The sequence below is a fragment of the Mesorhizobium sp. NZP2298 genome, assembly GCF_013170825.1.
Classification (GTDB): domain Bacteria; phylum Pseudomonadota; class Alphaproteobacteria; order Rhizobiales; family Rhizobiaceae; genus Mesorhizobium.
In genome coordinates this window covers 4,469,851-4,695,781 of record NZ_CP033365.1, presented here as the reverse complement: position 1 = coordinate 4,695,781, position 225,931 = coordinate 4,469,851, and the positions used below count along the sequence as shown (strand labels likewise).

The 225,931-nt window shown below is 61.4% G+C and carries 220 protein-coding genes, 5 tRNA genes and 1 pseudogene (2 of these 226 running past the window's edge); 118 read left to right on the top strand and 108 right to left on the bottom strand.

What is annotated here, in order from left to right; genetic code table 11:
* A protein-coding gene (locus EB231_RS22820) for an SDR family oxidoreductase (protein ID WP_172350810.1) crosses the window boundary here: on the top strand, positions 1 to 670 show its 3' portion. Its footprint begins 626 nt before the window's first position; the window shows 670 of its 1,296 coding nt (coding positions 627–1,296); its start codon lies off the left edge, out of view; the stop codon is at positions 668 to 670.
* Positions 667 to 1,146, top strand: coding sequence for a DUF2269 family protein (locus EB231_RS22815; protein WP_172350809.1), 480 nt, complete (start codon positions 667 to 669; stop codon positions 1,144 to 1,146). The genes EB231_RS22820 and EB231_RS22815 overlap by 4 nt, the downstream gene beginning before the upstream one ends.
* Positions 1,147 to 1,176: 30 nt before the next feature.
* Here the strand turns inward: EB231_RS22815 and EB231_RS22810 are convergent, their stop codons facing one another.
* Both EB231_RS22810 and EB231_RS22805 read right to left on the bottom strand, forming a co-directional pair.
* Complete coding sequence (locus EB231_RS22810; protein ID WP_172350808.1) at positions 1,177 to 1,803, bottom strand: glutathione S-transferase family protein; 627 nt, start codon at positions 1,801 to 1,803, stop codon at positions 1,177 to 1,179.
* An 81-nt stretch (positions 1,804 to 1,884) separates the two neighbouring features.
* The gene (locus tag EB231_RS22805; RefSeq protein ID WP_172350807.1) at positions 1,885 to 3,096 is read right to left on the bottom strand and encodes an NADP-dependent isocitrate dehydrogenase; all 1,212 of its coding nucleotides are present in this window, start codon (positions 3,094 to 3,096) and stop codon (positions 1,885 to 1,887) included.
* A 216-nt stretch (positions 3,097 to 3,312) separates the two neighbouring features.
* On the opposite strand from EB231_RS22805, the gene EB231_RS22800 reads away from it, so the two are divergent.
* A complete protein-coding gene (locus tag EB231_RS22800) occupies positions 3,313 to 4,230 on the top strand; it encodes an RNA methyltransferase (protein ID WP_172350806.1) in 918 nt (305 codons plus the stop codon).
* A complete protein-coding gene (gene murI / locus EB231_RS22795) occupies positions 4,223 to 5,023 on the top strand; it encodes a glutamate racemase (protein ID WP_172350805.1) in 801 nt (266 codons plus the stop codon). Before EB231_RS22800 ends, murI begins: the two co-directional genes overlap by 8 nt.
* Here murI and EB231_RS22790 read toward each other — a convergent pair.
* Positions 5,020 to 6,402 carry an RNB domain-containing ribonuclease gene (locus EB231_RS22790; RefSeq protein WP_172350804.1) on the bottom strand — a complete coding sequence of 461 codons (1,383 nt, stop codon included), beginning with the start codon at positions 6,400 to 6,402 and terminating at the stop codon, positions 5,020 to 5,022. The genes murI and EB231_RS22790 overlap by 4 nt on opposite strands.
* 151 nt (positions 6,403 to 6,553) lie before the next feature.
* Here EB231_RS22790 and EB231_RS22785 point away from each other — a divergent pair, with 151 nt between their 5' ends.
* Positions 6,554 to 6,742, top strand: coding sequence for a DUF3008 family protein (locus EB231_RS22785; protein WP_172350803.1), 189 nt, complete (start codon positions 6,554 to 6,556; stop codon positions 6,740 to 6,742).
* Positions 6,743 to 6,844: 102 nt separating this feature from the next.
* On the opposite strand, the gene EB231_RS22780 is transcribed toward EB231_RS22785, so the two are convergent.
* Positions 6,845 to 7,042 (bottom strand): hypothetical protein, encoded by a 198-nt coding sequence (locus EB231_RS22780; RefSeq protein ID WP_140767832.1) that lies wholly within the window; start codon positions 7,040 to 7,042, stop codon positions 6,845 to 6,847.
* Positions 7,043 to 7,418: 376 nt separating this feature from the next.
* Here EB231_RS22780 and rpsD point away from each other — a divergent pair, with 376 nt between their 5' ends.
* The 3 genes from rpsD (at position 7,419) to EB231_RS22765 (ending at position 9,876) form a co-directional block, all read left to right on the top strand.
* On the top strand, positions 7,419 to 8,036 hold the full coding sequence (gene rpsD / locus EB231_RS22775) for a 30S ribosomal protein S4 (protein WP_010909086.1): 618 nt from the start codon (positions 7,419 to 7,421) through the stop codon (positions 8,034 to 8,036).
* Positions 8,037 to 8,171: 135 nt separating this feature from the next.
* Positions 8,172 to 9,059, top strand: a complete 888-nt coding sequence (gene ttcA, locus EB231_RS22770) for a tRNA 2-thiocytidine(32) synthetase TtcA (RefSeq protein ID WP_172350802.1) — start codon at positions 8,172 to 8,174, stop codon at positions 9,057 to 9,059.
* Positions 9,049 to 9,876: an inositol monophosphatase family protein gene (locus tag EB231_RS22765; RefSeq protein WP_172350801.1), complete on the top strand. Its 828-nt coding sequence runs from the start codon at positions 9,049 to 9,051 to the stop codon at positions 9,874 to 9,876. The genes ttcA and EB231_RS22765 overlap by 11 nt, the downstream gene beginning before the upstream one ends.
* 28 nt (positions 9,877 to 9,904) lie before the next feature.
* Here EB231_RS22765 and EB231_RS22760 read toward each other — a convergent pair whose 3' ends face one another.
* The 5 genes from EB231_RS22760 to purL all read right to left on the bottom strand — a co-directional run bounded on the left by EB231_RS22760 (position 9,905) and on the right by purL (position 15,009).
* Complete coding sequence (locus tag EB231_RS22760; protein WP_281411401.1) at positions 9,905 to 11,173, bottom strand: multidrug effflux MFS transporter; 1,269 nt, start codon at positions 11,171 to 11,173, stop codon at positions 9,905 to 9,907.
* Positions 11,174 to 11,416: 243 nt separating this feature from the next.
* Positions 11,417 to 11,752: a Grx4 family monothiol glutaredoxin gene (gene grxD / locus EB231_RS22755; RefSeq protein ID WP_013895877.1), complete on the bottom strand. Its 336-nt coding sequence runs from the start codon at positions 11,750 to 11,752 to the stop codon at positions 11,417 to 11,419.
* A 153-nt stretch (positions 11,753 to 11,905) separates the two neighbouring features.
* Positions 11,906 to 12,139: a BolA/IbaG family iron-sulfur metabolism protein gene (locus tag EB231_RS22750; RefSeq protein ID WP_056562227.1), complete on the bottom strand. Its 234-nt coding sequence runs from the start codon at positions 12,137 to 12,139 to the stop codon at positions 11,906 to 11,908.
* A gap of 117 nt (positions 12,140 to 12,256) precedes the next feature.
* A complete protein-coding gene (locus tag EB231_RS22745) occupies positions 12,257 to 12,781 on the bottom strand; it encodes a hypothetical protein (RefSeq protein ID WP_172350800.1) in 525 nt (174 codons plus the stop codon).
* Positions 12,778 to 15,009: a phosphoribosylformylglycinamidine synthase subunit PurL gene (gene purL / locus EB231_RS22740; RefSeq protein ID WP_172350799.1), complete on the bottom strand. Its 2,232-nt coding sequence runs from the start codon at positions 15,007 to 15,009 to the stop codon at positions 12,778 to 12,780. Before purL ends, EB231_RS22745 begins: the two co-directional genes overlap by 4 nt.
* Positions 15,010 to 15,265: 256 nt before the next feature.
* Here purL and EB231_RS22735 point away from each other — a divergent pair, with 256 nt between their 5' ends.
* Positions 15,266 to 15,430 (top strand): hypothetical protein, encoded by a 165-nt coding sequence (locus tag EB231_RS22735; RefSeq protein WP_172350798.1) that lies wholly within the window; start codon positions 15,266 to 15,268, stop codon positions 15,428 to 15,430.
* A gap of 15 nt (positions 15,431 to 15,445) precedes the next feature.
* Here EB231_RS22735 and EB231_RS22730 read toward each other — a convergent pair whose 3' ends face one another.
* The gene (locus EB231_RS22730; protein ID WP_172350797.1) at positions 15,446 to 16,858 is read right to left on the bottom strand and encodes an aminotransferase-like domain-containing protein; all 1,413 of its coding nucleotides are present in this window, start codon (positions 16,856 to 16,858) and stop codon (positions 15,446 to 15,448) included.
* 93 nt (positions 16,859 to 16,951) lie between these two features.
* Here EB231_RS22730 and EB231_RS22725 point away from each other — a divergent pair, with 93 nt between their 5' ends.
* Positions 16,952 to 17,203, top strand: a complete 252-nt coding sequence (locus tag EB231_RS22725) for a DUF1127 domain-containing protein (protein ID WP_172350796.1) — start codon at positions 16,952 to 16,954, stop codon at positions 17,201 to 17,203.
* A gap of 8 nt (positions 17,204 to 17,211) precedes the next feature.
* On the opposite strand, the gene EB231_RS22720 is transcribed toward EB231_RS22725, so the two are convergent.
* The 6 genes from EB231_RS22720 to purC all read right to left on the bottom strand — a co-directional run bounded on the left by EB231_RS22720 (position 17,212) and on the right by purC (position 20,745).
* Positions 17,212 to 17,853, bottom strand: a complete 642-nt coding sequence (locus EB231_RS22720; protein WP_172350795.1) for a Pr6Pr family membrane protein — start codon at positions 17,851 to 17,853, stop codon at positions 17,212 to 17,214.
* Between the two features lie 2 nt (positions 17,854 to 17,855).
* Positions 17,856 to 18,263: a hypothetical protein gene (locus tag EB231_RS22715; RefSeq protein WP_172350794.1), complete on the bottom strand. Its 408-nt coding sequence runs from the start codon at positions 18,261 to 18,263 to the stop codon at positions 17,856 to 17,858.
* Entirely contained in the window at positions 18,260 to 18,925 is a 666-nt protein-coding gene (locus EB231_RS22710) for a glutathione S-transferase family protein (protein WP_140767821.1), read from the bottom strand. The genes EB231_RS22715 and EB231_RS22710 overlap by 4 nt, the downstream gene beginning before the upstream one ends.
* A 69-nt stretch (positions 18,926 to 18,994) precedes the next feature.
* A complete protein-coding gene (gene purQ / locus EB231_RS22705; protein ID WP_172350793.1) occupies positions 18,995 to 19,663 on the bottom strand; it encodes a phosphoribosylformylglycinamidine synthase subunit PurQ in 669 nt (222 codons plus the stop codon).
* 1 nt (position 19,664) lies between these two features.
* The gene (gene purS / locus EB231_RS22700) at positions 19,665 to 19,907 is read right to left on the bottom strand and encodes a phosphoribosylformylglycinamidine synthase subunit PurS (protein WP_027051636.1); all 243 of its coding nucleotides are present in this window, start codon (positions 19,905 to 19,907) and stop codon (positions 19,665 to 19,667) included.
* A 43-nt stretch (positions 19,908 to 19,950) separates the two neighbouring features.
* A complete protein-coding gene (gene purC / locus EB231_RS22695) occupies positions 19,951 to 20,745 on the bottom strand; it encodes a phosphoribosylaminoimidazolesuccinocarboxamide synthase (RefSeq protein ID WP_172350792.1) in 795 nt (264 codons plus the stop codon).
* A gap of 275 nt (positions 20,746 to 21,020) precedes the next feature.
* Here purC and EB231_RS22690 point away from each other — a divergent pair, with 275 nt between their 5' ends.
* Positions 21,021 to 21,341 carry a DUF1476 domain-containing protein gene (locus tag EB231_RS22690; protein ID WP_172350791.1) on the top strand — a complete coding sequence of 107 codons (321 nt, stop codon included), beginning with the start codon at positions 21,021 to 21,023 and terminating at the stop codon, positions 21,339 to 21,341.
* Between the two features lie 270 nt (positions 21,342 to 21,611).
* Complete coding sequence (locus EB231_RS22685; RefSeq protein ID WP_172350790.1) at positions 21,612 to 22,385, top strand: HpcH/HpaI aldolase family protein; 774 nt, start codon at positions 21,612 to 21,614, stop codon at positions 22,383 to 22,385.
* Positions 22,386 to 22,404: 19 nt separating this feature from the next.
* Here EB231_RS22685 and EB231_RS22680 read toward each other — a convergent pair whose 3' ends face one another.
* Positions 22,405 to 22,959 carry an RBBP9/YdeN family alpha/beta hydrolase gene (locus EB231_RS22680; protein ID WP_172350789.1) on the bottom strand — a complete coding sequence of 185 codons (555 nt, stop codon included), beginning with the start codon at positions 22,957 to 22,959 and terminating at the stop codon, positions 22,405 to 22,407.
* A gap of 245 nt (positions 22,960 to 23,204) precedes the next feature.
* Between EB231_RS22680 and EB231_RS22675 the strand changes: the two genes are divergently transcribed.
* Positions 23,205 to 24,017: a VOC family protein gene (locus EB231_RS22675; RefSeq protein WP_172350788.1), complete on the top strand. Its 813-nt coding sequence runs from the start codon at positions 23,205 to 23,207 to the stop codon at positions 24,015 to 24,017.
* Between the two features lie 50 nt (positions 24,018 to 24,067).
* Here EB231_RS22675 and purB read toward each other — a convergent pair whose 3' ends face one another.
* From purB to EB231_RS22660, 3 genes are all read right to left on the bottom strand, one after another.
* On the bottom strand, positions 24,068 to 25,375 hold the full coding sequence (gene purB / locus EB231_RS22670) for an adenylosuccinate lyase (RefSeq protein WP_172350787.1): 1,308 nt from the start codon (positions 25,373 to 25,375) through the stop codon (positions 24,068 to 24,070).
* Positions 25,376 to 25,530: 155 nt separating this feature from the next.
* Positions 25,531 to 25,947, bottom strand: coding sequence for a hypothetical protein (locus EB231_RS22665; protein WP_172352988.1), 417 nt, complete (start codon positions 25,945 to 25,947; stop codon positions 25,531 to 25,533).
* 107 nt (positions 25,948 to 26,054) lie between these two features.
* Positions 26,055 to 26,780, bottom strand: coding sequence for a DUF2259 domain-containing protein (locus EB231_RS22660; protein ID WP_172350786.1), 726 nt, complete (start codon positions 26,778 to 26,780; stop codon positions 26,055 to 26,057).
* A 134-nt stretch (positions 26,781 to 26,914) separates the two neighbouring features.
* Here EB231_RS22660 and EB231_RS22655 point away from each other — a divergent pair, with 134 nt between their 5' ends.
* Positions 26,915 to 27,169, top strand: a complete 255-nt coding sequence (locus EB231_RS22655) for a DUF2171 domain-containing protein (RefSeq protein WP_027051645.1) — start codon at positions 26,915 to 26,917, stop codon at positions 27,167 to 27,169.
* 9 nt (positions 27,170 to 27,178) lie between these two features.
* Here the strand turns inward: EB231_RS22655 and EB231_RS22650 are convergent, their stop codons facing one another.
* The gene (locus EB231_RS22650; protein WP_172350785.1) at positions 27,179 to 28,201 is read right to left on the bottom strand and encodes a P1 family peptidase; all 1,023 of its coding nucleotides are present in this window, start codon (positions 28,199 to 28,201) and stop codon (positions 27,179 to 27,181) included.
* Positions 28,201 to 29,274 carry a branched-chain amino acid ABC transporter substrate-binding protein gene (locus EB231_RS22645; protein WP_172352987.1) on the bottom strand — a complete coding sequence of 358 codons (1,074 nt, stop codon included), beginning with the start codon at positions 29,272 to 29,274 and terminating at the stop codon, positions 28,201 to 28,203. Before EB231_RS22645 ends, EB231_RS22650 begins: the two co-directional genes overlap by 1 nt.
* A gap of 181 nt (positions 29,275 to 29,455) precedes the next feature.
* Between EB231_RS22645 and EB231_RS22640 the strand changes: the two genes are divergently transcribed.
* From EB231_RS22640 to EB231_RS22610, 7 genes are all read left to right on the top strand, one after another.
* Positions 29,456 to 29,983 carry a flavin reductase gene (locus tag EB231_RS22640; protein ID WP_172350784.1) on the top strand — a complete coding sequence of 176 codons (528 nt, stop codon included), beginning with the start codon at positions 29,456 to 29,458 and terminating at the stop codon, positions 29,981 to 29,983.
* Positions 29,980 to 30,909: an AAA family ATPase gene (locus EB231_RS22635; protein WP_172350783.1), complete on the top strand. Its 930-nt coding sequence runs from the start codon at positions 29,980 to 29,982 to the stop codon at positions 30,907 to 30,909. Before EB231_RS22640 ends, EB231_RS22635 begins: the two co-directional genes overlap by 4 nt.
* 4 nt (positions 30,910 to 30,913) lie before the next feature.
* Complete coding sequence (locus EB231_RS22630) at positions 30,914 to 32,179, top strand: vWA domain-containing protein (protein ID WP_172350782.1); 1,266 nt, start codon at positions 30,914 to 30,916, stop codon at positions 32,177 to 32,179.
* 50 nt (positions 32,180 to 32,229) lie between these two features.
* Positions 32,230 to 32,568, top strand: coding sequence for an XdhC family protein (locus tag EB231_RS22625; RefSeq protein ID WP_172350781.1), 339 nt, complete (start codon positions 32,230 to 32,232; stop codon positions 32,566 to 32,568).
* A 4-nt stretch (positions 32,569 to 32,572) separates the two neighbouring features.
* Entirely contained in the window at positions 32,573 to 33,310 is a 738-nt protein-coding gene (locus EB231_RS22620) for an XdhC family protein (protein ID WP_172352986.1), read from the top strand.
* Between the two features lie 66 nt (positions 33,311 to 33,376).
* Positions 33,377 to 34,987, top strand: a complete 1,611-nt coding sequence (locus EB231_RS22615) for an NTP transferase domain-containing protein (RefSeq protein WP_172350780.1) — start codon at positions 33,377 to 33,379, stop codon at positions 34,985 to 34,987.
* A 32-nt stretch (positions 34,988 to 35,019) separates the two neighbouring features.
* Complete coding sequence (locus tag EB231_RS22610) at positions 35,020 to 35,913, top strand: alpha/beta hydrolase family protein (protein WP_172350779.1); 894 nt, start codon at positions 35,020 to 35,022, stop codon at positions 35,911 to 35,913.
* Between the two features lie 30 nt (positions 35,914 to 35,943).
* Here the strand turns inward: EB231_RS22610 and EB231_RS22605 are convergent, their stop codons facing one another.
* Positions 35,944 to 36,999, bottom strand: coding sequence for a DUF1176 domain-containing protein (locus EB231_RS22605; RefSeq protein ID WP_172350778.1), 1,056 nt, complete (start codon positions 36,997 to 36,999; stop codon positions 35,944 to 35,946).
* A gap of 140 nt (positions 37,000 to 37,139) precedes the next feature.
* Between EB231_RS22605 and EB231_RS22600 the strand changes: the two genes are divergently transcribed.
* From EB231_RS22600 to EB231_RS22585, 4 genes are all read left to right on the top strand, one after another.
* Positions 37,140 to 37,646, top strand: a complete 507-nt coding sequence (locus EB231_RS22600; RefSeq protein ID WP_140767805.1) for a DUF1993 domain-containing protein — start codon at positions 37,140 to 37,142, stop codon at positions 37,644 to 37,646.
* Positions 37,647 to 38,251: 605 nt separating this feature from the next.
* Complete coding sequence (locus EB231_RS22595; RefSeq protein WP_172352985.1) at positions 38,252 to 38,713, top strand: hypothetical protein; 462 nt, start codon at positions 38,252 to 38,254, stop codon at positions 38,711 to 38,713.
* A 111-nt stretch (positions 38,714 to 38,824) separates the two neighbouring features.
* On the top strand, positions 38,825 to 39,892 hold the full coding sequence (locus EB231_RS22590; RefSeq protein ID WP_172350777.1) for an aldo/keto reductase: 1,068 nt from the start codon (positions 38,825 to 38,827) through the stop codon (positions 39,890 to 39,892).
* A 44-nt stretch (positions 39,893 to 39,936) separates the two neighbouring features.
* Positions 39,937 to 41,205, top strand: a complete 1,269-nt coding sequence (locus tag EB231_RS22585; RefSeq protein WP_172350776.1) for a cysteine desulfurase-like protein — start codon at positions 39,937 to 39,939, stop codon at positions 41,203 to 41,205.
* A gap of 15 nt (positions 41,206 to 41,220) precedes the next feature.
* Here EB231_RS22585 and EB231_RS22580 read toward each other — a convergent pair whose 3' ends face one another.
* The 9 genes from EB231_RS22580 to EB231_RS22540 all read right to left on the bottom strand — a co-directional run bounded on the left by EB231_RS22580 (position 41,221) and on the right by EB231_RS22540 (position 49,671).
* Positions 41,221 to 42,249: a histone deacetylase family protein gene (locus EB231_RS22580; protein WP_172350775.1), complete on the bottom strand. Its 1,029-nt coding sequence runs from the start codon at positions 42,247 to 42,249 to the stop codon at positions 41,221 to 41,223.
* On the bottom strand, positions 42,246 to 42,764 hold the full coding sequence (locus EB231_RS22575) for a GNAT family N-acetyltransferase (protein WP_172350774.1): 519 nt from the start codon (positions 42,762 to 42,764) through the stop codon (positions 42,246 to 42,248). Before EB231_RS22575 ends, EB231_RS22580 begins: the two co-directional genes overlap by 4 nt.
* A 9-nt stretch (positions 42,765 to 42,773) precedes the next feature.
* Complete coding sequence (locus EB231_RS22570; RefSeq protein WP_172350773.1) at positions 42,774 to 43,703, bottom strand: BKACE family enzyme; 930 nt, start codon at positions 43,701 to 43,703, stop codon at positions 42,774 to 42,776.
* A 4-nt stretch (positions 43,704 to 43,707) separates the two neighbouring features.
* On the bottom strand, positions 43,708 to 45,093 hold the full coding sequence (locus EB231_RS22565; protein ID WP_172350772.1) for an aminotransferase family protein: 1,386 nt from the start codon (positions 45,091 to 45,093) through the stop codon (positions 43,708 to 43,710).
* 1 nt (position 45,094) lies between these two features.
* Positions 45,095 to 46,735: a N,N-dimethylformamidase beta subunit family domain-containing protein gene (locus EB231_RS22560; RefSeq protein ID WP_172350771.1), complete on the bottom strand. Its 1,641-nt coding sequence runs from the start codon at positions 46,733 to 46,735 to the stop codon at positions 45,095 to 45,097.
* Positions 46,736 to 46,743: 8 nt separating this feature from the next.
* Positions 46,744 to 47,508, bottom strand: a complete 765-nt coding sequence (locus tag EB231_RS22555) for an amino acid ABC transporter ATP-binding protein (RefSeq protein ID WP_281411400.1) — start codon at positions 47,506 to 47,508, stop codon at positions 46,744 to 46,746.
* Positions 47,505 to 48,164 (bottom strand): amino acid ABC transporter permease, encoded by a 660-nt coding sequence (locus EB231_RS22550; protein ID WP_172350770.1) that lies wholly within the window; start codon positions 48,162 to 48,164, stop codon positions 47,505 to 47,507. Before EB231_RS22550 ends, EB231_RS22555 begins: the two co-directional genes overlap by 4 nt.
* A gap of 12 nt (positions 48,165 to 48,176) precedes the next feature.
* Entirely contained in the window at positions 48,177 to 48,824 is a 648-nt protein-coding gene (locus EB231_RS22545; RefSeq protein ID WP_172350769.1) for an amino acid ABC transporter permease, read from the bottom strand.
* A 64-nt stretch (positions 48,825 to 48,888) separates the two neighbouring features.
* Entirely contained in the window at positions 48,889 to 49,671 is a 783-nt protein-coding gene (locus EB231_RS22540; protein WP_140767794.1) for an ABC transporter substrate-binding protein, read from the bottom strand.
* Positions 49,672 to 49,807: 136 nt separating this feature from the next.
* Here EB231_RS22540 and EB231_RS22535 point away from each other — a divergent pair, with 136 nt between their 5' ends.
* On the top strand, positions 49,808 to 50,767 hold the full coding sequence (locus EB231_RS22535) for a LysR family transcriptional regulator (protein WP_172350768.1): 960 nt from the start codon (positions 49,808 to 49,810) through the stop codon (positions 50,765 to 50,767).
* A gap of 15 nt (positions 50,768 to 50,782) precedes the next feature.
* Here EB231_RS22535 and EB231_RS22530 read toward each other — a convergent pair whose 3' ends face one another.
* Complete coding sequence (locus EB231_RS22530) at positions 50,783 to 51,199, bottom strand: acyl-CoA thioesterase (protein ID WP_172350767.1); 417 nt, start codon at positions 51,197 to 51,199, stop codon at positions 50,783 to 50,785.
* Positions 51,200 to 51,390: 191 nt separating this feature from the next.
* On the opposite strand from EB231_RS22530, the gene EB231_RS22525 reads away from it, so the two are divergent.
* Positions 51,391 to 51,639, top strand: a complete 249-nt coding sequence (locus EB231_RS22525; RefSeq protein ID WP_008875526.1) for a ParB N-terminal domain-containing protein — start codon at positions 51,391 to 51,393, stop codon at positions 51,637 to 51,639.
* A 45-nt stretch (positions 51,640 to 51,684) separates the two neighbouring features.
* Here EB231_RS22525 and EB231_RS22520 read toward each other — a convergent pair whose 3' ends face one another.
* Positions 51,685 to 52,713 carry an isopenicillin N synthase family dioxygenase gene (locus EB231_RS22520; protein ID WP_172350766.1) on the bottom strand — a complete coding sequence of 343 codons (1,029 nt, stop codon included), beginning with the start codon at positions 52,711 to 52,713 and terminating at the stop codon, positions 51,685 to 51,687.
* Positions 52,714 to 52,824: 111 nt separating this feature from the next.
* Between EB231_RS22520 and EB231_RS22515 the strand changes: the two genes are divergently transcribed.
* The 5 genes from EB231_RS22515 to EB231_RS22495 all read left to right on the top strand — a co-directional run bounded on the left by EB231_RS22515 (position 52,825) and on the right by EB231_RS22495 (position 56,302).
* The gene (locus EB231_RS22515) at positions 52,825 to 53,220 is read left to right on the top strand and encodes a GFA family protein (RefSeq protein WP_172350765.1); all 396 of its coding nucleotides are present in this window, start codon (positions 52,825 to 52,827) and stop codon (positions 53,218 to 53,220) included.
* Between the two features lie 152 nt (positions 53,221 to 53,372).
* Positions 53,373 to 53,570: a hypothetical protein gene (locus EB231_RS22510; RefSeq protein WP_172350764.1), complete on the top strand. Its 198-nt coding sequence runs from the start codon at positions 53,373 to 53,375 to the stop codon at positions 53,568 to 53,570.
* A 190-nt stretch (positions 53,571 to 53,760) separates the two neighbouring features.
* The gene (locus EB231_RS22505; protein ID WP_172350763.1) at positions 53,761 to 54,633 is read left to right on the top strand and encodes an undecaprenyl-diphosphate phosphatase; all 873 of its coding nucleotides are present in this window, start codon (positions 53,761 to 53,763) and stop codon (positions 54,631 to 54,633) included.
* A gap of 135 nt (positions 54,634 to 54,768) precedes the next feature.
* Positions 54,769 to 55,395: a transglutaminase-like cysteine peptidase gene (locus EB231_RS22500; protein ID WP_172350762.1), complete on the top strand. Its 627-nt coding sequence runs from the start codon at positions 54,769 to 54,771 to the stop codon at positions 55,393 to 55,395.
* Positions 55,396 to 55,510: 115 nt separating this feature from the next.
* On the top strand, positions 55,511 to 56,302 hold the full coding sequence (locus tag EB231_RS22495; RefSeq protein WP_172350761.1) for a phosphodiester glycosidase family protein: 792 nt from the start codon (positions 55,511 to 55,513) through the stop codon (positions 56,300 to 56,302).
* Here EB231_RS22495 and EB231_RS22490 read toward each other — a convergent pair.
* Both EB231_RS22490 and EB231_RS22485 read right to left on the bottom strand, forming a co-directional pair.
* On the bottom strand, positions 56,299 to 56,928 hold the full coding sequence (locus tag EB231_RS22490; RefSeq protein WP_172350760.1) for a DedA family protein: 630 nt from the start codon (positions 56,926 to 56,928) through the stop codon (positions 56,299 to 56,301). The genes EB231_RS22495 and EB231_RS22490 overlap by 4 nt on opposite strands.
* 22 nt (positions 56,929 to 56,950) lie before the next feature.
* On the bottom strand, positions 56,951 to 57,931 hold the full coding sequence (locus EB231_RS22485; protein ID WP_172350759.1) for a DUF1402 family protein: 981 nt from the start codon (positions 57,929 to 57,931) through the stop codon (positions 56,951 to 56,953).
* A gap of 236 nt (positions 57,932 to 58,167) precedes the next feature.
* Here EB231_RS22485 and EB231_RS22480 point away from each other — a divergent pair, with 236 nt between their 5' ends.
* Entirely contained in the window at positions 58,168 to 59,244 is a 1,077-nt protein-coding gene (locus EB231_RS22480; RefSeq protein ID WP_172350758.1) for a glycoside hydrolase family 25 protein, read from the top strand.
* 135 nt (positions 59,245 to 59,379) lie between these two features.
* Here the strand turns inward: EB231_RS22480 and EB231_RS22475 are convergent, their stop codons facing one another.
* Positions 59,380 to 59,568, bottom strand: coding sequence for a hypothetical protein (locus tag EB231_RS22475; RefSeq protein ID WP_056562090.1), 189 nt, complete (start codon positions 59,566 to 59,568; stop codon positions 59,380 to 59,382).
* Between the two features lie 407 nt (positions 59,569 to 59,975).
* On the opposite strand from EB231_RS22475, the gene EB231_RS22470 reads away from it, so the two are divergent.
* Together EB231_RS22470 and EB231_RS22465 are read left to right on the top strand one after the other, a co-directional pair.
* Positions 59,976 to 60,947 carry a DUF3592 domain-containing protein gene (locus tag EB231_RS22470; RefSeq protein WP_172350757.1) on the top strand — a complete coding sequence of 324 codons (972 nt, stop codon included), beginning with the start codon at positions 59,976 to 59,978 and terminating at the stop codon, positions 60,945 to 60,947.
* Between the two features lie 22 nt (positions 60,948 to 60,969).
* The gene (locus EB231_RS22465; RefSeq protein ID WP_246740698.1) at positions 60,970 to 61,584 is read left to right on the top strand and encodes a hypothetical protein; all 615 of its coding nucleotides are present in this window, start codon (positions 60,970 to 60,972) and stop codon (positions 61,582 to 61,584) included.
* A gap of 72 nt (positions 61,585 to 61,656) precedes the next feature.
* Here EB231_RS22465 and EB231_RS22460 read toward each other — a convergent pair whose 3' ends face one another.
* The 12 genes from EB231_RS22460 to EB231_RS22405 form a co-directional block, all read right to left on the bottom strand.
* On the bottom strand, positions 61,657 to 62,109 hold the full coding sequence (locus tag EB231_RS22460; RefSeq protein WP_172350755.1) for a pyridoxamine 5'-phosphate oxidase family protein: 453 nt from the start codon (positions 62,107 to 62,109) through the stop codon (positions 61,657 to 61,659).
* 387 nt (positions 62,110 to 62,496) lie between these two features.
* Complete coding sequence (locus EB231_RS22455) at positions 62,497 to 64,350, bottom strand: TniQ family protein (protein ID WP_172350754.1); 1,854 nt, start codon at positions 64,348 to 64,350, stop codon at positions 62,497 to 62,499.
* Positions 64,347 to 65,435, bottom strand: coding sequence for a TniB family NTP-binding protein (locus tag EB231_RS22450; RefSeq protein ID WP_172350753.1), 1,089 nt, complete (start codon positions 65,433 to 65,435; stop codon positions 64,347 to 64,349). The genes EB231_RS22455 and EB231_RS22450 overlap by 4 nt, the downstream gene beginning before the upstream one ends.
* Positions 65,436 to 65,446: 11 nt before the next feature.
* The gene (locus tag EB231_RS22445) at positions 65,447 to 67,642 is read right to left on the bottom strand and encodes a Mu transposase C-terminal domain-containing protein (protein ID WP_172350752.1); all 2,196 of its coding nucleotides are present in this window, start codon (positions 67,640 to 67,642) and stop codon (positions 65,447 to 65,449) included.
* Positions 67,639 to 67,941 (bottom strand): hypothetical protein, encoded by a 303-nt coding sequence (locus EB231_RS22440; protein WP_172350751.1) that lies wholly within the window; start codon positions 67,939 to 67,941, stop codon positions 67,639 to 67,641. Before EB231_RS22440 ends, EB231_RS22445 begins: the two co-directional genes overlap by 4 nt.
* A gap of 696 nt (positions 67,942 to 68,637) precedes the next feature.
* Positions 68,638 to 69,327 (bottom strand): hypothetical protein, encoded by a 690-nt coding sequence (locus EB231_RS22435; protein ID WP_172350750.1) that lies wholly within the window; start codon positions 69,325 to 69,327, stop codon positions 68,638 to 68,640.
* Between the two features lie 737 nt (positions 69,328 to 70,064).
* Positions 70,065 to 70,823, bottom strand: a complete 759-nt coding sequence (locus tag EB231_RS22430; protein WP_172350749.1) for an AlbA family DNA-binding domain-containing protein — start codon at positions 70,821 to 70,823, stop codon at positions 70,065 to 70,067.
* Between the two features lie 3 nt (positions 70,824 to 70,826).
* Positions 70,827 to 72,734: a DUF262 domain-containing protein gene (locus tag EB231_RS22425; protein ID WP_172350748.1), complete on the bottom strand. Its 1,908-nt coding sequence runs from the start codon at positions 72,732 to 72,734 to the stop codon at positions 70,827 to 70,829.
* A gap of 351 nt (positions 72,735 to 73,085) precedes the next feature.
* Positions 73,086 to 74,003, bottom strand: coding sequence for a Kiwa anti-phage protein KwaB-like domain-containing protein (locus tag EB231_RS22420; RefSeq protein WP_172350747.1), 918 nt, complete (start codon positions 74,001 to 74,003; stop codon positions 73,086 to 73,088).
* A gap of 945 nt (positions 74,004 to 74,948) precedes the next feature.
* Positions 74,949 to 75,929 (bottom strand): PD-(D/E)XK motif protein, encoded by a 981-nt coding sequence (locus tag EB231_RS22415; protein WP_172350746.1) that lies wholly within the window; start codon positions 75,927 to 75,929, stop codon positions 74,949 to 74,951.
* The gene (locus tag EB231_RS22410; RefSeq protein WP_172350745.1) at positions 75,926 to 78,277 is read right to left on the bottom strand and encodes a Z1 domain-containing protein; all 2,352 of its coding nucleotides are present in this window, start codon (positions 78,275 to 78,277) and stop codon (positions 75,926 to 75,928) included. The genes EB231_RS22415 and EB231_RS22410 overlap by 4 nt, the downstream gene beginning before the upstream one ends.
* On the bottom strand, positions 78,274 to 80,280 hold the full coding sequence (locus tag EB231_RS22405) for an ATP-binding protein (protein ID WP_172350744.1): 2,007 nt from the start codon (positions 80,278 to 80,280) through the stop codon (positions 78,274 to 78,276). Before EB231_RS22405 ends, EB231_RS22410 begins: the two co-directional genes overlap by 4 nt.
* 216 nt (positions 80,281 to 80,496) lie before the next feature.
* Here EB231_RS22405 and EB231_RS22400 point away from each other — a divergent pair, with 216 nt between their 5' ends.
* From EB231_RS22400 to EB231_RS22375, 6 genes are all read left to right on the top strand, one after another.
* Positions 80,497 to 80,775: a hypothetical protein gene (locus tag EB231_RS22400; protein WP_172350743.1), complete on the top strand. Its 279-nt coding sequence runs from the start codon at positions 80,497 to 80,499 to the stop codon at positions 80,773 to 80,775.
* An 88-nt stretch (positions 80,776 to 80,863) separates the two neighbouring features.
* Positions 80,864 to 82,354, top strand: a complete 1,491-nt coding sequence (locus EB231_RS22395; RefSeq protein WP_172350742.1) for a DNA cytosine methyltransferase — start codon at positions 80,864 to 80,866, stop codon at positions 82,352 to 82,354.
* 64 nt (positions 82,355 to 82,418) lie between these two features.
* Positions 82,419 to 82,883 carry a very short patch repair endonuclease gene (locus EB231_RS22390; RefSeq protein ID WP_206681852.1) on the top strand — a complete coding sequence of 155 codons (465 nt, stop codon included), beginning with the start codon at positions 82,419 to 82,421 and terminating at the stop codon, positions 82,881 to 82,883.
* A 426-nt stretch (positions 82,884 to 83,309) separates the two neighbouring features.
* A complete protein-coding gene (locus EB231_RS22385; RefSeq protein WP_172350741.1) occupies positions 83,310 to 83,867 on the top strand; it encodes a T4SS efffector SepA family protein in 558 nt (185 codons plus the stop codon).
* A 93-nt stretch (positions 83,868 to 83,960) separates the two neighbouring features.
* Entirely contained in the window at positions 83,961 to 84,533 is a 573-nt protein-coding gene (locus EB231_RS22380) for a hypothetical protein (protein ID WP_172350740.1), read from the top strand.
* A 470-nt stretch (positions 84,534 to 85,003) separates the two neighbouring features.
* Complete coding sequence (locus EB231_RS22375; protein ID WP_172350739.1) at positions 85,004 to 86,965, top strand: AAA family ATPase; 1,962 nt, start codon at positions 85,004 to 85,006, stop codon at positions 86,963 to 86,965.
* A gap of 326 nt (positions 86,966 to 87,291) precedes the next feature.
* Here EB231_RS22375 and EB231_RS22370 read toward each other — a convergent pair whose 3' ends face one another.
* The 3 genes from EB231_RS22370 to EB231_RS22360 form a co-directional block, all read right to left on the bottom strand.
* Positions 87,292 to 89,355: a hypothetical protein gene (locus EB231_RS22370; protein WP_172350738.1), complete on the bottom strand. Its 2,064-nt coding sequence runs from the start codon at positions 89,353 to 89,355 to the stop codon at positions 87,292 to 87,294.
* 515 nt (positions 89,356 to 89,870) lie between these two features.
* Complete coding sequence (locus tag EB231_RS22365) at positions 89,871 to 92,186, bottom strand: ATP-binding protein (RefSeq protein ID WP_172350737.1); 2,316 nt, start codon at positions 92,184 to 92,186, stop codon at positions 89,871 to 89,873.
* Entirely contained in the window at positions 92,183 to 93,628 is a 1,446-nt protein-coding gene (locus EB231_RS22360) for a metallophosphoesterase family protein (RefSeq protein ID WP_172350736.1), read from the bottom strand. The genes EB231_RS22365 and EB231_RS22360 overlap by 4 nt, the downstream gene beginning before the upstream one ends.
* A 546-nt stretch (positions 93,629 to 94,174) precedes the next feature.
* Between EB231_RS22360 and EB231_RS22355 the strand changes: the two genes are divergently transcribed.
* Positions 94,175 to 96,886: an ATP-binding protein gene (locus EB231_RS22355; RefSeq protein WP_172350735.1), complete on the top strand. Its 2,712-nt coding sequence runs from the start codon at positions 94,175 to 94,177 to the stop codon at positions 96,884 to 96,886.
* A 479-nt stretch (positions 96,887 to 97,365) separates the two neighbouring features.
* Here EB231_RS22355 and EB231_RS22350 read toward each other — a convergent pair whose 3' ends face one another.
* On the bottom strand, positions 97,366 to 98,640 hold the full coding sequence (locus EB231_RS22350; protein ID WP_172350734.1) for a hypothetical protein: 1,275 nt from the start codon (positions 98,638 to 98,640) through the stop codon (positions 97,366 to 97,368).
* A 548-nt stretch (positions 98,641 to 99,188) separates the two neighbouring features.
* On the opposite strand from EB231_RS22350, the gene EB231_RS22345 reads away from it, so the two are divergent.
* A complete protein-coding gene (locus EB231_RS22345; protein ID WP_172350733.1) occupies positions 99,189 to 100,466 on the top strand; it encodes a hypothetical protein in 1,278 nt (425 codons plus the stop codon).
* 477 nt (positions 100,467 to 100,943) lie between these two features.
* Here EB231_RS22345 and EB231_RS22340 read toward each other — a convergent pair whose 3' ends face one another.
* The 6 genes from EB231_RS22340 to EB231_RS22315 all read right to left on the bottom strand — a co-directional run bounded on the left by EB231_RS22340 (position 100,944) and on the right by EB231_RS22315 (position 108,791).
* Positions 100,944 to 104,732, bottom strand: a complete 3,789-nt coding sequence (locus EB231_RS22340; RefSeq protein WP_172350732.1) for a vitamin B12-dependent ribonucleotide reductase — start codon at positions 104,730 to 104,732, stop codon at positions 100,944 to 100,946.
* Positions 104,733 to 105,392: 660 nt separating this feature from the next.
* Positions 105,393 to 105,704: a PilZ domain-containing protein gene (locus tag EB231_RS22335; protein ID WP_172350731.1), complete on the bottom strand. Its 312-nt coding sequence runs from the start codon at positions 105,702 to 105,704 to the stop codon at positions 105,393 to 105,395.
* Positions 105,705 to 105,823: 119 nt separating this feature from the next.
* A complete protein-coding gene (locus EB231_RS22330; protein ID WP_172350730.1) occupies positions 105,824 to 106,312 on the bottom strand; it encodes an NUDIX hydrolase in 489 nt (162 codons plus the stop codon).
* Between the two features lie 210 nt (positions 106,313 to 106,522).
* Positions 106,523 to 107,023: a xanthine phosphoribosyltransferase gene (gene gpt, locus EB231_RS22325; RefSeq protein WP_056566656.1), complete on the bottom strand. Its 501-nt coding sequence runs from the start codon at positions 107,021 to 107,023 to the stop codon at positions 106,523 to 106,525.
* Positions 107,024 to 107,139: 116 nt separating this feature from the next.
* Positions 107,140 to 107,973 carry a universal stress protein gene (locus tag EB231_RS22320; RefSeq protein WP_172350729.1) on the bottom strand — a complete coding sequence of 278 codons (834 nt, stop codon included), beginning with the start codon at positions 107,971 to 107,973 and terminating at the stop codon, positions 107,140 to 107,142.
* Between the two features lie 74 nt (positions 107,974 to 108,047).
* Positions 108,048 to 108,791, bottom strand: a complete 744-nt coding sequence (locus tag EB231_RS22315; RefSeq protein WP_056566650.1) for a competence/damage-inducible protein A — start codon at positions 108,789 to 108,791, stop codon at positions 108,048 to 108,050.
* Positions 108,792 to 108,953: 162 nt separating this feature from the next.
* Between EB231_RS22315 and EB231_RS22310 the strand changes: the two genes are divergently transcribed.
* Together EB231_RS22310 and EB231_RS22305 are read left to right on the top strand one after the other, a co-directional pair.
* Positions 108,954 to 109,958: an alpha/beta fold hydrolase gene (locus EB231_RS22310; protein WP_172350728.1), complete on the top strand. Its 1,005-nt coding sequence runs from the start codon at positions 108,954 to 108,956 to the stop codon at positions 109,956 to 109,958.
* A gap of 54 nt (positions 109,959 to 110,012) precedes the next feature.
* Complete coding sequence (locus EB231_RS22305; RefSeq protein WP_172350727.1) at positions 110,013 to 110,297, top strand: hypothetical protein; 285 nt, start codon at positions 110,013 to 110,015, stop codon at positions 110,295 to 110,297.
* Positions 110,298 to 110,395: 98 nt separating this feature from the next.
* Here EB231_RS22305 and EB231_RS22300 read toward each other — a convergent pair whose 3' ends face one another.
* From EB231_RS22300 to EB231_RS22285, 4 genes are all read right to left on the bottom strand, one after another.
* Positions 110,396 to 110,635, bottom strand: coding sequence for a DUF2188 domain-containing protein (locus EB231_RS22300; RefSeq protein WP_019857848.1), 240 nt, complete (start codon positions 110,633 to 110,635; stop codon positions 110,396 to 110,398).
* Between the two features lie 29 nt (positions 110,636 to 110,664).
* A complete protein-coding gene (locus tag EB231_RS22295) occupies positions 110,665 to 110,943 on the bottom strand; it encodes a DUF982 domain-containing protein (protein WP_172350726.1) in 279 nt (92 codons plus the stop codon).
* A 62-nt stretch (positions 110,944 to 111,005) separates the two neighbouring features.
* On the bottom strand, positions 111,006 to 111,323 hold the full coding sequence (locus EB231_RS22290) for an SH3 domain-containing protein (protein ID WP_172350725.1): 318 nt from the start codon (positions 111,321 to 111,323) through the stop codon (positions 111,006 to 111,008).
* A gap of 219 nt (positions 111,324 to 111,542) precedes the next feature.
* Positions 111,543 to 112,208: a helix-turn-helix transcriptional regulator gene (locus EB231_RS22285; protein WP_172350724.1), complete on the bottom strand. Its 666-nt coding sequence runs from the start codon at positions 112,206 to 112,208 to the stop codon at positions 111,543 to 111,545.
* Between the two features lie 263 nt (positions 112,209 to 112,471).
* Between EB231_RS22285 and EB231_RS22280 the strand changes: the two genes are divergently transcribed.
* From EB231_RS22280 to EB231_RS22255, 6 genes are all read left to right on the top strand, one after another.
* Positions 112,472 to 113,815 (top strand): glutamine synthetase family protein, encoded by a 1,344-nt coding sequence (locus EB231_RS22280; RefSeq protein WP_172350723.1) that lies wholly within the window; start codon positions 112,472 to 112,474, stop codon positions 113,813 to 113,815.
* A 42-nt stretch (positions 113,816 to 113,857) separates the two neighbouring features.
* Positions 113,858 to 114,997, top strand: coding sequence for an ABC transporter substrate-binding protein (locus EB231_RS22275; protein WP_172350722.1), 1,140 nt, complete (start codon positions 113,858 to 113,860; stop codon positions 114,995 to 114,997).
* Between the two features lie 83 nt (positions 114,998 to 115,080).
* Entirely contained in the window at positions 115,081 to 116,190 is a 1,110-nt protein-coding gene (locus EB231_RS22270) for an ABC transporter ATP-binding protein (RefSeq protein ID WP_172350721.1), read from the top strand.
* Positions 116,191 to 116,193: 3 nt separating this feature from the next.
* Positions 116,194 to 117,072: an ABC transporter permease gene (locus tag EB231_RS22265; protein WP_172350720.1), complete on the top strand. Its 879-nt coding sequence runs from the start codon at positions 116,194 to 116,196 to the stop codon at positions 117,070 to 117,072.
* On the top strand, positions 117,069 to 117,899 hold the full coding sequence (locus EB231_RS22260) for an ABC transporter permease (protein ID WP_172350719.1): 831 nt from the start codon (positions 117,069 to 117,071) through the stop codon (positions 117,897 to 117,899). Before EB231_RS22265 ends, EB231_RS22260 begins: the two co-directional genes overlap by 4 nt.
* 40 nt (positions 117,900 to 117,939) lie before the next feature.
* Positions 117,940 to 119,109: an iron-containing alcohol dehydrogenase gene (locus EB231_RS22255; protein WP_172350718.1), complete on the top strand. Its 1,170-nt coding sequence runs from the start codon at positions 117,940 to 117,942 to the stop codon at positions 119,107 to 119,109.
* Positions 119,110 to 119,138: 29 nt separating this feature from the next.
* On the opposite strand, the gene EB231_RS22250 is transcribed toward EB231_RS22255, so the two are convergent.
* A complete protein-coding gene (locus tag EB231_RS22250) occupies positions 119,139 to 120,242 on the bottom strand; it encodes an NADH:flavin oxidoreductase/NADH oxidase (RefSeq protein ID WP_172350717.1) in 1,104 nt (367 codons plus the stop codon).
* Positions 120,243 to 120,396: 154 nt separating this feature from the next.
* Here EB231_RS22250 and EB231_RS22245 point away from each other — a divergent pair, with 154 nt between their 5' ends.
* Complete coding sequence (locus EB231_RS22245; protein WP_172350716.1) at positions 120,397 to 120,975, top strand: NUDIX domain-containing protein; 579 nt, start codon at positions 120,397 to 120,399, stop codon at positions 120,973 to 120,975.
* A 186-nt stretch (positions 120,976 to 121,161) separates the two neighbouring features.
* A complete protein-coding gene (locus EB231_RS22240) occupies positions 121,162 to 121,473 on the top strand; it encodes a hypothetical protein (protein WP_172350715.1) in 312 nt (103 codons plus the stop codon).
* 164 nt (positions 121,474 to 121,637) lie between these two features.
* On the opposite strand, the gene EB231_RS22235 is transcribed toward EB231_RS22240, so the two are convergent.
* Positions 121,638 to 121,723 (bottom strand) — tRNA-Leu (locus tag EB231_RS22235).
* A gap of 282 nt (positions 121,724 to 122,005) precedes the next feature.
* Positions 122,006 to 122,671, bottom strand: coding sequence for an outer membrane protein (locus EB231_RS22230; RefSeq protein ID WP_172350714.1), 666 nt, complete (start codon positions 122,669 to 122,671; stop codon positions 122,006 to 122,008).
* Positions 122,672 to 122,842: 171 nt separating this feature from the next.
* On the opposite strand from EB231_RS22230, the gene ade reads away from it, so the two are divergent.
* Entirely contained in the window at positions 122,843 to 124,660 is a 1,818-nt protein-coding gene (gene ade, locus EB231_RS22225) for an adenine deaminase (RefSeq protein ID WP_172350713.1), read from the top strand.
* A gap of 114 nt (positions 124,661 to 124,774) precedes the next feature.
* Here ade and EB231_RS22220 read toward each other — a convergent pair whose 3' ends face one another.
* From EB231_RS22220 to EB231_RS22210, 3 genes are all read right to left on the bottom strand, one after another.
* Entirely contained in the window at positions 124,775 to 125,935 is a 1,161-nt protein-coding gene (locus EB231_RS22220; protein WP_172350712.1) for an alpha/beta hydrolase, read from the bottom strand.
* Positions 125,936 to 126,076: 141 nt separating this feature from the next.
* Entirely contained in the window at positions 126,077 to 127,150 is a 1,074-nt protein-coding gene (locus EB231_RS22215; RefSeq protein WP_172350711.1) for an alpha/beta hydrolase, read from the bottom strand.
* Positions 127,151 to 127,267: 117 nt separating this feature from the next.
* Entirely contained in the window at positions 127,268 to 127,855 is a 588-nt protein-coding gene (locus tag EB231_RS22210) for a hypothetical protein (protein ID WP_246740696.1), read from the bottom strand.
* Positions 127,856 to 128,055: 200 nt separating this feature from the next.
* On the opposite strand from EB231_RS22210, the gene ilvA reads away from it, so the two are divergent.
* The 3 genes and pseudogenes from ilvA to EB231_RS35735 all read left to right on the top strand — a co-directional run.
* On the top strand, positions 128,056 to 129,312 hold the full coding sequence (ilvA, locus tag EB231_RS22205) for a threonine ammonia-lyase IlvA (protein ID WP_172350710.1): 1,257 nt from the start codon (positions 128,056 to 128,058) through the stop codon (positions 129,310 to 129,312).
* The gene (locus EB231_RS22200) at positions 129,309 to 129,863 is read left to right on the top strand and encodes a DUF1697 domain-containing protein (protein WP_172350709.1); all 555 of its coding nucleotides are present in this window, start codon (positions 129,309 to 129,311) and stop codon (positions 129,861 to 129,863) included. The genes ilvA and EB231_RS22200 overlap by 4 nt, the downstream gene beginning before the upstream one ends.
* 72 nt (positions 129,864 to 129,935) lie before the next feature.
* Positions 129,936 to 130,068: pseudogene (locus tag EB231_RS35735) on the top strand (transposase); the annotation flags it as partial.
* 42 nt (positions 130,069 to 130,110) lie between these two features.
* Here EB231_RS35735 and EB231_RS22195 read toward each other — a convergent pair.
* Positions 130,111 to 132,831 carry an adenylate/guanylate cyclase domain-containing protein gene (locus EB231_RS22195; protein WP_172350708.1) on the bottom strand — a complete coding sequence of 907 codons (2,721 nt, stop codon included), beginning with the start codon at positions 132,829 to 132,831 and terminating at the stop codon, positions 130,111 to 130,113.
* Positions 132,832 to 132,869: 38 nt separating this feature from the next.
* Entirely contained in the window at positions 132,870 to 133,076 is a 207-nt protein-coding gene (locus tag EB231_RS22190; RefSeq protein WP_172350707.1) for a hypothetical protein, read from the bottom strand.
* Between the two features lie 593 nt (positions 133,077 to 133,669).
* On the opposite strand from EB231_RS22190, the gene EB231_RS35730 reads away from it, so the two are divergent.
* Complete coding sequence (locus tag EB231_RS35730) at positions 133,670 to 134,341, top strand: iron-containing redox enzyme family protein (RefSeq protein WP_445299285.1); 672 nt, start codon at positions 133,670 to 133,672, stop codon at positions 134,339 to 134,341.
* A gap of 419 nt (positions 134,342 to 134,760) precedes the next feature.
* Here the strand turns inward: EB231_RS35730 and EB231_RS22180 are convergent, their stop codons facing one another.
* Both EB231_RS22180 and gloA read right to left on the bottom strand, forming a co-directional pair.
* Complete coding sequence (locus tag EB231_RS22180) at positions 134,761 to 135,051, bottom strand: DUF2218 domain-containing protein (RefSeq protein WP_172350705.1); 291 nt, start codon at positions 135,049 to 135,051, stop codon at positions 134,761 to 134,763.
* Positions 135,052 to 135,191: 140 nt separating this feature from the next.
* Positions 135,192 to 135,632, bottom strand: a complete 441-nt coding sequence (gene gloA, locus EB231_RS22175) for a lactoylglutathione lyase (RefSeq protein WP_172350704.1) — start codon at positions 135,630 to 135,632, stop codon at positions 135,192 to 135,194.
* 218 nt (positions 135,633 to 135,850) lie between these two features.
* Between gloA and EB231_RS22170 the strand changes: the two genes are divergently transcribed.
* The 3 genes from EB231_RS22170 to EB231_RS22160 are packed head-to-tail and all read left to right on the top strand — an operon-like array spanning position 135,851 to position 137,822.
* Positions 135,851 to 136,447 (top strand): cold-shock protein, encoded by a 597-nt coding sequence (locus tag EB231_RS22170; protein ID WP_056566589.1) that lies wholly within the window; start codon positions 135,851 to 135,853, stop codon positions 136,445 to 136,447.
* A 24-nt stretch (positions 136,448 to 136,471) separates the two neighbouring features.
* Positions 136,472 to 137,035, top strand: coding sequence for a DUF192 domain-containing protein (locus EB231_RS22165; protein ID WP_172350703.1), 564 nt, complete (start codon positions 136,472 to 136,474; stop codon positions 137,033 to 137,035).
* A 19-nt stretch (positions 137,036 to 137,054) separates the two neighbouring features.
* Positions 137,055 to 137,822 (top strand): alpha/beta fold hydrolase, encoded by a 768-nt coding sequence (locus tag EB231_RS22160; RefSeq protein WP_172350702.1) that lies wholly within the window; start codon positions 137,055 to 137,057, stop codon positions 137,820 to 137,822.
* Positions 137,823 to 137,844: 22 nt separating this feature from the next.
* On the opposite strand, the gene speB is transcribed toward EB231_RS22160, so the two are convergent.
* A complete protein-coding gene (gene speB, locus EB231_RS22155) occupies positions 137,845 to 138,810 on the bottom strand; it encodes an agmatinase (RefSeq protein WP_172350701.1) in 966 nt (321 codons plus the stop codon).
* A gap of 101 nt (positions 138,811 to 138,911) precedes the next feature.
* Positions 138,912 to 139,517, bottom strand: a complete 606-nt coding sequence (locus tag EB231_RS22150; protein ID WP_172350700.1) for an HD domain-containing protein — start codon at positions 139,515 to 139,517, stop codon at positions 138,912 to 138,914.
* Positions 139,518 to 139,662: 145 nt separating this feature from the next.
* Between EB231_RS22150 and cysE the strand changes: the two genes are divergently transcribed.
* Positions 139,663 to 140,511, top strand: coding sequence for a serine O-acetyltransferase (gene cysE, locus EB231_RS22145; RefSeq protein WP_172229279.1), 849 nt, complete (start codon positions 139,663 to 139,665; stop codon positions 140,509 to 140,511).
* A gap of 154 nt (positions 140,512 to 140,665) precedes the next feature.
* Positions 140,666 to 140,869, top strand: coding sequence for a DUF3126 family protein (locus EB231_RS22140; RefSeq protein ID WP_019857879.1), 204 nt, complete (start codon positions 140,666 to 140,668; stop codon positions 140,867 to 140,869).
* A 48-nt stretch (positions 140,870 to 140,917) separates the two neighbouring features.
* Here the strand turns inward: EB231_RS22140 and EB231_RS22135 are convergent, their stop codons facing one another.
* Positions 140,918 to 141,649 carry a hypothetical protein gene (locus EB231_RS22135; RefSeq protein WP_172350699.1) on the bottom strand — a complete coding sequence of 244 codons (732 nt, stop codon included), beginning with the start codon at positions 141,647 to 141,649 and terminating at the stop codon, positions 140,918 to 140,920.
* Positions 141,650 to 141,783: 134 nt separating this feature from the next.
* On the opposite strand from EB231_RS22135, the gene EB231_RS22130 reads away from it, so the two are divergent.
* The gene (locus tag EB231_RS22130) at positions 141,784 to 142,110 is read left to right on the top strand and encodes a DUF6949 family protein (protein ID WP_445299284.1); all 327 of its coding nucleotides are present in this window, start codon (positions 141,784 to 141,786) and stop codon (positions 142,108 to 142,110) included.
* Positions 142,111 to 142,129: 19 nt separating this feature from the next.
* Positions 142,130 to 142,657 (top strand): gamma carbonic anhydrase family protein, encoded by a 528-nt coding sequence (locus tag EB231_RS22125; RefSeq protein ID WP_172350697.1) that lies wholly within the window; start codon positions 142,130 to 142,132, stop codon positions 142,655 to 142,657.
* A gap of 46 nt (positions 142,658 to 142,703) precedes the next feature.
* Here EB231_RS22125 and EB231_RS22120 read toward each other — a convergent pair whose 3' ends face one another.
* From EB231_RS22120 to EB231_RS22105, 4 genes are all read right to left on the bottom strand, one after another.
* Positions 142,704 to 143,456, bottom strand: coding sequence for an NYN domain-containing protein (locus tag EB231_RS22120; protein WP_172350696.1), 753 nt, complete (start codon positions 143,454 to 143,456; stop codon positions 142,704 to 142,706).
* Between the two features lie 259 nt (positions 143,457 to 143,715).
* Positions 143,716 to 144,324, bottom strand: a complete 609-nt coding sequence (locus EB231_RS22115) for a transglutaminase-like cysteine peptidase (RefSeq protein ID WP_172350695.1) — start codon at positions 144,322 to 144,324, stop codon at positions 143,716 to 143,718.
* A 293-nt stretch (positions 144,325 to 144,617) separates the two neighbouring features.
* Positions 144,618 to 145,235, bottom strand: coding sequence for a PilZ domain-containing protein (locus EB231_RS22110; RefSeq protein ID WP_091578409.1), 618 nt, complete (start codon positions 145,233 to 145,235; stop codon positions 144,618 to 144,620).
* 120 nt (positions 145,236 to 145,355) lie between these two features.
* Complete coding sequence (locus EB231_RS22105; RefSeq protein WP_056566561.1) at positions 145,356 to 145,988, bottom strand: PAS domain-containing protein; 633 nt, start codon at positions 145,986 to 145,988, stop codon at positions 145,356 to 145,358.
* Between the two features lie 420 nt (positions 145,989 to 146,408).
* Here EB231_RS22105 and EB231_RS22100 point away from each other — a divergent pair, with 420 nt between their 5' ends.
* Together EB231_RS22100 and EB231_RS22095 are read left to right on the top strand one after the other, a co-directional pair.
* Positions 146,409 to 147,167 carry a rhomboid family intramembrane serine protease gene (locus EB231_RS22100; protein ID WP_172350694.1) on the top strand — a complete coding sequence of 253 codons (759 nt, stop codon included), beginning with the start codon at positions 146,409 to 146,411 and terminating at the stop codon, positions 147,165 to 147,167.
* Between the two features lie 88 nt (positions 147,168 to 147,255).
* Positions 147,256 to 147,687 (top strand): CBS domain-containing protein, encoded by a 432-nt coding sequence (locus EB231_RS22095; RefSeq protein ID WP_027051720.1) that lies wholly within the window; start codon positions 147,256 to 147,258, stop codon positions 147,685 to 147,687.
* 48 nt (positions 147,688 to 147,735) lie between these two features.
* Here EB231_RS22095 and EB231_RS22090 read toward each other — a convergent pair whose 3' ends face one another.
* Positions 147,736 to 147,993, bottom strand: coding sequence for a YjhX family toxin (locus tag EB231_RS22090; RefSeq protein WP_013895772.1), 258 nt, complete (start codon positions 147,991 to 147,993; stop codon positions 147,736 to 147,738).
* Between the two features lie 282 nt (positions 147,994 to 148,275).
* Between EB231_RS22090 and gatB the strand changes: the two genes are divergently transcribed.
* The 3 genes from gatB (at position 148,276) to EB231_RS22075 (ending at position 151,012) form a co-directional block, all read left to right on the top strand.
* Positions 148,276 to 149,775, top strand: coding sequence for an Asp-tRNA(Asn)/Glu-tRNA(Gln) amidotransferase subunit GatB (gatB, locus tag EB231_RS22085; protein WP_172350693.1), 1,500 nt, complete (start codon positions 148,276 to 148,278; stop codon positions 149,773 to 149,775).
* A gap of 4 nt (positions 149,776 to 149,779) precedes the next feature.
* A complete protein-coding gene (locus tag EB231_RS22080) occupies positions 149,780 to 150,271 on the top strand; it encodes a GNAT family N-acetyltransferase (protein ID WP_172350692.1) in 492 nt (163 codons plus the stop codon).
* Between the two features lie 396 nt (positions 150,272 to 150,667).
* On the top strand, positions 150,668 to 151,012 hold the full coding sequence (locus EB231_RS22075; RefSeq protein WP_172350691.1) for a VanZ family protein: 345 nt from the start codon (positions 150,668 to 150,670) through the stop codon (positions 151,010 to 151,012).
* Positions 151,013 to 151,052: 40 nt separating this feature from the next.
* On the opposite strand, the gene panC is transcribed toward EB231_RS22075, so the two are convergent.
* A complete protein-coding gene (gene panC / locus EB231_RS22070) occupies positions 151,053 to 151,904 on the bottom strand; it encodes a pantoate--beta-alanine ligase (protein WP_172350690.1) in 852 nt (283 codons plus the stop codon).
* Positions 151,901 to 152,749: a 3-methyl-2-oxobutanoate hydroxymethyltransferase gene (panB, locus tag EB231_RS22065; RefSeq protein WP_172350689.1), complete on the bottom strand. Its 849-nt coding sequence runs from the start codon at positions 152,747 to 152,749 to the stop codon at positions 151,901 to 151,903. The genes panC and panB overlap by 4 nt, the downstream gene beginning before the upstream one ends.
* A 227-nt stretch (positions 152,750 to 152,976) precedes the next feature.
* Here panB and EB231_RS22060 point away from each other — a divergent pair, with 227 nt between their 5' ends.
* The 3 genes from EB231_RS22060 to EB231_RS22050 all read left to right on the top strand — a co-directional run bounded on the left by EB231_RS22060 (position 152,977) and on the right by EB231_RS22050 (position 154,554).
* Complete coding sequence (locus EB231_RS22060; RefSeq protein ID WP_172350688.1) at positions 152,977 to 153,375, top strand: NADH:ubiquinone oxidoreductase subunit NDUFA12; 399 nt, start codon at positions 152,977 to 152,979, stop codon at positions 153,373 to 153,375.
* 141 nt (positions 153,376 to 153,516) lie between these two features.
* Positions 153,517 to 154,095, top strand: coding sequence for a DUF2155 domain-containing protein (locus tag EB231_RS22055; RefSeq protein WP_172350687.1), 579 nt, complete (start codon positions 153,517 to 153,519; stop codon positions 154,093 to 154,095).
* Positions 154,096 to 154,170: 75 nt separating this feature from the next.
* Positions 154,171 to 154,554, top strand: coding sequence for a hypothetical protein (locus EB231_RS22050; RefSeq protein ID WP_172350686.1), 384 nt, complete (start codon positions 154,171 to 154,173; stop codon positions 154,552 to 154,554).
* Between the two features lie 11 nt (positions 154,555 to 154,565).
* On the opposite strand, the gene aat is transcribed toward EB231_RS22050, so the two are convergent.
* From aat to EB231_RS22020, 6 genes are all read right to left on the bottom strand, one after another.
* Positions 154,566 to 155,183: a leucyl/phenylalanyl-tRNA--protein transferase gene (gene aat / locus EB231_RS22045; RefSeq protein ID WP_172350685.1), complete on the bottom strand. Its 618-nt coding sequence runs from the start codon at positions 155,181 to 155,183 to the stop codon at positions 154,566 to 154,568.
* Between the two features lie 12 nt (positions 155,184 to 155,195).
* Positions 155,196 to 156,539, bottom strand: coding sequence for an acetyl-CoA carboxylase biotin carboxylase subunit (gene accC, locus EB231_RS22040; protein WP_172350684.1), 1,344 nt, complete (start codon positions 156,537 to 156,539; stop codon positions 155,196 to 155,198).
* Positions 156,540 to 156,549: 10 nt separating this feature from the next.
* A complete protein-coding gene (gene accB / locus EB231_RS22035) occupies positions 156,550 to 157,011 on the bottom strand; it encodes an acetyl-CoA carboxylase biotin carboxyl carrier protein (RefSeq protein WP_172350683.1) in 462 nt (153 codons plus the stop codon).
* Positions 157,012 to 157,037: 26 nt separating this feature from the next.
* Positions 157,038 to 157,472 carry a type II 3-dehydroquinate dehydratase gene (aroQ, locus tag EB231_RS22030; protein ID WP_056566522.1) on the bottom strand — a complete coding sequence of 145 codons (435 nt, stop codon included), beginning with the start codon at positions 157,470 to 157,472 and terminating at the stop codon, positions 157,038 to 157,040.
* A gap of 145 nt (positions 157,473 to 157,617) precedes the next feature.
* Positions 157,618 to 158,439 carry a DsbA family protein gene (locus EB231_RS22025; protein WP_172350682.1) on the bottom strand — a complete coding sequence of 274 codons (822 nt, stop codon included), beginning with the start codon at positions 158,437 to 158,439 and terminating at the stop codon, positions 157,618 to 157,620.
* 64 nt (positions 158,440 to 158,503) lie between these two features.
* Positions 158,504 to 159,895 (bottom strand): tetratricopeptide repeat protein, encoded by a 1,392-nt coding sequence (locus tag EB231_RS22020; RefSeq protein ID WP_172350681.1) that lies wholly within the window; start codon positions 159,893 to 159,895, stop codon positions 158,504 to 158,506.
* A 147-nt stretch (positions 159,896 to 160,042) separates the two neighbouring features.
* On the opposite strand from EB231_RS22020, the gene EB231_RS22015 reads away from it, so the two are divergent.
* Together EB231_RS22015 and EB231_RS22010 are read left to right on the top strand one after the other, a co-directional pair.
* Positions 160,043 to 161,191 (top strand): pyridoxal phosphate-dependent aminotransferase, encoded by a 1,149-nt coding sequence (locus tag EB231_RS22015; protein WP_172350680.1) that lies wholly within the window; start codon positions 160,043 to 160,045, stop codon positions 161,189 to 161,191.
* A 4-nt stretch (positions 161,192 to 161,195) separates the two neighbouring features.
* The gene (locus tag EB231_RS22010) at positions 161,196 to 162,143 is read left to right on the top strand and encodes a glutaminase (RefSeq protein ID WP_172350679.1); all 948 of its coding nucleotides are present in this window, start codon (positions 161,196 to 161,198) and stop codon (positions 162,141 to 162,143) included.
* Between the two features lie 135 nt (positions 162,144 to 162,278).
* Here EB231_RS22010 and EB231_RS22005 read toward each other — a convergent pair whose 3' ends face one another.
* Positions 162,279 to 165,221, bottom strand: a complete 2,943-nt coding sequence (locus EB231_RS22005; protein WP_172350678.1) for an Rne/Rng family ribonuclease — start codon at positions 165,219 to 165,221, stop codon at positions 162,279 to 162,281.
* A 650-nt stretch (positions 165,222 to 165,871) separates the two neighbouring features.
* Here EB231_RS22005 and EB231_RS22000 point away from each other — a divergent pair.
* The 7 genes from EB231_RS22000 to EB231_RS21970 all read left to right on the top strand — a co-directional run bounded on the left by EB231_RS22000 (position 165,872) and on the right by EB231_RS21970 (position 173,867).
* Positions 165,872 to 167,134 (top strand): N-acetylmuramoyl-L-alanine amidase, encoded by a 1,263-nt coding sequence (locus tag EB231_RS22000; protein WP_172350677.1) that lies wholly within the window; start codon positions 165,872 to 165,874, stop codon positions 167,132 to 167,134.
* Positions 167,135 to 167,347: 213 nt separating this feature from the next.
* Positions 167,348 to 169,804 (top strand): penicillin-binding protein 1A, encoded by a 2,457-nt coding sequence (locus EB231_RS21995; RefSeq protein WP_172350676.1) that lies wholly within the window; start codon positions 167,348 to 167,350, stop codon positions 169,802 to 169,804.
* Positions 169,805 to 169,930: 126 nt separating this feature from the next.
* A protein-coding gene (prfB, locus tag EB231_RS21990) for a peptide chain release factor 2 (protein WP_172350675.1) occupies positions 169,931 to 171,062 on the top strand; the annotation gives its coding sequence in 2 pieces (ribosomal slippage) (positions 169,931 to 169,996 and positions 169,998 to 171,062; 1,131 coding nt in all).
* Between the two features lie 296 nt (positions 171,063 to 171,358).
* Entirely contained in the window at positions 171,359 to 171,736 is a 378-nt protein-coding gene (locus EB231_RS21985; RefSeq protein WP_172350674.1) for a hypothetical protein, read from the top strand.
* Between the two features lie 109 nt (positions 171,737 to 171,845).
* The gene (locus EB231_RS21980; RefSeq protein WP_172350673.1) at positions 171,846 to 172,214 is read left to right on the top strand and encodes a GFA family protein; all 369 of its coding nucleotides are present in this window, start codon (positions 171,846 to 171,848) and stop codon (positions 172,212 to 172,214) included.
* Between the two features lie 150 nt (positions 172,215 to 172,364).
* Positions 172,365 to 173,015 carry an OmpA family protein gene (locus EB231_RS21975; RefSeq protein ID WP_172350672.1) on the top strand — a complete coding sequence of 217 codons (651 nt, stop codon included), beginning with the start codon at positions 172,365 to 172,367 and terminating at the stop codon, positions 173,013 to 173,015.
* 243 nt (positions 173,016 to 173,258) lie between these two features.
* Positions 173,259 to 173,867: a hypothetical protein gene (locus EB231_RS21970; protein ID WP_172350671.1), complete on the top strand. Its 609-nt coding sequence runs from the start codon at positions 173,259 to 173,261 to the stop codon at positions 173,865 to 173,867.
* Positions 173,868 to 173,940: 73 nt separating this feature from the next.
* Here EB231_RS21970 and EB231_RS21965 read toward each other — a convergent pair whose 3' ends face one another.
* Both EB231_RS21965 and EB231_RS21960 read right to left on the bottom strand, forming a co-directional pair.
* Positions 173,941 to 175,533, bottom strand: a complete 1,593-nt coding sequence (locus EB231_RS21965) for a DEAD/DEAH box helicase (protein WP_172350670.1) — start codon at positions 175,531 to 175,533, stop codon at positions 173,941 to 173,943.
* Positions 175,534 to 175,725: 192 nt separating this feature from the next.
* On the bottom strand, positions 175,726 to 176,499 hold the full coding sequence (locus tag EB231_RS21960) for an NAD kinase (protein ID WP_172350669.1): 774 nt from the start codon (positions 176,497 to 176,499) through the stop codon (positions 175,726 to 175,728).
* 310 nt (positions 176,500 to 176,809) lie between these two features.
* Between EB231_RS21960 and EB231_RS21955 the strand changes: the two genes are divergently transcribed.
* Together EB231_RS21955 and EB231_RS21950 are read left to right on the top strand one after the other, a co-directional pair.
* The gene (locus EB231_RS21955; protein ID WP_172350668.1) at positions 176,810 to 177,022 is read left to right on the top strand and encodes a hypothetical protein; all 213 of its coding nucleotides are present in this window, start codon (positions 176,810 to 176,812) and stop codon (positions 177,020 to 177,022) included.
* Positions 177,023 to 177,244: 222 nt separating this feature from the next.
* The gene (locus tag EB231_RS21950) at positions 177,245 to 178,216 is read left to right on the top strand and encodes an NAD-dependent epimerase/dehydratase family protein (RefSeq protein ID WP_172350667.1); all 972 of its coding nucleotides are present in this window, start codon (positions 177,245 to 177,247) and stop codon (positions 178,214 to 178,216) included.
* Between the two features lie 34 nt (positions 178,217 to 178,250).
* Here EB231_RS21950 and glf read toward each other — a convergent pair whose 3' ends face one another.
* A complete protein-coding gene (gene glf / locus EB231_RS21945; RefSeq protein ID WP_172350666.1) occupies positions 178,251 to 179,435 on the bottom strand; it encodes a UDP-galactopyranose mutase in 1,185 nt (394 codons plus the stop codon).
* Between the two features lie 22 nt (positions 179,436 to 179,457).
* Positions 179,458 to 180,378 (bottom strand): hypothetical protein, encoded by a 921-nt coding sequence (locus EB231_RS21940; RefSeq protein ID WP_172350665.1) that lies wholly within the window; start codon positions 180,376 to 180,378, stop codon positions 179,458 to 179,460.
* Between the two features lie 233 nt (positions 180,379 to 180,611).
* On the opposite strand from EB231_RS21940, the gene EB231_RS21935 reads away from it, so the two are divergent.
* The 4 genes from EB231_RS21935 (at position 180,612) to EB231_RS21920 (ending at position 185,173) form a co-directional block, all read left to right on the top strand.
* Complete coding sequence (locus EB231_RS21935) at positions 180,612 to 181,538, top strand: hypothetical protein (RefSeq protein ID WP_172350664.1); 927 nt, start codon at positions 180,612 to 180,614, stop codon at positions 181,536 to 181,538.
* Between the two features lie 286 nt (positions 181,539 to 181,824).
* Complete coding sequence (locus tag EB231_RS21930) at positions 181,825 to 182,859, top strand: extracellular solute-binding protein (protein WP_172350663.1); 1,035 nt, start codon at positions 181,825 to 181,827, stop codon at positions 182,857 to 182,859.
* A 95-nt stretch (positions 182,860 to 182,954) separates the two neighbouring features.
* Positions 182,955 to 184,382, top strand: a complete 1,428-nt coding sequence (locus tag EB231_RS21925; protein WP_172350662.1) for an amidase — start codon at positions 182,955 to 182,957, stop codon at positions 184,380 to 184,382.
* Positions 184,383 to 184,471: 89 nt separating this feature from the next.
* Complete coding sequence (locus EB231_RS21920; RefSeq protein ID WP_246740695.1) at positions 184,472 to 185,173, top strand: TetR/AcrR family transcriptional regulator; 702 nt, start codon at positions 184,472 to 184,474, stop codon at positions 185,171 to 185,173.
* A gap of 6 nt (positions 185,174 to 185,179) precedes the next feature.
* On the opposite strand, the gene EB231_RS21915 is transcribed toward EB231_RS21920, so the two are convergent.
* Genes EB231_RS21915 through EB231_RS21895 form a run of 5 tightly spaced genes read right to left on the bottom strand, consistent with a single transcriptional unit; the run spans position 185,180 to position 189,745 of the window.
* Positions 185,180 to 185,926: an MBL fold metallo-hydrolase gene (locus EB231_RS21915; RefSeq protein WP_172350660.1), complete on the bottom strand. Its 747-nt coding sequence runs from the start codon at positions 185,924 to 185,926 to the stop codon at positions 185,180 to 185,182.
* 1 nt (position 185,927) lies between these two features.
* Positions 185,928 to 186,992 carry an ABC transporter ATP-binding protein gene (locus EB231_RS21910; RefSeq protein WP_172350659.1) on the bottom strand — a complete coding sequence of 355 codons (1,065 nt, stop codon included), beginning with the start codon at positions 186,990 to 186,992 and terminating at the stop codon, positions 185,928 to 185,930.
* Positions 186,989 to 187,771, bottom strand: coding sequence for an ABC transporter permease (locus EB231_RS21905; protein WP_172350658.1), 783 nt, complete (start codon positions 187,769 to 187,771; stop codon positions 186,989 to 186,991). Before EB231_RS21905 ends, EB231_RS21910 begins: the two co-directional genes overlap by 4 nt.
* A gap of 2 nt (positions 187,772 to 187,773) precedes the next feature.
* Entirely contained in the window at positions 187,774 to 188,640 is an 867-nt protein-coding gene (locus EB231_RS21900; RefSeq protein WP_172350657.1) for an ABC transporter permease, read from the bottom strand.
* A gap of 13 nt (positions 188,641 to 188,653) precedes the next feature.
* A complete protein-coding gene (locus tag EB231_RS21895) occupies positions 188,654 to 189,745 on the bottom strand; it encodes a polyamine ABC transporter substrate-binding protein (protein ID WP_172350656.1) in 1,092 nt (363 codons plus the stop codon).
* Positions 189,746 to 189,836: 91 nt separating this feature from the next.
* On the opposite strand from EB231_RS21895, the gene EB231_RS21890 reads away from it, so the two are divergent.
* Together EB231_RS21890 and EB231_RS21885 are read left to right on the top strand one after the other, a co-directional pair.
* Positions 189,837 to 190,451 carry a TetR/AcrR family transcriptional regulator gene (locus EB231_RS21890; RefSeq protein WP_172350655.1) on the top strand — a complete coding sequence of 205 codons (615 nt, stop codon included), beginning with the start codon at positions 189,837 to 189,839 and terminating at the stop codon, positions 190,449 to 190,451.
* 125 nt (positions 190,452 to 190,576) lie between these two features.
* A complete protein-coding gene (locus tag EB231_RS21885; protein ID WP_172350654.1) occupies positions 190,577 to 191,146 on the top strand; it encodes a DUF2569 family protein in 570 nt (189 codons plus the stop codon).
* Positions 191,147 to 191,195: 49 nt separating this feature from the next.
* Here EB231_RS21885 and EB231_RS21880 read toward each other — a convergent pair.
* A tRNA-Thr gene (locus EB231_RS21880) sits at positions 191,196 to 191,271 on the bottom strand.
* A gap of 133 nt (positions 191,272 to 191,404) precedes the next feature.
* On the opposite strand from EB231_RS21880, the gene EB231_RS21875 reads away from it, so the two are divergent.
* The 3 genes from EB231_RS21875 (at position 191,405) to EB231_RS21865 (ending at position 192,444) form a co-directional block, all read left to right on the top strand.
* The gene (locus EB231_RS21875) at positions 191,405 to 191,572 is read left to right on the top strand and encodes a hypothetical protein (protein WP_081850636.1); all 168 of its coding nucleotides are present in this window, start codon (positions 191,405 to 191,407) and stop codon (positions 191,570 to 191,572) included.
* A 134-nt stretch (positions 191,573 to 191,706) separates the two neighbouring features.
* Positions 191,707 to 191,922: a hypothetical protein gene (locus EB231_RS21870; protein WP_172350653.1), complete on the top strand. Its 216-nt coding sequence runs from the start codon at positions 191,707 to 191,709 to the stop codon at positions 191,920 to 191,922.
* 216 nt (positions 191,923 to 192,138) lie between these two features.
* Positions 192,139 to 192,444 carry a BA14K family protein gene (locus EB231_RS21865; RefSeq protein WP_172350652.1) on the top strand — a complete coding sequence of 102 codons (306 nt, stop codon included), beginning with the start codon at positions 192,139 to 192,141 and terminating at the stop codon, positions 192,442 to 192,444.
* Between the two features lie 68 nt (positions 192,445 to 192,512).
* On the opposite strand, the gene EB231_RS21860 is transcribed toward EB231_RS21865, so the two are convergent.
* Both EB231_RS21860 and bhcR read right to left on the bottom strand, forming a co-directional pair.
* Entirely contained in the window at positions 192,513 to 192,950 is a 438-nt protein-coding gene (locus EB231_RS21860) for a hypothetical protein (RefSeq protein ID WP_172350651.1), read from the bottom strand.
* A 186-nt stretch (positions 192,951 to 193,136) separates the two neighbouring features.
* Complete coding sequence (gene bhcR, locus EB231_RS21855) at positions 193,137 to 193,958, bottom strand: HTH-type transcriptional regulator BhcR (protein WP_172350650.1); 822 nt, start codon at positions 193,956 to 193,958, stop codon at positions 193,137 to 193,139.
* A 212-nt stretch (positions 193,959 to 194,170) separates the two neighbouring features.
* On the opposite strand from bhcR, the gene gcl reads away from it, so the two are divergent.
* The 3 genes from gcl (at position 194,171) to EB231_RS21840 (ending at position 197,788) form a co-directional block, all read left to right on the top strand.
* Entirely contained in the window at positions 194,171 to 195,952 is a 1,782-nt protein-coding gene (gcl, locus tag EB231_RS21850) for a glyoxylate carboligase (RefSeq protein ID WP_172350649.1), read from the top strand.
* A gap of 17 nt (positions 195,953 to 195,969) precedes the next feature.
* The gene (gene otnI / locus EB231_RS21845; protein WP_172350648.1) at positions 195,970 to 196,767 is read left to right on the top strand and encodes a 2-oxo-tetronate isomerase; all 798 of its coding nucleotides are present in this window, start codon (positions 195,970 to 195,972) and stop codon (positions 196,765 to 196,767) included.
* Positions 196,768 to 196,870: 103 nt separating this feature from the next.
* Positions 196,871 to 197,788, top strand: a complete 918-nt coding sequence (locus EB231_RS21840) for a 2-hydroxy-3-oxopropionate reductase (protein WP_172350647.1) — start codon at positions 196,871 to 196,873, stop codon at positions 197,786 to 197,788.
* A gap of 129 nt (positions 197,789 to 197,917) precedes the next feature.
* Here the strand turns inward: EB231_RS21840 and EB231_RS21835 are convergent, their stop codons facing one another.
* Entirely contained in the window at positions 197,918 to 198,766 is an 849-nt protein-coding gene (locus EB231_RS21835; RefSeq protein WP_172350646.1) for a TrmH family RNA methyltransferase, read from the bottom strand.
* A 202-nt stretch (positions 198,767 to 198,968) separates the two neighbouring features.
* Between EB231_RS21835 and EB231_RS21830 the strand changes: the two genes are divergently transcribed.
* Both EB231_RS21830 and EB231_RS21825 read left to right on the top strand, forming a co-directional pair.
* Positions 198,969 to 199,053: transfer RNA gene (locus EB231_RS21830), tRNA-Tyr, on the top strand.
* Positions 199,054 to 199,142: 89 nt separating this feature from the next.
* Positions 199,143 to 199,216 (top strand) — tRNA-Gly (locus EB231_RS21825).
* 68 nt (positions 199,217 to 199,284) lie between these two features.
* Here EB231_RS21825 and EB231_RS21820 read toward each other — a convergent pair.
* Positions 199,285 to 199,749: a YidB family protein gene (locus EB231_RS21820; RefSeq protein WP_172350645.1), complete on the bottom strand. Its 465-nt coding sequence runs from the start codon at positions 199,747 to 199,749 to the stop codon at positions 199,285 to 199,287.
* 130 nt (positions 199,750 to 199,879) lie between these two features.
* Here EB231_RS21820 and EB231_RS21815 point away from each other — a divergent pair, with 130 nt between their 5' ends.
* Positions 199,880 to 200,137, top strand: coding sequence for a GlsB/YeaQ/YmgE family stress response membrane protein (locus EB231_RS21815; protein ID WP_172350644.1), 258 nt, complete (start codon positions 199,880 to 199,882; stop codon positions 200,135 to 200,137).
* A gap of 62 nt (positions 200,138 to 200,199) precedes the next feature.
* On the opposite strand, the gene EB231_RS21810 is transcribed toward EB231_RS21815, so the two are convergent.
* Entirely contained in the window at positions 200,200 to 200,337 is a 138-nt protein-coding gene (locus EB231_RS21810; protein WP_164548697.1) for a hypothetical protein, read from the bottom strand.
* Between the two features lie 94 nt (positions 200,338 to 200,431).
* Positions 200,432 to 201,319 (bottom strand): DMT family transporter, encoded by an 888-nt coding sequence (locus EB231_RS21805; protein ID WP_172350643.1) that lies wholly within the window; start codon positions 201,317 to 201,319, stop codon positions 200,432 to 200,434.
* Positions 201,320 to 201,612: 293 nt separating this feature from the next.
* Here EB231_RS21805 and tuf (EB231_RS21800) point away from each other — a divergent pair, with 293 nt between their 5' ends.
* From tuf (EB231_RS21800) to EB231_RS21740, 13 genes are all read left to right on the top strand, one after another.
* Positions 201,613 to 202,788, top strand: a complete 1,176-nt coding sequence (gene tuf, locus EB231_RS21800; RefSeq protein ID WP_010909256.1) for an elongation factor Tu — start codon at positions 201,613 to 201,615, stop codon at positions 202,786 to 202,788.
* 164 nt (positions 202,789 to 202,952) lie between these two features.
* Positions 202,953 to 204,608 carry a COG3904 family protein gene (locus EB231_RS21795; RefSeq protein WP_172350642.1) on the top strand — a complete coding sequence of 552 codons (1,656 nt, stop codon included), beginning with the start codon at positions 202,953 to 202,955 and terminating at the stop codon, positions 204,606 to 204,608.
* A 90-nt stretch (positions 204,609 to 204,698) separates the two neighbouring features.
* Positions 204,699 to 205,184, top strand: coding sequence for a group II truncated hemoglobin (locus tag EB231_RS21790; protein WP_172352982.1), 486 nt, complete (start codon positions 204,699 to 204,701; stop codon positions 205,182 to 205,184).
* 151 nt (positions 205,185 to 205,335) lie between these two features.
* Positions 205,336 to 205,411, top strand: a tRNA-Trp gene (locus EB231_RS21785).
* Between the two features lie 361 nt (positions 205,412 to 205,772).
* Positions 205,773 to 205,976, top strand: coding sequence for a preprotein translocase subunit SecE (gene secE, locus EB231_RS21780; protein WP_010909260.1), 204 nt, complete (start codon positions 205,773 to 205,775; stop codon positions 205,974 to 205,976).
* Positions 205,977 to 206,005: 29 nt separating this feature from the next.
* Entirely contained in the window at positions 206,006 to 206,533 is a 528-nt protein-coding gene (gene nusG, locus EB231_RS21775) for a transcription termination/antitermination protein NusG (RefSeq protein WP_010909261.1), read from the top strand.
* A 193-nt stretch (positions 206,534 to 206,726) separates the two neighbouring features.
* A complete protein-coding gene (rplK, locus tag EB231_RS21770; protein ID WP_010909262.1) occupies positions 206,727 to 207,155 on the top strand; it encodes a 50S ribosomal protein L11 in 429 nt (142 codons plus the stop codon).
* Positions 207,156 to 207,159: 4 nt separating this feature from the next.
* Positions 207,160 to 207,858 carry a 50S ribosomal protein L1 gene (gene rplA / locus EB231_RS21765; protein ID WP_172350641.1) on the top strand — a complete coding sequence of 233 codons (699 nt, stop codon included), beginning with the start codon at positions 207,160 to 207,162 and terminating at the stop codon, positions 207,856 to 207,858.
* A 374-nt stretch (positions 207,859 to 208,232) separates the two neighbouring features.
* Positions 208,233 to 208,751: a 50S ribosomal protein L10 gene (gene rplJ, locus EB231_RS21760; RefSeq protein ID WP_019857958.1), complete on the top strand. Its 519-nt coding sequence runs from the start codon at positions 208,233 to 208,235 to the stop codon at positions 208,749 to 208,751.
* Positions 208,752 to 208,805: 54 nt separating this feature from the next.
* Positions 208,806 to 209,183 carry a 50S ribosomal protein L7/L12 gene (rplL, locus tag EB231_RS21755; RefSeq protein WP_010909265.1) on the top strand — a complete coding sequence of 126 codons (378 nt, stop codon included), beginning with the start codon at positions 208,806 to 208,808 and terminating at the stop codon, positions 209,181 to 209,183.
* Between the two features lie 262 nt (positions 209,184 to 209,445).
* Positions 209,446 to 213,582 carry a DNA-directed RNA polymerase subunit beta gene (gene rpoB, locus EB231_RS21750; protein WP_172350640.1) on the top strand — a complete coding sequence of 1,379 codons (4,137 nt, stop codon included), beginning with the start codon at positions 209,446 to 209,448 and terminating at the stop codon, positions 213,580 to 213,582.
* A 129-nt stretch (positions 213,583 to 213,711) separates the two neighbouring features.
* Positions 213,712 to 217,908, top strand: coding sequence for a DNA-directed RNA polymerase subunit beta' (gene rpoC, locus EB231_RS21745; RefSeq protein ID WP_056568394.1), 4,197 nt, complete (start codon positions 213,712 to 213,714; stop codon positions 217,906 to 217,908).
* A gap of 211 nt (positions 217,909 to 218,119) precedes the next feature.
* Positions 218,120 to 218,785: an O-methyltransferase gene (locus EB231_RS21740; RefSeq protein ID WP_172350639.1), complete on the top strand. Its 666-nt coding sequence runs from the start codon at positions 218,120 to 218,122 to the stop codon at positions 218,783 to 218,785.
* A gap of 390 nt (positions 218,786 to 219,175) precedes the next feature.
* On the opposite strand, the gene EB231_RS21735 is transcribed toward EB231_RS21740, so the two are convergent.
* The gene (locus tag EB231_RS21735) at positions 219,176 to 220,111 is read right to left on the bottom strand and encodes a Gfo/Idh/MocA family protein (protein WP_172350638.1); all 936 of its coding nucleotides are present in this window, start codon (positions 220,109 to 220,111) and stop codon (positions 219,176 to 219,178) included.
* Positions 220,112 to 220,224: 113 nt separating this feature from the next.
* Positions 220,225 to 220,506: a transcriptional regulator gene (locus tag EB231_RS21730; protein ID WP_172350637.1), complete on the bottom strand. Its 282-nt coding sequence runs from the start codon at positions 220,504 to 220,506 to the stop codon at positions 220,225 to 220,227.
* Between the two features lie 473 nt (positions 220,507 to 220,979).
* Here EB231_RS21730 and rpsL point away from each other — a divergent pair, with 473 nt between their 5' ends.
* The 6 genes from rpsL to rplC form a co-directional block, all read left to right on the top strand.
* On the top strand, positions 220,980 to 221,351 hold the full coding sequence (rpsL, locus tag EB231_RS21725) for a 30S ribosomal protein S12 (protein WP_006333356.1): 372 nt from the start codon (positions 220,980 to 220,982) through the stop codon (positions 221,349 to 221,351).
* A 63-nt stretch (positions 221,352 to 221,414) separates the two neighbouring features.
* Positions 221,415 to 221,885, top strand: a complete 471-nt coding sequence (gene rpsG, locus EB231_RS21720; RefSeq protein WP_008875664.1) for a 30S ribosomal protein S7 — start codon at positions 221,415 to 221,417, stop codon at positions 221,883 to 221,885.
* 29 nt (positions 221,886 to 221,914) lie between these two features.
* Positions 221,915 to 224,005, top strand: coding sequence for an elongation factor G (fusA, locus tag EB231_RS21715; protein WP_172350636.1), 2,091 nt, complete (start codon positions 221,915 to 221,917; stop codon positions 224,003 to 224,005).
* Positions 224,006 to 224,072: 67 nt separating this feature from the next.
* Complete coding sequence (gene tuf / locus EB231_RS21710; protein ID WP_010909256.1) at positions 224,073 to 225,248, top strand: elongation factor Tu; 1,176 nt, start codon at positions 224,073 to 224,075, stop codon at positions 225,246 to 225,248.
* Between the two features lie 69 nt (positions 225,249 to 225,317).
* The gene (gene rpsJ, locus EB231_RS21705; RefSeq protein WP_010909272.1) at positions 225,318 to 225,626 is read left to right on the top strand and encodes a 30S ribosomal protein S10; all 309 of its coding nucleotides are present in this window, start codon (positions 225,318 to 225,320) and stop codon (positions 225,624 to 225,626) included.
* 61 nt (positions 225,627 to 225,687) lie between these two features.
* Positions 225,688 to 225,931, top strand: partial view of a 50S ribosomal protein L3 gene (gene rplC / locus EB231_RS21700; RefSeq protein WP_095775810.1) — the start only. 485 nt of this gene lie beyond the right edge of the window; the window shows 244 of its 729 coding nt (coding positions 1–244); the start codon lies at positions 225,688 to 225,690; its stop codon lies beyond the right edge, outside the window.

The following is a 225,931-nucleotide window of genomic DNA, read 5'->3' as shown; positions in this document are numbered from 1 at the left end:
CGTTGAAACCGAGGCCCGATCGCTCACTGATGTTCTCTCAACCTTTCGGGCATGGCTTGGCCTGCCGCCGGCCCGCGTCGTGCGGATGCCGGCTATTGTCGGCCGGCTTGCCGCCGTCATTGCGGACGGCCTTGGCCTGCTTGGTTGGCGATCGCCTTTGCGCAGCGCAGCCCTTGTCGCGCTGGCGCGTGGCGTGACCGGCAATGCCGGACCCTGGAACGATGTAAGCGGCCATCCGCTTCAGCCTCTGGAAGCGACGCTGGCCGCCATGCCTGCCCACGTCCAGGAGCGATGGTTCGCCCGCCTCTGGCTGCTGAAACCAGTCGTGTTCGGCGTGCTCTCGCTGTTCTGGCTGGTTTCCGGCATCGTCGGCCTGGCTCGACAGGATGCGGCGGCCGACATTCTGGTCTCTCATGGCCTGTCGCCCGCCTTCGCGCTCGGACTGGTTCTTGCTGGAAGCATTGCGGACATCGTTGTCGGAGCCGCTGTCCTGATGCGGCCCTCGGCGCGCCTCGCGCTGATGGGGATGCTTGCCATCACCTTGGCCTATGTTGGCGCGGCAACCGCGCTTGCGCCCGATCTGTGGCTCGATCCGCTAGGTGCAATGGTCAAGGCGGTACCCGCGCTTTGCCTTGTCCTGGTGGCGCTGGCAATTTTGGACGAGCGATGAGCCTCTGGGCCGACACTTTGCGCTGGGCGCATATCATCGGCGCCACGGTTCTCTTCGGCACCGGCGCCGGCATCGCCTTCTTCATGCTCATGGCGCAACGCACCGGCCGCGCCGACCTCGTCGCCCATGTCGCGGGCACGGTCGTCATCGCCGATGCCATTTTTACGGCAACCGCCGTCATTGTGCAGCCGATCACCGGCGTGCTGCTGGCGCGGGCCATAGGCTGGCCGCTGTCCGAAGGCTGGATTGTGCTGTCCCTGCTGCTGTATGTCGTGACCGGCCTGTTCTGGCTGCCGGTGGTCTGGATTCAGATTCGCATCCGCAACCTGGCGCGGCAGGCGGCCATCGAAAACGTGCCGCTGCCGCCTGAGGAAAGGCGTCTGTTCCGCATCTGGTTTGTGTGCGGCTTCCCGGCTTTTGCCACCGTGCTTGCCATCCTGTGGCTGATGGTCACCAAGCCCGAGATAGGGTTTTAGTCCTTCGCCTTAGCTCGTCTGGCGGGCCGCTCAAACTGCCTTTTCGGTCCTGGCGAAGCTCGCTCGGGCGGCGATGCGCGCATACCAGTCCTCGATGTCCGCGAACCGTGCCAGCAAATCTTGCCCTTCGGCAACCTTGACGAAATAGGCAATGACCGGTGCGGCATGCAGGTCTGCCAGCGTCAACTGGTCGCCGAGCAGCCAAGGTCCGTTCGCCTTGAGCGAGGTCAGCACTTTCAGCACCGTCTGTGCCTGACTCAGGCCGCCAGCGATCAGCCTCTCATCCGGTTCTGCCTTTTCCAGCCGCTCGACGGCGACGTCCCAAACCATGGCGCGGTAGCCATAGGCGTCGAGCATGCCTGTCATCTGGCCCATCCTGGCGCGGCCGCGCGCGTCGGCGGATTGCAGCGCCGGGCCGTCGAAGGCCTCGTCGACATAGCGCGCGATCGCATTCGTCTCGAAGAGCCGAAACCCGTCATGCTCGAAGGCCGGGATGCGGCCGAACGGGTGATGCTCCAGATACCAGGCCGGGATGCCGTCGGCGGCGAAGACATCGAGCGGCACGAGTTCGTAGTCGACGCCTTTCTCCTCCAGCGTCATTCGCGCGATGCGCACATAGACACTGTAGTCCGCGCCGTAGAGGATTGGCTTGGGCATGCTGCCGGCCCTTCGTCGCTTTCATCGGCCCAAAAAACGAAGGCTCCTTTCGGAGCCTTCGGCGTGTGGAGCTGCGAGTACTTACGCCATCGCCTTCTGCAAATTCTCGTCGATCTTGTCGAGGAAGCCAGTGGTCGAGAGCCAGGGCTGGTCCGGGCCGATCAAGAGCGACAGGTCCTTGGTCATGAAGCCGCTCTCGACCGTCTGGATGCAAACCTTTTCCAGTGTCTCGGCAAAGCGCTTCAACTCGGCATTGTCGTCGAGCTTGGCGCGGTGCGCGAGGCCGCGCGTCCAGGCGAAGATCGAGGCGATCGAATTGGTCGAGGTTTCCTCGCCCTTCTGGTGCTGGCGATAGTGGCGGGTGACGGTGCCGTGCGCGGCTTCCGCTTCCACCGTCTTGCCGTCCGGCGTCATCAGCACCGAGGTCATCAGGCCGAGCGAGCCGAAGCCTTGCGCCACCGTGTCGGATTGCACGTCGCCGTCATAGTTCTTGCAGGCCCAGACATAGCCGCCCGACCATTTCAGGCTGGAGGCCACCATGTCGTCGATCAGCCGGTGCTCATACCACAGCTTCTTCGACTTGAACTCTGCCTCGAATTCAGCCTCGTAGACCTCCTGGAAGATGTCCTTGAAGCGGCCGTCATAGGCCTTGAGGATGGTGTTCTTGGTCGAGAGATAGACCGGATAGTTACGCAGCAGGCCGTAATTCAGCGAGGCGCGGGCGAACTCGCGGATCGACTCGTCGAGATTGTACATGGCCATGGCGACACCGGCACCGGGCGCATCGAACACGTCGTGCTCGATCACCTGGCCGTCCTCGCCGACGAACTTGATCGTCAGCTTGCCCTTGCCGGGGAAGCGGAAATCGGTGGCGCGGTATTGGTCGCCGAAGGCGTGACGGCCGACGATGATCGGCTTGGTCCAGCCGGGCACCAGGCGCGGCACGTTCTTCATGATGATCGGCTCGCGGAAGATGGTGCCGCCAAGGATATTGCGGATGGTGCCGTTCGGCGACTTCCACATCTTCTTCAGCTTGAATTCCTCGACGCGCTGTTCGTCGGGGGTGATCGTCGCGCATTTCACGCCGACGCCGTACTTCTTGATGGCGTTGGCCGAATCGATCGTTACCTGGTCGTTGGTGGCGTCGCGGTGCTCGATGCCGAGGTCGTAATATTCGAGCTTCAGGTCGAGATAAGGGTGGATCAGCTTGTCCTTGATGAACTGCCAGATGATGCGGGTCATCTCGTCGCCGTCGAGTTCGACGACCGGGTTCGCCACCTTGATCTTCGCCATGGAAAGAATGCCTCGTTGCTGGGATATGGGACGGCCTTGCCCGCGTGGCGTTCGGCCGGGAGATGCCGCCCGTATATCAAAGGGTTTTTGGCCGCGCAAACGGCGATCGGTCACGAATGCGAGGCAATGGCCGTCGTCATTTGCGAATGCTTCATTTTCGCGGCCGAATATGGCAGGGGACGCTGAAATGCCGCAAACAGCAGTTCTTTGACAATCATGCCCGTCACCAAAGATCCCGATAATAACCCATCCGCCGGCCCGGCGATCATCCTGGTCGAGCCGCAGCTTGGCGAGAACATTGGCATGGTTGCACGAGCCATGGCCAATTTCAGCCTGATCGAACTGCGCCTGGTCAATCCGCGCGACGGCTGGCCGAGCGAGAAGGCGCGTGCCGCCGCCAGCCGCGCCGACCATGTCATAGACGCCGTGAAAGTGTTCGACGATCTGGCCTCGGCGCTTGCCGATTTGAATTTCGTTTTCGCCACCACCGCCAGGCAGCGCGACGGCTTCAAGGCCGTGCGCGGGCCAGTCGAGGCGGGCAGGGTGCTGAGGACCCGTCACAGCATGGGGCAGCGCACTGGCATCCTGTTCGGCCGCGAGCGCTTCGGCCTCTATAATGACGAAGTCGGGCTTGCCGACGAGATCGTCACCTTTCCCGTCGATCCCGATTTCTCCTCGCTCAACATCGCCCAGGCGGCCTTGCTGATGTCCTATGAGTGGATGAAGTCGGGTCTGGAGGACGAGACCAAGACCAATTTCACCGGGCCGGAGATGAAGCCGGCCAGCAAGGAAGAATTGCACGGTCTGTTCGCCTATCTCGAAGGCGCATTGGAAGCGCGCGGCTATTTCCGGCCAGCGCCGAAGAGACCGAAAATGGTCGACAATCTGCGTGCCGTGCTGACGCGTGCCGGCTTTGCCGAGCCGGAACTCAAGGTGCTGCGCGGCATCATCTCGTCCCTCGACAGGTTCTCGCCGGCGATGCCGCGCGGCGATGGTTCGCCGGGCGATGATCCAAGGCGGCTTCCGGCTGCCGCGCGCGCCGGAAAGGCAGAGGCCGAACGCCTGGCCCGCCGGCCTGCCGGCGACGATGAGGACGCGCCGCCGCTGGGCGGCAAGGGAACCGACAATGACTGACCAGCCGATCCTGATGTTCGATTCCGGCGTCGGCGGGTTGACCGTTCTGCGCGAGGCGCGCGTGCTGATGCCGGACCGGCGCTTCATCTATGTCGCGGACGATGCGGCGTTTCCTTTCGGCGCCTGGGAAGAACCGGCTCTGAGGACCCATATACTGGAGCTGTTCGCCAAGCTGCTCGATCGGTTTGAGCCAGTCATTTCCGTCATCGCCTGCAACACCGCCTCGACGTTGGTGATCGATGCGTTGCGCGACAGATTTCCCGGCCATCCCTTCGTCGGTACCGTGCCGGCGGTCAAGCCGGCGGCGGAGCGCACGCGCTCGGGCCTGGTCTCGGTGCTGGCGACGCCGGGCACGGTGAAGCGGCAATACACACGCGACCTGATCAGCAAGTGGGCGCAGAAATGCCATGTCCGCCTGGTCGGCAGCGACAGGCTGGCGGGGCTTGCCGAAGTCTATATGCGCGAGGGCTTTGTCGACGAGGAGGCCGTGCGGGCCGAGATCGCGCCCTGCTTCATCGAGCGTGACGGCATGCGGACCGACATCGTCGTGCTCGCCTGCACGCATTATCCGTTCCTGGTCAATCGCATGCGCAAGACCGCGCCCTGGCCGGTCGACTGGATAGATCCGGCCGAAGCGATCGCCCGGCGAGCGCTTTCACTGCTGCCGCTCGTCGATGGGGCGCTGCCGCAAGGCGAACCCGATATCGCGGTCTTCACCTCAGGCAAGGCGGATTTCGCCGTCAGCCGGCTGATGCAGGGCTTTGGACTGGTGGTGGAAACGTCCGCCGCTTAAACAGGTTCGAAGACGATGCTGCGTTGATCCGGATCGGCCGAGGCCAACCTTAGCGTCAGACTGTCGCCCTGTCTGAACCCGGTGGCCTTCACCGTGGCAACGACTGGTATGTCGGCAAGCTGAACGCGTACGCCATGGTCGACGAAGTCGGTGACTGCGGCTTTGAACGTTTCCCCCTCGCGTCCCCTGAGCATGACCGCCTCGGCAAGGTCGATGACCGCGTGGTTGATCTGCGAAGCGCGGCTATCCGCACGTCCCATCACCTTCGGCAATTTGGTGAACGCATCGGTGACGACCTGCGGCACGGGCTGGCCGTTGGCGATTGCCAGTGCGCAGCGCACGACATAGCGGTCGGCCAGCCGCCTGAGCGGCGCGGTGGCGTGGGCATAGGTCGCGGCCATCGCCTCATGCCAGGGAACGACACCTTCCTGGTAGGGCTGGTAGGACGCGCCGTTGCCTGCGCGGCGGATTTCCAGCATCAACACCGCCTGTTTCGGGTCAGCCGGATCGAGCGTGCGCTGGTAGTCGCGCAGGCTGGTTGAGGCCGGCCAGGACAGACCGAGCGCCTGTGCCGCGTTGCGAAGTCTCTGCACCTTGGACGCGTCCGGCCCGGACATCACGCGGAACAGCCCGGTCTTGTGCGCAAGCATGGCGTCGGCGATCGCCATGTTGGCAGCCAGCGAAAGCGCGGCATTGTCCTGTTCGGATTGCAGGAGCGGTCTGAAGGACAGCCGGAATGTGCCATCGGCGAGCCTTTCAACCTCCTGCTCGGGTGGGTCGACGCGTGACGCGCCACGACGTTGTTCGTTCATCGCCATGCGCCGCGCCATTTCAGCGAAGCCGGCCGGAACGTCGGAAGCCTTCACGCTGTCATAGGCGAGCTTCGCGCGGCTTCGAATGATTGCCCGTTCCGCGCCGTCCAATTTCACCGCACCGTCCTCAGCCACCCGAACGGTGAAGACAACAGCTGGACGCGGTCCATTCGGCAACAGACTCGCCGCACCCTCGGCAAGTACCGGCGGGTAGAGTCCGGCCTTGCCGTCCGGCAAATAAAACGTCTCGCCCCGCGTCCAGGCCTCGAGATCGATCGCGTCGCGGTCTTCGACGAACCAGGCCACGTCGGCAATGGCATAATGCAGCAGAAGATCGCCGCCGCTCGCCTCGATCGAGAACGCCTGGTCAAGATCGGTGGAGGCTGCTGGATCGAGCGTGACGAAGGGCATGTCAGTTCGATCTGCATGCTGGTTCGGCACACGTCTGGCCGCCGCGTCCGCCGCGGCCATTACGTCAACCGGAAATCCAGCCGGCACGTGGAATTCGGTGCGGATTTTCGTCAGGCCAGAGGAGAGAGCTTGTGAGGGGTCAGTCAGAGACTTCATTCAGCCGTCCTACACTGGAGTTCCGGACACGGGAAGGCTGCGAACGAAATCGCCAAAGCCGGTCGCCTGATCCGGACGAGGAACTGGGCCATCGGCGCTGGAACTGCCGCCGAAGCACGGCGTTTGTCCTGACAGAAAAGGAGAAACCGTCATGCCTGCCACCTCGAAAGCCCAGCAGAAAGCCGCCGGCGCCGCGCTCTCCGCCAAGCGCGGCGAGACCAGTAAGAGCGAACTCAAAGGCGCCTCACGCGAAATGTACGAATCGATGAGCGAACAACAGCTTGAGGAATTCGCCGAGACGAAGCGCAAAGGGCTGCCGGAGAAAAAATCCAAGGATTGAAAAATCCAAGGATTGAGGGTTTGAAGCCACGCTCCGGCACTCATTGAATGAAAAGGGCCAGCGACAGTTCGCTGGCCCTCTCGGATTACTGCTTTGTCCGCCTTACCAGCGGTGGCAACGCCGCACCTTCTGCACGATCACCTTGCGATGGCCGTGCCGCCACACCACCCTCTTCTTGACGATGACCCGGCAGACCTGTTTGTGGCCGTGCCAATGACGGGCCATCGCCGGCTCCGGCGCAACCGCCATCGATCCGGCCAGTACCGCGGCACCGGCCAGGGTAAGGAAGAACTTCTTCATGCTAACTGAACTCCTCTAGCTCCAGTCCCTTCCTGGTGCCGTTGGCGTAAAAACCTCCCGCCACATCCGGCATTGCTCAACGTCGTCAACCTTATATGGTTGCGCCAATGACAAGCTAGACGGAAGCTTGACACCGGTTAAATCTCGGTTTAACCAGCCGCCAACGCCGGGCAGCGATGTCCGGTGTTTGTTTTATATGCGCAAGACCGGTTGCCTTGGTTGTTTCTGGTTTTGTTTGAACTGACGTGTCCCGTGGGTTTTCCGCCGCGTTGCGTGGGAAAACCCTGTCAGGTCTCGAAAACGGAGGCCAGAGGAGGGCGCGTTTCCTTCACCCGGACCATGAGGTGCCGGGTGTGTTGTTTTGAAAGGGAATGCGATGAGCAAGCGCGAATCCGCGAAATACAAGATCGACCGCCGTCTCGGCGAAAACATCTGGGGCCGCCCGAAGTCCCCGGTCAACAAGCGTGAATACGGTCCCGGCCAGCATGGCCAGCGCCGCAAGGGCAAGCTTTCCGATTTCGGCCTGCAGCTGCGCGCCAAGCAGAAGCTGAAGGGTCACTATGGCGACGTTTCGGAAAAGCAGTTCCGCAAGGTCTACGAAGAGGCGGACCGCCGCAAGGGCGACACCTCGGAGAACCTGATCGGCCTGCTCGAATCGCGTCTCGACGCGGTCGTCTACCGCGCCAAGTTCGTGCCGACCATTTTCGCGGCCCGTCAGTTCGTCAACCACGGCCACGTCAACGTCAACGGCAAGCGCGTCAACATCGGCTCGTACCGCTGCAAGCCGGGCGACGTCATCGAAGTGCGCGAAAAGTCGAAGCAGCTGGTCATCGTCCTGGAATCGGTCGGCCTCGCCGAGCGCGACGTGCCGGATTACATCGAAGCCGATCATAACAAGATGGTCGCGACCTTCTCGCGCATTCCCGGCCTGGCGGACGTTCCGTTCGCCGTCCAGATGGAGCCGAACCTGGTCGTCGAATTCTATTCGCGTTAAGCGAACGCTTTCTGCGATATCTGAAAGGCCGCCCTCGAGGCGGCCTTTTTGTTTCTGGCATCCCGCTTTGCCGTTTCGATTTTCCGGCCGATGCGCTAATCCGGGCGGACGTCACATCTCCGGGGCCGCTGCGCCATGAATATGCTGCCAGACATCGAGACGCTTGAACCGGTCGCCGAAGGCGGCTCGCATCCGCTGTTCGCCGATGTGCCATCCTCGGTCGAATTCAGCAAATTGCGCAAGCGGCTGCTGCGGCTGACCCGCCAGGCGATCGAGGATTTTTCGATGGTGGAGCCGGGCCAGCGCTGGCTGGTCGCGCTGTCGGGCGGCAAGGATTCCTACGGCCTGCTCGCCATCTTGCTCGATCTCAAATGGCGCGGGCTGCTGCCGGTCGAGTTGCTGGCCTGCAATCTCGACCAGGGCCAGCCGAATTTTCCCAAGCACATCCTGCCAGACTACCTCAACGCCAATGGCATTGCGCACCGCATCGAGTACCAGGACACCTATTCCGTCGTCACCGACAAGCTGCCGCAGGGCAGCACCTATTGCTCGCTCTGCTCGCGGCTGCGGCGCGGCCATCTCTACCGCATCGCGCGGGAGGAGGGCTGTTCGGCGCTGGTGCTCGGCCATCATCGCGAGGATATTCTCGAGACCTTCTTCATGAACCTGTTCCATGGCGGCCGCCTCGCCGCCATGCCGCCAAAGCTGCTCAATGACGAAGGCGACGTCATGGTGCTGCGGCCACTGAGCTACAGCGCCGAGATCGATCTCGAAAAATTCGCCGCGGCGATGCGGTTCCCGATCATCCCTTGCGACCTGTGCGGCAGCCAGGAAGGCCTCCAGCGCAACGCCATGAAGGCGATGCTGGAAGACATCGAAAAGCGCATGCCCGGCCGCAAGGACACGATGATCCGCGCGCTGTCCAACGCCAGGCCGTCACATCTGCTCGACAGGAAACTTTTCGACTTCGCCGCGCTGAACCAGACCCTCATCACAGGACAAGACGCTTCAGATGACATTTGACGACAACGCGATCGACTGGCTGGCCAGCCTGCTGGCCGAGGTGGCCGACACCGAAATCATGCCCCACTTTCGCCGGCTGGGCGATGGCGACATCAGACAGAAGACCTCCGCCGCCGATCTGGTGACGGAAGCGGACGTCAACGCCGAGCGGTTGATCACCGCCAGGCTGCGCCAGCGTTATCCCGGAGCCATGGTTGTCGGCGAGGAAGCCTGTTCCGACGACCCGGCGCTGCTCGACGGTTTGGGGGATGCCAATCTGGCTTTCGTCATAGATCCGGTCGACGGCACCTTCAATTTCGCCTCCGGTGTGCCGCTGTTTGGTGTCATGCTTGCCGTCGTGGTCAAGGGGGAAACGGTCGCCGGTATCATCCACGATCCGGTCGGCAAGGATTGGCTGATCGGCGCCAAGGGCGCCGGCAGCCATATCCGCCATGCCCATGGTACCCTGGAGCGGGTGCGGGTTGCCGCAAGTGTGCCGATCTCCGAGATGACCGGCGCGGTCTCATGGCAATACATGGCCGAGCCGGACCGCACGCGACTGGCCTGCAACCAGACCAAGACGCTGTCGCAGTTCAACTACCGCTGCGCCGCCCACGAATACCGCTTGCTGGCCAGCGGCCATGGCCATTTCGTCGTCTACAACAAGCTGATGCCCTGGGATCATCTCGCCGGTGCGCTGATCCATGCCGAAGCCGGCGGCCATGCCGCGCGCTTCGACGGCAGTCCTTACCTGCCGTCGCATGTCGGCGGCGGCCTGCTGGTCGCTCCCGACAAGGAGAGCTGGCGGGAACTGCGCCGCGAACTGTGGGCCGAGTAGGATTAATTCCTGCGGCAGACGGCAGGATCTAGTGCAGGTCGGTGATGTGGCCTGAAACGGGTGGGTTGTGCGGCTGGAACATCTTGCCGCGCTCGGCGATCAGGATCATTAGCAGCGCCGCGACCGAGACGCTGCAGAAGCCGGCGGCAAGCGGCGTCACCGTGCCGTTGAACGCCTGGCCGATCAGCGTGCCGAGAATGCCGCCGAGAAACGTCTGCATGAAACCCAGGATGGATGACGCCGTGCCGGCCAGTTGGCCGAGCGGCTCCATGGCCAATGCGTTGAAATTGGCGCCAAGCGCGCCGAAGGGAAGCATGGCGCTGGCAAAGAAGGTGATGAACAGCCAGAGCGGCATCTTGATTTCCAGCGAAACGATCAGCCAGGCCAGGCTGATGACCAGAAACAAAAGCAGGGCGCCCTGCGACAGCCGGCGCATGCCGATACGGCCGACAAGGCGTGAGTTCAGAAAATTGGAGAAGGCGAGCACGCCCGCGACACCGGCGAAGATGACCGGGAACATCTCGCCGACATGGAAGATGTCGACATAGATCTGCTGCGCCGAGGCGATGAAGCCGAACATGGCGGCGAAGACGAAGGTGCTGGCAAAGGCATAGCAGAGCGCGATGCGATTGGTGAGCACGATGCGGAATCCACCGACGACGGAGGAGACCGTCAGGGACCGGCGATATTCGGGGCGCAGCGTTTCAGGCAGACGCAGCAGCGACCACGCCGACACGATCAGCGCGCCGACGGCCATGGTGACGAAGATGTAGTGCCAGGTCGCGAACAGCATGATGAACTGGCCGATGCCGGGCGCGATGACCGGTATCGCCATGAACACCATGAAGATCAGGGACATGACTTCGGCCATGCGCCGGCCGTCGAATGTATCGCGCACGATCGAGACCGCGATGACGCGGGTGGCGGCCGCGCCAATGCCTTGCACGGCACGACATATCAGCAGGGTTTCAAAGCTCGGCGCGATGGCTGCCGCCGCAGCCGCCGCCACATAGATGATCAGGCCCGCGACAAGCGGCGAGCGGCGGCCGAAACGATCCGATATCGGTCCGAAGAACAGTTGGCCGCCACCAAAACCCAGAATGTAGGCGGTGACCACATATTGCCGGTGATTTTCATTCTCGACGCCGAGCGAGGCGCCGATCTGCTGCAGCGCCGGCAGCATGATGTCGATGGCCAGAGAATTCAGCGCCATCAGCGCTGCGCACAGCGCAATGAACTCCCAGCGCGGAATAGGCAGTTTGCTTGCCGATTGCGGCGCTGATGATTGCTGATCCACGGCAAGTCCGATCTTCTAGAGCAATTCCAGGAAAAGTGTGGGCGGTTTTCCGTCCGGAATTGCGTCAAAACAAAGAGTTGGAGCGGTTCGCCGTTTCCATGAAACGGTGAAACGCTCCAAAGCAAAAATGCGCCGGCGGGCCGGCGCATTGGCTCGTTGGTCCCGATATCGTGACATAAAAATTGCCGAGGTGGGGCTACCCGATACTCAGCGCGGTCGCTACGACGGACCTGGAAACCGAAATCAGGCGGCGCCTTTGACGCTCACGCCCTTCTCGACCAGGAAGGTCTGCAACTCGCCGGCCTGGAACATCTCGCGGATAATGTCGCAGCCGCCGACGAATTCGCCCTTGACGTAGAGCTGAGGGATCGTCGGCCAGTTGGAGTAGTCCTTGATGCCCTGGCGCAGTTCAGCCGAGTCCAGGACATTCACGCCTTTGTAGTCGGCGCCGATATAGTCGAGGATCTGGACAACCTGGCCGGAAAAACCGCATTGCGGAAAACCGGGCGTGCCCTTCATGAAAAGGACGACGTCGTTGCCCTTCACTTCATTGTCGATGTAGTCGTTGATACCGCTCATGGAACATCCTTTCACGCCTGTGGGAGTCAGGCTCGAAGCATGTCTTTCAGATAAACCCATAGGTTGCCCGAAACAAGACATTAGCCGCGCCATGGCCGAAATGGCGCAAAGGATGGGCCGTATTGGGCCAAGCGGGTATTGGCTGGAACTGCCTCAGTCGGGGACGCTGGTCTGCAGGGCAAGGGCGTGCAGCACGCCGCCCATATTGCCCTTCAGCGCGTCATAGACCATCTGGTGCTGCTGGACGCGGCTTTTTCCCCGAAAGCTCTCGGCGACGACTTCGGCCGCGTAATGGTCGCCATCGCCGGCGAGGTCGCGGATCGTTACGCGGGCATCAGGTATGCCGTCCTTGATCAGTTTTTCGATGTCGCGGGCGTCCATTGCCATTGCAGAATTCCTGTTTCGGGCGGGCGGCCACGCGCCCGTGCGATGAGAGTCGGGGTAAACCTAAAGCCTTTCCGGCCGGGATTGAAGCCGTTCCGTCGGCACTGGCGCGATTGTCGCCTAGGCCGCATTTTCGTCCGGACGGTTCGCGTCGGCCGCAGGGTCGTCTTCGCGCATCGAGAAGGCGCGGCCGAGGCTGAAGACCAGCACGTAGAGGGGGAGGTTGACCGCCAGATTGGCGATCGGCAGATAGGCGGTCATTTGCCAGGCGGGCGAAAAGAACGGTTGGCCGTAACCATTGCAGACCAGCGAAGAGCCATATTCCCACAGGGCTCCCATGACGGCCGCGACGGCGAAAAGCTTGATGCAGGTGACGATGTGCCTCGTCCGGGCTGGATCCGGCAAAAGCCGGCTCCAGAGCACCAGGCAGGCGATCGGAACGGCATAAAGGAGGGTCTGCAGGGCCAGCATCGGAAACGTGCCATTGGCAGCGTCAAGGAATTCGGCGCGCGTTTCCAGCCTGGGGCAAACTTCGCTCGATGTCGTCGACAGCAGGAAGAAGACGAACGGCCCGAGAAACCAGAAGAAGAACAGCGACGGCCAGAAGACGACTGCGAGCAGCGCCCGGCCAGCCAGTGTGCTCAACTGGCTTGGTCCATGAAGCGCGGGAACCAGCCTTCGTGGGCGGCGGTCAGGTCGCTGACAGGGATTGCCCTGGCGTCGCCAAGCTTCAGCGCATCGCCACCGGTCGAGCCGATCCACGGCGCGAAGATGCCGAGTTCGCCCTGCTGCTTGCGGATGGCGTCCCATTCCTCGCCATGCGGGTCGATCGACAGCGTCAGGAGATAGCGGCCCTGGTCCTCGCCGAACCAGACCGGGATCGGATCCGTCCCGACAAGGCCGGGAACGGTCGCGCCGATGCCAGACGCCATCGCCATTTCGGCTAGCGCCACGGCGATGCCGCCATCGGAAACGTCATGTGCCGCCGTGACGATGCCGGACGCGATCAACGAGCGAACATGGTCGCCGACACGCTTCTCATGAGCGAGGTCGACCGGCGGCGGCGGACCGTCCGTGCGGCCATGGATGTCCCTGAAATAGACAGACTGGCCAAGATGCGTTCCCCAGGCGGCGGGGGCGCCGACCAGCAGGATCATTTGGTCTTGCGCGGCAAAGCCGATCCGCACCATCTTCGACCAGTCTGGTATCAGGCCGACGCCGCCAATGGTCGGTGTCGGCAGGATGCCCTGGCCGTTGGTCTCGTTGTAGAGCGAGACATTGCCGGACACGATCGGAAAGCCGAGCGCGCGGCAGGCATCGCCGATGCCCTTCACCGCGCCGACCAGCTGGCCCATGATCTCGGGCCGTTCCGGGTTGCCGAAATTGAGGTTGTCGGTGGCGGCCAGCGGTAAGGCCCCGGTGGCGGTCAGGTTTCGCCAGCATTCGGCCACCGCCTGCTTGCCGCCCTCATAGGGATCGGCCTCGCAATAGCGCGGCGTCACGTCGGACGAAAAGGCGAGCGCCTTGGTCGCATGGCCTTCCACTCGCACCACGCCGGCATCGCCGCCGGGAAGCTGCAGCGAATTGCCCTGGATCAGCGTGTCGTACTGCTCCCACACCCAGCGGCGCGACGACAGATCCGGTCCGCCGAGCAGTTTCAGCAGCGCGTCCGCGATATCGGCCTGCGGAACGTCATTGGCGGCAAGCGGCGCCGGCTTCTTCGGCTCGATCCATGGCCGGTCATATTCCGGCGCCTTGTCGCCGAGATCCTTGATCGGCAGGTCGGCGACCTGGTCGCCTTGATGCAGAACGCGGAAGCGCAGATCGTTGGTGGTCTTGCCGACGATGGCGAAGTCGAGACCCCATTTGTGGAAGATCGCCTCGGCTTCCTTTTCCTTCTCGGGGCGCAGCACCATCAGCATGCGCTCCTGGCTTTCGGACAGCATCATCTCATAGGCGCTCATGCGTTCTTCGCGCACCGGCACCTTGTCGAGGTCGAGCTCGATGCCGAGGTCGCCCTTGGCGCCCATCTCGACCGCCGAGCAGGTGAGGCCGGCAGCGCCCATGTCCTGGATGGCGATGACGGCGCCCGAGGCCATCAGTTCGAGGCAGGCCTCCAGCAGGCATTTTTCGGTGAAGGGATCGCCGACCTGCACGGTCGGGCGCTTCTCGTCGATCTTGTCGTCGAATTCGGCTGACGCCATGGTGGCGCCGCCGACGCCGTCGCGGCCGGTCTTGGCGCCGAGATAGACGACCGGCAGGCCGACGCCCTTGGCTTCCGAAAGGAAGATGGCGTTGGTCTTGGCGAGACCGGCGGCAAAGGCGTTGACCAGGATGTTGCCGTTGTAGCGGGCGTCGAAATTGACCTCGCCGCCGACCGTCGGCACGCCGAAGGAATTGCCGTAGCCGCCGACGCCCGAAACCACACCGGCGACGAGATGCCTGGTCTTGGGATGGTCCGGCGCACCGAAGCGCAGCGCGTTCATCGCCGCGATCGGCCGTGCACCCATGGTGAAGACGTCGCGCAAAATGCCGCCGACGCCGGTCGCCGCGCCCTGGTAGGGCTCGATGAAAGAGGGGTGGTTGTGGCTTTCCATCTTGAAGACGACGCAGTCGCCGTCGCCAATGTCGACCACGCCGGCATTCTCGCCCGGGCCCTGGATGACCTGTGGCCCGGTGGTGGGCAGCGTGCGCAGCCACTTCTTGGAGGATTTGTAGGAACAGTGCTCGTTCCACATCGCCGAAAAGATACCGAGCTCGGTGAAGCTCGGCTCGCGTCCGACGAGGTCGAGGATGCGCTGATACTCATCGGGCTTCAGCCCGTGCGCTGCAATGAGCTCTGGGGTGATCGGCACGGAATTGGAAATGGTCATGGGCGGCGATTTATGTCCATGGAGCGGGGATTTTGAGTCCCCTCATATCGCAAGCTTTGCGGCCGATACACCCGTTGAGCGAGGAAAAAGACAGAAAGCAACAAGGTGATGACCGGGTAAGCCGCATCAGGGTCCGTGCAGGCGCCCTCCGTGCCAGTGGTCACCGGCGAGATCGCCATGAGGAATGCAAAGCCAAATGGGGAACGCTATGGCGCCCCGGCCGTTGGGTCTGCGACCATTACAGGAGATCCGGACCATGGCTACCAAGCAAGGCAAGAAAGACAATCGCCTCTCGGACAAGGAGGCGATGCATATTGCCGAGACCACGGACGTTTCGCCAGGGCAGGCCAAGGAATTGGCTGAAAAGCACGGGAAGGACAAGGCCAGGAAGGAAGCAGCCAACTTCAAGGCCGAAGGCTGATCGAGCCCGCCTCTCTCAGGAGAAGCTGTCGTAGCCGGCGCGGCCCTCATCGAGGAGGCGCCGCAGAACCGCTACGCCATCGGCGACATCGCCGCGCTGTCTCGGCTGCGAAACGCCGAAGCGGACGCCGTGAAAGACCTGTTCGGAGCGGCCGGCCTTGAATTCGTCCTCGTCGTCGATCAGCACGCCGTGCTCGAGGCAGGCATTCTTGAAGGTGCCGGAAAGCCATGGATCGGGCAAAGTCAGCCAGACAAAGGGCACCTTGTCGTGTGACTTGAACGCGAAGCCGGCCAGCGTCTCGCGCACGATCGCGATGCGGGCGCCGATTTCGGCGATGCTGCGCTTGCGGATTTCGCTGGCCTGGCCTGAGAGCACCAGACGGGCATTCACCTCCGCCAGCAGGAACGGCATGCCGCCGGTCATCATCTTGTGGGCGACACGGATACGATGGCGATAGGCGGGGGGGCAGGAGAGCCAGCCGCCGCGCACCCCGGCCGCCACCGATTTCGACAGGCCGCTGGCGACGATGGTGCGTTCGGGCGCGAATTCGGCAAGCAGCGGTGTCGGGTCGTCGGTGAGGTTGCCGTAGAGGTCGTCTTCGATCAGGACGACATTGTATTCGCGCGCTATCCCCGCAATTGCCTCGCGGCGCGCCGCCGACAGCGTCACCAGCGTCGGGTTCTTGGCAGTCGGCATCAGGAAGATCATCCTGGGATGTTTTTGCGCGCAGACGCGCTCGAAATCCTCGGGATCAAGACCTTCGTCATCCGATGCCACCAGCGCGGTGCGCCGGCCGATCAACCCGGCACTGCGGGAAATCTGCGAATAGGTGAGGTGTTCGAAGGCGACGTAGTCGCCGGGCGTGGTGAGTGCGGCGATCGCCGCCATCACCGCGGCATGGGTGCCGAGCGTCGGAACGATGCTGTCGACGGCTGGGCGGAAGGAGTTTCGCAACAGCCAGCGGGCGCCGGCTTCGTACCAGCGGGTTGGAAAATCGCGCGTATAGCTTGAAATCTCGTGAGGATGATCTTGCGCGGTGCGCGACAGCACATCGGCAACAATGGTGCCCTGGCCGACATCGGGTGCCGCCGTGCTGTCGAAACGCAGCTTGTCCTGTGGCGCATCGACGGTGCGGGTGCCTTCCACGCTGACGTCGGGCGCATCCGGCTTCACGCCGTCGGCGTGCTGGCCAAGCACATAGGTTCCACGGCCCACTTCGCCGCTCACCAGCCCGCGCTCGCGCAGCAATTGGTAGGCCCTGCCGACCGTGCCGACGGTGGCGCCGATGTCGTAGGCGAGGTCGCGCTGTGGCGGCAGTTTTGTTCCGGCACCGATCACGCCCTGGTCGATGCCCGCTTCGATGGAGTCCGCAAGGCGTTGATAGAGCGGCCCGGTGCTGGCGCTAAGATCTGGAAGCCAATTTGTCATGGTGACAATTTTCTATATTGCACCGAAATGTGAGTCAATACATATCAATCGTGCGCCAGAAGGGGTGCAATTGATGATTTTGGCAGAAAGAAAATGGATACAATCGCGACAATCCGTCATTCAAGAGCCGCATTTCCAGGCCAGGCGCTCCGCCCGTCGGGTCGTCGCGGCTTTGTCAGCCGCCTGGTGCGGGTCGTCGGCTCGTTGGCGAGATGGATAGACCATTTGCTGGAACGCCGGCGCAGCCGGCTGGCATTGCTGGAAATGACCGACGATCAGCTCAAGGATATCGGCATCTCGCGCTGCGACGCCCACCGTGAAGGTATCAGGCGTTTCTGGGAATAGCTCCGGTCCTACCGTATGCTGTTGGTCCTGAGACGCGCGACGCCATGATCGGCCAGAACGGCAACGACGCATATCACCAGAAACAGCGCGGTGATGGCCAGCGCTGCGATGGCGACACTGGTTGCGCCGTTCTTGGCAACGTCGAGGAAGGGGTAGGGCACCTCGCCGGCGAACGGCGCCCTCGCCAGCGCATAGGCCAGGTAGGCGATGGGATAGAGCACCCACCAGGAAATGTCGCTCCATCTCGTTCTGCCGTCGGCGCCTGATGTAAGCCACCACAGCACGAACACAACCGGCGTCACGTAATGCAGCAGCACGTCGCAGAGCAGGAACAGGCCTTGCGGCTGCCACAGACGCGCCAGAACGGTGGCATAGACGATGAAGACCATGGCGATCGACACGGCGACTCCCGCGCGCATCCGGGGCCCGGCGAAGGCGGGCAGCCACGCGTAGCCGCTGGATGACAGCAGCGAGATATAGACCAGCACGGCGCCAATATTGGTCAGGATGGTGAAGAAACTGAAATAGAACACGATCGAGCCGAGCAGGCTGCGGCCTGCCTCTATCGACGCTGGAATGGTGATGCAGAATTGCAGGACAAGGCCGGCCAGACCAACGGCCAGACCCGCTACCTGCAGGAAGCGGCCCATCGTCAGGCAGTCGCGGCGCAGGCCGGGTTACCGGCTTGCCAGCGCGCAATATCCGAACCAATGCGCGCGCCGAGCGGGTCGTTCATCAACGGTCCGAACACGTCGACGTGGCTCGAATTGCCTTGCGCCTGCACGACCAGCAATGGCTTTCCGCCATAGTGCTTGGCCGGCACCAAAAGGAAACGCGGCGTGCCGCTGAAGGAATTCAGCTCGTTGGCCATCTGATATTGCTTGAAGGCCGGGTCCTTGCTGGCGATCCAGCATTTGTGGGCGGCGATTGCGACCTGTTCCATGGCCAACAGCGACGCACTCTTGCCCGAGGGCACAGGCGTGCTTTTTGGGGTCGATTGGCACGATGCCAGGGCAAGGCCTGCGGCGGCGACGAGAACGATCGTCTTGCTCTTGATCAAGCGGCACCCATCTCGAGTTCGGACAGAAAGATTTTCAGGCCGTCGGTCATCTCCCCCCATACGCGAGACAAGGCCGGGTGTTGCGAGGCGATCTGCTCATACGCATCGAATTTGGGATAGGCGTCGAGCAGGTCGTGACGGCCCGTCATGGCGCGGAAATTGTTGAAGATGAATCGGGTCGGCGTCAGCCAGGCATCGGCGAAGCTGATGTCGTTGCCGAGTGCGAAGGGGCCTTGCGCCATGCGCGCCTCGATCGCCGCCAACCCGTGGTGCAGGCGTGCGAATTGGGCATCGATCTCGGCATTGTTGCGCTTCGGCACGGAATGCAGCTCGAAAAGCTTCATTGTGGGCGTCAGCACGTCGAGATCGGTGATGCGGGCGAACATGCGCACCAGCGCTCGGTCCTTGGAATCGGGCGGCAGCAGCGCCGGTTCCGGAAACCGTTCCTCGAGATATTCGGCGATGACCACCGATTCGACGATGGTTTCGCCCGAGCCGGTGATCAGCACCGGAATCCGGTTCATCGGCGAGATGGCGCGAAACTCTTCAGGGATCGGAAAGCCCGGCGGCGGCGCGATGATCTTGAGCGGTACGTCCTTGATATAGGCCAACGCGCGCACGATCGACGAGTAGGGCGACAACGGCCGCGAATAGAGTTTCATGACCGTTTCTCTCCCCAGAGCAATGGACCGATGTCCTTGTAATTCTTACCGCATTCGCGGCTGAACTCGTCAAGCGGCGATACCGAGCGCACCTTCGAAGAGTGCACGGCCGTCGCTGCCACCATGGGCGGCTTCGATCAGGTTTTCGGGATGTGGCATCAGGCCGAGCACATTGCCTTGCTCGTTGATGATGCCGGCAATGTCGTTGATCGAACCGTTGGGATTGGTGCCTTCCGCATAGCGGAACACCACCTGGCCTTCGCCTTCGACGCGGGCGAGCGTCTCGGTGTCGGCAAAATAATTGCCGTCATGGTGCGCCACCGGCGAGCGGATGATCTGGCCGGGCTGATAGCGGCGGGTGAACATGGTGTTGGCGTTGGTGATCTGCAGTTTTACCTGCCGGCAAACGAATTTCAGCGAACTGTTGCGCATCAAGGCGCCAGGCAGCAGGCCGGCCTCGACCAGGATCTGAAAACCGTTGCAGACGCCGATGACCATCACGCCCTTGGCCGCCTTTTCAGCGACAGCCCGCATGACCGGCATGCGCGCGGCGATGGCGCCACAGCGCAGATAGTCGCCGAAGGAAAAGCCGCCGGGAATGGCGATCAGGTCGACATCGGGGATTTCAGTGTCAGTCTGCCAGGCGGTGGCTGGCGCCTTGCCGGAAATCTTGGTCAGCGCCGCGATCATGTCGCGGTCGCGATTGAGGCCAGGCAGAAGTACGACGGCTGATTTCACGTTAGGCGATCTCCACCGCGTAATTCTCAATCACCGTGTTCGCCAGCAGCTTGTCGCACATGGCCTTGAGATCGGCCTCGGCCTTGGCCTTGTCGCTTTCCGCCAGTTCGACGTCGAACACCTTGCCCTGCCGCACCGCGCCGACGCCATCAAAGCCGAGCCCCGACAGCGCGTGTTCGATCGCCTTGCCTTGCGGGTCGAGAACGCCGTTCTTGAGAGTGACAGTAATGCGGGCTTTGATCACGCTGGACATGCTCCTGTTCGAGTATTGGGTCGCAAAGCCGCTCTTAGTGCGGCTTGCCTTTGAAGCCATCGGTCGAGGTGACAAGCACCGGACCGGTCGGGCGGGGTGGCTCGTTCTCGTTCATGATGCCGAGGCGGCGGGCGACTTCCTGGTAGGCCTCTACCAGGCCGCCCATGTCGCGGCGGAAACGATCCTTGTCGAGCTTGTCCTGCGTCGCCACGTCCCACAGGCGGCACGAATCCGGCGAGATCTCGTCGGCGACGACGATGCGCATCATGTCGCCTTCGAACAGGCGGCCGCACTCGATCTTGAAGTCGACGAGCTGGATGCCGACGCCCATGAACAGGCCTGACAGGAAATCGTTGACGCGGATGGCAAGCGCCATGACGTCGTCGATCTCCTGCGGGCTCGCCCATCCGAACGCGGTGATGTGCTCTTCCGACACCATCGGATCGTCAAGCGCATCGGCCTTGTAATAGAATTCGATGATCGAGCGCGGCAGAACGGTGCCTTCCTCGATGCCGAGGCGCTTGGACAGCGAGCCGGCGGCGACGTTGCGCACCACCACTTCGAGCGGGATGATCTCGACTTCCTTGATCAACTGCTCACGCATGTTGAGCCGGCGGATGAAGTGGGTCGGGATGCCCATGCGGTTCAAGTGGTTGAAGATGTACTCGGAAATGCGGTTGTTGAGCACACCCTTGCCGTCGATGACCTCGTGCTTCTTCTTGTTGAACGCGGTTGCGTCGTCCTTGAAGAACTGGATCAGCGTGCCGGGTTCCGGTCCCTCATAGAGGATCTTGGCCTTGCCTTCATAAATGCGGCGGCGATTTTTCATCTGAATTTTTCTCTGGATTTGCGGGCAGGCGGCAAGCGACCAGTTCCTGTCCGTCTGCCTATATTAGTGTGGCGACGGTTGGGTTCAATGCCGGGTCTATCCCAATCACATCGTTTGCTCAATCGGCAAATCCTTTCAACCAACCGCTTTCCGGACTGAAATGCCGCAGCGCAGCATGTGATGAAGCATATTGACCGGCTCGCGACCTTTTGGTTTGTGCTTTGGCAACACACATATTACCCGCCAACGAATCGGATTTAACCCGGAGGGACGCCATGAGCAGCATGAAAGACCGCGAAGAGGGCTTCGAACGCAAATTTGCATTCGACGAGGAGCTTCGATTCAAGGCCTCGGCGCGCCGTAACAAGGCGCTCGGCCTGTGGGCCGCCGAAAAGCTCGGAAAGTCGGGTGCCGACGCCGACGCCTACGCCAGGGAAGTGGTTGTTTCCGATATCGAGGAAGCCGGTGACCACGACGTGTTCCGCAAGATCCGCAAGGATTTCGATGCTGCCGGCGTCGATCAGTCGGACCATCAGATCCGCCGCACCATGGACGAACTGATGGCGCAGGCAATCGAGCAGATCAAAAACACCTGATCGGGCCGAAGCAGGTTCCGCAAGAGTGTCCCACGGTTTTGCGGCCGAACCTGCGACAAACAAGAATGACTGGACCAATCGACCGCCCGGCCAAACCGGGCGGTTTTTCTTTGCCTTTGCCGTGGTTTCCGGCTGAAACTGCACTAAAGCGACGTGCGTCTTATTGGACGCACAAGGTTCGCTCTAACGCTGATAGCGTTTTCGCATCGTGCTTTCCGGAAATCGAACCGATTCTCGGGCCGATGCGACGTCAACGAGGAAAGAGATTAGATGTCCCTGAAGTCCCGCCTTGCCGCCGATGAAACGCTGATCACCGCCTGGTCGGGTGTGCCTGATGCCCTGACCGTCGAGATCCTCGCCAAACAGGGCTTCGACGCCGTCACGCTCGACATGCAGCATGGCGGCCATCATGAAGACAGCGTGCTGCGCGGTCTGGCGCCGGTGCTCGCCACCGGCAAGCCGGGGCTGGTGCGTATTCCCGTCGGCCGTTTCGACATGGCCAGCCGGGCGCTCGATTTCGGCGCCGAGGCGGTCATCGCTCCGATGGTGAATTCGGTGGCCGACGCAAGGTTGTTCGCCGCGGCAATGAAGTATCCCCCGCTCGGCGAGCGCTCATGGGGTCCGACCTATGCCTTTCCACGCCATGGCAAGGGCGATTATGCCGAATGGCTGCGCGACACCAACCAGCGCACGATGGCGTTTGCGATGGTCGAGACGCGCGCCGCGCTTGACGCGCTCGACGGCATTCTCGACACGCCCGGCATTGACGGCATTTTCCTCGGACCATCGGATTTCTCGATCGCCTGGACCAACGGCGCCACGGTCAATTCCACGTTGGAGAACATGATGGAGACGGTGGCGTCGGTTGCCGAGCGCACCCGCAAGGCCGGAAAACATGCCGCCATCTATGTCGTCGAACCGGCAATTGCCGGCCGTGTCGTGGCGATGGGCTATCGTCTGCTCGCCACGGGGTCCGAGCATGCGCTGATCTCGCTGGGCGCCAGGACCTTGCTGAAAGACATCAAGGAGTCGATCGACGCCTGACGAGGCACGACCTGAGACACTAAGCCTTCAGGTCGGTCAGGAACTTGGCGAAGGTCATGGATCCCTCAGGCCACGGCCCAAAGCCTGAATCCGCATTGAGATGGCCTGTCTCGCCGGCATCGATGAACAGCGAACCCCAGGCGCCGGCAATGTCCTCTGCGACATCGAAGGCGCAGAACGGATCGTTGCGGCTGGCAATCAGGATCGAAGGAAAAGGCAGCGGCTCGCGTGGATAGGGGCCGAAGGTCATCAGGTGCTTCGGCTTGATCCTGGGGTTGGCGACATCGGGCGGCGCCACGAAGAAGGCCCCGGCGACCGGCTTGACGAATTGCGGTATGGCCTGCACGGCCGCAGCCACTCCCAGCGAATGCCCGACGATGACGACCGGCCTCTCGGCCTCGTTTACCGCCTTGGCCACACTTGCGGTCCAGTCGTCGCGCACCGGCTTCGACCACTCCGCCTGCTCGACGCGGCGCGCCGTCGACAGTTTCGACTGCCAGCGGGTCTGCCAATGCTCGGGTCCGGAATTGGTGTAGCCCGGAACGATCAGGATATCTGCGTCTTTGACTTTCATGGCGCTGAGATAGCGAGCGCGATTGTCTCATGCAACCGTTGACGGGCAAGCTCTTGAGTTGAAATAGTGAACACCATGTTCGCTTTTCGCTGTCTTGTGTGAACGATCGCGATCGACGATCTGTCATCAGAGAAAAACAGCCGTGGAGGACCGGGATTTTGGCACTGACACGACGTACAATGATCGGCGGCGCCGGGTTCCTGGCTTTGGGAGCTTCATCAAGCGTTGCCGCAACGGAGACAATGATGAGTGAACTGCCATTTGCCGCCACCACGCCGGTGAGCGTTGCCCGCGTCGGGCTGAAGGCGCGTGATGCCGAAAGCCTCGCTGCCTATTACCGCCGGGTCGTCGGCCTGCAGGAATTGAGCCGTGCCGATGGCGCGATCACGCTCGGCGCCGCCAACCGACCATTGCTGGTGCTCGAGCCGGACGCTTCCGCCAAGCCGGACGATCCGCGCAGCGCCGGCCTGTTCCATACGGCTTTCCTGCTGCCGAGCCGTGCCGATCTCGGCCGCTGGATCAACCATGCCATATCAGACAAGATCGCCATCGAGGGCGCTTCCGACCATCTGGTCAGCGAGGCACTGTACCTGACCGACCCCGAAGGCAACGGCATCGAGATCTATGCCGACCGTCGTCCACAGGACTGGAAATGGAATGGTGACAAGGTCGCCATGGCGACGGAGCGGTTGAACGTTCCTGCGGTTGTTGGCGAAGTGCCGGCCGGCGACGCGGGCTGGCAAGGTGCGCCGGAAAACAGCATTGTCGGTCATGTCCACCTGCGCGTCGGCAGGCCGGAAGAGGCCGAGGCCTGGTGGAACCAGGAGTTCGGCTTCGACACGGTGGCCAAATATGGCGGCCAGGCGGTGTTCCTGTCGTCAGGCCATTACCACCACCACATCGGCGCCAATGCCTGGCAAAGCGCCGGCGCCGGCCGCCGCGACCCGGCCCGCTCAGGCCTTGCCTGGGTCGAGATGCGTTCGGACAATGTCACCGGCGAAACGACCCGCGAGGATCCCTGGGGCACGGTGATCAGGACTGTGCCTGGAAAGGCTTGATTTGACTTCGGTACAGCGTCTTTCTCCCCGTAAACGGGGAGAAAGAAAGCTCAAGCTTCCCCGAACACCCGCCTGAAGATCGTGTCGACATGCTTGGTGTGGTAGCCAAGGTCGAATTTCTCGCGGATTTCCGCCTCGGGGAGCGCGGCGGTCACTTCCTTGTCGCCCAAAAGTTCCTCAAGAAAATCAGCGCCTTGTTCCCACACCTTCATGGCGTTGCGCTGCACCAGCCGGTAGGAGTCCTCGCGCGAAAGGCCGGCCTGCGTCAGCGCCAGCATCACGCGCTGCGAATGTACCAGGCCGCGGAACTTGTTCATGTTCTTCAGCATGTTCTCGGGATAGACGACCAGCTTTTCGACGACGCCGGTCAGGCGTGACAGCGCGAAATCCAGCGTCACCGTGGCGTCCGGCCCGATCATGCGCTCGACAGAGGAGTGCGAGATGTCGCGCTCGTGCCAGAGCGCCACATCCTCCATCGCCGGCAGCGCCATGGAGCGCACCATGCGGGCAAGGCCGGTAAGGTTTTCCGTCAGCACCGGATTGCGCTTGTGCGGCATTGCCGACGAGCCTTTCTGGCCCGGCGAAAAATACTCTTCCGCTTCCAGCACCTCGGTGCGCTGCAGATGCCGGATCTCGGTCGCCAGCCGCTCCATCGACGAGGCGATGACGCCGAGCGTGGCAAAGAACATGGCATGGCGGTCGCGCGGGATCACTTGCGTCGACACCGGTTCCGGCTTCAGCCCGAGCTTCGCCGCAACATGCTCCTCGACATAGGGTTCGATGTTGGCGAAGGTACCGACAGCCCCGGAAATGGCGCAGGTGGCGATATCTTCTCGCGCATGCACCAGCCGCTCGCGGCAGCGCGAGAATTCGGCATAGGCCTGCGCCAGCTTGATGCCGAAGGTTGTCGGCTCGGCATGGATGCCGTGGCTGCGGCCGATGGTGACGGTGTCCTTGTGCTCGAAGGCGCGACGCTTGAGAGCCGCAAGCAGGCCGTCAATGTCGGCGAGCAGGATGTCGCTGGCGCGGGTAAGCTGGACGGCAAAGCAGGTGTCCAGGACATCCGAAGACGTCATGCCCTGGTGGATGAAACGCGCATCCGGGCCAACGAATTCGGCGAGATGGGTCAGGAAGGCGATCACGTCATGCTTGGTGACGCGCTCGATCTCGTCGATCTTCTCGACGTCGAATTTCGCCGCATTGCCCTTTTCCCAGATGGTTTTTGCCGCTTCCTTCGGGATGACGCCGAGTTCGGCCAGCGCATCGCAGGCATGAGCCTCGATTTCGAACCAGATGCGAAACCGGGTTTCGGGCGACCAGATGGTGACCATTTCCGGCCGGGAGTAGCGAGGGATCATCGGTCAGTCCTGATGTATCTAGAGCAATCCAGGAAAAGTGCGCAGCGGTTTCCGTCCGGAATTGCGAAAAAGAAGGAGTTAGAGCGGGTCGGCGGTTCTACCAACGCTGAACCGCTCCGGGTTAGTCCGCGTCCTAACAGAGGCGGACGAAATGCTCAACGCCGCTGCCGTGCAAACCAGAGGCTGGCGGCAAACAAGGCGATGAACCCAAGTGGAAAATAGAGCCGGATGCCCAGCACAACGAACTGGTAGAGCGCCACCGCCGTCGTGAAGGCGAACTGAAACCCCCAGGTGAGAGTGAAGACGGGCGCATGCCATTCGGCATAGTATGACCGGTACTGCAAGGCATAGAGCCCGGCGGTCAGCCCGATCGTCACGGCGGCAAGGCACACCATTGCTGCCGCGAAGGCAACCTCCCAGCCCCTTCCGAGCGAGACCAGCCGTGCCGCGAACAGGCCAACCGGAAAGGCCAGGGCGCCGCCGCCAGCGAACAGCAGCGACACTGTGCGGATTTTATCCGGCGTCACCCAACTATCCAGCAACAACAGATTGACGAGCGCGCTCGCGCCCATCGTGGCAGCCCACAGGAGGGCACCGAGAAGGGCCGTGCCCAGCGTTGGTGTCGCGTGGCGAAAGCGGGCGAGGGCACGATTGGACGTGGCGAATTGAGCAAGCGGTCTCACAGGCGACCGGTCACCGCGATCCAACGATAGTCCGGCCCTTCGAAGCCATATTGGCGCACCGCTATCAGCACCGCATAGGCGCTGAGGCTGTCCATCGAGAATGTCTGCACCGCGCCGATGCGGTAGCCGTTCGGACAACCCCGACTCTTGGGGATCGATTTGTCTTCATGGAGCAATTTGGTGGTACCGCCGTCCTGCGCTTCGATGCGCAGCAGCCGGAAGCCATTGACCTCGCCCAGGCTCTGGCAGCCTTCTGTATTGTTCATGCCGATTTCGTCCAGCCGGAACTCGAGCGGCTGGTCGACGGGAGAGAAGATCGGTCGCGGATTGACCACCATGCGGTGCGGATCGGCCGAAAGCTCGGTCACCGGGTTGAAGCCGGCGGTGATGCCGCGATTGGCACTCAACTCGGTCTGGCTGACAATGGCCTCGCCCTTTTGCCGGACCTGGAGGCGGGCGCTGTCGAGCGTGGCATTCTCGTCGTCAAGCCGGACCCTGATTGGCGTGCCCTTGAGAAAGCTGTCATCGCTCGTGTCGATGTAATAGCGGTTGGCATAGGGAAAGCCCGACCCGTCCTGGACGCCATATTCCTCGAAGGCGAATACGCCACCGTCCTTGGTGAAGCCAAGGATTTCGAACTCGGCGACATCGCCGGCCTGGGCGACGATCGACGCCGCAAACTGTGCGGCCAGGGAAACGGCAAACAACAAAAGTACTCGCATCGGTTCTTCCTCCGGCAGGCCGCGATCGTTTCAACCCCTAGCACGGCCGAATCAAAACGTCGTGCGGGTCAAAAGCCGATGCATCCAATCGGCCCGTTATTTGTTATTGTCGGCAATCCCAATGGAGAACCACCATGACCGACACCAGCAAGATTCGTGAGCATATGGAAGTCGTCGGCGCCGATGGCGTGCATGTCGGCACCGTCGACAAGGTTGACGGCCAGCGTATCAAACTGACCAAGGCCGACAGCGGCGAGGGTGCTCACAAGGGCCACCATCACTACATTCCCCTGGCCCTGGTTGCCGAGGTCGACGGCAAGAAGGTCTGGCTGTCGGCGAATTCCGATGTCGCGGTGACGTTTGAGGAAGAAAAGTCCGATCCGACCTGATGGACGCCTTCAGCTTCGGCGCGACCAGACCGGGAACAGATCGTTGACGGCTGGAGTCGCGGCAAACACGCCGCGGCTGATGGCGCGTGCCATGGTGGCGCCGGCCGCGGCGTAGAGGTCGATTGCCGCATCGGCTTCGAGCCGGATGCCGCTCGTTCCGGTTGCCAATGCAAACACGAGATCGCCATCGGCCGGCGTATGTGTCGGCCAGATGGCGCGCACGAAGCCGTCATGCGCCGACATCGCCAGGCGCTTCGCCGCGGCCTTGGTGAGAACCGCATCCGTCGCGATGACGGCGATGGTGGTATTGCCGCCGGTTTCCATCTGCATGCCTGCCTGCTTGTCGCGGTATTTCAGCAAAATCCGCTTCGCATCGTCGGGCATCGGCGACGGATAACCAAGGCCGCCGAATTCGTCGCCGATTTCGAAGGGTGCCGCCCAGAAATGGCGGGTGCGGCCGACGGTCACTGATCCCGTCGGATTGACGGCGGCCAGCGCCCCGATGGTGACGCCGCTATCCAGCAGCGTCGAAGCCGAACCCAGGCCGCCCTTCAGCCCCGCGGTCAGCGCACCGGTGCCGGCGCCGGTCGTGCCGAGCTGGAAATCGGCGGCGGCTGATTGCGCTGCCTCATAGCCAAGGTCGCGGTAAGGGGGGTAGCGGCCCCAGTCCTTGTCGCCGCCATTGCGCAGGTCGAACAGGATCGCCGCCGGCACGATCGGCACGCGAAAGCCGCCGACCTCGAAGCCGATGCCGCGCTCGCGCAGCGCCGCCTGCACGCCGGACGCCCCATCAAGGCCGAAAGCCGAACCTCCCGACAGCATCACGGCATGGACAGCTTCGACCGAATTGTGCGGTTCGAGCAGGTCCGTCTCGCGCGTGCCCGGCGCGCCGCCCAGGATCTGGACACCGGCCACCGCCGGTTCGTCGCAAAGCACCGTCGTAACGCCGGACTTCAAACTGGCGTCGGAAGCGTTGCCGACGCGCAGGCCGGCAACGTCGGTGATAAGATTGCGCGGGCCGGTGCGGAACATCAGTTGCCTTCCAGGGGCACGAAACGCGTGCCGTCGAAGCGGAAGACGTGGTAAAGGCTCTGGCTGAGGTCGCCCTTGGCGTCGAAGCGGACTGGCCCGATCGCCGTGGTGAAATCACGACCGGTCAGTGCGTCGGCGAGGGGTCTGCCCGAGCTCCCGGACAAGACCGATGCCGCCTTGGCGATCTCGACCGCCGCATAGGCCGGCAGCGTGTAGCCGTCCGGCACGATCTTCTGCGCGGAGAAGCTTTCCAGCGCTTTTGCGTCGGCGACATCGGCCCATTCGGGCGGCGCGATCATCAGTGTGCCCGTCGCATAAGGCACGTCGCCGGGCGGCGTGCGCAGATTTTCGCCGCCGGCAAAGACGATGCCGGCCTGGAGCTGTGCCGCATCGCGGCCCATAATGGCAATGTCGTCGCCGTCACCGCCGGCAAAGACATGTGTGGCGCCGGCTTTCTTCAGCCGCCCGACCAAGCCGATCTGATTGTCGAGCTGCGGCCGGAACGTGTCGACGAACACCGGCTTCAGCGCCGCTTGCTCCGCAGCCGCGCGAAATGTTTCCGCCATCTCGCGCCCATAGATGGTGCCGTCGTCGATGATGGCGAACAGCTCGTTCTGCCACAGGCGGGTGAGGATGGAGGCGACGGCGTTGCGCTCATCGTCGCCGCGCGGCCCCAGGCGATAGACCGGCCAGCCGGTCTTGGCGCGGCGATCGGTCAGGCTCTCGGTTCGCACGCCGACGGTGATGACCGGGATGTTGGCGTCCTTGAGGATCGGCATTGCCGCCTCGATGGATTCGGTACAAAGGAATCCGACCACGACACTGACCTTGGCTGCCGCAAAAACCCTGGCCGCGGCTGCACCGCCATCGGCGGTGCAGCCATCGTCCTCGGTCGTGAGTTCGACGCCATTTGCCTGCGCCGCCAGCCCGGCGCCGGCCTGGATCTGTTTGCCGAGGATGGCCGATGGGCCCGACAAGGGAGCGGCGACGCCGATCGACAGCGTCTGTGCGCCGGCGGTGCCGGCCAGGAACAGCCAGGCCAGTGCGGCCGATATCGTTGCCCCGGGTCGCATCTTGCCGAAGAGTTCCTCCAGACCCGCGATGACAGCGCGGGCGCCAATTACCGCCAAGACCTAAAGGCTGCCCGGCCTTGGTGCAACACGCGAATTCAGGGATATGGGCCAAGCACTTCGCTTGTGGCCTGTCATGTCTGGCCATATATAGCGGTAGGGGTTCTGGCTGTGGAAAGTTCTTGTGCTGAAGAAGAATGACATTGGACCGCAGGCCTATCGCGACGCGATGAGCCATTTTGCCGGTCACGTCCATGTGGTCACGACGGACGGCCCTGCCGGCAAGCGCGGCACCACGGTGATCGCCGCCTGTTCCGTGTCGGACACCCCTCCGACCATTCTGGTCTGCCTCAACCGTGAAAATGCTAAGAATGAGCTGTTCGTGAAAAACGGCAAGTTTGCCTTGAACACGCTGGCTTCGCACCAGGAGCCGCTGGCGATTGGTTTTTCCGGCATTACCGGCCTGCCGGTCGAGGAGCGTTTCGCGCTCGGCGAATGGGATGTAATTTCCACCGGCGCGCCGACGCTTAAGGGCGCGCTTGCGGTCTTCGACTGCGAATTGATCGACACCAAGGATCTGGCCACCCATCGTGTGCTTTTTGGCAAGGTGACAGGCCTGCGCATGGGCGATAATTTGCGGCCGCTGATCTACCACGCCCGCGGCTATCACGTCCTGGACAGCGGAGCGGCGGCGTTCACGGAGAAAGAATGACCGAGCTGAAACCGCGTCCCGTGCCGCGGACGATCGACGAGACGCTCGATCTCCTGACCGGCGCGGACTATGTGGCGGACCGGTCGCTGGCGACCGTGCTGTTCCTGTCGTTGCGCATGAACCGGCCCTTGTTCCTCGAGGGCGAGGCCGGCGTCGGCAAGACCGAAATCGCCAAGGTGCTGGCGCAGGCGCTTGGCCGCCGGCTGATCCGGCTGCAATGCTATGAAGGGCTCGATGTCTCCTCCGCCGTCTACGAGTGGAACTACGCCGCGCAGATGATCGAGATCCGCATGGAGGAGGCGGCCGGCAAGGTCGACCGCTCCGCCATGGAGCGCAACGTATTCTCCGAAAAATACCTGATCCGCCGCCCGGTGCTCGATGCGCTGACCGGCAAGGCAGGTGCCGCGCCTGTCTTTCTGATCGACGAGCTCGACCGCACGGATGAAGCCTTCGAGGCCTTCCTGCTCGAAATCCTCTCCGACTACCAGGTGACGGTGCCCGAACTCGGCACCATCAAGGCGGAAGAACCGCCGATCGTCATCATCACCACCAACCGCACCCGCGAGATCCACGACGCTTTGAAGCGGCGCTGCCTCTATCACTGGGTCGATTATCCCAATGCCGAGCGCGAACTGGAGATCGTGCGCCGCAAAGTGCCGCGAGCTAACCAGCGGCTTTCGGCGGAGGTGGTTTCCTTCATCCAGAAGCTGCGCCAGATCGAGCTGTTCAAGGTGCCGGGCGTCGCGGAAACCATAGACTGGGCCGGTGCGCTGACCGAACTCGACAAGGTGGCGCTCGATCCGGAGACCGTATCCGACACGATCGGCGTGCTGTTGAAATACCAGGACGACATTGCCCGCATCGGTTCGGGCGAGGGCCGGCGCATCCTCGACCAGGTCAAGGCCGAGCTCGCGGCGGCGGAGTAGCGCGATGAAGGCGCCGGGTGTTTACTCCAAAGAGGCCGACCCCACGGAGGCGACGGCGGATGGGCGCATCGCCGACAACATCGTCTATTTCGCCCGCACCTTGCGCAAGGCCGGCATGAGGGTCGGGCCGGCTTCGGTCAAGGATGCCATCGAGGCGGTGCTGGCCGCCGGCATAGGCTCGCGCGACGATTTCTATTGGACCCTGCATGCCGTGCTGGTGTCCAGGCATGAGGATCACTCAACCTTCGACGAGGCCTTCCGGCTGTTCTGGAAATCGCGCGAACTGATCGAGAAATTGCTGGCGATGTTTTCCCCTGTGGCGCCTGACGTCAGGGAGAAGCAGAAGCCGCGCGCCGCCGAAAACCGTGTCAGTCAGGCGATGTTCGAAGGCCACCACAAGAACCAGCCACCGCAGGAAGTCCCTGAGATCGAGGTCGATGCCCGCTTTACCTTTTCCGGCAGCGAGGTGCTGCGGGGCAAGGATTTCGCCCAGATGAACGCAGCCGAGATGGCTGATGCCAGGAAGGCGATCGCCGAGCTCCGGCTGCCCGTCGACATGGTACGGACAAGGCGCTTCAAGGCCGACGCGCATGGCCGCCGCATCGATCCGCGCGCCATGATGCGCTCAGCTGCGCGCACCGGCGGCGAATTGATCCTGCCGAAATTCCGTTCGACACGCGAAGTTTATCCGCCGCTCGTGGTACTGGCCGACATTTCCGGCTCAATGAGCCAGTACACGCGCATCTTCCTGCATTTCCTGCATGCGCTGACGGAAAAACGCCGGCGCGTGCATACCTTCGTCTTCGGCACGCGACTGACGAACCTGACCCGGCAGATGCGCCATCGCGATCCCGATGCCGCCCTTGCAGACTGTTCGATGGTGGTCAAGGACTGGTCTGGCGGCACACGCATCGGTGGCACGCTGGCCGAGTTCAACCTGATATGGTCGCGGCGCGTGCTGGGGCAGGGCGCGGTGGTGCTTCTGATAACCGACGGGCTGGAGCGTGACGATGTCGCCGGTCTCTCGGAGGAGATGGAGCGGCTGCACAAATCCTGCCGGCGGCTGATCTGGCTGAACCCGTTGCTGCGCTTTGATGGTTTCCAGGCGCGCGCCCGCGGCGTCAGGGCGATGCTGCCGCATGTCGACGAATTCCGCTCGGTGCACAATCTCGATGCGCTCGCCGACCTCTGCGCGTCACTCGACAAGAAGTCGGCACAATCCGTCGATCCGCGTCGATGGATTGACGCTGGCGCGAGGCACGCCGCATAGCCATATGTTTTCTCGGCCCCTTGGAAAAACAGACCCTGAGAGAAGCAACGATGAGTGACAGTCTTTATCTCGATGAGGTCCGCGATCCGCTGATCATCGCGGAAGGTTGGATGAACGACGGCAAGGATGTCGCTATCGCGACGGTGGTCGAGACCTGGGGTTCGGCACCACGCCCGGTCGGCAGCCACCTTGTCATCGATGCTGACGGCAATTTCCACGGTTCTGTCTCCGGCGGCTGCGTCGAGGGCGCCGTGGTGACCGAAGCGATCGACGTCATCGGCTCCGGCAAGGCCAGGATGCTGGAGTTTGGCGTTGCCGATGAGACCGCCTGGCAGGTCGGCCTGTCCTGCGGTGGCCGTATCAAGGTTTATGTGGAAAGGCTTGGCTGATCCAATGGATCCCTATGCGCTGAAAACGCTCAACGCGGAGCGCCGCGCCCGCCGCGCGGCGATCCTCGTCACCGATCTCGGCGATGGCCGCGACCGCATCGTGCGTGAGGGCGACCAGGTCGCGGGCGATCTTGGGGCCGCGATCGCCAAGGCATTTCGATCGGGCAATTCCGGCTCCGTCGAGGCGGAAGGACGGACCTTCTTTCTCAATGCGCATCTGCCCCAACCACGCCTCGTGGTGATCGGTGCCGTCCATATCAGCCAGGCGCTGGCGCCGATGGCCAGGATCGCCGGCTATCCCCTGGAGATCATCGATCCGCGCACGGCCTTCGCCACATCGGACCGCTTTCCCGACATCGCCTTGCATGCAGAGTGGCCGGAGGATGTGCTGAAGCGCCAGCCCCTCGACAGTTACACGGCGCTTGCCGCCGTTACCCATGACCCGAAGATCGACGATTTCGCGCTGAAAGCGGCGCTTGACGCCAACTGTTTTTATGTCGGCGCGCTCGGCAGCCGCAAGACGCATGCAAAGCGCGTCGAACGCTTGCTGGCGCTGGGCGCGAGTGCCGACCAGATCGCCCGCATCCATGCGCCGATCGGGCTCGACATCGGTGCCGCCAGCCCCGCCGAGATCGCCGTTGCGGTTCTCGCGCAGACCATCTACGCCTTCCGCTCGCGCGGCCTCGATGCCTCAGCATCGGCCCAAAGATCGGAATCGATTTTGGAGAAGCACGATGCGTAGATTCAAAGCGGCGGAGCGTCTTTTGCGCGTCCAAGTGGACGCGCGGCGCTCTGCGGGCGCGGTGGCGTGAAATTCGGCCCGGTTGCCATTGAAGAGGCCGAAGGCGCGGTACTGGCACACGCCACCGCCGCCGGCGAAAGACGCTTTCGCAAGGCGCACCGGCTGAGCGCCGAAGACGTCTCCGTACTCAAGCGGGCTGGCGTCTCGCAGGTCGTCGCGGCCGTGCTGGCCTCAGACGATCTCGGCGAGGACGCGGCGGCACAAAGAATTGCCGAGAGTATGATTTTCAGCGGCATCGAGGCCAAGCCGGCCGCCACCGGCCGCGTCAATCTCCATGCCAGGGCATCAGGCGTCTTCACGGTCGATGCCGCGATGATCGACGCCATCAACGCCGTCGATCCAGCCATCACCATTGCCACGCTGGCGCGGCATGCGCCGGTCGAAAAGGGTCAGATGGTCGCAACGGTGAAGATCATCCCGTTCGCAGTCAACTCTGCGCTGGTCGATGCGGTCGCGAAAATCTGCGCCGGCGGCGTCATCTTTGCCGTCAACGCCTATAAACCGGTGCGCGTCGGTATCGTCCAGACGGTTCTACCGGGAATCAAGCCCAGCGTGCTCGACAAGACGCTGCGTGTCACCGAAGCAAGGCTGGCGCGTTCGGGCGGCAGGCTGACGGCGGAACGCCGCACGCCGCATGAGATCGCGCCCGTGGCGGAGGCTGCGACCTCGCTGGCGCGCGAGAATGACATGGTGGTGATCTTCGGCGCTTCGGCGATGAGCGACTTCGCCGATGTCGTTCCGGCTGCGATCGAGATGGCGGGCGGAACTGTCATCCGCGCGGGCATGCCGGTCGATCCCGGCAATCTGCTGGTGCTCGGTACGCTCGGCGGCAAGCGCGTTATCGGCGCGCCCGGCTGCGCCCGCAGCCCCAAGGAGAACGGCTTCGACTGGGTGCTTGACCGGTTGATCGCCGGCCTTGACGTCACCGCGAAGGACATCGCCGGTATGGGAGTCGGCGGGTTGCTCATGGAAATCCCGACACGGCCGCAGCCGCGCGAGCCGTTGCCGGCCAAAAGCCGGCTCAAGGTCGCCACCGTGCTTCTGGCAGCCGGCCGGTCGAGCCGCATGGGCGGACCGAACAAGCTCATGGCGTTGTTCGACGGCAAGCCGCTGGTGCGCCGCACCGCCGAGCGCGCGGTCGCCTCGAAGGCGTCGGGCACGATCGTCGTCACCGGTCATCAGCGCGAGCGGGTGCGCGCAGCTTTGCTAGGCCTCGACGTCACCTTCGCAGACAATCCGGATTTCGCCGATGGCCTGTCCACGTCGCTGAAGGCAGGTATTGCCTATCTGCCGGAGGACACCGCCGGCGTGATGATTGTTCTGGGAGACATGCCTGGCGTTGTGTCAGACGATCTCGACCGGCTGATCGATGCCTTCCGCAAGGCTGGAGGCAATTCCGTGGTCCGCGCCTCGCATCAGGGCAAACGCGGCAACCCCGTGCTTTTGCCGCGCTCGCTGTTCCCGGCCATCGCTCATCTCGAAGGCGACACCGGCGCTCGCCATCTGGTCGAGGCCGAAGGGCTCGATGTCATCGATGTCGAGATCGGCGAGGGCGCGTCCGTCGATGTCGACACCCGCGAAGCGCTCGAAGGCGCCGGCGGCGTGCTGCAGGATTGACAAACCCGGGCCGAATTACGCAAGCCTGCGGTATGGCTTTTCGTTTTCTTTCTCCTCTCCACAGCGTTCTGATCGCAACATTTGTTCTTGGCGTTCCCGCCCAAGCCGATGCGCTCGAACTGAAACCCTTCAAGGACGATCTCTTCGCCTATCCGGCCACGCTCTCGTCCGACACCAACGGCGCCTATACGGTCATCGACTATCGCGAGATGCGCGACATCAACCAGCGTGACGAGGTGCCGGAAAAGCGCGTCCACCCGCAATACACTGACGCCAGCGTACGCAAGGTGCAGCAGGATCTGCTGCTGAAGACCGATGCCGGCGATGTCAGGCATGTTGCCGTCGGCAAGACGCAAGGCGCTGGGATCATCGTGCTCTACCTGCACGGGCAGGGTGGCAGCCGCAAACAGGGCGTCGACGACTTCACCTTCGGCGGCAATTTCAACCGCATCAAGAACCTGATGGCCGGCAATGGCGGTCTTTATCTCTCACCGGATTTTCCCGATTTCGGCGACAAGGGTGCCGCCCAAGTCGCGGCTCTGATCGATCACTACGCCGAACAGTCGCCTGGCGCGAAGATCTTCGTCGCCTGCGGCTCGATGGGTGGTGCGCTGTGCTGGAAGCTTGCCGGACGCAAGGACACGGGCGGCCGCATAAATGGCTTGCTGCTGCTCGGGTCGCTGTGGGACGAGAGCTTTTTCGCCAGCCCCGCCTTCAAGCGCCGCGTGCCTGTCTTCTTCGGTCAAGGCAGCCATGACGTGGTCTTCCCCGTGGCGAACCAGGAAGCGTTCTTCCGCTCCATCCTGGCCAAATCGAAGACCTACCCGACCCGCTTCGTCCGTTTCGAGACAGGCACCCACGGCACGCCAATCCGCATGGCCGACTGGCGCGGAACGCTCAATTGGATGCTGTCGAAGGCGCCTTGATCGACTGGCTGGCCTGAAGCCGTCCGGTGCTCAAGGCGCGGTGTTGTAGTCGACAACCGTCTGCGGGTTTTCCTCGCCATCATAGGACGCGTCGACATCATACTGGACCAGCGAGAAGTCGCCATTGCGGAACAGATAAGTGCCCGATGAAGAGGCATCTCCGACGCCGCGCCATTTGTCGAACGTCGTGATCGTGTGGGCATCCTTGTCATAGTTGGAATTGGTCGCCCAGCCTGTCGTCCGGAAGCCGACAATGTGCATGGATTCGACTTTGCCTTCGCTGTCATTGTTCACGTAGCGAATGTCCATCTCGGGCTCGGTGAACTGCAACTGCCGCACCCCTGACACATCGTCGCTCATGTAGTAGACGGAGTTTTCATTGTAGGCCGCGGCCGAGCAGGAGAAATGGAAGAGGCGTGTTTCCTTGTCGGGATCGGCGGGCTGCGCATCCTTGTCCTTGTATTTGATCGAAAAGGTCTCCGGCTCATTGGCCAGAAGCTCCTTGTCGCACTGGTCGCCATAGGTCGCCAGGAATGCCTTCTTGGCCTGCTCCAGCGTCGTATCCTTCTTGGGCGGCGGCGGGCCGTCGCCGCAGCTCGGCGGCACAGCTTCCTCGAAATTGGCGGTCGAAGGTTTCAATGCGCCTTTTTCGATGTGGATCGGATCAAAGGGCGGCGCCGCTTGGATCTGGGCATTCACCTGGCGCAGCGTGTAGCAGCCGGCAAAGACCTTCTCGCTGCCGCTCTTGTCCGTGGCACGAATGGCGACAGGGACGTTATAGAAGATGCTGCCTGCGGCACCTTCGTCCGAAATGGCACCGGTCGCGACTTCCACCCTGTTGGTGCCGTCATAGCCTTTGACGAAGCTGTCGAAATCCTTAGCTGGCTTCGTGTCGCCGTAGTAACCCCAGGCGCGGGCGAATTCATGCCGGTTGATGGCGCTGTAGAGGGAGCGGATCACCGCCTCGGCGCTCGAGCGGTCGTCGACATAGGGCGCTTCGGGCGCGGTGTCATCGACGGCCAGCGCCGCTTGGCCAGACATGGCAAGGGAGAGAAGGGAAGTCGCTGCGAGAAGGACGCGTCTCATCGGGAATCTCCGCTCGATAACGCAGATTCTACCACGGCGATTGCGGCGGCGTGGTGACGCGGAGCCCACGGCGCTTGAAGAATCGTGCGGGGAGGCGCTACGTCGCTCCGCCGGCGTTCCGACCGGACAGGAGATCTGACGTGACGATATCGATGTATGAGGCATCCGTGCCCGTGTTTTCAGCCCGGCTGAAAGCACTTTCCAGTGTGCTGGCGGCTGCCGAACAAAACGCGCTTGACCGCAAGATCGACCCGCAGGTGTTTTTGACGGCACGGCTTGCGCCCGACATGTTCGCCTTGACCCGGCAAGTGCAGATCGCAACCGACCACGCCAAGGGCGCGCCGTCGCGGCTCGCCGGCCGCGAGGTGCCGAAATACGAGGACAACGAGGCAAGCTTTGCCGATCTCGAAGCGCGGATAGCCAAGACGCTCGCGCTTCTGGCAACGTTCTCGGCCGCCGATATCGACGGTTCCGACGACAAGGTGATCGAGTTGAAGCTTGGCGGACGCGAAACGACGTTGGGCGGCATGCAGTATCTGCTGCATGTGGCCATGCCCAACTTCTACTTCCACCTCACCACCGCTTACGACATCCTTCGCCACAATGGCGTGCCGCTGGGCAAGGCGACATTCCTGGGATCGCGTTGAGCGGCTGAAGTTTCAAGGTGTCCCGGATCGATCCGGAACATCTCGCAGGCTGCTTAGCGAATGGACATTTCGCGGGCGATGCGCGGAAAATCGGCGGGCTTGATGCCGATGTCGGCGCGGTCGGCATTGCTCATCGCGTGAAGCAGCGCGAGCGCCGCGCGGTATCTCAGATGTTCCTGTGGACGCGGCCGGGCGAACATTTCCGTGAAGAAACCCATGATCCAGGCTCCTGATTGGTCCTCCACGGCTGACAATATAGGTGAATCGTGACAATTGTGCAGTGCAGCATTTTGCATGCCTGCTATGCCCGGATGATTTTCGTAAAACTTTTTTGCGGCCCAGTGAAACTTCCGGGCCGCACGAACCGTAGGCTTCGACGCTGGCACATGGCCAGTTTTTCCTCGCCACTCCTGGCGAATTTCCGGACTGCATGAAAGTGCAGTCCGGCTTTTTGTTTGAGCGCCTGCGCGATCCTTCGAATGGCTAAATTCATTAAGATCGGTGGTATGTATTTTTAACGAGCCCGTTCTATGTTCCTGGAAACCTGACAGTCGGGCAAGGGGGAGGCTGACATCGCTACCAGCGCCAAGCGCGATTTTGCTTCGCTGCTCGACGACCTCTTCGTTGCCTCCGACAAGGGCGACGGCATCGAGGGCGACGAGGCCGGTGCGCGTCCTTCCATTCCATTCGACTATCTCTCGGTTGCCGATGAACTCCATTCCGGCCGCATAAAAGTATCCGCCGCCGAATATCGCGAGGCCGGCGCTGATCTGGCGAGCGAATTCGCCGCCTTGCTCGACCACGCCAAACTGGCCCTTGCTGGCGAGGAACCCAAGCCTGAGGAAAAACTGCCGCCGATCGATCCTGAATCGATCGCGGCCGAACTGGGGCTGGACAAGCCCAAGGGCGTTGCCGATTTCGGCCGCATGCGCCGCAGCTTTGCTTTCAGCAACCATCCCGATCGTGTCGCCCCGCATCTGCGCCAGCGCGCCATGATCCGCATGCAGGTAGCCAACATGCTGATCGACGAGGCCAAGCGCCGCGCCGTGGCCGGCGCTCGCCGCTAGTTAACCAGCGCTGGTTCACGCAAAAGTCGGCCTGGCGAGGCTTGGAGAGCGCCGTGGCTTTCCCTATAGATGCAGCCTCCCGCGCACGCTTTCCCTCCGGAGCAGAATTTCATGCACAAACGCCGTCTCGGTCGGACCGATCTTCTTGTTACCCAGATCTGCCTTGGTTCGATGACCTGGGGCCAGCAGAACACCGAAGCCGAGGGCCACGCCCAGATGGATTTGGCTTTTTCGCGCGGCGTCAATTTCATCGATACCGCCGAGCTCTATCCGATCCCGCCCAAGGCGGAGACGCAAGGGCGGACGGAAAAGATCATCGGCAGCTGGATGAAGGCCAAGGGCAACCGCGACAAGGTGATCCTGGCCTCCAAGGTCGTTGGCCGCACAGCCAATAACTGGTTTCGCGGTGACAGGCCGTCGCAACTGGTGCGCGCTGATATTCTTGACGCCATCGACAAGTCGCTGGCCAAGCTCGGCACCGACTATCTCGATCTCTACCAGATCCACTGGCCGGAACGGGACATCCCCTGGGGCGCCAACCCGACGCGTGTCGGGGCGGTGGCGCGGCGCGCCGATGCCGACGGCGCACCAGCCAACGAAACGCCGATCGCCGAGACGCTTGGCGTCTTCGATGAATTGGTGAAGGCAGGAAAGATCCGCCATTTCGGCCTGTCGAACGAAAGTTCCTGGGGCGTCATGCGTTACCTCTCGGAGGCCGACAAGGGGATCGGCCCGCGCGTGGACTCGATCCAGAACGCCTACAATCTCGTCAACCGCACCTTCGAGGTGAACCTCGCCGAGGTCTGCGGGCGTGAGGACATCTCATTGCTTGCCTATTCGCCGCTGGCGCAAGGCTATCTGACCGGCAAATACGACCATGGCGCTCGACCGCAGGGCTCACGCTCGCAGCTGTTCAATCGCGGCCAGCGCTACGAGACGCCGAATGCCGCCGCGGTGCTGCTAGAATACAATGAACTGGCGCGCTCCTTTGGCCTGGAGCCGGCCCTGTTCGCCAACGCCTATGTCTCGAGCCGACCCTTCGTCACGTCGAATATCATTGGCGCGACAACCATTTCGCAACTCGAAATGGCATTGTCTTCGGTGGATGTTGTCTGGACCGAAGAGATGCAGAAGGCGGTGGATGCGGTTCATCAGCGGGTCGGCAATCCCTGTCCCTGATCGGAAGGGGTGGATTATCGAGGAATAACAAAGGGGTGGAGATGATGGTGGACTTTCCGATAGAGGCCGTGCGTGGAAAATTCCCCGCTCTTTCCCTGAGCGACAAGGGCCGCCGCCGCATCTATCTCGACAACCCGGCCGGCACGCAGGTACCCCAGGCCGTCGCCGATGCGGTGTCGCGCTGCCTGCTCACGACCAACGCCAATCTCGGCGGCTATTTCGAAACGACGGTCGCCGCACAAGCCGTGGTTGACGAGGCACATCAGGCGATGGCCGATTTCCTTGGTGCCACGAGCCCCGAGGAAATCATTATCGGCGCCAATATGACGACGCTGACCTATCATATGTCGCGCACGCTTGGCCGCTCGCTGAAGCCCGGCGACGAGATCATCCTCACCCGCATGGATCACGAGGGCAATGTCTCGCCCTGGCTGCAACTGGCCGAGGACCTTGGCCTCGTCGTGCGCTGGCTGCCATTCGATGAAGAGAGCTGGCAGGTCGAAGAGGCGACGCTGGCCGGTCTGCTCTCCGACAAGACACGGCTGGTCGCATTGAACTATGCCAGCAACCTGACCGGCTCGATCAACCGGGTCAGGTCGCTGACTGCCATCGCAAAACAAGCCGGCGCCCTGGTCTATGTCGACGCCGTGCAGTTCGCGCCGCATGGCCTGATCGACGTGCAGGACCTTGGCTGCGATTTTTTGATCTGCTCGGCCTACAAATTCTTCGGACCGCATATGGGCATATTGTGGGGCCGGCGTGACGTCATCGAAGGCTTGAAACCCTATAAATGCCGCTGCTCCTCCAATGGCCTGCCGGAGCGGTTCGAGCTTGGCACGCCGCAGATCGAGCTGATGGCCGGCCTCACGGCGGCGGTCGATCATTTTGCCGGGCTGGGCGCGGCGGTGGGCGAGAGTGGTTCGCGCAGGCAAAAGATCGCCAAGGCGTTCGAAGTGTCCATCGCCTATGAAAACCCGCTGGCGCAAAGGCTGATCGATGGCCTGTCCGGCATTTCGGGCCTGACAATCCATGGCATCACCGATCCGAAGCGGCTCGGCGATCGTGTGCCGACGGTCTCGTTCACCGTCGACGGCATCGTGCCGGAGACGATCGTGCGGCAGATGAATGCCGAGAACATCTTCCTGTGGTCAGGCCACAACTACGCCTGGGAGATCGTCCACCAGCTCGGCATTCCAGCCGAACAGGGCGTCGTGCGCATCGGTATCGCCCACTACAATACGGCGGCCGAGATCGACGAGACGCTGGAGAGCGTGCATCGGGTCATCGCCATGCTCAGGCAGCAGCGTTCCTGACGCTAGCTTGAACAGTCACCGCGCCTTGCCGCCCAAACCGGTGAGGAAGGCGGTGAGATTGTCGCCAAGCGCGTCGCAGAGATAGCCGCCTTCCTGGACGATGACCGTCGGCAGGCCAAGCTTTGCGATCGCTTCGCCAATGCGTGAGAAGCCGGGCGTCGTCACCGAAAGCCCGCCGAACGGGTCGCCCTCGAAGGCGTCGAGGCCGAGCGCCACGACAAGCGCATCCGGTGAAAAGGCGCGGATACGCTGGAAGGCCACCGCCAGCGCTTCCAGAAACGCCGCGTCGGCGGATTTGCGCGGCAGCGGCAGGTTGAAATTGTAGCCGAGGCCCGCGCCTTCGCCGCGCTCGTCGGCGTGGCCCCAGAAGAACGGATAGAAGCGCACCGGATCGGCATGCAGCGAGACTGTGAGCACATCGGACCGCGCATAGAAGATGCCTTGCGTGCCGTTGCCGTGGTGCAGGTCGACATCGAGGATTGCCACGCGAGCTGCCTGCTTGCGCAGCGCTTGCGCCGCGACCGCCGAATTGTTGATGAAGCAGAAGCCCCCGGCGACATCGGCAAAGGCATGATGGCCGGGCGGGCGGCACAGCGCATAGGCCGCCGGCGCGCCGGCAATTACCGTTTCAGCGGCTTCGACCGCGCTCCAGGCGCTCCACAATGCGCTTTGCCAGGTCTCGCCCGAGATCGGGCAGGCTGTGTCGGCCATATGGTAGCCGGCCTGGCCAACCGCCGAGGCTGGATAGGAGCCGTTACGTGCGATCGGGTGGATGTTGGGAATCACTTCGGCGGACGCGCCGTCGATACGTTGCCAGCGCTCGAAAATATGTTCGAGGAAGTCGAGATATTCGGGCGTATGCACGGCGGCAATCGGATCGAGCCCGTGATTGCGCGGTCGCTCGATCGTGCAGCCGGCAGATTTTGCGCCGGCTAGCAATCTCGCGACGCGCTCGGGCTTTTCCGGGTTTGGCTGCGGCGCGCCGCTGGAAAGAAAGGCCTTAGGGTCGTGCCGCTTCTGCTCCTCGGCATAAAAAGCTTTCATTCCTGCCCCCCATCTTCCGGCGCGTCGGCGAAGGCAAAGAAGGCTTCGCCGACGATCTTCTGCGTCTGTTCGTAGTTCGACCAGGCGATGCCAAGCTTCTCGTAGAAGGCCTTGGCACTTTCGTTGTCGGTGTCGACCGACAGCCTGAGATAGACGCCGCCTTCTTTCCGGCAGTCCGCGGCGACGCGGCGCAGCAGCCGTTCGCCGATCTTGCGGCCGCGAAAGCGGTCCTCGACATAGAGGTCCTGCACATAGACGCCGGGCCGCCCCATCCAGGTCGAAAAGATCGGGAAATGCAGGCAGAGGCCGGCGAACTCGCCGTCGACTTCAGCCATCAGGGTGGAGAAGGCGGGCTTTTCGCCAAAGCCATAGCGTCGGAGATCATCTGATGTGGACGTGATCTCCTGATGCGCGCCAATATGGGTGCCGAGTTTGAGAAGCGCGGTGTGGATGGTTTCGGCGTCATCGATCCGACCGGGACGGATCAGGACGTCACTGAGGGTTGGATTGGTCACGGTCTTGCCTCAAAACGCTACCCGGTCGCCGCCCTTCAGCGCCAGCATGTCGCGCGCCTCGGCTGGCGTGGCAACCTCCAGCGACAGCCCGTCGAGAATGCCACGGATACGGCGCACCTGGTCGGCATTGGATTTCGCCAATTGGCGGCCATCATAGAGACTGTCTTCCAGCCCGACACGGACATTGCCGCCCATTGCCGCGGCGATCGAGATCAGCGGCATCTGGTTGCGACCTGCGGCCAGCACGGAGAACTGGTAGCTGTCGCCGAACAGTTTGTCGGCGATCCGCTTCATATGGATGAGATTGTCCGGGTCGGCACCGATGCCGCCCAAGATGCCCAGCACGAACTGGATGAACAGCGGCCCCGACACCAGGCCCCGATCACGGAAATGCGCCAGCGAATAGAGATGGCCGACATCGTAGCACTCGAATTCGAAGCGCGTGCCGCAGCCCTTGCCCAGCCTCTCAAGCACGCCCTCCATGTCGGCGAATGTGTTCTTGAAGATGGTGCCGCGGGTGGCTTCGAGCAGCTTTGGCTCCCACTCGTGCTGCCACTCCCTTGGCTTGTCGAGCATCGGGAACAGCGCGAAATTCATTGAGCCCATGTTGAGCGAGCACATTTCGGGCTCGGCTCGGAGCGGGGCCTCCAGCCGCTGGTCGAGTGTCATCAACGAGGAGCCGCCCGTGGTGATGTTGATCACAGCGTCGGTTGCCTGCTTGATGCGTGGCAGGAACTGCATGAACACGTCCGGATCGGCCGTCGGCCGTCCGTCTTTGGGGTCGCGGGCATGCAGATGCAGGATCGAGGCGCCGGCTTCCGCTGCCGCGATCGCGTCGGCCGCGATCTGGTCCGGCGTCAGTGGCAGATAGGGCGACATCGACGGCGTGTGCACCGAGCCGGTGACGGCGCAGGTGATGATGACTTTTCGCGGCGCCATTTCCTTACCCCCGGCCTTCGACCGGCAGGTCGAGCTCGGAAGCCAGGACTTCCAGCGAATCGCCAATGATTGAGACGATCTCGCCGACCTGTTCGCTGGTGACGATCATTGGCGGCGCGACCATGAAATTGTCGCCGTCGACGCCGCCCTTGACCTTGCGGCCATAGATGATCAGGCCGCGCTCGTAGGCGAGGTCGAGCAGACGCTGCGTGGCTTTCTTTGTTTGGTCGATCGGCCGCAATGTCTCCGGATCGGCAACCATCTCGGCTCCGGTCAGCAGGCCCTTGCCGCGCACGTCGGCAATGAACGGAAAGCGCTTCGCCAGCCCCTTCAGCCCGTCCATCAGCACATCGCCCATGGCAGCGGCATTGGCGATCAAGTCGAGGCGGTCCATTTCGCCCAGCACCGCAAGACCGGCGGCGCAGGCCAACGGATTGCCTGCATAGGTGTGGCCGTGCTGGAACCCGCCCGAAGCAAGCAGCGGCTGCACCAGCCGCATCGGAGCCGCCAGCGCGCCGAGCGGCGCATAGCCGGAGCCCAGCCCTTTCGACAGCGCGACGATGTCGGGTCTGCAGTTCCAATGGTCGCCGCCCAGGAATTTGCCGGTGCGGCCGGCGCCGCTCATCACTTCGTCATGGATGAGCAGGATGCCGTAGCGGTCGCAGATCTCGCGGATGCGTGCGTAATAGCTGTCTGGCGCCACAAGAGCGGCGGTGGCAGCACCGCCGATCGGCTCCATGATGAAGGCGACGACACTCTCCGGGCCTTCTGCGAGGATCTTGTCCTCCAGCATGTCGGCGTAGCGGACGCCGCGTTGCTCCATCGAAAGATTGTCGCGGTCGCGCCAGGCTGTTGGCGCGGGCACGGTCGGCATCACCCGCATCATCGGCTCAAAGGTTTCGGCCAGCGCATCGTCGCCGGTGACCGAAAGCGAACCCAGCGTGCCGCCATGATAGGAGGGAAAACGCGTGATCACCTTCCAGCGGCTGGCCTGGCCCGTCGCGACCGCCCATTGCCTCGCCAGCTTGATGCAGGATTCCGTCGCTTCCGAGCCGCCCGAGACGAAAAAGATGCGGTCCATGCCTTCCGGCAGTTTGCCCGCGAGCTCGCGCGCCAGTTCCTCCGCCGGCTCGTTTTCGAAGTGCAGGCGATAGGCGAAGGTGGCGCGGTCCATCTGCCGCTTCATGGCATCCAGAACGTTGCGGTTGGAATGGCCGATATTGGCGACCATCGGCCCGCTCGATCCGTCGATGAAACGGCGGCCGTCCTGCGTCCACATATAGATGCCTTCGGCGCGATCGATCAACGGCCGGCGCAGGCTGGACAGGTAGAACAGATGCGATTCTCGGCGCGCCTCGGTTGCTTGGGCGGCGGTCTGGGTCTTCGACATGTCAGGACTTTCCAAGGTAGCGATCAAGGACATTCTGGGTGACGCGTTCGACCATCGGGTCTTGTCTTAGCAGGCCGGCTACCCATTCGCAGCTTCCGGCGTGGAACACCTCGCCCTTGCCGCGCGGGAAATTGACGATCATGCCGTTGCCGCGTTTGACTTTTTCGAGATTGGCGTCGCTCGCCTCACCGAACAAAGTCTCAGCGGTGAAGCGGCCATCCTCGTCGGTGAGGAACTGGTCCTCGATCGGAATGTCGGCGCTTTCCTCGACCTGGGATGCCATGCCGACAGCGAGAACCTGCAGGCCGCCTGGCGCGCCGCTCGTTGCGGTGGGGTAGGGCAGGCCGCCGCGGATCTCGAAATCGAGCCCATCGACCTCGTAGCCATAGACATGGCTGTCGGCGCCTAACAGGTCGCCATAATAGATGCCGGTGCCGGTAAAGGCCCAGTGTTCCGGCCGGTAGACCGGAAAGCCACGCACGCCACGCGGTGCGCAGCCGCCCCAGCCGGCATAGACGCCGCGCGTCGCATTGAGCCCGAAGGTCACTGAACCCGGCCGGCCGATTTCCGGCGCTTCCCAGGAATTGGTGGCGCGGGTCACGTCGCCGCCGCGATAGGCCGGGTCTTCGGCGCGGGCGCGGTATTTGTAGCAGACCTGCCGGCGGCCTTCGTCCTCCAGCCTCGTCTGCCACATGAAATTACCGGCAAAGCGCGCCGCATGGCCGCCGCGTTCGACGTAGCTGTCGACCGCATCGCGCATTTCCCAGGTCCAGTACTCGTCATGGCCAACGAAGACGGCGCAGTCATACCCATCGAGAATATCAGGCGAGAAATGCAGATCGTGCTGGCTGGCGAGGTCAACCTCATAGCCGGCCTGTTCGGCGAAGCGGAAGAAGTGGCTGTCGTAGCTCGCCCAGCCGGACGAGGCGTATTTCTTCGAATGGCCGGTGGCGAGCGCCCATTCCATATGCGGATAGCGCGGCACCGTCTTCGGCGGCACGGCGACCTCCAGCGGCACGCGCGGCGCATCCTTCGGCAGCACGACGAAGCCACGGCACCAGGGCCGCTGCGTCGACACGATGGGAGAATACTGGTCGCGATCCGGCCCGGTGATGCCCTGATAGTGGTTGGAGCCGCCCCAGGTGTTGTAGGCGAGCCAGGTGCCCGTCGCCGCCACTTGCAGCACACGGCCGGGCTTCTTGCCGGCCTGGGGAGAGACAATGAAGAGATGGTGGCTGTGGATCGGCTTGCCGTCTCGGCCCTCGGCACTCAGCGTTATCCGATAGGCGCCGGACGGCCAGTCGCCGCCGACACGAAATTCGAAGGATGCTTCCCAGCCACAGCCCTCCGCCGAGCATTGGTCCGGACTGTCCTGCCAGCGCGCCGCGATTCCCGACTTGTCGAACACCTTTGTCTCGGTGCCGCCGTCGCGGACGATGGTCATGCCGAAGGAGGGAGCCGTGGAACTGACATGCAGCGTTACCGTTTCGCCGGCACGATAGGAGAAGCGGTCGCTGTAGCACCAGATTTCGCCACGCTCGCCATCCATGCCCGGCCACTCGTAATAGTGGCCGCGAACCGCGTGGCGGCGCTGCTCCGGCGTCAGTCCAAAATCGGGAAATTCCGTGGGCAAACTGGTCATCGTCGTACTCAGGCGGAAAGATATTTCTTGAGGAAGGTGCGGGTGCGCTCCTTCTGGGGCGTGCGGAAAATCTCGCCCGGCGGGCCTTCCTCGACCACCACGCCGCCGTCCATGAACAGCACCCTGTCGGCCACCTCGCCGGCAAAGCGCATCTCGTGCGTTACGATGAGCATGGTCATGTGTTCGGCGGCAAGCTGTTTCATCACTGCGTTGACCTCGTCGACCAATTCCGGGTCGAGGGCCGAGGTTGCCTCGTCGAACAGCATCACCTTGGGCTGCATGGCCAGCGCACGCGCAATCGCCACGCGCTGCTTCTGGCCGCCCGAAAGCCTGGAGGGATAGGCGTCGGTCTTGTCGGCCAGCCCGACCTTGGACAGGAGGCCATGCGCCAAGGCCCGGGCTTCATCTTTTGTCATGCCCTTCAGGATCACCGGTCCCATGGTGATGTTCTCGATCACGGTCAGGTGCGGGAACAGGTTGAAGTGCTGGAACACCATGCCCATGTGCTGGCGCACCTTGTTGATGTGCCGCTCGAAGGCCTGGCCGTGCAGTCTCTGGTTGACCTGCACGCCGTCCAACCATACCTCGCCGCCGTTCAAGGTCTCAAGATGGTTGATGGAGCGCAGCAGCGTGCTCTTGCCGGAACCGCTCGGTCCGATAATCGCGACGATCTGCCCCCGATCCACTGACAGGTCGATGCCTTTGAGGACCTCGACCGCGCCGAACGATTTGCGCGCGCCGTGGACCTCGACCATTGGCCGCCGCGTGCTCATCGGGAAACCTCCACATGTCTTTCAAACCGATGCAAGGCCGCCTCGAGCACCAGGTTCAAGATGTAATAGAGCGCGGCGGCCGTGATGTAGAACTCGAACGGGCGGAAAGTTTCGCTGATCGCCAGTTGTGCTGAATGGACAAGCTCGGCGATGCCGATGACCGAGACGATGGAGGATTCTTTCAACAGTGCGATCAAATTGCTTCCGATCGGCGGTGCCGTGTTGCGGATGGCCTGCGGTATCACGACGTAGCGCAGCGCCTGCCACTTGCCGAAGCCGATGCTGCGCGCGCCTTCCGTCTGACCGGGATCGACCGCCACGATGCCGGCACGGATGACATCGGCATTGTAGACGGCGAAATGCAGGCCAAGCCCGGCTATTCCGGCGGCCAGCGCGGGGATGTCGATGCCGACCTGCACAAGGCCGAAATAGATCAGGAAAAGCTGCAGCAGCAGTGGCGTGCCCATGAACAGCCACATGAAGGCGCGAACGGGGTAGGCGAGGATCGCTGGCGCATAGAGCACGATGACGGCAAACAGGATGCCGAAGACGAAACTGAGCGCTCCGGCCGAGACCGTAAGCAGCGCCGTCCACCAGGCGCCCGTCAGCAAGAGGTCCCAGTAGGGGGCGACGACGGTGAAATCCAAACCTTGCATCGTGCTCCCCTCTCAGACGATGGCGAAGCGCTTGTCGAGCATGTCGACGATGCGGGCGACGGCGTAGACCATGACCATGTAGAGCAGGGCCGCGACGCCGAAGATCTCGAACGGCTTGTATGTCGAGCCGATGAAGCGCTGGGCGGTATAGGTCAGTTCCACGACCGAGATGGTGGAGACCAGTGCCGAACCCTTCAACAGCGCGACCGTGTTGACGCCGAGCGGGCGGATCATCAGCCGGGCGGCCTGCGGCAGCACGACCTTGCGCAAGGTCTGGAAGCGGCTGAAGCCGATCGTGCGGGCAGCTTCCGTCTGACCGCGGTCGACCGCTGTTAACGCGCCACGGATCGATTCCGCCATATAGGCGCCGATGTTGAGGCCAAGCCCGACGACCCCGGCCGTGAACGGATCCAGATTGATGCCGATCTGCGGACCGCCGAAATAGAGCACGAAGAGCTGTATCAGGCAGGGCGTGCCGCGAAACAGGCTGACATAGGCCGTACCGATGGCGCGCGGGATCGCCGACCTCGACATCCTGGCGGCCGCGGCCAGTGCTGCCGCGGCCAGCCCGAGAACCAGGGCCAGCGCTGTCAGTTCCAGCGTCACCAGTGCGGCTTCCACGAAGAACGGGAAGACACGGCTCATCAAGGCGAAATCCATGGAATGACCCGGCTGGAGTGGCGATCGGTTCCAGGTGGTTTTCACCGCCTGGAGCCGGCAAGGATCAGCGGATGTCGCTGCCGACCCACTGCTTGGAGATCTTCTCGTAGGTGCCGTCGGCCAACATCCCGTCCAGCGCCTTCTGCATGGCGGCCTTGAGTTCCGGATTGTCCTTGCGGATGGCGATGCCGATGGCGACGCTGCCGCCCTCGATGTTGGGCGTGTCGAGCTTGCGGACCTTTTCGCCGGTTTCCTTGACGGCCACCATGACCGGAATGTTGTCGACGACGATGGCGTCGACGCGGCCGGCCTTCAGTTCGAGCAGCAGTTCCGGCAGGCCCTTATAGGTGCGGATATCCCAGCCGCCCTGTTCGCGCGCCCATTTTTCATGCGTTTCGCCGAGCGTTACGCCAAGGGTCTTGCCCTTGAGGTCGTCGAGGCTCTGCACCTTGGAATCCTGACTCACGAAAACCGCGCGGCCGGCATGGTAGTAGGGGCCGACGAAATCGACGACTTTCTCTCGCTCGGGCGTGATCGTCATCGAGCCGACGACAGTGTCGTATTTGTTGGCGAGCAGGCCGGCGATAATGCCGTCCCAGGCCGTGGTGATGATGGTGCCCTTGACGCCGATGCGTTCAGCGATGGCCTTGCCGATATCGGCGTCGAAGCCGACGACTTCGTTCTGGTCGTTGACGAAGTTGAAGGGCGGATACTGGCCGCTCATGGAAATCTTCAATTCGCCCGCCGCCTTGATCTTCTCGAGGTCGTCGGCCCTTGCCGAAACGGTGGTGAAGGCCGATGCAAGCAGCAGCGCGGCAACTGCAATGCCGGAAAATACCCTGTTCATCTGAATTCCTGTCCTCTGGATGGAGCGCGAAGGCTTTTTCTTGGGAGGCGTTGGGGCGCTCTCCTGGCGTCAATGATTGCCTTTGCATCAGCATTGCGCAAATAGATAATGGGAATAGGGAGCATAGATATCAGGAATGGCCTTGCCTCGCCCCGAACGTCTGGTCTGGGATCTCGACTGGAACCTTCTGCGTACGTTCGTTGTCATTGCGGAAGTCAAGAGCATCACCCGCGCCGCCGAGCGCCTCAACCTCAAGCAACCCAGTGTCAGCAACGCCTTGCGGCGGCTGGAGGATCGGGTTGGGAGGCGGCTGGTCGACCGCGACGCAACGCGCTTCGAACTCACGGAGGTCGGGCTGCTGATCTATGAGCAGAGCGTCGAGGTGTTCGGCTCGATATCGCAGCTGCCGCTCTTGATGCGGGGCATCAGCGACGATGTCACCGGCCACGTGATGATCGCCACGGCCAGTCATGTCGTCTCGCCGCTGTTCGATCGTGCGCTGGCGGAATTTCACCGCAACTATCCGCGCGCCAGCATCACCATCTCGGTCGCTGCAAGCACGGAAGTGGCCAAGCAGGTGCGGGAGCGGCGCGCCTCCTTCGGCATCTGCCTTGTCAGCCAGCGCGACCCGGCGTTGGACTACGCGATGGTCTATCGCGAGTTTTTCGGCTTCTTCTGCGGGCCGCAGCACAGGCTTTACGGAAAGGCCGGGCTGAAGCTTGCCGATCTGCGCGGCGAGCCCTCTGTATCCTTCCAGACCGACCACATTTCGGACGCGCTGCGGCCGGTCGCCCTGTTGCGCAGCGAAGCCCGGCTGAACGCAGATGTCGTCGGTGTCTCCTCGAGCCTGGAGGAAGTCAGGCGCATGATCGTCGCCGGGCTCGGTATCGGTCCGCTGCCGCTACACGTGGCGCGACGCGACGTGGCCGACGGCACGTTGTGGCGGCTGCCGCCCTACGACGCGCCGCCGGCGATCGACATCTTCCTGCTCACCAATCCCGACAAGGTGATGAATCGTGCCGAGAAGGCGCTGCTGTCGGGGTTACAGGCTCTGATCGCCGGGACGCCGTTGGACGAGCGCATCTACAATGGCTGATCGGTCGACCCGGGCCTATTCGACGAGGAGGGTCGCCGCGCGGCCGCGCATAGGTTCGTCCAGCGCCACCGAGGCACGCGCGGCAAGGTCGAAGTGTACGCTGGTGGTCCGACTCGATGCATGGACGATGCCGTCGAGCGATCCCGACATGACCTGTTCGAAGGTGACGGAGGTCCGGCCGATCTTCACCACATGCGAGCGAATGGTGAGAAGCGAGCCGGCTTTTGTCTCATGCCGGTAGTCGATTTCGGTGCGCACATCGGCCCATCCCGTTGCCGAGGCCTGGCTGCTATCCTTACCGGCGATGTGGCCAAGAAGCTGGAAGCTGGCATCGTCGAACATCGCCGCGTAGTGGCGCACATTCATGTGTCCCATCACGTCGCACATCCAGGGATGAGCAACACCGACAAAGGTGACGAGGGATTTGCTCATGGGATTGCTCCGTGGCCTTCGTTGAGGATCACGAGACGCCATATCGAAACGCGCGGCGACAGGCAAACCGGCGGACCTGGTCGATGGCCTTCGGGCCGGGAGTGGGCCGACATTCGTTAGCCGTGCCCTTGGCCCTCCGAACCAAACCGACTATCTCAGGGGACGGCGGCGTTTCCGCCACGGGGACAGGCATGCTCAGAGTGCAAAAGGTCAAGGTCGACGACATCTACGTGCCCACCGCGCGCAAGAAGACACTACACCCCGAGACTGTCCGCCATCTCGCCGAGGACATATTGGAGAACGGCATGAAGACGCCGATCCAGGTCCGCCACGACGGCAAGCGCCATATCCTGGTTGAAGGCCTGCACCGGCTGGAAGCGGCCAAGTGGCTCGGCGAGACCGAGATCGATGCCTATCTCGTCCAGGCAAAGCGTCACTGACGCATCCTTGCTTTGACGACAGGCCTCGCGGCAATCGCGTTCCGGCTACAATGCCTTGGCGCGGCGCGGCTGCCTGAGATTCTTGATGCCGCTCATCTCGACGAAATTCGTCGCCGACTCCCAGAGATAGTCGCCATAAAGAAATGGCTCGAAAGGTTCGGCGCCGCTTAGTGGCAAGGGCGCGATCTCCGCGTCGACGCGCGGTTCATAGAAAAACGGGATCGAAAACCGAGTTGTCTTCGGCGCGATCACCCGATGCCGCGTCGCCCGCACGCGACCGCCGGTCCAGCGTTCCAGCAACTGGCCGAAATTGACCGCCAGCGTGCCATTGGCCGGCGGCACGTCGATCCATTCGCCGGCGCGGTTTTTTGCCTGCAAGCCTTCGACGCCATCCTGCGCCAGCAAGGTGACGAAACCGGAATCGGCATGTTCGCGGCCGATGATGGTGCGGATCTCTCCCTTGTGAACCACCGAGAACTCCGGGCCGCTGGTGTCGATGCCGGCGGTGGCGTCCCGCAAGGGATAACGGATCAGGCGAAGCGTCGAGATGCCGTTCTCGAAATACGGATCGAAGATCGTTTCCGGCAGGCCAAGCCCGCGCGCTATCGACCGCATCAGCGCGTTGCCGACCCTCTCCACCGCACGATAGTAATCCGCCGCGGCCGTGCGCCAGCCGGGCAAGGTGCCTTCGGCCGGCAAGGGTGTCAGCTCGCACAGCGGATCGTCGGCGGCCGGGACGCGCGCCGCATCGGCAATATCCGGTCCCAAGTCGATGCCTTCCTTGTAGGATACGGCTGCCGGCTGGAGTGGGAACCAGCCGCGATAAAAGTTCTTCCTGGTGCTGTCGAAATTCCAGCGCAGCAATTTCTGCTTCTCGGTGTCGGGAAGGGCGAAGATGCGCAGCAATCGCGCTCTTCTGTCCGGTGTCAGCCAGGCGTCGCCGGGAAAATTCCGGACCGCCATGAAGCCTATTCCCGAGGCCGCGGCCATGATGTGGCCGTCGGCGCGGTCACGGGCGGGCGAGGGTGGCCCGAACAGATCCGCAATGCCGATGGTTTCGATGTCCTGGGTCATGATGAGCCTCGCATCACGGTTATCGATGGCATCGTATCAAAGCATTTCAATTGACCCTATCGGCCGCGCGACTAACCTTGACGCCTATTCTCTCCATTTTGGATCGAGGCCATGGCAAGGTATGAAGGCGGATGCCTGTGCGGAGCGGTGCGTTACAGCACCGATGCGGCTCCCATCAACGAGCGCATCTGCCATTGCCGGCTTTGCCAGAAGGCGATCGGCGCCGCCTTCAACGCGCGCGTGCTGTTTCGCATCGATGATGTGACGATCGAGGGGTCACTGGCAACAGTCAACACCTCGCCCGATCTCAAGCGCGGTTTTTGCTCGGGCTGCGGCACGACGATGTTTTCGCGGCGCGACTCTGCCGGCATCATCGGCGTCACCACGGGTTCGCTCGACGACCCTTCGCTGTTCCGGCCGCAGATGCATATTTTCACCGCCTCGAAACAGCCTTGGGTGGTGCTCGACGACGGCCTGCCGCAACATGAAGGCGCTCCGCCGGCCTAGTTCTTGCGTTCCGCCTTCAAGAGTGGAAGCGAACGCGAACCATGACCAAAAATTAATCCAAATCGACACGCGATAGCCGGCAAAGCGTCATTGGCGAGCCATCTTTGTCGTCCTATCTACGCTGCGCGGGCCGGCATTCGAGGAGACGACGGATGAACGACAGCATCAGCACCCTGGACGAGCTTTTGAGCGATCCGATGGTCCTGCTTGTCATGGAGCGCGACCGCGTGCGCCCGGAACAGGTGCGCATGCTGCTCGAACGGGTTCGCCGACCTTCGGCCGAGGAGCCTGTTGTTCCGCCTGCGCATGTGATCGCCAGGACCTGCCAGAAACTCTGGCTGTGCCCGTAACCGCCTTGCGGTTTTCCCCCATGAGAACTTAGGCCGGCCCGTTGGGCCGGCCGTGAGCTGTAGGCATTCGGCGCGACCGAACCAGATTACAAATCCGTAAATTGATTATCCGTTCGATGACGGTATGGCTTGCCCCGGACCGATCGGTCCCTTCAGCGCAAGTTCGATCTCTGACCCCACGGAACCAGACATGGCTGACATCTGCACTCAAGGCGTAGACACCGGCTTTGTTGGCCTGGGATATGCCAAGGTCGCCTTTCTCGGCCTGGTGCAGGGCATCACCGAATTGCTGCCGATCTCCTCGACCGCCCATATGCGCATCGTGCCGGCGGTGCTCGGCTGGCAAGATCCAGGTTCCGCCTTTTCCGCCGCCATGCAGCTTGCCGCTCTTGCCGCCGTGATCAGTTATTTCTGGGGCGATGTCAGGGACCTCCTGTTCGGTTCGCTCGACGCACTCACGCGGCGCGATTTCGCCGACCGGAATTTCAGGCTGGCTTCCTGGATCGTGCTGGCGACGGTCCCGATCATTATCGCGGGCGTCGCGCTGTCGGGTATTCTCAACGCCTGCAATTCTCCGCTGCGCAGCCTGAGCGTGATCGGCTGGTCCTGCATCGCAATGGCGATCCTTTTGGCGCTTGCCGAGATTTTCGCCCGCCACAAGCGCACCATCGGCGAAGCGTCGCTCACCGATGCGCTGCTTGTCGGCGTCGCCCAGATCGGCGCGCTGATCCCTGGCGTCTCGCGCTCGGGCTCGACCTTGACCGCGGCGCTCGGGCTCGGCTTCAAGCGGGCCGAGGCGGCGCGTTTTTCGTTCCTGCTCGGCCTGCCGGCGATCGCGCTGGCCGGCCTCAAGGAGTTGTGGGAACTGCACAAGGTTCACCTCGATGCCCATGGCTGGTCGGTTCTTGCGACCGGACTGGTCGTCGCCTCGATTTCCGCCTTCTTCGCCATATGGGGCCTGATGCGCGTGCTGGAGCGCTTCTCCGCCTGGCCCTTCGTCATCTATCGCGGCCTGCTCGGCGTCGTCCTGCTGCTGGGCGTGGCGATGGGATGGCTGGCTTAGCCAGGCCCGGTGTTGCGCGCGGGCAACCACTCGGATGCATGCATCGATCCGCAAAGATGTGATCGGCCGGGTTCATTGACTTCGGAATATAACAGCCCTTAACGTTCTGTTAACAAAACAGATGGGTGGGGCCGCATGGCATCCTCGATGGGTTGGCGCCGCAAGGCGAAGGGGCTGGGGCTGGCGTTTGCCCTGACCGTTTTCTGTGCGGCGACGGGTTCGGCCCATGCCGCGCCTGCTTCCATGGTTGTCGGCGGATCGACTTCGCAGCCGATCGGCCACTATGATTTTTGCAAGATCCATGTCGCCGAATGCTCGATCCGCTCGCCCGACAGCGTGCCGGAACATATGACCAGCAAGCTGCTGCACGATATCTCCGCCGTCAATTTCTCCGTCAACACGCGCGTCAAGCCGATGAGCGACATGGACAATTACGGCAAGGACGAGTGGTGGGCCTATCCGGACAACGGCTTCGGCGACTGCGAAGACTACGCGCTGGAAAAGCGGCGCGAGCTCAACGGCATGGGCATTGCCATAGCCAATCTTTTGATGACGGTGGTTCGCAAGCCGGATGGCGAAGGCCACGCCGTGCTGACGGTGCGCACCGACAAGGGCGACGTCATTCTCGACAATCTGACCGACAAGGTCCGCCTCTGGAATCAGACGAGCTATCGCTACCTGAAGCGGCAGGCTAGCGACAACACAGGACACTGGGTCTCCATTCTTGGTGGCGACGAACAGCTGGTCAGCGCCGTCAAATAATCCCGTCGATCCCAGCCGCGGCTTCCGATCCGCGCCCGTTGCAAGCCGATCTTCATAATGCCGGCCAACGATGCTATCCACGGCGGCTCGTTGGAGCTGGCAATTCGGTGGGCGCATGGATTTTCCGACGCTTTTCAACTCGGCGCCTCTGCTGGTGGCCCTGATCAAGGCCGCGCTGCCGCAGGCCGTTGCCACGACGGTGGCGTTCGGCCAGTGGTTCGCGTCGGTGCCGCCGTGCCGTGATTTCGCCTTCGAGGCGACCAGCTATCTGGTCTGCGAGGTCGACCCGAAACTCTATTCGATCGAGCTGTTCTGGAAGGATCCGGCTGGCAAGCCTTTCCAATCGCTGCACAATCTCGACAACGCCCAGCGCGCGGCCGGCCGCACCATGCTGTTTGCCATCAATGCCGGCATGTATCACCCCGATCTCAGGCCGGTTGGCCTCTATGTCGAGCGAGGCCAGGAAATGGCCGGTGTGAAGACAGGATCGGGAAGCGGCAATTTTTCGCTGCAGCCGAATGGCATTTTCTACATCAGCGGCGGCAAGGCCGCGGTCCGGGCGACCTGGGACTTCGTCAGGAAGCGGCCATCCACCGACTATGCGACGCAATCGGGACCGATGCTGGTGATCGACGGCCAATTGCATCCGAAATTCCAGTCCGATGGCACTTCGCGCAAGACCCGCGACGGTGTCGGGGTGCGCAAGGACGGTGTCGCGGTCTTTGCCATTTCGAACGGCACGGTGAATTTCCATGCATTCGCCCGGCTGTTTCGCGATGCGCTCGGCTGCGACAATGCGCTGTTTCTCGACGGCACGATTTCGAGCCTGTTCGCGCCTGCCATCGGACGCAACGACGACTACTGGAATCTGGGGCCGATTATCGGTGTGTTCAGGAAGCGTGGCTAGGCTCGGGCGGTTCGCCTGCTTCGGAGCTTGAGGGCAATCACCGCCATGATGATCAAGACAACCACGCCGATCGCCGCCAACCCGAACAGGCTGGTCGCATCGAGCTCGGGGATGCTGCCGGCGCCCTTGGCCACCAGCCATCCAGGCGACAGCACGACCGGAGCCCAGATGATCGCCGACAGGATATTGGCGATCTGGAAGCGGCGCCGGTGCATGCCCATCATGCCCGCGACCAGCGGCACCGTTGCGCGGACCGGGCCGAAGAAGCGGCCGATGAAAACCGCCGCAAAACCATAACGATGGAAGAACAGCCGCGCTCTGGCGACCTCGCGGCGGTAGCGGTTGAGCGGCCATTTATGGACGACGCCGCGTCCCAGCCATCTGCCGAGGAAATAGGAAATGGTGTCGCCGAGCGCCGCCCCGATCATCGCCGCCAGGAGAACGGGCAAAGGCTGGACGATACCGGCCCCGACCAGGCCGCCGACGATGATGAGCACCGTGGTGCCGGGCAACAGGATGCCGACCAGCACGAGCGACTCGCCAAAAGCCAGCAGCCCGACCACGAGACCGGCCCACGCCTGATGGCTCTCGATGAAATAAACGCTCTGGTCGATGAACGACTGCACGCAAGCTCCTGTTGAAATTGTTTCAGCTGCCGCTGTCGAGCAGGCTCCTGAGTTCGTCGAGCTTGTCGTTGACGAGCCAGCCGTAATAATTTTCGACCGGCAGCTTGCGGCCCTTGCCGCTGGTGAGCGCCGCGCGCAGATCCGCCGCCCGCTGCCGGGGCTGGCCGACATTGTAGAGCGTGGCCGTGATTCCTGGATTGCCTGATATGTCGAAGCCCTGTTCCTTGTAGGCGTCGATGGCGTCGCGCACGATCGCGGCGATGTAGACGATGCTGCGGTCGGGATCCATGACATCGCGATAGATGGCCTGCGGATGATCCGGTGTGAGCTTGTCGTAGCCGCTGACCTTGTTGACCAGGTCGGTGACCTCCAGCGCGGTCAGCGGGCTGATCTGGCCAAGGCCGAATGTCTGGCCGGCGAAGAAGGGCTGGAAGAACGCCTGCTGGAAGGTCATCGCGTCATAGGTGACGCCGTCGACCGTCTTGCCGCGGAAATGGTCGACCCAGACCCTGTCGCGGCAGCTCCAAAGGGCGGCACTGTCCCGGGCCCCGGCGCAGGCCGCGAACTCCGGCCGCTGGACAAAGCTCTGCACCGGCACGCCCTTGTAGCGGAAGGAGAAATCGAGACCGGAATAGGACAGCGCTTTCACATAGTAGGTCTGGACCGAGCCGACGGCGGTCACATTGTAGGTGTGTTCGCCGACCAGCGCGCCGACGATATGGATGGGGTCGATATCGTAAGCCGCGGCCGCCTGCTTGATATGCGCCACCAGTTTCCTCTCGCGCTTCAGCAGCGCGACGATCTTTTCGTATTTTTCCGCATAGGTGGTCTTGAAGGCGCGGGTTCGCGTCGCTGATGCATCCGGGATCGGCGGTTGCGTCTCGGAGCGATTGCCGGCGGGGACGACGACCAACCCGCCGGCATGCGCCGTCCCGGCCAAGGGCGCGCCGCAGGAAAGGGCGGCGAGCAGGAGGATCGGGAGAAGCCGCGGCAACGCAATCATCGGGCGCCTTTTTCAAAATCGCGGGACATACCGGCGCGAGACGCCGCCGCCCGTCTCAACAGCCACATCATGGCGCTGTCAAGGCTTGGCGGGCCATCGCTGGCGAATGTCTGAAACGGGTCACAGTCATGGTAAAAACTTGATTCAAACTTTATTGGTAATTTCTCGTTCATAACTAGCGCTGGTTGTCCGTGGGCCGTCGCCTTCGGTCTGTTGTGTTTTGAGTACAGGTCCAGATGCGGTTACCAGGCGTCATCAGTTTCGTGATCGCATCGCTGTGCCTTGCCGGCTGTTCGTCGACATCGGGCATGGACGCGCTCGACATGCAGAAGCCGTCGAATGAAACCACCAGTTCGGTGGTGCGGCCAAGCGCACCTATCGCATCCGTTCCCGCAACCAAGGCTGGCAAAGCGCGCAGGCTGGCCGAGGCGGCGCCAGCGGACGACACTGGTGGTCGGCCCTTCGGCCTGGCGGAAGAAGAGACGGTGGCGTTTCCGGCGCCCGAATTGCCGGACAATGTCGATCCGCCCATCGAGCCCGCGGCTCTGGTCTCGCCGCCAAGGCTCTTGTCGCGGGCTGCACCGCCGATGCTTGCCGGGCCGGTCACGCGCTACGGTTTTCGCGATGCCAAGCCGATCAATTTCGGCCGCTCCTCGCCGCGCCACCTTGCCGTGCACGGTGTCGACGTCTCGCGCTGGCAAGGCGACGTCAACTGGGGCAAGCTGCGCGCCCAGGGCGCCAACTTCGCTTACATCAAGGCGACCGATGGCGGCGACCACCTCGATCCGATGTTCATGAAGAACTGGCGCAATGCCGATGCCGCCGGGCTGAAGCGCGGCGCCTATCATTTCTTCTACTGGTGCCGGACCGCCGGCGAACAGGCCGACTGGTTCATCCGCAACGTGCCGAAGGTGGATGGCGCCTTGCCGCCGGTGATCGATGTCGAATGGAACGGCGATTCCAGCTGCAAGCGGCGCCCGTCACGCGAAAAGGTGCTGGAGAAGATGCAGGTGTTCATGGACAAGCTGGAGCGCCACTATGGCCAGCGTCCGATCATCTACACCGCGCCGGATTTCTATCGCGACAACCTGCAGGGCGCTTTTCTCGACTACCCGTTCTGGCTGCGCGCGGTGGCACGGCATCCGTCAAAGGTCTATCCCGGCCGCAAATGGCTGTTCTGGCAGTATTCCGGCTCCGGCCTGTCGCATGGCGTGACCGGCCGCATCGACCTCAACGTCTTCCATGGCGACGAACGGCAATGGCGCGCCTGGGCCGGCGGCGGCGGCCGTCAGATGATGGCAGACGCGGACTAATGCATGTCGCCCAAAAGTGAACTCGGTTTTGGGAGAACGACATGCATAAGACAAAAGGCCTAAAGCGCGTCGCATGAATCCGTTTCGTGCGACGCGCTTTAGGGTTCGCGTCGCCCTTCGCTCTGGTCTTGCCGCCTATTGGAGCTGGTTGCTCCCGGCATTCTTGTCCTCGCTCAGCCGCAGCTTTCTCCTCAACGCCATGATCTCGGCAATCGCGGCATCGATCATGGTGAGAAGTGTAAGCGTATCGTGCTGGGTTGGATCGGCTCTGACGTAGGCGAGTTGGTTGACGATGTCGGTGTCGTCCTCGGGGTCGTCGCTCATGGCCACTTTCCGGTTGCTATCTTCCAGACGTTCTCATTCGATCCGATCCGCCGTCAAATTGCACCTTTATCACGTCGTCGTGTGGATGGCCGCGCGACGCCCATCCACCCGGTCCGATCGCCTAACCCTATCTTGCGTGACGGCGACGCGATTCGTCGAAAGTAGCAAAGGCCAGGACCCCGGAAAATGACGCGAAGCTGAGCAGGACTGCGGTGACAACCATGAGGTCGTAGGTCGACATGTTCGTTCTCCTTGGGATGATATCCGAAGAGACAGCACAGGCGATGCATCCGCGTTGACCTGGATCAAACTTGCAGGGGGGCCGTGCGCGGCGCCTTTGCGAATAAACGAGACATTGCAGCCGCCGTGCTGTCTAGTGCCGGTTCCTGCAATCCGGGGGGATCAGGGTGGAGCTCGAACTCAAATTTCTGCTGATCGGATTTGCTTGCGTGGTCGCGGGCAGTCTGTCGTTCATCACCTTCGTGAAATGGCGAGAGGTGCAAGCCCTCGGCCGCTGGATGCCGACGCCGGGAAAGATCATCTCGTCGCGCGTCGAGGCGCGTGAGGTCAGAAGCTCGGGCGTCGGCTCGGACAGCAGCGATACGACCGAGATGCGCAATTTTCCGGCGATCACCTTCGAATACAAGGTGGGCGGCAAGAAATTTCAAAGCTCGCGCTACAGCGTGAAGGAAAATCTGGGGAATTTCGAAGTCGCCGAGACCCTGGCGCAGTTTCCCCGCGGCGCGGAGGTTACGGTCTTCTACAATCCGGCCGATCCGAGCAAAGCCGTGATCGAGCGCACCATGCCGGACGGTGCCTTCAAGTTCATGGTCCAGCTCTCGGCCGGGTTGGTGATCGGCACGGCGGTGCTGGTGTTTTCCGTCGGCGGCGTGCTGGAGGCGATCCGGCCGCATCTGCCCAAGCCGCAGAACCTGGGCGCCGCGGCACTCCTGCTGTTCATGGGGCTGTTCGCCCTGCGCATGGGTTTCGCCCAGAAATCGCTGGCCGAGCAGGCGGCAAAATGGCCGGTGGCCGCCGGCCGCATCGATTCCTCAGGTCTGCAGGCGCTGCGAAACCATAGCAACTACGGACGCTGGCGCACCGTCTTCAAATCCCGCATCGTCTACAGCTATGGCGTCGCCGGCCAGAGCTACACCTCCGACCGCGTGACGTTCGGCGCCACAGTGACGGCTTCGCTGCCCGGCCTCGTCAGCGGTCAGGCACGAAGCTATGCCGAGGGCAGCAAGGTCGACGTGCACCATGACCCCTCCAACCCCGCCTCGGCGGTGCTCGAATGCCGGGTGCGCGGACTCTGGCTGCTGTGGCTCTGTTCGGCGGGCTTTCTCGGCGGCGCGGCCTGGCTGGTCGGACTGGTGTGAGAGGATAGCGATGAACAGCACCATGAGATCGATTGTTTGGATCGGCACCCTGTTTACAGCCGTGACGCTATCCACCGTGGTACGTGCGGACGAGCTGGCGCCGTCGCGCCCGCCGATCGACAAATGCGTCTGGGAAAAACTCGCCGACAAGACGATCGGCCTTGCCGCCTGGGTGCAGCGTTGCGATTTCGGCTTCCGTCAGATCCATTTCGAATTCGCCGGCAACGCGCTCGCCATCAAATACAGCGATGGCGGCGCGCCTGCCCCGCTTGTCGAAGTGTTCGACGTCAAATCAGGCGAAACCGCCGAGGCTGCGTTGCTGCGCCTGTTCCGGGAGAAGACCAACAAGGCCGTCAGTGCCCGCTGCGTGCTGGCGCCTTACACGGAAGGCACAGTGCCCGCCGGCGTCAAGCGCTACACGTTCAGCCCCGACGCCGCCTACGCGAAAGAACTGAAAGCACTTGCCAACCCCGACGAGGTTCCAGAGCCGCCCTGCGGCGACTGGGGCGAAATGCCCGACGGCATCCAGTATTTCGAAGTGCCGGCGGGTGAGGGGCGGAAGGTGCTGTTTGTACGGGTGGGGCAGGACGAGCCGCTGTTTGACGAGCGGACGCTGCGGGTGTTGTCGCCGAATTGAATGACCTTTCCAGCCAAAGGAGAGGTTGCGAAAACGCCGTCATCATAACCGACCTTGATCGAGAGCAGGCGCTCAAAAGGTCACGAGATCCGTGTGGCCGAAACCTTTCGAGTAGTCGAGCACGGAGATGACTGAAGGCACCACACGGAAGATGCGCACCTGCTCCGGCGTCGGCATCGCGAATGGCATCGAGGCTTGTGGCGGATATTTCATCGGCATCATCCTCAGAACCTTCTCGGCCTCGGCCTTGTCTGTGACCGGCTGTGCCCGTGCCGCCATGGAAAGGCCAGTGATCTCCACTACCTGAGGCGCGTCGTGATCGATGGTCAGCGACAGGCGATCGTCCCGCGCCAGATTCTCCGCCTTCTGGCTGTCGAGCCCGCAAAGAAAATAGAGGGAAAGGCCGTCATTGACGTAACCCACGGTCGTCGCCTGAGGCCAGCCATCCGCCCTCAGTGTTGCGACCGTCATGATGCGGTGCTGATCAAGGAGCGTTTGAATCTTGTCTCTGATCTCTGCGTCCATCGCTCGTCTCCAAGGTCATTCCTGATGGTGAAGATAGTGAGGCGTGGATCGCCTGGCCTTGACGCACATCAAACGTATGGAGGAAAGACGCCGCACTGCTTGGCGGACTGAGCCTCGGCTAGCGCCAACTGACCCCAAAAACATAATCGGCCCGATCTTTCAATCGGGCCGATTATGTCGCGTTTTTGGATGCGCCCTGAATCTTTGTCCCTGAACGACTCTAAGCCATTGGAATCGCTGAGGCTGATCTCGGTTTTGTCCTTCAAAAGGAGCTGAATGTCCTTCAACGCGAGTCCTTGATCAGCGTCCGCCAAGGCAGCAAAAAGCCCCGCTTGTGGCGGGGCTCGGAAGCGGCGTACTGGTCTCGTTTCAGCTCGGTACTTGTCCCTATCTGACCGTTCGCCCCCGAAGGGAAGGCGGCCCTGCCGACGCGAGCTGCGATGTCTCATAAAACGTCGCGGTGCCTGGCCCCAGATGGAACGCGGGACGGATACCTGCCGCCAGCAATTGTCCTTTCAGCGCAGCGATCTGCATGTTGCTCGCGGCTGCGAGTCTGTGGAGAGAGACGTACCGCTCCAAGAACTCTTCGATATCGAGAGGCATCACCACGCGTTGCGTGCAGCGTTTGATCGGATTTACAGCATCCGTCGATGGAAGCCATCCACCGTCCACCAGGCGGCGAACTGTGTTTGTGGTGGTCTTCAGTCTCTGCTCGACCGCCCTTAGGCTGTGGCCGCCATGGTTCTTCAGAACCGTCTTCTTGCGCACTTCGGTTGGGCAAACCAACAGGGCGAGGAAACCGACCCGGCTGACGTCAAGCTCCAGGCGGTCTAGCTTGCGCCCAAGAATGAGACGGATGACCTCTATGAATCTGCAGCCCGCCAGCGACGTAGCACGCTGCACCGAGACGAGGTCTGTTTCCCCACCGTTTCTTTCGATTGCTTTAGCCGCAAGGCACTTCAGAAACTCGTCGAGCTGCCTTTCCGAATATTGGATATGCATGCCGCCGCCTTTCCGGACTGTCAAAGGCGCAACCAAACCCTCGTTCATGAGCTGCCGGAACCCCTCCGCGCTGACTTGCAGCCGTCGGCGCGCCTCCGGTGCGAAAACCCTGTCTGAGACCTGGGTGAGGAACCCAGCCGCCGCCGACGTCTCAAATGCAATCCGTCCATTGGAACGGCCCGCGAGGTCTCCGATGATGCCTTGGACTTCCAGCTGTTTCCGCAGGCGCTTAGGATGAACGCGGTACTCTCGCGAGGCCGAGTGCACCGAATGCCAGCGTCGATGTTCCACAGGACCGAGGAAAACGTCGCCAGGACCAATCGGGAATGAGTCGATGGCATGATCCTTTATGACCTTGCGCACTGGATCAAAATCAGGGTTACTCATCGTCCCTTGGAGCCACCTGTAAAGAGGGCCGTAGAGTCTCGCGCCGCCTATTACATGCGTTGCCTCCCAGAACGCGGTGTCGAGCTTTTCTAGGAACAATCGAATCGCGTCCACGCCGCCGGCGGCGATTCTATAGCCCCGTTCTCGCGCTTCACGGAGCGCAGCCCCCTCGAAATTCCTCGCAGAGGCTTTCACGCCGTTCAGCTCGATGAAGCCGATCACCTCGCAAAGGCGCAATGCAACATGGAACTGCAACGACCCCAGGAAGCTGGGGTCGGAGTGGCAGACAAGCCGTTGATGCATCCAGGCGTCGGCGGACGACCTCGCTACGGGCCGGGCTTCCGCAGCGAACCGATCGACTTCGCCTCGGTGCTGTCTGACGTAGGCCGCGAAATCATCATCCAGATATTTGTCGACCGGGCCACGCGATTGGACAAGGCTCGTCGTGTGGATCACGCAGGTGCCTACAGCTTCAATCATCCAGGAGGCCCTCAGGAATGGCCTTGCGTAACGAGGACCTGCGCGGTTCGAAAGGTCATCCTGGATGCACAGAGGGCAATACCGAAAGCCTTTAAGTGAGCATTGCCGCCGCAGCTTTTCGCCGCCGACGAACGTCCATCCGTCCTTGCGTACGATCCAACTCGTTTCGAGTTGTGTAGGATCGACGTCGCCGAGCCGGGCCAGCCGCTTAATCTGCCTGAGCTCGCCGCGCCCCATCCCCTTGCGATCGACGGCCACGTGCCGGCAGAAATCGCGCATGGTAGGGACGCCGTTGGCCGCCGCCAAGCTAGACGCGAAGCTAATCGGTGTCTGGCCGATGCCGAGCGGCACGGTGATGGGGAGGGGTCTCATTTCACGCCTCCCGAGATGCCGACCTTCCTGTCCCACTCTCTCTTCTTTAGCATCCTGGCTAGCGCGTTTGACGGGACAATGATGTCCCATTGCTTCACCTTGAATACGTTCTGCGCCGGAACGCATCCGGTGAAGGCTGAATAGACCTCAGCGAAGCTGTTCAGGGACACGACCTCGGGAACGGGCTCACCGTCCTTGTCTGTCGCATGCATCATGACATGTTCGACGGCCGCGCGGACCACCTGGATGATGGTCCCAAAAGCACCGTTCGTGGCGTGGATGAGGCGGAAGACAAATTCTTCGTCGCTGGCGTTCTTGGACAGCCGCATCCCGGCATGCTTCTCCACGATCCGTTGCACGACCGCGCTAACAGTTTCCGCGGCTGCCTTCGTCTGGGGCGCAAACTCCATCACCATGCTGCGGTTCTTCAGCTGGTCATCATGATCGAGGAAATCGATGACGCTTGGCACGCCCGACAGGATGATGTGAAGGGGCCAGTCTCGAATCTGGAGGAGGCTCTTCACCGTGTCGGCGAGATGCTGGAGCTTCGTCGGGTTGTTGCCTTTCACGGCGTGCTGCATCTCGTCAATATGGAGGAACAGGACGCTGCTCCCCTGCAGCCGCTGCTTGAACAGGTCCCAGGCCTCGTTCTCCTGGAGCCTGCCGAAGATGGGATATCCGGTCGCCTCGATTCCCACCTTGGCGAGGAGCTTCAGGGTCAGCGGGCTGGGCGCGTCGAACGACAGCATCGGCCTGATGGTCTGGCCCGAGCCGTCATCGTAGGGTCGGAACTCGATCCGGTTGGCGATCAGGTGGCGGATCGCGGTCGACTTGCCCGAGCCGGACTCGCCGATGACGAATAGGGCACGCCGCTTCCCCGGCTCTCCGTGAGCCGCCCCGGCTGCGTTGCCAACGAGCAGATCGACAAGCTCGTTTAGCTTGTCGTCTCGCTTCGTGCCGATGTACAGGGAGTTGATGAAAGCGATGCGGTCGGCACGCTCCCGCGCCTGACCTGACATCGAGGTCCGAAGCCTCGACAGAGCATTGTCAAGGCGTTGCTGGTTGTCGTCGTCGTCGTTGAACATGGTCGTATCTCCTACTCGTCGTTGAACTTCAGGTCGTCCACGCCGCCGAGCTGGTTGGGCGTGCTTTCGTCGAGGAAATTCTGGTCGTCTCGGTGATTGTCGTGCGGGTCAGCGCCTTCCTCCTGGTCGGCCCCGAAGGTTTCCGGGAAGGCATCGATCCCTGCATGCAACGGATCATGGGGCCGCTCGAGCGGGACCAGATCGGCCTTGGCGGCCTTCTTGTCCTCGACAACCGTGATGCCGCGGAAATGCTCGCGTTCGATTCCCCTGATGCGCTGCTCTGTCAGAACACTGGAGCCAAGCTCCGCCCTGGCGGCAGCGGCATCGCCCGAGGCGCGGAGGCCGTTGATCGCCTGGTAGACCGACGACAGGTTCCTCTCGGCGTTGTCGGCATGGATGCGTCGCAGCTCCTTAACCGCGCCCACCCATTCCCAGACGCTCAGGTCATCCGGCAGGTCGAAGCTGCTGTTGACGGTCATCCAGCCATCGCCGTTCCACACGGAAATCCGCTTCAGACCGAACCGGTCGAAACGGACGCGGACGACCGTCTGCCCCGCCTTCACCCGAAGGTCCTGGAGAGGGCGGGAGTTGTAATGGATACCCAGGATGCAGATGCCCTTGTCGCCGATCTTGCGGCTGCAGTTGATGCCGAAGACATGGCGCTGGATGTCGCGCGACGGAGGCGGGATGACACCGAACTTGCGGCTGAGGCGTAGCCAAGCGTTGTGTGGGGTCTCGCCCGCGAGGCCAGCATGCGGCTGGTTGTTGTAGACGTGCTGGACCCCGACAGCGAAGGTATGGTTCAGTTCGTCGACGCAGACGCTTGCGTTCTCCTCCGGATCGTAGTCGCCCTTCTCGATGTAGTCGGAGAAGGTGCGTCCCTCGAACCAGTGCAGGAATTGGACGGTGAGGCTCTTGAACAGCGACTCAATGTAGGGCCTGAGCTTCGCCACGCCTGCGGGCGGCAGAGAATGGGCGATGCCGAGTTCCGCCAGCATGCAGCGGAACTCGAAGGAGATGAACGCAGACCCGCCGTCCGTGACCACGTGCTCGGGCGTGCCGTGCCCGATCCATGCCGTTGTGCCTAGGAGGAAATTCAACCGTGACTTGTCGAGAACCGCCATCTCGAGGGTGGCTGCCGCGGAGGCTGCATTCGGCGCCGTTGCGAAGAACTTGATCGCGAGCATGTACCGCGTCGCGCAGTCGATAGCGACCGTAGCCCAGAGGCGAGAGCGGTGGACGGCCTTGCGCTCGATCTTGGACATCCGCTCCCAGACCTTCAGATGGACGAGCAGCGTCATGAGGTCCACTCGCCATTCGTCCATCTCGACCCGCTCGAGCGGGCGTTCGACATCGAGTCCCTGATAGGTGATGCGGAACTTCTCGCGCGCGGCGGCCTCGCCCTCGCGGCGGGCGGTCACGAAGAACGGGTCGAGGCCATGGACGAGCTTCTCGAACTGCTTCCGGGATGGTGCCGTGAGCAGCGGCAAGCCTTGTTCCTGACGTTCAAGATTGCGCTTATCGACCGCCGCTTTCAGTTCCCGCAGCAGGACTGACATCTTCGGCTTTCTTCGGTCGGCGAATTGCCCGGCGAACTCCATCCAGACCTGGAGGTCACAGGGGCGCACCGACGAGGCGCGCGAGCGAGGGCCGCGACAGCGGTTTGCGAGCGCGATCGGCCGGTAGCCGGACTCGACATAGGTCTTGAGGATGCGTCGGAAGTGCCTTGGACACGGCATGTCGAAATCGATGCGCTTCGTGCCGCACCGCTTCTTCTTGCCCTCCTTAAGACGCGCCTCGATCTGAGGCAGCACGCGCTCGAGCGACACCTGAGACAGGGAAATCGTCCTGTCCTTCTCCCGCATGCGGATGAACTGGTTGCAGATGTCCGCGTGAAGCATCGCCTGCCTGGCCTTGTCCTCGGCGAGGTCGCGGATGCCCATGGAGTCGTAGAAATTGCGGAGGGGTGCCTTACCCTCAGCATAGAAGTCGCTCTCGACCGTGGCGGTGCCGTCGTCCAGCAGTTCCTTGAACCGAGCGTGAGTGAAGCCCTCGGTGCGCTCGCGGTCCTGCTTTGGGGCGAAGACATGTCCGACGTCGTCGGTGCTGACCCAGACGTATTCGGCACCCCCGATCAACACTCGGTCTAGGATGCTGATGAAGTAGACTGCGCCTTCGGGCACGATGATCCTGTTTTGTGAATTCATGTCAATTCTCCTTCTCGGCTGCTGGCGCGATTCACGCGCAGGATGGTGGCGTCGATGATCCGTTCCCGGGAATTCACCGGGACCAGTATTTGTTCGCCAATCAGGCACCAGAGTGCGGTCCGGCGGCGTGCCGGGTCGTCGGCGTGCCTGACGAGGTCACGGAAGCGGACGGTGCCATGGATTCCAGAGATGTCGGCGAGAGCTGCGCGACGTTCGAGTTCGTTGCGTAGTTTCCTTGCCCTCAGAATGTTCTGGGCATTCCGAGCGTCGTCCTCGGTGACGTCGTCTTCGGTGATCAAGGCGATGCCGTCGGCGAACGGGGCGAGAACCCCCTGTCGGAGGATGGCTCGAAGTACTTCGAGCAGGCCGCGGCTCAGAACTTTGTCCGATGGCTTGACCGCGACGGCCTTGCGACTCCCGGTGGATAGCTCAACGTGGAAGTCGAAGGTGTGGCTGGCTTGAGTGCCGTCGGGCTTGGCGAACCAAATTTTCGGCCACTGTTCCCGTACCCCGATTACCCTGTGGTTGGCCTCAAGCCAGCAGGCGACGTTGGCCTCGAGATGGCTCTCCGTGACGATCTCGCGGTTATTGTGATCATGACTTCCGCGGAACGACCCCTTGCCGTTTCGCTTGTGGCGACGTGTGCCATTTGACGGCGCCGGAGGAATCCAGATCGTCGACTCGCCCGCTTCCGCGAGGAGTGTTAAACGGTCGCTATGTGGCAGCCCCCGTCAGAGCTCTCGACGAGCCGACCAGAGAACGGGCGCTTAAGATGATGAAATGTTGTGGCTGAGGGGATTGAGTAGTCCTGTTGCCTGCCAAGCCGGCGGTCGTTGACGAAGTCGATGATGAGTCTTTCTTTGCGCATGATGTGGTTTTCCTTGTGCGATGGGGCTTGGACAGACGAGCGTGTGGCCGACGCCGCCGATATGTTTCGCGGTGATGATTGTGCCGTCCACAGGTCGCTCGCTGACCAAACGTGAAAGCTGCCATCGTTAGTGCATTGTGGGTTGCAGGTAGTCCGATGGAGCCTTTGGCTTTGGCCGCCTCTCGATACGATTGACCGGTGTCTGATTCCCTGGGGTGATACATCCCGGCACTGGGAATCCCGCGTCTTTAATGCGTAGGTAACCCCGTGTTTTTAGACTGACGATCCTCATGCCGAAAGCGATGGAAGTCGCGGCAACGAAGATCTCGTGGGGGATTTTTTTGCGCGTGGCCTGCGGCGATGTCTGCCACATATCGTTGAGCTGTTTTGTACGCTCCATCTTATCCACGATCTCCATGATCCCAGTTTCACGAAGGGGGAGAACGAAGGTTAGGCCCCAGGCCTCCGGAAGCGTATCCCTCCAGAACGTCAGCTCTTCTGCATGGCCGGGTTCTCGATCTCGCTCGAGGTCGATACCTTGCTGGATCACTTCCATTACGACGGCCGGCACATGAAGGCTCCCAATCGGAGCTGCTGCAAGCCATGCACAGGTCGCCGCATGGGCCTTATGCGGCCAGGTCTTGCTAACTATGGTCGCGTCGACGATGTAGCCAGGTCGTCCTGCGGGGGGGATTGTGAAGATTGCCCGGGCGCTGGGGTAGTTCCTTTGCGTTCTGGGTCTGGTCGCTTCAATGATCTGGCCATGGAGTGCAAGCGACGGGCCTGCGATGGCGGCCGGGGGACTGAGGTTTTTCATCTAGGTTCTCCTTGCGTCTGACGGCGGAACAGATGGGCGCGCTTTCGCCGCCGACCAGGGGCGGATAATCACAGTTTTGTATCAGAAAATTACGATAACCAACTGGAATGGTTGACGTTTATCGCAGAACCACGCGGTTGACGTTTGGACTAGGTCTTGGGCTGCGAATCCTTGAACGTGCCGTGGAATCCTTGAACGTGCCGCGCGGGAATCCTGGTAACCAGGATTAGGTCCTTTGACCTTCTCCGGTCAGCGCACTGAGCGCGTCTGTCTAAGGGGCGGAGCCGTCACGGCGGAGTTTGTTGCCGGCTCTGATCACGAAATCGGTGCGCTGCGTCTGACGTTTTTTTTCGAGGCGTCGCAAGCTGGTGTGGCGGATAAGGCAAATCATCGCAGATTCAGCCGCGTCTTGGATCTCTAGCCGCAGACCGAAAAGAATGTTCGGAAGGGTTCGAGCTTCCTCGAAGGCAACGGGACTGGTCATAGCTCGACCTTTCAGGGCGCAGTTGGCGGTCACTTGTTGCCAATGCTGTCCAAGTGCCTTCGATCGGGATCCGAGCCAGATCTCAAGTCACAGAGCTCGCGCATGGTTAATTGGGACAGTTTCAGAATGCCAGGATGACCGGCCTCGACAGGGTCCAGCTATCATGGCTTGAAAACGGGCAAGGGGCGTCCGCGCTGTTGCGCCGTCAGCCAGAGAGCAACAGCCGCATGCACGCTGGCCCATTAGGGGTGCCTCAGAACTGTCGCTTTATTGAGTAGAGTTTTTCGAGTTCCTGGAATTCGATCGGGATTGAGCGGGTACCGGAGCGGACAAACAGTTCGGCGCCACCGCCGGCCTTCTTCAGGAAGGTAAGGTTCGCGCGGTCCGCAACCTGAATACGGACGAATGTCTTCCCCCCAGTCTCCAGCGGCACCACCCGAACATAATTGGCCACGGCCTTGCCATCATAGAAACGGGATTCGAGCTGTCCCCTCAGGTATTGATCCCAACCGTCGAAATCCCCCCGGTTGGGGTTTGCGAGAACGAAATCCTCGACCAAGCCACAGACACTGGTGTCATCCTCGATGCCCACGAATAATGTCCCTCCGCCAGTATTGCAAAAGGCAGCGATCGATTTCATCATCGTTCGAGTGACGGCCTCAAGCTTGTAGGCTTCGAGGGGCTCGCCGGGTTCGGTCCGGTACCTCCGTACATCGAGCAGCATGGAAGACTTAAACTCGATGTCCGAGCGTTCGCCGCCCGCAATTACCTTCAGTACTGATTCAACCGACTCCACGGATACCACCGAGAGTACCCGGATATCCTCGAGATTGCCGACGCCGATCTGCGGCTCACAGGCGATTGCGAAGGCGCCAAGGTCGACTTGAAGCTTTGTTAGGCTCACAAGCAGTCCCGTGCCGGTGTCTAGTCCATACTCTTCCAATAGCGCGAGGAGCGTGGTCTCGGTTGGAGCGATGAGAGCTCGTGCCGCGATCGGGCAAAGAAGGGGCATGGTTCAGGCCGTGGTGCGGCTATAGATATCCTCGGCCATTGCGCCCGCTCGCTTTTTCCAAAATTCGGCGACGCCGTCCTCACCGAGCAGGAGGAGATCATAGGCATCACGGTTGATGTAATAGCGCGTCCAAAGATTAGGATGACTGTCGAAGTCGGCTTTTCCGTGCAGGAAGGTTGCGGGAGATTGCTTGCGCCACTCATTATTCGTCTGGCGATGCATCGGCATTAGGTTGGCCGCGGAATTGACCCAGTCGCGACCGGCCCTTTCGCGATCGAGCACATCCTTGGCAACGCCGCCAGCATTGTTCTTGCACCAATCCTTCGGATATATGTGATGCAGGTCCATCATACCGCCCTCAAGCGCGATACTTAATTCAGCCGAGATCACATCACGGTCAGCCCGAGCATGTAGAAGCAATAACGCCGCGCGTCTCAAGGCTCCCTTTTCGCCGCCATCTGAGACCACTTCGAAGATATCAATCGGACCGGGGCGAGTGCCGACATTGAAGTCTAGCCACTCGTTCGCCTGCTTGCGCCAATCCATTTCATCTACGCCGAGTTGCTTCTTGCTGAGGAACGCTTTCATCTCACGCAAGTCGGTACCGATTTGCGTCAGGAACCCCTGATCGTAACGTGAATGAAACACGTTGCGCCAAAAGAACGCTCCATACAGTCGGTCGAGGTCGGCAACCGTCCAATGTGTCGCAGCGCCGCCCTCGAACTCGAGGTGCCAGCGTAGGGCGACGTAGATAGCAGCACTCGCTGGGTAGGGACATTGGGCCATGGTGAAGCGCCCTCCGGCAACCGTATTCTGAAAACCTCCGATAAAGGACGCGAACGTCAAATTGTTCTCGATGACCTTGCGCCAGAATGCGCTGGGGATAGCCAAGAGGTCGCTCGACTTTACACTGGTGATCCGCGTGTCCTTGGCGCCGCCGATACGCTTGGGTTCAGGCTTCGCGTCGAGCGCCACATGGATGGCGGCGACGAATTGGGCAATCAACTCTGGGCGGCCAGTCGAGGACGACCAACCGACCGCTCCGTCGAGTTCACCCATGGCGTCGATTTCGTCGCGGAGCAGCAAAGCGCCACCAGCGTCCCCAACCGTGTCATTGAAAAGGCCGCTATGAATTAGATCTATCGTCGACACCTTAGTGCCAGTCGTGTTCAGTGTATCGAAGATCTCGCAGATCTGCGCAAGGTCGTAGGTCGGTGGCACGATGTAGACTGCCATCTTGGTGTTGAAGATGCCAGAGAATGCCTTGCTGAGCGCTGCATTCCGGCGCTTCAACTCCTCTTCTTGGGGTAGTACGCCGCCGGGATAGTACTCTGCCTTGTTGATGTCCTGGAGGTAAACCATCCATTGACCCATCATGGCGTTGGGGTCGTCAGTCCCAAGGGGAAAGTACCCGTTCCCAATCGCTCCAGCGTGAGTGTGCAGGTTGCGTTTTACCATCTCTTTCTGGGGCACGAATTTCACGCGTTCGCTATCTTCCGTCGCAGTGACATCAAGGAAATAGCCGCCGGCATGACGATAAATCGCAGACGATGCCCGCAACCCCCCAAAGGTTAAGGCCAGAGCGGTCGAACGTTGTCGACCATCAAGGATCGCATAATATCTTCCTGGCACCGGGCAATCGTCCGCGTAGGTCTTCTGTCCGGTCGCGTTCTCCTTCGGATCCCAATCCGCAATCGAGATTGGCTCTAGGGGAAGAGGTGCGTCGGCACTTTGCTCCCACAGTGTGACCATGCCAACCGGGCGTGCGTCTATTACCGAATTGGCCAGGGCGATCACCTGCGCGTTGTTCCAAACGAACTCACGCTGAAATTGCGGGATGAGCCATTCCTTTGTCCTCAGTTTTTTTAGGACTCCCGGAATGTTGATATCCATGACCTGAAGTTGCGACACGCGATCCCCCACCTTTCATTGCCTATCCGATGATAGGCATCAGAAATACTTAAGCTCCAGTCAACCTGCGCTTGCGACTTAGACTGTCGTAAGAAATTGCGGTTTTGAAGAAACATCCCGGCCTGCTTGCACTCCATAATGCTTCACAATTGTCCAGAGAATTGTTGGCTTCTGTGCTTCAGGCGGGTTGAAAGTGCCTTCCTCGGGCGCGTCATAAGCAAGTGTCGCAAGCCAACTCACCATCACCCCCCCATGTAAATGTGCTGCGCAAGAGGGCACAACATGTTGTGACCACCGGCATTCTGGCCAATTGAGTCCGGACCACTGGTATCGGTCAGGGCTGGCGCACTGTCAGGGGATCGCCGTTGCGTTTTGCACGTCGTAGTAGGACTCGGAGAAGACCGACAACAGTCGATGATCCAAAAAGGCGCGAATTATGTCCGGACATTGCGCCTCGGTCGCGATGAGACGGCCGTTGCCATCGAAGGTGAGGTTCAGTCCGGCTTGTGCATGGTTCTGGCGTAGTCGCTGCATGAACTGCTGGCTCAAGTAGTATCCCTTTTGCCGGATGGCGCAGGCGCGCCGCAGATGGAGCTTATTGCTTCCGACAAACGCCACAAGTGGCTCCAGGTCGACGAAGAGGCCGGCGAACGCCGCTTCGGCCTGAAGGTCCGCGAACTCGCTGGCGTGTGCCTGTTTGTAGTTAAGAATGGACTCGAAATCTGACTTATCGAGGATGACAATGTCCATCCCGACAATGAAAAAATCGACGCCACGTGACAGCGAAAATGTAGGGTCGGTCTCCAGCCCCAGTTGATCACCAGTAAAATAGACGGTTAGTAGGTTATGGGTTTGCCGTGATTTCCAGGACGAATTGGTCTTCGTAACCGCGTGCAGTACCTGATTTTGATGGATCAACTTGATAACATAGAAATCCGTGTTTTGCATATGGCCCACGCTTTGGGCCCGCTTCTGCGGGAGCTCGGCAGCCGCGGCGTCCACAATCAATCCCGCATGGGTTTCATCCGTGCCAATCGTGAGCGCTTGGCCGTCCTCGATCGTCGCGAGCAACCCATATGGCTCGGCTTCCTGGATTTCAGCACGGGCCTGATTAATCGACTCCCTTAACGCCCCCCTCAGAGCATCGTCTGTCGGCACCCAGCGCCCCGTGAAAACTGGGGCGTCGGAAAGACCTGACTTACGAAACAGCCAGACGGATACGGCAGCGTCGGCAATATTAAAGTTTGCCAGAGCCTGAGGAATGGGCATCGTCAGTTGTCTCCGGGCGCGTTTGGCGGTTTTATGACTAGCAGTTCTTGCACCGACAGCTGGGTGTGGCTTTCGCCAGGGGCGATGATGCCGTGAACCAAGGCATGCCCGCTGCGCTCAGTTGCGTCGCCGCCAAAGCTGTAGGTGATGTCGTAATAGCGCCAGCCGAAGGCGATCAGGACAGGATTAAGAAGTATTTGGCCGGACCGGTGAGTGATCTAGAACATCCATGCGAGGAAGATTAGGAAGCCGATGAATTTGCCCGTGTCCTGATAGTCGATGCTCATAAAAGACACAACGTAGGGCAAGGAGTAGTTCATCAGATCGGCCGGCACGTGCGAGGCTGAGCGAACGGTGATCGGGGTGTACGGCCTCAAGGCTGCGAGAAGCACGAGCGTTAGGACGAAACAAACTAGACAAAGAAGGAAGATGCCAGTTGCGAACCATGGGTTCTTGAAAGGGATTGTGCAGGTCGGCTTCCAAAATGCCCAGCAAATGGGATTCCCAATAGAACTATAATCATAGTTCTGTGCGAGCAGAATCAGACTCAGCGGCAGATATGAGCCGATGAAGATGAGGAATGATATCCAAGCGCGGAACCGCATCAAAAATCCAATAAGCTAAAGTATTGGAACCTCTCTACGCTTAGCAGCCAGGGGGAAATACGGCAATGCATGTAATCATGTTGTTCCGATGAAAAGTGTCATCGATGATCGAACGGGTTCGATACAACGCCCGAGAGCGGCCTTCGCCGCCACCCAAAGCCGTATTTTGGAGCCAGTCGACACGTCAGTTCACAAGAGCGCCCGGGTCAGTCCACTGTTCGGGCCAATTGGAACCTTCAGCGCATGCAGTGATGACTGACTTCATCGCATTCAGTCTAGGCGGCGCTCAACCGTGGCCCGCCTTCGGCGGCCGGACCTCTCAGGATCGCCGTGTCAAACATCAGGCCGCCATGGCTTCAGCAATGTCGTCTCGCACCGCCTCCGCATCCAGATAAGGCAGGTTCGCCAAGCTGATCGTATAGCGAATCGACAGGACGCCGTTTGGAAGGGCGAAGTCGATCGGAAGTTGCGGAAACTCCTCGTCCACTTCGAAAATGTGCGCGTCCCTGAGATGGAAGCGGACCAAGTCCGGAGAGCGGCGCATTTCATCGGACCAGTCGAAGCCATCGAGTTTCGTGAGAAAGCTGTCGACCGCCGCTGGATCCTGTCGGATCGCCGCCATCACTCCATCGATTAAAGTGGCAACGGACTGGGTGCCCATCGCCGACTCCTCAAGCTGGATCGAGGCTAACAGCAGGCGACGATCGTCAGGCGCTTTTAGTTGGTCCACCCGGGAAATCTCGTGCTCATGTCGACTCTTGGTCGTCGCTTTGACCTCCATGTGCAGGCGCGGGCTCACGAAATCATGGCGCTCCCGGTCCGGTCCGCTCCACAGATGAATGGCTTCCGATCCCAGGGCGGGCAGCCAGAGCGTCTGCATCACCAAGAGCTCGCCCACGAGGCCGATCTGGACCGGGCGAGACATGGGCTGGCGCAGTGGCCGCCATGCGGACTGCCAAGCGCGCACGATGGCGATGGCCGCCGACCAGGGCTCACGTCCGTGGACGATGATGGCCTCCACCAGCTCCCCACATAGCGCCGCGAACATCTTCTCGTGGGCAGCGGGGGAGCAGAGGTCGAGGCAGACGCCGACGTCGAGGAGACCTTCTCTGAGGCGAAGGCCATTGTAGTCGGGCGGCAGGGGCCTCGTCGCCAGCCCTGACGTCGGAGCCAGTAGGTGAAGATCGCCCGAGGCATCCATGGCCAAGCGGAGCGGCGTCTCGACGTCATTGTAGACGATGGCGATGGACTGGATCTGGTCCTCGCCCGCGGGCCGAGAGGCCCTGAGGCTTCGCCAAATATCAATGAACGTCGCCGTCATGTGCCAACGCCTCGATTGACGACGGCGTTAGAGCGGCCGTCCGAGGTGTAGGGAAGGGTGAGCGCAACCGCGATCACGGCGTCCACACTGGTGACGTCGAGGGACACAGGATCCAGGGGATAGACCAATAGCAGGCCCTGGGTAGACGGCCTTGCCGACCGCATGGCCTCGGCGTCATAGTTGCCGGTGGCCCGGCGGTAGGCATCCGGGCCGCCTGGTAGATCCGCGCCCTCGTGGCGAGGATCGATTAGGATTCCGATGCCTTCGCTGCTCGAGCGCCGGCGGGTCACCAGCCGGGTCTCAACGCCGCCGACGATGACCGCGGCGCCCCCCTTGGCGCTAGCCAAGAGCACCGACCAGTCGACCAGTTCGCCCTGGACCACCCGCTGCATGATCCAGTCAGCGATTTCGTCACCGCGCATTGCGAGCGTATCCGGATGCGATTGGTAGGCGCGCAAGAAGTCGCAGACGATCTCCGGAGGCAGGTCGCGGAACAGCTGGCCGCCTGTCATTTCGTGGGCCGGACCGCACAGAGCGATTAGCCGATCCGCCAAGATTCGATTGGCCTGTAGCCGCGCGTGGTCGTGCAGCGGCAAGATTACCGTCTGCGGATGTTCGCCGGACCAAGATTGACGCAGTGTGTCTGCCATGCCCGACTTGTTGCGCGCGGTGAGCAGCAGCGCGCTGTGGGCGCGCAGGCGAATAGCCATCTCGGACGGCCGACGCCCGGCCCGATATAGGGCTTGAAGGCTGTCCCGCAAGGACTCCTCCACTAGCGCTAGCTCAGTGAACCATTGGGCGATCCCGTCCGTCGTCCAGATCCGGATAAGGTCCTCATATCCAGAGCGGAAGCCATACCAGCGCGCCATTTGCAGCAAGGTGTCGGCCATGGAAGCCGTTCGTAGGAAGTAGGAGATCGTCAGACCTTCCAGTGTCAGGCCGCGAGACAAGCGGTTGCCGCCGACCGCGACAATATTCCGACCGGGCCTTTCGGCGTATTCGAGGTTCTCGCCCGTGACGCTGTTCAGCTCGACGACATCCAACTGTTCAAGCACCGCGATCGCTGCCTTCGCCGTCACTAAAGGATCGGTTGGTAGCTCGACGCCTCTGAAGTGACGCTCGAGCACCTCCACGAACAGGTCTGCCAGGTCATGACCTTGGCGCCGCGCTTCCAGCCAGTAGCTCCGCTGATACTCAATCGCCACTCGAATGCGCGCTTGATCTTCGACCCGCACGCTGACGTGTACGAGCATGGTGTGGGGTTTGCCCTGAAAGCCCGACCGGCCTTTGCGGATGGCCCCAGCGAGACAAAAGGCTATCAGAGCCTCGGCCAGGGAATCGGGCAGCAGCTGGTTCTGCGGACCAACGATCATGGGCGCAGACGTTCGCCGCGTCATCGCTTGGCGAAGTTCGCCCACGTCCTCGTCTCGGACCTTTCGAAACACATCGCGCCCCTGGGCGGAGACGCCAAACAGCTCCTCTGTTCCGATGTAGCCCTCGGGCCGGGGCAACTGGAGAGCGAAGTCACGAGGGAAGAGGTCCTCGCCAACCTCCCGGTCGACCGCATCGGGGTCGATGAAAATGTTTGCGAACGGTGTTGCGGTGTAGGCCACATAAGCCGCCTGCGAAGCGCGCCCAAGGATCGAGCGGATTAGCGCATTGGTTGCCGTCGGACCCGGCCCGTTAGCGGAGGAGGCGGCGTCTGAATCCAGAGACGGGTCGGGCGCGCGGTTGCCGCGCGTGTTAATCGAGGCCTGATCGGCCTCATCGTCTATCACCAGGATCGGCAGACGGTCGAGCCTGCCGCCCGCCGCCGCAAGCCATGCGTCCATCCGGCGGAGTACGGAGACGTTCTTCTTAGCCACAATGAGGAAGGCTCCGGCCCGATCAAGGACTTCCACGCCCGGATCCTTGAAATCCTGGGTCTCTTCCGTAAGTACGGTCCAGGCAGGGCCACCCGGATTGCCGCTCCCGACGAGCTCGTTCTCAAGCCGAACCTGTGTCTGGCTGCGTAGTGCGTCGTGGATGCCCGACAGCACGATGACCATCCGATAGCCGGCGTCGACGGCACGCGCCGCAACGGCCGTGTAGTTGGCGGTCTTGCCGCTCTGGACATAGCCAACCACAAGCCCACGTCCCTGGAAGGATGCCTCCTGTCGCGGATCCGGCAGGTGTCTCAAGACTCGCGCGGACTCCGACGCTAGGCTCGCCACCTGCGGTGGCCTCCAGCGCTCCCCGTCTAAGAGTCGGCGTTCCAGCCGCGCCCAGCTCCCTTCCTCAGCCTCGGGAAGGTTGTCCGTCCAGCTGGCGCGCGCCGGGCGCAGTTCCTGGGCGCGCGGCGAGTTCATGCTTCAGTCGCGTCGTCGATCAACGCCTGCTGCACGTCTAGGCGGTCAAGGTCGTCCAGGAACGCCGCCAGGGCCTCCGCACCCACATCGCTGGATCCGAGCACGCCGGCCAATTCGACGAGGGCCGGGCTGACGTCACCGATCTGGAGACTGCGGTCGCCCTTTAGATCCGTCGTAATCTTCCAAGCGAACTTGCCGGTCGTCACCTTGCGCACCGTGATGGAGGGCGCGGGCGGCTGGGACGGTGGCGTCGGGGCGCCTGGGGTCACCGGCTCGCCTAGGCCGCTAGGCGCTCCAGGACCGGACGTCGCCTCGCCAAGGAGCGGCGAAGTGCGCGGGGGCGGCGACGTCGGCCGGGGCTTGCGGTACTTGGCTTGGCTGGCCTTGCGTACCGTATCCGCCAAAGGCTTGATCCGGCTCTGGAGATAACCCGGCAGGCGCACCGTCTGTTTGGAGATGTTGATCTGAAAGGCTTCGTCCAGGGCCGGGTCGAAATCGACAAGGACCCGTGCGAGCTTAGTCTTCTCATCGTTAGTAGCCCACAGGTCATGCCACCCACCCCAGCGGATCAACCGGTCGTTGCGGTATAGAAACAGTCCCTGAGTGTCGTTGCGCCTGCCCCAATAGCCGATGCGGTCGGCGGCTGCCTGCCAGCCGTCGCCATGGTGCTTGCGGAGTTCGTCCTCCGCCGGCAGCACGATCGGCTGAACCTTCACCTCCGCCGTGCCGCCTTCATGTTCGACCTTTAGCGTCTTGAGGTCATGGCGCTCGCTGAGCGGATGACTGGCCGGCCCGTTGCTTTCGACGGGGATGTCATTGATCCAGATCTTGAGCGGCGCCCGGCCCTTGGCCTCGCCATCCAGGAAGCGGTGAAAGACCAAGCCCAGATGCCGGTTGAGCTCTTGGATCTCGGCGACATGGGGCGGCACCCCCTTGATCGACGGCGCCATCGTCGGAGCCTTCATGTTCTTCCAGAGTACCACCGTTCCGTGTTCCCCTGGATCCGCAGCCTCGGTTTCCCAGTCCTCCAGCGGTTCCTCGTCGACTTGCCAGTCGGCCATATTGTCCTGATCCCAGCCGAGGTGATGGACGTCCCCACCCTTCTGGCGCGTCACCACCTTGAAGTCGCGCGCCTGGGACCAGGAGGCGCCCTTGAGGCCAAATCCGTATTTGCCGAGACTTCGGCCGTCATAGTCGGCCTCGCCGCCGACCCGAATCGCCTCCTCCAACTGCTCTGGCGACATGCCTCGGCCATTGTCGCGGATGGCCATCCAGCGGCCGTTGCCGCTATTGGGCGGATCGAATGTGATTTGAATTTCGGTCGCATCGGCCGAGATGGCGTTGTCAATAATGTCGGCAACGGCGCTGACCAAGTTGTGGCCAGAGGCGCTGAGCATAGTCGGCAACCGTTTCGAGCCCGGCGGCAGGCGACGCCCCGAGGGCTTGTCGATGGTTTCAGTCGGGGAAGTGGTGTCGGTCATGTCGAGGTCCTGCGGACTTGAGGCGCTGAACAAGTCAGGCCGGGCCTGAGTCAAAAGCTTATAGATGCGGGGCGCCTCGTCCAGCTCGAGCCCGACCATGCCGGCGCGCGCCAAGCCGGAGGTGGCGCCATCGGCAAGGATGGCCAAAGCCGTAGGATCGTCCTTCGGGAAGACCATCCAGGCTCCCGAAGCTGGCTGGATGCCGGCGTCGACCTGCATGGCAAATAGGCAATCCAGCTGGACAAAGTCATAGAGTTGGTCATCGGGGCAGTTGCCCTCAAGCCGCCAGTTCTTACCTTGTCGTTTCAGGAAATGGTCCCGGGTGCGCGGGCCGTTATCGGTGTCGTATCGCAGGCTAAGGGCGATGCGGTCGGTGTCTGCCGCGACCGGGAAGACTCGATCGATAACCTCGCCGTCGAAGTTGATGGCGCGCTGCCGCGATCCCTCCCGACCGCTGCGGCGATAGGCATGGAACATGCCCAACTCACTGTGCTGCAGCTGCCTCAAAATCAAGAACTTCATAGGCCCCTCTTGGTGCCTTATCCCAGCTTTGTTTCGGCTGGACCATAGGCAAAATTGGCAGGAAGTCACAATCCTTGGCGGGCCAGGGCTTCTTGTCCCTCAGAATTGAACGACGATCCGAACTTCACGTTTGGCAATCCGAGCACGGTTTTGCACAGCCGACCCTCGCGCGGGACACAGGAAGTGTTGTAACAGCAGTGAGGTAGGCGAGACCAGATGACCGAAACGATCAATCTCCAGACATCGGATGATGAGGAACTGTTCCGCCTGCGCGCTCGTCTTTATGGGGAGATGAAGCAGCGTAAGCTGCCGATGACTGTTGGCGGATACGCAGAACAGCTGGTCATCCACTACTTCAACTCAACGCGCGGCTTGCCCAAGCTCCAAGAAGCTCGCCGGCGCATCAGAGAAGACCCTGTCTTGCGCTCAGCTATATTTGCCCTCGAAATGATGGTTGGACCCGTTGGCAGCGGGGTTTTGAAACACGTCTGTTGACCTTGAAGCCGTCATCTCCCAACTCTCAGGAACGAGATCGAATCGATGAACCAGACCAAACAGATGGAAAACCCAGCTGAAGGGGCCGATGCCCAGTACTGATCCATCCATTCTGGCCCGGTTAGAGCGGCTCCGCCAAGGCGGTCGTCCCCGCGTTCTCGATCTTTTCTCCGGGTGCGGCGGGCTATCGCTCGGCTTTCACGCCTGCGGCTTCGAGATCGCCGCTGCCGTCGAGCTTGATAGAGACGCCGCGGCTTCCCATTGCGCCAATTTTCATCCCGATCATCCGCGTCATGGACGTCCTCGCGACATCATGAATCTTACTCCCCAGGCGCTAGCAACCGAACTAGGCCTAGGTCCAATTAATGAAGCAGTCGATGTGCTGGTTGGTGGCCCACCTTGCCAAGCTTTCGCACGCGTCGGGCGGTCCAAGCTTCGCGAAGTGGCCGAACATCCCGAAGCGTTCCGGCTAGACCCCCGCGCCCGGCTTTATTTGGAATACCTTCGCTACGTCCAGGCCTTCCGTCCGCTGGTGCTAATGATGGAGAACGTGCCGGATGTATTGAACCATGGTGGCCAGAACGTCGCCGAGGAAACGCGCGAGTTCCTTGAGGAGATCGGCTACGATGTCAAATACACCCTTCTGAACGCTGCATTCTACGGCGTGCCTCAAATGCGCGAGCGAATGGTACTTATTGCCGTCCGGCGCGAACTGAATGCAAAGATCAGTTTCCCCGAACCGACCCACCACATTGAGCTCCCGCCGGGATACGCGGGCAGTCGCCAAGTCGCGCTTAAGTTGCTCAGGGGCGCGCCTATCGATGGGGCGCTGGGCTATGTGCCGGCCAAGCCACCTCACAGGGAACTGACTCCGGCCGTGACAGCGGCCCAGGCGCTCAGCGACCTGCCACTGATCACCGGTCACCTGCGCGGCGAGATCGGACGAAGCGTACGCCGGTTCGACCGTCTGGAGCCTTATCCCGGGAAGCCGCATACCGGCTACGCCAAGCTTATGCGGACGTGGCCGGGCTTCGAAAACGACGAGGGCATCTGCGACCACGTCATCCGCTACCTGCCGCGCGATTGGAAGTTGTTCGGCCGACTCAACCCTGGTGATCAGTATCCTGAGGCCCACGCGGCAGCTGTGCGGATGTTCGACGAAGCCTTGGTGCAGGAAAGGGCCCGCACCGGCGCGGCGCCGAAGACCGGCAGCAAAGCATGGCACGAACTGCGGGCCTCAATAGTACCGCCTTATGACACGGGTAAGTTTCCCAACAAATGGCGCAAAATGGAGCCGGATCTACCAGCCCGGACCCTTATGGCCCATCTTGGCAAGGATAGTTACAGCCATATTCACTATGACAGCGCCCAGTCGCGCACGATCTCCGTGCGCGAGGCCGCGCGCTTGCAGTCCTTCCCAGACGGGTTCATATTTCGCGGTGCTATGAACGCCGCCTTCCGCCAGATCGGTAACGCCGTGCCGCCGCTGCTGTCGCGGGCATTAGCCGAAGAGATAGGCAAGATATTCGCCAGCGCACTCCGGCGTGATCGGCCAAGCCCCAACCGCCGTGCGGCCTGAGCTATTGGCCCGGCGTCAAGCAACCCGCGACGATCCACTTACGGCGGATCAGCGACGGCTAAACATGTCGAGGATACAAGGGCGTGACACTGAACCCGAGATGATCATTCGACGCGGTCTTTATGCACGCGGCTTACGGTACAGACTCCATGACCGAAGCCTGTCCGGCACGCCCGATCTAGTCTTTCCGTCTGCTCGGACTGTAGTCTTCGTCCACGGCTGCTTCTGGCATGGACATGATTGCGCCCTTGGAGTTCAACCCCGATCCAACGCCGCATTTTGGCAAGCTAAAATTGCTCGCAATCAGCAGCGTGATGGACAGGCGATAGATGCTCTCATCTCTTCCGGTTGGCGTGTGGCTACCGTTTGGGAATGTGCTCTCCGAGGTCGCGGTCGACTGCCTCCTGATTCTGTTCTGGAGGCGTTGATACATTTCATAAGGCCAGAGCGTCACCTGCAATCTGTTGAGATCACCAACAACGTCGAGTTATGGGGGCTAAATCGGCCCCCGCACGATGACGGCCTATAGGGTAGTAACTAGCAAAGCGCCAATGGTGCTATGGCGATCTCGGGACTGTGCTAGCTGTCCCACTGCGTTTAATTCTCTGTTTGTTCTATGAAAACCTTTCCGGACGCTATTGCACCCGGAAGATCCTTGCTGGGTGATTAGTGCCCAAAATGGGAAAGTTGTGGATCGCTCTGCAAGAGGCTCCTCGGTCGAGGACACCTGCTTGCTCGGCTGGAAGGCGAGCAAGACCCTATCTTCTCGCAGGTTCTGTTCGCCTCCCCAGCTTTGATCGAATCGATCGCGGATCATCCCGCCTACATGTACCGATTGTGACGGCATGCGGTTACCTTGTATCGCCGAGAGATCCTGCCCATCCTGGACGCGCGCCTCGACCGTGTCTTGGCTCGCCTTACATATCTTATGTACTGCACATAGGAGAAGCCCGTCATGGCACCCTCGGTTGAGCTATCACCGGAGACCTTCAAGCGTCTTCAAGCCCATGCAACCCCTTTGGTCGACACGGTCGAGACAGTCATTGGAAGGATGATCGACGCGTTCGAGGCTACTGCACTGTTGCCCGCCGAAGTCAGCAAGGGTCAAAGCGTTCGTTCGTTCAATCCGAACACTCCACCTGACCTGACTCACACCAACATTCTCGGCGTCACTTTCAATGGTTGCAAGCTAGGCCGTGGAAAGGATAACTGGAACGGGGTAGTGGATGCAGCCGTTCGAGCAGCTGCTGCAACGGCGAGGTCTCACGACGAACTCCGTCGGTTGATTGTAGTGAACTACGTCGAGGGAACCAAGCAGGACGAGGGTTATCGTCCGCTCGCTGACGCAGGTATTTCTGTCCAGGCACAGGATGCGAACGGCGCTTGGCGGGCGGCCTGCCATATTGCGCGACAGCTTGGTTGTGACCTGTCGATTAAGTTTGCCTGGCGGGAGAAAGAGGGAGCGGCGTACCCGGGCATCGCCGGCCAGATGATTGTGGACGCAAATAAGTGACTCTGGAAGGCCCGAGCAACCTAATGATTTTTGGGTCAGGGCGACGAAGCTTGATGACGTTCTCGATGCGGCGATGTGAGGATAACAAAAACAATGAGCGATGAGCGAGTCCTGCCCGACCAGATCGTAACGTATTTGGAGAACTTCAAGCTAACGCCGAAGCAGCGGCAGGCGGAGATCGATGCGTATTGGAAGGTGCAGGCGATGATCGACTCGACGTCTGATACGTTTGTCCGGCGCGTGCACGCGCAAACGCTGGATTTTGTGATCCACGACGGCAACATGAAGCTGACCTATTGCCTCGGGCAGGTCTTCCCGTCAGCCATCGCGGATCAGAAGGCGGCGCGGAAGAAGCTTAGGCCCTTCGCCCTCTTCGTGGCGATTGAACGTATCCTGGCCGGGGCCACGCACACGAGCAACTTCGGCGACTCACACCGCTGGCCGCTGCATACGAGCGGACACTACTCGCTGTCCAGGAAGCTACCCAGAAATGGATCGCTGGCGGAGCTCGCTCTGCCAGCTGACTTATCCGGCGCGTACTATCAGTTTGGCGTCCACACCTTCCGGGTGGGCCTTGTTGTGGAAGAAATCATGCGGATGATCGAGAAACGCTACGGCATCGACTTTGCGATGCTGGAGAAACAGAGAAAGACCTCGACAAAGTGAGACTGCGGAGTCGTTAGAGTTCTCGCTGGTGGCCGAAGGCGACAGGCCGCTACCTCGATTGCTCGACTGTCAGGGAATGGCGCTTTTCGCTGGTTCCTGTCAACGAGTTGTACGGCGGGGGAGCACCGTTAACCGAAATTCAAGCTGAAACGATACCCAGTTGGCCGGCCCGTTGACGCCTTGCTAGTTGTTCACTATGTGTTCCGATCATGATCACGCACCCGCACCTCGACCACATACGCTGAGCGCTCCCGCCGCCACCATCCCGGCGGCCGAGAACGCAAAGCGCATGACCGAGGACTGCACCGTGAGCTACACCTCCAGGAAGCCCGAACTGACGACGAGAAATAGCTCCTGCGCACTCATATGCGCGGCCGTTGGCGCCTGATCGCGCCCCTCTGTCCGTCCTTTCCGATTTTCATGGCCCTGCCGGAACCCTCGGCGACGGCCTCGTTCGACGAGGTGTCGAAATGATCCGCTACGAGACTGTTGAGAAGCCCACCGGAAGCAACCAAACCGCATTCCGACGAAAGCTCTTCCGTTCCCTCCCGCGTTTCCTCGCTTACTGCGCGATCATTCGCTCGTGCCGTCCCCATTGGCAGTTCCAGGATTTCAAACCCATCGTCCTCGGGCTCGTGTTACCCGACGGAGCGGATGTCGTCCTCTACGAAGAAGCGGTGCGCTACGCGGCGCACGGCCCGGCCATCGTGACGCATGGCGGTCTGGACAATACGGAAGTCCTGTTGCGGACCTTCGAAAGGAAGCGATCGACGGATGACCCCGACCTCTGCAATGCGCTGGCAAGGAAGTCGCGCGTGATCCTTATGGTGGACAACGCAGCCGCAGTTCCAGAGACGTTCGGTCTCGCGGCCGACGCGGTGATCGAAGTCGGTCCCGTGCTGCCGCGCCACATCATCGCTGGGGCAAGGCTTTGCCTCGGCTTGTCGGTCACGCCTGAACAGGCCGATTTCATCGCGACGGTGCCCGTGCCGATCATCGGCTCCGCCCTCCGCAAAGGAAGACCCGTGGCGAAAGCCGTCGAGATGATGAAGCGGTCAGTCGCGCCGAAGCCGAAGCAGGTTTCCGGGCCGACATTGGATGACCTCCACGGCCTCGGCGAGGCGGGAGAGTGGGGACGCGAACTGGCGACTGACCTGGCCGACTGGGGGGCTGGCAAGATCGGCTGGCAAGACGTTGATCGGGGCATCTTGCTCAGCGGGCCGCCCGGCACGGGCAAGACAACGTTTGCAGGCGCGCTGGCGCGGACCTGCGACGTCCACCTCGTCCTCGGTTCGCTCGGTCGCTGGCAAGCCAAGGGGCATCTCGGGGACCTGTTGAAGGCCATGCGAGCAGCTTTCGACGAGGCGAGGAAGAACGCGCCGTCGATCATTTTCATCGATGAAATCGACGCCGTGGGCGATCGCGAGAAATTCAGCGACCACAACGCCCAGTACTGCACGGAGGTGGTGGCCGCGCTGCTCGAATGCATTGATGGAGCTGACGGCCGTGAGGGTGTGATCGTGGTCGGTGCTTGTAACCATCCTCACAGGCTCGACGCGGCGCTTATCCGCGCCGGGCGGCTCGACAGGCATGTCCATATCCCGTTGCCGGATCAGCAGGGTCGTGAAGGCATCCTTCGCTGGCACCTGCAGGGCCTGCTTGGCGAGACCGACCTGTCCGGCATTGCCGCGGCGACCGCAGGCTGGAATGGCGCCTCGCTCGAGCAGCTGGTGCGGCAGGGCAGGCGCGTCGCGCGGCGGCAGCGACGGGATTTGACGCTCGGCGACCTATCCGCCGGGCTGCCTGTTTCGGTCGCCATCCCCGAGGAGGTTCGCCGAAGAGCGGCGTTCCACGAGGCCGGACATGCCGTCGTCGCTCTTGTCCTCAACGCAGGGGAGATCGTGTCGGTTTCCGTCGCCAGCACCATTGCGCCGAACGTGTCCGAACTCCAAGACGGCGGCGGGGTGTTCTTCAAGGGACATCCCGTGCGGGAACGCACGCGGACGCAGCTGCTCGACGACATCGCCGTCAGGCTGGGCGGTCTCGTGGCTGAGGAAGTCATGCTGGGAGACCGCTCGGCGGGCGGGGGCGGTGCGCCAGGGTCCGATCTCCACAGCGCGACGCTGTCGGCGCTCACGTTCGAGGCCTCCTACGGCCTCGGCGAGGGTTTCGCCTATCTCGCTTCCGAGGACGAAGACGAACTGTTCAGCGCCCTGCGGCTCGACCGTTACCTGCACGCCCGCGTCGACAAGGTGCTGGCCGATCAGTTCGCCCGGGCGACGAAGATCGTCAAGGGGCATCGGCAGGAGGTCGAGCGGATCGCGGAGGCCGTTCTCATCAAGGGAACGCTGTCGGCGGAGGAGGTCGGGGGTCTCGTCGAACAACAGCCCCGGCTCAAGCTGATCGACGAGCCAGGGAGGAAGGCGCGATAGAACATGACTGACCTCCAACCCGTATCGGGTACGCTGTTGGTCAGCAATGCGCCGCATATCGGTCATTCCGTCAGACTGGACCGCCTGCCAAAGGCGGACATACTGGTGCCTACGCTGAGGTCTCGGTTGCGCCAAGAACAGACTTCCAAGGCCGCCGGTGTGTCGCCCGTCCGGGTGCCAGTCGAACGGTCCGCGATGCCCCCGGGCATCCGCTAGTTAGCGTGGGATTGCAACAAGACTTGAGACACTTTTGGCCGAGTTGAGGTGGGGCACAGCGGGCCCGCCCTTCGTGATGTCTCGCCGTACTCCCACCGACGACTGTTGATTCAGGGGGTGGGCAGGTCGCCTCCTATGCTTTCGATAGACCTTAAAAGGACACCTGACGCGAGCATACCGGTACCGGGGTCGAGCAAGGCGTCGACAACCGCAAAATGGCCATGATCCTCGACCCAACGCATGAAATCATCGAAATCGGCGTCGGTGAGGACGCTAACGAGTTCGTAGTCCGTCACCTCGAAGCCGGCTTCCCTCCAGTTGTTGAGATGGTCTTTTAGGGCCAGAGGGTCCGTCAGAAGTATCACGGCGCCGCCCAGCGCGACAGGATCGCCTGACGACGAATATCTTAGTGAAAGGACCGGCGCATACCACTGCCCCGGCCGGCTGTACGGGGCAACCAAACGCTGCTCGAATTGGCGAACCTGTGCCGACGCTACCTCGCGGCGCTTCTCCCTGGCGCCGAATTGCTCGATCAGTATGGATCGCGGACCAAAGCCTTTCGACTGGTCGGTGTAGCAGAAAGGGTCGCCTGCATCGCTCTTCTCCTTGAACATGATGTTAAGCCTTGCAACGAACTCTTCGGCCTCCCTTTTGGAGAAGCGATGCAAGGTGTTCCGCTGGGTCACGATCTCCGACCCGCCATCCTTCAGAAGAACCTCGACGAGGAATTGGCCGGCAGGGCCGCGGGCAATGCGGCCGCCCCATCCCATGTGCGCGACAGGCCCCGCTCGCAACAGGTTTAGGTTGTCGAACGCCCGCTGCCCGCCATTCACGGCGCGGAACCAGGCGTTGGCATCGAAATTGACGAGTTCTGGGTGCTCTTCGCTGAAAGGCGACTTAGCTCCGCCGATGACACGGTCCACGGGCTTCAAGCACGCGCTATGGACCAATCCGACGACAGGGTTGAGGAAGTGGCCGATTTCCACGAAGGCTGCCAGAGGTTCTGCGACGGTCTGGCCGCAGTGCAGGCAGAGAAGCGGGTGCTCATTCTGTTTAATCGCGTTGCGCAGCCTTTCGCGTTGAGCGATCGCGCAAGGCTCGGCGTCCGGATCGGTGTCGGAGTTGAGTCGCATCATGACGATCGGCTGATCGCCGACCAGTTCCAAGTGCTCGTTTATTAGCCGAGCGATGCCTTGCTCCGTGGCTGCCCGGAGCAAGACTTCGAATTGCAGACCGTTTGGCAGCGTGAACGGAGTGGTGTCAAAATCGAGCCGTTCATCGCAGTTACCGTCGAAGCGGAAGAATTCCATGATGATGTTGCGTCCAACTGGACCAAGCGCTTCATCTATCGTCCTGAGCAGCACCACTTCTCTGCCGCTCGCGGCCTCCATCTCGCCGAGCTCAATCTTGAGAATGTCGTCGGCCGCGGCCTGTGAAAGCTCCGCGACGGGCACCTGAAATCGTTCGAACGTCTTCGAAATTTCCTCGATTGTAATGGTTCGGCGCTGCTTCGCGTACGTTACGCAGTCCGCTACAGCCTTGCCCCAGACTCCGGAGGGAGCGGCGTAGCCCTTGGCTTGCAGGACGAGGATAATAGCCTGCTCGAGTGTATCTTTGGCTTCGACGTCGAGCACCACCACGCCACTCTTTCGAATGATGCGGTCGACCGCAGCTGGGTCGTCCTCGCGGTCGGCGGCATTTCGCAGTTCGGTCAGCGCAATGCGAAGATCCGCTATGATATCTGTCAGGACTTTCGGTTGGTCTCTGAAGAAATCTCCTGCTTGCGAGCTTCGAAAACCCTCTAGCGCGGCACGCAGGTCGAACGTGACCTTCTTCGAGGCTCGACTGCTGGTGACGAGCAGGAAGCGCTCGTTGTTGTCGCCCGCAGCGTCTTGCTGCTCGAACTGCTGGAACACGGACCTCAACTCGCCGGTGGCGAGCGAGAAGTCGACGGTAGCCTTAGCTTGAATGTAGCTGCGAGAACCGTTGCGAAAGAGCAGGTTGAGGTCGTCAATACTCGTCCGAGTCTCGAAGCCGACTTGTGCTATGGAACTGGCCGCCCCGAATTCTGTCTCGATCTCACAGATCGACGAAAGTATCGAGTAGGCCGCAACACGGGCCTGGAAACCCGCCCCTGAAGATACCGAAGCTCCAGCGCCTCCTTGCCCAACCATAGAAACCACCGAATCTCACTGAAGCGATTGTAGTCCGCGAAGCTCACCTCTTTAGGCGTTCGGAAGGCGCGTTACCAGAATCCGCAGCCAAAAGTGCTACCGTGTCACAAATGGTCGGCGCCGACCTAGATGTTACATAGGGAGATGCTGGCCGAGTTACGTCAGTCAGGGGTATACCCCGAGGTGACCGCTTTGCGCCGCATGTCGGCCATAGAGGCAAAATTTTGTCTTCGCCCAGAAGCAGACATCGCGGATGACCATGCTGCAGATCTCAGTCGCACAGGAGCTGACGTCAAGCTTGACCGGGTCGAACGTCCCCTTTGCCGGCTTGGGGGAATTGTTATGGTGGCCCCTTCGTTCGCGGCTTGTAATTGGCGAATACCTCAGATTGCCACGGGCGGCGGTGGTTGCCCTTCCCACTTGGACAGGTCTTCGTTTCTATGCAAGCCCAGGACGGCGGCTCGTTTTGCCTTCGCCGCAATCCCCTGCGTTTCTATCGTCTCCTTCGCTTGGCGCTACGGCACGGTATCGAACCGCACGAAAAACTCCTTTGGGTGGTCGATGATCTGGAACGCCTTCTCCAGCTCCTTCGGCACAGGAACGTAGATGCGGTCGGCAGTGACAATCGTTGTCGTGCGGAACATCGATCCGCCCGTTTCGTGCGCGCCGAGCGGCTCTCTTAATTCAATGTCGTAGTAAAGGCTCAGATCGCCTGTCGCGTCGGTGAAGATGTAAACCACACGGTGTGACCCCCAGATAACTTTCGTGGTGTGCGGATAATGGAGAAACTCACCTTCTCGCTTGTTTAAGCGATCCGACAACCCAAGAAACATCTGGAAATTATTCAACTTCGGATGAGGGTCCGAGACGGTCAGAACCTTCATGTCGCTCTTCACTTCCTCCCTTATTATGGGAGGCGCGGCTTCAAATTCATTGGTCGCGGGCGGAGCTGCTACCGCTTCGGACTCTATGATGCCCGGAAACTCCTGCTCGACGGTCCCCACTTGGTCGCGGCGAACTTCCTGACGCTGGATGGGGGCTCTGCCACCGCCACCGATCGCGCGCACCACCTCCGAAAATTCCACCTTGCCGGCGAGGTAGTCCGCCAAGAGCGACTCCGCTTCCCCGTAATCCGAGTAATCGACGCGGAAGAGCTCCTTGTTCTGCTGTATCCGCCGGAAGAGCGCGTCTCGACCAAGCTTGGTCGACGACGGAACGTGGTCCCTGATCTGCGGATAGAGCTGCTCGCGAACAAAGTCCTGCACGAACGGATCGAAGGCTTCACGCGCCGAATGGTAGAATTCGAGGACGACTTTCACGGCGGGCATGTCGCGGGCAATAGCCACACGCAGCGTATCTCCCTTTACGTCTACCTGGAAGGCGACGCCGTGGCTGATCGTGGCAAACTCGACTTCCACGTCTGGCATCAGGTACTGGTCGAGGAGCACCGCCCGAACGCGAATAAGGAAGACGGTTTCATCGAAGCCCAGCTTGCTCGCTGGTATCCTATCGACAATCGGCTTGTCCGGGACTTCCTGGACTTTGGCAATCTCATTCAAGTAACGCAGCTGCAGTTTGCGGCGCGGGTTCGTCTGGCTGACGTGAAAGAGGTTGGCCTGCTCGCTCGCAAACCTCTTCAAGATCGTGGGGTCACGCTGGCTGTAGAAGAACTTCGATTTGCCCGGCTCATAAGCGGCTACCTGGCTGAGTTTCACGTCCGGTTTTTCCGGAAGAACGGTGATCCTGACGTTGCCGGCAAGCGCGATGCTGCCTTGGCCGAGAATGTACTGCTGAAACTGCTGGTTCTGGTCGGCGTGGTCTGTCGCCGCCAAATCCGCCGATACCGCGGACTCGATGAGATTCAGCATGTTGGTGACGTGCTGGATGCTTTCCCGGCTTAGCGCCTCGCGCCCCGCTGTGGGATGCAGGATGTCAAGATTTACGAAGCCGCCAAAGCCGTACTGGCCTGAGACCGGTATTGGCGCGAGGCCAAACAGGTTTCTGAATCCGATTGTCTGACCGCCCTGCTGGACTAGATAGAGCGCACCCCTCAGCGGGTTTCCGCTCAGGGTCAGATTTGTCAGCCGCACGCGAACGCGAGACTGAGCGTTGACGGCGGTCTGCAGCGTTCCGCCATAATTACCGCCTGACACACTGCGCGTCTTGATGACCTCGAAAGCCGTGTCGCCTCCGCCAAGAGCTTCATCGAAGGTTTCCTGGCTCATCATCGTCTCGTTGACGAACACTGGTACCGGTAGGAAGCGCACGTATTGGCGGAGGTAATCGCAGGTCGATTTCTCATCGATGGCAAACGATGGATCAAGTTCGGCTGTGACTGTCGTGCCAGGGCTGCGTCTGTCCGCTACGCGGTCGAAGGTGATGCACTCCTGCGCGATCTTTAGGTCCTCCCGCCGCGCGCCGCTGACGAGCGTTTCCGTTGCATCGATGTGGCGCGTTTCGACACGCAGCGACGTACACACACCGAAGTTGGCCAGTGCTCCGATGCCAAACGTTCCGATGACACCGGATTTCTGAGCCAATTCGGAACGCTTGCCGCTCGATCCGGCTTTCCAGAAGTTCTGACGCAGGACTTCTTCTGTCATGCCGATGCCGTCATCCTCGACCTTCAGCACGCCGCCCCCGACAGTAATCTGAATGCGGCGCTCCTCGACTTTCAGGTTCTGCGCCGTGCAGCGCATGAGGATGGCGTCGTAGGCGTTTTGTACATTCTCCCGAAGGATCGCCTTCGGAGAGTCGTAAATTTCAGCCGACAGAATCTGGAGGATGCGACTGGTCTCAACATCGAACATAATGCGTCCGGTTGCGGTCATGACAGCCTCCGGGTGTATTTGTTGCGAACCTCGACAAGGGCGGGATCAACAGAATCGATAATGAGAGGTAGGGCCAGGACTTCCGCCAACTTGGCCTTCTCTTTCTCGGCCCACAGCGCGTCCATCAACGTCATCGCCTCGATCTCGCTTGTCGGCGGATCGAAGTAACGGATGACCGACGCCATATCGTCCATGTACCCAAGGCATTCGAGAAGCAGCCTGCGCGCCAGCGGCTCACGGGTGAGATGGGGCACAAGAAGCGCCGCTGCCTCGTCGAACCTTTTTTCGTCAAACAGCTTCTGCGCCTCGATCAAGACGACGGTGCTGGACTCGTGCCGGCTCGGAGGTGCAGGTGGCGGCTCAAACGTGAACTCGCGAAACGTCGAAGCCGTCGCCGGAAGCGGTCGCGGCCCCCAAATCGGCAGCTGCAAGTTGTCATTCTGCATCTCTCTCAAATGCAGCCGGCCTCGCCGGTTCTCCACATCGATCTCTACGACATTGTATGCGCGGCGAAACCCGAACGCTGCACCGCCGCAGAGCGTCCCGGCACTTATCACGGTGATGCGCCGATCAGGACCATGACGAAAACGCGTGTCCAGGAATTCCGGCTTGTGCTGATGGCCGTGAAAACCAAGACTGATTTCACGATCGATGAGATTCTGGACGATATCAGCGTCCATGTAGTCCGACATGGACGGCGAGCCTTCGGTGTTGTGGTGCCATGTCGCAACGCGCAACCGTCCGTCAAACGACCTGTCTCTAAGATGCTGGCCGGCGCTGCCTATACAATCAGGATGTATCGCTCCCTGACGGTTCAGAAGATCGTTGTTGTGGCAGCTGGAAAAGGCGACCACCGTCATTCCGAATGACGGATAGTCGAAGAAATCGATCTGCTTCGACGAATCCGTCGGATAGGTTCGCTTACCCTGATAGAAGTCATTGTAAAACTGAGCGAACGCCTCGAACCGCCGCTCGTACATCGCCGGATCGGAGACTTCGTGAAGCTCAAGATCGGGCCATGACCAGCGCATGCGCGTATCGGGCACAAATAACTGCCCGACTATCTCTCGCTTCCGGTCCGCAGCGATCGGCACCGCCGTGAGGCTGCGCCGAAAGTGATAGTCGCTGACATCGTGATTGCCCGGTATCACGATGACCCGTTCCCTGTCCCCAGCAACAAAGCTCTTCGCCAGCCGGTCGAGAAAATCCCGGGCCTCGTCGTATTGGCGCTCCAGCTTACCCTCCGGATCATCTACGTCGTGACGGACGCCTTGAACAACGTCGCCACTGACGAGAATAAGGTCGGGCGCTCTGATGGGCGTTGCCTCTGAGCCTACGTAGCGCTTCTTGTCGTTCTCAAGAGAATCGAGCAGGGCGTCGTTTCGGATGGGAGATTCCGGGTCGCGGTGCAGATCGGAGATGTGGAGGATGCTGACTGTCACGAACGATGCCCTACTCCGCTTCGTCGGGAAGGTCGCCGCAAGGCATCCGGACCCGGGTCCTTGTAGTCGGATAAGCCATACTGACAACTTGAACAAGTCGTCAGTGGAACGTCTGCTTCGCCCGAATGTCTTCCCAAAGCAGTCTGACGGCTTCCGGCCCCATTTCAGTCGTCCCGATCACAGGCAGGGGCGTGAAATCTCATTCCAAGGGACCAAGCAGTGGGATGCGATTAAGCCACTTCTTGCAAAAGGACCGCCCACGTTAGCCCGCTCCGACCTGTTCGAGCGCATAATTCGTAAAACGGTTAAGTCCGATGCACCGACCGTTTAGCTAACGAGCGTTCATCCTCGGGACTTCTTTGGCGCGCTCTTCCAATCACCTTCGTAATTGAAGTCAACGGCGACGCAGAGCGACATCCTCCTTTTCGCGGCTTGGACGGAAAGGGCTTTCCTACCATCACGACCGCGGCGATCTTGCAGCATGTCGATATTCTGCAGATATTGATGTCCAGGGGATGATTTTCTGGATTTTATTTGGGGGCATACATGAATCCGAAGCGGCGCACTGCTCTGATTGGGCGTCTGGCAAATGGTATTGGCTATATCGCCACCGACTTCGAAAAATTTGGTGGCCAGTTCATTCAAGCAATTTTGGATCTGCCTCTGGATCATCGGGGGATAAACCTTCTCGGTTACCCGGTTGCTGGTGTTGTGGATACGACCAGTGGCGACGGCAAGATCGTCGTCGAGTATTCCGATCAGAAGAAATATTTCAGTGGAGACATGGGCAAGGCGCGTGACGACCTTGCTCACGCGTTGGCGGGAGCGCCCACAGCGGAACAGGTCTTCCTTTTGTCTGGGCAGATGAGCCGGCCACAGATCGCGCAGGAATTTGAGCGCGAGGTTCTCGCCATGCCAGAGATGCGAGGTAGAACGCTTCACCTGTGGGGTGCTGTGGAGATCGCGACCCAACTGGTCGATCACCTAATTATCAGCGATGCGGTTGTTCGAAAACTTGCCCCCTATCTGCCAGATCTGGAGCGCATTCGAGAGGAGGAGGCAGCAAGTAGGATTGTGCCCGAACCAGTAGAGGGCTGGCTACAGAGAACTGACATCGATGAGGAGATCGTTGCACGATTAAATAAGAGTCCAGTCCTTGCGATCAGCGGCGTTGGGGGACTAGGAAAAACGGCAACAGCACAGGCCTTCGCTCATCTTCATCAGGCTGAGTATCACCTTCGGATCTGGCTGGATGGCGAAGAGGTACGCCGCGTGCAGGATCTGCAAGCGCTCCCACTCCTTCGTGCCGGTGAAAGCCGGAACATCGTCGGTCTGATGCAGACGCTGCCATGCCTGCTCGTTATCGATGATGCGTCGGATGATTTGGACATAGCTTCACTAAAAAAAATCTGCGGAGATGGCTCTCACATTCTTCTAACCCAACGGTCGACGGCGGCCCACTCGTACAGCCTACCAATGCTGGATCGTCCGCAGTCTCAAGCTCTATTAGGACAGGCCGGCTCCCCATGCCCTGAGGAGGTGTTCGAAACAATCTGGGCAACTGTCAAAGGGCATCCGCTCAGCCTTTCGCTAATCCTCGCCGCCGTCAATCAGGGGGCGACCTGGGATGACATCCTAGATGACTGCCAGGCCATTGGCGAAATGGAGACCGGCGGTCGTCGCCTTACCGATATTTTACTGGAGCGTCTGCGGGCTTCGCTTTCTCGCGAGCTGTCAGTTTTTGCGTGGTCGGGTTTGCCAGTTTGCGATGAGGATTTCTTAAGTTTTGCCATCAAACCACTCGGCATTCGCAAGCTGAAAACTAATAGCCTGACCGCTCCAGATCGGAATAGAGCCATCAGATTGCATGACGTTGTAGATGCTGCCCTCGACGAGAGCTGGTGCACGCCAGAGCGGAGTGCTGAACTCGATCGTCTCTTGGACACCTATCTCGTTGAAGCGTCACGTGGAGAAGGCCTTGATCTGTGGCGCAATGCTCGCATTTTGTTGCCGAAACTCGAAGCCATGGTGGCAAAAGGCGACACCCCGCCCAGCTTCCTTTTTGCCCTGTTGACCACCTGGGACGCCTTGGAGACTAAGCCAGAGCTTGTCGGCAATCCATTGGATGCCGTCAAACGGATGACCGGGCGGAAGCCTGAACCACTTGAAGTCAACATGGTGATCGAATCCATTGAGCAGCTCTTTCTGTTCGACAAGGAACAACAAGATCCAGCTGCCCAGGACCGGCTGCGGGAACGTCTTGTCGCGTTCGATGAAATGCTAGGCTTACCGGAGCTCACGCCAAGAGAAACCGCAGAACTTCTGCACCACAAAGGCAAGGCACTAAAACGCATAGGTGATCTGCCAGCTGCGGCCGAGCTTTTTGAAGAGGTGCTAAAAGGCCCGTTGCCGCTGCATGAGGCGAGGCTTCAGCTCGTAGACCTGTACAAGGGACACTCTGAAAAAGAGGCGAGAGCGACCCAGCTAGTGGACGAAATGCTTGGGCCGAGCGCCGACTCCAAAGGTTTGACCTATTCGGTTCTGCTCGGCGTGATCGAGCGTCTTCCATCAGGGTCCGGCCAGTGGCGCTCAGGCCTCATCGATCGCCACGCTGCCGCGATCGAACGCACCATTATCTCTGCGGCCAACGCCGGAGCGCAGCACGCATTCGACGCGTTCGCTGCTCTGGGTCGGTACATCTCAGTCGAGCGGCCGGATATGTTTCGAGCAATTTTCAAGGGCTTGCCGGAGGTCGAGCTCGAAAGATTACAAACCGACCGAGAGCGAGCCGCGCGGGCGGAGATCTATTGTGAAGCGGCTCGGCTTTCACCGGAAATGGCCGGTGAACTTCGGGAAAAGGCACGTTGCCACTATCTGGCGATCGTTAAGCCGATGTCGTTTCACCATCAGCGGCATGCAGAGCTCCTAATCGACATGGGTCGGCCGGAAACGGCAGAAGGCATTCTTAGGAAACTTACTTCTCTGGACACCGAATGGCTGGAGCGTCTGATGGCCCGATCACGACTTGCCCAAGGCGATGCCGGGGAGGCCAAAGAATGGATCGAAAAAGCTCTTATTAAACTTAAGGCGGAGCGCTTTCGCAGCGAGTTTCTTGAGTTGCGGTTTGATATCCGTCAGGCTCTCAACGAGGAAGGAGCAGTTGACGATCTCGAAGCTGCATTGGCGGCGAGTCAGAAGGAGAACGAGCGCTCGCGGTTGGAACAAAAGCTTAACGGTGTGCGCTCCGGCAGCCAATGATTAGGCGCAAGAAATTTCGTTGGATGAGCATGCCAGGACTGCTTACGCTTTAGTTCGGAATGCTCGTGCGCGATTGAGCTGTAATAGCTGATGCGAAAATGCTTAGTAGAGGGCATCACAGATGTACACAAATTGCCGACGCTAAAACTTTCTAGGCCCCGGGCTGGAAGAGCTCTGCTGGCGGTTCTATATGGCGGCAACTCAGCTCATTGCACCTGAAAGCGGACAGTCCGCTAACGGCGCCGTTGCTGCGTCGAATATTCCGAACCCGCCAAGGGCGCGCTACGATTGCTTATGTAAGCCTATACACCTTTGACTGCGGCACGACCTGAGCGGTGAGTTCGGATAAATGCCGCCGGCGCACAAGATAAAATCGTTTTGACCACCTATGCCATGCAGCGGGCGCAATGCTGATTTCGCCGGTGCTCTTCATCCTTTGTTCTCTGGTGCGCGCCCACAATGCCTGCAACCCAAACTGTCTAGATGAACTTTGAACGGTGCCTCTCCTCCGGGGCTACCCAGCTTTCTATGAAATCCAGCGGATCTATGCTTTCCATCATTGCCCTCGCGAGCGTCAGACGTTCCTCCAGCCGTTGCCGACGCTCTTCGTTTGCGCTCTTCAACCGCTCTTCCGCATCGGCGAAAAAGCGCTCTACCGTCATCGCTCTCCCCCACCTCTCGATAATTTCCGCAAGTTGCTGACGGCTATCAGCAAGAGCTTGCGCTGTCTTGCGGGCATCCTCCTGTCGTTCGTAGCGCGCCCACCATTCCTCTCGCTCCTTTTTCCTTTTCGCCTCGGCCACATCCTCGGCGTCCATAAGGCGTTGCACATTGTCCCTAGCCGCTTTTGAGGTCTCGACGATTTTTGGGATCAGCGTGCCAAGCGCCTCCTGCTCGGTCTCCTGCCAACTGACGGACCAGTCGACGCCCTTTTTTGGGGAATAAGCAATCACCCGAAAACGTCCGCAGGGCATATCCTGCTCTGTTGTCCAGGAGTGCGTGAGTTGCCAAGGCTTGGCTGACCGTATGAGTCTGCTGTCCTCACGATGATAATCACCGTTGAGGTATCGCATCGTCACTCTTTCCGTCATCTCGGTGAGAGCGAGCCCTATTGGCACCGTGTCAACGTAGAAGACGGTCGGCCGGTCGGGCGCCCAGATGCTTCCGGAGTGGTAGCGTCCGTATTTGCGATCCTTTCGCTCCACTTCCTGTTCCTTGACGTGGATGCGATGAAGATCATCGGCGGCCTGAGCGATGTGAACCCGGTATCCTTGTTTGTGCAGCGCGAGGTAGAGGTCATTGGCGATCGAGAGTGCGCGAAGCAGCGCGGTTTCCGATGAAATCAAGTCCGGCAGAATCCTCTTATAGGGCCTGAGGAATTCGCCCTCTTTCACGTCCCGTGTTTTCCGCAAATGCTCTTCGACACCAAACAACAGCGGATGATGTACCGGACGATCAGGTCTCGCTAGGCGCTTGGTCTTACGTGCCGCAATTTCTTCCGGCGTTCTCTTCTGCCGTGGCTTCGGGATCGACGCGGTGATCTCGATGGTTTCATTCGATGCCTCCGGTAGTGATGGCAGCTCTGCCGCAAGCCCAAGGGATCTGCGGGTCCAGTAGCCGGATCCGGGATAGGGGATCTGATACCGTTTGCAGATGGAGGCGAGCGCTGTGCCGGATATTCCGAGCTCCGGGGCGACTTTACTGAGCGGCCTGTCGCAGACCCGTTTATAAAGCTCAAGGCGCGTCAATTGCATAGCGAAAGGGTCTCAATTCAATCGCGACCGATATCGCATTGCCGGGATACGGCAGCAATATGTCTCGCCGGGTGCGCCCGATTTGTTAGCGGTTTGGATAATTTTACGCTGCGGCGCCGGCCATCCCATTGAGGGGCGCCAGCTCAATGTTCCCTCTCTGTGCTTCAAAGTCGCGCAAAGACTGCCGTGAGGAGATGCCCCATCGACAACGGCAACTTGGCAACCCTTCGGAGTCCGCTTATTGAACATCTATATACAATAGCTGCCTGTCTGCTTTTGGGCACCCAAGCTGCCGAGCAGCAACGCGCCGCATGTCGGTCGTCAGAGCTACGTTGGCCGACCGCCAAAAGCGGACATTGCCTGTGACATGTCCGAATGCTGGCCATTACGTCGCGTATGGGGCCGAACATAGGCCTGAGTCGGCGACCGTTGAAGGCGCGCCTAGGCTACAGTCGGATAGGATGACATTACATGGCGAAAATTTGGAGCATCATTGCTGTCTTTTCCTCACGCGACGCCGGGGCTTATAGAAAAGCGGGAAACTACTCGTGACGGATAAGCCAAAACCGCCCGGCGATTTCACCCTTCAACAGTTCGAAGCGCTGAAGCCTCTTGCAAAGCTGATTGGATTCTTCAATCCGGATATGCGGAAGCAATTCCAGGACCTTGACGCACAGGTTGAGAGCGTAAAGGTGATGCTTGCCAACAGGGATCGGTTCGCCGAAATTTACAGCCCTCTTGGTTGGGTGAACTACGATCGGATGTCCGTCGATGCGGTGGCCAAAGCGCTTGCAGCGGAAGTTGATGAGGGCGAGGCTATTCTCACCGCTTACCACCTTGATCCGGACAATCTTCGCTTCCTCGGATACCGCTTTCACACGTCTCACTATGCAAGTTGGGGCGAACTCTATGAGCGCGCGGTCGAACGGACCGCTGTGGAGGATTACCTGTCCGCTATTCCGTTGATCCTCATTGTTATCGACGGCATCTGCACGACGATGACCGCCAAGCACCCATTCTCCGGTGGAGCTGACGCGCCGGTCTTCGACTCGCAAACGTCTGGCCCAGGCGGGCTGTCAGAAGGCTTGGCCCTTTTCGGCTCGACGCGCCGAAAGTTGGATAGCAGCTCAATCACACTGCCTTTCCGCCACGGAATTGTTCACGGCCTCAATCCCAATTTTGGCCATTCACTCGTCGCTGCAAAAGCGTTCAACCTACTGCAAGCGATGGTCGACTACTTCGATCGGAGACGGGACGAAGCTCAGCGTCTCGCCAAGGCCGCCGAAGAGCAAAGGCCGGTCGATTGGAAGGAGCTTGGTCACAGCCTCCTAAAGAATGCTGACACCAAGAAGCGACTCGATGCGTGGGAAGCACGGCCCACAATAGCTAATACGATTATCACCTCATCGATGTCAGCTGGCACCCTGGAAGAGGGCTCACCTGAGAAGGCAGCGGTAGTTTATATAGAATGCCTCGTTAAACGGAACTTCGGGGCGCTGGCACAGTCGACCATCGACTATCCCAAGCGGACTATCGGTTATCGAGCAGGGCGGCTGCGGGATGAACTGAAGGATATAATCATAGTCGATTGGGAGCTGACTGGAGTTGAAGACACAGCCCCAGCCATGACCAATGTCATGGTCAACATGTCGGGAACATTGTTGGGAGAGAACTGGAATGGCTCACAACGCATGCGGCTGATGTATGCCAACGGCGATAACAATGCCTTGATCCGCAGTGAAGAAGGAGGTGATTGGATCGTCATGCCAGACTTTCTCACCAATCTATGGGCCACGGCCGCAAAAGCGCGCCGTAGCCAAGGCTAAGAACAGCCTCCCTGATCGCCGCTATAGGGCGCAGAATCATATCCAGCCATTTGCCGGGGGAGATTCGCACCGCAAGGGTGTGGCTTTAACGTATTGAGCAAGTCTGTTTTCGCGGACTCACTCTCCAGAAGCTGATGGTCCGCAATCGGCCCCAATCCGGTCATTCCCTAGCGCGGGCTGAGATGACCACTCCTGGCGCTTAGCGGACCTTTGAGCCGAGATCATCCCGCGTCGTTCGAGAGGTTCGTATCCTCGCATTGGCACAAATAGTCGAAGGCCCGGACGCTAAAGCGTCCGGGCCTTCTTTTTCCTAGGGTGAGTCAATTTCGAGTGTCGGGCGAGCCATCTATCTTGACGTTGAGCAAGATGCGGTGGCGCGTCAGGTCAGGAGGGACTCACCTAGCAGGGCGAAATTTGCGTTTAACACGCTCAGGGACAAAGTTTCGGGGCCGATCTAGTTTTAGCGTTTCAGATTTCTCAGCTGCACCCGCTCGTTGCGCCGCAAGTATCGCACTTCTCACAGGTCCCGTTCCGCACCATCGTAAAATTCTGGCACTCGGAGCAGGAATTGCCGGTGTAGCCTTGCAGCAGTGACCTGGCGCGGCGGTCGGCGGCGAGTTTCTTGGCTTCGGCGGCCTCGTTGGCCGCGGCGTCGGTGAACAGCACCGCCGTGGCATCCGAAGTCTCGGAAGCAGCGCCCGCCGCTTCCTCGAAGGCGATGTCCTCCGCCAGTTCCTTGGCCCGATCCTCATAGTCGCGCTTGTAGGCGACCGCCTCGTCGCTGGCTGGCTTCAACGCCAGCACGTTGGAGCCGGAGAAGGCGGTCGGCGCCGAGCGGGCAGGGGTTCCGGTCGAGCCGCCGGCAAAGCCCTTCGGCTCGCTGCCGATTGCCCTCGACACCAGCTTCACCGGCGAACCACGGGTCAGGCCCTTGGAGACGGCGTCGGTCTTGCCTTCGCTGATGCCCCGGCCGAGCGCGGTGTTGGAGAAGTCCGACTGGTCGACATGGGCAAGGTCGTTGCGGCCGAGATAGGAGATGGCCAGTTCGCGGAACACGTAGTCGAGGATCGACGTCGCGCTCTTGATGGCATCGTTGCCGATGACCATGCCAGCCGGCTCGAACTTGGTGAAGGTGAAGGCGTGCACATATTCGTCGAGCGGCACGCCGTATTGCAGGCCGAGCGAAATCGCGATGGCGAAGTTGTTGAGAAGGCCACGCAGTGTCGCGCCTTCCTTGTTCATGTCGATGAAGATCTCGCCGAGGCGGCCATCATCATACTCGCCGGTGCGCAGGAAGATGGTGTTGCCACCGATCTTGGCCTTCTGCGTATAGCCCTTGCGGCGGCCGGGCAGCTTTTCCTGCTCGCGCGACACGCGTTCGATGATGCGCTCGACGATCCGCTCGGTGATCTGCGTCGCGCGCGCTGCCGCCGGAGCCTGGATCAGCTGTTCGAGGGCTTCGTCCTCATCGTCCTCGCCATCGGCGAGCAGCGATGAGTTGAGCGGCTGCGACAGCTTCGAGCCGTCGCGGTAGAGCGCGTTGGCCTTCAGCGCCAGCTTCCACGACAGCATGTAGGCGCCCTTGGCGTCCTCCACCGTCGCGTCGTTGGGCATGTTGATGGTCTTGGAGATGGCGCCCGAGATGAAGGGCTGCGCCGCCGCCATCATCTGGATGTGGCTGTTGATCGACAGCGAGCGCTTGCCGATCTTGCCGCACGGGCTGGCGCAGTCGAACACGGCGAGGTGTTCGGCCTTGAGGAAGGGTGCGCCTTCCAGCGTCATCGCACCGCAGACATGGATGTTGGCGGCCTCGATGTCCTTCCTGGAGAAGCCCAGCGCCGGCAGCATCTCGAAAGAGAAGTCGTTGAGCTGCTCGTCGGTGAAACCAAACGTCTCCTTCACCCAGTCGGCGCCAAGCGTCCACTGATTGAAGACGAACTTGATGTCGAAGGCCGACTTCAACGCTGCGTTGAGTGCCTCGATCTTCTCATCGGTGAAACCTTTTGCCTTCAGCGAGCCGGGGTTGATGGCCGGCGCCTGGTTGAGATTGCCGTGGCCGACCGCATAGGCCTCCATCTCGCCGATCTGGGCTTCGGAGTAGCCGAGCGTGCGCAGCGCTTCCGGCACGGCGCGGTTGATGATCTTGAAGTAGCCGCCGCCGGCGAGCTTCTTGAACTTCACCAGCGCGAAGTCGGGCTCGATGCCGGTGGTGTCGCAATCCATGACCAGGCCGATCGTGCCGGTCGGCGCGATGACGGTTGCCTGCGCATTGCGATAGCCATGCTCCTCGCCAAGCTCGATGGCGCGGTCCCAGGCGGCTTTCGCATGCTCTGCGAGCGCCTGCTGCTTGAGGTCGGAAGCGACCAGCGGCACCGGATTGACGGCCAGCTTCTCATAGCCGTCCTTGTCGCCATAGGCGGCGCGGCGATGGTTGCGCATGACGCGCAGCATGTTCTGGGCGTTGCGGTCATAGTCGGGAAACGCGCCGAGCTCGGAGGCCATCTCGGCCGAGGTGGCGTAGGCGACGCCGGTCATGATGGCGGTGAGCGCGGCGCAGATGGCGCGGCCCTCGTCGGAATCATAGGGAATGCCCGAGGTCATCAGCAGGCCGCCAATGTTGGCGTAGCCGAGGCCGAGCGTGCGGTAGTCGTAGGAGAGCTTGGCGATCTCCTTCGACGGGAACTGTGCCATCATCACCGAGATTTCGAGAACGATGGTCCACAGCCGCACCGTGTGCTCGTAGGCGGCGATGTCAATCGTGCCGTCGGCGTTGCGGTAGGGCAGCAGATTGATCGAGGCGAGGTTGCAGGCCGTGTCGTCGAGGAACATGTATTCCGAGCACGGGTTGGAGGCCCGGATCGCGCCGGCCGAAGCGCAGGTATGCCAGTCGTTCATCGTCGTGTTGAAATGCAGGCCCGGATCGGCCGACGCCCAGGCGGCGTAGCCGATCTTTTCCCATAGATCCCTGGCCTTCAGCGTCTTCAGTACCTTGCCGTCCTTGCGGGCGGTCAGGTGCCAGTCGGCATCGTCCTCGACGGCGCGCAGGAAATTGTCCTTCAACGACACCGAATTGTTGGAGTTCTGGCCCGAGACCGTCAGGTAGGCATCCGAATCCCAGTCGGTGTCGTAGGTCTTGAACGACATCGACGTGTAGCCCTGCTTGGCGAACTGGATGACGCGGTAGATGTAGTTCTCCGGCACGGCCGACTTCTTGGCTGCCTTGATCTCGCGCTTCAGCGCCGTGTTGATGGCCGGATCGAAGCAGTCCTCGCCATTGCCTTCGCAATTGACGCAGGCCTTCATGATCGCTTCGAGGTGCTTCTTGACGATCTTGGAGCCGGTCACCAGCGAGGCGACCTTCTGCTCTTCATTGACCTTCCAGTCGATGAATTCCTCGATATCGGGGTGATCGGCGTCGACAATGACCATTTTCGCCGCACGGCGCGTCGTGCCGCCCGACTTGATGGCGCCGGCGGCGCGGTCGCCGATCTTGAGGAAGCTCATCAGGCCGGACGAGCGGCCGCCGCCCGACAGTTTTTCGCCTTCGCCGCGCAGCAGCGAGAAGTTCGAACCGGTGCCCGAGCCGTATTTGAACAGGCGCGCCTCACGCACCCACAAATCCATGATGCCGCCCTCGTTGACGAGGTCGTCCTGCACGCCCTGGATGAAGCAGGCATGCGGCTGCGGATGCTCGTAGGAGGATTTCGACTTGGTCAGCTTGCCGGTGAAGGGGTCGACATAGAAGTGGCCCTGGCTCGGACCGTCAATGCCATAGGCCCAGTGCAACCCAGTGTTGAACCATTGCGGCGAATTCGGTGCGACGCGCTGGGTGGCCAGCATATAGGCGAGCTCGTCGCGGAAAGCGCGGGCGTCTTCCTCCGACTTGAAGTAGCCGCCCTTCCAGCCCCAATAGGTCCAGGTGCCGGCCAGCCGGTCGAAGACCTGGCGGGCGTCGATCTCGGAACCATAGCGCTCGGCTTCCGGCAGCTTGGCAAGTTCGGCCTCGTCGGCGACGGAGCGCCACAGGAAGGAGGGGACATCGTTCTCCTCGACCTTCTTCAGGCGCGCGGGGACGCCGGCCTTGCGGAAATATTTCTGCGCCAGGATGTCGGCGGCAACCTGCGAGAACTGCGCCGGCACATCGATATTGTCCAAGCGGAACACCACCGAGCCATCCGGATTCTTGATCTCGGAAAGAGCCTTGCGGAATTCGATCTCCGCATAAGCTGATTGGCCTGGCTTGGTGAAACGACGCTCGATGCGCATTGATCCGGTCCTTTTGTCTATATATAGCGCTTTCGTCAGGGGATTTCTGCCCCCCAGGGCGAAAAGCGCAGTCCGCCGTTTGCCGACATCGCGAACAATGCCGGCATCTCCTCGTCGCAAGCGCCCGCAGCAACCGGCAATCGAACACCTTCCCAGGCGCCTACCCAAGCTGCAAACCGACCCCGCGGGTCCTCAACTGAAACTTTTGCGATTCCCTCCGTAGAGGGAAGGTCACACTATCTAGCGTCGAGCCTGCCTGCAAACACTAAATATAGTGTTAACAGATCATTTTTTCCAGACCGACAATTGTCCCTTTCGTCGCCCACCACCCACAATCCCAACGCTTCCGCCGCCTCGTAAACAGGCGGAAATGCGGGCAAAAACACACATAATCCGGGAAAAAGACCGGGCTCAGAACTTTCCGGTCGCACTCTCAACAGGAGCACATGGCCTATAAAAGGCGACTCGTTTTGCGCCGTCAAGGATTCGTTTGCGTAGCTTTTGTGACCCCAACATCTTGTGTGTCACACATGTGGATAACGGGGATAGAAACGCGCCGCTGCGATTGCCATTTCCGGCGGCGATTACGCGCCGCCGACAGGCATGGGCCCTCGTTGGGATGCGTCTCGGCTGCGAAGCCCCCAGGCTGGCAGATCCGGTTCAGCCGTAATGCAGCTTCGGCTTCGGCTCGGTGCCGGTGAACTGCACGCCGATCCGGTCATTGCGGCGCCAGCGGACCTCGCAGCGGTAGGCCACGCCGTCGAGCGGCACATAGAGAAGGAATCGATCGGGAACCCGGGCCTCGAGCGGTATTTTCAATTCTGCGCCGCTCGCATGCTGGTTGCGCAGCATAACGGCGACTTCCGAGTTTTGAATCCCGGTGATGACGGAACCGCCCTTGAGCACGCGGGGACGGTGCTCGCGCTTCGGCTCGCCGGGTTCTTGCTGAAGTGGGTTTACAGGGTTCGCCATCTATCAAACGCCAGGTTAGCCATTCTCTAGCGAAGAAAAATTAGCAAACCATTCATGCTGCACACATCACAGGGTTGTGAGGCAGCCATGGCGCACGCGGAAGAGGTCGGCGGCCGGCTCTAGGAGAATCTGTGCGGGTCGGCGCAGAAATAGGCAATGATCTGGCAAAGGTCGGGTTCATTGACCATGCGCACCGCTTCGCTGGAATTGACCCATTTGCGGGTGCGGGAGTGTTTTTCCTTCCAACGATCGGCGATCTTTTCGACGTGCAGCGGGAATACCAGCACCTCGCAAGGCACCTCTTCACCCGAAGCCAGCATCTTGGCATAGAAGTAACGGCCGGCTTCGAGATGGGAGACGCTTCCGCGCAATCCGGCTTCCTCGCCGGCCTCCCGGGCCGCCGCTTCGCAAAGCGGCTCCTTGGCCTCCGGCCAGCCCTTCGGCAACACCCAGCGGCCGGTATCACGGCTGGTAATGAGCATGATCTCGACGCCGTTCCCGGTATCGCGCCAGGGGAGGGCGGCAACCTGCAGGCGGCACGGCGCGGTGCCGAAGAGTCGCCGGACCCTTTCAGCCAAATGGTTGTGCGTCGTTGGCCTCGTCAACATCGGAGAAGCTAGCCCCAGCCTCCAGAATCGTTTGCCGCCTCACGAATCTTACGGCTAATTGTCACCAATAAAAGTAAAAACTTTGGTCAGGCTGGCCGATTCCCGTCAATAGACGTCGATTTCACAGGATATCCTGCCCCGCGGAGCCTTTCGCGGAAGCAAATATTGTCATCGATGACGGCTTAACTGGAAAAAGCGGTTTGTTACGAATCAGCCGACGTGATCGTCGGCGATCGGCTTCTGGTAGGTGAAGCCCATGTCCCAGGGGAAATAGATCCAGGTGTCCTGGCTGACTTCGGTGACGAAAGTATCGACCAGCGGCCGGCCCTTGGGCTTGGCGTAGACAGTGGCGAAGTGGGCCTTGGGCATCATCGCCCGAACGATGCCCGCGGTCTTGCCGGTGTCGGTCAGGTCATCGATGATCAGCACGCCCGCGCCATCCTCGGCAAGCAGCGCGGGGGTGACTTCCTTCAGCACCTGCAACTGCCCCTGGCTGGAATAGTCGTGATAGGAGGCGACGCATACCGTCTCGATGATGCGGATGCCGAGTTCGCGCGAGATGATGGCGGCCGGAACCAGCCCGCCGCGCGTGATGCACACGATCGCCTTCCATTGACCCTTGTTGGCGCCGGCAAGCCGCCAGGCGAGCGCGCGGGCGTCACGATGGAACTGGTCCCAGGAGACCGGGAAGGCTTTTTCGGGAAGGGACATGTCTCGCGCACTCCGCAGCACGCAAAGGCCGCGTGCAAGAAAACAGGGGAATGCGCGCGGAATTAACCGGAAACCCTTGGCCTTGGCAAGGGCGCCCGGAAACGATCGCTGTGGACTTACCGCGACAGGAAGGCCGCCACCGGCGCGGTGCGCAACACCGAGCGTGTCACTCCGCCGAACAGGAGCCGACGCAGCCACGAATGGCTATAGGCGCCAAGAACGAGCAGATCGGCGCCGGTCTCGACGATCCTCGTCTGGATCATGTCCTCGACCGGGATGCCCCCCGATTTTTGTACGCACACGCCGACGCTGGCACCATGACGTGAAAGGGACGAAGCGATTTCGGTACCGGCTGCCTCCGGGCTGTCATCGAGCGTATCGGGCGGGTCGATGATCAAAATCTCGGTCTTCTCGGCCTCGATGATGAAGGGTAATGCGTCAAAGGCGGCGCGCGCCGCCTCCTTGCTGCCGTTCCAGACGAGCAGCACGTGCTTGAAAGTGGTGAGCAACGGTCCCTGAGGCGGCACCACCAGCACCGGTCGGCCGGCATCATAGACCAGCGTGCCCACATCCGCGCTCGGATCGCTGCCGGTTTCACTCTGCGCCGCGATGATCAGGTCGGCGGCGCGCACGCTCGAAATACCGCTCAGGGCGCTGTCGCCGGAGAAGCTCTCCAGGCTGCGCCATTCGAAGGACAGGCCTGAATCCTCGATTTGCTTGAGAAAAACCGCCTGAAGCTTTTCGGCGCGTTCGCGGCTCATATCGGCCGATACCTGCAGGAACTCCGTGTCGGGAAAACCGGTTGCCGAGGTGTAGGGCACCGGAAGCGCCTCGGCATGGATGCCGATCAGATGGCTCTGGAAGCGGCTTGCGAGCGGAATGGCGCAGTCGAGCACGCGCTCCGCGTCCTGCTCGTTCTGCAGAATTGCAACGATGGTCTTGAAGTGCATGGTGATCCCTCAATCTGGCGAGCCTCGGAACTCGCGTGCAGGGAAACGCCGCTGCGCTGCGCTTGGTTCCGGCCTCAGCTCGCCTTGGCGGCGAAACCCGCCACCATCGCCTCGACATCGGCGCGCGCGGCGTCGAGGGCCTCCTGGCTGCGGGCGCGAACCACCAGTTCGGTCCAGAATTTGCCATCGCCATATTTCGGATAGGAGCCGATAATCGTGTCCGGATGCGCTTTCTGGATCTCGCCCAATGGGCCTCCGACGAGGCCCTCGCCGAACGGACAGTGCACCGTCGCCGACAGCATCTTCGTGCCGGTCTTCAGTGTCGGCACGACATTGTCGAGCATGGCCTGGAAGATCGAGGGCACGCCGGCCATGACGTGGACGTTGCCGATGCGAAAGCCGGGCGCCACGGACACTGGGTTGTCGATGTGGTCGGCCCCGCGCGGCATTCGCGCCATGCGCTTGCGCGCCTCTGTGTACTCGATGCCGCGCGCGGCATAGCTCGCCTCCAGCATCGCATAGGCCTTGGCGTCGTATTCGCAGGGAACACCGAACGCCTTGGCGATCGAATCGGCAGTGATGTCGTCATGGGTCGGGCCGATGCCGCCGGTGGTGAACACATAGGTGTAGCGCGCGCGCACGGCATTCACCGCGGCTATGATCTCGTCTTCCTCGTCGGGAACAATGCGCACCTCCTTCAGGTCGATGCCGATCGCAGTCATGATATCGGCGAGGTGGCCGATATTCTTGTCCTTGGTGCGGCCGGACAAGATTTCATCGCCGATGACGAGCATGGCGGCGGTAACGATTTCGGTCATGGAGGACTCCGGCAGGACGGGTCGCCTGAGATAGCGCGGCGCGTGGCTGTCGGCAATGCCAACCGAGCGGGGAACAATCCATGCTTGGACGCGCCCGCTTCGACGCGAGGTTGCGGCGTGACCGGATGCGGTTAAGCTCAAACAGGTTCTGGTTGGTGAACAATGCTGATATCGATCCTGTCGTGGTTGCAGGCTGTGCTGGTCCTGCTGGCGGTTCTGGGGATTGCCTGCCCGGTGCTGGCGACGCTGTGGATCGCGGCGAAAGCGCAGAGACTGGTGCCGCCCATCGGAAAATTCGTCGAGATCGATGGCAACCGCATCCACTATGTCGATGTGGGCGAGGGACGGCCGATCGTTTTCCTGCATGGGCTTGGCGCGCAACTCCATCACTTCCGGCACACGCTGTTCGGACACTTTGGCCCGGGCTACCGGCTGATCGCGCTCGATCGTCCGGGGTCGGGCTATTCGGTTCGCGCCAATGGCGCCACGGGCCGGTTGCCCGAACAGGCGGCCTTGGTGCGGCGCTTCATCGAAAGACTGGGGCTGGAAAGGCCGCTGGTGGTCGGCCACTCGCTGGGTGGCGCCATCGCGCTGACCTTGGCCGTGGAATATCCCACGGCGATTTCGGGCATCGCCTTGCTGGCGCTGCTGACGCATCTGGAAACCCGGGCACGCCAGCGATTTGACTTGCTCTACATTCCCTCACGTCTATTGCGCTGGATCATGGCCTATACCGTGGCGATACCTCTGAGCTTGCGCTATGCGCGGCCGGCAATGGAATTCATCTTTGGGCCGCAGGCCTTTCCAGCGGACTACATGGTCGCCGGCGGCGGATGGCTCGGGCTGCGGCCAGGCCATTTCCAGGCAACATCAGCCGATATCGTGGCCATCGAACGGGATCTCGGTCGTATCGAACAACGCTATGACGAGATTGCCATGCCCGCCGGCATCCTCTTCGGAACCGCCGACCGCGTCATCGATATCCGCGTCCACGGCGAGCCTATGCGAGGCAGGATCAAGGGGCTCGATTTCGAACCTGTCGACGGCGTTGGCCATATGCCGCAGTTTGTCGAGCCCAAGCAGGTGACCGGTTTCATCGAGCGGATCGGCGCCCGAGCGTTTCCATCACCTCTGCCTCACGACAATTTCAATGAACCATCCGGCTGACTGGCGGGTTTACCCCGTGTCGCACCCAAGGCGACCAAGACACGGAGTAATTCAATGTACACGAAACTTCTCGCAGCATCGGTTCTGACGATCGGTCTCGCCACATCGGCGATGGCCCAGTCATCCGAGGGCGCATATTCCAATCATCACAACTGGTGGCCGTTCGGCAACGAAGAGTCTGCAGGCGTTGACCAGAACACGACCGGAAGCATCAATGGCGACCGGTCGGGGCTGGACACCCTTGGCAATTCGGGTGCGGTCGGCCCCTGTGCCTACAACACGTCTGGGCCCGACGCGAATGCCCAGGGCAACGTGAACGACCAGTACTGCGGCAAATAGTCAGCCGCTGGGCAGCCGTCGACCGTAGGACGCCGTCTCTCCTGGCGTCCGCGGTCGGCGCCCTGCCTTTTCCCGCAGGCAAGCTCTCTTCAGAAAACTTAGTCTGACACCTCGGTCTGCGGCCGGTCGCGGCCGTCAGCCAATTCCTCGTGCCATTTACCGTCGGCATCCTCATACTGGATGCCGTCCGTTGCGCCTGCCACCTGCTGCTCGGCCGAAGCGATCTCGGCGGCGCGCAGTGCGTCCTGATGGGTGGGAAATGTCTCCGAGAAGGTCGAACCGACCTTGTAGGCCCAGCCGCCGTCATGCTCGACGATCTTGTAAGTCAGCTTCGCCATCAAAACCTCCGGTTGAAAGGTCCGCCTGCTCAATGCAGCCGGTCGTCGGACAGCTTGTCTTCGGGCACCAGCACTTCCGATTCCCTGGCGGCCTCGATCAATGCCCGTCGCGCATCCGCTGTCGAACGATAACCTTCCAGCACTTTGAGGCAAGTGTCGAGGGCATCACGATGACGCGGGCCGCGATTGAGCGGCCACACCGTCATCAGACACTCCGCCGCTTCCTGGGTGCTGCGGATATGGCGATACTTGCCGACATGGCCGAGTTCGACCACGACCGGCGTTTCAAAGGGTTTGTTGTCCATCATGGCCGCAACGCAAAACAGCCAATTTGGTTGCAAAAGTGGCTTTCAGCCTGCGCCCAAACGTCTCAGTAGCCACAATCGTTGCGCAGCCAGCGTGCGTTTGCCCAGCCGGTCGTGCCGCCGATTTCGACCTGGTACCAGTTGCCGCGCCGGTCGAAGATTTCGGTATGATCGCCGTTGAACAGCTGGCCGATCATCCGCGATGACGAGTTCGGTCGCGCCCGCACGGCGAGAAAGCCGCTGCCGGTCGCCAGATTGTAGCGCCCGGACAGGCCATGCACCGTACCTTCGCAATATTGCGCGACGCTCGGCGTTGATGCGCCGAGCCAAAACCCGGCCATGGCCACAAGCATCGCAGCCGGCAAGAATGCCCTGAACGACATGATTTCCTCCCAAGCCCGGCCGCGCCCACCGCAGCCTCACCCAACGTAACAGTTTGCGAACGAAATTGCAGCCGGGCCCGTGGCACCCGCGGCAAAGCAACTAAATCCCAAGCCTTTTCGACGCCAGCCGGTTCGCATGCCGTCCATAATTGACACGCGGTGGCTTGGCGCGACCTGTGTCAACGCTTGCTGGAAGCGCTGCTCCGCGCCATTGCGGCGTCATTGCTTTGAAAGATGAAAGATAAACATTGAGAACAATTCGGATTGGCTAGAGATATCAAGCTTCTGGTGAATATTCTTGCGATGGATTTTAACCGTCCCCTCGGCGATGTTCAGCGCATCGGCGATAGCCGCGCTCGAATGTCCACGCAGGATCAGCGAGGTGATCTCGATCTCGCGCGGCGTCAGCACGCCGCCTGTCATCCGGTTCAGAGTCGCATTTATCGGATCGACCGGTTCGCCGTCGGTTCCCCTCGAACTGAGGCGAGCGTTGCTCCAGTTCCGTTCGATCAAAAGCCGGATCACCGGTTCGGCATCGTGGATGACCTTGAGGTCGCGCCGTCCGAACGCCGGTGATTCCATCGGGCGGGTGAAACTGATGACGATGGCCGCGCTCCCCGCCGGCCGGCAGACGATGCCGACCTCGTCGCGGATTTTTGTCAGGCCGTAATGCTGGCGGAAATACTCCGAACTGTAGAACTGGTCCGGCGCCATTCTTCTCAGTTGCCTGACCCCGATGGCCTTCGGGTCCGTCGCCGCGCGATAGAAGGGATCGAGCAGATAAGGTCCGTTTGCATAGGCGGTGATCACGGTCGCCGCGCGTACGGGATCGATATTGTGGTAGAGGCAGATCGGCTTTTCCGTGCCGGAATAGGCGAAGATCATCACGATATCGAGGTCGATGACCGCCTTCAGCGCCTCTTCGATACGCTGCGGGAAGTCCGGCGTGCCGACCTCCTGGATCGCAGCGGCGATCTTTCGGTTCCACGGCGCAAAGCCTGCAATCACCACGATCTTGTTGTCCTCTGGCCGGGCTTCTGAGCCTGTTCGAGGCTGCCCGAATTTTCTTCTCGTCTATCCCTATCGGGATATTCAGTTGCGAGAAGGTCAACCCTAGCCTCGGGACGAAAATATCGAGGCGGGCATATATGTCGACAGTCAATGAAGCCGGTGCGGCCTTCGCGTCTGGTGTTGAAAAGCTTGGCGCCAGGGCCGTGCACATCGGCATGATGGACCCGGCAGGCGAATTTCGCGACAAGCTGGTCTCCGTCGACAAGGCAGTCAAGCTGGCCGCCAGGGGCTATCCGTTCTGCGAGGTTCTCTATTTCTGGGATATCGCAGAGAAGACCTTCATCGACGGTGCTTTCATCGACCGGCCGGCATTCCTCGATGCAGCGAGCCTGCGCAAATATCCGTTCGCGGAGGATGCCGCGCTCTGCATCGCCGATTTCTCGGGCGATTTCGGCAAGCGTTCGCCGCGCAATCTTTGCCAAAGGCTGGTAGGGGAGGCCGCTGAACTTGGCTTCGACGTGTTCTCGGCCTTCGAATACGAGTTCTTCCTGTTCGACGAGACGCCAGAGAGCCTGCGTGCCAAGGACTATCGCGACCTCACCTATTTCGCGCAGGGCAACCGCACCTATTCGTTGCAGACATCGGCCATCCATGGCGACCTCCTGCAGGGCCTGCACGATACGATGACGACGATGGGGATCGGCCTCGACGCCATCCACACCGAACTCGGGCCGGGATGCTTCGAAGCACCGCTTACTTATGCCAAGGGCATGAAATCCCCGGACGACGCGGCGCTGTTCAAGAATTTCGCCAAGGCCTATTTCTCCCGTCATGGCCTGACCGCCGGCTTCATGTCGAAGCTTTCGCCGTCGCTGCCTGGCCAGTCCGGTCACCTGCATGTCTCGATGCGCGACCCGCAGGGCAATGCGGTGTTCGCCGATCCTGGCGCGCAAGATGGTATCAGCAGGCTCGGGCGTCATTTCATCGGCGGCCTGGTCAGGCTTATGCCGGAACTGCTGGCCATGTGCGCCCATACCGTCAACGCCTACAAGCGGCTGGTGCCCGGCGCCTGGGCGCCGACCTCGGCCAACTGGGGTGTCCAGAACCGCACGGCGGCGGTGCGCGTCATCAATGACGAGCCCGAATCCACCCGCGTCGAGTTTCGCGTGCCCTCGGCCGACGCCAATCCCTACCTGGCGCTGGCGCTCTGCATCGGCGCCGGCCTTTACGGCATCCGCAACGAGATCGAGCCGCCGGCCGGCAGTGGCGAGAATTTCTATGCCGCGACGCCTTCACCGGAGGCCGTCTTCCCGTCAGATCTCGGCCAGGCGGCGGAGCGGCTCAACGCAAGCACAATCGCCCGCGAGATCTTCGGCGAGGACTTCATCCATAGCTTCGTGACCGGACGACGCTTTGAATATGGCGAGTACCAGAAACAGGTAAGCGAATGGGAGATCAGGCGGTACCTCGGCATCGTCTGATCGGGAATTTTTTGGCTGATAACAAAGGAAGGGAACAGGCAAATGAAAAAGGGAACATCGGGCATCGGGGGCGTCGATCGCCGCGCGATGCTGAAGGGCATGGGCGGCCTCGGGCTGGCGGTCGCGGGCGCCGGCATCCTCGGCATGCCGAGGGGCGCATCCGCCGCCGAAACCCTCAACTACATGTGTTGGGAAGGCTACAACGCGCCGTCTATCCTGGACCCGTTCCAGAAGCAGAAGGACGTCTCCATTTCCGTCGACCTGATCACTGACTCCGCGGGCGGCTTCGCCAAACTCGCCGCCGGTGCGTCGAAGGATTTCGACCTCGTTTCATCAGACAGTCCCTGGATCGCGCGCATGGGGCCGGCGGGCATCTGCCGCTACATTGACGACAAGGATTTCGCCGACCAATACGCCGAATTCTACCCGCAGTTCCGTGCGCCCTTCACGCCGCTGCAATTCGAAGGCAAGGCGACCGGCTTGCCGACCCGCTGGGGCTGGGTCGGACCGACGGTCAACACCAAGTTCGACAAGCTCGAGACCTGGTCGAGCTACGCGCCGGTTTTCGACGCCGCCTACAAGGACAAGATCTGCCTGCTGGACTGGGGCGATTGGCCGATCATGCCGCTGGCCCTTTACGCCGGCGTCAATCCCTATGTCGAACTCGACCAGCCAGCACTCGATGAAGTGCGCAAGGTGCTGCGTGCAGCCTTCAAGAACACCCGCGCCATCGTCGCCGACCTGGCGATCGCCCAGAAAGGCCTGATCGACGGCTCGTTCCGGGCACTGATCGGCGGCGGCACCTACGCCACCTCGTCGCTGCGCATGAAGGGCCACGATTACATCCAGTCGATCGTGCCCGAGCCGAAGAATGGGCTCAAGCAGGGCATCATCTGGATGGAGGCGACGGGCCTGATCGCAAACGACCGCGACTCCAAGGTCGCCGCCGACTTCCTGAAATACATCGTCTCGCCGGAGGTGGCCAAGCAGCTGTCGATCACCGAGGCGACCTGCAATCTCGTTCCGAACGCCAAGACGGAGGCGCTGTTCTCGGACGCCGAGAAGAAGGCGCTGCAGATGGATTATATGTGGACGGCCTGGGACAACAGCCACTTCCACACCGTCGCGCCGAACATCGACGACATGCTGGCGATCTGGCAGGAAGAACTGGCCGCGCGCTGAACGTCACTTATTGAATTGAAGCCCGCGCGTTACGGCGCGCGGGCTCCATGATATTTTCACCCACATTCAGGGCGGGCGAATTTTTGACAACCGCAATCATCAACGCGCCAATCATCAATGCGTCTGGCATCGTCAAGGACTATGGCTCCATGCGAGCCTTGCATGGCGTGTCCCTCGACATCGGCGCGGGCGAATTCATGGCGCTTGTCGGCCCTTCCGGTTGTGGCAAGACCACGCTGCTGAAGATCCTTGCCGGTTTCGAGGACCCGACCGCCGGTGTGCTGGAAATCCAGGGCCGGAACATGCAGGGCGTGCCGGCCGCGAAGCGGCCGACGCGCATGGTCTTCCAGAAGCTGGCGCTGTTTCCGCACAAGACCGTGTCGGACAATATCGGCTTTCCGCTCAAGCTGCAGAAGGTGGCGAAAGCCGAGATGGACCAGCGCATCGCCGCCATGCTCGACCTCATGCATCTTAAGCGAGAGTACCTGACACGCTATCCCGTCCAGCTTTCCGGCGGCGAACAGCAGCGCGTGGCGCTCGCCCGCGCGCTGATCTCGCGCCCGAGCGTGCTTCTGCTCGACGAGCCGATGAGCGCGCTCGACGCCAAGCTGAAGAAATCGCTACAGGCCGAGCTGAAGAAGCTGCACCGCGAACTCGGCACCAGCTTCGTCCTCGTTACCCACGATTTGGAAGAAGCCATGATGCTGGCCGACCGTATCTGCGTCATGCGCGCCGGCGAAGTCGTGCAACTGGGCACGCCGTCGGATATCTACTACCGCCCGGCCAACATGTTCGTCGCCGGCTTCATCGGCGAAACCAACTTCTTGCCGGTGTCCGTCTCGCGCGACGGTGATGGCGCAAAGGTTACTTCGCCGCTCGTCGGCGACAACGCAGCCGTGATCGCTGGGGAGCAGATTTCTCTCTTCCTGGGCAGTGGGGCGACAGCCCTGCTGGTTCGTCCCGAGACCATCCGTTTCGTCACCGGCGCGGCTGAACCCGGCGAATGGGTGCTGAACGGCACCGTCGAGGAGTATTTCATCAAGGGTTCGTCGACGCAGTATCGAGTTCGCGTCCCCGGCCTGGAGAAGGCCGTGGTCATGGATCTCGCCGGCTCGCTCGATCTCCCGGCCAAGGTCTCCGACAGCGTCAGGATCGGCTTTCATCCGACCCGCAGCTTCCTGCTTTCGGAGTGAGCCGTGCGGACCGATAGCAAGCGCTGGGGTGATCCGGTTCTCGTGGCGGCGGTGGCGCCGCTCGCGGTCGTGATGCTGCTGTTCTTCATCATTCCGTTGCTGATGACGGTGGTGCTGTCGTTCCAGACGACGCAATTCTATCGCCTGTCCTGGACCTGGGACCTCAAGGTCTGGACCGAAGTGTTCTCCAAGCCGCATTACTGGACTATCATGGTGCGAACCGTCGCCATGGCGCTGGTGTGCGTGGTCGTCTGCGTGCTCATCGCCTTTCCCGCCGCCTACGCGCTGGCGACGCGGCTCAGGGCCTACAATGCGCAGATCCAGATCCTGATCATCTTCGCCTTCCTGACCGACGCGGTGCTGAAAACCTTCGGCTGGATCCTCGTGCTCGACAAGAGCGGCGTCGCCAACTGGCTGCTGGCGCATCTCGGCCTCGGCCACGAAGCGCTCAATCTCCTGTTCACGCCGACCGGCACGATGATCGGCATGGTCTATGGCCTCGTCGTCTATCCGATGTTCACCATCTATTTGTCGCTGGTACGCATCGACCGAGACCTGGTGCTGGCCGCCTATGATTCCGGCGCATCGCGGCTGCGCGCATTCTTCGAAGTGACGCTGCCGCTTGCCCGTCCCGGGCTCTATTGCGGCGCCGTGCTGGTCTTCGTGCTCAGCCTCGGCGCCTTCCTCGAACCGAAGGTGCTCGGCGGTGGCACCGCGCCACTGGCTTCCGAGCTGATCCGCCAAAGCTTCGAGACGCGGGTCAACTGGCCACTCGGGGCGGCGCTGACGCTGGTGCTGATCGTCATCGGCGCTCTGTCGCTGTCGCTCGCTGCCTTTGTCCTGATGCGTGGATCGGCCAACCACGAAAGGTCTGTCCGATGATCCCGGAACGCCTGAAGGACAGGGTTGTCGACGTTTTCCTCGTCGGCACCATGGCGCTGCTGATCCTGTTCTTCTACGTGCCGATCCTCACGCTGGTGGTGTTTTCCTTCACCAACAGCCGCGTGCTGACCTTCCCGATCGAAGGTTTCTCGCTCGAATGGTATGGCGAACTGTTCCGCAAGCCCGACTTCCTGACGGCGGTCGCGAATTCAGCGATCGTCGCGGTGATCTCGACGATCTTTGCCACGGTGCTCGGCTCGGCCGGCGCGGTGGCGTGGATCCGCTATCGCTTCCGCTTCCAGAACATCTTCCGAGCCGTCAGCTTCCTGCCGTTGCTGTTCCCGCAACTGTTGCTCGGCGTGGTGATGCTGCTGTGGTTCTCGGTGCTCGGCAACTGGCTGGGTTTTTCGACCGGGCTGGCGACGGTGATCATCGGCCACATCGTCTACATCACCCCCTTCGCGCTGGTGATCGTGGCCGTGCAGGTCCATGGCTTCGACGAGACGCTGGAGGACGCCGCACGCGATGCCGGCGCCACCGGCTGGGAGGTGTTTCGCGAAATCACTTTCCCGCTGTTGTGGCCCGGCATTCTTTCAGCCGCGACCTTTGCCTTCCTCCTTTCCTGGGGAAATTTCTACGTTTCCTATTCGCTGGCAGGCACGGCGCGCACGCTGCCGATCTTCGTCTACAGCGGCATCGCCGTCGGCTCCTCGCCGATCTATCCGGCGCTCGCCACGCTCAACTTCATCCCCGCCCTGATCCTGGTTTTCCTGGTCGACTTCCTGCGACGCCGGGCGCTCAAACGACAGAAGCTGGCGACAGCCTGACCTCAAGCCAATTCCCAAGCCAATTCAAGGTAATGATCCCATGACCGCTTTCACCCCGGCCGTCTCCGGCAACTGGAGCTTTCCGACCTCCGTGCGCTTCGGCAACGGCCGGATCGCCGAACTGGCCGGTATCGTTCGCGAACTCGGCGCGAAGCGGCCGCTGGTCGTAACCGATGATGGCCTGAAGGCGCTCTTTCCGGTGCAGCGCACGCTCGAAGTGCTGAAGGGGAGCGGGTTGGATACCTGCTTCTTCCACAACGTCAAGCCGAACCCGACCGGCGGCAATGTCGCCGATGGCGTGGCGGTTCTGAAGCAGGGCCAGCACGATCTCGTCGTCGCCATCGGCGGCGGCAGCGCGCTCGATGCCGCCAAGGCGATCGCGCTGATGGCGACGCAATCCATCCCGATGTGGGATCTCGAGGATATCGGCGACAACTGGAAGCGTGCCGACACGTCCCATCTCGTTCCTGTCATCGCCATACCGACGACCGCCGGCACCGGCTCCGAGCTCGGCCGCGCCTCGGTCATCACCAACGAGACTGAGAAGCGCAAGGTCATCGTCTTCCATCCGCGCATGATGCCGGATGTGGTGCTCATGGACCCGGAGCTGACCACCGGACTGCCCGCCCATATCACGGCGGCCACCGGCATGGACGCGCTCTCGCATGCGCTGGAAGCCTATTGCGCGCCGAGCTATCATCCCATGGCCGAAGGCATTGCGCTCAATGCCTTGCGGCTGATCAAGACCTGGCTTCCGGTCGCCGTGGAGGATGGGCAGAACATAGAAGCCCGTGCGCAGATGCTGATCGCGTCCGGTATGGGCTGCGTGGCCCTGCAGAAGGGCCTTGGCGCGATCCATGCGCTCGCCCATCCGCTCGGAGCCCTCTATGACACCCATCACGGCCTGCTCAACGCTGTGCTGATGCCCTATGTCGTCGAATTCAACGCCCCGGTGGTGAAAGAGAAGCTCAGCCTGCTAGCGCGCTTCCTCGACCTTCCGACGCACGATTCTCGAGCAGTCGTGGACTGGATAATCGAACTGCGGGTCCGATTGCACATCCCCGCCACGTTGCCGGGGATCGGGCTGACCGACATCGACGAGGAACGCGTCGCCACGATGGGCGAGAGCGACCCTTGTGCCGGCGGCAACCCGATCAAGCTCGATCGCGACAAACTGCGGGCCATCCTGCGGGCCGCCATCTCAGGCTAGCCCGCAAGGCACCTGTCGGCAAAGGCAAGTCAGCCGGCCGCCTTCATCCAGTGTTCCATCGTCGTCACCGAGCGGGCGAGCTGTGGTGCCGGATGGATCTTTTCGCGGAATGTGGCGGCCGCACGCCATCCCCAGCGCGGATCGGCAAGGAAGGCGCGCGCCAGCGCCACCATGTCGGCGCGGCCCTCGGCGAGAATTGCCTCGGCCTGCTTGGGATCGTCGATCAGCCCGACCGCGCGGGTCGGGATGCCGGCCCCCTTGCGCACCGCTTCCGCCAGGTGCACCTGATAGCCGGGGCCGGTGGGCAATTTCTGCAGCGGCGAATTGCCGCCGCTGGAGCAGCAGAGATAGGCAACGCCCTCGGCCTTCAGTGCCTTCGCCACCTCGATCGCATCCTCGACTTCGAAGCCGCCATCGACCCAGTCCTTCACCGACAACCGCGCGCCGAGCATCAGCTTCGGAACCGCTTTCTTCACCGCCTTGGCGATTTCGACGACAAGGCGCATCCGGTTTTCCAACGAGCCGCCCCAGCGGTCGGTGCGTTGATTGGACAATGGCGAGAGGAACTGGAAGATCAGGTAGCCATGCGCGGCATGCAGTTCGATGAAGTCGAAGCCGGCGCGTTCGGCCCGCCTTGCGGCTTGAGTGAACCGTTCGATGAGCTGCAGAATCTCTTCCTCATCGAGCGCGCGCGGCACATTCCAACCGGTATCGTAGGCGATGGCCGAGGCCGATACGGTCTGCCACGGATCCTCGTTTGGCTGCAGCGGCCCGCCGCCCTCCCACGGCTTGCGGTTCGAGGCCTTGCGGCCGGCGTGCGCCAGCTGCGTGCCGAACTTCGTGCCCGGAGCGGCCACGCGCCTGGCGGCGTCCAGTGTGCGGCGCGCGGCGGCTTCATTGTCGTCGGAGTAAAGCCCGAGGCAGCCATGCGTGATCCGCCCGCGCCGCTCGACATCGGTCATCTCCACCGTGACCATGCCAGCGCCGGACATGGCCAGGTTCATCCAATGGTAGAGATGCCAGTCGCTGGCGCAGCCGTCCTCGGCGGAATACTGGCACATCGGAGCGACAGCGATACGATTGGGGAAGGCGAGGCCGTCGAGCGTGATTGGCTGGAAAAGCGATGTTGTCATGAAAAGGGGCTCCAGGAGGGGTAAGCAGCTGTCTAGGCAATGGATCGAGGGCGCGCCAGACACGAGACGGTGAAACGTATTTTTGAACCATTCGCCTGCATTGCGCAAATACCGGTTGGCGGCTACGCCTCGACCCCATTGCATGGAGATCATGATGGAAGATCGCATCCGCATCCGTTCGGAAGAAATCCTCTCCGACGACTGGGCTGTCCTGAAGAAGACTGTCCTTGATTACCGCCGACGCGACGGCCAGTGGGAGACGCAGGTCCGACAGACCTATGATCGCGGCGATGGAGCGGTGATCTTGCCATACGACCCTCAGCGCTCAACGGTTCTCCTGGTACGCCAGTTCCGCTATCCCGCCTACGTCACCGGTCATCGCGAACCGCTGATCGAGGCCTGTGCCGGGCTGCTCGATGAAAACGATCCGGAGACCGCCATCCGCAAGGAGGCCGAGGAAGAACTCGGCTACCGGCTGCAACATGTGGAACGGCTGTTCTCGCCTTACATGAGCCCGGGCAGCGTCACCGAGCGGCTCTGGTTCTTCGTCGCGCGCTATTCGCCCGCCGACCGTATCTCGGCCGGCGGCGGCGCACCGGAGGAGGGCGAGGACATCGAGGTTCTGGAAATGCCACTCGACGAGGCGCTGGCCGGCATCGCCGACGGCCGCATCGTCGATGCCAAGACGATTATTTTGATCCAGCATCTGAAGCTGAACCCGATGACGGCTTGACCAGTGTTCTGGCGCCCACAGACGGCCTCACGAGGGACCACAGGGTCGCTCCCGCGAAGCGTATATTAGCAATAAACGATATATTAATGGCTATGATGCAGCCTTTGGCACAGAATGGGACACCTCCTCATCGACGTTCCCAGCGCCTTGGAGCGCCGGGACGCTTGACCAATGCGGAGCAAGTGCATGAGTGTCGGAGCAGCTCTCGAACAATTGCTGCGGTTGATTTATCGCCGAGTCATGAAATTGGCTGTGTTGCCGGAGGATGAAAGGGATCCGCACTACGATCTCATCCGCCTGTCATGTTGCGCGGCCGCCGAACACATTGGGCAGAGTCCTGACCAGGCAGCCATTACGGCAAACGACATGGTCGAGTTTGTTCGCGCACTGGTTGGAATCATTGAGGTGGGCCGTGGACCAGACCATGGCCGAAGCGCCGATCAGCCGTCGCCGATGCAACGTATTGGTGGCCAAGAGAGTGGCACCACGCGCATCTAGCAAACAGGGAAGAAAGTCACCGTAAGGCAGCGGAAACGAAGCGCCTATCGCTTGTGCGGGACGACGTAGCTACCAGGTGATGGCGTCATCACCGAGGCCGCTAGCCACAAAACCCTTACATGGCCAAGCGGTAGGACACCTGTAACGGTCGCATGATTTCATTGTGGTGCGGACGACGGGAATCGAACCCGTACGATCAGAGATCGAGGGATTTTAAGTCCCTTGCGTCTACCAATTCCGCCACGTCCGCAGGCCCGCCCTTTTCAGATGTCAGACACAGGCCGTCAAGTCGTGTTCTTGAGCTGTCTGAATGCGCACCCCAGAGGAGGAGGCATGGCGATACTGGTGTGATCGCGGAATTATCCGCGTCGCGCGCAATGAGTAAGGTGGTTGGGCGGTGGACTTGATCCGCCGAGGCCGGCGTCTACCAGGCCCAACCCATTCCCCCGCCCACTGGGGGCGCCGGCCGCCCCTCTCGTCGAAATTGCTGACTGCGTCACAGGCTTCGCGCGCCAATTGGCGTCGGTAGGGATCAGAACTTGTAGCTGAGATTGATCCCGACGGTGTTCAGCTTCGTATCCTGGTCGCGGCCGACGAAATCGGCGGATCCACCATAGTGCTCGGAGCCGAAATCATAATAGCGATACTGCGCGCCGACGACGAACTTGTCGGTCAGCGCATAGTCGACGCCGGCACCAACGGTCCAGCCGACATTCGTGCGTGTCTGGGAGAAGGCGGAGCCCGAGGCTTGCGAGGTTTCGATACCGGCAAAGGCGATGCCGCCTATGCCGTAGACCAGCACCCTGTCCATGGCGTAGCCGGCCTTGGCGTTGACCGAGCCGAACCATTTGATGTCGGTGCCGAAATTGTTTCCTGGCTCCGCTTCGGTCGTGCCGTCGACGGCGGAATAGTTGAGGTCGGCTTCCGCGCCGATCACCGCCTGGTCGAACTGCCAAAGCCCGGCGACATGCCCGCCGACGAAACCGCCATCGACGTCAGGCGAGACGGAAAACGGCTCGCCTTCCGTCCCTGAGATGTCGGATTGGCCCCAGCCATAGCCTGCCTGCAGGCCGGCGTAGTATCCGGTCCAGTCGAAGCCTGGCGCGGCCATCGGCACGTCGACTGTCGGGTCGGCTGCGAAAGCCGGCATGGACAGGGCGGCAAGAAGACCGGCGCTTGCGACCACTAGGCGATACATCGAACTCCCCGGATGAAGAGCCAGAAAGATCCTTGGCAGGCAGGGTAGACCGATTTACGACAAAACGGAATCCTATTTCTGGTTGCAGCCTGGTGCGGCTCGCCGACCCGCGGTTTGGCGCTGGTCAAAACCAGGTAGGCTTGGCACAGTCGTGCAAACAGGAGTCCCTTCATGGCAAAGAAGCCAGCGGTGCGTGCGACGAAACCCAAGCCCTGGACCGAGATGGCGACGCATCTGGTCGACGTTGCCATGGGTCGCAAGCCCGCCGACCTCGTCATTCGCAACGGCCGCTGGGTGAACGTTCACTCGGGCGAGATCATCGCCGGCACCGACATCGCCATCGCCGGCGGCCGTTTCGCCTATTGTGGGCCGAATGCCAGCCACGCCATCGGCCAGGGCACCAAGGTGGTCGATGCCGGCGGGCGCTATCTGGTTCCCGGCCTCTGCGACGCGCACATGCATGTCGAGAGCGGCATGGTGACGGTGACCGAATTCTGCCGCGCCGTCATCCCGCACGGCACGACGTCGATGTTCATCGATCCGCACGAGATCGCCAATGTGCTCGGCTTGCCCGGCGTGCGGCTGATGCATGACGAGGCGGTGGCGATGCCCATCAACGTGCATGTGCAGATGCCGTCCTGCGTGCCTTCGGCGCCTGGGCTGGAGCACGCCGGCGCCGAGTTGACGGTCGCCGATGTCGCGGAAGCGATGACCTGGGAAAACATTATCGGGCTCGGCGAAGTGATGAATTTTCCGGGCGTCGCCGCCAACGATCCTGTCATGTCGGGCGAGATCGCGGCGACGGTTCATGCGGGCAAGACGGTCGGCGGCCACTACGCCTCGCGCGATCTCGGCCTGCCGTTCCACGGCTATGTCGCCGGCGGCCCCGAGGACGATCACGAAGGCACGCGCGCCGAGGACGCCATTGCCCGCGTGCGCCAGGGCATGAAGGCCATGCTGCGGCTGGGCTCGGCCTGGTACGACGTCGCCTCTCAGATCAAGGCGGTGACGGAGAGCGGCATCGATCCGCGTAACTTCATCCTGTGCACCGACGACAGCCATTCGGGCACGCTGGTGCACGAAGGTCATATGGATCGGGTGGTGCGCCACGCCATCAGCCAAGGGCTGAAGCCGGTGACGGCGATCCAGATGGCGACGATCAACACCGCCCAGCATTTCCGGCTGGAACGCGAGATCGGTTCGATCGCGCCGGGGCGGTTGGGCGACCTGCTGATTGTCTCCGATCTCGCCGCAATGACCATCGACGAGGTCTATGCGCGCGGCGTCAGGCTGGCCAAGGGCGGTAAGCTCGACATCGACATCCCGGCTTACGACTACCCGAAGACGGCGAAGAACACCGTCAAGTTGGGCAAGAAGCTGAAGGCCGGCGATTTCGACATCGCCGCCCCCAAAGGCGCCAACGAGGTGCGAGTGCGGGTTATCGGCGTCATCGAGAACCAGGCGCCGACGCGGGCGCTGGAAGCGGATCTACCGGTCGAGGACGAGTTGGTCGCCATGGATCGCCGCAACGACGTCTGCCAGATCGCACTGGTCGAGCGCCACAAGGGCACGGGCGGCGTCACCAACGCCTTCGTCTCCGGTTTCGGCTATATGAGTGATTGCGCCATGGCCTCGAGCGTGGCGCATGACGCCCATCACATCATCTGCGTCGGCACCAACAAGCGGGACATGGCGCTGGCGGTCAACCGGCTGGGCGAAGTCGGCGGCGGCGTCGTGCTGTTTTCCAAGGGCAAGGAACTGGCGCTGGTCGAAATGCCGATCGCCGGGCTGATGTCGGACGAGCGCGCCGAGATCGTCGCCGCAAAGGCGGAGAAACTGACCGAGGCGATGCGAAAGATGGGCTGTTCCCTGAACAACGCCTACATGCAGCATTCGCTTTTGGCGCTGGTGGTCATTCCCGAGCTCAGGATTTCCGATGTCGGCCTGATCGACGTGACGACGTTCCAGAAAGTCGACCTGTTCGTCTAATGCATGTCGTCCAGAACTGGCTCCGGTTTTGGAACAAAGACATGCAACGGAGATTTAAAGCGCGCTGCATGAATCCGTTCGGACGCGACGCGCTTTGGAACGGCTGCCTGCTGTTCAGCCGCCGGTGGCGATGGTCAGCACCTTGAACGGTGTGGTGATGACGATCTCCGCGACCGAACCGACTGCCTTGCCTAGCCCCTCGCCGAGATTGTTGAGCTGCGTCGGGTTTGGCTCGTCCGAGGCGAGGCCCGCGGGTGTCCGTAGCCGGTCACCAAGCAGTTGCACCAGAACGGGGTTATCCGCGAATTTGGCATGGTTCAGCCGGTCACCCGATTTGAGCTTGCTCAAGTCGACCACCGATACCCCGTAGCTGGCGAGGTCAGCTGCATTGCCGTAGTCGCCGACACGTGGCTTGGCGCCGGACAGAAAACCCGACAACCTCAAGGCGCGGTCGTCGCCTGACAGCAGGATGGCGAACGGCTTGTTTGGCTTGCCATAACGAATCATCTGTTTCTTGAAGACGTCGACATCGATGTCGGGGGACGCAAGGATGACGTAGCCGAGCTTGCCGTCAAGATCTCGGTCTCCGGTGATGGCGAGTTGGCGCAATGCCTCCATCGTCAACCACGTTCCCATCGAATGAGCGATGATGTCGATGCTCTTTACCTTTGTCTTGGCAAGCATCCTCAGTGTCGCCTCCAGGTCGTCGCGCGCGGCGTTGGCGCTATCCTTGTCGTACAGGTAGCCGGTCGTCTTGGCGCTCGAAGCCCACGAGAACAAGACCGGTGTGCCCGGGTACTTGGTGTCATGGACAATCTGCGTCAGCCGGTAGATCCCATCGTCGAAGCCGTTGTTGAAGCCATGCACGAAAACCAGCGCTCGGTCGCCGCGCATGGCAATGTCGGCGCCGACCGCCTTGGCGAATTGCGGGGCGCCTTCGTAGTAGGTGACGTCCTTGGCGGTGAAATCGTTGGCCGGATTGCTGCTGGCGGAACCCTTGGCACGCTCGATGGCGCCGACCTGGTGGCTCGCCGGAACCGTGACATCGACCCGCGCGAAGCTGGTGGTTGGCGAGCGATCGCCGTCGAACACCTGCCGCGGGTCTTTCGTCGCCTTCCGGCGGGTGGTGGCGACGAATATCTCATGCGTGGCCGCGATGGCGGACGCTGGTACCGCGACCGTCGTCTTGTTCAGCAGATCATGCGTATTTCCGGCGCAGCCGGCGACCATGAGCGCGAAGGTTATCGCGACGAAACTCTTCAACCGCACAGTCACGCGCCGGCTCCCGCATAGGGCGACGCCAAACGCATGACGTCACCTTCTATTCCGATAAGGCCACAGACGGGATTGGTCCAGTTCAAAGTGGCCGGGACCTTCGTAAGGCTGGATTGACACGGCGAAACAGTGACGCCGCATCTATTGCCCTAGCAGGCTGATGCGGTCGGTCACATCCCGGTCGCTGGCAAAGCCGTCATCCTCGCGCAGCCGCTGGCCGATCATCTTCACCAAGGCCGGATTGTCGGCGAATTTCGTGTGGTTGAAGCTGTCGCTGCCTTTGATCTTGGAGAGATCGACGACCGTCACGCCATAAGAGGCAAGATCGGCGGCATCCTTGTAATCGCCGACGCGCGGCCGCGAACCGGCAATGAGGCCGGAGAGTCTCAGCGCGCGGTCGTCGTCGGACAACAGCAGGATGAACGGCTTGTCGGGCTTGCCATAGCGGCGCATCTGGCTCTTGAACACATCGACATCGATGTCGGGCGAGGCAAGCACCACGTCGCCGAGCTTGCCCCCGAGATCACGGTCGCCGCTGATGGCCATCTGACGCAGCGTTTCCATGGTCACCCAGGTTCCCATCGAATGCGCGACAATGTCGATGCGCCGCGCGCCGGACTGCTCCAGCATGCGCAATGTCACTTCGAGCTGGTCGCGTGCGGCGCTGGCACTTTCCTTGTCATAGACATAGTCGGTGGTCTTTGCGCCCGATGCCCAGGAAAACAGCACCGGTGTGCCCGGATAGCCGGAATCGTGGACGATCTGGGTCAAGCGATAGACCGCGTCGTCGAAGCCGGTGTTGTAGCCGTGGACGAAGACCATGACGCGGCCGCCGCGCGCCGCGATATCGGCGTTGAGCGCGCTGGAGAATTTCGGCTGCGCGTCGTAGCCGACCACCTCGGAAGCCATGAAATATTTGGCCGGATCATCCGACTTGCCGCGTGAGCGCCGTTCGATCTGACCAGTCTTGTGGAGCCCTGGGACGGTGACATTCACGCGCGCATAGTTCAGCGTCGCCGAGCGCTCACCGTCGAAAACCTTGTTGGGATCATCAGATTTCTTGCGCGTTGTGGCGATGAAGATGGAGTGGTTGCCGGCGATTTCTGTCACCGGCGCGGCGACGATGGCGCTGCCAAGCAATTCCTGCGTTTGCGGGCCGGCGCAGCCGGCGACGAGCAAGGCGAGAACAACGGTAAGTATCTTCTTCAAAGGCACGTCTGAAATTCCACTCCGGCCAAAAGGCCCATCCACCCCCGCGACACCTCCCGGACAGGGAGAGTGCGGCAGAACTAAGTCGTGTCACGTCGAAATGTGATCAGCGGCTGGTTACAGTCATCGCAGTGTTGCGCGAAAGCCAAAATGGCGGAAGGAAAGCCGGAATGTTGGAGAAGGGCAGCACCTCCGGCTTGAGGCGGATGCCGAGCACATCCGACATGAAGGCGCGCCGCGCTTCGATGCGGCTCCAGGCTTCGGGATAGCGCGCCGCGATCTCCTCGCGCAGCGCGTCGTCGGCGAGCGCGATGCCGTCCTCGATGTTGGTGGTGAAATGGTCGCTACCGGTCGCCGGGATGGTTGCGCCGGCAGTGAGAAGGTCTGGTAGAGAACGCGCTCGTAGGGCCCATCGCAGATTTCGGCGTAGCCCCAGCCCTCATTGCCGACGAGAAGTCGTGGCTGCTTGACGGGAACGATGACCAGCAATGTCTCCTCGAAGCGCGGATCGTAGCCTGAGAGATTGGCGACATTGGCGGCGTGCTCGCGGTCGCCATAGACGGCGAAGGCATCGAAACCGGCCTTGGCGCCGAGCGCCATCAGCGCATCGGTGCGCGCCTCATAGGTATTTCGGGCAACCAGCGGCATCACCGTCGGTTCGCCGAATTCCGGCAGTGACATGGATTTCAGGCCGACCGATGCAACAGGCATGAACAAACGCCCACAAGTGCTTGCAAGGATTCTGGGAATGCCCTTTGCGCAAGGGCATGAAGGGCCGGACAATGGCGTTGCGAAGCTGGATATGCAATAGGCAGGATCGGCTGCGCCGGATCCGCGTGCAACAGAGAGGCGCTGTGCGGCCAGATCGATGACATGCCTGTACGAAACATGCGGCACAAGGTGGCTTTCCGATGAGCAGTTTTTCCTCCCGCGTCGCCGTCGCCGCCGCGTCCATCCGTCAGATCTTTCCGGAAACGCCGCTGCAGGAAAACGACTACCTGTCGAAAAAGACCGGCGCTCGGGTGCTGCTGAAGCGAGAGGATTTGAGCCCGGTGCGCTCCTACAAGATCCGCGGCGCCTTCAATTTCTTCCGCAAGGCGCTTGCCGCCGGCAACCAGGCTGACTTGTTCGTCTGCGCGTCGGCCGGCAACCATGCACAGGGTTTCGCGTTCGTCTGCCGTCATTTCGGCAAAAAAGGCGTGGTGTTCATGCCGGTGACGACGCCGCAGCAAAAGATCGACAAGACCAGGCTGTTCGGCGGCGATTTCGTCGAGATCAGGCTGGTCGGCGACTTTTTCGACGACTGCTATCGCGCCGCCTTCGAATTCACCGAAAGCTCCGGTGCCCACATGGTGCCGCCCTTCGACCACAAGGACATCATCGAGGGGCAGGCGACTGTCGCCTATGAGATCGCGGACCAGATGGCCGGTGCGCGTATGCCTGACATCATCATGCTGCCGGTCGGTGGCGGCGGTCTTGCCGCCGGCGTCACCCACTATTTCGCCGATCAGGGCAGGGAGGCGCGTTTCGTCTTCTGCGAGCCGGCCGGGGCGCCGAGCCTGCACGACAGCCTCGCGGCCGGAAAGCGGCTGAAGCTCGCCAAGGTCGACAACTTCGTCGATGGCGCGGCGGTGGCCGAAATCGGCCGCGAACCCTTGCGGTATCTCAAGGAATTTGCCGCCGAAACGGTGCGGTTGATCCCGGAAAACCGGCTCTGCGCGACCATGATCGAAATGCTCAATATCGAAGGCGTCGTGCTTGAGCCGGCCGGTGCGCTGGCGATCGATGCGCTGAAGGATTTTTCCAGGAAGGAGATCCGCGGCAAGACCATCGTCGCCGTGGTCTCGGGCGGCAATTTCGATTTCGAGCGGCTGCCGGACGTCAAGGAGCGGGCGCTGCGCTTCGAGGGCCTGAAGAAGTACTTCATCATCCGCTTCCCGCAACGCCCTGGCGCGTTGCGCGACTTCCTCGAAATGCTCGGCCCGGACGACGACATCGCCCGCTTTGAATATCTGAAGAAGTCGGCACGAAATTTCGGCTCGGTTCTGATCGGCATCGAAACCAAGGACCGCCGCAATTTCGACCTGCTGAAGGCAAACTTCGAGGCCGAGGGCGTCCAGTATCAGGATATCACCGACAACGAGACATTGGCGGGATTCATCATATGAGCGGGAAGGTTTTCATCGCGCTGTTTTCCGGCATCAATGTCGGCGGCAACCGCATCGTCAAGATGGCGGAGCTCAGGTCGTTCTTCGAGGATCTCGGCTTTTCCGATGTCGCTACTTATGTGCAGAGCGGCAATGCCGTGTTCCGGGCGGGCAAGGGCGACGCGGCCGCGCTGACCAAGCAGATCGAAACGGCCTTCGAGAAAAAGTGGGGTTTTCATTCGCGCATCATGGTGCGCGATCTCCCATGGTTCGCACGGCTGGTGAGAGAAAATCCCTATCCGGAAGCGGCCGCCGACCATACCAAGCTCCATGCCTATGCGCTGGAGCGTGAGCCGACCGTCGAGGAGGTGGCGCGGCTGGCCGAAAAGTGCACCGGCCCCGAACGCTTCGAGGTGAAGGGCGACGTACTCTACCTCAGCGCGCCCGATGGGCTCGGCAAATCCGTGTTTGCCAACCTCATTCCGCGCGTTCTGAAGGTGCCGGGCACCGCGCGCAACTGGCGCTCGGTGCTGGCGCTGCTGGAGATGGCCGGTCAGGCCGGCAAAAACTAGATGCGCGATGCCACCATCATCGACATCGATCTGGCGAAGCGTGTCTTGCACGCTCATGGTGCATGCGCTGACGGCAGTGTGGCGATCCAGCACTCGATAGGCGGAAAGCGACGGCTCGGCCGCACCTCGAAAAATGGGCCAGCGGGATATCCGACGGCTGCTTATCATCGGCGCCATGGCCGTCATCCAGCCGACGGCCAACAAAGCAGGTCTGAAGCTTGGTTGAGCCTGTAGTCATTGAAATAATTCACTCATCGTGGAGAGAGAGACTCGCTGCGAGGGCTTCCGCCCGACTCCATTTGGCGCCTTCACTGAATTGCAACGAAAAGACTGCTGGCTCAAGAAATGATCTAACAACGAACAGATTATTCTCAAATACCATCTGATCAGCCGGTTCGAATTTAACTCCAAGCGTCTTTAGAGAACTCTCTGTAGCCCCGAACAATTTGGCAGCTTCTTGGTACCTGGATCGTATCAAAGCCACATGCCCCATGGCAGCCAGGTAATAGGTCACCATCAAGGGATCTTCATATTCGTTCGCAAGGTCTAGTGTTTCAACGAGCAACGTAGCGGCTGCTTTCCACTCATTCAGCTGTAGCACCACATGTGCGAGGTTCTGGAGCAAAACACCAGTCCAATATGTATTGTCGATCGCTCGCATACATACCAACGCTTCATCAAAAAAAACTTTGGCCGATGCATACTCACGCCGTAGCCGGGCTGCTTCACCAAGCGCCGTAAAGGTTAGGCCCATTCCATACAGATTTCTTTGATCCCGAAAAGCCTCCAGCGCAACCTCTACTTGCACCAGGCCCGAGGCGTCATTTGTTGCAAACGCTCTTGTTATTCCTTCCGTCATTAACGACATCGTTGATTCAGCCGCCATTTGGACGTGTTCAAAAATTCGACGAGAGGCTTGAAAGAATGGTTGTGCCTTGGACCAGTCGCCTGACATTAGGCGTAACCAGCCTGCAACCTCGAGAACTTTCGCGTTCGCAATAGTGGCGTCGCCGCCCTCAGTCAGTTCCAAAGCTCGAGCTATCCAAGTGTCCCCTTCGGTAAACTGGCCTCGCGTTAGCCACAGCCAAAGAAGAGCTTCCAAGAAACGACTCACGGTAGGGGTGTCCCCTAGTTGCAAACCGAATTCCATCGCCGCGCGAACGTCATCCAAGCAGGCGAGTAACTGAGGCAGGATCTCTTGGCGCTTCGAACGGACAAGATCGGGAGCCCACCTTTCCGCTAAGCTCAGCATCAGTGACATATGAAGCTCGCGTACGTGGACCTCCCTCCCGGTTTCCCGCAACTGCTCCAATCCGTACTCCCGGATTGTCTCCAACATGCGAAAATATGGTTCCTCGCCAAAAGAGTCGCGCTGGAGCAAACTCTTACGATATAGCGAATTCAAAACGTCAACGGCGCGCTCCCCTCCAATCTCAGTACTGCAAAGTTCAACCGCTTGATCCAAGCTAAAGCGACTTGAAAATACTGATAGTTTCCGAAACAGATCGCGTTCGATATCATCCAGAAGATTGTAACTCCATTGAATGGCGTTGCGGAGAGTCCTGTGCCTATCACCGAGGGACCAACTGTCCCAGCCAAGCGCACTGAAGTTGTTATTTAGATGCTTCAACAACGTTGAGGGCTCCAAGAGCCGGAGGCGCGAGGCAGCTAGCTCAATAGCCAATGGCAATCCGTCAAGACGACGACAAATTTCGCCGATTGTCGTTGCAGATTCGGTAGTGAGGACAAAGTCCGGCCGAACTCGACGGACGAGGTCAGCGAACAATTGGACGGAGTCGAATAAAGCGAACGAGTCTTTAGCGGTAACCTCGCTGGGCACCGCCAATGGCGACAGTTGGTATTCATGTTCGAGAAAAATATCCAGAGACTCGCGGCTAGTTACGAGGATTTTTAACTGCGCACAGCCCCTTAAAAGATCTAAAGCTATAGACGCGGCTGGCTGCACATGCTCGAAGTTATCGAGAATGAGTAGTACGCGCCGTGCATTCAGCGCGTGCCGGACAGTTTCGAAGGCCGATTGTCCTGGAAACTGGTAAATTCCCAAAACCTGGGCAATTTCCGGCAATACCAATTGAGCGGTTGAGACGGTAGAAAGTTGCACGAAGAATATGCCGTCAGGGAACTCATCAAGCAAGCCTGACGCAACCTCGATTGAGAGCCGCGTCTTACCAGTTCCTCCCGCGCCAGTCAGCGTTAAGAGTCGAACCTTCTTGTCGATAAGCAGCGAACGAACCATAGCCTTGTCTTTCGTTCTCCCAACAAAAGGCGTTAGAATACTCGGCAGGTTGTTAGGGCGATTGTCGAGAGATCGAATTGGGGGAAAATGATTTTGCAACCCATCCACCACAACTTCCCAAATTGCCTCTGGTGCACGGATATCCTTGAGAGAGTGCGTTCCCAGTTCTCGCAGGTGTGCGCGTGGCGGGAGTTTTTCCGTGTTTCCTTTCACTGTTGCTGCGGACAGCAGTATCTGCCCACCATGCCCTGCCTCGCAAATTCGAGCAGTGCGGTGAATGTCAAAGCCAGTATATCCGATTTGGGAGTTCAAGTTTAAATTTGCTGTGCCAGTGTGCAACCCCATTCTAACCCTAAGTTGGATGCCATTTTGCCAAGGCTCTTCATAAAGGAGGCATTGCGCATTGACCGCAGCCCCGATAGCGGCTGCAGCTCGATCAAAAATTGCAAAGAAAGAATCTGCATGAAAATCTATTACGCAGCCGCCTTCCGCCGCTGTAGCTTCTCGAAGTATTTCGATGTGGCGATTCAAAAGGTCTGCATATCGGCTGCCTAAAGATTCCACAAGTTTTGTGGAACCTTCGATATCGGTCAATAGAAATGTTAATTCAGTTGCTGGCTCATCAAACGAAGCCGCACGTGTTTGCCCCGTTTCGTTTTTTCGTTCCTTGAGAATATCAAGGTGAAAGTTTTGACCGTTGGCAGATGACATAAGCCGACCGCCTCACGTGGTTTTTTATTTTTAGGGAGCTACAATCGCCATATGCCTACACTTCTGCCTTGAAGATCAAGCTTATCAAGGCCAAGCTTCTCCTTCACGCTCGCAAGGCCTTCAATCTCTTCATCGCTCAGATCAGGAACCGCATTGATGGCTTCTCGACCTTCAGTTGTCAGGTCGGTATCGTCCAGCACCCCCGCGTTCACCAGGCGTTCAACGTTGGTCAAACCGTTGTTCATAACGACCTCCTCGCACGCTGCCTTCAAAGTTTAGGCCTTCGTGTGCGCTTGCACAAGCCAGTGAGGGTTCTCCCCCGGGGCAATCGGGTGAGCTTGAAGAAGCTCGATCTCCTGCGCCGGTTTCGTCCCTATCATGCCGGCGTGCCCGCCCATGATATCTGGGCGATATCGTGGCCAGCCATTGATGGCGCTCCTGCAACCAGTCGACGGCGTGGATGATGGTGACGTCCGGGTCTCGATACCGTTTCCAAATTACTTCGCCGGCTCTCGCTGCAAGCCTGATCGCACCGCTTGTCCGCGATCGCTGGGCCGTCGAGAATAACGTCCATTGGGTGCTGGACATGGTCTTCCGTGACGATGAGTGCCGACTATGGACCGACCACGCTCCTGCAAATTTCACAACACATGGCTCTCAACCTCATCCCAGCCGCACCCGGTTGAGGACGCGCTGCGGTTGAAGCGAAGGTCACCGCATGGGATGGGATAGGCGGGACTTGTCTACGGCAACAGGGGCACTCCTGGATGCGAACCCTTGCCACCTTTCCATCGCGCGCCTAAGGTCTCAAGGTGGGTAATGAGCGAGGTCGGATGTCATGAATGGCTCCAAAAGTGAAACGCTCAGGACGAGAGTTAAACTATTTTCCGCGCCCTTGAGCGCCACCACTAGAATTCTAATTGGGCGATCGGAGTTGCCGACGCTGATTTGTGACCACCTTGTTCTCCTACACCAAATCACGCGAGCAAGCGTGCCCCTTATGGTGGCGGCGCATCGCGAAACGGAACGCGCGGCAAGTGACCCAGTCTGTCGCCTCTTAGGCCCGTATCTTATCAAGCATATCGAGGAGGAGATGCATCACGACAATTGGACCCTCGAGGACTTGGACGCGGTCGGAGTCAGCAGCGCTAGCGTTCTCGCCGCGCCTCCGCCTGCAAATGTGGCCGCTTTAGTAGGAGCCCAATACTATTGGATTTACCACTTCCATCCGGTCGCGCTTATGGGCTACATGATTATGTTAGAAAGCAACGCTCCCTCAATGGACCTCGTCGATGAGATCGTCCAGCGGACTAGCCTTCCGGAGCAGTTCTTTCGCACTCATCGGATACATGCTGCATTGGATCCAGGTCACCAAGCTGATCTATATGAGTTGATTGATGAGTTGCCACTCAGCCAAAATCAGGAGCGGCTTATCGGATACAGCATTGCGCATACTGGCTTGATGCTAGCTAATTGTCTAGCAACGCCCCAGCTCTGGAAAGCAACTTAGTTTGTAACACTGCGTTGAGCCCGATTTATTTTGTGCCTTATCCCGCCATATTTACTGACAATATTTAAAGGCATCGCCTGCGTATGTATTTATTTTTCCGGAGTCGTAGTGAACTGTAGGTTCTACATTCGGAGTAGAACTCCCTGAAATTTCAGCTCACGAAAGAGCGTGGCGAACCGATGCTGTTGAGGTTCATCAGGCGGCAATGATTGGATCTTCTTCTGAGTCCAATCCTCTCAGTTTATGACCTGAGACCCTGATGAATTGCGCCGGTTGATCGGAGGCTCCGTGTGTAGGTGCCCCGCTTCACGCAAGTGCCTTCGCGTGTGGCCGTGATCGTGCTCGTCTAACGTACAGCTCCTTAGTTTTGAAGCAGATCGAAGCCTAACTCGTTAGCTGCCATTTTCGACATAGCTAGATCACGCCGCCGCCGGCTTCCAGTCGAAGGTCAGTTCTTCGCGGAAGGCGAAGCGCTTGATGTGATCAGCGACCACGCTTTCCAGGCGCTCGAGCGATCCTGCCTCATCGGTCGACACCTTGATGTGCAGTGCGGTCGCATCGGCATCCATGACGGTGCGACCGAGCGAGAGATCGATCGTGCCATGGTGCGGATCGAACTCGACCGGGAATTTGTGCGCCCAATGCTTGCACAATTGCTGCAGGTAGCGGCTGGCATGTTCGGTGGCGACGTCGGCATGGCTGGACGGCATGTGGAATTCTCCGCGGGCGGGTGCCCGTTCGCATGACAATGGGCCGGCGCTGGCGCCGGCACGACACCCCGAAGATAGGCATTATCTTGCCGAGCGCCAAAGGGCTGCCGGGCGGTGTCCTCCCGGTGTCCGGTCAACGCCTACCAGCTTCCGGTGTTCGGCATCGAAGCCCAGGGTTCGGCCTTGGCCTTGGCCGGGCCTTTCTGCAAAAGCTCGATCGAGATGCCGTCCGGCGACTTGATGAAGGCCATGTTGCCGTCGCGCGGCGGCCGGTTGATGATGACGCCATTATCCATCAGGTGCTGGCAGGTGGCGTAGATGTCGTCGACCTCATAGGCGAGGTGGCCGAAATTGCGCCCGCCCTTGTAGTCTTCGGGGTCCCAGTTGTAGGTGAGTTCGATCAGCGGCGCCTTCTCGTCGATGCCGCTCTGCTCGTCCTCTGAGGCGGCTAGGAAGATCAGCGTGAAGCGGCCCTGTTCGTTTTCATAGCGGCGGACTTCCTTCAACCCGAGCTTGTTGCAGTAGAAATCGAGCGAGGCATCGACATCGGCGACGCGGACCATGGTGTGCAGATAGCGCATGTGTTTTCCTCGATCTGTTGGGATGCGGCGCAACATAGGGTCGACCCGCGCAAAGGGCAATCTGCCGGCCGCAGGCAATGCCGGCAAAGAACAAATCCGGTATTCGCGCAATGAACCGTGAAAAAAGGCACGGCAGGTCTTGCACACACCGGAAGCCGCGGTGTTAATCTGGTGTCAAGAATCAGTTGCGGTGTTGTTGCAAAAAAGGGGGCATTCTTATGGGGGAAAAGGCCTCTTTGACGGGGCGGGCCGGAACCCTTGGCGACGCCTTGAAGCGCGATGAAGGCGGCGATGCCGCCGACCTGACCGAAATTGCCGGCGCCATCAAGTGGTTCGATGTGGCCAAGGGCTACGGGTTCATCCTTCCCGATGACGGTGTCTCGGGCGATATCCTCCTCCATGTGACATGCCTTCGAAAAGACGGTTTTCAGACAGCCTTGGAAGGGGCGCGCGTCGTGTGCCTGGTCAAACAGGGCGATCGCGGGCTGCAGGCCTTCCGCGTGCTGTCCATGGATGTCACCACCGCCGTCCATCCCGCCGAAATGCAGGAACAGCGCACCCATGTCGCGGTGACGCCGGAGAGCGGGCTCGAACGCGCTTTGGTCAAGTGGTTTAACCGCACCAAGGGTTTCGGCTTCCTGACGCGTGGCGAGGGCACCGAGGACATCTTTGTCCATATGGAGACCTTGCGCCGCTACGGCATCACCGAGCTTCGGCCGGGGCAGGTTGTGCTTGTCCGTTTCGGTCGTGGTGACAAAGGCCTTATGGCCGCCGAAATTCACCCCGATATGGGCACCTTGCCGATCTCGCACTAGGGCGGGCCCGGCCGAGGATTTCATATGACTCACAAGAACTGGCTGACGGCGGGCGTGTTGTGCGCCGCTGCTGCCGTCATCATCGCCGCAGGCGCCTTCTTCTATTTCCAGGTCCCCAGCGCGGCCGACGGCCGGGCGATGATCCTTCCGGTCGACCCGGCGCCGCTGGTCGCGGTGACGAAACAAGGCGAACGCTCCTTCTCGATCGAAGTCGCCGACACCGAGGCCGAGCGTGAGGCCGGCCTGATGTTCCGAGAGGACATGGCTGCCAATCATGGCATGCTGTTCGTCTTCGACGAGACACGCGATGTCAGTTTCTGGATGAAGAACACGCCGATGCCGCTCGACCTGATCTTTGTCGGCCAGGACGGCAGGATCCGCGCGATCAAGCAAGGGGAGCCGCAATCCGAGGCGATTGTGTCGCCCGGTGAGCCGGTCCGTTTCGTACTTGAGCTCAAGGCCGGTACAGCCGCCAAGGACGGCATCATGGACGGCGATCTGTTGCGTCATCCCGTGATCGGCACCGCGTCGGGGCCCAGCATGCCGCCGGCGGACAAGGGCGATTCTCCGAACGTCGATTCCGACTGAGAGCAGGGGTCGCCTTCCGATGCAGTTTTTTTCCCATGACGGGTTCGATCTTGCCTTCCTCGACCGCCAGCCGGCGTCGGGCGAGGGCGATCCCGTGCTCATGATCCACGGCTTCGCTTCGAGCCATTATGTCAACTGGGTGTCGCCCGGCTGGTTCAAGACGCTCAACGACGCCGGCTATCGCGCCATCGCCTTCGACAATCGCGGCCATGGCTCTTCATCCAAGAGCTATGACGAGGCCGATTATACACCCGCGAAAATGGCGTCCGATGCCGCCGCCTTGCTCGACCATCTCGGCATCGAACGGGCCCATGTCATGGGCTATTCGATGGGCGCGCGCATCGCGGCGTTCCTGGCCCTGTCCGATCCGGACAAGGTGGCGACGCTGGTCTTTGGCGGCCTTGGCATCGGCATGATCGACGGCGTCGGCGACTGGGATCCGATTGCCGCGGCCCTGATTGCCGAGGATCCAGCCGCGACCACCCATCCGCGCGGCCGCTCCTTTCGCGCCTTCGCCGACCAGACCCGCAGTGATCGCCGGGCGCTTGCCGCCTGCATCGCCAAATCCCGGGAATTGCTTGATGAGGCGGATATTGCCCGCATCGCCCAGCCGACACTGGTTGCCGTCGGCACGATAGACGATATAGGCGGCTCGCCCGACGAGCTTGCCGCCTTGATGCCGAACGCCAGGGCTTTCCACATCGAAGGCCGCGACCACATGCTGGCGGTCGGGGACAAGACCTTCAAGCAACGCGTTCTGGAGTTCTACGCCGAAAATCCGCTGTGAGCCGCCGCGCTGGTGCTTCCGCTTAGTCCGGTGCTCTGGCTGCTTGGACCGATTTCGCCAGCACGCACAGCAATTCGAACATCATCGTGGCACCCGCCAGCGCCGTCATGCCGGCGAGATCGAATGGCGGCGCCACTTCCACGACATCGGCGCCTACAATGTTCAGCCCGTCGAGCAGGCGCACCATTTCCTGCGCCTCGCGGGTGGTGAAGCCACCGAGCTCGGGCGTGCCTGTTCCCGGCGCCATCGACGGGTCGATGCAATCGATGTCGAAGGTCACATAGGTTGGGCCGGTTCCGGCGATGGCGCGCGCTTCCTCCATGACGCTGGCAGCACCCCGCCTGACGAATTCCTCCATGTAGATGATGCGAATACCCTGGGCGACCGCCCAGTCGTGCTCGCCCGGTTCATAGATCGAGCCTCGGATGCCGATCTGCACGACCCGTTTCGGGTCGAGCAGGCCTTCCTCGATGGCGCGGCGGAACGGCGTGCCGTGCGTATAAGGGTTGTCACCGAAATAACGGTCGTTGGTGTCGGAATGCGCATCGAAATGGATCATGCCGACCGCACGCTCCCTGGCAACGGCGCGCAGCACCGGCAGTGTGGTCAGATGGTCGCCGCCGGCGGCAAGCGGAATGGCGCCTGCCGTCACGATCGCAGCGATGCCTTCCTCAATGCGCTTCAAGCCGTCCATGAGATTGATCGGATTGACCGAGAGATCGCCGACATCGGCGACATTGGCGATGCTGAACGGCTCGGTCCCCGAGACATGGTGGACGCGCCGCATGAGGCTCGACTGGTTGCGGATCTCGCGCGGTCCGTGGCGGGCGCCGGCGCGGTTGGTCGTGCCGCCATCCCACGGTATGCCGAGGAGAGCGATATCGAGTCCTTCGGCGCTCGCCACCGCCGGCAGCCGCATGAAGGTCGACAGCCCGGCAAAGCGGGGAACGGCCGAGGCATCGACCGGCTGGAAGAAATTGCTGCTCATGATGCTGGCACCTCGGAAGAGTCCACGTTTGACGAATTCGGCATCTCGCAGTTCTGCCTTCTTGCGCCGCACGCGAAAGCCGGGAGAACCAGCGCGAAAAATCACGACGGCTTTTGCAGGGTCTCCAGCGAGCGCGCCATGTTCAGCATGGCCTGAGGCTCGAAGCGCTGGCGAAATTCCTGCGTGTGGAAGATATGTGGGCGGGCAAGGAAATCCTTCAGCACGGCACCCCGTCCGGCACGCCACATCGGCTCCTCCACCCAGTCATATTCGCGGCGGACCGCGCGTTCATAGGCGTCGAAAGCATCCGGCGCGCTACCCAGGATCGACAGGTCCATGTCGAGGAAGAGGCTCGCGTCACGTGTTGCCGCCGCGTTGTCGAAGAAAGGCAGTTGGTGCGTGGCGGTGGCGAGGATCATCGCACTGATGCGGTTCAGGCGCCCGGCATCGGTGCTGCCCGCAAGCTTTTTCTCGGCAAGAGCGGCACTTCTGGCCTCATTGTCCTTGGCCTTGCTGTCATAGATGGCGTCGTGGAACCAGATTGCCGCTTCAACGGCTTCGGGGTCTTGCAGCGACGCTCGATAGTCGCCGGCCAGCGCCAGCATCGCCTCGATATGGGTGAGGTTGTGGTAGTGGCGGTCCTCGCCCCGATAGAGCACTGACAACTCGGTTTTCAGAGCCGGGTCGATCAAGGGTTCGTTTTCCATGGCTGCTTGAATTCCTGCGAACCAAAACCATTTGACACAGCACTAAGGAAAATTGAGTTCAATCGTGCTATGATCTGACTTATATGTGCGGCCAGACAGCAGGCAGCACAACAGGCAAGCCAGCAGGACGCAGGACGAGACGTCGATGAACAGCATCAGCATTTCCCGCCACAGCGCGTTGCAGCCGGTGGATCCGATCTGGCGTTCGATCCGCGACGAGGCGATGGACGCGGTCAACCGCGATCCGCTTCTCGCGGCGTTCCTCTATTCGACGATCCTGAACCAGGAGAGCCTGGAAGAGGCCGTCATCCACCGGATCGCCGAGCGGCTTGCCCATCAGGACATCGGCTCCGATCTCATCCGCCAGACCTTCAAATCGATGCTGGCTGACGACAAGGACTGGCCGACGACCGTGCGCGTCGACATCCAGGCTTATTACGACCGCGATCCGGCCTGCGACCGCTTCATCATGCCAGTGCTGTATTTCAAGGGCTTTCACGCCATCCAGACCCATCGGCTGGCGCATTGGCTGTGGAACCAGGGCCGCAAGGACTTCGCGCTCTATTTGCAGAGCCGCTCGTCCTCGGTCTTCCAGACCGACATCAATCCGGCCGCCCGCATCGGCAAGGGCATCTTCATCGATCACGCCACCGGCCTCGTCGTCGGCGAGACCGCGGTCATCGAGGACGATGTATCGATCCTGCACGGCGTGACGCTTGGTGGCACCGGCAAGGCTGGTGGCGACCGCCACCCAAAGATCCGCCGTGGCGTGCTGATCGGCGCCGGCGCCAAGATTCTCGGCAACATCGAAGTCGGTCACTGCTCCAAGATCGCGGCGGGCTCGGTGGTGCTCTCGCCAGTTCCGCACAACAAGACGGTTGCCGGCGTGCCGGCCCGCGTCGTCGGCGAGACCGGTTGCGACCAGCCTTCCCGCCAGATGGATCAACTCCTGCCGTCGCAGTCCATGGACCAGGTGGTCAGCTTCGATATCTGATTTTTCCGCGCCGGCGCGCTGTCCGGCGTTGTTGCGATTTGACCGGTGGCGCTGTCGCTCCCGGTGCAATACGGCCGGCTTGCCTTTACATCGCCATTGTCGACGTGCCAGAAGCGCCCTTCAAACCAGCAAGCCCGATGATCGGAGAAGACTGTTGAAGCCGGACGAAATCAGAAAGCTCGACGCCTATTTCAAGCGCGTCTTCCAGAACCCCAAGCTTGAGGTCAAGGCACGGCCGCGCAAGGAAGATTCGGCCGAAGTCTATGTCGGCGACGAGTTCCTCGGCATCGTCTTCAAGGACGAGGATGACGGCGACTACAATTTCTCGATGGCGATCCTCGACATCGATCTGGGCTGAGCCCGCAATCCAAAGACAGGCCGCGCCGGGCGTGGCCTGTCTTTGCTGTCAATGTCCGGTCTTCAGGAATCGCCCGGCCTCGGCCGTGATCGCCGCGTCGAGCGTCTGCCAGTCGCCGAGGAATTCCTTGGGAAAACGGTAGGTGAGGCTGAGATCGTTGCCGACATGGACGTCCCGCTCGCAAGGCGCCAGCGATTGATCGGCACTCGGCCCGCTCAGGCAGCGGGCCACGAAGGGATCCTTGCCCGGGCGCTTGCCGACCACCAGCACCTCGTTCAGATAGCCTGATTTCTCGTTGAAACCGTAGACCGTCGTGCCGCCAGGTCCCGGAATGCCGGGCTGGACGATGAGCGCGCTGTAGATCGGCGCGAATCGGCCACTCATGTCGCGCGACATCATCTGTTGTTCGAAGGAAAGGAAGACGATGTTCCTGTTGGCTTCCGAGTGGTTGAAATCGTCGCGAGCCGCCTCGCTGTAGCCGTCCATCTGGGGATAACGCAGATAAAGGTCGAGACGCGTGGCGATGCCGTCGCGCCGGGCCTGGGCGAAACGGATGAAATTGGCCGGCACCGCGATGACATTGTTGCCGATCACGACCTGGCGGATGGTCGGATCATCCGTGTACCCGGCCATGGCGATCGAATGGCCGAACCATTTGCCGCCAAGGCTGATCGCGACGGACAGCAAGGCAAGTGCGGCGAAGGCGTAGAATACCCGCTTCATCAGCATGGAATCGACCACGGTGAGTTCCGGGCCGTCGGCGATCGCTGCCTGCTTCATCTCGGTCCTCATCCCAACCGCCCGTCCGCCATCCCACCTGTGCCTCGGCGGCACACATCGCACGGCACGGCTCTTGCAGCCTTCCTGAAACGACTGTGCGATTTCATGGTAAATGCAAGGTTAAGATGGCCCAGATGGAACTCCTCCTGTTTGCATTTCTTGTCGGGTTGACGGTTTGCGGGCTGGCGGGCTCGGCGATGGAACTTATGTCAGGCCGCAAGGTCGCCTTTGCCGAGCCCTATGTGTCGCCCTCGCATGTGCTGCGCTCGCTGGCGGCTACGGCTGGCGCCGGGCCGTTCATGCTGGTCAACGCTGCCCTCGATGCCCGGCGTGAGGGCCGTATTTCGACAGTCGCGCTCCTATCATGCGGCTGCACGGCGATCGCCTGGTCCTTGGCATTGGGCATCGTCGTGCTTGCCATTGCCTCATGGACGATCCGTCTCCTAGGGTCCGGCATCTGAGACGATTCGGAGACCGACAATGCCGCTTTATGCGATCGAAGGAACGGAGCCCAGCTTCGCAGACGCGGGGTCGAACTGGATCGCGCCCGACGCGACGCTGATCGGTGACATCAGGGTCGGCCGCAACGCCGGCTTCTGGTTCGGCGTCGTCATTCGCGGCGACAACGAACCTGTCGTCATCGGCGCCGACACCAATGTGCAGGAACACACGGTCATGCACACCGATCCCGGTTTCCCGCTCACCATCGGCGAGGGCTGCACGATCGGCCATCGGGCCATGCTGCATGGCTGCACCATCGGCGACAACAGTCTGATCGGCATGGGCGCCATCGTGCTGAACGGCGCCAGGATCGGCAGGAATTCGCTCGTTGGCGCCGGCGCGCTGGTCACCGAAGGCAAGGAATTTCCCGACAATTCGCTGATCGTCGGCTCGCCGGCCAAGGCGATCAGGGTGCTGGACGACGCGGCCGTCGCCAGGCTGCGCGGCTCGGCCGCGCACTACGTCGCCAACGGCAAACGCTTCATGGCGGGGCTGAAGAAGCTTTGAGGTCACGATCCAACCGGCAGGTTGCGAGGACGGCAGTCCCCATGGATCAGGCGGATTTGTTTTTTCCCTTCCTCACGGTCGCAGGCTTGATTCGAATGCGCATGGCTCCCCCTTTGGGCGCTTCGATTTCGAATTCGGCTGTATTCCTCACCAGGTCACTCAGCTTGCCGAAACCATAGGTGCGAGGGTCAAAGTCGGAGAAGAGGTTCGAGAGCTGCTTTCCGAACGTGCCGAGCAGCACCCAGCCATCTTCGCTGTCCATCTGGCCGATGACTTTCTTGAGTATCGGCAGCGCGGCACTGGATGATTGAAGCGGCTTCGATGCGGGCATGGCGTCCGGGATGTTCGCCGGGCCACGCAGAAGGTTTTCGGTGTAGATGAACCGGCGGCAAGCTTGCCGAAAGCTCTCCGGGGTTTTCTGCTCTCCGAACCCGAAGACATCGACACCCTGTTCGCGTATGCGCGCGGCAAGCCGCGTGAAATCGCTGTCGGAAGAAACCAGGCAGAAACCGTCGAAACGGCCGCTATGGAGCAGGTCCATCGCGTCGATCACCAGTGTAATATCGGAAGCATTCTTGCCAGTGGTATAAGCGAACTGCTGCTGCGGAATGATCGCGTGCTTCGCCAATATGTCTGCCCAACTCTTGGACCGTGTGCTGGAGAAGTCGCCATATATACGGCGCACGCTGGCCTCGCCGATCTTTGCGATCTCCTCGAACAAACCGTCGGCAATCTTGGCGGAGGTGTTGTCCGCGTCGATAAGAACCGCAAGGCGCGGTGATCGAGCTTCGGTCGGCATAAGGCCTCCTGCTGCTGATATCTTCTGGAGATATGGCGGCGCGAATGCACCATGCCATGGAAATTGGATCAATTTTAGCAGCCATCCCAGAAATGGCGGAGCCGGCCCGGGGACGGGGCCGGCTCCTTTGACCCGGTCGTTGGGGACGGGAGGGTGGGGACTCGACCGGGTTTCTCCTTAAGCGCGTCGCGACGCGCTTAATTTCTGTTGCATGCATGCCGCAAAACCGCTGCCCCTTTGGGCGACATGCACTGGCGCTCTAGCGGACGCTGGCGACCGCGTCGGAACGACCGTCGTTGATCGTCACCCAAACGCCGGAATTTTCCGTCGATTGACGCTTGAGATAGGTGTAGTCGGTGTCCGTCCAGGACAGCACTTTGGTTTCCAGATTGTCGAGGATGAACTCGCCGAGGCTGGTGCGTACGGTCAGTACGGCGTGGCCGTCGCCATTGGGCTGGCGCGCAACCGTCATCAGCAGATCACCCGCCGGCATGCCTGCGTCGATCAGTTCGCGGCGCTTCTCCAGCGCATAGTCCTCGCAATCGCCATAGCCGTTGTCGGGATAGGCCCAGTACTCCTCGACACCGTAATTTTCCATGTCGGTGCGCGGCTTGATGCGGGTATTGACCGAATTGTTGATGCTGACGATCGTTGCCCAGAGTTTGCGGCTCAGGTCGACCGGCGCGCCCTTGGGCGTCTTCTCGTTGCATTCGCCAGGGATGCGCTGGCAGAATTCGTAATGGCCAACAGGCTGCGTGGTACGGCCGCCGGTGTGCATATAGGCCGGTCCCGCGGCATATGCTGATCCCCAGGCGGAAAGCTGCATCGCCATTGCCATCAGCAACAGCTTGCCCCTCGTTTTTTTCATTTCTAGTCTCCCCGTTCGAAGGAGACATTGCCACATGTGGATTTATTTGACGCAAAAGCGCGAAGCAGACTTTAAGTAAAACGCCAGTAGAATAAACATAAAATTTGAATCATTTTAGTATTTAATTGTTTGGATTGCTGGCTTATCAAAAGCGTGAGGCCTTTGCGCCAGGAGGGCGCGGACGGCCGCCCCGCGCTGCCCGCGCGGTTCAGCCGCTTCCGAGAGTTTTCAAGGCCTTTGCCGCAACAAAAAACCGGCCACGAAGGGCCGGTTTGATTGCCTGTCCGTGCCGGTCAGGCGCGGGGCGTGTTGAATTCGGAATCGAGCGTTTCAGGACGTTGAATGACGGCGAATTCGATGGCCACGCCATCCTCGAAATGACGAACGATCTGGCCACGCATGGTGCCCAGCATGACCTGGACGCCGATCGCCGGCTTGACGTCGATCTCGATCGCCGCGCCCGACAGCGACAGATCGATGATCCGGCACTGGTATTGACGGCCGTCGGTGAGCTGCAGCACGCTGGTCGGGTTGCGCGGCGCGACGCGCTCGTGGCGACGATCTTCCGGCAGGTCGAGTTCGTGTTTGTTGGCAAGCCAGGTCAACTGCGCCGCCAGCTTGTCCTTCTTGCGGTCGGACGCAATCACCGTCATCGCGAAGCCGTCCTGCAGCGTGCGTGTGACGACGCCTTCGATGCGGCCGATATGGTCGATATAGGCGATCACCTTTTCGCCGGGCATGCCGACGCGATCGGTGCGGAGCGCAACGTTGCCGGGCGACATGTCGACGACCTGGCAAGGATGCTCGGTGCGGTCTTCCAGCATGAATCGCCCGTATATCTTGACCCGGACGCGCTGAAAGTTGCGCCTTTCAGCTTGGGACGGCGCGTAATCGACCGCCGCTGACCTCATGACTGCCTACACCCCGTTTGGCATTCCCGCGCGTCGATGCGAAGGACTTCATCGGAGAATTACAACAAAGCGGGTTAACAAAGGGGAAAAACGAGCCTGCGGGACCCGTGGGATGATCAACTATTCCTCGCGCCCGCCGTCGAAGACGACGAGATGGCGGATGCGGCGCGCCCGGCCAAGCGCCGAGATCGTATCGGGCGCATCGAGTTCTGCTGGAACAAGCGAGGGGACGTCGATTGCCGGACGGTTGTTGAGCAGTTCTTTCTCCGGATCGATGACACGGATCGAATCGATCAGTGCGTCCGTGATCGGGTCGGCACCAAGCCAGAATGGCTTTTCCACGGCGCTGACCACGCCGAGGCAGCGCTGGTTTTCGATGCCGCCGTCGAGCGGCAAGGCAAGCAGTTCGAACTTGTTCGAGCGGCCGTTGCGGCTGAAGCCCTCGAATATGATCAACACGACCGATTTTTGATCGAAAACCCCGTGAATCAGCCTTGAAACCAGGCGCTGGTCCTTCTCGCGCCACAGTGACGGGAAGGAAAAGCCCTTGAGTTCGCGGCCATAGCAGGCGCAGAGCCTGGTACCAGCCAGGCGGAACACGGGTTGCCCGCGGGTGTCCCTTTCCAGGATGAACGTATCGGCCAGCAGCGACTTGATATCGGCCGGTTCGACTTCCGATCGCTTCGGGGCAGGGCGTCCATCACGCAGGCGGTTCCAATAATGGAACAGCGTGATCGATCCGTTTTGGTTCATGGTATGCTGCTCCGCGCATTCTGTCGTCTGATGTCCCATCGGTGAACAGAAGGGCGCCCTCCGATGACCTACATGCGTTGCGGAGCAGGAAGCGTGCCAGCGTCGTTAACACTTGTTCACGGGTCGGGGCCGTTAAGGTTAACAACTGGTTTACGTTGCGCCCAGGCAGGCCCTGTGGCACACCAAAACCACTCCAGAAGCGGTCGTTTCGCGACGATCGGCAGCACTTCAGTCAAGAGTTTTAGGGGAGCAGGGGGCTCGACAGGCCGTTCAAGGGAAACCTTGGACGGCTTCTTTTTTGATTCGCACCAGGGCGATTCGCTGTTTGCGGTTCCATTGACCATGATCTAGATGCTGGCCAGATCGAACCAGCCCAGATCGAACCGGCCCCCAGATCGAACCAGCAGAGTGCGATTGCAGATGAGTGAACCGCAAGATCCTTCCGAGGCCGAACGCGCCGAACCGATGCCGGAGCCCCGGCGCGAGCCGGTGTTCAATCTGCCGCCCGTCGTGCTGGCGGTGATCGGCATTTGCGTGGTCGTTTTCCTGCTGCAGCAATATGTGCTGAACGACGCGCAACAGATGACGCTGTTGTACGACGGGGCCTTCATTCCCGTCCTCTACACCGGCCAATACGGCTTCGACTGGTTCCTGCTCACGCGGCCCTTCACCTATGCCTTCATGCATGGCGGTTTTGCGCATATCGCCATCAATATGGTCTGGCTCGCCGCCTTTGGCTCGCCACTGGCCAATCGTCTCGGCGGGTTCTGGTTCGCCCTGTTCTTTGCGGCCACCGGACTGGCTTCCGTGGCGCTTTTCTGGGCCATGCACCCATATGGCGAGGCACCACTGGTCGGCGCATCCGGCGCCATATCAGGCATGATGGGGGCTGCGGCGCGTTTCGGTTTTCGCACAGACCGATCGGCCGGCAAGGCTGCCTTCGCTGGCCCCGTGCTGCCGATCGCGGTCGTATTGCGCTTGCGCGGCGTCGTGATCTTTCTCGCCGTGTGGATGATCATCAATCTCGCCACCGGCTTGCTCGGCTTTGCGCCCGGAGTGGACGGACAGATCGCTTGGGAGGCCCATATTGGCGGCTTCGTCGCCGGCTTCTTCGGCCTGCGCTGGTTCGACCGGCGATGGCAGCCCCCCGAATGGGAGACCGCCGACCGCCGCACTTGAAATGCAACCGATCACGGCGCACGATGTTCACTCTTACGTGAAAGCCGGTCTGGGCAGGGGGCCGGCAGGCGAAGCAGAGGAGGACGCCATGACGGTTAAGGCAATTCTGGAAAGAAAAGGCCACGACGTGTTGACGCTCGGGCCGAACGAGAAGCTCAGCGAAGCCATCCGCATCCTGGCCGAACACAAGATCGGCGCGCTGGTCATCACCAATGGCGATCGCAAGATCGTCGGCATTCTGTCGGAGCGCGACATCGTGCGGGTCGTCGCCAAGGAAGGCGGCGCCGCGCTTGATATCGCCGTGCGTTCAGCAATGACGCCGAAGGTGAAGATCTGCAACGAGAACCACACCGTCAACGAGGTGATGGAGATCATGACAAGGGGTCGTTTCCGCCATCTGCCGGTGGAAAAGGACGGCCTGCTTGATGGCATCGTCTCCATCGGCGACGTGGTCAAGCGCCGCATCGAGGATGTCGAGCGCGAGGCCGACGAGATCAGGGCCTATATCGCCACCGCCTGAGCGGTGAACGGAGCCGCCGGCCGGAAGCCCGACCGGCGGAACCATATGCTATCTGTTATCGAGCTCGGAGCGGACGAGTTCGAGCCCGCGCCTTGTGATGCGGTAGGGGCCGCCGCCCGACGACGAAACCGCCTTCTTGCGTTTCAGCTTTCGAAACAGGTCGAGATCGACGCCCGGATAGTGCCAGCCATCGCGGGTCAGGCATTTGACGGAGGCGATCCGTTTCTTCTGGTTCTTTTCGATTTCAATGCGTCCGCCCTGCGCGAGCAGGTGCAGGATGCGCTGTTCAGTGCGCGAAATATCCATGTGGAGAGTTTTCCGGGAAAACGAAAAATGCCGCCGCCGCGAAGCTTCGCGGCACGGGGTTTCAGGTTTTGTCGCCCTGCCTCGCTACGAGGTCAGGGCCTTACCGGGACTGAGCGTAAGTGGACATCCACTCTCCATTGGGATGGGCGTCCTATAGGCGAAAGCGGGTGAAAAGGCCAGCCCGCGGCTTTGCGCTTGTCTCTTTTGGCGGTTTGCACTAGCGAGAATGCACATCAAAATATGCGTTATGCATATTCCGCAGTTTCCAATTTGTAGGCCTCCATGTCCCTGATCGATACCCGCACGCCCGACGCAAAACGTCTGATCTCCGGCGCCACCGGCGACTGGGAAATCATCATTGGTCTCGAAGTGCACGCGCAGGTCATCTCGGAAGCAAAATTGTTTTCCGGCGCCTCGACCGCTTTCGGCGCGGCCCCCAATGCCAATGTCAGCCTGGTCGATGCCGCAATGCCGGGCATGCTGCCCGTCATCAACGAGGAATGCGTCAAGCAGGCGATCCGTACCGGCCTCGGCCTGAAGGCGCAGATCAACCACAAGTCGGTTTTCGACCGGAAGAACTATTTCTATCCCGACCTGCCGCAAGGCTACCAGATCTCCCAGTTCAAGCAGCCGATCGTCGGCGAGGGCACCGTGATCGTTTCGGTCGGACCGGACCGACAGGGCGAGTTCGAGGACATCGAGGTCGGCATCGAGCGGCTGCATCTGGAGCAGGATGCCGGCAAGTCGATGCACGACCAGCATCCGACCATGTCCTATGTCGACCTCAACCGCTCTGGCGTGGCGCTGATGGAGATCGTCTCCAAGCCTGACCTGCGTTCCGGCGATGAGGCCAAGGCCTATGTCACCAAGCTGCGCACCATCATGCGCTATCTCGGCACCTGCGACGGCAATATGGATGAAGGCTCGCTGCGCGCCGACGTCAACGTCTCGGTACGCCGGCCCGGTGGCGAGTTCGGCACGCGCTGCGAGATCAAGAACATGAACTCGATCCGCTTCATCGGCCAGGCCATCGACTATGAGGCGCGCCGCCAGATCGCTATCCTGGAGGATGGCGGCAAGATCGACCAGGAAACGCGGCTGTACGATGCCGTCAAGGGCGAGACGCGCTCCATGCGCTCGAAGGAAGAAGCGCACGACTACCGCTACTTCCCCGATCCCGATCTTCTGCCGCTGGAATTCGATCAGGCCTATGTCGATGCTTTGGCCAAAGGACTGCCGGAACTGCCCGACGACAAGAAGGCGCGGCTGATCACCTCGCTGGGTCTCTCGACCTACGATGCTTCGATCCTGGTGTCGGAAAAGTCGATCGCCGACTATTTCGAGAAGGTGGCCGCCGGACGTGACGGCAAGCTCGCCGCCAACTGGGTCATCAACGACCTGCTCGGTCAATTGAACAAGGCGGGCAAGGGCATTGAAAATGCGCCGGTTTCGCCCGACCAGCTTGGCGCCATCATCGACCTGATCAAGGATGGCACCATCTCCGGCAAGATCGCCAAGGACCTGTTCGAGATCGTCTGGAGCGAAGGTGGCGATCCACGCCAGTTGGTCGAAAGCCGTGGCTTGAAGCAGGTCACCGATACCGGCGCCATCGAAAAGGCGGTCGACGAGGTGATCGCGGCCAACCCGGACAAGGTCGAACAGGCGCGCGCCAAGCCGACCATGGCCGGCTGGTTCGTCGGGCAGGTGATGAAGGCGACCGGCGGCAAGGCTAATCCGCAGGCGGTCAACGACCTCGTCAAGGCCAAGCTCGGCATCGAGTAAGGCCATGTTCGTCCGCACCGCAGGCGAGCGCGACCTTGATGCAATTCGGGCAGTGCTGGTCGAAACCTGGCATGCGACCTATGACGCCATCTACGGCGCCGCCAAGGTCACCGAGATCACCGACGAATGGCATTCGATCGCCTCACTGAGGGCGCGGCTGATCAAGCCGAACAGCGACTTCCTTGTTGCTGATGACGGGAAGCGCATTGGCGGCGTGGCTTTTGCCGAAAGCATCGACGGCGGCAAAACGGTTGTCCTGAAACAGCTCTACGTGCTTCCGGGCCTGCAGGGCAGGGGCATCGGCGGCATGTTGCTCGACGAGATCATCGAGAGTTTCCCCGAGGCTCGCGCCATCCGTCTGGAAGTGGAAGAACAGAACAGGCGTGCCATCGCCTTCTACGAAGCGAACGGCTTCGTGCGATCCGGCGATGCCGGCGAGCACACGGGTGCCTCTGGCGAACCGACACTGGTCTATCGCAGGCCGCTTGCCGGCTGACCGCCATCTGCTGGCGCTCCAGATCACCTTCTCGCGAGCGGCGCGGCATGCGCCCCGTTTTCGTTTGACGGCCTGAGGGGCACGCACCGAATGGCGTCTAGCGGCGATTGCCAGCGGCCGACGTCGGCAACCGAATCGTATACGGCCTCGACGACCTGCGGCAGAGCGCGGTCGATCGCATTCGCCAACTGGACATAGGCCCTCGGACCGCCTCCAAAATAAGTGCGAGGTTCCACAGAATAATGAGTAGGATGGCACGCTAGGGTCGCCATGTAACTTATTGATGCCGCCACGCATCTGTGGATTGGTTTCACTATGGCCGGCCGATCGGTTCCTAATCCGCTCCTGCGTCATCCCAGCATTTGCTGTGCCGGCTCACGACGGATATGCAGGGTCATGATCAAACTGTTCCGCATCGCGGCGCTGGTGCTGCTTATCATCATCATTTTCGCGACCTTGTCGCCGATCCAGATGAGGCCGCACATGGCCCAGGCGAATATCGAGCGTGCCCTGGCCTATGTGCTGTTGGGCTTCGCCCTGGCGCTCAGCTTCCCCAACAGAGTGTATCAGACCTTGATCTTTGTGGTTGCGACTGCCGGCATACTGGAATTGCTTCAGATCATCGATCCCGGCCGCCACGCGCATCTTGCCGATGCACTCGTGAAAGCATCAGCTGGGATTATTGGGGTCCTCGTGGGGCAATTATTGCTGAGGACCAGCGGGCGAATAGGCGTGAGGTAGGCGCGGCAGAAAGCCGAATGCAGTCGATCGTCTCTTTGGTCTAGGCAGTGGGAACTTCCACATTGTCGATCAGCCGCGTCCTGCCGAGCCAGGCAGCAGCGAGCAGGCGTCCCGTGCGGTCGCGACGCCAGGGCGCAAGCGTCAGGCTTTCGCGGGCCTCGACATAGTCGATCTTCTGGAAGCCGGCGGCGATCAGGGCACGACCGGCTTCACCGGTTGCGTCGTCTCGATGCGCGCCGGCCGCCAACGCTGCTGCCGCCTTGCGCAGAATCACGTTGAGTTGGCGAGCGACCGCCAGTTCACCCTCGTCGAGATAGGCGTTGCGCGACGACATGGCGAGGCCATGCGCGTCGCGTATGGTTGGGGCACCGATGATCTCGACGGGCAGGTCAAGGTCGCGGCAGAGCTGCCTGACGACGCAAAGCTGCTGATAATCCTTTTCGCCGAAGACCGCGTAGTCGGGCGTTGCTTGGAGGAAGAGCTTGGCCACCACGGTGGCGACGCCTTCGAAAAAGGTCGGGCGAAAATCCGATTCGAGCCCGGCGGATGGGCCGCCGACCGAGATCCTGGTGGCAAAGCCGGCGGGATACATCGCGCCAACCGTCGGCGTGAAGGCAAGATCGGCCTTGACCGTCGCCAGCAGATCCAGGTCACGGGCAATCTGGCGCGGGTACTTGTCGAGATCCTCGCTCGGTGCGAACTGCGTTGGGTTGACGAAGATCGACACCACACAGCGCTCTGCTTTTTCGCGCGCGATCCTGATCAAGGAGAGATGCCCCTCATGCAACGCGCCCATGGTTGGAACCATGGCGACGCGCAAGCCGTCGCGCCGCCAGTCGCGAATCCTGGCGCGAAGTGCGCCAACACTATCGACGACATCAGGCCCGCTCATGCCCGGTCTCCGCCATTGGTGTTTGAGCCGGAAAAAACATGGGCAGGACCGGGGAATGTCCGATTTCGCACCTCCGAAGCGTACCGCTCAGCGGCATGCGCGATCAAGCTGCGCAGGTCGGCGTATTCCTTGACGAATTTCGGCACACGGTCGACGGTCAGTCCCACCATGTCGTCGATCACCAGGATCTGACCATCGCAGTCGCCGCTGGCGCCGATGCCGATGGTTGGAATGGCGATGCGGTGGCTGATGTCGGCGGCGACCGCCTCGATCGTGCCTTCGATCACCGTCGAGAAGGCGCCAGCCTTTTCGACGGCGAGCGCATCAGCCATCAACGCCGCGATCGTCTCGTCGGTGCGGCCCTTGATCTTGTAGCCGCCATCCTTCTCCACCGATTGCGGCAGCAGGCCGATATGGCCCATGACCGGAATGCCGGACGCCACGATCGCCGCGATCTGCAAGGCCATGTCGACGCCGCCTTCGAGTTTCACCGCCTGGCAGCCGGTCTCGCCAACGATGCGTCGCGCCGAGGCCACCGCCTGCGCCGCCGAGTCCTCGTAGCTGCCGGCCGGCATGTCGACGACAACACAGGCCCTGGCCGAGCCGCGCATCACGGCTTGCCCATGTGCGATCATCATCTCGAGCGATGCGCCCAGCGTCGTCTCGTGACCATGCAGGACCATGGCGACGCTGTCGCCCACGAGGAGCAGGTCAACATGGGGATCGAGCAGGCGAGCGACGGGATAAGTGTAAGCCGTGAGGCAGACCAGTGGCGTGCCGCCCTTGCGGCGGCGAATCATCTCGGCGTCGATCCGAACGTCGGTGGTCGGCAATTTCGTGGCCAATCATCACCTCCTTCGGCCCATGGCCGGATTGATACCCGTATGGGCGCGCTGAGCTTTAGAAAGACCGGAAAGGCTTGGCAAGCGTGCATCCTGCCACCTCTTGAGATCACAGGCTTGTGTCGGGTCCCTGGCGCGCCATTTGCGCGCTCCCTCGGCAAAACTCTTGCCTTCCCGAAGGCCTGACGCCATAAGCAGGAAACAGGCGCCGCCGGCGCGAGGGTTCTGAGATGAAGACTTTCCTGACGCAGTTTTTCACCTGGTGGAACAGCCAGACGCTGGGAACACGCCTGCACACCTGGCGGTACGGCAAGAGAGTCGGCCAGGACGAGGCGGGCAATGTCTATTACGAAGGCGGTGTCGATTCCGAAGGCCGCACGCGCCGCTGGGTCATCTATCGCAACTATTCCGAAGCCTCTGCCATCCCGCCCGGCTGGCACGGCTGGATCCATCACCGTGTCGACGTCGCGCCGCCCGGTGACGAGTACAAGCCGCGCGACTGGCAGAAGCCGCATCAGCCCAATCTGACCGGCACGCCGGCGGCCTATCGCCCGAAGGGCTCGGTGCTGACCAACCAGCACCGCCCGCAGGTCACGGGTGACTATGACGCCTGGACGCCCGGGTCGTAACGGGCCCGGTCTGTGGCGGCGCAAGGTGCTGGCCGGTCCTTTATCGCCACAATTGGTGTTTAGCTGCTTGCTGATCAGAAAACGCCGACTAGCCTTGGTGATTGACGGAATCACCCGGGCGCGAACCACCGGTACCCCCATATGAGCTTTTTCAACCTGATATCGACGGGCGGTCTGACGTTAGCCGCCGGCCTCGCCGTCAGCACCGCGGCGTTTGCTGCTTCGCCCGCACCTGCCGCGCCCGCGGCCGCGCCGGCGGCTCCTGCGGGGTCGGATCGCATCAGCAACCCGGTCGCCGAGTTCGCCGGCATCGACAAGATCACCGGCCGCATCATCACCTTCGATGTCTATATCGATGAAACGGTGCAGTTCGGCGCTTTGCAGGTGACGCCGCGCGTCTGCTATTCCCGGCCGCAGACAGAGGAACCGAAGACCGATTCCTTCGTCGAGGTCGACGAGATAACGCTCGACCGCAAGATCCGTCGTATCTTCACCGGCTGGATGTTCGCCGAAAGCCCGGGCCTCAATGCTGTCGAACATGCCGTCTATGACGTCTGGCTGAAGGAATGCAAGCAGAAGTCGGATGTCCCTGCGCCCGACGCCACCAAGGCTGACGCGACCAAGGCCGACGCTTCGAAACCTGCCGCAGCCAAGCCAGCCGCCACCTCGGATGTGGAACAGTCCGCCCCCACGGAACCGGATACGTCCGACACCAACTGATCCCCCGGAACCGTCGTGCCCATCATGCGTTGGATCACGGACGATTGCGCATCGATGCGCCCGGAGGATACACCGATGTCGGACAGCAAGCGGATCACAGCCAGCAAGAAAGAGCTGCTTGAGCTCGAAAGAGGGTTCTGGACCGGGGACGCAGCCTACTACGCCGCCAATGCCGACACGGAATGCCTGGTGGCGTTTCCGCAGATGGCGCGGGCGATGGACAATGCAGACCTCGCCAAGACCGCGACCAAACCCAACCGCTGGCGTGATCTCGATATCGACCTCAAGGGAATAATCGAGCCGGGCAGCGATATCATCATGCTGACTTACGAGGCGCACGCGACGCGGGAAAATGGCGAACCCTATGCGGCATTGGTCAGCACCGGCTATGTCCATCGCGTCAACGGCTGGAAGATGATGTTCCATTCGCAGACCCCGATCGAGGTTGCGGCCAAATAGGGTCTCGATTCCTACGGAAAAAAGATCGCCTCGCCCTTCAGTGCATCGGCCAGCATCTTCTCGTATTTGCCGCGTGGCACGTCGACGGCGCCGAAACGCTTCAGATGCTCGGTGGTGAATTGCGTGTCGAGCAGCGCGAAGCCGCGCGCCTTCAGGCGCTCGACGAGGTGGACTAGGCAGATCTTCGAAGCATCCGTTTGTTTGGAAAACATGCTTTCGCCGAAGAATACCCGTCCAAGCGAAACGCCATAAAGGCCGCCGGCTAACTGGTTCTCGCGCCAGGCCTCGACCGAATGGCAGTGGCCCATGCGGTGCAACTGCACGTAGGCCTCTCGGATCGGCGCGTTGATCCAGGTCGAGCGCCGCTCCTCGCGCTTCTCGGCGCAGCCATCGATCGTCGCTTCGAAATCGAAGTCGAAACGGATGTCGAATGGGTTTTTGCGGATTGTCTTCTTCAGGCTTTTGGGCGTGTGAAAATCATCGAGTGGAATGATGCCGCGCGTCTCCGGCCGCACCCAGAAAACCTCCGGATCCCCAGCGCTTTCGGCCATCGGGAAGACGCCCGAAGCGTATGCCTTGAGCAGGAGGTCGGTCGGGATGCGATAGCCGGGCGCATAGGGACGGGTCATCGCGTCCCCGGACTACTCTTCCTTGGCCAGGTATTTTTCCAGCCAGTGGATGTCATAGTCGCCATTGGCGATGTCGGGGTTGCCGACGAGATCGCGAAACAGCGGCAAAGTCGTCTTGATGCCGTCGACGACGAACTCATCCAGTGCCCGCCGCAGCCGCATCATGCACTCGACGCGGTTGCGCCCGTGAACGATCAGCTTGCCGATCAGGCTGTCGTAATAGGGCGGGATCTTGTAGCCGGAATAGACGCCCGAATCGACGCGAATGCCGAGACCGCCTGGCGTGTGGAAATGCGTGATTGTGCCGGGCGACGGGGTGAAGGTGCGCGGATCCTCGGCATTGATGCGGCATTCGATGGCGTGGCCATTGAACTTAATGTCTTCCTGCCTGACCGAAAGACCGCCGCCGGAAGCGACGCGGATCTGCTCGTGGACGAGATCGATGCCGGTGATCGCTTCCGTCACCGGATGCTCGACCTGCAGGCGCGTGTTCATCTCGATGAAGTAGAACTCGCCATTCTCGTACAGGAACTCGATCGTGCCGGCGCCGGAATAGCCGAGATCGGCAATGGCCTTGGCGCAGATGCCGCCGATGCGGGACCGCTCCTCGGCGTTGAGCGCCGGCGAGGGCGCCTCTTCCCAGACTTTTTGATGGCGGCGTTGCAGCGAACAGTCGCGCTCGCCGAAATGCACACCGCGGCCGAAGCCGTCGCCGAACACCTGCACTTCGATGTGGCGCGGCTTCTCCAGGTATTTCTCGATATAGACGGCATCGTCGCCGAAGGCCGCGCCGGCTTCCGTGCTCGCTGTCTGCAAGGCAATCTCGAGGTCAGCCTCGGTAAGGGCAACCTTCATGCCGCGCCCGCCGCCACCGGCCGAGGCCTTGATGATCACGGGATAGCCGATCTCGGCGGCAATGCGCCTGGCTTCCTTTTGATCGGTGACGGCGCCGTCGGAACCGGGCACCACGGGGATGCCAAGGCGCTTGGCGGTGCGCTTGGCCTCGATCTTGTCGCCCATGATGCGGATATGGTCGCCTGACGGGCCGATGAAGGTGATGTTGTGCGCGGCCAATATGTCGGCGAACTTGGCGTTCTCCGACAGGAAGCCGTAGCCTGGATGCACGGCGTCGGCGCCGGTGATCTCGCAGGCCGCGACGATCTGATGGATGTTGAGATAGCTGTCGCGCGATGGCGGCGGCCCGATGCAGACGCTTTCGTCGGCAAGCCGCACATGCATGGCGTCGGCGTCGGCGGTCGAATGCACCACCACCGTCTGGATGCCGAGTTCCTTGCAGGCGCGCAGCACCCGAAGCGCGATTTCGCCGCGATTGGCAATGAGGATCTTCTGGAACATCCTGCCAGCTCTACTCGATCACGACGAGCGGCATGCCGTATTCGACCGGCGTCGCGTCCTCGAACAGGATCGCCGTCACCGTGCCGGCGCGGGGCGACGGGATCTGGTTCATCGTCTTCATCGCCTCGATGATCAGCAACGTCTGGCCTTCCTTGACCTTCTGGCCGATCTCGATGAACGGCTTGGCGTCGGGCGAGGGCGCCAGATAGGCGGTGCCGACCATCGGCGAGGCCACCGCGTTCTTCGAGACGTCTACCGCTGCCGGCGCGGCCGACGCCGCAGGCTGGGCGCCAGCCGCCGGCGCATAGGCTGGCTGCGGTGCGGCGATAGCATGGACGGCGGGTGCCTGCCGCGACACGCGTACCTTCAGGTCACCCAGTTCGACCTCGATCTCGGTCAGGTTGGTGTCGTTCAGTATGCCCGCCAGATCGCGGATCAGCTGCTGGTCAACACCGGTCTTCTTTATCGACATTTTCGAGCCTTCTGTTTGTTGGCCGGTCATAGGCGTGCGGCCAGCGCCTGTAGCGCCAGCGTGTAGCCGAGCGGCCCAAAGCCACAGATCATGCCGACGGCGACCGGCGCGACCATGGAGACGTGGCGGAATGATTCCCGCGCATGGATGTTGGAAAGATGAACCTCGGCGACCGGCAGCGGCGCGACCGAGCGGATGGCGTCGTGGATCGCGATCGAGGTATGGCTGTAGGCGCCTGGATTGATGACGATGCCGGCGGCCTTGTCGCCGGCTTCCTGGATCCAGTCGACGAGGTCGCCCTCGTGGTTCGACTGGCGGAAATCGATCTCGAGCCCGAGCGACGTGCCCGCTTGTTTGCAGTCGTCGGCGATGGCGGCAAGCGTCTTGCCGCCATAGATCCCCGGCTCGCGCTTGCCAAGCGCGTTGAGATTGGGACCGTTCAGGACGAAAACCGTTTTCAAAAAAGCCGACCTTTTCCGGCGCCGGTGTCAAACCGGCGCGCTGGCTCTCTATAATGGGCATAGTCGCCCGCGGAAAGAGCGCAAGTGCGTTCTTTCACTGTCCACAACAGGCCGAAATGCGCCCGTGAAGAAAACTCCCGGTCGATCAAAGCGCGGCCTTTGCCGCCTCGATCTTTTCCGCCAGCACTTCCTGCCCGAGAGCCCCGAACACAACCTCGTTGCCGACCACATAGGACGGCGTTCCGGTGATCGACAGCTTGTTGGCAAGATCATAGGTCTTGGCGAAGGCTTCGGTGATCGACGGGTCCTTCATCTTCTCGCGCAGCGTCGCCTCGTCGGCGCCGAGCGAAAGCGCGATCTTGATCGCGGCCGCTTCGGTAGCGCGTCCCTGGCCGCCGAGCAGCGCATTGTGGAACTCGCCGTATTTTTCCGGCATCATCAGGTGGAAAGCCATCGAAACGACGCTGGCCTTTTGTGAGTCCGGCCCGAGGATCGGGAATTCCTTTAGCACGAAGCGCAAATCCGGATCGGCCTTGGTCAGCGCCCGCATGTCCTCGATGGCGCGTTTGCAGAAGCCGCAATTGTAGTCGTAGAACTCGACGATGGTCACTTTGCCGTTCGGGTTGCCGACAATGCCGTCGAAGCTGGAGTTAAAGATCTGCTCCTTGGCGTTCTTGATGACGCCGAGCGCGGCAAGGCGTTGCTCGTCCTTCTGCTTGGCCTCCAGCGCGTCCTGCACTTCGAGCAGCACTTCCGGGTTCTTCAGAAGATAGTCGCGAATGATTCCTTCGACCTCGGTGCGGTCAATCTTGGTATCGGCCCCCGCTGTCTGGACAGGCTGAGTCGTCTCGACGGGCTGCGCCGTACCTGCCTTGGCAATCTGTGGGCTGCCGGCGACGAAACCGAAAGCCAGCATGGCAAGGGCTACAGCGATCCCCGTGGTGCCCAGCAACAGTGCCTTTTTCATCGTTCTCGTTCCTTTTGCCTGTTTCCCGGTCCGGCTGTGTCGCAGCGCGTGGCCGGAAGGTTCACTAGATTTTGCCTGACGATTTGTAGTTTATGATGTCCTGCGCACGGATCCAGCGCGGCTCGCCACGCTTCATCTGCCGCTGCGCCCGCATGGCGAAGATCTTCGCATCCTTGTAGTTTCCGGAATAGAAATGACCCTCGGCCGTGGCAAGCTCGGCGCCCGGTATGTCACCCAACTCGCCATAAGCCTGCGCCAGGTAGCGATATCCAGCGGAATTTTCCTTGTCTCGCCCCAGACCATTGTTGATCTGGACGACGGCCTTCTTCAGCGAGTCGGGCGTGCCCACGGCCATCAGAGCCTGGCCGAGCGAGACAGGCAGCAGGCCGGACCGCGCCGGGTCGAGGCTGACCGCCTTGGCGTAGGCTTCGGCCGCATCCTTGGGCTTGTTCGCCTTCATCAGTATGTCGCCGCGCAACTCCTGAAAGTAGGCATTCTTGGGCTGCGCCTTGATCAAGGCGTTGGTCTTGACGAGCGCCGCGGCAATGTTGCCGTAAAGATAGGTGGACTGGGCATCGCCATACTGCGCGGCGAGGCTGCCCCGCATCTTTTGCATCAGTCGCGCCGCCGCGGCCTGGCCGTCCATATAGACGGCGATCTTGACGCGCATCATGTCGTGGCGCTGCTGCAGCGCCGGAGGATCGACCTTGTCGACATTGGGGCTCTGCTTCACCAGCACTTCGAGATTGGCGATGCGTTCCTGCGGCATCGGATGGCTGATCCGATAGGGATCGACCTGCGTGCCCGACAAGGACAGCGCGCTCTGGAAGCGGGCGAAGGTCTTCAGCATGCCCATGCCGGACTGGCCGGTGGAGTTGAGATAGGTGATCGCCGAGCGGTCGGCGGTCGTTTCTTCGGTGCGCTGGTAGGCGAGGATGCTGCGTTGCGCCATCTCGCCGCCACCAGCCGCCACGCCCATGCCGGCGCCCGCAAGACCGCGGCTGTTGGTGGTCGCGCCAGCGACCATGGCGCCCGCGCCAAGCAAGGTGGCGATGATGGCCATCGTCTTGGCGCGTTCGAGCTGGTCACGCAGCTTCTGCTGGTGGCCGCCGGCGATATGACCGGCCTCGTGCGCGATGACGCCGATGATTTCGTTCGGCGTTTCAGCCGTCATCAGCGCGCCTGTGTTGATGAACAGCCGGCGTCCGGTGACGAAGGCGTTGAAGCTGGAATCGTTGACCAGAACGATGTCGATGCCGTCATTCGCCAGCCCGGCAGCCTTGAAGATCGGCCGAGCGTAATCGCGCACCAGAGCCTCGATCTCGGCATCGCGTATGACAGGCACGTTCTGGGCGAAGGCGGTGACCGAACTCGCCACGGCAACGGCGATGCCGAGCGAAAACGTCGCGAAAACGCGCGCTGCCTGGGCAATAGTCGATCTGGGTCGGCTCAACATGACGTGTCAACTGGTAGACGAGCGGGCGAAAGATGAAAAGTCGGCACCGGAAAAACTTCCTCAACTTGTGATCCTCACATCAATCGGGCATTTGTGCGGCGCATGCATTAAGGGAATGGCGTGCTCAACTGTCGGGATAGGGATAAAATGGTCGTTTCGCTCTCACGCCGAGGCAATGTCGAGCCGTTCCACGCCATGGATATTCTGGCCGAAGCGAACAGGCTGAAGGCTCAGGGCGTGCCGGTGATCTCAATGGCGGTCGGCCAGCCCTCCGATCCCGCGCCAGCAAGGGTTCGCGCCGCGGCTGCCAAGGCCTTGCAGGACGGGCGCATAGGCTACACTGACACGCTGGGGTTGGCCGGTCTGCGCAAGGTGATCGCCGAGCATTACGCGGATCACTATCGGCTTGAGGTCGAGCCCGGCCGGATCGCGGTGACCACCGGATCGTCGGCGGCCTTCAATCTCGCCTTCCTGGCGATGTTCGATCCGGGCGACCGCGTAGCCATCGCGGCACCCGGCTACCCTGCCTATCGCAACATCATGGCGGCGCTCGGCATCGATGTGGTCGAGATCGAACTCGGCGAAGCGGCCTATCTGCATGCCGGTCATCTGGAGGCAGCGCACCGCGAGAAGCCGCTGAAGGGGGTTCTTTTCGCAAGCCCGGCCAATCCGACCGGCGCGGTCATACCGGCCGACGAACTGTCAGCGCTTGTCAATACGGCGGAGACACTGGGTATCGCCGTCATTTCCGACGAAATCTATCATCGATTGGCCTATGGCGCGCCCGACACCACGGCACTCGCCTTCGGCAACAGCGTGACCGTGATCAATTCCTTCTCGAAATACTATTGCATGACCGGCTGGCGCATCGGCTGGATGGTGTTGCCGGAAGAGTTGGTGCGGCCGGTCGAGCGGATTGCCCAAAGCCTCTACATCTCGCCGCCGGAACTGTCGCAGATCGCTGCGATCGAGGCTTTTGCGGCGACCGAGGAACTGGAGGTGGTCAAGGCCCGCTACGCTTGGAATCGCGAGCTCTTGATGAAACGTCTGCCCGAACTCGGCTTTCCGCTGGCCGCGCCGATGGATGGTGCCTTCTATGCGTTTTGCGACGTCACCCGGCACACCAATGACAGCATGGCCTTCGCGCGCAAGATGCTGGCCGAGGCGCATGTGGCGGCGACGCCTGGCCGCGACTTCGACACTCAGGCGGGGCACCGCACGATGCGTTTTTCCTATGCCGGCAGCCACGACGACATGGTCGAGGCGATGTCGCGCATCGAACGCTGGTTGAGGTAGCACCATGCCGGAACTCGAACAGGCCCCCAAACTTGATCAAGCATTGGCCGAGGTCGCTGCCGAAATGGCTGAACGCACCGATCGCGGCGATGTCGCGACCTACATTCCTCAATTGGGCAAGGTCGACCCAAGGAAGTTCGGCATTGCCGCCGTTACCAATGACGGTCGTGTGCTGATGGCGGGCGACGCCGACCAGCCTTTTTCCATCCAGAGCATCTCGAAGGTGTTCACATTGACGCTGGCGCTCGGCAATGTCGGCGATGCGCTGTGGAAACGGGTTGGGCGCGAGTCGTCGGGCAATCCATTCAACTCGATCGTCCAGCTCGAGCACGAGAACGGCATTCCGCGCAATCCGTTCATCAACGCCGGCGCCATTGTCATCTCCGATATCCTGCTTGCCGGCCATCAGCCGCGCGAGGCGATCGGCGAGATCCTGCGCTTCATCCAGTTCCTCGCCGACGACGAGACCATCATCATCGACCGCGAGGTGGCGGCGTCCGAACGCGCCACCGGCTATCGCAACTTCGCGCTGGCCAACTACATGAAATCCTTCGGCAATCTTCATCATGCACCGGAACTGGCGCTCGGCGTCTATTTCCACCATTGCGCCATTGCCATGAGTTGCCGGCAACTGGCGATGGCTGGCCGGTTCCTTGCCAATGGCGGCAAGAACCCGGCGACCGGCCATTCCGTGGTGTCGGCGGAGCGCGCGCGGCGCATCGGCGCCATGATGCTGACCTGCGGCCACTATGACGGCTCCGGCGATTTCGCCTTCCGTGTCGGCATTCCGGGAAAAAGCGGCGTCGGCGGCGGCATATTGGGCATCGTGCCAGGTGTCGCCTCGCTTGCCGTCTGGTCTCCCGGCCTCAACGCCAATGGCAATTCCAAGCTGGGTTCGATCGCCCTGGAAAAGCTGGCGAGGATGATGAACTGGTCGATTTTCGCGCCTTAGCGCGGTTCCAGGAAAGCGTGGGACGGGTTTCCCATTTCTCGCACTGTGAGAACACCTGACATGAAAAATCCCGCGCCATCTTTCGATCGGCGCGGGATTTTCTTATCAAAAAATCACTTCAACCAGTTGAAAGGTTTAGAAAAAACCTTTCCGCTGCCACCAGCCGGCGCGCTTCGGCTTTTCTTCGGTCTTGGCTTCCGGCTCATTGGCGACGGTCGAGGAAACCACCGGCACGACCGGTGCATCGATCGCCGCTGGCTTGCGTCGTGACGGCCGGGTCTTCGAGGGCTCTTCCGTGACTGCCGCGATCACTGTTTCCTCGGCGACCGCCGCCGGAACCTCGGCCGGCTTTTCCACAGCCGCTTCGACCACGGCCGTCTCGACGACGGCCTCGGCGGCTGCCTTCTTCGGCTTGGTTGCGCGACGCGGCTTCTTGGGCTTCTCGGTGCTCGGCACCTCTTCGCTTACCGCAGCTACCGGCTCTTCCGCCACAGCAGCAACAGCCACTGGCTCGATCGAGGCAGGTTCGCTTTCGGAAGAATCGGCTTCGGAAGGCTCGGCCGTTTCGCCGGCACTTGCCTCGGCCTCGCCTTCGCCGTCTTCGCGACGGTTGCGCTTGCCGCCGCGCTTGCCGCGCCGACGCTTCTTGCCTTGGCCGTCATCCGAAGCCTGTACCGCCTCGTCGGAGGCGCTGGCAGCGATCGGAGCGGCGTCGTCCGTTTCGGTGTCGTCATCGTCCGCCGCGAAATCGCCGGCCGGAGCGGAGGTGGATGAGCCATCATCCGTAAGAGCGCCATGTTCGCGATCGCGATCCCGGCCGCCGCGACGTCTGCGGCGCTTGCGGCGCTTGCGGTCGCGGCCTTCGCCGTCCTCGCCACCGACAGGCCGCGGCTGCTGGTTTTGCTGCGGCTGCTGGCGTGGCTGCTCGGCCTGCGCCGGTGCCTCATCATCTTCCTCGACGACGACAATCTCGTCCTCGGGCTCTTCCGGCTCGACATAGGCCGGCAGGCTGCGTACCTCTACAAAGCCCTCCGGCTTTTCAGCCAGGGCGCCGCGGAAGATCGCATAGTGCTGCGCGCCAACCGTATCATCGGCCTCGATGGTGATGGTCAGGCCGAAGCGGCTTTCCAGTTCCACCAACGTGCCACGCTTGTGGTTGAGCACGTAGAGCGCGGTCGCGGCCGGCGTGCGGACCGTGATGTGGCTGCGCGAATCCTTGAGCAGGAATTCCTCGATCGCCCGCACCACCATCAGCGCGACCGACGAATCGGACCTGACATGGCCGGTGCCGCCGCAATGCGGGCAGGGCTTCATGGTGGATTCCAGCACGCTGGCGCGGATGCGCTGGCGCGACATCTCCATCAGGCCGAAATGCGAGATGCGGCCGACCTGGATACGTGCACGATCGTTCTTGAGGTGATCCTTCAGCCGCTTCTCGACGGAGCGGTTGTTGCGGTTCTCCTCCATGTCGATGAAGTCGATGACGATCAGGCCGGCGAGATCGCGAAGCCTGAGCTGACGGGCAACCTCTTCGGCCGCTTCCAGATTGGTGTGGAGTGCCGTGTCCTCGATCGAGTGCTCCTTGGTGGAGCGCCCCGAATTGACGTCGATGGCAACCAGCGCCTCGGTCTGGTTGATGATAATGTAGCCGCCGCTCTTCAGCGTCACCTGCGGCTGCAGCATGCGGTCGAGCTGCGCCTCGATACCGTTGCGCACGAAGATCGGCGTCGTGTCGCGGAACGGCTGAACCACCTTGGCGTGGCTCGGCATCAGCATGCGCATGAAGTCCTTGGCCTCGCGATAGCCTTCCTCGCCCGAGACAAGGATCTCGTCGATGTCCTTGTTGTAGAGGTCGCGTACCGAACGCTTGATCAGGCTGCCTTCCTCATAGACGAGGGCAGGGGCGGTGGACTGGAGCGTGAGATTGCGCACGTTCTCCCAGAGCCGCATCAGATATTCATAGTCGCGCTTGATCTCGGCCTTGGTACGGCTCTCGCCGGCGGTGCGCAGGATAACGCCCATGCCCTGCGGCACTTCGAGATCGGCGACGACCTCCTTCAGGCGCTTGCGGTCGACCGCGCTGGTGATCTTGCGCGAAATGCCGCCGCCGCGTGCCGTGTTGGGCATCAGCACCGAATAGCGGCCGGCAAGCGACAGATAGGTGGTGAGTGCGGCGCCCTTGTTGCCGCGTTCTTCCTTGACGACCTGCACCAGCAGGATCTGCCGGCGCTTGATCACTTCCTGGATCTTGTACTGGCGGCGCACCGGCTTGCGGCGGTTGCGCACTTCTTCCAGCGCATCCTCGGCGCCGACCGATTCGATCTCGTGGTCATCGGGATGCGAGGACTGTACTTCCTCCAGCATGCCGCGATCATTGTCGCCGGACGTTGCTTCGGTGCCCTGTTCCGTCCGCGAGACGGGTTCGGAAACCACATCGCCTTCGACCGCGGCGGCGATCGACGTCGGGCCACCCTCGCGGGTTTCGGTTTCGTCCTGCTCGGCGGAACTTTCATCATGGCCGGATGCATCAGCGTGCTCCGAGCTATCTGAATGTTCTGATGTATCGGCTGCGTGTTCGATGATCTCGGAGGTGTGGGAGATCTCCTCGACAACGATGTCGCCATTGTCGTTGCCTTCACCTGCCTCGCCGGAGCCTTCGCCTGCTTCGCCCGCATCGCGCTTGTGCTCACCGCGGTCGCGGCTCTTACCGCCGCGCCGGCGTCCGCGCCGGCCGCGATCGCGGCTCTGGCGATCATCGCCGTCGCCGTCCTCATCCTCTTCGTCCTCGGCCTCCTGCGCTTCGGCGCGCAGCAGGGCCTGACGGTCGGCGACCGGGATCTGGTAGTAGTCGGGGTGTATTTCACTGAAGGCGAGAAAACCGTGACGGTTGCCGCCATATTCGACAAAGGCTGCCTGAAGGGAGGGTTCGACGCGCGTTACGCGGGCGAGGTAGATGTTTCCTTTGAGCTGCTTCTTGTCCTGGGATTCAAAGTCGAATTCTTCGATACGGTTACCGCGTACGACGACAACTCGTGTTTCCTCCGGGTGGGAGGCGTCTATCAGCATTTTGTTGGGCATTATTTCGTTTCCTCCCGGCAGCCGTCAGCCGCAGCTTGCAAGGCAAAGCCCGCTGCTGCGTGTCTGGAGTGTGGGTGCCGGATGTCTGAATGTCCGCCGGACGGTGCCTGCGTGTCATGGCGGTGCCGCCCGCAGCCATACTGGCGCGGTTTGATGCGGACCTTTCCATGATTGCGCTTGAAGCCATCGTCACCAGCAGAACCTTTTGAACCAAAGCCCGGAAACCGGACCAGCTTGTTTGCTCGTACAGAGCCGGCACGGGAACAAACCCGGCCGTTTTCCTCACGCAGGCGATTCCCCCGCCACGGGAGCACACCTGCGAAATTCGTCGCAATCACTTGAAGCCTTTTCGCGTGAAGCGAAAGGAGCCGCCTTTCATCTAACCCTGTAGCAGGAAGCTGCGGAGGAGGGCGGTTCCAGGATTGCAGTGATCCACTATCGCTTTTATGATTTGGCGGGGTGGAAGGCAACCCCGATTTCCGATGCCGGCAAAAAGCAGTTCCGTAACGTAAGCCTGGTTCCGATCCTTGCGTGAAAAGGCTTGGTTAACCTTCTCTGGATACCAATCGTTAATCGAGTTCGCGGCCTAACCGGCACTTCGACGAAACGAGCGGGCGCCTGGCGCCAAACCGGGAGCGACAGGAAGAGAGATGGGACTGGCGGACTTCACAGACAAGGGATGTCGTGTTGGCGGCCGGATTCTCGGCGCCTTCTGTCTCCTGCTGCTGGTCGTGATTTCCCAGGCGTTTTGCTCCGTTGCCGATGCCGCCGACGCGCCGCTCGTGGCGAAAGGCTACAAGATGGCGGGCGATGCCACCAAGATGCGCATCGTCGTGGATTTCGATCGCGAACCGGACATCAAATGGTTCCTGCTGCGCGGACCCAATCGCCTGGTCATCGATCTGGCGAATACCAGGCTGGCGATCGACGCCAAGGACTTGAAGCCGCGCGGCCTGGTCAAGAGTGTGCGCCTGGGCGAGCTCGGCGAGGGCGTTTCGCGGCTGATCCTCACCGGCAAGGGACCCTTCGCCGTCGACAAGCTGGATGTGCTCAAGAACGAGGACGGAACCGGCTACCGCATTGCCATCGACATGTCGGCCGCCTCCGAACGCGAGTTCGACGCTGCCCTTGCCAACCAGGCGCTGACCACCGGCTCCACGGTTTCGACCGACAAGGGCGGGCGGGTTGGCACAGGGCCGGTCTCCAATCCGGGCCATCGCTTCACCGTCGTCATCGATCCCGGCCATGGCGGCGTCGACGGCGGTGCCGAGGGTCTGAACGGCACGATCGAGAAGAACGTGACGCTGGCCTTCGCCACGGAGTTGCGCGACAAGCTCGCGGCGATCGGCAAATACGATGTCTTCATGACGCGTGACACCGATGAGTATCTGCGTCTGGACGACCGCGTGCGCATTGCCCGCCAGCACGAGGCCGATCTGCTGATTTCGATCCATGCCGATACAATCAGCGTCAAGGGCATCCGCGGCGCCACCGTCTACACCGTTTCCGACAAGGCGTCGGATCCCGAGGCGCAGGCGCTTGCCGATCGCGAAAACCTTTCAGACCAGTTTGCCGGTATGGTCATCAAGGACGATAACAAGGAAGTGACCGACATCCTGATCGACCTGATCCGCCGAGAGACGCACACCTTCTCGATGAGTTTCGCCCACACGCTGGTCGGCCAGCTTTCGACCAGCGTCGGCCTTATCAACAATCCGCAGCGTTCGGCTGGATTCAAGGTGCTGAAGGCGCCAGACGTGCCATCCGTGCTGGTCGAGCTCGGCTATCTCTCGAATGCCAAGGACGAGGCGCAACTTCTCGACGCCGAATGGCGCGGCAAGGCCGCACAAAGCATCACCAACGCCGTTGCGCTGTTCGCTTCCGCCCGTGCCGGAACGGGGGCCGGAGGTTGACATGCCTGGCGGCGCCTGCAACCTAAGGCGGCGTTGCTGGATGACAACACCCGGTGCCTTTATTTCCGGCTCGAGGTCACGAAAGCAGGCCTTGCCGTATTTTGTCCACATGGTGGCGACATGGGTTTTCGATTACGGATTGGGACCGGTTCGAAAGCTTGCGTGGAAGGCGGCTTCGTTTAGGGAATTCCCGAACCAAGGACTGGAGCGGGTATGATTCGTCTCATTGGCTATTTTTTCGGCATCGGCACGACGCTGGCCCTTCTGGTCGCGGCGGGCGTTGCGATTTACATCAGCCATCTGTCGAAGGATCTGCCCGACTACGAAGTGCTGGCCAAATACGAGCCGCCGGTGACCACCCGCATCCATGCCTCCGACGGCTCGCTGATGGCCGAATACGCACGCGAACGGCGCCTCTACCTGCCGATCCAGGCGATCCCGGATCGCGTCAAGGCGGCCTTCCTGTCGGCGGAAGACAAGAACTTCTACAATCACCCCGGCATCGACGTGACCGGTCTTGGCCGCGCCATCATCGTCAATCTGCAGAATTTCGGCTCGGGCAGGCGGCAGGTCGGCGCCTCGACGATCACCCAGCAGGTGGCCAAGAACTTCCTGCTGACCGCGGACCAGACCTACGAGCGCAAGATCAAGGAGATGATCCTGGCCTTCCGCATCGAGCAGGCCTATCCCAAGGATCGTATCCTCGAGCTCTACCTCAACGAAATCTTCTTCGGTTTCGGTGCCTATGGTGTCGCCGGCGCGGCGCTTACCTACTTCGACAAGTCGGTGAACGAACTGACGGTGGCCGAGGCTGCCTATCTGGCTTCGCTGCCGAAAGGCCCTAACAACTACCATCCCTTCAAGCATGCCGATCGCGCTATCGAGCGCCGCAACTGGGTCATCGACCAGATGGTCGAGAATGGCTACGTCACGCGTGAGGAAGGCAACAAGGCCAAGGCCGAGCCGCTCGGCGTGACGCCGCGCCGTACCGGCACCTATCTCTTCGCTGGTGAATATTTCACGGAAGAGGTGCGTCGCCAGATCATTGCCCGTTACGGCGAGAATGCACTGTACGAAGGGGGCCTGTCCGTCCGCACCACGCTTGATCCGAAAGTTCAGCTTATCGCCCGCAAGGCGATGCAGAACGGCTTGATCAAATACGATACGCTGCGTGGCTATCGCGGGCCGGTGACGTCAATCGACGTGTCCGGTGACTGGGGCGTCCCGTTGGGCGCGGTCAAGGGACTGGAAGACGTTCCCGAATGGTCTCTGGCCGTCGTGCTCGACTCCTCGGCGTCCGGTCTCTCGATAGGGCTCCAGCCCGCACGCCAGGCGTCGGGCGATATCGTCAAGGAACGCGTCGAAGGTACAGTCAGCAAGGACGACATGGGCTTTGCCATGCGCCATGTGGTCGACGGCAAGACGGTCAAGGCCAAGTCGCCGGCCGATGTGCTGAAGCCGGGCGACGTCATCTTCGTGCAGAAGAACGAAGGCTCGGACAACACCTACAGCCTGCGCCAGGTTCCAGAGGTGGAGGGCGGTCTGATCGCCATGGATCCACACACTGGCCGTGTGCTGGCCATGGTCGGCGGCTTCTCCTATGCCCAGTCCGAGTTCAACCGCGCCACCCAGGCGATGCGCCAGCCGGGCTCCTCGTTCAAGCCGATCGTCTATTCGGCCGCGCTCGACAATGGCTATACGCCGGCCTCGGTGATCATGGACGGACCGATCACCATCCAGAGCGGCAACACGACCTGGACACCGAAGAACTATGACGGCACCGTCGCGGGTCCGGCAACGCTGCGCTCCGGCATCGAAAAGTCGCGCAACCTGATGACCGTGCGGCTTGCCAACGACATGGGCATGAAGCTGGTCGTCGAATATGCCGAGCGCTTCGGCGTCTACGATCATCTGGCGCCATACCTGCCGATGGCGCTAGGTTCCGGCGAGACGACCGTCATGCGCATGGTTTCTGCCTATTCGATCATGGCCAATGGCGGCAAGTCGATCAAACCATCGCTGATCGACCGCATCCAGGACCGCTACGGCAAGACCGTGTTCAAGCAGGATGAGCGTGGCTGCGAAGGCTGCAATGCGCCTGAGTGGAAGAATCAGCCGGAGCCGGAACTGGTCGACAATTCCGAGCAGGTTCTCGATCCGATGACTGCCTACCAGATCACCTCGATGATGGAGGGCGTGGTGCAACGCGGCACCGGCGCCACCATCGGGGAACTGGGCCGCCACATCGCGGGCAAAACCGGCACCACCAACGACGAAAAGGACGCTTGGTTCATCGGCTATACGCCGAACCTCGTGGTCGGTCTCTACATGGGCTACGACACGCCGCGCGGCCTTGGCCATGGCGCCACCGGTGGCGGTCTCGCCGCACCGATCTTCAAGGACTTCATGCGCGTGGCGCTGGACGGCACGCCCAATGTCGACTTCAAGGTGCCGGACGGCATGAATCTGATCGCCATCAACCGCAAGACCGGCATGCGTGCCACGTCGGGCGATCCTGGCACCATCATCGAGGCCTTCAAGCCGGGCACCGGTCCCGCCGACAGCTATTGGGTGATCGGCATGGGTGCCGACGGCTCCAACGCATCGGGCGGCGCACTGTCGCCGCAGGCGAACCAGGCCATCCAGGACGGCGGCGGCGGCCTCTACTGACGGTCCCCTATGCCGCCTGTTGGGCTGGCCTGGGGCCGGCCCATTTCGCTTTACACATGGCGGCGCCGTCCCTATGTATCGCGCCGACCGAGACGTCACTTCAGCCACAGGACGAAATACTAGGCCATGCGCGCGGAAACGCAGAATATTGTCGATGAGATCAGGCAGGCGATAACCCTGCTGAGGAGGCATCTTTGACTGGGATCAGGCCATAAAGCGGCTTGAATACCTGAATGTGCGGGCCGAGGACGCCAGCCTCTGGAACGAGCCGCTGGAAGCCCAGAAGCTGATGCGCGAGCGCCAGGGCCTTGAGGAAGGCATCGCGGCGGTCAAGGGCCTGACGCAGGCGCTGGAAGACAATATCGGCCTGATCGAACTCGGCGAGGAGGAAGGCGACGAAGGCGTTATCGCCGAAGCTGAAGCGGCGATCCGCTCGATGCAGGGCGAGGCGAAGGCCCGCCAGGTCGAAACGCTGCTGTCGGGTGAAGCGGACGCCAACGACACCTATCTCGAAATCCATGCCGGCGCCGGCGGGACGGAGAGCCAGGACTGGGCCTCGATGCTTTTGCGCATGTACACGCGCTGGGCCGAGCGCCGCCGCTTCAAGGTCGAGGTGCTGGAAGTGCATGACGGCGAAGAGGCCGGCATCAAGTCCGCGACGCTGACGATTAAGGGCCACAATGCCTATGGCTGGCTGAAGACCGAATCCGGTGTCCACCGCCTGGTGCGCATTTCGCCCTATGACAGCAATGCGCGACGGCATACTTCCTTCGCCAGCGTCTGGGTCTATCCCGTCATCGACGACACGATCGATATCGATGTGTCCGAATCCGATGTTCGAATCGACACCTACCGCTCGTCCGGCTCGGGTGGCCAGCACGTCAACACCACCGACTCGGCCGTGCGCATCACCCATATCGCCACCGGCATCGCGGTCGCCTGCCAGGCCGAGCGTTCGCAGCACAAGAACCGGGCGAAGGCCTGGGAAATGCTGCGCTCGCGCCTCTACGAGGAGGAGCTGAAGAAACGTGAGGCCATCGCCAACGCCACCGAAGCCTCCAAGAGTGACATCGGTTGGGGCCACCAGATCCGTTCCTACGTGCTGCAGCCCTATCAGCTGGTGAAGGATCTGCGCACCGGCGTCGAAAGCACCAGCCCGTCAAGCGTGCTCGATGGCGACCTCGACGACTTCATGGAAGCTTCGCTGTCGCAACGCATCGAGGGCGGCGCCGGTGAGGTCGTGGCGGATCTGGACTAGCCCGTCCGCCACTAACCTGGGTTGCGATGGCTTGCACCTTCTTCAGGAGGAAGCGGGCCATCGCAGAGGATTTGCCTTGATTGTCAACGGCAGGTAGTTGCTGCCTTGGACGGCCAGTGCCTCATGCAGCAATTTCTTGCGCCGACTCACATTTCGGCTCACCTTCGAGGGCAGGAAGAGACAAAAGCATTTATGGCCGGTCGCGGCATATCTGCTGACGATTAGCCGCTGGGAAGACACGTTCCGGGAACGGGCAAGCAAGAAATGCTTGAACCTCGTTTGAAAGGAACGTTCCCATGTTTGCCGCCAATTCCAGATCGGCCATCGCCGTTCCATCGGTTGGCCAGCTTATCATTCCCCTGTGCGCGGCCTGTGTGATCGCGCTGCTGTCGGTACCGGCCTTGGCGCATGACGCCAAGCCGACCGCGGCCAAGCCGCAAGGCTGGAGTTATCCGTTCGCCTGCTGCGCGAACTACGACTGCCACGAGGTGTCGCAGACTTCGATCAGCGAGCGCCCGGAAGGCTATGTCATCAAGGACACCGGGGAGGTGCTGGCTTACAGCGACAGACGTATCAAGGATTCGCCGGACGGAGAATTTCATTGGTGCGCGCATGAGGCCGGGCTCGATGCCGGCAAGACCATCTGCCTGTTTGTGCCGCCATCATCCTACTAGGATTTCCGGCCGGCTGGTCAGGCCTGGAGCCTGCTGACGGACAGTTGTCAGGATCGCTTCTTTATGGTGCCCTGCCGCATGGGCGGCGGACAAGGGAGAGGTGACGTCGATGACCATCAAGGGAAGCTGCCACTGCAAGGCGACGACATTCGAGGTTTCAGAGGCACCGCGGACGGTGACGCAATGCACCTGTTCGTTCTGCTCGAAACGCGGCTCGCTCTGGGCCTACTACACCCCATCGCAGTTCAAGCTCATCACGCCACTGAAAAACGTTGCCTTCTATCAGTGGGGCTCGAAAACCGTAAAGCATGGTTTTTGCACCACCTGCGGCTGTGGCACGTTCACCGAAACACCGGATTGGTCGACCGGCGAGCCGGATTTCGACAATCCCAAGATCAGCGTCAATTCGCGGCTGTTCGATGATTTCGATCTCGACAAGGTCGAAGTGGTGGTCATCGACGGCAAGAATCTCTGGTAACTGGCCAAGGCGGTCGTCACGTGACTGACCTGGGAAAAGCCGTCGCGGGCGTTTTTCCTGTTCCGCTTTTCGCCGCAATTCATGTTACAAGTCGCCGGAAGGGCTGATTTGGCGCCGTCGAAAAAGGCGCGACTTGGAGAGGGACCATTTATGAAGAAGACCGTGCTCGTCGTCGTGGCGATGGCTTTGCTCGTGAGCGCCTGCACCACCACCGATCCGTATACGGGCGACCAGAAGATTTCCAACACGGCCGCTGGTGCCGGTCTCGGCGCCCTGGCAGGTGCGAGCCTCGGTCTGCTTGCGGGCGGCAATGACCGCCGCAACGCGCTGATTGGCGCTGGCATCGGTGCGCTGGCCGGTGGCGCCATCGGCGCGACAATGGATCAGAACGAGGCGGAATTGCGCCGGCAGCTCCAAGGCACCGGCGTCAGCGTCACCCGCAGCGGCGACCAGATCATCCTCAACATGCCGTCCGACATCACCTTCAATGTCGATCAGGATGCGGTGAAGCCTGGCTTCTACCCGGTGCTGAATTCCGTCGCGCTGGTGCTGAAGAAGTTCCGCCAGACGACCGTCGATGTCTTTGGCCATACCGATTCGACGGGCGGTGATCAGCACAATTTCGATCTGTCGCAGCGCCGTGCGCTGGCGGTCGCCAACTATCTATCAGGGCAGGGCGTCGATCAGCGCCGCTTCGCCGTTACCGGTTTCGGCAAGACGCGTCCGGTCGCATCCAACGCGACGGCCGAAGGCCGCGCCCAGAACCGGCGCGTCGAGATCCAGCTGTCGCCGCTCACCTGATTGTTCGGCAAGCGAATGCGAAACGGCCCCACGGGGGCCGTTTCTGTTTGAGGGGACTTCGGCGCTCTTCAGATTGGCGCGCCTGATAGTTAGCTAGTTCTAAATAACAGCTTTCCCGCAGGCCCGGAAAGGAATAGCATCATTGCTGTTCCAGAGGGGATGAGGCGGTACAACTGGCCGCGTGATCAACATTTTTTCCCGCCTCGGTCTTGCACGGCCAGATTACATATCTGGGAGGAATGCATGACAAGAACAGCTCGCCTTGGGCGTTGCGGCGTCCTCGTTTTGGCCGGCCTTCTCGGCGTATCGTTTGACGCCGCCACGGCTCAAGCCGAAGAAGCCAACAAGGCCGACATCGAAGCCTTGAAGAAATCATTGGCTAAGTACGAAGACTACACCGCGGCTGTCCGCGACCTTTATCTGTCGACCGTCGGGTGCGTCTACTATGCTGGCGAAAAGATATCCGGCGCGATGTTTTATCCGAAAGGGGCCATGGGCATCCATTTCGTCAACGTCCCAAGCGTCGGCCAGAAACTCGACCCGATGAAGCCCAACGTCCTGATCTACGAGCCGACCAAGAAGGGTCTGAAATTGGTCGGCGTGGAATGGCTGGTGCCGCTGACGCCGGATACCAAAGAGCCGCCGAAGCTGTTTGGCCAGACCTTCATGGGACCGATGGAGGGACACTATCCGCTCATCCCGAGGGAGTTCGTCCACTACGATCTTCACGCCTGGCTGTTCAGGGACAATCCGAACGGCATGTTCAGTCCGACGAACCCGAACGTGAAATGCAACAAGGCCGAGTTTCCGATGCTGGAGAAGCCGACCAAGATGATGCCCGGGCCAATGTGACGGGCGAGCTCAGCCAGAATCTTACTGCGAAGGCAAGCCGGATCGCTGGCTTGCCTTCGAAAGCGGACGGTGGTCAGACCTTGGCGACGATGCGCATGAAGGCCGGCATGTCATCGCCAAAGCCAACGGTGGTGTCGTTGTCTTCCTGGTGGCGGTGACGGGCAGGGCGGTTGCTGTCGCGCTGCGGCCTGGTGTCGCCCCGTTCCGGTGCGCGCTGTTCGTTGCGATCGGAGGATTTGCGTTCGGTGTTGTCCGAACGGATCGCCTCCTTGCGCGCGCGCCGTTCGCCGATATCGGCAACGGCCGTCTCAGCCACATCGGGCTGTTCTTGCTGTGCGATCACCGGTGAGACATCTTCCTCCGCGTGTCTGGCGCGGCGTTCGCCGCCCTTCTTGCGCTCGCCCCTGTCCTTGCGATCGTCGTCCTTGCGGCCGGCACGGCGCGGCGCGCCTTTGCCACGGCGCGGAGCATCGTCCTCGCCGCCTTCGCTGGCCACGACGGTCGACAGGTCGCCATCATGCCACTCGATCTTGTTGCCGATCAGCCGTTCGATGGCGTCGATGTATTTGGTGTCCGACTTCGTCGCGATGGTGAAGGATTTGCCGGAGCGCCCGGCGCGGCCGGTGCGGCCGATGCGGTGGACATAGTCCTCGGCATGGATCGGCACGTCATAGTTGAAGACGTGGCTGACATCGGGGATGTCGAGGCCGCGCGCGGCGACGTCCGAAGCCACGAGGTAGCGCAGCTTGCCGTCACGGAAATTGGCCAGCATCTGCATGCGGGCGCGCTGGTCCATGTCGCCATGCAGGGCGCCGGCATCGAAATCATACTTCAGCAGCGAGCGGAACAGCTCCGACACCTCGACCTTGCGGTTGCAGAAGATGATGGCGTTCTTCAGCTCCGCGTCTTCAGCCTTCATCAGGTTGCGCAGCGTCTCACGCTTGTCCCAGGGCTTCGATCCGGACTTCACCAGCCGCTGGATAATGTTCGTTGCGGCGGACGCTGCCTTGGAAACCTCGACACGCACCGGCGCGTGCAGGAATTTTTCCGTCAGTTTGGTGATTTCCGGCGGCATGGTCGCCGAGAAGAACAGCGTCTGCCGGGTGAACGGGATCATTTCGCAGATGCGCTCGATATCGGGAATGAAGCCCATGTCGAGCATGCGGTCGGCCTCGTCGATAACGAGGATCTCGACACCATTGAGCAAAAGCTTTCCGCGCTCGCGGTGGTCGAGCAGGCGGCCGGGCGTCGCGATCAGCACGTCGGCGCCACGCTCCAGCTTCTTGTCCTGTTCGTCGAACGATACGCCGCCGATCAGAAGCGCGATGTTGAGCTTGTGGTTCTTGCCGTATTTGATGAAGTTTTCCTCGACCTGCGCGGCAAGCTCACGCGTCGGCTCCAGGATCAGCGTGCGCGGCATGCGGGCGCGGGCGCGCCCCTTTTCCAGCCGGGTCAGCATCGGCAGCACAAAGGAGGCGGTCTTGCCGGTACCGGTCTGGGCTATGCCCAGCACGTCCTTGCCGAGCAAGGCATGCGGTATGGCACCGGCCTGGATCGGAGTCGGCTGCGTGTAGCCGGCATCGGTAACTGCGGAAAGCACCTTCGGCGACAGGCCGAGGTCTGAAAAGGTCAACGCTTCTTGAGCGATCGTGGTGTCTGAGGACAAGTGTTGTTGTCTTTGGCTGGTTCGGGGAGGCGCAACGTTATTCGTCGCGGCAAGCGCCACGCGCTTGCAAGATTGGCATTGCGATTAGGCGCAAGTCCGCGATTTGTCAACAGAAACGGGCGGGATTGGCGTGATTGTGAACTTGTAACCTTAATCGCTATGCCTAATCGGGCCGCTTGTCTGTGTGCCGGCTCAGTAACGGAACTGTTCGGCCAGGATGCGCTCGTTCCAGGAATGATTGGGATCGAACAGCAAGGTCGCCGTTGCTGTCGGCGACTCGCGAACCGTTACCGAGGTCACCGCCTTGACCTCCGTATGGTCGGCGGCGGCGTTCACCGGCCGCTTTTCCGGCTCCAGAATGTCGAAGCGTACGGTCGCCTTGTTGGAGAGCAATGCGCCACGCCAGCGGCGCGGGCGAAACGGGCTGACCGGCGTGAGCGCCAGCAGTGGGGCATCGAGCGGCAGGATCGGCCCGTGCGCGGAAAGATTATAGGCGGTCGATCCGGCCGGCGTCGCGATCATCACGCCATCGCAGTTCAGCTCTTCGAGCCGTATCTGCTCATCGATGGTGATGCGAATCTTGGCCGTCTGGTAGGACTGGCGCCAAAGCGCCACCTCGTTGATCGCCAGTGCGGAAACCGTTTCACCCTCCGAGGTGACGGCTTGCATCTCCAGCGGGCGGATCGTCTCGGCGACGGCGGCCGCGATGCGTTCGGTGAGGCCGCCGGAACGATACTCGTTCATCAGGAATCCGATGGTGCCACGGTTCATGCCGTAGACTTTCTTCCCCGTCCCCATCGTGTCGCGCAGCGTCTGCAGCAGGAAGCCGTCGCCGCCCAGAGCCACGACAACCCCGGCATCCCCGACCGGACATTGGCCATAGCGCGCCGACAGGCTCTCCAGCGCCGCCTTGGCGTCTGCTGTGTCGGACGAGACGAAGGCGATGCTGTTGGCGGCTGTGCTCATGGCTCCCCGATCGCGACCGATTGGGTCTGGCCGCGCCAGCGCCGGGGTAGCATGGTGCGGGCGGGTCTGCAAAGGGAGCCGTCGTGCCAGCCGGCAAGGCCATGCCGCCACGGCATCGCCCGGACCGGCAGGTCGCGCTTCATGTCATGGCTTGAGCGAATGTGATGGTTAAGAGGAGGCTTAAGCTCTCGTAAAGCCCGATCGATCATGTTAGCCGGCATGGGTGGCGTGGGGCGCCCGCAGCATCGCTGTATCCTTCGGGAGACCAAGAGGACGCTGTGGCACTTTTGTTTGTGCGCAAGATCCCTGGATGATTCCGGTCTTCGGGTGCACGCACCAGCCGGACGAGGCCGACATATTGCCGGTAACACGCCTGATCATCGTTTTTGTCATGCTGGGTAGCTTCGCGCTGATCTTCGCCGAGCTTGTGCGCCAGTCCGAAGAATTGAGCATCAGACCACAGCCCACGGCGTCGCGCTGCGGCGATGCCGCGGGAATGCCTTGCCCGCAAAAGGCACTGTAGCCGGCGAAAATACACTTACCCGTCCGCACCATATGTCCGGCGATGGTTTCATCCTCGGACAGCCGGCCACCGGCTGGTGCGGAACAAGTTTGATCGTTGCAATTGCGGCATTGATGAAAGCACTGCTAGAAGTCCTTCGGATCTGGATAGGACATGGTTCCCATAGTCTGTGGGAAACGGGCCTACCCGGGCGTTGAACGAAGAGTTTCTGGGGGAGAGCGCATGCCACGCAGCGTGTTGGTTTCTGGTGGCTGCGGCTTCATTGGTTCCCATCTTGTCGATCGCCTGTTGCGGCGCGATGATCTGGAAACGCTTGTTGTCGTCGACAATCTGTGGACCGGATTGCAAGACAACATTGCCCATGTCTCGGACCCGCGGTTCAGCCTGCGGATTGCCGATGCCGAAAGTTTCACGGCCAGCCGGCATTTTGACGAGATCATCCATCTGGCGTCACCGGCTTCGCCCGTCTGGTACATGCGCGAGCCGGCGCGCACGATCAGGGCCAACTTAGGCGGCGCGCTCAATCTTCTGTCGCTGCTCAAGCCCGGCGGTCGCTTCTGCTTCACCTCGACTTCGGAAGTCTATGGCGATCCCATGGTCTCGCCGCAGCCGGAGACCTATCGAGGATCCGTGGATTGCACCGGGCCACGGGCCTCCTATGACGAGAGCAAGCGCTGCACCGAGGCGCTGCTGTTTGAACAGCAACGCGTCAGCGGGCTCGATGTCCGCGTCGTCAGGCTGTTCAACACCTATGGGCCGCGAACGCGCATCGATGACGGCCGCGCCGTTTCGAATTTTGTCAGCCAGGCCCTGACCACGGGACTCCTGACCGTCTATGGCGACGGCTCCCAATCGCGCAGCTGGGGCTACGTCGACGATATCGTCGATGGCTTAGAGCGATTCTTTTGGCGTGACAGCATCTCGCACCGAGGCCCCTTGAACATCGGCAACAATCGCGAGGTCTCGGTTCTCGAGACAGCGAAATTCGTCAGTTCGCTCGTTCCGGGCAGCCGCATCGAACACCATGCGCCTGTCCCACAGGATCCGACCAACCGGTGCCCGGACTTGACCCTGGCAAGACAGGTTCTTCCCGGATGGGAGGCAAAGACCAGCTACCAGGAAGGGATCCGGCGCACCTTCGAGTGGTTCCGCCGACAGATTGCGACTGACGGCAGATCGGTGGCGTCAGCCTGAGCGCCTGATTTTTTACGGATTCAGGCCCGACCCTTCACAGCGACCGTGAGACTGAATCGAGCTTGCCGGTAAAGTAGGGTTCAAGCACGGTTTCGAAGGCCTTCAAGGCCGCGCCGATCGCCTGGTGCATGTCGAGATACCGGTAGGTGCCCAATCGTCCGCCAAGATGCAGGTTTTTCTCGGCAGCCGCCCGTTCGAGATAGCGACGGTAAACCGCCTGATCCCGCCGTGTGTCGATCGGATAGTAGGGCTCGTCGGCGCGGCCGGCAAAACGGGAATACTCGCGGCCGATGAGTGTCTTGTCGCTCTTGTGCTGACGTTCCGGATTGAAATGCCGGAATTCGACCACGCGGGTGTAGGGCACGGCTTCGTCGGCATAATTCATAATCGCCGTGCCCTGATGATCCGGCGTGTCCATGACCTCCAGATCGATGTCGATGGTCCGCCAGCCGAGCTCGCCCTCGGAGTAGTCGAAATAACGGTCGATCGGACCAGTGTAGACGACCGGCAAGTCTTTCGGCAGCAAGGGTTTGATATCGAAAAAATCGACGCCAAGCCGTGTTTCGATGAGCTCGTGCGCGAGCATTTTTTCGAAGATCGCCGTATAGCCGTCCACCGGTTGGCCCTGGAAACGGTCGTTGAAGTAGCCATCCTCGAACGTGTAGCGGACCGGCAGGCGGGCGATGATCTGCGCCGGCAGTTCGCGCGGATCCGTCTGCCATTGCTTGGCGGTGTAGCCCTTGATGAAAGCCTCGTAGAGCGGACGGCCGACGAGGGAGATCGCCTTCTCCTCGAGATTGGCCGGCGGGCGATCGCCAAGCTCCGCCGCCTGTCCGGTGATCATGCCGCGCGCCTCGTCCGGGCTCAGCCGCTTGCCGAAGAACTGGCAGATCGTGGCAAGGTTGATCGGCAGCGGATAGACCTTGTCGCGATAGGTCGAAAACGCACGGTGGCGATAGGCCGTGAAGCCGGTGAAGGCGCGCAGGTAGTTCCAGACCTCTTCGTTGGAGGTGTGGAACAGATGCGGCCCGTAGCGGTGGATTTCGACACCGGTGGCGGGATCCTGTTCGGTGTAGGCATTGCCGCCGATGTGCCGGCGCCGGTCGATCACCAGCACGCGCCGGCCGAGTTGCGTGGCGATGCGCTCGGCGAGCGTCGCGCCATAAAAGCCCGCGCCGACAATGAGAATGTCGGCTTCGCTGAGCAGGTTCTTGTCCATTCGCGGATCTGCCGACTTATGGCTAGAGTTTGATCTGAGACAGTTCGACCGGCTTGGAATACTGCCTGCGCAGCAGGTGCCAAAGTCGCCTTTTCCACTTGTGCACCTGACGAAAGGCACTTCGGCCCAGAACATAGTCAGCCACCATGCGCAAGCCGATAATCGGCCGCGATCGCCAACGCCTGCCTTTGAGGTCAACGGCCTCGTAAGACAGGGGAAAGAACTCGCCAAATCCATATCGCAACCCCAGTTGGCGGAGTTCCGACTCCGCCGTGTGGCCGGACCCGAGCATCGTGGTAGCCAAGTGAACTCCCACTGGCCGCGTGTGGCGGACAGGCAGGGCGTCGAATACGGCTGATCTTCCAAGGTTTCGTACGGCAAGCCGGGTCCACAAGGAGTCGAGACCGAAACCGCCCATGGAGTGTTCGAAAAGCGGTAGCATCTTGGCCACGATGTCGGTCCTTATGCAGGGAGCCATGACCTCGATCTTGTCGACCAGGCGAAATTCGAAACTCTTGCAGCGAAGAAACGGCAGGTGGGTGTAGTAGCTATCCAGCGTCAGTGCCGGCTGGCCGACGTGCAGGTCGAACCGGCGCATAACGACGAACAAAGCTTCGATGGTCGCCCGGTCGGCCTCGATATCGTCGTCCGGGAACCAGATATATCGGTAGTGATCTAGCAGTTCGGGCCGCTCTGAGAACAGAGCGTGTATGCCGTCCCATTTTCCGCCCTTGTAATCGACACGGTTTTCACAGGGCAGACGGAAAGCTGACGGATCGCTGCCGTAGTAGCTGACGATCAAATCGAATTCACATCGGGGATCGTCCGCCCCCCATCCGCGATGGAGAGAGTTGTCATCGGCCCTGACGACGACGAGATTGCGGCAGGCAGCGTTCGTCATGGCCCCGCTGTCGGCATTTATGCCTTGGTCCCATACTGTCATGGCGAGCCCTTACACCAAAGCCGGATGAATGCGAAGAGCCACGAATGGGAGGGATTTTTTCGTCTGGTGTTATGCAGAGGGACGTCTTGCGCCGTGCTTCTCGGCTCGGCGAAGCGTCGAACCGCTCTATCCCTTCGCCGGACGAAAACCGCTTCACACTTTTCCTGGACTTGCTTAGGCTTGTCATGGGCCGCTGGCCGACCAAAACACGCGCCCATTGCTGGCAGGACCTCATGAAGCTGATTGTTGTGACCCCGGCAGGCCGCGAGAAGTACCTGCGCCTGCTCAGCCACCATGTTCTGAAAAGTCCTGAGGTGCACGAATGGCATCTGTGGGACAATTGCCGCAACGAAGCCGATCGGGCCTATCTCCAGCGATTGGCGGCCAGCGATCCGCGCTGCAAGATAAAGACGCTTCCGAGCGCCGACGGCAGCATCGATGTCATCGGCAGATTCTTTCGCTTCTGTGACGACGCCGACGCACTCTATCTGCGCCTCGACGATGATGTGGTCTTTCTGGAGGAGGGCTTCCTTCCCAGATTCAAGGCACGGGCCTTGGCGGAAAAGGGAGCGGCCCTCTGGTATGCGCCGCTCATCATCAACAACGCGGTCTGCAACAGCTTGATCAAGAATCTTTCCAGGGTTCTGATCGAAGGACCGCTCACCTGCCAGGCGATGTGTCCCTATTCCTGGGCTCATGCAAGCTTTCCAGAGGCGCTTCATCCGGTGTTCATCGAGGCTGTCCGGACGAACCGGCTGGGTGATTTCCGTGTGCCCGACCGGGAAGTCAGGCTAGGGCGCTTCTCGATCAACGCGATCGGCTTTTTCGGGTCGGATGTCCTGGAGATCGGCGAGCTTTTCTTCCCGCCGGGAAATGACGAGGAGGAATGGCTGTCAGTGACCTTGCCGACGAAGCTCGATCGGCCGGGAAAGGTTTTCGGCGATCTGGTCGCCGCGCATTTCAGCTTCTTCACCCAGGAGCAGCGTCTCCTGCAGACCAGCATCCTTGACGACTATTATGCGCTCGCCGGCCTGCCGGCTCCGCTTTACGAGAAGCCGGTTGTCCGAACGAGATTGAAGGATCGTTTGAGGCCGTGGCGCAAGCCAAGGAATCGCGGTCCGGACTATCGGATTTCGCTTCCCGCCAGCAGGGATGGCTGAAGTCCCGCGCGGCCTTCGTCTGCTGCTCACTGTGTAGGCCGTGCCGGGGGACCGACAGCGGCGCGCCAATGCCGGTGAATAGATATTGACTGTATAGTTAGTTATAATCTAGCTTCTGGCGAACGACCAAGTTGGCCAGCTGGCATCCGCAGTGAATGGCCGCGAAGAGGGGAATTTTGACAGCCAGTCGGCTCGCCCTGGGCCGAAAGGCATCGTCAGGTTTGTTCATCAGCAGGAGACGGACCGAGGCGGCGACGCGGCCGGTCCCAACAATGGGAGCACTAGCATGAACTGGAAACTGACCGCGGCGGCCCTTGGGCTGTCGCTGCTTGCCGTGACAGGCGCGGCCCGCGCCGATGGCGAACTCAACATCTACAACTGGGGCAACTACACCAGCCCGGACCTTATCAAGAAATTCGAGGAGACCTACAAGATCAAGGTCACCGTAACGGACTACGATTCCAACGACACCGCCTTGGCCAAGGTCCGCCAGGGCGCGTCCGGCTATGACATCGTGGTGCCGTCAGCCAGTGTCGTGCCGATCTGGATCAGCGAAGGTCTGCTCTTGGAGACCGATCCGAACAAGATGGAGAACTTCAAGAATGTCGATCCGCGATGGGTCGATGTTCCCTTCGATCCGGGCCGCAAATACACAGTCCCATGGCAGTGGGGCACGACAGGCATTTCGGTGAACAAGTCGGTCTATGCTGGCGACCCGAACACGTCAGCGATCTTCCTCGACCCGCCGCCTGAGCTCGTCGGCAAGATCAATGTCGTGCCCGAAATGGGTGACATCATGTTCCTCGCCATCGCCTACGAAGGCGGCAAATACTGCACCGACGACATGCAGGTGCTGAAGAAGGTGCATGACAAGCTGGTCGAGGCAAAGGCGAAGTGGCTTTCGCTGGACTATGCGGCTGTCGATGGCCTGGGCAGGGGCGACATTGCCGCCGGCGTCAACTGGAACGGCATATCGCTGCGCGAGCGGCTCGAGAATGCCAAGATCGTATACGGCTATCCCAAGGAAGGTTTCCCGATCTGGATGGACAATGTTGCCGTCCTCAAGGACGCCAAGAATGTCGAGAACGCCAAGCTCTTCCAGAACTTCATCATGGACCCGAAGAATGCGGCGATGATTTCGGCTTTCGCCCGCTATGCCAACGGCATCAAGGATTCCGAGGCTTTCATGCCGGATGACATGAAGACGGCGCCTGAAGTGGCAATTCCGGCTGAATTCGCCGCCAAGGGCCAGTTCATGCCGGCCTGTCCACCGGATGTGCAGGCGCTCTACACGAAGATCTGGACCGACCTCCAGAAATAGCGCCGCCAACACCAACGAACAGCCACCGGACCGCGATGCGCGGTCCGGCAACCCCTTCATGCCAAGTGCGATCTCACGATCGCGGGAGACTTCCAATGTCCGATCTCGACCTTTGCTACATGCCGGCCAATGAGGCGCTGCGGCTGTTCAAGGCGAAGAAACTGTCGCCCGTCGAATTGATGCGGGCCACCATCAGCCGTGCCGAAGCCACCAGATCAGCGATCAACTGCCACACCTTCACGCATTTCGAGGAAGCGATGGGGCTGGCCGCCAAGGCCGAGGCGAAATATGCAAAGGGCGCCAGGACCGGCGCGCTCGAAGGCCTGCCGATCGGTATCAAGGACGAGAGCTACATCAAGGGCAAGCCGACCTCGCACGGCTCGCTGTTGTCGAAGGATGCCATTGGTGGCCACACCTCGACCATGAACGAACGCATCATGAAGGCTGGCGGCATCGTCCATGCCCGCACCGCGACGCCTGAATTCAGCTGCGCCGGCTATACTTGGTCGAAGCGGTGGGGTGTCACCCGCAATCCATGGAATCGCGACTTCACGCCAGGCGGCTCGTCAGGCGGTTCGGCGGCAACGCTCGCTTCCGGCACATCGTCGATCGCCACCGGCTCTGACATCGCGGGGTCCATCCGCATTCCCGCCTCGGCCTGCGGTCTTGTCGGCTTCAAACCGCCTTACGGCCGCAATCCGGACGAGCCGCCCTTCAACCTCGATTTCTATTGCCACACCGGGCCGCTGGCGCGAAACGTCGGGGATGCGATCCTGCTGCAGAATGTCATGGCCGGACCGAGCCCCCTCGACATCGCCACGCTGCGTCCCAAACTGCGCCTGCCGATCGACTACAAGCCGATCAAGGGCTGGAAGATCGCTTTTTCGATGGATCTCGGTTCCTTTGAAGTCCATCCCGACGTGCGGAAGAACACGCTTGCCGCCTGCGATGTGTTCCGCTCGCTGGGCGCCACGGTCGAGGAGGTCGACCTTGGCTGGGGCGATGAAGTGCTCAAGGCCGGAATGGCCTATCTCGAGCACCTGTTCGGCGCGTCGCTGTCGCAACTGCTTGCCGAGCACGCCGGCGACATGACCAGCTATGCCAGGCAGTTCGCCGAGGACGGGCAGAAATCCAAGGCCACGGACTTTGTCGCGACGCTGGACGTGGCGGCCAGGATGTATCAGACGCTCGGCCCGTTGCTCGAGACCTACGACGTGCTGATCTGCCCGACGAACGCGCTTCCCGCGGTGCCGGCGGAGTTCGACCAGACCAGGGACAAGGTCGAGATCAACGGCAAAGAGGTGAACCCCTCGCTGGGATGGGTGATGACGACGCCGTTCAACATGCTGAGCCGCTGCCCGGTTCTGACCATACCATCGGGCCGCGCCGCCAATGGCGTGCCGACTGGCATGCAGATCGTCGGCCGCACCTATAGCGACGCTGATGTCTTCCGGGCAGGGCTGGCCTATGAGACGGCTCAGGGCCAATGGTATGGAAACGCGCAGACGCGTCCGGCGCTTTGAGTGATTTCCGGGATGAGCCGGCGTACCATATGCCGGAGTAACTTATGCGGCGGGATAGTTCCGCCGCGGGTCCGAAAGGCCTGACGAAAATGGCGCAACGCAAGGCAACCGCAAAGCCGGAAAAACGCAAGGCTATGGCAACGGAGGGCGCGGCAAACGATGCGGCCCCGCCCAGGGACCGTCGGCGCGAGCGTGGCGAAGCGAGTGTGCAGCGCATTATCGACGCCACCATCGAGCTCATCGCGGAGGAGGGCTTGGCGAGCGTCACCATGCAGCGCATCGCCGAGCATGTCGGCTCGTCCAACGCGCTGGTCGTCTTTCATTTCCGCAGCAAGGAGAATCTGTTCCGGGCGGTGCTGCAGTATCTCAGCGATCAGTATGACGCGCTCTGGGTTACGCTGGTGCGGGCACCCGGCCTGTCGCCGGTTGAACGGTTATTGGGCGCGGTCGATTGCGCGCAACGCTTCGCCCGGCAGCATCCGAAATGGGTTTCTGTCTTCGTCGTGTTCTCCAGCGACCGTAAAAGCATGCAGATTTACAATGAAATCGGCCTGCCGAGCGACCTGGCCTACACCGCCGAAGCGCGCGAACTGCTGGTCGAGATTTCGCGCAGCGGCGGCTATGCCGGCGTCGACATACAAACCTTGTCCGAGAGCCTGAATTATCTGGTTCACGGCGCATGGTATTGGGATCATCTGAACCCCTCCAGCCGTGACACCGATGTGCTGCGCAAGACCATGCTGCTCTTGCTGCATCAAGCATTTCCACGGCATTTCGAATTGATGCGTTGATTTGATCTAAGGGGTCTGCCGCAGATGGCAGCCGGCCTGCCGCTTCCGCTCCAGGTATTCGTCCATAAGCTGGCGGTAGCGCACCTTGCCGAAGCTCGGAAAATGGCCGCCATGCACGACCGAGACATCAAGGTCGCGCATGGCGAGCAGTGTCGCCACATAGTCCGCGACATCCGAGTGGTAGGCGTCGTCGATCAGCGGGCCATCATAGATGATGTCGCCGGACAGCAGGATGCCGGTCTTTCGCTCGTAGAGCGAATGACCGGGCGTGTGGATCACCTCGAAGGCGCGGTCGCCGAGATCGACGACGTCGCCATGTTCGAGCAGGCGGTCGGGCGGGGCGGGCAGGATCCGGTAGCCAGACGACTCCCAACCCTGCGGCAATCGATCGAACATATCGTCGGTCGCATAGCGGTCAGCCACTGTCCATTCATTGCGCGGATCGGCGAGGATCTCCGCCTCCGCTCGGTGCACGCAGCGGTCGGGAAATTCGTGATGGCAGCCGATATGGTCGAAATGCGTGTGACTGGCGACGCAGGTCAGCTTGCGCTCACTCACCAAGGGCACATGTGTGCGCAGGCTGAAATGGCCAAGACCGGTGTCGAACAGCAGGTCACGGTCGCGGCCGCGCACATGCCAGATGTTGCAGCGGAAGAATGGCTTGATCCATGGCTCGTGGATCAGCGTGACGCCGTCTGCCATCCGGATGGTCTCGTACCAATCAGCGGCGTCGATGGCCGGAAAACTTCCCATTTCAGTCCGCCAAAACGATGATCTGGTCGGTATCGCACGAAACGGCAACCGTGTCGCCGGGCTGGACAGTAGCTGACGCTTGCACCTTGGCGATAAACTGCTGCGAGGGATCTTCGGCGGAAATGGCAAGGACGCGCTTGAAACTGCCCTGGAAGACCACGTCGCTCACTTTTGCCATGCCGAGACCCGCGGTGCCCGCGGCCCCGCCGAGAATGAGATGCTCCGGCCGTATGGCCAGCGCAATGGCCGAACCCGCAGGCAAAGTGCTGGGCACCTTAACCGGTCCGACCGGCGTCGCGACGGTGATCGTCCTGTGCTTGGCCTCGGTCACCTTGCCGGCAAGGATCGTGCTTTCACCCATGAAGGTGGCGGAAAAACGCGTCGCCGGCCTGTGATAGACGCGCTCGGGCGGGCCTTCATCCTCGATGCGGCCATCATTCATCACCACGCAGTGGTCGGCCAGCGCCATTGCCTCCTCCTGGTCGTGGGTGACATGGATGAAGGCCGTACCGACGCGCTTCTGGATCGCTTTCAGCTCGTCCTGCATCTGCCGGCGCAGTTTGAGGTCGAGCGCACCGAGCGGCTCGTCGAGCAACAGAACCGCCGGCTCGATCACCAGAGCACGCGCCAGCGCCACGCGCTGCCGCTGGCCGCCGGAAAGCTGGTGCGGTTTCTTGTCGAAAGCGGAGCCCAGCCCGACCAGCGCCAGCGCCTCGCGCGCCCGGGCGGCCCGTGTCGTCCCGTCGACACCTTGCATGCGCAGTCCAAACCCGACATTGCCGCCGACGCTCATATGCGGAAACAGCGCGTAATCCTGGAACACGGTCGTCGTTGGGCGCCTGGCCGGGGGCGTCGCGGTGCAGTCCTCGCCGCGGATGAACACCTTGCCTTCGCTGGGCGTGACGAAGCCGCCCAGGATAGAAAGCAGCGTCGTCTTGCCGGAGCCCGACGGCCCGAGCAGGATCGTGTAGCTGCCGGGCCCGATCCGCAGCGAGATGTCTTTCAGTACCGCCAGTTGCCCGAAACTGTGCGAGACGTTGCGGATGTCGACCAGGGGCGCGCTCATGCCGGCTTTCTCCGCAACAGGGTCAGTTCGAACAGCACCACCAGCACGATGGAAACGGCGAAGACCAGCGAACCGACGGCATTGGTTTTCGGGTTGAGGCCGGAGCGCAGCAGGTTCCAGATTTCCACCGGCAGAGTGGTGTCGAAGCGCGTCAGCAGGAAGGAGATCACGAACTCATCCCAGGAGAAGGTCATCGAGAGGAAGAAGCCGGCGAAGATGGCCGGCGCCATCACCGGCACGGTGATAAGGAGCAATACCTTCCATTCCGGCGCGCCGAGGTCGCGCGCGGCGCGCTCGATGTTGATCTGGTGGTCGCCCATCTGGCTGTAGATGATGGCAAAGCACAGCGGCAGGTTGATCACGACATGGCCGATGCCGGCCGCCAGCAGCGATTTCGGCACGCCGGCCCAGTTGAACAGCACCAAGAGCCCCATGCCGATGATGAGGTAGCTGACCGTCAGCGGCAGCGTGATCAGGCCGCGCAGCAGGCCCGAGCCCGGCAGCACGAAGCGGGCGAAACCCCAGGCCGAGAGGAAGCCAAGCGTGACGGCGGTGGCCGAGGAAAGCACCGCAACCATCAGCGAATTGACCAGCGCCGAAGTCAGCCGCGCGTCGGAGAGCACCGCGTCATACCAGCGTAGCGACGGGCCGGTGAAGGGGGGAATGGGGAAGGAGGTCGATTGCAGCGAGAACAGCACCAGCACGACAACCGGCAGGAAGATGAAGCCGTAGACGGCAAGCGCATAGACCCAGGAAGCGATGCGGACAAACTGGCGCATGGTCACGTCCGCTCGATCTTCAGCCAGCGCGCGCAGGCAAGATAGGCGATGGTCACCACCGCCATCAGGATGATCGACAGCGCCGAGGCCAGCGGAAAATCGCCGCGCCGGCCGATCTGCATCATCACCAGTTGGGGCATCAAGAGCTCGTTGTTGCCGCCGAGGATCTGCGGCGTGATGTAGTCGCCGATGCACAGCACGAAGGTGAGGAAGGCGCCGACCATGATGCCGGGCAGGGTCAACGGCAGGATGACATGCAGGAAGGTCCGCACCGGGCCGGCGCCGAGATCGGCGGCCGCCTTGCGGTAGCTCGGGCTGAGTTGCTTGAGGTTGGCGAAGATGGTCAGCGTCAACAGCATGACGAAGAAATGCACGAAGCCGGTGACGGTGGCCAGGCGCGTATTGGCCAGTTGCAGCGGCTCGGTGATGAGGCCTGAACCGGTCAGCACGCGGTTGATGACACCGTTCTGCGCCAGCACCAGCAGCCAGGAATAGGAGCGCACGACATAGGAGGTCCAGAACGGCAGCACGGCCAGCATCAGCGCCAGCCTCTGCCCGCGTTCCGGCACCTGTTCGGCGAGGATCCAGGCGAAGGGATAGGCGAGCAGCACCGAGACCACGGTGACGATCGCCGTCACCTGCAGCGAGTTGACCATCGCCTGCCAGTAGGACGGGTTGGTGAAGAACTGGCTGTAGTTGGAAAGCGTGAAGCCGCCCCCCTCATGCGCCGTTAGGCTGGAAAACCCCATGGCGATGAACGGCAGCACGAAGAACAGCAGCGTCCAGCCAAGCGCCGGCGTGACCAGCGCCCAAGGCAAGGCACGGCCCGCCCGTGGCAGGGCACGCCCGTTGTTTCCAGCGGAGCTCATCAGCGGCAGGTGCTCACTTCGCCTGCAGCATTTCGGTCCACATGTCCTGCATCTTCTTGTCGAATTCGGCATTCGGCGCCGGGTAGGACTGGGCGCGGGCAAGGAAACCCGGCTGCTCGTCGAAACGCAGGATCTTCTTCTGGTCTTCGGTCAGCGCTGCCTTGGTGTTCGACGGCATGCCCCAATAGCAGGAGGAAGTGGCAAGCCGCGCCTGGCCTTCCGGGCTCAGTATGTACTGGATGAACTTCAGCGCCATGTCCTTGTTCTTGGAATCCTTGAACATGGCCAGCGACTGCGACCATAGCACCGCGCCCTCTTTCGGGATCGAAAAATCCAGCGCCGGGTTTTCCTTCGCCAGCCCCGCGGTCACCCATTCGCCGCCACCGACCAGAATATCAACTTCGCCGGTGGCGAGTGCCGTCTGGCTGGCGGTCACTTCGCCGACCAGCTTGGCATTGGCCTTCATCTTGAGAAGCTCTTCCTTGAGGGCGGGCAGGTCGGCTTCGGTCAGATCGGCCGTCTTCTTGCCGATGGCGAGCGCCGCCATGCCGATGACCGGCAGGTAATAATCGTAGATGGCGACCTTGCCCTTGTATTTGTCTGATGTCAGCGACGCCAGGGACTGCATGTCGGCCGGATCGACCTTGGTCTTGTTGAAGCCGATCGTGTTGTAGCCGAACTTTTCGGTGATGCCGTAACGCTTGCCGCCCACCACGGTGGAGCCGTCCATCTTCACTTGCGGGAAGAGGTCGGCGAAGGGCAGTTTGTCCTCCGGCAGCGGCTCGAACAGGCCCTTTTCGACGCCGCGCGGCACGTCGATGCTGTCGATCACCATCACATCCCAGTCGCCTGGCTGCGACTGCTCGACGATCGCGAGACCGGCGCCGGTGCCCTCGAATTCCTTGACGTTGACCTTGACGTTGTTGGCCTCCTCGAAGGGCTGCAGCAGTGCCGGATCGGAATGATCGCACCAGATCAGCGCGTTGAGATCGGCGGCCTCGGCGAGGCTGCCGGCAGCAAGCAGCAGTGCCGTGGCGGCGCATGCCGCGTGCAGGTGGCGCTTCAGGACGGACAGCGGATTCCCGGATGCGGATTTGATGGACATCGAGTGTTCTCCCTTGCCTTTGTGGCTTCTTGCAAAAAATTGAACCAATTCTAAAATTGAGTCAATTCTGTTTTTATGGCAAGAGGCCGATATGAGCGGATTGCGGGCAAGGCAAAAGGCGGACCGGCACAGGCGCATCATCGAGGCGGCGGCGGCGCTTTTTCGCGAGGCCGGCTATGAGGGCGCCAAGATCGAGGCGATCGCCGCCCAGGCCGAGGTTTCGGTCGGCACGATCTACAATTACTATGAGAACAAGGGCGACATCCTCGGCGCCATCGTCTCGCTGGAGGTCAACGAGGTGCTCAATGCCGGGCGCGGCGTCGTCGCCCGGCCCCCGGCCAACGTCGGCGATGCGCTGGACACGCTGATCGGCATCTATATCGAGCATTCGCTACACTATCTGAGCAAGGAGATGTGGCGGCAGGCGATGGCGATCTCGACGCAATTGCCAGACAGCCCGTTCGGCCAGGCCTACACCGCGCTCGACCGCTCGCTCACCGCGCAGATCCGCGCGCTGATCTCCCGGCTGCAGGAGCTAGGCCTGGTGCGCCGGGATATAGACGGGGCAGCTCTCGGCGAACTCATCTTCAACAACATGAACATGATGTTCATCGAATTCGTGAAGCGCGACGAGGCCAGGATACCTGAACTGCGCGCGGCGATACGCCGGCAGAACCGGATATTGGTGGCGGCGATCGGGGTGTGAGGGAGTCAGGAGCAGACAGGAGAAACCCCATTTTGGCATCCGACGTCGTTTAATGCGAGTCCTGCCCCTTGAGTTGAAATTGAAATCTGATACAACTTGAGAGGGTATAAAAAGGGGGGGAGTTGATGGGGACGTTTTCCATCTGGCATTGGGCGATCGTGTTGCTGTTGATCGGCGTGCCTCTTTTCTTTGCCGTTCGATCGGCCGTGAAGCCGTCGCAGAACCCTGAGGCTCTTGTGGGCTTCGGCGGTTGGCTGATGCTGCTGGCAATCGGTCAGACATTATCACCGCTGCGCACACTGGCCGACTTCGCCAATTCGGCCGACGGCTACCAGCAGCTCATGACCTTCTCCAATGGGCCGCTGGCGGTATATGGCGAGGTTGCCCTCAACCTGGCATTTCTGGCGCTTCAGCTGGTTGTAATCGTTTCGATGCTGCGGCGAAGCCATCGCTTCCCGCAATTGTTTCTGCTTCAGTGGCTTGCGATCCCTGTCGTCTTTGCCCTGGACACGATCTGGATTGCCGCCATTCTGGGGGTTCCGGTGAGCCAGGTGCTCGCGGGCGATGCGCTGGCGGCACCGATAGCCTCGTTTGTTGGAACAGGCATCTGGGTCGCTTATGTCTACAGGTCCGTCAGGGTGCGGAATACGTTCACCAGGACGAACGTATCTGCCCAGCCAGCGAGTGCTTCATAGGAAGGCGCGCTCGGAAGATCTGGACTGTCGGGGAGTCGTCGGTCAGAAATGGTGCCCCCGGCAGGAATCGAACCCGCGACCTTCGGTTTACAAAACCGCTGCTCTACCAGCTGAGCTACAAGGGCATGGCGCCCCGTTAGCATATTCCGTACGCCAGTAAAGACAAAACTCCATTTTCAGTTACCCGCAGCGTGCTGAAATCCACGAAGACGCTTCCTACATAAAGCTGGGTGCAATCGCTTCGGACTGGAGTGTCGCATGATCAGGCTTGTCATCATTCTCCCCATCGTCGTCATCGCCTGGATGCTGCTGGTGAAGCTCATCAGCGACGTGAAGAAGGCCAATGTCGACTGGACCGGCGTGACCACGATCATCGGCTTCATCGCGCTTGCTTTCTGGCTTCGCCACATCACGGGCATGGGGTGAGGGAGTAGTCAGCTTCCCGCTACTCCTCCCGCCTCACCGATAAATCTCCTCGACCTTCGAACCTTTTCCCGCGCCACGCCGACTGAGGTTCGGAGGCGAATGGGTCGCCTCGATCAAGGATCCAGGAGATCATCATGTTCAAGCGCACTCTGACATCGGGCCTCGTCGCCATTTTCGTCGCCACCGGCGTGCTTGCCGGCACCGTCGGGACGTCGTCTGCCCACGGTATGCATAATCATCATCACAACCATCACCACCACAGTCACCACAAGAAGCACTTCAAGAAGCATTGGTGGTGGCACCACAACCATCATCACCACAAGCATGGCAAGGTGATCATTTTCCTTTGATGGAGGGACCCACTTCTCCTCAAAAGGGCGGCTTCGGCCGCCCTTTTTCGTTCGAAGCGCCCTTCCTTCGATCGTGAGACGAAGTGAGGATACCGTGGGGGACGACCGGGCCGGCTTTGCAAAAATCAAAAAAGATTCGAACCTTTTTCCGCGTGGCAACGACAGATGATCAAGAGGCGGATGGATCGCCTCGGTCAACGAAGCAAGGAGATCATCATGTTCAAGCGCACACTCGTTTCCGGCCTCATCGCCACCACCGTCGCCACCACCATGCTGGTCGGTACTGTTCAGCCTTCGGCGGCTCATTCGCATCACCACGACCTCGGTATCGGCATCGCCGCCGGCGTCGGCGGGTTCGTCCTGGGCAGCCTGCTCGCCCAGCAGCCGCCGCGTACCGTCTATGTCGACGAAGACGGCGGTTCCTGGCACGTCCGTCGCTGCGTCGATCGTTACTCCAGCTACGATCCGGACTCCGATACCTACGTTGGTTACGATGGCTATCGCCACTACTGCCGGCTCTGAGGGGAGGACTGTTCAACAACAGAAAGGGGGCTCGGTATGAGCCCCTTTTTCTGTTGGCGTACAAATAGTTACAGTTGCGTTTTCGAGCTGGAATCGGAAATTGGCAATCCGGCTGCGCTGCATGTGCTGCCGACAATATGCCTCGTTTCCGAAGCGTCGCCCATGGCGACGAGTTCGAAGCTGCTTCCCGAATCCGGGTAGATCTTGGCAATGAAGGCTTGGTCGCGGCCGTAGCCGCCCGAGGAATCCTTGCCGTTGACGAAGCCGCAGACGACGATCTCCTTGCGGCCGTTCATCGTCCGCTCGCCGGCAAGCATCCTTCCGAACTTGGCGGAAGCAGAATCCGGCAAGCGCTGACGGATGCCGGTCGTTATGATCTCCTCCAGGGCAAGCGGGATCGGAATGGAATCGACCCGCTGGCCGCCGCCGCCGGCATCGGGTCGAGGTGCCGCCGCCACGCATCCGCAAAGTGAAGCCGTAAGCAAAAGCTGAACCGTTTTCCGCATCCGTGCCCTTTCGCATGCATTCGAACGCCGCGGCAAGGCAGCGTCATGCTGCCGGCGGTGTCCGGCGATTTTGCGAACGTCCAGTCGGCCATTCGAGCGCCAACAGAGGGGAGAGTGGCCTGGACGAGCAGGACCCGGGGAGACCTGACTGCGACCAGGAGCGCATTGCCTTGGGCAAGCCGCTGATCAACCGGCTTGCGCGCCGCCGATCATCCTGGTCACTTCAGCCGCGGCACTGCGCACCATCGGGCCGATCTCGGCCAGCCGCTCCGGCGTCACCCGCACGGTCGGCCCCGACACGGAGACGCCGCCGATCGGTTCGCCGAATTCGTTGAAGATGGCGGCCGCCACGCAGCGCATGCCGGGATGCCGCTCCTCGTCGTCGACCGACCAGCCGCGCTGCTTGATGACAGCCAGGTCGTGGGCGAGGGCAGGGATCTCGGACAGCGTCTTGTCGGTGAAGCGCTGCAAGCCGGCCTTGCGCAGGATTGTCCCGACGCGCTCCGGTTCGAGATGCGCAAGCACCGCCTTGCCGATGCCGGACGCATGGAAGGGGCTACGCGTTCCCGGGCGGAAGAAGGCGCGGATCGCCTGGTGCGTCTCGACCTGGCTGACGAACACCACGCAATCATCCTCGGCGACGCCGAGATTGGCGGTCTCGCCGGTTCTTTCCATCAATTCCTGCATGACGATGCGGGCGCGGTCGACCAGCTTGCGGCGGCGCAGGAACGCCGCGCCCATGCGGTAGGTCTCGACGCCGATCGACCACAACTGGTCCGATGTGTCGAACTCGACCATGCCGTGGTTTTCGAGCGTCGTCAGCATCCGGTAGGCGGTGGAGGCGGCAAGGCCGCTTTGCGCCGAAATCTCGCTCAGAGACAGGCCGCTGCCCTCCGCGACGATGGCCAGGATGCGCAAGGCCCGGTCGAGCGATTGCACCGAACTGGCCTCGGATGGCCCGTTGAATGCGCGCGGACGACCGCGCTGCCGTTTCTCAGTGGTTTCCATGACGCCAGCTTCGCCGATTTCTCCAAACGTGCAATGAAAAAGTTTTTCACTGGGGCGGGATAGCAATTCTTGGAAAACGGAAAATCCAATAAAATCAGCAAATAGCTTCCGTTTTCTAGAAATGAAAAAATATTCTGAAAAAATTGAAAAATAGCCGGCTTGCTGACATCCTCGGCCATCCAACAATGACAACCCAAGTGGAGGGCCGGAAAATGGCCAGGATGCGCGCTGTCGATGCCGCCGTTCTCGTTCTCGAAAAGGAAGGTATGTCCTGTGCCTTCGGCGTGCCGGGCGCGGCGATCAATCCGCTCTATTCGGCGCTGAAGGCACGGGGCACCATCCGCCACGTGCTGGCCCGCCACGTCGAGGGCGCATCGCACATGGCCGAAGGCTATACCCGCGCCAAGGCGGGCAATATCGGACTCTGCATCGGCACTTCCGGGCCGGCCGGCACCGACATGATCACCGGGCTCTACTCGGCGGCGGCCGATTCCATTCCGATCCTGTGCATCACAGGCCAGGCGCCGCGTGCACGGCTGAACAAGGAGGATTTCCAGGCGGTCGACATCGCGGCCATCGCGGCACCCGTCGCCAAATGGGCGGTCACCGTCATGGAGCCTTATCTCGTCCCCATGGCGCTGCAGAAGGCATTTCACCTCATGCGCTCGTCGCGGCCGGGACCGGTGCTGATCGACCTGCCGGTGGATGTCCAACTGGCCGAGATCGAGTTCGATATCGATGCCTATGAACCGTTGGCGCCGTTCAAGCCAGCGATGACGCGGGCCCAGGCGGAAAAAGCGCTGACGATGCTCAACGCGGCCGACAAGCCGCTGATCGTCGCCGGCGGCGGCATCATCAATGCCGATGCATCTGACCTGTTGATCGAGTTCGCCGAAATCACCGGCGTTCCGGTCATCCCGACGCTGATGGGCTGGGGCGCGATTCCGGACGATCACCGGCTGATGGCCGGCATGTGCGGGCTGCAGACGTCGCATCGCTATGGCAATGCGACGATGCTGGAGGCCGACTTTGTCTTCGGCATCGGCAACCGCTGGGCCAACCGCCACACCGGCTCGGTCGACGTCTACACCAAGGGCAAGAAGTTCATCCATGTCGACATCGAGCCAACGCAGATCGGCCGCGTCTTCGCGCCAGACCTCGGCGTCGTCTCGGATGCGGGTGCCGCGCTGAAAATGTTGCTCGACGTCGCCACCGAGTGGAGGACGGCCGGAAAGCTGCGCGACTGGTCCGGCTGGGCAAAGGAGTGCCAGGGTCGCAAGAAGACGATGAAGCGCAAGACGCATTTCGATCAGGTGCCGCTGAAGCCGCAGCGTGTCTATGAAGAGATGAACAAGGCGTTCGGCCGTGACGTTACCTATGTCACCACGATCGGCCTGTCGCAGATCGCCGGCGCGCAGTTCCTGCATGTCTACAAGCCGCGCAACTGGATCAATTGCGGCCAGGCTGGCCCTCTCGGCTGGACGCTGCCCGCTGCCCTTGGCGTTCGCGCCGCCGATCCGGACCGTACCATCGTGGCGCTGTCGGGCGACTATGATTTCCAGTTCATGATCGAGGAACTGGCGGTCGGCGCGCAGCACAAGCTGCCCTACATCCATGTCGTCGTGAATAACGCCTATCTCGGCCTGATCCGCCAGGCGCAGCGCGGCTTCTCGATGGATTATGAGGTGAGCCTGGCCTTCGAGAACATCAACCGGTCAGGCGATCCCGAGGCGGGCTATGGCGTCGACCATGTCGCCGTGGCCGAGGCGATGGGCTGCAAGGCGGTCCGGGTCCGCAAGCCCGAAGAGTTTGCCGGCGCCTTCAAGCAGGCGCAGCGGCTGATGAAGGAGCATCAGGTTCCCGTCGTGCTCGAATTCATCCTCGAGCGCGTCACCAACATCTCGATGGGCACCGAGATCGACAAGATCACCGAATTCGAGGAACTTGCCGAACATCAGGAAGACGCCCCAACCGCGATCGTGATGCTGGACTGATAAGAAGGACAAGAAGAATGCCGCGTTTTTCAGCCAACCTGTCTATGCTCTTCGGTGAGCATGATTTCCTTGATCGCTTCGACGCAGCCGCACGTGCGGGCTTCAAGGGCGTCGAATATATCGGCCCCTACGACCATGCGCCCGAGGTGGTGGCGGCGAGGCTGAAGAAGAACGGCCTGACCCAGGTGCTGTTCAACCTGCCGGCCGGCGACTGGGGCAAGGGGGAGCGCGGCATCGCCGTACTGCCGGACCGCGTGCCGGAATTCCGCCAGGGCATCGCCAAGGCGATTACCTACGCACAGGCGCTCGGCTGCCCGCAGGTCAATTGCCTGGCCGGCATCGCGCCCGCCGACGCCGACCGCAAGGTGCTGGAGGACGTTTTCGCCGAAAACCTCGCCTTCGCCGCGGAGAAACTGGAGCAGGCCGGCATCAGGCTGCTGATCGAGCCGATCAACACGCGCGACATTCCGGGTTTCTTCCTGAACTATTCAGACCAGGCGCTGGCGCTGATCGACCGCGTCGGCTCAAAAAACCTGTTCCTGCAATATGACATCTATCACATGCAGATCATGGAGGGGGATCTCGCCCGTAAAATCGAGGCCAACCTTAGCCGCATCGCGCATATCCAGCTTGCGGACAATCCCGGCCGTCACGAGCCGGGAACGGGCGAGATCAATTATCCCTTCCTCTACGACCACATCGACCGCATCGGCTATTCCGGCTGGATCGGTGCGGAATACAAGCCGAAGGCCGGCACGGAAGCCGGGCTTGGATGGTTCCGGGATCTGGCCGGGCAAGGGAGCGCGGCGGCTTAAGAGCCGGCGTCGAAGCTGCCAATCTCCCCACCTGTGGGGGAGATGGCCGGCAGGCCAGAGGGGGGCGCGAAGGAACGCGGCCTAACAGAAGACGGAGAAAACAATGGAAACCATAGGCTTCATCGGCCTCGGCATCATGGGCGCGCCGATGGCGGGGCATCTGCTGGATGCGGGCTACAAGGTCATCGCCAGCGACCATCGCTCAAAGCCGCCGGCGGATCTCGTCGCCAAGGGCCTGAAGTCGGTCTCCGGCCACGCCGCCGTCGCCAGGGCGGCCGACATCGTCATCACCATGGTGCCGGATACGCCGCAGGTCGCCGATGTGCTGTTCGGCGACAACGGTGTCGCTTCCGGCTTGTCCAAGGGCAAGCTGGTCATCGACATGAGCTCGATCTCGCCGATCGAGACCAAGATGTTCGCCCGCAAGATCAACGAGCTCGGCTGCGACTATCTCGACGCGCCGGTCTCCGGCGGCGAGGTCGGAGCCAAGGCGGCGTCGCTCACCATCATGGTCGGTGGCGAGGACAAGCCTTTCGAGCGCGCAAAACCAGTCTTCGAGAAGATGGGCAAGAACATCACTTTGGTGGGCCCGAACGGGGTCGGCCAGACCACTAAGGTCGCCAACCAGATCGTCGTCGCGCTGACCATTGAAGCCGTCGCGGAAGCGCTTGTTTTTGCTTCGAAAGCCGGCGCCGACCCGGCCAAGGTCAGGCAGGCGCTGATGGGCGGGCTGGCGGCCTCGCGCATTCTCGAAGTGCATGGCGAGCGCATGGTCAAGCGCACCTTCGCGCCGGGCTTCCGCATCGAACTGCACCAGAAGGATCTCAACCTCGCGCTGGAAGGCGCCAAGGCGCTCGGTGTGTCGCTGCCCAACACCTCGACCACGCAGCAGCTATTCAATTCCTGCGCCGCCAATGGCGGCGCGAGGGAAGATCACTCGGCCCTCGTCAGGGCGCTGGAGCGGATGGCGAATTTCGAGGTCGGCGGCGAGGCAGCCGAAATCAAGGGCAAAGCGGCATAGGTCGGGAGAGGGCGGCGCAACGTTCCCAAGCCGCCCCCTCTTGTCCTGCACAAGAACGGGTTCCCGCGTTGTCGCTGGAACCCGTTTTTCATTTCGGGATGTTTTGGCAGGCAGTCTGCCGCTTTCGGCTCAGCCGCGCTTCAAGAATGCCCGCGCCGCATAAAGGCTGATCGCCGCGGCGTTCGACACGTTGAGCGAACGGATGACGCCCGGCATGTCGAGCCGTGCCAGCGTTGTCACCGTCTCGCGCGTCTTCTGGCGCAGGCCCTTGCCTTCGGCCCCCAACACCAGCGCGATCTTCTCTCCGGCAAAGCTGGTCTCGAGTTCCGCCGGCCCGTCCGAATCAAGCCCGATCGTCTGGAAGCCGGCCTCATGCAGTTGCCCGAGCGCGTCGGCCAGGTTCTTCACCTCGATCTGGTCGATATGCTCCAGCGCCCCGGAGGCGGCTTTCGCCAGCACGCCCGATTCCTGCGGGCTGTGGCGCGCCGTGGTGATCAGCGCGCCGGCGCCGAAGGCGACCGCAGAACGCAGGATGGCGCCGACATTGTGCGGATCGGTGACCTGGTCGAGCACCAGCACCAGCTCGGTGTCGCCGAGCGCGTCGAGGCGCTTGGGTTTCAGCGGCTCCGCCTCGATCAGCACGCCCTGATGCACCGCGTCCGACCCGGTGATCTTGTCGATGTCCCTGGGTTCGACCAGCTCCGCCTTGAAGGGCAAGGCGGCGAGATCGGCGATCTCGAGGCGCTCGGACGCATTGCGCGTCACCAGCATTTTGCGAATCTTGCGGCGCGGATTGTCGAGTGCCGCCCGTACCGTGTGCAGGCCATAAAGCCGCACCAGTCCGTCGGCGGCGTTTTCGCCGGGCGGAACGGGTTGGCGTGGCTTGAATGCTGGTGCGCCGCCGCTCTTCTCGTCGCGAAAGGCGCGGCGCAGCTTGGCGTAATGGGTGTCTTTGGGAGTATTGGTCTTGTTGCTCATGGCCGGCTTCTATAGCTGTCTGCCGCGGCCAAGGATATGGCCCGTCGCCGCAGCCGGCGAACAACATCGAAAAACCCTTCCTGCGCGGTTGACACCCAATGGCCTTGCCGCCATAAGGCGCTTCGCTGATTTCGGAGAAGACATCTATCTCGGGCTCCGGGATCGGCAAGAATGCCTCGTTGCATGGCTCCGGCGGCAGACTGGAGAGGTGCCCGAGTGGTTAAAGGGGACGGACTGTAAATCCGTTGGCTTAGCCTACGTTGGTTCGAATCCAACCCTCTCCACCACTGCCGGCCCGGAAGCCCTGAAACGAAAAAGCATCGGGCCGAAAAGTGCATGGCGCTTTTCGGGTGAATCCGATACTTCAGTGCAAGGCGCGGGTATAGCTCAGTGGTAGAGCAGCAGCCTTCCAAGCTGAATATGCGGGTTCGATTCCCGCTACCCGCTCCAGATTTTCATCCCCACCGTCGGCAAGCGCGGCCATGCGCGCAGTGCTTCAACGCATCGGTGCGGCCGCGTCAGCTGTTGAACGCCGACGCCACCTGATGCTGCTGAGGTACCTGGCCGTTCGGCGTCAGCTTGTCGACGATGCCGGGCAGGGCGGTGGACAGCTGCTTGAGCAGTTCCCCCTCGTCCATTCCAGTGCGCTGCGCGATCTCGCGGATGACCTGCGGCCCAAGCGCGGCTCCGAGATCATTGGCGTTGATCGACCGGTTCTGGCCGGTGCCGACCCAGGAATCGGCCACGTTGCCATGGCCGGCATTCTTGAGCTTGTCGAGCAGGCCGCCCAGTCCGCCGAGCAGGCCACCGTCGCCTGGATTAGCTTCGGTCGGAGCGGGAGCGGGCGGAGCAGCGGCATCGGGTTGATCCGGCTGTTCGGCACTTCTGCCGCTCAGCATTTTTCCGACCAGCAACGCACCGAGCGCGATCATCAGTGGTTTGGTGATGTTGCCGCCGGGAACGGCGTTGTCAAAAAGTCCCATAGTGGATCCTCCATCTCAACCAAGCCCAGCCCATCTTCAACAATGGCGCATCCGGGCGGAATTTCAAGCTGGCTTGAGGTTTTGACAATCATATGAAAATGTCGGGCTGGCGAGGGATGGAGAGGAAAAAATGGGTATCATCAGCTGGATCATTCTCGGCGCCATCGCCGGTTTCCTGGGCAGCAAGATCGTCAACAAGACCGGCCAAGGCCTGATCATGGATATCGTGCTCGGCATTGTCGGCGCTATCGTCGGCGGCGTGATCTGCAGCCAGATCTTTGGCGTGGGTGTCACCGGCCTCAACATCTCCAGCCTGATCGTCGCGGTGGTTGGCGCGATAGTTGTGCTGTGGGCCTACCACCAGTTCAGCGGACGCCGGACGCTCTAAGCGTTAGCTGGATGATCTGAAATTTCGAATTTCTGCTGAGGCAAGACCGGCTGCGGGTTTGCCTATGGCATCAGCACCGCATCGGCCGCGGCGAAGAAGATCAGCGTTCCCGCGATGAATACCGCCCAGCCGACCAGCGATTTGCGAATGGCGGCCTTGTGCTCGGCGTCGGAGTTCTTGTTCTGGTCAAAATCGGTCATGGGGAAGCTCCCTTGGCTGATTGATCATGTCATCGCCGAATAGACGATCAATCTGGCCTCCGCAACATCAGAAACAGGTGCTCCGGTATCGATGCTAGGCGACGACGGTCAATCTGCGTTTACGCTGATCGAGTGACACAATGATCAGCCCGCTGGCCACCACCAGCAGGATGCCGCAGACCGCCAGCATGTTGGGGAACTGCCCGAACACCAGCAGGCCCGAAATGACCGCCCAGACGGTGAAGCAGTAGTAGAACGGCGCCACCGCGCTGGTCGGCCCGACGCGATAGGCCATGAAGATGAAGAAATGGCCGAAGATCAGGAAAAACCCGGCACCGGCCATCAGCAGCAGATGGCGCCCCTCGGGCATGACCCAGCGCTCGGATATCAGATGCGCGGCACCCGCGCCGACCAGCACCACCAAGACGGCGGAAATCGCCACGATCATCCCCGGCACTTCCGCCGGGACATGTCTGCCGGCAAGGTCGCGCGCGGCCGACAGCGCCGCGTTGCCGAGCGCCAGCAGGGCATAGACCGAAATGCCTTGCATCGTCGGCTGCGCCACCATCAGCGCGCCGATGAAGCCGAGTCCGATCAGCGCCATGCGCTGGCCGCCGATGCGTTCGCCAAACAGGATCGACGAGCCGACCAGCATCAGGAGCGGCGTGATCTGCCCCAGTGCGGTGGAATCTGCGATCTGCATGTTGGCGAGCGCCACGACATAACAAAGGATCGCCGCCAGTTCGAGCAGGTTCCGGCGCAGCACGCGTTTGTCGAAGATCAGCGGGATCTGTTTGCCGTAGCCGAGCAGGAACAGCAGCGGAAAACCCCACAATGTTGCCGCGGCCCCGCGCAGGAACAGCACTTCGTAGGATGGCAGCCCTGCGGTCGCGAGTTTCATCATCGTATCGTTGACCAGGTATGAGCCGGTCGAGACGATCATGAACAGCGGGCCGCGGATCGAGGCAGGGATGAAATGCATCGGATCAGGAGATCAGACCTCGATGGCGGCCGCAATGGGCCATCAACTGGCCGTGAACTCAGACAGGGATTGGTGGTGGGGGCACCTTAAGCGGCCTAGGTCGATCGGCCTGTCGCCCATTTCATTTCATGCATCGCCTTCCTATATCAGCGCCACATCCCCGCAATCGGATCCCAGGTTCGGACTGAGTGAGACGGCACCCGGCCAAAAGACGCTTGTGTTTTTTGGCCTTTGTCGCTAATCGCCCCGCATTCGACTGAACTGAAGGTCAAGGCCGTCCAAGGAAAGAGACTATGGCAAAAGGTAAATTCGAGCGCACTAAGCCTCATGTGAACATCGGCACGATTGGTCACGTTGATCATGGCAAGACGTCGCTGACGGCGGCGATCACGAAGTATTTTGGCGAGTACAAGCGCTACGACCAGATCGATGCGGCGCCGGAAGAGAAGGCGCGTGGCATCACGATCTCGACGGCCCACGTCGAATACGAGACGGCCAACCGCCACTACGCCCATGTCGACTGCCCCGGCCACGCCGACTATGTGAAGAACATGATCACCGGTGCCGCGCAGATGGACGGCGCGATCCTGGTCGTTTCGGCCGCCGACGGCCCGATGCCGCAGACCCGCGAGCACATCCTGCTCGCCCGTCAGGTCGGCGTGCCGTCGATCGTGGTGTTCCTGAACAAGGTCGACCAGGTCGACGACGCCGAGCTGCTCGAACTGGTCGAGCTCGAGGTTCGCGAGCTTCTGTCGAAGAACGAATTCCCCGGCGACGACATTCCGATCGTCAAGGGTTCGGCGCTGGCCGCTCTTGAGGATTCGAACAAGACGATCGGCGAGGACGCGATCCGCGAGCTGATGGCTCAGGTCGACGCCTACATCCCGACCCCGGTTCGTCCGCTGGACAAGCCGTTCCTGATGCCGATCGAGGACGTGTTCTCGATCTCGGGCCGTGGCACGGTCGTGACCGGCCGCGTCGAGCGCGGCGTGGTCAAGGTCGGCGAGGAACTCGAGATCATCGGCATCCGTCCGACGACCAAGACGACCTGCACGGGCGTGGAGATGTTCCGCAAGCTGCTCGATCAGGGCCAGGCTGGCGACAACATCGGCGCGCTGCTGCGCGGCGTTGATCGTGAAGGTGTCGAGCGCGGCCAGGTTCTGGCCAAGCCGGGCACGGTGAAGCCGCACAAGAAGTTCGTGGCCGAAGCCTACATCCTGACCAAGGACGAAGGTGGCCGTCACACGCCGTTCTTCACCAACTACCGCCCGCAGTTCTACTTCCGCACGACCGACGTGACCGGCATCGTGTCGCTGCCGGCTGGCACCGAGATGGTGATGCCTGGCGACAACATCACGGTCGATGTCGAGCTGATCGTGCCGATCGCCATGGAAGAGAAGCTGCGCTTCGCCATCCGTGAAGGCGGCCGCACCGTCGGTGCCGGAATCGTCGTCACCATCAAGGAATAATCGACACCGGCATTAGCCGGATCGACAAGGAAAGGGCGGTCTTCGGGCCGCCCTTTTTCGTTTCCGGGCAGCCGGGGACAGCCGCCAGCCGTGGTCATTTCAAAGCTGTTGCAAGCGCCATCGCGCCAACTAGTATAGGTTGCATTGCGGGAGCTTGCCGAAGAGTGGTTCCAGGGCGCGGTTTCGATGGGAAGGCATGGCGGGCACTGGTCCGTCTCGTGCTGTTGATGGCCGGGGTCTTTCCTGTCGTGGTGGCCCAGGCGCAGGAGCAGTCGCTGGATATCCCGCCGATGCGGTTTGCCGTCGTGCGCAGCAATGCGCCGGGCTGCGAGCCCAATTGTCCGGAATGGATATCGGCGGAAGGCACCATCGACGCTGGCACGCCGTCGTTGCTCAAGCGCACACTCAAGGCGCTCAAGGGCCGGCAATTGCCGGTGGTCGTCAATTCCCCTGGCGGCAACGTCGATGCTGCGGTGAGGCTCGGCCAGATGATCCGCAAGAACAAGCTCGATATCGCCGTTGGCACGACGGTGTTTTCCGGCTGCGAGCCGCAGATGAAGAATTGCAGGGATAACCAGGGCAAGGGCGCCGACTATTTCGGCATGGCCTATGACGACGGCGCCATGTGCAATTCTGCTTGCCCGCTGATGTTTTCCGGCGGCGTGCGCCGCGTTGTCGGGGAGTTCGCCTATCTCGGCGTTCACCAGGTCACCACCACCTACAGGCGCGAGAAGCTGCTCTACCGGACCACCTATCGGATCGTGAACGGCAAGAAGAAGATCATCAGCACCAAGGTCGTCAGCCGCAAGAACGCGGGCAGCTACAAGACCTACGAAATGAGCAAGGCGGTCGAGAAGAGGCTTTCGGCGTATCTGCAGGGCATGGGGATAGGCGAAGGCGTTTTCACAACGATGAAGAACACGCCTGCCAGTGAAATCCATCAGCTGGTTCTCGAAAACATGCTCCGCATGAACCTCGTCACCTCCCTCGACGCCGTCGAGCTTTTCACCGGGGAAACCATCTGCAAGGCAAACCCGATGCCGGCGAATTGCCGGGAGATACCGGCCGACAAAGAGGCGACGCCGGCCAATCTCCCGACCGCTCAGGCAAAACCCGCTCTCCCTCCGCCGGCCGAGGCCACGACGCCGAAGGAGGCCGACATGCGCTTCGTGTTTGTCCGCGGCAGCAACCCGCTCTGCAATCCCGACTGTCCGGAATGGATCTCGGCGGAGGGCTCGATCACCGCGCGGACGCCGGAAAAGCTTAGACAGGCTCTCGATGCCATCGCCGGCCGGCGGCTGCCTATCGTCATCAACTCGCAGGGCGGCGATATCGAGAGCGCGCTTGCCGCTGGCAGGCTGATCCGGGAACGCAAGCTCGATGTCGTTGTCGCCCACACGGATTTCTTGGATTGCGATCCCTCGGCGGAGTGCCTGGCCAAGGATGGCGTCCACACCGGGCTCACAATCGAATCCGAAGGCGAATGTGCTTCGGCCTGTCCGATCATGGTTGCCGGTGGTGTCAGGCGTTTCATCGGGCCTGCCGTGCGCCTCAGCGTGAGTTCCGTTGGGCTCGGGGACAAGGTCAAGGCGTATCTCGAGCAGATGGCGATCGGACCCGGCCTGTTCGACGCCATGCAGCTCTCGTCATCCAAACGGCGGCTCTATCAGCAGGCGATACTGAAATTCGGGCTGGCGACCGGGCCTCAGTCCGCCGACGAACTGACGGGCGCCACCATATGCAGATCGGTTCCGAGGCCGGACAATTGCCGGCTCGTGCCGTCAGCCAACGCCGAAGCCGACATGCCGGCCAGATTGTGACGCCGCGTGTGTTGAACTGGCTATCGAGGCAGGTTGAGGCAGGTCGGGTCTTTCCGCTACCGTCTGGTGATCGAGGACAAGATGACCGCCATGCGCAAGGATGTTCCGACACTTTACGAATGGGCCGGCGGCAGCGACGCGCTGAACCGGCTGACGCGGACCTTTTATGACAAGGTGGCAAAGGATCCGGTCGTCGGGCCGGTGTTCAAGGCGATGTCGCCGGATCATCCCGCCCATGTCGCGGCCTTCATCGGCGAGGTCTTTGGTGGACCGAAGACCTACAGCGAAAAGTTCGGCGGCCACCGCGAGATGGTCATGCATCATCTAGGCAAGCATTTGACCGAGGAACAGCGCCGCCGCTGGATCAACCTGCTCGCCGACGCCGCAGACGAGGTCGGCTTGCCCGACGATCCCGAATTCCGTTCGGCCTTCATGGGCTATGTCGAATGGGGATCGCGGCTGGCCAAGATGAATTCCAATCTGGACGAGACCTGCGATCCCGGGACCGAGCCGATGCCGGCCTGGGGCTGGGGCGTGCCTGGCGGCCCGTACACGCCACCGGCCGGGAAATCGTAATCACAGCAGTTCCGAACAGGCCGAAGCGGCGGCCAGTCATCAGTGGTCCGGATTTGGCATGGGGGATGAAGGCGCGTTTGCGTGCAAACCACTCTTTACACAGAGCCCGGAAGCTTTTAGGAAGCCCCTGCTGCGCCGAGGCGCGCACGATACGGGCATAGCTCAGTTGGTAGAGCGGCGGTCTCCAAAACCGCAGGTCGTAGGTTCGAGCCCTGCTGCCCGTGCCATTTCCGAAATGGCCATCAGAAGCGATATTTTGCAGGCCGCCCTTTGAAAATCGGCGACACGCTTGCCATATTAGCCCGATTGGGGCATAAGGGCGCCATAGCCGGGACGGAACGACTGGATGGTTCCGAGGCGGCGTTTGGTCATAAAGCGGACACTTGCCACTTGCGTGGATCAAGAATCGGTTTTATGTAGACGGAACAGGCACGCGACGCGTGGAGCTGGGAAGCCGGCTTTACGCGTCTGATTTGCATGGGCGAAATGATTGCGCTGATTCGGCGCGAGACTGGGCTCAGGCGGCACGTCCCGGCCAGCGGGATCATCCAGGAGACCCGGCCAACGGGTCTTGAAGACAGGCGGCATATGGCTTCGAAAACCACAAATCCTTTCGTCTTTCTCCAGCAGGTTCGCTCGGAGACCGCCAAGGTGACTTGGCCGTCGCGGCGCGAAACGATGATCTCGACGGTGATGGTTCTGGCCTTCGCTGTGATTGCGATGATCTTTTTCTTTAGCGCCGATCAGTTGATGGGCCTCGCGATCGAACAGATTCTGGGCATTGGACGCTAAGTCCGGCGATTACGGAGAAGTCTAAAAAAATGGCTGCGCGCTGGTACATCGTTCACGCTTATTCGAACTTTGAAAAGAAGGTCGCCGAGGACATCGAGAACAAGGCCAAGCAGAAGGGCCTGTCCGCCGATATCGAGCAGATCGTGGTGCCGACCGAGAAGGTCGTCGAGGTTCGTCGTGGCCGCAAGGTCGATGCCGAGCGCAAGTTCTTCCCGGGGTACGTGCTCCTGAAGGCCAACCTGACCGATGCCGTGTTCTCCTTGGTGAAGAACACGCCGAAGGTCACCGGCTTTCTCGGCGACTCCAAGCCGGTGCCGATCACCGAGGCGGAGGCGCAGCGCATCCTGAACCAGGTGCAGGAAGGCGTCGAGCGGCCGAAGCCCTCGGTCACGTTCGAGATCGGCGAGGCGATCCGTGTTTCGGATGGTCCTTTCGCGTCGTTCAACGGTTTCGTCCAGGAAGTGGACGAGGAGCGGGCGCGGCTCAAGGTGGAAGTTTCGATCTTCGGGCGCGCCGTGCCCGTCGATCTGGAATTCGGACAGGTCGAAAAGGGCTGATCCGAAATCCCCCGATGTTCGGCCGGCGGCGCCGGTTCGGCGATCGGGGGGGGGGGCGGTGCGGAAACGCACGGCCTGAGAACGGTGGGAGGCGAATGTGGCTTTAGCCGGCCACGCGAACCGCACCACCAGACTGCAACCGCCGGTGTTTTCCCTGATGTTGGGACCGGCATAGACAAAGGCAGGAAAAGAGATGGCTAAGAAAATTGCAGGCCAGCTCAAGCTCCAGGTTTCCGCGGGTTCGGCTACGCCGTCGCCCCCGATCGGCCCGGCGCTTGGTCAGCGTGGCATCAACATCATGGAGTTCTGCAAGGCGTTCAACGCGCAGACCCAGGAAATGGAAAAGGGATCGCCGGTTCCGGTCGTCATCACCTACTATCAGGACAAGTCGTTCACCTTCGTCATGAAGACGCCGCCGGTGAGCTACTTCCTGAAGAAGGCCGCGAACCTGAAGTCGGGCTCGAAGGAGCCGGGCAAGGTCAAGGCTGGCACCGTTTCGCGCGACAAGGTGCGCGAAATCGCGACCGCCAAGATGAAGGATCTGAACGCAAACGACGTCGAGGCGGCCATGCGCATGGTCGAGGGCTCCGCCCGCTCGATGGGTCTGGAAGTGGTGGGCTGAGATCATGGCAAAGATTGCAAAGCGTGTATCGAAGACCCGCGAAGGCATCGATCCCAACAAGGCTTATGCCCTGGGTGAGGCGCTGAAGCTGCTCAAGGACCGTTCCTCGGTCAAGTTCGACGAGACAGTCGAAGTTGCCATGAACCTCGGCGTCGACCCGCGCCATGCCGACCAGATGGTCCGCGGCGTGGTCAATCTGCCGAACGGCACCGGCCGCTCGGTTCGTGTCGCCGTGTTCGCCCGTGGCGACAAGGCCGAGGAGGCCAAGGCCGCCGGCGCCGACATCGTCGGCGCGGAGGATCTGGTCGAGATCGTCCAGAAGGGCACGATCGATTTCGATCGCTGCATCGCCACTCCGGACATGATGCCGCTGGTCGGCCGTCTCGGCAAGGTGCTCGGCCCGCGCGGCATGATGCCGAACCCGAAGGTCGGCACCGTCACCACCGACGTCGCCGCCGCCGTCAAGGCATCGAAGGGCGGCGCGGTCGAGTTCCGTGTCGAGAAGGCCGGCATCGTTCATGCCGGCGTCGGCAAGGTCTCGTTCGACGTCAAGGCGCTCGAAGAGAACATCCGTGCCTTCGCCGATGCGGTGACCAAGGCAAAGCCGGCTGGCGCCAAGGGCAACTACGTCAAGAAGGTGTCGGTCACCTCGACGATGGGCCCGGGCCTCAAGCTCGATGTCGCGACGCTCGCTGCGTCCTGATTAAGACCATTTGGATCGGCCGCTGGAAGGCCGATCCGTGATTGAATTCCGGGCCCCGGATTTATCCTGGGCCCGGTGCCGGAAGTCGAAAGGCTTCCGGACATCCTGTCCGAGATTGCAGGCGGCCCAAAAGCCTTAATTCATGTGGGCCTGCATGAGACGGGTGAAGACCCGACAACGGAGCAAGTGCTCCAATGAAAGGTTCGAACCGTGTTTGCCTTTTGTCTGCGCATCGTCGGCTTGCCGGCGGTGTGGCGAAAGGGGGCAGGATCCTCGAGCGTCGTTCGGGAGATCCGTTACTGGATGGCCCGGCCGGCAAAAGGCAACCCGACGCCTGTCCTCGAAATAGGGCAGGGGTCAACTGGAGATAGGCAGTGGACAGAGCGGAAAAACGCGAACTCGTCACGGGCCTGAACGAAGCGTTCGGAAACGCAGGTTCAGTCGTCGTGGCCCACTATGCCGGTATCACCGTCGCGCAAATGAACGACCTTCGGTCGAAAATGCGCGCTGCCGGTGGCACCGTTAAAGTCGCGAAGAACCGTCTCGCCAAAATCGCTCTTCAGGGCACGGACTCCGCATCGATCATTGATCTGTTCAAGGGACAGACGCTGATTGCTTATTCGGAGGATCCGATTGCGGCGCCGAAGGTCGCGTCCGATTTCGCCAAGGGAAATGACAAGCTTGTCATTCTCGGCGGCGCTATGGGCACCACCTCGCTCAACGCCGACGGTGTGAAGGCACTCGCCACACTTCCGTCGCTCGATGAGCTGCGCGCCAGGTTGGTTGGCATGATCGCCACGCCGGCCACCCGGATCGCCCAGATCGTCAATGCGCCAGCGGCCTCGGTCGCGCGCGTCATCGGCGCTTACGCCCGGAAGGACGAGGCGGCATGAGGCCGTTCCTCGCTATCAAAAACACACGTTCGAACCTAACGAAGGAATACAACAATGGCTGATCTCGCAAAGATCGTAGACGACCTTTCGAAGCTGACCGTCCTCGAGGCGGCCGAGCTGTCGAAGCTTCTGGAAGAAAAGTGGGGCGTTTCGGCTGCTGCTCCGGTGGCGGTTGCCGCTGCTGGCGGCGCTGCCGCTGCTGCTGCTCCGGCCGAGGAAAAGACGGAATTCGACGTCGTCCTCACCGACGCCGGCGCTCAGAAGATCAACGTCATCAAGGAAGTCCGCGCCATCACCGGTCTTGGTCTCAAGGAAGCCAAGGACCTGGTCGAAGCGGCTCCGAAGCCGGTCAAGGAAGGCGTTTCCAAGGCCGACGCCGACAAGTTCAAGGCCCAGCTGGAAGCAGCCGGCGCCAAGGTCGACCTGAAGTAAGCGTATAAGCGGCGGGCGGCCTCGCGCCGTCCGCCACTCCCTTCGCCTGGAGGGAGGACGCGTAGCGCGAGATGTACGAGAACCTCTTTCCTGAGGGCCGCAACCGGCCTTCAGGAAACGGGTTTTCTCCCGTTTTAGCCGGCCGCCGACAAGCAGTTCGTTGGGCGGACGGAGAACAGACAGAGAGCCGCCGCCCAGGCGGCTCGGTATGCAAGGCGGACCGCGGCGAGGTCCGTCCCGAGTTTTGAGCTAAGGAGCGACGATGGCCCAGACCCAGACTTTCAATGGCCGCAGACGCGTACGCAAGTTCTTCGGAAAGATTCCGGAAGTTGCGGAGATGCCGAACCTGATCGAGGTTCAGAAGGCGTCCTATGACCAATTCCTGATGGTGGACGAGCCCAAGGGCGGGCGTCCGGACGAGGGACTGCAGGCTGTTTTCAAGTCGGTCTTCCCGATCTCCGATTTTTCCGGCTCCTCGATGCTGGAGTTCGTGAAGTACGAGTTCGAAGGACCGAAATTCGACGTTGACGAATGCCGTCAGCGTGACCTGACCTATGCCGCGCCACTGAAGGTGACGCTGCGCCTCATCGTGTTCGATATTGACGAGGATACCGGCGCCAAGTCGATCAAGGACATCAAGGAGCAGGACGTCTACATGGGCGACATGCCGCTCATGACCTTGAACGGCACCTTCATCGTCAACGGCACCGAGCGCGTCATCGTCTCGCAGATGCACCGTTCGCCGGGCGTCTTCTTCGACCACGACAAGGGCAAGTCGCACTCGTCGGGCAAGCTTCTGTTCGCCGCGCGCGTCATTCCTTATCGCGGCTCCTGGCTCGACATCGAGTTCGATTCCAAGGACGTCGTGCACGCCCGCATCGACCGCCGCCGCAAGATTCCGGTGACGTCGCTGCTGATGGCGCTCGGCATGGATGGCGAAGAGATTCTGTCGACCTTCTACAACAAGATCAGCTATGTGCGCGCCGGCGACCACTGGCGCATTCCGTTCAACGTCGAGCGCTTCCGCGGCCTCAAGGCCGTCGGCGACCTGGTCGACGCCGATACGGGCGAGGTCGTTGTCGAAGCCGGCAAGAAGATCACCGCCCGTCAGGCGCGCCAGCTTGGCGAGAAGGGTCTGAAGGCGATCAAGGCGACCGACGAGGATCTGCTCGGCAACTATCTGGCCGAGGACATCGTCAACTACGCAACCGGCGAGATCTTCCTCGAGGCCGGTGACGAGATCGACGAAAAGACGCTCAAGGTGCTGCTCGGCACCGGCGAGCAGGAGATCAAGATCCTCGACATCGACCACGTCAATGTCGGCGCCTATATCAGAAACACGCTCGCCGTCGACAAGAACGAGAGCCGCCAGGACGCACTGTTCGACATCTATCGTGTCATGCGCCCCGGCGAGCCGCCGACGCTCGAGACCGCCGAAGCCATGTTCAACTCGCTGTTCTTCGACAGCGAGCGCTATGACCTGTCGGCTGTCGGCCGTGTCAAGATGAACATGCGCCTCGAGCTCAAGGCCGAGGACACCGTGCGCGTTCTGCGCAAGGAAGACATCCTGGCCGTGGTCAAGACGCTGGTCGAACTGCGCGACGGCAAGGGCGAGATCGACGACATCGACAATCTCGGCAACCGCCGCGTGCGTTCCGTCGGCGAGCTGATGGAGAACCAGTACCGCGTCGGCCTGCTGCGCATGGAGCGCGCGATCAAGGAGCGTATGTCCTCGATCGAGATCGACACGGTCATGCCGCAGGATCTGATCAACGCCAAGCCGGCGGCCGCCGCCGTGCGCGAGTTCTTCGGTTCCTCGCAGCTGTCGCAGTTCATGGACCAGACCAACCCGCTGTCGGAGATCACCCACAAGCGCCGCCTGTCGGCGCTTGGACCGGGCGGTCTGACCCGCGAGCGTGCCGGCTTCGAGGTGCGCGACGTGCACCCGACGCATTACGGCCGTATCTGCCCGATCGAGACGCCGGAAGGTCCGAATATCGGTCTGATCAACTCGCTGGCCACCTTCGCGCGCGTCAACAAGTACGGTTTCATCGAGAGCCCGTACCGCAAGATCGTCGACGGCAAGCTGACCAATGACGTCGTCTATCTCTCGGCGATGGAAGAAGCCAAGCACCATGTCGCGCAGGCCAATGCCGAGCTCGACAAGAATGGTGGCTTCGTGGACGAGTTCGTCATTTGCCGCAGTGCCGGCGAAGTGATGATGGCGCCGCGCGAAAACGTCGATCTGATGGACGTTTCGCCCAAGCAGATGGTGTCGGTGGCCGCGGCCCTGATCCCGTTCCTCGAGAACGACGACGCCAACCGCGCGCTGATGGGCTCGAACATGCAGCGTCAGGCCGTGCCGCTGGTGCGCGCCGAGGCGCCGTTCGTCGGCACCGGCATGGAGCCGATCGTCGCCCGTGACTCGGGCGCCGCCATCGGCGCTCGCCGTGGTGGCATCGTCGACCAGGTGGACGCGACGCGTATCGTTATCCGCGCCACCGAGGATCTCGATCCGGGCAAGTCCGGCGTCGATATCTACCGGCTGATGAAGTTCCAGCGTTCGAACCAGAATACCTGCATCAACCAGCGTCCGCTGGTGCGTATGGGTGACCGGGTCAACAAGGGTGACATCATCGCCGACGGTCCGTCGACGGAGCTCGGTGATCTGGCACTCGGCCGCAACGTGCTGGTCGCGTTCATGCCGTGGAACGGCTACAACTACGAGGACTCGATCCTGCTCTCCGAGCGTATCGTCGCCGACGACGTCTTCACCTCGATCCACATCGAGGAGTTCGAGGTCATGGCGCGCGATACCAAGCTCGGTCCGGAGGAAATCACGCGCGACATTCCGAACGTTTCGGAAGAAGCGCTGAAGAACCTCGATGAAGCCGGCATCGTCTATATCGGCGCGGAAGTGCAGCCGGGCGACATCCTGGTCGGCAAGATCACGCCGAAGGGCGAAAGCCCGATGACACCGGAAGAGAAGCTTCTGCGCGCCATCTTCGGCGAAAAGGCTTCCGACGTGCGCGACACCTCGATGCGCATGCCTCCGGGCACTTTCGGCACCGTCGTCGAGGTGCGCGTGTTCAATCGCCACGGTGTGGAGAAGGACGAGCGCGCCATGGCGATCGAGCGCGAGGAGATCGAACGCCTCGCCAAGGACCGTGACGACGAGCAGGCCATCCTGGACCGCAACGTCTACGCGCGTCTTTCCGACGTGCTCGTCGGCAAGGAAGCGATCGCTGGACCGAAGGGCTTCAAGAAGGGCTCGACGCTGTCGAAGGATACGCTCGACGAGTATCCGCGTTCGCAATGGTGGCAGTTTGCCGTGGAGAACGAAAAGCTCCAGAGCGAACTGGAAGCCCTGCGTGGCCAGTACGACGACTCCAAGAAGGCGCTCGAACAGCGCTTCATGGACAAGGTCGAGAAGGTGCAGCGCGGCGACGAAATGCCTCCGGGCGTCATGAAGATGGTCAAGGTCTTCGTGGCGGTGAAGCGCAAGATGCAGCCGGGCGACAAGATGGCCGGCCGTCACGGCAACAAGGGTGTCGTGTCGCGCATCGTTCCGGTCGAGGACATGCCTTTCCTCGAGGACGGCACGCATGCCGATATCGTGCTCAACCCGCTGGGTGTGCCGAGCCGCATGAATGTCGGCCAGATCCTGGAAACGCATCTGGGCTGGGCTTGCGCAGGCATGGGCAAGAAGATCGGCGAGCTGATCGACACGTACAAGGCGGCCGGCGACATCAAGCCGCTGCGCAAGACGCTGGAAAGCTTCATGCCGGCCAATGACCGCAACGAGCCGATCCGTGAGTATGACGACGAGAGCATTGTTCGCCTCAGCGAGCAGATGCGCCGCGGCGTCTCGATCGCGACCCCGGTGTTCGACGGCGCGCACGAGGCTGACATCAACATCATGCTGGAGCAGGCGGGCCTGCACACCAGCGGTCAGTCGCAGCTCTATGACGGACGCACGGGCGAGCCGTTCGATCGCAAGGTGACGATGGGCTATATCTACATGCTCAAGCTTCACCACCTGGTGGACGACAAGATCCATGCGCGTTCGATCGGTCCGTACTCGCTCGTCACCCAGCAGCCGCTGGGCGGCAAGGCGCAGTTCGGTGGCCAGCGCTTCGGCGAAATGGAGGTCTGGGCGCTGGAAGCCTATGGCGCCGCCTACACGCTGCAGGAAATGCTGACGGTGAAGTCGGACGACGTCGCCGGCCGCACCAAGGTCTACGAGGCGATCGTCCGCGGCGACGACACCTTCGAGGCCGGCATCCCGGAGAGCTTCAACGTGCTCGTCAAGGAAATGCGGTCTCTCGGCCTCAATGTCGAGCTGGAGAACACCAAGCTCGACGACAACCCTGTCCGGCTGCCCGACGCGGCTGAGTAAGGCTACGGCGCGCCGCACGAAGTTGCGGCGCGCCAAACGAATTCGACGGCCAGTGGCCGACAAAGACGGCGGGCGTTTGGCCCGCGTTAGATGCAAGGGGTTTTCGAGGACCCCGAAAAGGAGAACGGCATGAACCAAGAGGTCATGAATCTCTTCAATCCGCAGGCGCCTGCGCAGGTGTTCGATTCCATCCGGATCTCACTGGCCAGCCCTGAGAAGATTCTGTCCTGGTCGTTCGGCGAGATCAAGAAGCCGGAGACCATCAACTACCGCACCTTCAAGCCGGAGCGTGACGGTCTGTTCTGCGCGCGCATTTTTGGCCCGATCAAGGACTATGAGTGCCTGTGCGGCAAGTACAAGCGCATGAAGTACAAGGGCGTCATCTGCGAGAAGTGCGGCGTCGAAGTCACGCTGTCGCGCGTCCGTCGCGAGCGCATGGGCCATATCGAGCTCGCCGCTCCCGTCGCTCATATCTGGTTCCTGAAGTCGCTGCCCTCGCGCATCGGCACTCTGCTCGACATGACGCTGAAGGATATCGAGCGTGTCCTCTATTTCGAGAACTACATTGTCACCGAGCCTGGCCTCACCGCGCTGAAGGAGCACCAGCTGCTCAGCGAGGAAGAGTACATGATCGCCGTCGACGAGTATGGCGAGGATTCCTTCACCGCCATGATCGGCGCCGAGGCCATTCATGACCTCCTGGCCGGCATGGACCTGGAGAAGATCGCCGGCGACCTGCGTTCGGAACTGGCTTCGACCACGTCCGAGCTGAAGCAGAAGAAGTATCTGAAGCGGCTCAAGGTCGTCGAGAACTTCATGGAATCCGGCAACCGTCCGGAATGGATGATCATGAAGGTGGTCCCGGTGATCCCGCCGGACCTGCGCCCGCTTGTCCCCCTGGACGGCGGTCGTTTCGCCACGTCCGACCTGAACGATCTCTACCGCCGCGTCATCAACCGCAACAACCGTCTGAAGCGGCTGATCGAACTGCGCGCGCCCGGCATCATCGTGCGCAATGAAAAGCGCATGCTGCAGGAAGCCGTCGACGCGCTGTTCGACAACGGCCGTCGCGGCCGCGTCATCACTGGCGCGAACAAGCGTCCGCTGAAGTCGCTGTCCGACATGCTCAAGGGCAAGCAGGGCCGGTTCCGCCAGAACCTGCTCGGCAAGCGCGTCGACTATTCCGGCCGCTCGGTCATCGTCACCGGTCCCGAGCTCAAGCTGCACCAGTGCGGCCTGCCGAAGAAGATGGCGCTCGAACTGTTCAAGCCCTTCATCTACGCCCGTCTTGACGCCAAGGGTTATTCCTCGACCGTCAAGCAGGCGAAGAAGCTGGTCGAGAAGGAGCGTCCGGAGGTCTGGGATATTCTCGACGAGGTCATCCGCGAGCACCCGGTTCTCCTGAACCGCGCGCCGACGCTGCACCGCCTCGGCATCCAGGCGTTCGAGCCGATCCTGATCGAAGGCAAGGCGATCCAGCTGCACCCGCTGGTCTGCACGGCCTTCAACGCCGACTTCGACGGTGACCAGATGGCTGTTCACGTGCCGCTGTCCCTGGAAGCGCAGCTTGAAGCCCGCGTGCTGATGATGTCGACCAACAACATCCTGCACCCGGCTTCCGGCGCGCCGATCATCGTGCCGTCGCAGGACATGGTTCTGGGTCTCTACTATCTCTCGATCGTCAACCAGAACGAGCCGGGCGAGGGCATGGTGTTTGCCGACATGGGCGAACTCCAGCACGCGCTCGAGACCAAGGCGGTGACCCTGCACGCCAAGATCAAGGGCCGCTTCCGCACGGTCGACGCCGAAGGCAAGGTCGTGTCGAAGATCCATGACACCACGCCTGGCCGCATGATCATCGGCGAGCTTCTGCCGAAGAACGTCAATGTGCCTTACGAGACCGCCAACCAGGAGATGACCAAGAAGAACATCTCCAAGATGATCGACACCGTCTACCGCCATTGCGGTCAGAAGGAGACGGTCATTTTCTGCGACCGCATCATGGCGCTCGGTTTCGCTCATGCCTGCCGTGCCGGCATTTCGTTCGGCAAGGACGACATGCTGATCCCGGATAGCAAGATCAAGTTGGTCTCCGACACCGAGGCTTTGGCCAAGGAATACGAGCAGCAGTACAATGACGGTCTGATCACGCAGGGCGAGAAATACAACAAGGTCGTCGACGCCTGGGCCAAGTGCTCGGAAAAGGTCGCCGACGAGATGATGGCCCGCATCAAGGCGGTCGAGTTCGAGGACAATGGCCGTCAGAAGCCGATGAACTCGATCTACATGATGTCGCACTCCGGTGCGCGTGGCTCGCCCACCCAGATGCGTCAGCTCGCCGGCATGCGCGGCCTGATGGCCAAGCCGTCGGGTGAAATCATCGAGACGCCGATCATCTCGAACTTCAAGGAAGGCCTGACCGTGCTCGAGTACTTCAACTCGACCCACGGCGCCCGCAAGGGTCTGGCCGACACCGCCTTGAAGACGGCGAACTCGGGTTACCTCACCCGCCGTCTGGTCGACGTGGCGCAGGACTGCATCGTCAACTCCGTGGATTGCGGCACCGACAAGGGCCTCACCATGCAGCCGATCGTCGATGCCGGTCAGGTCGTTGCTTCGGTCGGCCAGCGCGTGCTGGGCCGCACCGCGCTCGACGACATCAACCATCCGGTGACCGGCGACCTGCTGGTCAAGGCCGGAACGCTGATGGACGAGCGCGACGTGGAACAGATCGAAAAGGCCGGCGTCCAGTCCGTCCGCATCCGCTCGGCACTGACCTGCGAGGTCAGGGTTGGCGTGTGCGCGGTCTGCTACGGACGCGATCTGGCGCGCGGCACCCCGGTCAACCAGGGTGAAGCCGTCGGCGTCATCGCGGCGCAGTCGATCGGCGAGCCGGGCACCCAGCTCACCATGCGTACCTTCCACATGGGCGGTACCGCGCAGGTGGTGGACAGCTCGTTCCTTGAAGCCTCCTATGAGGGCAAGGTCGAGATCCGCAACCGCAACGTGGTGCGCAACTCCGACGGCCAGCAGATGGTCATGGGCCGCAACATGGCGGTTCTGATCCTCGACGAAGCCGGCAAGGAGCGCGCCACGCACCGTGTCACCTATGGTTCGCGTATCTTCGTGGACGATGGCGACAAGGTGAAGCGTGGACAGCGTATCGCCGAGTGGGATCCCTACACCCGCCCGATCCTCACCGAAATCGAGGGCAAGGTGGCGTTCGAGGATCTGGTCGACGGTATTTCCGTCCAGGAAACGGCCGACGAGTCGACCGGCATCACCAAGCGTGAGGTCATCGACTGGCGTTCGACGCCGCGCGGCAACGATCTGAAGCCGGCGATCGTCGTTCAGGACGCCAAGGGCAAGGTCGGCAAGCTGTCGAAGGGTGGCGATGCCCGCTTCCTGCTCTCGGTCGAGGCCATTCTCTCGGTCGAGCCGGGTGCGCAGGTTCGTCCCGGCGACGTGCTGGCGCGTATCCCGATGGAAAGCGCCAAGACCAAGGACATCACCGGCGGTCTGCCGCGTGTTGCCGAACTGTTCGAGGCACGTCGTCCGAAGGATCACGCCATCATCGCCGAGATCGATGGCACGATCCGCTTCGGCCGCGACTACAAGAACAAGCGCCGCATCATTATCGAGCCGCATGACTCGACGCTCGAGCCGGTCGAATACCTGATCCCGAAGGGCAAGCCGTTCCATCTCCAGGACGGTGACGTCATCGAGAAGGGCGACTACATCCTCGACGGCAATCCGGCGCCGCACGACATCCTGGCGATCAAGGGCGTGGAGGCACTTGCGTCCTACCTCGTCAATGAGATCCAGGAAGTCTACCGCCTGCAGGGCGTTTCGATCAACGACAAGCACATCGAGGTGATCGTTCGCCAGATGCTGCAGAAGGTCGAGATCACCACGCAGGGCGACTCGACCTACATTCCGGGCGACCACGTCGACGTGATCGAGCTGGAAGAGGTCAACGAGCGTCTGATCGAGGACGGCAAGAAGCCGGCCGAAGGCCAGCCGGTGCTGCTCGGCATCACCAAGGCCTCGCTGCAGACGCCGTCCTTCATCTCGGCCGCCTCCTTCCAGGAGACGACCAGGGTGCTGACGGAAGCCGCGGTTGCCGGCAAGACCGACATGCTGCAGGGCTTGAAGGAAAACGTCATCGTCGGCCGGCTGATCCCGGCCGGTACCGGCGGCACGATGAGCCAGATCCGGCGCATCGCCACCTCGCGCGACGAACTGATCATCGACGAGCGCCGCAAGGCCTCCGGTGTGGAAGTCGCCGAGCCGATGCTGGCCGATATGACAACCGCCGCGCAGTAAGCGCGGCGGGAGCAATTCCAGGAAAAGTGTAAAACGGTTTTCCGTCCGGAATTGCGCCAGAAAAAGTAAGAAATCTCAGGCAACAGGGCCGTCGGGGCAATCCGGCGGCCTTTTTGTTTTCCGGGGCGTGGCGAAGTTGATATCCATGGCGGCAAGAGAGGTCCACGCGTTCCGACCCTTCCGCGTTCGCTTTCGATCGGAGAAGAAAACGATGAGCAGGAAAACCTGGGCTGCTGTCGACGACTACATCGTCGATGCCCTGTTCGAGGCGGATTCCGCCCTCGACGCTGTTCTGGCGACCAATCGTGACCAAGGTTTGCCGCCGATCGACGTCTCGCCGGCGCAAGGCAAGCTGCTTTCGCTTCTTGCACGAATTCATGGAGCAAAGAAGATCCTCGAAATCGGCACGCTGGGCGGTTACTCCACGATCTGGATGGCGCGTGCCTTGCCCACGGATGGCAAGGTCATGACGCTTGAACTCGATCCGCACCACGCCAGGGTCGCGGGGGCGAATTTTGTCCGTGCGGGCGTGTCGGAACGCGTGGAAGTGCGGGTCGGGCCGGCCCTTCAGTCGCTTGCGGCGCTAAGCGCCGAGAATGCCGGGCCGTTCGATCTCATCTTCATCGATGCCGACAAGCCGAACAACCCGAACTACCTGTCCTGGGCCGTGCGGCTTTCGCGGCCGGGGACGGTGCTTATCTGCGACAATGTCATCCGCGATGGCGCGGTGATCGAAAAGGGTGGCCGTGACGCCAATGTCGTGGGCGCGCGGGCGGCGTTCTCATTCATCGGCGGCGACAAGCGCCTCGATGGTACCGCCATCCAGACAGTCGGCGCCAAGGGTTATGATGGCTTTGCGATTGCGATTGTCGAATGAAACCGCAAGCCTGATCTTGAGGGATGTTATTCAGATGAGCGAGGCAGCTCTTTGGAGCCGGATCGACAAGGGTCGAGAGCGCATGAGCTTTGCGCAGCGAAGGCTCTGGGACACGATCAGCATCGATTCGGAACAGTGGATTCACCGGACCTCGGCTGGCGATGATCGTCGCATCTGGTTGTAGCGCTGATCGGCCGAACCGTGATCTCATACAACGACGCCGAACACGGTTTCGACCGTTCAAATTTCGTTCGGTATGGCGAGATTGCCCAGCTTGGCTGGGTCAATTGGAATTCGGACGTCGCACCGCACCGATCGTCTCCGGGCCTAAGCCAGGAACATATCCCGGCCAAGGTTCATGATAGCAATGCAGACCTTTTCCCGTTCAATTCAGTCAAAAAACGCCTCGACCACGTTGCGCTTGCCGAGCATGAAGGCGTCGGCGACATGCTGTAGTGGCGCGAGATCGACGTCCGAGGCGCCGGCGCGGACGATCTCCGCGAAACGCTTGTAGAGCATCGGGTATTCCGCCTCCGGCTCGTCATGGACGACACGGCCGTCAATGGCGAGCTTCGAGCCACCACCGGAAAGCACCATCTTGCCTGCATCCGTGTCGGCCAGGATGTCCCAGCTTTGCGGGCCGGTCTGCAGCCAGTCGAGGTCCATCGTCACCGGCAATCCGTTCGAGGTGCGGAAGTTGACTTGCGCCGCGACCGGGGCAGCGCGGTTTTCGGGAAAGTCGAGCACGGCCGAGGTGATGAACATCGCCGGCAGGATGTGGGTCACGATCGACAGCGCGTTGATGCCGGGATCGAAGACCCCGAAGCCGCCCGGCGCCCAGATCCACTCCTGGTTCGGATGCCAGCGGCGTACGTCTTCCTTCCAGACGATCGCTGCCGAGCGGATCCGGGTCGATGCGAGAAAGCTGCGTGCGGCCTCCACCGCCGGCGCATAGCGGGAATGCCAGCTGGCGAACAGGGAGACGCCGTTTTTCGCGGCCAGCACCTTCAGGTCCTCGACCTCGCTGACCGTGGCGCCAGGCGGCTTTTCAAGGAAGACATGTTTCTTCGCCTCGAGCGCGGTGCGCGCGGCATCGTAACGGAACTGCGGTGGCATGCAGAGCGAGACGGCCTCAAGCTCCGGCACCGCGTCTAGCATCGCCTCGATGGTGGGAAAATTCGGGATGCCGTCGACCTTGCCGTGCCGGCTTGCCGCGGCGGCGAGGCGATAGTTCTGGTCCTTGGCCAGGGTCGGCAGGTGCTGGTCGCGCACGATCTTGCCGACGCCGACGATGCCTATCTTGATGGGATTGCTGTTCGAGGACATGGGGGCTCCAGAATGGGAAGGGCAGATTTTTCCAGGCGTGAGACGGCAGCCGGGCAAGTTGCAGTGGATGGAGCGTCGGTCCGGCCGACGTCAGCCGCGTCCGGACCTGGTTCTCAGATCGGTTCTTCGAAGGTGACGATCGACACTTCACCTTCGAGGGCGCCCTGGTAGGCGGACAGATGCGGCTCGTCATCGGGCACGCCTTCCATGTCGCCGATCTGGTCGAGCTCAGCCTCCGCGTAACCTTCCGCGGCAAGCGATTCGAGAGCGCGGCGCACCGCCGAATCGTCATCGGGAGCGACCAGCATGACATGCACGCCTTCCACTTTGCCGCCTTTGCGCTTCCACACCCGGCCGGTAATGATGGTGACCGGGCGTTCTTCATTGTCGTTCACGGACTGATTCCTCCTGGCAAGGGGCAGGCGAGGGGATTTTGAGTTGCTCAGGCGGCTTTTCGCATGAAGCGAGGTCGCGCAAAAGCCAAAAGCCGGTCACTTTCTTCCTCGACCTTGCAAATTGGCGAAAGAAAATTACATGCGGTTTTCGCATGGCTGCCAAGCCAGGGCTTCAGTGCAATATTTGCCGTTGCGGGGTTGACGCTTCGCGGGCTTGCGAGTAGAAGCCGCCCAGTCAGAACCGATGTGAGGCTCTCCTTTCCGAAGCGACACGCTTTGGAGTTTGCTTCAAACAGGGTTCGTTTTACGAGCGAAAAGACATTTCCGGCGTGCATGAAGCGGCTTCCGCTTCCTCTGCCATTTGTTCGGGCAAGACCGCGAAGCGCGGTTTGTGGCCCGAATTTGCGTATGGAAATGACGCTTTGAGCGGCCCTGACCGGGCGAGACACGGAATTGAGAGACAAGAGGGTTTAATGCCTACCGTCAACCAGCTGATCCGCAAGCCGCGCATTGCGCCGGTGAAGCGCAACAAGGTCCCGGCCATGCAGCAGAACCCGCAGAAGCGGGGCGTCTGCACGCGCGTCTACACGACGACGCCGAAGAAGCCGAACTCGGCGCTGCGCAAGGTGGCCAAGATCCGCCTGACCAATGGTTTTGAGGTGATCGGTTACATCCCCGGCGAAGGTCACAACCTTCAGGAGCACTCCGTGGTCATGATCCGCGGCGGCCGCGTCAAGGATCTTCCGGGCGTCCGCTACCACATCATCCGTGGCGTGCTCGACACGCAGGGTGTGAAGAACCGCAAGCAGCGCCGTTCGAAATACGGTGCGAAGCGTCCGAAGTAAGGTTTTCCGGCTTCGGCGCTTTTTTGACTGCGCCGGGCTATGAGAGATTGAGAGACAAAAGCCATGTCCCGTCGTCACAGTGCAGAAAAGCGTGAGATCAACCCGGATCCGAAGTTCGGCGATCTGATCGTTACCAAGTTCATGAACGCCGTCATGTATGATGGCAAGAAGTCGGTCGCCGAGACCATCGTCTACGGCGCGCTCGACCAGGTCCAGTCGAAGACCAAGCAGGAGCCGGTCACCGTCTTCCATCAGGCGCTCGACAACGTCGCGCCGCATGTGGAAGTGCGTTCGCGCCGCGTCGGCGGCGCTACCTACCAGGTTCCGGTCGACGTGCGTCCTGAGCGCCGCCAGGCATTGGCCATCCGTTGGCTGATCGCGGCTGCTCGCAACCGCAACGAGACCACCATGGTCGACCGCCTCTCGGGCGAGCTGATGGATGCGGCCAACAACCGTGGCACCGCCGTCAAGAAGCGTGAAGACACCCACAAGATGGCTGAAGCCAACCGCGCTTTCGCACACTACCGCTGGTAAAGCGCGAACAGGACTGAGAGGCAGCTACGATGGCCCGCGAATACAAAATCGAAGACTACCGCAATTTCGGTATCATGGCGCATATTGACGCCGGCAAGACGACGACCACCGAGCGCGTCCTCTATTACACGGGCAAGTCGCACAAGATCGGCGAAGTGCACGACGGCGCCGCCACCATGGACTGGATGGAGCAGGAGCAGGAACGCGGCATCACCATCACGTCCGCGGCCACCACGACCTTCTGGAAGGGCCGTGACGGCAAGATGCGTCGCTTCAATATCATCGACACCCCCGGACACGTTGACTTCACCATCGAGGTCGAGCGTTCGTTGCGCGTGCTCGACGGCGCCATCGCGCTGCTTGATGCCAATGCCGGTGTCGAACCGCAGACGGAAACCGTCTGGCGCCAGGCCGACAAGTACCGCGTGCCGCGCATGATCTTCTGTAACAAGATGGACAAGATCGGCGCCGACTTCTACCGCTCGGTCGAGATGATTGGTTCGCGCCTCGGTGCGCAGGCTGTCGTCATGCAGCTGCCGATCGGCGCCGAGACCGAGTTCAAGGGTGTCGTCGACCTCGTGGAGATGAACGCGCTTGTCTGGCGCGACGAGACCCTGGGCGCTGCCTGGGACATCGTCGAGATCCCGGCCGACCTCAAGGCCCGTGCCGAGGAATACCGCGAGAAGATGATCGAAGCCGCCGTCGAAATGGACGAGACGGCCCTCGAGAACTACCTTGAAGGCAGGATGCCGTCGAATGACGAGATCCGCTCGCTGATCCGCAAGGGCACGATCGCGGTCAAGTTCTTCCCGATGTTCTGCGGCTCGGCCTTCAAGAACAAGGGCGTGCAGCCGCTGCTCGACGCCGTTGTCGAATACCTGCCGTCGCCGGCCGACGTTCCCGCCATCAAGGGTGTCGATGCCAAGACCGACGCCGAGATCGAGCGTCATGCGGTTGACGACGAGCCGCTGTCGATGCTCGCCTTCAAGATCATGAACGACCCGTTCGTCGGTTCGCTGACCTTTGCCCGCATCTATTCGGGCAAGCTCACCAAGGGCATCTCGGTCGACAACACCGTCAAGGGCAAGAAGGAGCGCATCGGCCGCATGCTGCAGATGCATGCGAATTCGCGCGCCGACGTCGAGGAAGCTTTCGCTGGCGACATCGTTGCCTTGGCGGGCCTCAAGGACACGACCACCGGCGACACGCTGTGCGATCCGCTGCACCCGGTCATCCTCGAGCGCATGGAATTCCCCGATCCGGTCATCCAGATCGCCATCGAGCCGAAGACCAAGAACGACCAGGAAAAGATGGGCCTCGCCCTTCACCGCCTGGCTGCCGAGGATCCGTCCTTCCGCGTCAAGACCGATGAGGAAAGCGGCCAGACCATCATCTCCGGCATGGGCGAACTGCACCTCGACATCATCGTCGACCGCATGCGCCGCGAGTTCAAGGTCGAAGCCAATGTCGGCGCTCCGCAGGTGGCCTATCGCGAGACGATTACCCGCAAGCACGAGCAGGACTACACCCACAAGAAGCAGACCGGCGGTACCGGCCAGTTCGCCCGCGTGAAAGTTGTGTTCGAGCCGAATGCCGAGGGCGAAGACTTCGTGTTCGAGTCCAAGATCGTCGGCGGCGCCGTGCCGAAGGAATACATTCCGGGTGTCGAAAAGGGCATCCAGAGCGTCATGGGCGCTGGTCCGTTCGCGGGCTTCCCGATGATCGGCGTCCGTGCGACGCTGATCGACGGCGCCTACCACGATGTCGACTCCTCGGTCCTGGCCTTCGAAATCGCGTCCCGCGCCTGCTTCCGTGAAGCCGCACCCAAGCTTGGCGTGCAGCTGCTCGAGCCGATCATGAAGGTCGAGGTGGTGACACCGGAAGACTATGTCGGCAGCGTCATCGGCGACCTGAACGGCCGTCGTGGCCAGATCCAGGGCCAGGAAGCGCGTGGCGTGGCCGTCGTCATCAACGCGATGGTGCCACTCGCCAACATGTTCAAGTACGTCGACAACCTGCGCTCGATGAGCCAGGGCCGCGCGGCCTACACGATGCAGTTCGATCACTACGAGCCGGTTCCGACCGCGGTCGCCCAGGAAGTCCAGAAAAAGTACGCGTAACTCGAAAGAGCTGCCGCGGTAACGCAATTCAAAGCCCGCATGGGCGAGCAGGAAATGGAGACATCACATGGCAAAAGGTAAATTCGAGCGCACTAAGCCTCATGTGAACATCGGCACGATTGGTCACGTTGATCATGGCAAGACGTCGCTGACGGCGGCGATCACGAAGTATTTTGGCGAGTACAAGCGCTACGACCAGATCGATGCGGCGCCGGAAGAGAAGGCGCGTGGCATCACGATCTCGACGGCCCACGTCGAATACGAGACGGCCAACCGCCACTACGCCCATGTCGACTGCCCCGGCCACGCCGACTATGTGAAGAACATGATCACCGGTGCCGCGCAGATGGACGGCGCGATCCTGGTCGTTTCGGCCGCCGACGGCCCGATGCCGCAGACCCGCGAGCACATCCTGCTCGCCCGTCAGGTCGGCGTGCCTTCGATCGTGGTGTTCCTGAACAAGGTCGACCAGGTCGACGACGCCGAGCTGCTCGAACTGGTCGAGCTCGAGGTTCGCGAGCTTCTGTCGAAGAACGAATTCCCCGGCGACGACATTCCGATCGTCAAGGGTTCGGCGCTGGCCGCTCTTGAGGATTCGAACAAGACGATCGGCGAGGACGCGATCCGCGAGCTGATGGCTCAGGTCGACGCCTACATCCCGACCCCGGTTCGTCCGCTGGACAAGCCGTTCCTGATGCCGATCGAGGACGTGTTCTCGATCTCGGGCCGTGGCACGGTCGTGACCGGCCGCGTCGAGCGCGGCGTGGTCAAGGTCGGCGAGGAACTCGAGATCATCGGCATCCGTCCGACGACCAAGACGACCTGCACGGGCGTGGAGATGTTCCGCAAGCTGCTCGATCAGGGCCAGGCTGGCGACAACATCGGCGCGCTGCTGCGCGGCGTTGATCGTGAAGGTGTCGAGCGCGGCCAGGTTCTGGCCAAGCCGGGCACGGTGAAGCCGCACAAGAAGTTCGTGGCCGAAGCCTACATCCTGACCAAGGACGAAGGTGGCCGTCACACGCCGTTCTTCACCAACTACCGCCCGCAGTTCTACTTCCGCACGACCGACGTGACCGGCATCGTGTCGCTGCCGGCTGGCACCGAGATGGTGATGCCTGGCGACAACATCACGGTCGATGTCGAGCTGATCGTGCCGATCGCCATGGAAGAGAAGCTGCGCTTCGCCATCCGTGAAGGCGGCCGCACCGTCGGTGCCGGCATCGTCGTCACCATCAAAGAGTAATTTGGACTTAAACCGATCTGTCGCGGGCGCGGAAGTTGCCCGCGCCGCGCCAGAACAAGGAAGTGACGCATGAACGGACAGAATATCCGCATCCGCCTGAAGGCGTTTGATCACCGCGTGCTCGACGCCTCGACGAAGGAAATCGTGTCGACGGCCAAGCGCACCGGCGCAAACGTCCGCGGCCCCATTCCGCTGCCGACGCGGATCGAAAAGTTCACGGTCAACCGGTCGCCTCACGTCGACAAGAAGAGCCGCGAGCAGTTCGAGATGCGCACGCACAAGCGTCTGCTCGACATCGTCGATCCGACCCCGCAGACCGTCGATGCTTTGATGAAGCTCGATCTGGCCGCCGGCGTCGACGTCGAGATCAAGCTCTAAGGGAATGAGAGCGCGGTAAGGGGCGGTGCCCCTGGCCCGGAACTCTAAAGGAATTGAACCGATGCGTTCAGGTGTGATTGCAAAGAAGGTGGGAATGACCCGCATCTACAACGATGCCGGGGAACATGTTCCCGTCACTGTTCTCCAGATGGAGAACTGCCAGGTCGTGGCGCAGCGCACGCAGGAGAAGAATGGCTACACCGCCGTTCAGCTCGGCGTTGGCCTCGCCAAGGTGAAGAACACGTCGAAGGCGATGCGCGGCCATTTCGCGACCGCTTCCGTCGAGCCGAAGGCGAAGGTCGCCG

Coding starts and splice junctions, on each gene's coding strand:
- EB231_RS22605 (WP_172350778.1), bottom strand. CDS start 36,999: ATGAGACGCGTCCTTCTCGCAGCGACTTCCCTTCTCTCCCTTGCCATG.
- EB231_RS22105 (WP_056566561.1), bottom strand. CDS start 145,988: ATGAACCAAAACGGATCGATCACGCTGTTCCATTATTGGAACCGCCTG.
- EB231_RS22610 (WP_172350779.1), top strand. CDS start 35,020: ATGGCTTTTCGTTTTCTTTCTCCTCTCCACAGCGTTCTGATCGCAACA.
- EB231_RS22405 (WP_172350744.1), bottom strand. CDS start 80,280: ATGAAGTTCTTGATTTTGAGGCAGCTGCAGCACAGTGAGTTGGGCATG.
- EB231_RS22465 (WP_246740698.1), top strand. CDS start 60,970: ATGAGATCGATTGTTTGGATCGGCACCCTGTTTACAGCCGTGACGCTA.
- EB231_RS22025 (WP_172350682.1), bottom strand. CDS start 158,439: ATGAAAAAGGCACTGTTGCTGGGCACCACGGGGATCGCTGTAGCCCTT.
- EB231_RS22115 (WP_172350695.1), bottom strand. CDS start 144,324: ATGAAAAAAACGAGGGGCAAGCTGTTGCTGATGGCAATGGCGATGCAG.
- EB231_RS22130 (WP_445299284.1), top strand. CDS start 141,784: ATGGAACTCCTCCTGTTTGCATTTCTTGTCGGGTTGACGGTTTGCGGG.
- EB231_RS22095 (WP_027051720.1), top strand. CDS start 147,256: ATGACGGTTAAGGCAATTCTGGAAAGAAAAGGCCACGACGTGTTGACG.
- EB231_RS22560 (WP_172350771.1), bottom strand. CDS start 46,735: ATGACCAGTTTGCCCACGGAATTTCCCGATTTTGGACTGACGCCGGAG.
- EB231_RS22725 (WP_172350796.1), top strand. CDS start 16,952: ATGGATACAATCGCGACAATCCGTCATTCAAGAGCCGCATTTCCAGGC.
- EB231_RS21955 (WP_172350668.1), top strand. CDS start 176,810: ATGATTCCGGTCTTCGGGTGCACGCACCAGCCGGACGAGGCCGACATA.
- EB231_RS22635 (WP_172350783.1), top strand. CDS start 29,980: ATGACCGAGCTGAAACCGCGTCCCGTGCCGCGGACGATCGACGAGACG.
- EB231_RS22080 (WP_172350692.1), top strand. CDS start 149,780: ATGTTCGTCCGCACCGCAGGCGAGCGCGACCTTGATGCAATTCGGGCA.
- EB231_RS21980 (WP_172350673.1), top strand. CDS start 171,846: ATGACCATCAAGGGAAGCTGCCACTGCAAGGCGACGACATTCGAGGTT.
- purL (WP_172350799.1), bottom strand. CDS start 15,009: ATGACCATTTCCAATTCCGTGCCGATCACCCCAGAGCTCATTGCAGCG.
- EB231_RS22075 (WP_172350691.1), top strand. CDS start 150,668: ATGATCAAACTGTTCCGCATCGCGGCGCTGGTGCTGCTTATCATCATC.
- EB231_RS22310 (WP_172350728.1), top strand. CDS start 108,954: ATGCTGATATCGATCCTGTCGTGGTTGCAGGCTGTGCTGGTCCTGCTG.
- EB231_RS22190 (WP_172350707.1), bottom strand. CDS start 133,076: ATGAACAACGGTTTGACCAACGTTGAACGCCTGGTGAACGCGGGGGTG.
- EB231_RS21805 (WP_172350643.1), bottom strand. CDS start 201,319: ATGCATTTCATCCCTGCCTCGATCCGCGGCCCGCTGTTCATGATCGTC.
- EB231_RS22055 (WP_172350687.1), top strand. CDS start 153,517: ATGAGCTTTTTCAACCTGATATCGACGGGCGGTCTGACGTTAGCCGCC.
- ade (WP_172350713.1), top strand. CDS start 122,843: ATGGCAAAGAAGCCAGCGGTGCGTGCGACGAAACCCAAGCCCTGGACC.
- EB231_RS22210 (WP_246740696.1), bottom strand. CDS start 127,855: ATGCCTGTTGCATCGGTCGGCCTGAAATCCATGTCACTGCCGGAATTC.
- EB231_RS22365 (WP_172350737.1), bottom strand. CDS start 92,186: ATGACCGCAACCGGACGCATTATGTTCGATGTTGAGACCAGTCGCATC.
- ttcA (WP_172350802.1), top strand. CDS start 8,172: ATGAATATGCTGCCAGACATCGAGACGCTTGAACCGGTCGCCGAAGGC.
- EB231_RS22420 (WP_172350747.1), bottom strand. CDS start 74,003: ATGCCCATTCCTCAGGCTCTGGCAAACTTTAATATTGCCGACGCTGCC.
- EB231_RS21935 (WP_172350664.1), top strand. CDS start 180,612: ATGAAGCTGATTGTTGTGACCCCGGCAGGCCGCGAGAAGTACCTGCGC.
- EB231_RS21995 (WP_172350676.1), top strand. CDS start 167,348: ATGATTCGTCTCATTGGCTATTTTTTCGGCATCGGCACGACGCTGGCC.
- EB231_RS22570 (WP_172350773.1), bottom strand. CDS start 43,703: ATGGCGCCGCGAAAAGTCATCATCACCTGCGCCGTCACCGGCTCGGTG.
- EB231_RS22445 (WP_172350752.1), bottom strand. CDS start 67,642: ATGAATTCACAAAACAGGATCATCGTGCCCGAAGGCGCAGTCTACTTC.
- EB231_RS21940 (WP_172350665.1), bottom strand. CDS start 180,378: ATGACAGTATGGGACCAAGGCATAAATGCCGACAGCGGGGCCATGACG.
- EB231_RS22340 (WP_172350732.1), bottom strand. CDS start 104,732: ATGCGCATCGAGCGTCGTTTCACCAAGCCAGGCCAATCAGCTTATGCG.
- EB231_RS22410 (WP_172350745.1), bottom strand. CDS start 78,277: ATGAACTCGCCGCGCGCCCAGGAACTGCGCCCGGCGCGCGCCAGCTGG.
- EB231_RS22380 (WP_172350740.1), top strand. CDS start 83,961: ATGAGCGATGAGCGAGTCCTGCCCGACCAGATCGTAACGTATTTGGAG.
- EB231_RS22540 (WP_140767794.1), bottom strand. CDS start 49,671: ATGAACAGGGTATTTTCCGGCATTGCAGTTGCCGCGCTGCTGCTTGCA.
- rpsJ (WP_010909272.1), top strand. CDS start 225,318: ATGAACGGACAGAATATCCGCATCCGCCTGAAGGCGTTTGATCACCGC.
- EB231_RS21890 (WP_172350655.1), top strand. CDS start 189,837: ATGAGCGGATTGCGGGCAAGGCAAAAGGCGGACCGGCACAGGCGCATC.
- EB231_RS22735 (WP_172350798.1), top strand. CDS start 15,266: ATGGCTACCAAGCAAGGCAAGAAAGACAATCGCCTCTCGGACAAGGAG.
- EB231_RS21870 (WP_172350653.1), top strand. CDS start 191,707: ATGTTCAAGCGCACTCTGACATCGGGCCTCGTCGCCATTTTCGTCGCC.
- speB (WP_172350701.1), bottom strand. CDS start 138,810: ATGAGCAGCAATTTCTTCCAGCCGGTCGATGCCTCGGCCGTTCCCCGC.
- EB231_RS22590 (WP_172350777.1), top strand. CDS start 38,825: ATGCACAAACGCCGTCTCGGTCGGACCGATCTTCTTGTTACCCAGATC.
- EB231_RS22305 (WP_172350727.1), top strand. CDS start 110,013: ATGTACACGAAACTTCTCGCAGCATCGGTTCTGACGATCGGTCTCGCC.
- EB231_RS22060 (WP_172350688.1), top strand. CDS start 152,977: ATGAAGACTTTCCTGACGCAGTTTTTCACCTGGTGGAACAGCCAGACG.
- EB231_RS22685 (WP_172350790.1), top strand. CDS start 21,612: ATGTCCCTGAAGTCCCGCCTTGCCGCCGATGAAACGCTGATCACCGCC.
- gpt (WP_056566656.1), bottom strand. CDS start 107,023: ATGTCCCTTCCCGAAAAAGCCTTCCCGGTCTCCTGGGACCAGTTCCAT.
- EB231_RS22780 (WP_140767832.1), bottom strand. CDS start 7,042: ATGAAGAAGTTCTTCCTTACCCTGGCCGGTGCCGCGGTACTGGCCGGA.
- EB231_RS22550 (WP_172350770.1), bottom strand. CDS start 48,164: ATGCAAGGTTTGGATTTCACCGTCGTCGCCCCCTACTGGGACCTCTTG.
- EB231_RS21930 (WP_172350663.1), top strand. CDS start 181,825: ATGAACTGGAAACTGACCGCGGCGGCCCTTGGGCTGTCGCTGCTTGCC.
- EB231_RS22350 (WP_172350734.1), bottom strand. CDS start 98,640: ATGCAATTGACGCGCCTTGAGCTTTATAAACGGGTCTGCGACAGGCCG.
- EB231_RS22520 (WP_172350766.1), bottom strand. CDS start 52,713: ATGACCCAGGACATCGAAACCATCGGCATTGCGGATCTGTTCGGGCCA.
- EB231_RS22015 (WP_172350680.1), top strand. CDS start 160,043: ATGGTCGTTTCGCTCTCACGCCGAGGCAATGTCGAGCCGTTCCACGCC.
- EB231_RS22330 (WP_172350730.1), bottom strand. CDS start 106,312: ATGTTGACGAGGCCAACGACGCACAACCATTTGGCTGAAAGGGTCCGG.
- EB231_RS21950 (WP_172350667.1), top strand. CDS start 177,245: ATGCCACGCAGCGTGTTGGTTTCTGGTGGCTGCGGCTTCATTGGTTCC.
- rplL (WP_010909265.1), top strand. CDS start 208,806: ATGGCTGATCTCGCAAAGATCGTAGACGACCTTTCGAAGCTGACCGTC.
- EB231_RS22815 (WP_172350809.1), top strand. CDS start 667: ATGAGCCTCTGGGCCGACACTTTGCGCTGGGCGCATATCATCGGCGCC.
- otnI (WP_172350648.1), top strand. CDS start 195,970: ATGCCGCGTTTTTCAGCCAACCTGTCTATGCTCTTCGGTGAGCATGAT.
- EB231_RS22180 (WP_172350705.1), bottom strand. CDS start 135,051: ATGCCGTCCAGCCATGCCGACGTCGCCACCGAACATGCCAGCCGCTAC.
- EB231_RS22010 (WP_172350679.1), top strand. CDS start 161,196: ATGCCGGAACTCGAACAGGCCCCCAAACTTGATCAAGCATTGGCCGAG.
- EB231_RS22810 (WP_172350808.1), bottom strand. CDS start 1,803: ATGCCCAAGCCAATCCTCTACGGCGCGGACTACAGTGTCTATGTGCGC.
- EB231_RS22805 (WP_172350807.1), bottom strand. CDS start 3,096: ATGGCGAAGATCAAGGTGGCGAACCCGGTCGTCGAACTCGACGGCGAC.
- EB231_RS22020 (WP_172350681.1), bottom strand. CDS start 159,895: ATGTTGAGCCGACCCAGATCGACTATTGCCCAGGCAGCGCGCGTTTTC.
- EB231_RS21735 (WP_172350638.1), bottom strand. CDS start 220,111: ATGTCCTCGAACAGCAATCCCATCAAGATAGGCATCGTCGGCGTCGGC.
- EB231_RS22315 (WP_056566650.1), bottom strand. CDS start 108,791: ATGACCGAAATCGTTACCGCCGCCATGCTCGTCATCGGCGATGAAATC.
- EB231_RS21820 (WP_172350645.1), bottom strand. CDS start 199,749: ATGGGACTTTTTGACAACGCCGTTCCCGGCGGCAACATCACCAAACCA.
- accC (WP_172350684.1), bottom strand. CDS start 156,539: ATGTTCCAGAAGATCCTCATTGCCAATCGCGGCGAAATCGCGCTTCGG.
- nusG (WP_010909261.1), top strand. CDS start 206,006: ATGGCTGCGCGCTGGTACATCGTTCACGCTTATTCGAACTTTGAAAAG.
- EB231_RS21975 (WP_172350672.1), top strand. CDS start 172,365: ATGAAGAAGACCGTGCTCGTCGTCGTGGCGATGGCTTTGCTCGTGAGC.
- EB231_RS22320 (WP_172350729.1), bottom strand. CDS start 107,973: ATGCACTTCAAGACCATCGTTGCAATTCTGCAGAACGAGCAGGACGCG.
- EB231_RS22455 (WP_172350754.1), bottom strand. CDS start 64,350: ATGAGACCCCTCCCCATCACCGTGCCGCTCGGCATCGGCCAGACACCG.
- secE (WP_010909260.1), top strand. CDS start 205,773: ATGGCTTCGAAAACCACAAATCCTTTCGTCTTTCTCCAGCAGGTTCGC.
- gatB (WP_172350693.1), top strand. CDS start 148,276: ATGTCCCTGATCGATACCCGCACGCCCGACGCAAAACGTCTGATCTCC.
- EB231_RS22390 (WP_206681852.1), top strand. CDS start 82,419: ATGTCGAGGATACAAGGGCGTGACACTGAACCCGAGATGATCATTCGA.
- EB231_RS21865 (WP_172350652.1), top strand. CDS start 192,139: ATGTTCAAGCGCACACTCGTTTCCGGCCTCATCGCCACCACCGTCGCC.
- panC (WP_172350690.1), bottom strand. CDS start 151,904: ATGAGCGGGCCTGATGTCGTCGATAGTGTTGGCGCACTTCGCGCCAGG.
- EB231_RS21740 (WP_172350639.1), top strand. CDS start 218,120: ATGAGCAGGAAAACCTGGGCTGCTGTCGACGACTACATCGTCGATGCC.
- EB231_RS22665 (WP_172352988.1), bottom strand. CDS start 25,947: ATGGGCGCGAGCGCGCTCGTCAATCTGTTGTTGCTGGATAGTTGGGTG.
- bhcR (WP_172350650.1), bottom strand. CDS start 193,958: ATGGAAACCACTGAGAAACGGCAGCGCGGTCGTCCGCGCGCATTCAAC.
- rpoC (WP_056568394.1), top strand. CDS start 213,712: ATGAACCAAGAGGTCATGAATCTCTTCAATCCGCAGGCGCCTGCGCAG.
- EB231_RS22620 (WP_172352986.1), top strand. CDS start 32,573: ATGGATCCCTATGCGCTGAAAACGCTCAACGCGGAGCGCCGCGCCCGC.
- EB231_RS22690 (WP_172350791.1), top strand. CDS start 21,021: ATGAGCAGCATGAAAGACCGCGAAGAGGGCTTCGAACGCAAATTTGCA.
- EB231_RS22195 (WP_172350708.1), bottom strand. CDS start 132,831: ATGTCATCTGCCAACGGTCAAAACTTTCACCTTGATATTCTCAAGGAA.
- EB231_RS21960 (WP_172350669.1), bottom strand. CDS start 176,499: ATGAGCACAGCCGCCAACAGCATCGCCTTCGTCTCGTCCGACACAGCA.
- EB231_RS22415 (WP_172350746.1), bottom strand. CDS start 75,929: ATGACGGCGACGTTCATTGATATTTGGCGAAGCCTCAGGGCCTCTCGG.
- gloA (WP_172350704.1), bottom strand. CDS start 135,632: ATGCGCTATCTGCACACCATGGTCCGCGTCGCCGATGTCGATGCCTCG.
- EB231_RS22280 (WP_172350723.1), top strand. CDS start 112,472: ATGTCGACAGTCAATGAAGCCGGTGCGGCCTTCGCGTCTGGTGTTGAA.
- EB231_RS21810 (WP_164548697.1), bottom strand. CDS start 200,337: ATGACCGATTTTGACCAGAACAAGAACTCCGACGCCGAGCACAAGGCC.
- EB231_RS21875 (WP_081850636.1), top strand. CDS start 191,405: ATGATCAGGCTTGTCATCATTCTCCCCATCGTCGTCATCGCCTGGATG.
- glf (WP_172350666.1), bottom strand. CDS start 179,435: ATGGACAAGAACCTGCTCAGCGAAGCCGACATTCTCATTGTCGGCGCG.
- EB231_RS22255 (WP_172350718.1), top strand. CDS start 117,940: ATGACCGCTTTCACCCCGGCCGTCTCCGGCAACTGGAGCTTTCCGACC.
- EB231_RS22530 (WP_172350767.1), bottom strand. CDS start 51,199: ATGAGCAAATCCCTCGTCACCTTTGTCGGTGTTGCTCATCCCTGGATG.
- rpsL (WP_006333356.1), top strand. CDS start 220,980: ATGCCTACCGTCAACCAGCTGATCCGCAAGCCGCGCATTGCGCCGGTG.
- tuf (WP_010909256.1), top strand. CDS start 224,073: ATGGCAAAAGGTAAATTCGAGCGCACTAAGCCTCATGTGAACATCGGC.
- cysE (WP_172229279.1), top strand. CDS start 139,663: ATGAACAGCATCAGCATTTCCCGCCACAGCGCGTTGCAGCCGGTGGAT.
- EB231_RS22300 (WP_019857848.1), bottom strand. CDS start 110,635: ATGGCGAAGCTGACTTACAAGATCGTCGAGCATGACGGCGGCTGGGCC.
- EB231_RS21885 (WP_172350654.1), top strand. CDS start 190,577: ATGGGGACGTTTTCCATCTGGCATTGGGCGATCGTGTTGCTGTTGATC.
- EB231_RS22555 (WP_281411400.1), bottom strand. CDS start 47,508: ATGAGCACGCGGCGGCCAATGGTCGAGGTCCACGGCGCGCGCAAATCG.
- EB231_RS22460 (WP_172350755.1), bottom strand. CDS start 62,109: ATGGACGCAGAGATCAGAGACAAGATTCAAACGCTCCTTGATCAGCAC.
- EB231_RS21835 (WP_172350646.1), bottom strand. CDS start 198,766: ATGAGCAACAAGACCAATACTCCCAAAGACACCCATTACGCCAAGCTG.
- EB231_RS22505 (WP_172350763.1), top strand. CDS start 53,761: ATGGCTGACATCTGCACTCAAGGCGTAGACACCGGCTTTGTTGGCCTG.
- tuf (WP_010909256.1), top strand. CDS start 201,613: ATGGCAAAAGGTAAATTCGAGCGCACTAAGCCTCATGTGAACATCGGC.
- EB231_RS22675 (WP_172350788.1), top strand. CDS start 23,205: ATGAGTGAACTGCCATTTGCCGCCACCACGCCGGTGAGCGTTGCCCGC.
- EB231_RS22545 (WP_172350769.1), bottom strand. CDS start 48,824: ATGGATTTCGCCTTGATGAGCCGTGTCTTCCCGTTCTTCGTGGAAGCC.
- EB231_RS22170 (WP_056566589.1), top strand. CDS start 135,851: ATGGGGGAAAAGGCCTCTTTGACGGGGCGGGCCGGAACCCTTGGCGAC.
- EB231_RS21815 (WP_172350644.1), top strand. CDS start 199,880: ATGGGTATCATCAGCTGGATCATTCTCGGCGCCATCGCCGGTTTCCTG.
- EB231_RS21790 (WP_172352982.1), top strand. CDS start 204,699: ATGCGCAAGGATGTTCCGACACTTTACGAATGGGCCGGCGGCAGCGAC.
- rpoB (WP_172350640.1), top strand. CDS start 209,446: ATGGCCCAGACCCAGACTTTCAATGGCCGCAGACGCGTACGCAAGTTC.
- EB231_RS22245 (WP_172350716.1), top strand. CDS start 120,397: ATGGAAGATCGCATCCGCATCCGTTCGGAAGAAATCCTCTCCGACGAC.
- EB231_RS22000 (WP_172350677.1), top strand. CDS start 165,872: ATGGGACTGGCGGACTTCACAGACAAGGGATGTCGTGTTGGCGGCCGG.
- EB231_RS22680 (WP_172350789.1), bottom strand. CDS start 22,959: ATGAAAGTCAAAGACGCAGATATCCTGATCGTTCCGGGCTACACCAAT.
- EB231_RS22650 (WP_172350785.1), bottom strand. CDS start 28,201: ATGTTCCGCACCGGCCCGCGCAATCTTATCACCGACGTTGCCGGCCTG.
- EB231_RS22510 (WP_172350764.1), top strand. CDS start 53,373: ATGAACGACAGCATCAGCACCCTGGACGAGCTTTTGAGCGATCCGATG.
- EB231_RS22645 (WP_172352987.1), bottom strand. CDS start 29,274: ATGCGACCCGGGGCAACGATATCGGCCGCACTGGCCTGGCTGTTCCTG.
- EB231_RS21900 (WP_172350657.1), bottom strand. CDS start 188,640: ATGAGCTCCGCTGGAAACAACGGGCGTGCCCTGCCACGGGCGGGCCGT.
- EB231_RS22585 (WP_172350776.1), top strand. CDS start 39,937: ATGGTGGACTTTCCGATAGAGGCCGTGCGTGGAAAATTCCCCGCTCTT.
- EB231_RS22230 (WP_172350714.1), bottom strand. CDS start 122,671: ATGTATCGCCTAGTGGTCGCAAGCGCCGGTCTTCTTGCCGCCCTGTCC.
- EB231_RS22790 (WP_172350804.1), bottom strand. CDS start 6,402: ATGAAGTCTCTGACTGACCCCTCACAAGCTCTCTCCTCTGGCCTGACG.
- EB231_RS22660 (WP_172350786.1), bottom strand. CDS start 26,780: ATGCGAGTACTTTTGTTGTTTGCCGTTTCCCTGGCCGCACAGTTTGCG.
- rplK (WP_010909262.1), top strand. CDS start 206,727: ATGGCTAAGAAAATTGCAGGCCAGCTCAAGCTCCAGGTTTCCGCGGGT.
- EB231_RS35730 (WP_445299285.1), top strand. CDS start 133,670: ATGAATGGCTCCAAAAGTGAAACGCTCAGGACGAGAGTTAAACTATTT.
- fusA (WP_172350636.1), top strand. CDS start 221,915: ATGGCCCGCGAATACAAAATCGAAGACTACCGCAATTTCGGTATCATG.
- EB231_RS21915 (WP_172350660.1), bottom strand. CDS start 185,926: ATGGGAAGTTTTCCGGCCATCGACGCCGCTGATTGGTACGAGACCATC.
- EB231_RS22290 (WP_172350725.1), bottom strand. CDS start 111,323: ATGTCGTTCAGGGCATTCTTGCCGGCTGCGATGCTTGTGGCCATGGCC.
- EB231_RS22370 (WP_172350738.1), bottom strand. CDS start 89,355: ATGGTTGGGCAAGGAGGCGCTGGAGCTTCGGTATCTTCAGGGGCGGGT.
- EB231_RS22335 (WP_172350731.1), bottom strand. CDS start 105,704: ATGGCGAACCCTGTAAACCCACTTCAGCAAGAACCCGGCGAGCCGAAG.
- EB231_RS22135 (WP_172350699.1), bottom strand. CDS start 141,649: ATGAAGCAGGCAGCGATCGCCGACGGCCCGGAACTCACCGTGGTCGAT.
- EB231_RS22150 (WP_172350700.1), bottom strand. CDS start 139,517: ATGGAAAACGAACCCTTGATCGACCCGGCTCTGAAAACCGAGTTGTCA.
- EB231_RS22765 (WP_172350801.1), top strand. CDS start 9,049: ATGACATTTGACGACAACGCGATCGACTGGCTGGCCAGCCTGCTGGCC.
- EB231_RS21925 (WP_172350662.1), top strand. CDS start 182,955: ATGTCCGATCTCGACCTTTGCTACATGCCGGCCAATGAGGCGCTGCGG.
- EB231_RS22250 (WP_172350717.1), bottom strand. CDS start 120,242: ATGACAACATCGCTTTTCCAGCCAATCACGCTCGACGGCCTCGCCTTC.
- EB231_RS22375 (WP_172350739.1), top strand. CDS start 85,004: ATGATCCGCTACGAGACTGTTGAGAAGCCCACCGGAAGCAACCAAACC.
- rpsG (WP_008875664.1), top strand. CDS start 221,415: ATGTCCCGTCGTCACAGTGCAGAAAAGCGTGAGATCAACCCGGATCCG.
- EB231_RS22125 (WP_172350697.1), top strand. CDS start 142,130: ATGCCGCTTTATGCGATCGAAGGAACGGAGCCCAGCTTCGCAGACGCG.
- EB231_RS21840 (WP_172350647.1), top strand. CDS start 196,871: ATGGAAACCATAGGCTTCATCGGCCTCGGCATCATGGGCGCGCCGATG.
- EB231_RS22285 (WP_172350724.1), bottom strand. CDS start 112,208: ATGATCTTCGCCTATTCCGGCACGGAAAAGCCGATCTGCCTCTACCAC.
- EB231_RS21920 (WP_246740695.1), top strand. CDS start 184,472: ATGGCGCAACGCAAGGCAACCGCAAAGCCGGAAAAACGCAAGGCTATG.
- EB231_RS22710 (WP_140767821.1), bottom strand. CDS start 18,925: ATGAAACTCTATTCGCGGCCGTTGTCGCCCTACTCGTCGATCGTGCGC.
- EB231_RS22580 (WP_172350775.1), bottom strand. CDS start 42,249: ATGAAAGCTTTTTATGCCGAGGAGCAGAAGCGGCACGACCCTAAGGCC.
- EB231_RS21970 (WP_172350671.1), top strand. CDS start 173,259: ATGACAAGAACAGCTCGCCTTGGGCGTTGCGGCGTCCTCGTTTTGGCC.
- EB231_RS22750 (WP_056562227.1), bottom strand. CDS start 12,139: ATGGCAATGGACGCCCGCGACATCGAAAAACTGATCAAGGACGGCATA.
- EB231_RS22450 (WP_172350753.1), bottom strand. CDS start 65,435: ATGTTCAACGACGACGACGACAACCAGCAACGCCTTGACAATGCTCTG.
- EB231_RS22005 (WP_172350678.1), bottom strand. CDS start 165,221: ATGCCCAACAAAATGCTGATAGACGCCTCCCACCCGGAGGAAACACGA.
- EB231_RS22275 (WP_172350722.1), top strand. CDS start 113,858: ATGAAAAAGGGAACATCGGGCATCGGGGGCGTCGATCGCCGCGCGATG.
- EB231_RS22050 (WP_172350686.1), top strand. CDS start 154,171: ATGTCGGACAGCAAGCGGATCACAGCCAGCAAGAAAGAGCTGCTTGAG.
- EB231_RS22730 (WP_172350797.1), bottom strand. CDS start 16,858: ATGACAAATTGGCTTCCAGATCTTAGCGCCAGCACCGGGCCGCTCTAT.
- rplA (WP_172350641.1), top strand. CDS start 207,160: ATGGCAAAGATTGCAAAGCGTGTATCGAAGACCCGCGAAGGCATCGAT.
- accB (WP_172350683.1), bottom strand. CDS start 157,011: ATGTCGATAAAGAAGACCGGTGTTGACCAGCAGCTGATCCGCGATCTG.
- EB231_RS22395 (WP_172350742.1), top strand. CDS start 80,864: ATGCCCAGTACTGATCCATCCATTCTGGCCCGGTTAGAGCGGCTCCGC.
- EB231_RS22480 (WP_172350758.1), top strand. CDS start 58,168: ATGCGGTTACCAGGCGTCATCAGTTTCGTGATCGCATCGCTGTGCCTT.
- EB231_RS22625 (WP_172350781.1), top strand. CDS start 32,230: ATGAGTGACAGTCTTTATCTCGATGAGGTCCGCGATCCGCTGATCATC.
- EB231_RS22110 (WP_091578409.1), bottom strand. CDS start 145,235: ATGAGGTCAGCGGCGGTCGATTACGCGCCGTCCCAAGCTGAAAGGCGC.
- EB231_RS22355 (WP_172350735.1), top strand. CDS start 94,175: ATGAATCCGAAGCGGCGCACTGCTCTGATTGGGCGTCTGGCAAATGGT.
- EB231_RS22525 (WP_008875526.1), top strand. CDS start 51,391: ATGCTCAGAGTGCAAAAGGTCAAGGTCGACGACATCTACGTGCCCACC.
- EB231_RS22385 (WP_172350741.1), top strand. CDS start 83,310: ATGGCACCCTCGGTTGAGCTATCACCGGAGACCTTCAAGCGTCTTCAA.
- ilvA (WP_172350710.1), top strand. CDS start 128,056: ATGAGCAGTTTTTCCTCCCGCGTCGCCGTCGCCGCCGCGTCCATCCGT.
- EB231_RS21905 (WP_172350658.1), bottom strand. CDS start 187,771: ATGCGCCAGTTTGTCCGCATCGCTTCCTGGGTCTATGCGCTTGCCGTC.
- EB231_RS22435 (WP_172350750.1), bottom strand. CDS start 69,327: ATGAAAAACCTCAGTCCCCCGGCCGCCATCGCAGGCCCGTCGCTTGCA.
- EB231_RS22655 (WP_027051645.1), top strand. CDS start 26,915: ATGACCGACACCAGCAAGATTCGTGAGCATATGGAAGTCGTCGGCGCC.
- EB231_RS21860 (WP_172350651.1), bottom strand. CDS start 192,950: ATGCGGAAAACGGTTCAGCTTTTGCTTACGGCTTCACTTTGCGGATGC.
- EB231_RS22785 (WP_172350803.1), top strand. CDS start 6,554: ATGCCTGCCACCTCGAAAGCCCAGCAGAAAGCCGCCGGCGCCGCGCTC.
- EB231_RS22720 (WP_172350795.1), bottom strand. CDS start 17,853: ATGGGCCGCTTCCTGCAGGTAGCGGGTCTGGCCGTTGGTCTGGCCGGC.
- purC (WP_172350792.1), bottom strand. CDS start 20,745: ATGAAAAATCGCCGCCGCATTTATGAAGGCAAGGCCAAGATCCTCTAT.
- purB (WP_172350787.1), bottom strand. CDS start 25,375: ATGATCCCTCGCTACTCCCGGCCGGAAATGGTCACCATCTGGTCGCCC.
- murI (WP_172350805.1), top strand. CDS start 4,223: ATGACTGACCAGCCGATCCTGATGTTCGATTCCGGCGTCGGCGGGTTG.
- EB231_RS22100 (WP_172350694.1), top strand. CDS start 146,409: ATGAGTGAACCGCAAGATCCTTCCGAGGCCGAACGCGCCGAACCGATG.
- gcl (WP_172350649.1), top strand. CDS start 194,171: ATGGCCAGGATGCGCGCTGTCGATGCCGCCGTTCTCGTTCTCGAAAAG.
- EB231_RS22535 (WP_172350768.1), top strand. CDS start 49,808: ATGGCCTTGCCTCGCCCCGAACGTCTGGTCTGGGATCTCGACTGGAAC.
- EB231_RS22260 (WP_172350719.1), top strand. CDS start 117,069: ATGATCCCGGAACGCCTGAAGGACAGGGTTGTCGACGTTTTCCTCGTC.
- EB231_RS22165 (WP_172350703.1), top strand. CDS start 136,472: ATGACTCACAAGAACTGGCTGACGGCGGGCGTGTTGTGCGCCGCTGCT.
- EB231_RS22515 (WP_172350765.1), top strand. CDS start 52,825: ATGGCAAGGTATGAAGGCGGATGCCTGTGCGGAGCGGTGCGTTACAGC.
- EB231_RS22295 (WP_172350726.1), bottom strand. CDS start 110,943: ATGATGGACAACAAACCCTTTGAAACGCCGGTCGTGGTCGAACTCGGC.
- EB231_RS22630 (WP_172350782.1), top strand. CDS start 30,914: ATGAAGGCGCCGGGTGTTTACTCCAAAGAGGCCGACCCCACGGAGGCG.
- EB231_RS22485 (WP_172350759.1), bottom strand. CDS start 57,931: ATGATTGCGTTGCCGCGGCTTCTCCCGATCCTCCTGCTCGCCGCCCTT.
- EB231_RS22500 (WP_172350762.1), top strand. CDS start 54,769: ATGGCATCCTCGATGGGTTGGCGCCGCAAGGCGAAGGGGCTGGGGCTG.
- EB231_RS22800 (WP_172350806.1), top strand. CDS start 3,313: ATGCCCGTCACCAAAGATCCCGATAATAACCCATCCGCCGGCCCGGCG.
- EB231_RS22200 (WP_172350709.1), top strand. CDS start 129,309: ATGAGCGGGAAGGTTTTCATCGCGCTGTTTTCCGGCATCAATGTCGGC.
- EB231_RS21985 (WP_172350674.1), top strand. CDS start 171,359: ATGTTTGCCGCCAATTCCAGATCGGCCATCGCCGTTCCATCGGTTGGC.
- EB231_RS22475 (WP_056562090.1), bottom strand. CDS start 59,568: ATGAGCGACGACCCCGAGGACGACACCGACATCGTCAACCAACTCGCC.
- EB231_RS22430 (WP_172350749.1), bottom strand. CDS start 70,823: ATGCCCCTTCTTTGCCCGATCGCGGCACGAGCTCTCATCGCTCCAACC.
- EB231_RS21895 (WP_172350656.1), bottom strand. CDS start 189,745: ATGTCCATCAAATCCGCATCCGGGAATCCGCTGTCCGTCCTGAAGCGC.
- grxD (WP_013895877.1), bottom strand. CDS start 11,752: ATGAGCGGTATCAACGACTACATCGACAATGAAGTGAAGGGCAACGAC.
- EB231_RS22565 (WP_172350772.1), bottom strand. CDS start 45,093: ATGTCGAAGACCCAGACCGCCGCCCAAGCAACCGAGGCGCGCCGAGAA.
- EB231_RS22090 (WP_013895772.1), bottom strand. CDS start 147,993: ATGGATATTTCGCGCACTGAACAGCGCATCCTGCACCTGCTCGCGCAG.
- rpsD (WP_010909086.1), top strand. CDS start 7,419: ATGAGCAAGCGCGAATCCGCGAAATACAAGATCGACCGCCGTCTCGGC.
- EB231_RS22160 (WP_172350702.1), top strand. CDS start 137,055: ATGCAGTTTTTTTCCCATGACGGGTTCGATCTTGCCTTCCTCGACCGC.
- EB231_RS22400 (WP_172350743.1), top strand. CDS start 80,497: ATGACCGAAACGATCAATCTCCAGACATCGGATGATGAGGAACTGTTC.
- EB231_RS22120 (WP_172350696.1), bottom strand. CDS start 143,456: ATGCCGACCGAAGCTCGATCACCGCGCCTTGCGGTTCTTATCGACGCG.
- EB231_RS21910 (WP_172350659.1), bottom strand. CDS start 186,992: ATGAGCGCGCCCCTGGTCGACATCCGCAACGTCTCGCACAGTTTCGGG.
- EB231_RS22240 (WP_172350715.1), top strand. CDS start 121,162: ATGAGTGTCGGAGCAGCTCTCGAACAATTGCTGCGGTTGATTTATCGC.
- aat (WP_172350685.1), bottom strand. CDS start 155,183: ATGACCCGTCCCTATGCGCCCGGCTATCGCATCCCGACCGACCTCCTG.
- EB231_RS22495 (WP_172350761.1), top strand. CDS start 55,511: ATGGATTTTCCGACGCTTTTCAACTCGGCGCCTCTGCTGGTGGCCCTG.